Here is a 213,822-nt window from a genome sequence, read left to right on the forward strand (position 1 = left end):
GATTCAAGCTGCAGGGCTGGATTTCAATGTAGTGAAGAAAACGCTGAGAACGACAACCCCGGATTTACCGGTGGTGGGTCACTACGCCACTGTAAGGACGGACAATTTGCAGGTTTTGGGAGTCGTCGGTTCGCGCTACGAGCCGATCCAGAACAGGGATGCCTTCACGACATTTGATGCCTTGGTCGGTGAAGGCGAAGCGATCTACCACACCGCCGGCGTTCTCGGGAAAGGGGAGCGGATATGGATTCTCGCCAAACTGCCCGACTATATCCGGGTGAACGGTGATGATCTCGTCGAAAAATTCCTGCTTCTCACGAACTCTCACGACGGGAGCGGACCGGTTCGTGTGAAACTCACGCCCATCCGTGTTGTCTGCGAAAACACTCTCACTGTCGCACTCGACGGCAGGGAGCAGGAGGTGCGGATCCGCCACACCGCCCAGGCGGAGGCAAGGCTGAAGCAGGCCCATGAAATCCTCGGGCTGACGAACCAGCTCTATGCGGAGCTTGATCAGATCTTCAACGGAATGAGCAAAAAGTCGATGACACAGACGATGCTGAATGATTATCTGAAGAAGATATTTCCCGATCCGCCGGATAAAGAGCGCTCGACCCGGGCGACAACAGTGCGGGAAAAGGTAGTGGAACTGACCGAGAACGGAATCGGCGCGGAAATGGCCAAAGGATCCCTTTGGGGAGCCTACAACGCCGTCACGGAACTCGTCGATCACTACCGGAGAACAACCGCAGACGATATGGCTGGGCTCAAGTCGATGTGGTTTGGCTCGGGCGAGAGGTTAAAGAAGAAGGCGTTCGAGGTGGCGGCGGAAATGCTGAATTAAATAAGAAACGGGGAGCGAGAAACTCCCCGTTGTTCTCAATCGTATGCCTCCGGGGCGATCCAGAGTCGCGGCGAAATTCCTCTTTGATTCAGATTCTATTATTGCTTAATTTCGAATGAGGCATCTTCGGTTAGAGGCTTCGAGCCGGAGTGCGTCCCGTCATTCAGAACACTTTAAGAAAAATCTTCGCTCTTTGTTGGAATCACAGCGCAAAAAAATGAATCGAGGTGAACTGATCATGAATATCCAAAAATTATACGATGCACTCGACGCAGACGAAATGAACTCATCACTTGGCATTATCTGCGCCGAGTTGGAGAGCCAGGGCTACGCTGTCATGATAAATGACGGGGAGGTCAGGTCGGAGGAATTTTTCGACGGAGAACACAAAGATCTGGAACAAGAATTTATTCCAATCAAGATGTCCCTCTACCGTGCGGAGAATTTCGAACAACAATTTGTTATTGAGTTCACTGAATATCACGACTTTGTGATCAAGAAGTGCGACACCCAGTCCTCGGCTTAATGGGGTCAATCACGCGTAGGGATACCGATCGTTAATGGAGGGGAAAATGGGGAGTAAATTACTCCCCATTATTTTTTTGGTGAAATTCATCTCAACCATCATGAGGCTATGTTTGATTGCTGAATCAAAATTGGCTATTTTCATGCTGAGAAAAAGCTTTCCGCTAGGGAGCTCCATCCGGAATAGAATGTCAAAGTTGGCAGAAGTGGATTAGAGCATTATAATTAAGACTGAATACGGGATGCGAACGCTTTTGTTGGTGCATATTGACAATGCAAGCCTCGGATTCAATAAATATCGGAACGGCTATAGAACCCTTACCGCTATTCATTAGACTAAAAGGTTGAATTAATCTCAAGATTTGGAATCGAAACAAAAAAATATGAAAAAAGAATCCTCTATAAAGCCTCAGCCACTCATTTCTGAAATATTGCCAGGGTTTGCGACGATAATCGTTGTTGGAGCCGCCTATTGGGTGAGGCATCCGGAGGTTGTTTCTTCTCTCCTTCATTCGCAAAGCCTCCTTGCAATAGTTGCCGCTCTCGGAGCTGGTGGTTTTATCGCTTCGTGGATAGTGGGAACATTTTTGGATACATGTAGAGATCTAATCGAGTCTGTAATCGATAAATGGTATCCCATCAATTGGGGTTTTCTCCTCACGGCGGGGCCGGAAGATATTGAACGGTTAAACGACTGGTATTTGGCATACTACCTTCTCAATGGTAACTATGTTGTGGGCGGTCTTTTGATTTTAGGGTTCACCATAATCGGGTTTGTTACCATACCAGGATGGGCGATTTGGTTATTGGCGCTCGCCATCGTTATTCTTGTTTTTGACGCGGGGACATTGAGAATTGAAATGAAAAGTGTGATGGGAACAGGGTTGCCCCACGAGGGCGTCTACACAAGGTTAGGGCGATCAAAGGTGGATCCGGATGGTGTCGGTGTATTGGCAATCAGAGATATCAAAAAGGGGACATATCTCTTCGAACCCGACGACGAAGGGATGGTTCGGATTGATTCGGCTCGCGTAAGTGAACTCTCCAAAGAGATCCGAAAGTTATATTACGATTTCGGCCCCCTTAACGAAGGGAAATATGGTGTGCCGACGAGTTTTAACAAACTGACCGTGGCGTGGTATGTAAATGAATCTGAACATCCTAATGTCGGGTGCGATAAGGATTTCCGATTTTATGCGCTGACTGACATCAAAGTGGGAGATGAACTGACAACTGACTATGACGAGTATTGCGAGAGACCTCCCGAAGAATAGAGTATATTTGGACTTAGCTCAGACCCTTGCGTACAAAGGCAATTTCTCCCACTTTGCCGTGCATATTTTCACGCTCTATATTATGCTGCATGACACACAGTCTCATCATATAGGAAATAGTTGTAAATAGGGTTATATTTAAATGCAGGAAAGTACTCCAACCCATGGCTGATGTCCTCACCGCAAAACAACGATCATATAACATGTCTAGGATCAGGTCCACAGGTACTGGCCCGGAAATGATCTTCCAAGAACTGCTCCGCAAGAAAAACATCACGGATTTTGAGACTCATCCCAAGGATATGACTGGGCGTCCGGATTTCTATTTCCGTAACAAAAAAATGGCGGTGTTCATAGACGGGTGTTTCTGGCACGGGTGCAAAACCTGTTTCAAAATGCCAGCCACGAATACAGCGTTCTGGCGGGCGAAGATCAAGGCGAATATTCTACGGGATCGTAAGGTCAACAGGATGCTCGCAGGCAAGGGGGTCTCAGTTCTGCGGGTAAGAGAGCATGATCTCAAGAAAAATCCCGAAAAAATTCTCGCCACCGTCGAGAGAAAACTTAGCGAAAACTGTTCTCCCACAGTTCTTGATCTGTTTGCGGGCGCCGGAGGTTTTTCGGAGGGGTTTGTAAGAGCTGGATGCGAAATAGTCGGTCACATTGAAATGGACAGCAATGCATGCAGCACGATTGTGACACGAATGATTTATCATGCGCTTGTGAAAAAGGGCGGGTTCAAAGATTACAGAGACTATGTTCTGGGGAAAATAAGTCGTGACGCTCTTGTTGAGAAGTATGAACTTCAACGCGAGAGGGATTCCGTTATATGTTCAAGGATCGGAAAGGATAATTTCAGAGAACTTATACGGCAGATTAGAAAACGGCTTGAGGGGAGAGATCTCGATATAATCATAGGCGGGCCGCCCTGTCAGGCATATTCATACATAGGTCGGGCGCGCGACGAAAGGAACATGAAAAGAGACGACCGCAATTTTCTTTATAGATATTATGTCAAATTCCTGAAAGCTCTTAAGCCGAAAATATTTGTTTTTGAAAATGTTCCCGGCCTTGAGAGTGCCGGAGACGGGAGGCATCTGCGTGAGATGCGCCTATTAATGAAGCGAGCGGGATATGAAACAGCCTACAAGACGCTTGATGCCGTGGATTTTGGAGTACCTCAGACAAGGAAGCGAATCATTCTTGTCGGGTGGAGTAAAGAATCCAGACTCAGGAGCTATCCCGATTTTCCGAATACCAGCCGTGAGTACCGTGTAAAGTCTTTTCTTGCCGATCTCCCGAAGATCAGATCGGGACAGGGAAAACGAGTGGAATTATCTTCAAAAGTCGGAAAGCTATTGACGGAAATTGGAATAGCTGATCGAAAATTCGACGTCATTATGGAGCACGTCGCGCGTCCGAACAACAGACGGGATCTGCAAATATACCGCAGGGCAATTCTGGCAAAACGGCACGGGCGAAATATTAGATATAATGACCTGCCGGATAAGCTCAAGACTCACAAAAACAAGCATGGCTTTTTGGACAGGTTCAAGGTGGTAGACGCGAATGCCGACGGTGCCCAGACCGTTGTAGCTCATATCGCCAAAGATGGCCACCATTATATTCATCCGGACCTACAACAATTGCGCTCGCTGACCGTGAGGGAAGCGGCACGCTTGCAAACTTTTCCCGACGACTATAAATTTGAGGGTGAAAGAAGTTCTCAATTCAGGCAAATCGGCAACGCCGTTCCTCCTTTGCTTTCGACTATTTTGGCAAAGGAACTAAAGAAATATATATGAACAATCAAAAAACGATGGGCAATTTCAAGCCACGTGCAAGATTATTATTACAGCTGGGAGATCAATTAATCCGCAGCGAGAATATTGCTGTTGTTGAATTGGTGAAAAATGCATATGACGCAGATGCAAAAAAATGTGAAGTGATACTCAACGATGTAGACAACTTGGAAGCGGGTGAGATTATCTTACAGGACAACGGGATTGGCATGACCCCCGAAATTGTAAGGAACGTCTGGCTGGAGCCCGGGGCAGACGTAAAGGAATTAGTACTGCAGGGAAAGGATGTTCCTGAAGAATTTGGATATACTGCAAAGAGACTGCCCATCGGGGAAAAGGGCATTGGACGCTTCGGTGTTCATAAACTAGGGAATTACATCGAAATGATCACCAAAAATGCCAATTCCCAGAATGAAGTGATTGTAAAGATTGACTGGACAAAATTTCAAAACACAAAATACCTTGAGGATGCTGATTTTTCTGTTGAAGAAAGGAAACCGGAGATTTTCAGAAACGGGCGAACCGGTACACATATTATTATAAAGAAGATAAAGACTGTATGGACGGAAAGCCTTTATAAAGAATTGCACAGATCTCTTACATCACTAAGCTCTCCATTCAATAATCAGTCCGACTTCAAAGTGCTGCTCCGGCTCAATCTTAGGGAGAAGGACAAATATTTAATTTGGACAAAACATCTATTAACCGTCAAGGACATAAAGAAAAAAGCCTTGTGGACTCTGGATTGCACGATCTCCGGAAATGAAATCACAAGATTTTTGTATAAGTTCAAACCATGGAAAACCATGGATAAGCTGAATCCGAGAAAGATTGATACTGAAAGTGAAGAATACAAAAGAGCGATAAAAAAACTGAGAAATAATGCGGGTAACCTTGATCTCGGACTCTTCAAGATCGGGGAAATCAGAATAGAGGCTTATCTATTTGACCTTGCGCCGAAAATCCTTAAGCTCGGAGTTCAGGACAAGGAAACTCTTGTGGATTTTCTATCGATTAATGGAGGTGTGCGCGTTTATAGGGATGATATGCGGATTTACAACTATGGTGAGCCGGGAGACGACTGGTTGAATCTGGACAAAACGCGCATAAATCAACCGTCCCAGAGGATAGGGAATAAAAATATTCTTGCAGCCGTTCATATCAGCAGGGCGGACAGCAGGGATCTCCGGGAAAAGACAAACAGGGAAGGATTTATCGAGGATTCGGCCTATTTTGTTTTTCAGGAATCCGTGCAGAGGGCGATAGAAATATTTGGTCAACTCAGAAATATTGATAAAAGGAAGGTTCGGGAACTGTATGAAGGCTCATCAAAAACCGAGCCGGTTCTCTACGATATTGATGAACTCAAAGAGTCAGTACAAAACAAACTGGAGCAGCTGAAGGCCGGCGAGCAGAGCAAAAAGGATTTCCTGAAGTACAAGGAAGAGGTCAAAAAAGAAGTTTTCAGCGGTTTGGACAGAATTAAGCAGCAGTATATAAAGACCAACAGCATCCTCCTGAAGAGCGCCGGTGCGGGCCTTAGCCTAGGAGTGGTAATACATGAAGTAGAAAAACGCGTAAAGGAATTGTCTCAGGTACTGAACGCCGCAAATGAAGAATTCAATGTAAACAAAGTCAGGAGTCTGGTTAAATCGGTTGCAAAACTGATAGAAAATTACTCCGTGCTGATTGCCAATGAAAAAAAGACAAAACTGAACTTAAACCTGATAATTGAGGACGCAATATTCAATACCGAGTTCAGGCTGAAAGCCCATAAGATTGAACTGGTCAAGGCTTTTGAAAAAACGAAGCCGGTCAAGATCCGCTGCTCCCTGAACACGCTTGTTGGCGTCCTGCTGAACATCTTTGACAACTCCATTTACTGGCTGGATTATCACGGTGTCAGAAACAAAAAAATCTATATCAATGTGAAGAAGTACAGAAATAACGAAGTCGGGATAATCATTGCGGATAACGGCACGGGGTTTGCGCTCTCTCCCGAAGATGCCATCCAGCCGTTTGTCTCCATGAAACCTGGCGGGATGGGTCTTGGTCTCCATATTGTAAGCGAGATGGTCAAGGCATACGACGGCAAACTTCTCGTCCGTGATTACAAAGAGACAACAGGCATTCCGAACGAGTTTGAACACGGCGCCATCATAGAGTTAATTTTCAGACAGATCCATGAAGCTTAATAATTTTTCTGATTTTGCCAGAGTGGTAATTATTGACGACAGCCAGGAAGAGGGACTGGCCATTAAAGGAGCATTGGAATCCATCCAGATTCCTTCGCTCTTTTATCACGCTACTTCAAATAAAAGTCTACCCCAAAAGACGATCAAGAACATACGGCTGGTTTTTTTGGACTTGATTTTCAGTGATTCCGGTGGACGCACTGATCCTCAAAATGCCGGAAACGCAATAAGTAAATTGAGCACGGTTATCGGGAAAACAGGCTTTTACATACTCGTCATCTGGTCAAGTCATACCACGGAGGGTGTTGCAACGACTTTTCAAGCGCAGTTGGAGAGGCAGAGCGATTTTGCAAAACCGTATAAGTTGCTCACGCTGCAAAAAACAGATTTCAGAACGCCATCAGGGAAATTTAAGATCAAAGCAATCATCAGAGAAATAAATGAACAACTTGCTTCATCCCCCTCGCTTAGAGTTTTCGCTGACTGGGAGAGTCTAACAACAAATTCTATTTCCGATATTGCAGGCAACATAGTTGGCCAGAAGACCCATCAAGATCTATCCAGAACAATAAACTCCCTTTCAGAGGCGTATGCCGGGAAGGGTAAGCCGAAAGATATCCCCCAAAACGCCCTTTTGGCTTTCAACGAGGTTTTTAAAGGTGTCGTGTCAGAAGGAATTATTTCGAATGATTTTGGCAGTTTATACAGGAAAATTGAAACAGGGAAATTAAGCGATCCCGAGAAAGCAAAACTTAACACCTACTTAATATTTACACCGGATACAAATATAGGGCCGGGGAGCATTTTTAAGATTAAGCAGTCCCAAGCTGTCAAAAAGAAATTTATTGGAGCTATTCTTGATCAGGACCAGACAACCCTTGGTGCGGCCTACGCGAAAATAATTCCCATTGCGGTCGAAATCACGCCTTTGTGCAATGCTGCACAGAAAAACGCAAAGCATTCATATTTTTTAAATGGAATCATCCACCCTGAGTTCTATCCGCCAAACGGCAATGGAAACATGAAGAAGATTTCAGTTAACAGGGATAAGAAACCTCATTGCTATATGCTGGAAAAAAGCTTTTGGGATATTACGCAGGGAGAAACGTTCAGGCTCTCATTTAATTTGAAGCTGTTCCATTCATCGATATCTAAACAGTACACGTCAATGGGGAAAAAATTAAGGGATAATTTTGTCATAGATCTGCAGCATCAGGTTGCCGGCTATATATCCCGCCCTGGCCACGTTCTGCTATAAAAAATTTACAGTCTTTTAACAGCCGTAATCATAGTTAAAAAAATGCCCGACACGTTGTTGTGTTGGGCATTTTGTTTTTTGGAAAAGAACTGTCTGCATCAGCATACACGAGGAGGGGTAAGCTCCTGAACTCTTTCGTCGGCAAGGCGAATGATGTTCAAAATACGTTCGACGGCGTTATTCAGGGCTTCGTCATGTTCTCGGATGAAATCGACATCTTTCACCTCCTCGGCGTCTAGTCCGTTCTCTCGAGCTATCTTTCCCAGTTCGTATCTCAGCATATATCGCGCCTCGAAACAGACCTGCCCGATCAAAAACATTTCATGCTTCATCACCCCTATCAAAGCCATGAAATCATCGTCTCTTTCCGTTGCCATCGCTTTTACCCTTTCGTGTATGATTGATCTTAATTGTCAATTCTATACTCTGGGTATATTCTACCACAGCTTGTACGCCGATGTCAAGAGAAACTAGACCATTGATGTTTGAAATCAGTTTATCGTTTCAGGCAAGTTATGCAGCCAGCTGGCCTGTCTGATCTCTCTGCTCCCCTCGGTTATCGAGTATCAGTCATCCTGCTACATCCCGAATGTCCTCAACGCACCCCTTTAACTGTTCTCACTGCTTTGTCTACGAACACCTATCGATTCTTTGTTCTCGGGTTTATTGGCGGTCCTGCATCGAGAGTATGATAAGTTGACACTAATCAGGGGTACTTAATTATTGGGTAATATTTACGTACATTGAAAAGTGATTAATTGAGAGGGATACTTAATACAAAACCGAAGCAATCTGCCAAAAAGAACACAGAGATATCTTCACATGACACCCTTGGACAAGAACTATTTATCCCTTCAATTCTGGAATAAGATTTACCAATTAAATGGGATCGAGTTTCAGTCGTTCTCCGAAAAAATTATGGAGAAGGCTTTTAAGGGATTCCAAAAGATAAGGCCTTATGGCAAAGCAGGCGACAAGGGAAACGATGGCTATCGCCCCGCGGAAGGCATCTATTATCAAATGTATGCTCCTGCTGACCCGAGCGAGAAAGAAGCCGATGCAGCAGGGAAGTTCAAGGAAGATTTTTCGAAGTTGAAAAATGGTTGGGACACAATATCGAAAATAGAGGAGCTTAATTTTGTATATAACGATAAGGGTTCAGGCGTGACCGAAAAGCTCGAGGCGGCAAGAGCGGAACTCAAAGTCGCGAATCCAGAAATAGAGTTCAAGATATTCACTCCGAAAAATCTTGAGGACCTGTTTTTCACGCTGAGTAGCGATAAGATATTGTCCTTAGGATTCGATATTGATTCACGGAATGCCATCAAAAATGTAAGGGGTTATTTGGAGAAGCTCGATGCTGAGTTAGACAAAGAAAGCGGCGCGTTTGTATTGAGAGTACTCAGTAATATTAAAGACATTATCGCAGGACAAAATGATGAAGGCCTGCTTCTCGATTATGAAATACTTGAGGCGAGGGCATTGCAAAAGAATGAGGAAGTGATTGAATCTCGAAGTAAATACGAAAGCATTCGTAAAAGATATCCGGATGATCCGCGTGCATTTTTGTATCTAGCGGAAATCTATCTAAATAATGAAGATTTCGAGAAGAATAACGAACTCCTTACAAAGGCTGAGAAGATCAACCCTGATTATTGGTTACTGAAGCTGGAAAGGCTGGTTCGGGAAATAAGGCTAGGGACTAATATTGACCCCACGTCAATTGATGAAAGAAATTTTCCGGATGAACCGAAAGCAAGATCGAACTTTTACAGAATTTATGCAGTGATATTTGAGCGTTTGGGGGATATAGTGAAAGCGCAAAGCTTTGTTGAAAGGGCTATACAATTCAATCCTGTTAGATTCGCTAACTATGATGTCAAAATCTCACTATTGGCGGACAAAGTTATCGCTGAGGAAGACAGCGAGAAGCGCCAAAGCGTGGCTGATGCAGTATTAAGGGAAATCGAGAAGGTCGAAGAGAGATTCAATGAAGGCGGAGGGTTAAGCCCGAGGAGTCAGGTCTTGCTGAATATAAGGAAACTCCATATGTACCTCAGCAAGGAGGATTATTCAAGCATTGAGGTTGTTGCGAAAGAGACATTTGGACTTGTCCTCGACTGTCATCTCGACTACCTTACGGAAAAGTTAATTGCCGACTTGATCCATGTATGGGAATTGCCCCAAGCTGATTTTGAAAAACTTAAGAGCCACCTAAAGAAGGCAGAAAAACCCATTGCTGATGTTTTAGCCAAAGTTATGGTTCTGCAATTTCTCCAAAAGAACACGCACTTCACTGAGGGGAAAGAGTTTTTTAGTGAGATCAAAAAACAAAATATTGTTGATTTCATAAGCGCTGTCGAAAACAAGAATTACAAAGAAGTTGTCACTTTTTTAAAGGATGATATACGGTTCGCCGTAGACTTCGCCTTGGGGAATCATGAATCACCGGAGCTTAGAAGGAAGATTATCGAATCTCTTCCCGATGATGGAAGTGTTAAAAAAGAAAAACTGTTTCTTATTTTGTCTTACGAAGAAGGTGATCTTGATGGGGCATTTGCGATACTCCAGAAGATGGATCTTTCGAAATTGGGTTATATAGAGAGTTTGACCACGCTGAAAATCGCTCGAGAAAAGAAGGCTTGGGATTCGGTAATCTTTTTGATAGAAAGATTATTAAGCCATGAGAAAGACAAAAAGGCTGCGCTTAGGATGAGACTCCAGCTATTCACGGCAAATTTTAACCTCGAGAGATTCCCAGAAGTAGTCCGCATCGGGAACAGCGTCCTGGAGAACCCAGAGGAAATGAAACTAATGGATGATGGCAATACGGAAATCCTCGTTGCGCAAACAACGTATGCATTTTTGAAGAGGAATGATCCGAATGCAAGAGCCTTCATTGAAATTTACTCTCCATTCTTGAAATCGTTTGAGGGTAAGATCTCCGCCGAGACAGAGGTGTACTTAAGGGCCGGGGATGCCAAAAACGCTCTGAGGTCGGTGGTGGAAGGCATAAAGATGGTCAAACACCCTTCGCCGGAACAATACGGGATGCTTTTCTTTGTCTTCTCGCAGATCGGAAACATGATGTCAGATTTTAATTTAACATCGTCTGATGAGGTCATCCCGGATTCCTTCGTAAAATTAAAGGATCAAGAAAGATGGTTCTATATCGGGGAGGGAGAGGAGCTCGATGCCACGAAAGTTGACGGGCTAGATGAAAACCATGCGATGTTTATCGGAAAGAAGCTAGGGGAGGGAATCTCGTTTCCCAATAAGTATCGTTCAGAAAACCCAGAATTTGTTATAGAGACCATTTTGCCCATAGAGAAATATATACTCTGGCAATCGACGCACTGTGCCCAGAGACTATCTGTCGAGCATCGGTGGGATGCCATGGAAATGATTGAAATTCCGACGTCTGGTGGATCAATAGATACGAAATACCTGATTGCCAAGATGGAGGATGAAGCGAAAGAAAGAGGTGATTTCTTTAAGCTCTATTGTGAACAGGATGCTCCCCTAGCACTTCTTGCCCTTAATGAGGGCGGCCTGACCAATGCGATAGGTCGCATTGCGAGTGAGCAGAAGGGCTTCATTAAGATGAGCACAGGAAGTGTGGAGGAAATGAATCAACAAAGAGAAGTCGCAAAGAGAATGGTTGCCGGAGAGACTTTCTATCTTGACGGTACTTCGGCGCTTTTGCTCTCGGAGACCGGTCTTTTCACCAAGATAAATGGTTTCTTGTTGGGTCTCAAAGTTCCGCAGTCCGTAATTAGTTTGCTTCTAGAGGTGGAAGATAAGTTCAGATATATACCTGGGCAAGCCGGACGCATGGCGTACATCAATGGCAGAATAACGATTTCAGATCTCGATAAGGAGAAAATTAATGCCATCAAAGCAAATTTTGAAACCAGCATAAAGTTACTGGAGGGCAATCCGAAGAATATCAGCATAATCTCATCCGCTAACAAATCGAGTGCTTTTTCAGAGCAGAAAGTTGCTCCTAGTCTTGCCGACGCATGTATCCTTGCGCATAGAGAAAATGTCCCGATTCTTACAGAAGATTTTTTCTACTTGAAAATGAACGAGATAGAAACAAACAAGCCCGCTTCTGAATACTGCTCTTCCATAATCTTGCTCAGAGTTTTATATGAACAAGGAAAAGTTAGTTTCGAAGAATACCTAGGCTATTTTGCATACCTATCTTCATATCGAGCAAGGTTTTTGTCACTCACCACAGAAGATTTAGAGAAGGCGGTATTTGGCGATGGGCTTATTAGAGTTGTAAGACCAGAACAGTTGAGGAAATTCAATTTTCCACTTACTCTTTCCGAGGAATATGGAGTCACTCCGCGCGCAGCCTTTCAAGTAGTTGGAAGCTTTCTGATAAAGGTATTGCTCGACGACTCCGTTCTTCGGGACACAACACAACGTATATTCGCCGAGATTGTCACCGCGTTTCCCACGAAAGAAAATCGGAAATCCTTTGGCAGGATTCTTCTTGTTGTCGCTGTTCAGACAATAAATCAGGATCGCCAGAGGCTTATCGTTGGAACGCGGCTTCAAGAAAAAGTTGAGGCAATCAATGCTTTTCTGGCGGCTTACACTTCTTCTTCGGCAACTAGCCAATAAAACAGTCTATATTTTCCTTTCCGGCAATTTTACCCACCTTACCTTGCTTAACTCCACCATCTATGCTAAGCAGCATGACGGACCGGATAGGGAATTTCCAGATCCTTCTCCCAGAAAAAAGTTCTAACGTCATTCGCTAGGGTAGGGTCCACATTGGGTTCTATTTGATGGTCGGAGGGAAGGCTGTAAATTCGTAATTTTTATCCGAACCTCCCTCAATGGCAACTATGAGGAACTCGGATTGAACCTTTTTTAATAGGTTAACCTCCTCCTTTAGCCATTCTCTAAGGTCGTTTTTTGTAAACGAATTGCTCCACCATTTTTTCTTCCTACATCGCTCGAACGTCTCGTCGATGCTCGTGTCGATAAAAATAATCATATTGTCACATTGAGGTGTTCGATGTTTTACTTCCTCTAGTCTGTCGGCAGTAAGATCTACATCTTGGCCCTTAACGAGGATAACTGAATTGTGGCTAACTGCTAGCTGCTCGATTATTTTAGGGAGTTGTTTCCTCCGTTCACCATTGCCATCTTTTTCGTCTTGGATGACCCAGTCCATACTTTCAGGGCAGGGAATTATCTTTTTGCTGTTCCAGCCCAATCGTTTTACAAGGTCGGGAACCTTGCCCTCCGATATTTTTCTGATAAGGCATTCTTTTCCGGCTCCGCTACCGCCGCAAAACCAGACTATCTTTGTTTTTTTATCCATTGATGTTGAATTGATATCTTTTAAGGGTTGTCTTCTATTTTAGCAGTATAAAAAGTGATACGAGAAATATATTTACATTTAAATTAGTGTGTGTTATAATGTATACATCATGGGCGAGAGATCACGCGTGGAAAATACTAGTGATTTAATCCTTTCCGGTTGGGCAACAAGGGACTTTACCCTGGAAGAGTTCGATGCATACTTAGGGAAGTTTCGCCCAGCTATCGTTGAAATTAGTAAAGATTTTGTAGATAAGACAGTCTCATCCAAAGGGTTGTATGGCGTGATCGCAGAGTTTAAAAAAAGTAACCCCGGGACAATCATCGCTTTTGCCGGAACGACTGATTTCTGTTTATGTTCGAGCCTCGACTTTCCCCGGTACATTAAATACTTGAGCGTTCAATCCGCACAGGCGCATTTTTTTGATTCATCTATCTTCCGAATTATGATTGGTGGGAATACAGATTTCTTAAGGGAAACCGTCTTAGATAGATTAGATACATTTGAAAAACTGATAGCTCCGATCGGAGTCGGCGTTGAGATCCATAAGGGCTGGGAGTCTTCGTTAGAACATATCAAACTCATTGTGGATAAAACAAATTTCAATTTTATAATCGATTTCCAAAATTCGTTGGACTCGCATTTGGATTTCAATTCCCTCCACGAGGTAATACCGCAGGATCGTATTTCCTATTTCCACACCAGGAATCTGGGCGAGCAGTATGTGGAACATCAATCCTCACTCGAGGAGGAACGCATGTGGCTCGGGTGGTGCCGGAAACCGCTCCTCTGGGAACCAAAGAAAATCAACAAAAATGATATAGTGAAGTACTCCTATGGACATTAAAGTTCTCATCGAAAGCATAGGTCTTTCTCCCGCTGAACTAAAACCTTATCTCCTGGGTGAGATTGACGAATTTATTGACGCTACCGGCAGCGATGCGCAAGAAGAAGAACTGAACGATGTTGTCTTTGCCTTAAGATCGCTTTCCTATGCACGAATCGGGAAACATATCCCGATAGATGATTCGAGGTCTCAAGAGAAGCTCAAAAACAGATTGCGGGAATTCGGAACGATTTCAAAAAAAGATCCCGTCTTCTTAAATATAGCGATCAAGGAAATTCCTATCGGCGTTGTTCACTTTTCTTTTGGTAACTTCAAGCAACCGTGGACTAATTTTGATCCGGTTAAGAATGGCACGGAGGCTGAAATCGTTATGCTCACCGACGATGAGTATCTCGAGCATAATCATTGGGCAAATCATCTTATCGTAACTTTTGACGACGTCGATCAGTTAGAATATTCATTTCTTACCTCGGGATGGAGTCGGAACGAAAAAAACACTATTTTGTGTCGTGTGCCAGATTTTTTATTCAAACATGCCAAACAATCCGGACAACTATTGACCGCAGATGACGGAATCGCATCGCAAATCGAGGCGGCATTACAACACGTAACGATTAAGAAAGACACCATATTTCATTTTCATTCGTGGGAATCCGGCATTGCCTTATCGTCACCAAACATAAAAAAATTGATCGCGGGGAAACGGAAGATTTTTTCTCCCTATCTCACGGTGAGTCGTTTTAAAGAAATTGCAGCTCAGCATGCTGATAGTGAATCGACATTGAACGCATATGAGTTACGCACGGGGGTGGAATATGAATCTAGGTTGATTTCGTTCTGCGATCTTATCGTTGTCGAAAGCAAAAAGGATGAGGATTTCTATAAAAAATTACCAGGCGCGCAAAACAAGGTACGCGCATTTTCTTACTCACGCGAAAAGCAATATGATGTGAAGCCAGACTCGTTGAGCAAACAGAAATTATGTTTCGTAACTGGAGGAAGGCCGGTTTTTGAGAAAGGATTTATAGAACTTTGCAGGGAGATTCCCTCTATCATAGATTTCGCGAAAAATAATAACTTAGAGATCCACTTTAGGATTCTTTGCGGGGAGTATGATCGAGCAACGAAAGAACCGAAAAAAACCGCATATATCAAAGCGTTACATGATACGATATCAGAATTGAAGCTCGACGATTATGTTTCCGTCGAGGACAAGGTTTCTATTGATGAGCTCAGAAATATCCTTTCCCAGTCGTCCGCGCTTATTGTTCCATCCCTCTACGATCCTTATTGCCTCATGCCGCACTATGCTATCGATGAACATAAGGTGAGTTTCGTTTCTTGTTTTGCGGGCATATCTGAAAATATACTTTCCACCGATTATGTTTTCGATCCTACAAAACCAGGATCGTTATTGAAGAGCATTAAAAAATGGTACGAAGGCAATGTTCCATTCGTTTTGTCTAACGCAAATACATCGTATAAAACGTTATATCTTAACTAATCATGGTCCTCGGGAACGCATATATCGGCGATATCGAGACTCTCCTAGTGGATGAGGCTTTAAGATCGCAAAGCCTCTTTCGTTTCCCCGCGAAAAAGAGGGTGTCGTATGCATGGGTATTCGAAAACCAAATAAAGGAGATGATGGATGTCCGTGCTTGCGTGATGTCGCCATCCGCGACCATGTCGCTAGCTTCCTTTTTGAAGGCCCGGGCATACAAAGATGGCAGCGAGGTCATTATGTCGCCGTTATCATGGGTAGCCGATTATTCAGCTATTCTTTTTGAGCGCATGAAGATTCGTTTTTGTTCCTTTGATGAAAATCTACAGGTGAATGTTGGCTCGATCAAGGATCTCATGAATAAAAATACGGTACTGGTAATAACGCCGCATCTGATGGGACGGGGCCAGCAATCGGTTGGAGAAATTGCATCTTTGTGCAAGGAGAAAGGCATCGATTGTATCGAAGACATTGCTCAATCATTTGGCGTCAAAGTGGGCGGACGATACGCAGGATCTTATGGTATCTTTTCTTTCTGTTCACTCAACCACCATAAGATACTAAGCACTGGAGACGGTGGTTTTTCTGTTATCAACGACGCCGATCTATATAAGAAAGTTCTCCATATACATGACCAGGGATGCGAAATCGTGGACGGAAAGAGGAACGTAGACGAGGCGACATATGAAAAAGGATGGTCGTTGCGTGTCAATGATATGACCGGCGCGGTAGCGCTCGCACAACTAGCTCGTTTTCCTGTGACTAAATATGCCGTTCTTGAGCATTACGCTGCATTTATAAAAGTCGCTACCGAGAGTTTTCCGAAAATTAATATCCTATCCATGCACGCGGGGGATATTCCATATTCTGCCCTGATACGTTCATCTCGCAGGGGCATCGCATATCCGTCCCTTCTTGATTCGGGTTGGCATTACATAGAAAACATACCTTATTTTAAAAACCTGGTTATCGATGCGGCTAGTATGCGATCATTGGAACAGGCGAAAAAAATATTGAGCACCGTTTATTCTATTGGAGCAGGATTTGTCGATAAATATTATTCGACACCGGAAGGAACGTATATGCGTGATACAATTAATCCGGACAAGATCATTGGTACCATCAAAAACATCATATGAAAACAATAACTTTTTTTGGTTCTGGTCGTGAAAAAGAAAATATCACCATTCCTGCCCCGGAAATCAATTCCGTCGTCGCTCTTGTGAGCAGATATTATCGGAGAGTTTTGTTTGGTGGAACCAATATCGGCTTTATGGGAGAATTTGCGGAAAGTTGTGTAAGTCATAATATGGAAGTCGAGAGTGTCCTCCCGGGATGGTTTATCGAAAAGCACCCAGAACTCATCTTTAAAAAAGCGAAAGAGGTGATCGTTGATTCACTATCGGAACGAAAACGCTATCTTTCAAACACCGATGCCGTTCTGTGTTATCCAGGTGGAGTCGGCACCCTCGATGAATTATTCGACATTATCGCTCGTATCTCGCTTGGCGAGATAGCGGTGGTACCAATATTTTTGTATAACCACGAACGGTTTTATTCTCCACTATTACTCCAGATTGAGTATGGTGTTAAGACCGGAATCATAAAGGTGGAGACCCAGTCGTTTATCCATACTTTTGAGCACGTCGATCAACTCGAGGTCTTGTTGAAAAAAGAGAATCTATGAAGGTCAGCCTTGGCTCCTGGGATTTTATATTATCTTCGCTAAAAGACGAACATCAACGCGCCGTCGATACCTATTTTAAGGACCAGGTATCAGATACCAAATTGATTGTTGAGTTAAAAAATGAAGGCGGCAAAAGTTTGTTTTTAAAACTAAACTCATCTGTTGGCGAGCGTGGTTTAAGCTTATTGGGCTCCAATGAAAAAGATTACCACTTTTTCGGTGATTTTTTTGAGACCTTTGATGCACGAAACCTATCTTCGGTGGTAGAGGAAAAACGCATCGATAACATCAAAATATCATTACTATCACTAGAAGGAGCATCGCTGCTACAAGAAAAATTTCGAGTTGCCCTACCTAATTTTGATTTTCACATTAATTTGAATTCTATTTCTCCATTTATAAAAAAGGAAAATCTAGTAACCTTACGACGGTCTTACGCTAGACAATTGAACTTGATTGGAAATCGAGGATGGAAGATTGAGGTTGTTAACGAAGTTCCTCGAGAAGCCGTTCTTTTCCATCAGGAGAGATGGGGAGAAAACAGGGGACCAGATTTTTTCAACTATCTCAACTTTCTAAACAAAGGTGGCTATTCTAGATCGTACATACTTTCGGGCAATGGCAACGTCATCGCCTATATTCAGAATATTATAACGTCATCCGTGTCGCACTATTATTATTCAATATATGATCAAAAATTCCCTGGTTCTGGAACATCTGTCATTGCATCAATGCTGGATAACTTTACGAACGACGATGCCCTTGAATATTTTTCTTTCGGCCGAGGGGCGGAGCGATACAAATATGATTGGGCGAATGGGGTTGTAAAAAACTTCGAATTAAGAGGATTCCTAATATCCTAGTTCATCTATAGGATATCTAGTAAACTTCCCCTTTCCGGCATTTTCTCCCACCTTTCTTTCTGGTACCGGTACGTTAGGCTTATCCTATGAAGATAAGCGACGAAACGTTAGATGAGTTTATCAGGCTCTACAAAGAGGAGTTCAAAGAGAAGATAAGACGGGAAGAAGCATATGATCAGTTCTCACGGCTTATTTCGTTCCTTCGATTGCTCTATTTCCCGGAGGCGCCTTGTTCTTCAAACGAGGATCTTCAAACGCCTCATCCCAATGAAAAGTTCTAACGTCCTCTACCGGGGTAGGGTGGGGTTCTGACCTGCCTCTTCTTCACGACTTTGCTATCTTTATCATACGAAAACTGAAACTGGTTCTCCGGTGTCATAAAATAGGTTCTAATAGCGTTCATCCCCCGCCGCAGGGCAGGAATATTTTCTGAAAAAGGTATAATTGTCGTTGTTGTATCTGGCGTATTCGTAGGTTCGAACCGTTCAAAAATCTCTGGCGCAATTTCAATCATGTGTCGGATCTCCGTCAGCGGATAAACGAAGTCAATGCTGAGTTTTTTATCCTTCAAGGTTATGTTCGAACCTAATGCCTCAAATATTGATCTCTTCTGTTCAATCGTTCCCTCCTTGAACAAAAACCGAGCATGGCAAGTGTAATCGATAAATCGTGAGGATGAGTCGAAGCCGTTATTCAAGGCGGATTTCGTTCTTCCTTCCAAAGCATTCATTTCTGATTCCAACCGGTTTCGTTCTATTAGGGCATCTTCTTTTTTCATTAAAGTCCAGCCCTGGTTTTCCTGTTTGATGATAAATCGGTTCAGTTCCGAGATCTCTTCTTTAAGCTTCGCTTTTTCCTTTTCCTTATTGCCATTGATCAACACGTTTGTGGAAACGTCCTGTTTGAGGTCTTCCTGCAAAGTTTTGATCGCCCACTCCATGTACTTCTCTTTGATGGAAAATCGTTTGAGCGTTTGGTCAATTTGATTCTCGATCTCTTCAATCCGCACCCCGTTCTGCGTGCAATGGATATCCTTTTTTTTCGAGCAGTGGTAATAGACGTAGTGAAGCACCTTCTTGGAAGGCATCTTATTGATAGCGGTTTTGCAGAAGGGGCACTCCTCGCGATTCTGCGAGGCAAACTTCTTTTTGCATACCCCGCAGATGATCTGCCATTTTTCCTCGGCGGCGACGGAAGAACCACACGCTCCGCAACGGATGAGCTGGGTGAAAGCAAAGAGGTGTTTTTTGGGCTGAGGTTTCTCCCGATGTCCCAGGATAGCTTGCGCCAATCGATATTCTTCCTCGGTAATCATCGGCGTATGGATGCCTTTTCTCAGTTCATATCCTCCCGTATCACTTTTCCACCAGTAAGGACCGTAGTAAAAGGGATCGGTCAGTATTTTATAGATATGGGAAAGTGAAAGTGGTTTGCCTCCGAGTTTCTTTGTGGCCAGAGTCCTTAATCGTATCTCCTGCGCCGCAATATGTTGTACCTGTCGCACAGAGTATTTTCCGGTTAGGAATGTATCCCATAGTTTCCGGACCAAAGGAAAACGCTCTGCATCTATAATAATGTCCCGGTCGCCTTTTTCCTTTATCTTGCTGTTGAGATAACCGATAGGTGCTCTGCCCGGCCGCCATCCTTTCCTTATTTTTCCGGCAAGCCCTCGTTTGACGTTGACTCCTTTGTTGTCATTCTCAAGCTTTGCCTGACCGCATAGCAATGCCAGCATGAACTTGTCCATCGGAGTGTTCCAAAACATCTGCTGGTTGGTGATGACGGCATGAAGCTTGCCGGTGTCCATCAACTGCACGAGCGCGGCGGTGTCGATGGCATTTCTTGAAAGTCTGTCCGCATGCCAGCACATGATCGCGTTGGCTTTTCCTTCTTCAATGGGTTTCAGCACCTCGGCGTTGAATTGGTGCCTTCCGGGCGCTTTTGCGCTCTTGGATTCTTCCACGTCGGCATGAATCTGAGTATTCACGATATCCAGACGCGCGATGAGTTCGTCGAGGGCGTTGGCCTGATCCCCCAACGAAGCGATCTGCCGTTCGTCTCCTTCGGTGGACTTGCGGCGATAGCGGATTATTCTTAGTTGTTTGATGTCTCCCTGCATGTGTTTTTGGGATTATCCCGTACCGTTTCCTTTTTGTGAAGGCCCCTAAAAACCTCCATTTCTTCAACGATATTTTGGAAAATAGACTGCTTATCAGAAGGTATAAAGGCACAAGCGGTTTTTGCCCGTTCAAGAAGCCATTGCCCGGTTTGTACCAAGGCTTCATCTGAAGCGTCGATGCCGTCTTCCTGAAAGAGAATTTTCAACTGTTCCAATCGTTTGGAGGAAATCATACGACGTGTTTCTTTTAGTTTTGCAGAAAGAAAGCGTGTATGAAGAAGGGAGAATATGCTGTTTGAAGCATTATTACCAAATGTTTCCTGTTGAAAACTATGATTTCTGTTGAACCAGTTGATGATTTGTGCTTACGGTCTGTCAAGCTTTATGCTTGCTTTTTAAAAAGCAATCATTTATATTAAAACCATTATGCATGAGATACAGAAGAAACTTTTTAAGTTGGCACAGGAGAAAAACCTGGGCCAGTCTACCCTTCGCGAGATAGCCGAAATGGTGGGGGAGACTTCTCCCCAAAAGATCAAGCACCATATGCAACAACTCGAGAAGCGCGGGCTTATTCAAATAGATAAGATCAAAGGAATCGTCCAAAAGACCAAGACATCTTGGATCGGAAACTCTCACGCTAAAACCCGGCTCGTTGCGATTCCGATATTAGGGACGACGAACGCAGGACCGGCCGCGGCCATAGCCGAACAGAATATCGAAGGCTTCCTAAGAATATCGGATTCTTTGCTCAACCATCGGGGATCGCGACATCTTTTTGCATTGAAAGTGGATGGACCATCCATGAACCGGGTTAATATTGATGGAAAACGGATCGAGGATGGTGATTATGCCATTATAGACTACGAATACAAGACGCCGCGGAATGGTGACATAGTCCTCTCCATTATTGATGGTGCGTCAAACATTAAGAAGTTTTACCGTGACGAGGACGGAAATATTGTTCTAGCTTCCGATTCGACGCAGAATTTTCCGCCTATTTATATTCACAAAGACGATAATTATATGATAAACGGAAAGGTTGTGCAGATTATCAAAAGGCCAAAACTACAATCTGAATAGGAGGATAATAAAATGGCTGATGAACAAAAAAGGTCGAGTTCCGAACAAACCAATCAACCCGAGAACAATATGGAAGATCAAAAAAAACACAAGGAGTATGTCATCGTTGTAAACGGTGAACAGAAAACGGTATCGAAGCAGGAATTAACATTTGTTGAAGTACTGAACGAGGCGTTCCCGCCCCCGCGACAAATCCCAGATAAGGATTACAGTATCACTTTTAAGGATGCGGCGAGTGAACCACACCAGGGGCAACTTCATTTAGGCGGTAAGGTCGAGGTCAAAGACGGGACCAGGTTCGATGTCACTCCTACAAATAAATCTTAGTCCTGACCTGTTGAAGTTACGTGAATCAGGTCACAACATTTCCGTCAGCAATGGGGGCTATTTAGTCATACGAGATGTTCCGTATGTCAACGCTGCTAAAATGATCTGCCAAGGGATACTTGTATCTCCCCTAGATTTAGCAGGGGACCGAACTGCTTCCCCACAAGATCATAAGATGATGTTCTGTGGGGAGTTCCCTTGCCATGCCGACGGTACCGCAATGGAAGAATTGAGGTTGAATAGCACTGCCACAAAACTTGAAGAAGGACTCGAGATAAATCACACTTTTTCTCGAAAGCCAGTGGGTAGGCAATACGCGGACTATCATGAGAAAGTATTGACGTATGTTTCTTTGATTTCTCGTGAGGCAAATGCAATTGATCCGAATGCTACAGCATTGACTTTCCAGGTGGTCGAACCCGAGGACCCCGATTACCCATTCAATTATCTCGATACCGCATCTGCCCGCGCCGAGATAAATATCATCTCAAAAAAATTAGCCGCTGATAAAATAGCTATAATTGGCCTTGGTGGAACAGGATCGTACGTTCTTGATCTGATAGCTAAGACACCCGTAAGGGAAATTCATATGTTTGACGCAGATAAGTTTTCAACTCACAATGCCTTCAGGGCTCCAGGGGCACCCTCCGTTGAAGAGTTGCGAGAACAACCGCTGAAAGTAGATCATCATAGCAGTCGATATTCTAAGATGCATCGGCATATCACGATACATAATGCCGATATTAACTCATCCAATGTCGACTCCTTGCGCGACATGACCTTTGTATTTCTTTGCATCGATCGCGGGCAGGTTAAGAAATTGATCGTGGATAAGCTTGAGGAGTTTTTCATCCCGTTCATTGATGTGGGAATAGGTCTATACAAGCGCGGCGATGCCCTCGGAGGCAAGCTCCGGGTCACAACAAGTCTCCCTGGACGACGCGAGTCCGCGCGTGAGAACATACCCTTATCAGACGATGATGCTCTTAATGAATATGATAAGAATATACAAATTGCTGATTTGAATGCTCTCAACGCTTGTCTGGCTGTTATCAAATGGAAGAAGTTGCGCGGTTTTTACCTGGACGATGAACATGAACAACTTTCCACCTATACTATTGCATTTAATTTATTGGTAAGTGAGGATGTCCAATGAAGCGAAGAAATGACGTTCGTCATGAATTTGTTGAGCTCATCCCGAATAATCGAGAGGAGGGCGTGGTTTACGTTTCAATAAAGTATGCCACAGCAGTTCATAACTGTTGTTGTGGTTGCGGCAATAAAGTTGTTACTCCGCTCAGTCCGACAGACTGGAGACTGACATTCGATGGGGAAACTATTTCTTTACATCCATCCATAGGGAACTGGAGCTTCGAATGCCAATCTCATTATTGGATTATCAATGATAAAGTTAAATGGGCCCCGAAATGGACAAAAAAAGAGATTCAGTCCGGGAAGAAGAAAGAGGAATTCGATAAAAAGGAATATTACAAGGGCAAGAATCGGCAATCTTTCATAGACCTCTTTATGAGAAAATAGATGTTTTATTTCTGAAGAAGTTATCATAGATTTTATGGTCGATTCGAAATAATTCACGTTCAGCAAAACCATCCAACTATGTAGCTTGGACAATTTGACGTTACTATCAAAACACTCATTCTTGTGTGTCAAGGAAATACTTCTGTGATATAATTCAAAAAAGAGAATGCCAATCAACTCGGATAAACCACAAAATTGGAAGTCAGACATCACCTTGTCTGTTGATTTTTACAACCGATGGTTTATGCGCTTCGCTCCGGAGGCGTACCGGAAGACACGGGTCGAGACAACGAAGCAAGTAGAGTCAGCCCTGCAATCAACGGACAACCTTCTCGATATCAGGCCGGAGATTCTCAAAGACGATCCGTCCGTTCTTCCTATCTTGAGGATGGCGACGGCCCCACCAATTGCACGTGACCGGTTGATCGGTTTGGCCCAGGTGTCTCCGAACCTAGTCAAAAGCATGGAATCGGATAATAGGATTCCCCCTCAAATGAAAACGTCTGAAGTGGCTGCCGAGTTGCGGAAAATCGGTTCTGTAATCTCGGAATTGGCCGATGAGGATATTTTCACTTGGTTAAGATCTAAAAGTAAGCCTACCAAAGATGAAGTTTACCGCGCTTCTACGGTCGTGGCTGATAGGTTATGCGGCGCTGTTGCGGACCCAATAATCCGCAATGCTCAGGAGAAACGGCAGCTCGCCTCAGTGAAGAAATGGCTTGAGGATCGGGGCTATCGATATATTGACTTTCGTCATGGATTGAAGATGGAGAGTATGGAACCTGGGACATTCTCGTTCCGTTTTAACGTTCAGGTGAAGCAAACCGGTCGCAGTGAGCAAGTCAACATACCCATCGATATTATTATCAAGCCGCTCAAGGGCCCGAAAAGCCATTTACCCATTCTTGTTGAAGCAAAATCAGCGGGCGATTTCGCTAACACAAACAAAAGGCGAAAAGAAGAGGCGATGAAGGTGGCTCAGTTACGGGCAACATACGGCAAAGGAGTCCAATTTATTCTGTTCCTCTGCGGTTATTTTGACAGTGGTTACCTCGGTTACGAAGCCGCGGAAGGGATCGACTGGGTATGGGAACATCGGATGGAAGATCTCGCGAAGTTGGGACTTTAAATATGCAAAAAAATGATACCATAGAGGCATTGCGCATCCGCTCTCAGGTAACGCTTGACAGCGCCAAGACACAAACGGAGAGGAACAAGCTCGGCCAGTTTGCGACCCCACCGCACCTTGCGCTCGCTATCCTTGATGAGACACGGAAGTACTTTGGCTCGGATGAAAAAGTGCGTTTCCTTGATCCCGCTTTCGGGACCGGTGCTTTCTATTCCGCGTTGTTGCGGACGTTCCGGGCGGCGCGTATCGAATCAGCGTGTGGATTTGAAATAGATTCCCATTACGGGGGCGAGGCAGAAAGGCTTTGGACCGATTTGCCCCTGGATCTGGAGATAGGCGATTTCTTCCGTGTGAAAATTCCTGGGACAGACAGCGGAAAGGCCAATCTCATCGTATGCAACCCCCCTTATGTCCGGCATCATCATCTTTCCGCTGAGCAGAAGGAGGAGATGGGCAGGAGCATTGGCAAATCGATCGGTTTGAAAGTCAACGGTCTCTCCGGACTCTATTGTTATTTCCTCATCTACGCCCACAATTGGCTTGCGGACAACGGCACTGGATGTTGGCTTGTTCCCAGCGAGTTCATGGATGTGAACTATGGGGGCGTTGTGAAGGAGTATCTCCTGCGGAAGGTGACTCTTGCCCGTATCCATCGCTTCGATCCTAATGAATCACAGTTCGACGATGCGCTCGTCTCCTCGGCCGTGATCTGGTTCAGGAAAACGCCGCCTCCGAATAATCATACCGTCGAATTCACCTTCGGCGGAACGCTCGCATCGCCGCGCGTCTCACGGCAGGTGCCGGTCGCCGAAATTCTGCGAGTTCCAAAATGGACGAGATTCACGAACGGTCATTCGACGAGTGCTGATGCGAAGGTGAGACTGTCTGATCTCTTCGACGTGAAGCGGGGATTGGCGACGGGGGCGAATGAATTTTTCATCTTGACCCCGGAAGATGCAAAGAAATATGACCTTCCGTCGAAGTTCCTCATACCGATTTTGCCGAGTCCCCGTTACCTGAAGACAGATATCATCAAGGCGGACAAGAAAGGAAACCCGATCACGGAAAAGCCCCGCTTCTTACTCTCATGTAAACTTCCGCCAAGTCAGGTCAAACGAGAATTTTCTTCTCTCTGGAAATATCTGGAATCTGGAATCGGGCAGGGAATCCGCGACGGTTATCTTTGCCAGCACCGGACGCCTTGGTATGGGCAGGAGGATCGACCGGCTTCTCCCTTTCTCTGCACGTACATGGGGAGGCACGATTCGCCGAACGGGAGTCCCTTCAGATTCATCCTCAATACTTCAAAGGCGACAGCAGCAAACGTGTATCTGTTTCTCTATCCTAAACCCTGGCTGTCGAAATTGATTGATGAGCGTCCGGCCCTCGTGAAGGAAATCTGGAAGCGATTAAATAGCATTTCTTCGGAATCCTTGGTCGCTGAAGGCCGTGTCTATGGCGGAGGGCTGCATAAAATGGAACCGAAGGAACTCGGAAATGCGTCCGCAGACGGCATTCTTGAATCACTTCCCGAGCTTCGCTCGCGTTTCCGACACTCAAGTTCTGCGTATTTCTTATCTCAGCCATTTCTCTGAGGCTCATTAACCTTATCGTCTTTCCTGATTGACTCTCTATTTAACTGTCGCACGTTGCAAAACGAGCAATAATTTCCGGTTGCTTGAGCGACTGGTTAAGTGCCGCCTCGCAGTTCCCAAATCGGCGGATACTTCTTCCCGGTAATTAAATGATGAAGGCTTCTCAATGCAGAATTAATTTCTATCGGCACAATTTTCAACTCATCAAGTGTCACAACTTCTACAGACGTTTTCAATTTTCCTCTTGCAGTACCAACACCCATCTCAATTTTTCCAGTTTGTTCATTTATTGTCATTCCATTGTGCAAATAACGATTGCGCAATTTTTGAGCCTTCTTTAGTTCAACAATTGTCTCAGGGTACATTTTTAATCTTGGAAATTGTGGTATCAAGTATTCACAAAGCGATGATAACATGTCAAGTTTTTGTGGGAAATTTGCGTGTGTTATCAAAATAAAATTCCTCATATCAGTCAAAGATTCAGAGCCAGCGAGTTTGGAAATATTCATATCTAGGGAAGATTCAAGATATGCCCACATTGTAGCAATGCGTCCCAACTCCATAAGGAATTCATTGGGAAGCGGCCAGCCATTTCTGTCAAATTCTGGAATTTTAGATTTAGTCATTTTAGGCGCCTAACGGACCGGAGATAAGCTGCTGCGACGACCAGCCGCGACAAGGTAGCTCGTTGCGCGGACGTTCCAGTAGGGTGCTTCTAAGTCCGTCCCACAACGCCCGGCGAAATCGTCGACAGCTGGTTCGGTCAGTGAGCGCTTTTCGCCATCACGCTTTGCGTGACTTGAGCGACTGGTTAGGGCGCACACACGTCATGGTGGTTGGTGTAATAACAATTGAGCAAATTGAATTTCATTGCAAGCTTCTTGAAACCTGCCGGCAACTGCAAATTTTAATCTCGGATGGAAAGTCTTCGGACTAGTCCGAACAGGTAATTGCTTCAGGATATTTAATGTGAAGAAATGCGCACTTATATCATCTGCTTTTGTAAGAAGAACAATAATGCCAAAATGTGCATTTGGATAGTTTAATAGGTGTGGTTCGAACTTCTTCTGGAATTTATTCTTGATAATTGCGATTAAGCATTTAATAGCTTCTTCATGATCATCAGATAGATAAGCACCTTGGCTTGGCACTAACTTCAGGTTTTTGCACTCTTCTAATTCCAGAGTTGGTGTGGTACAATCAAGGAGCCAAATAGGTTGATCATTTGCATCAATAATGGCAACATCAGCGTTTGGAGGTGAGAGCCCTTTGCTTGGCTTCTGTAAGGGAAAATCAAATTTTATATTTAAGTTGGCCTTTTTTAATCGAGCCGCGAACCAGAGCTCTGATGCGGTGTCCCAGAATGAAGTGCTACCAATATTTGAAAGTTTATGACTTATTTCCTTTTTGTCATTCTCAGTCAGCATTGGCAAAATTCTAGTTAGGCTCGCTTCGATATTTCTTAGATTCGTTCGGGGATCGTAAGCCGAGGGCGGGAAATCGCTTGTGGCAACTAAGAGAGCTTCAAGCAAGTTGAATGGGCGATTTTTGTGACTTAGGGATAAGTCGATGATTCCATTGGATAACTGCGCTCGAATGCTTCCCCAATCTAAAATTTGATTAAGCTGGGGAAAACTCAGAGCGTTTCTTTGAGCGGTTTCTAGTTGTGAGTTAAATGCTGTCATTTGTGCGCCCTAACGTACCGCGGTTAAGCTGCGGCGGCGAGATTAACGCAAATACAGTTGATTTCTTGTCGTTAAATATTGGTAGACATAAGGTTTCTCCCTAAAGGCATCGACCTTAGATGTATCGACTTCATTCCCAAAATGGAGGAGAGTTGGTTTGATTCGAATTGAATCTATGCTCCATTTCATGTCCAGGGCATTCTTGTGTACTGCAGTGGGGAAGAAGGCATCGACGTCAAGTTCCTCAAAAGTGTTTGATGGTATTCGGAGAATTTGAGTTTGCTCACTCTCTTCGTTAGGGTCAAGATACCAATCCGTAAAGAGTCTGCCAGTAGACAAAAGAGTTCGATGTTTTCCAGTAAACCCTCTTTCCATAATTCCAAGGGGCTTGGCGAGAGCGGAATCGGCCATATAAATAAAAGATTTGTCGTCCCGATTCTGATCATATTCAACATCACGTCCGTAGGCCGCCCAGACACTTGGGAGGAGCTCTACTCGGCGCGAGCTGGGATTCTTAATTGAGGCTTTCATTTCTACGATAAGAACGGAGGTCGATTGACCGTTAGTTTTCAGTGGATAGGCTCCAATTTTTTTCAACTCGAGGTGCGCAGTGATATTCGCTGGCTCGTTATACTCTTTGTACAAAAATATCGATGCAGCCCATATGCCAGCGACAATAATTCCAAGTGTCTGAACCCAAGTATTAATCTGTTCGCTAATTGATCGATTCGACATAAAGACAGTCCTCCGAATTAATTGCATGAATCTCGCCGCCTAACGGACCGGAGCTAAGCTGCGGCGACGTGCAACGTCGCCGCGGTAGTCATTCCGTGCGTGGTATGTCATGTCCGATAGTAACTCCCATTTGCGCGCACAAGATCGCCGACGGCTGGTTCCGTCAGTGAGCTCCAAAAGCGCCATCCGCCTTTAGCGTGACTTGAGGGATTGGTTATTCCGCTAGCGCTTACTTTGTTATCATCTACGGTGTCGGTGTGTACCCGCCACCACGAAGCCAATGAACTTTCATATGATTCTTTACCAACTGGTCACCGATCTGAAAAGTGAGCTTTTCCATCCACTCTTCATCGAACACTTTGTCAAAGATCACCAAAAGTTGCTGAATCAGGTCATTGAGATTTTGAAAAACTAATTTCGCGTGTTTAGGACTCAGTTCAAACGGATTAAAAGGGATTTGTGTATGTGGCCAGTAATTTTTCCCATGTAACACTTTAAGGTCGGGAGCATAGTCATCTTCTGAAGAAATATAAAGTCCAAGGCGTTGCGCATCCAGATAAATTCCGGTTTTTGGATGTACCCATGAATTCCTAATTCTTACAAGTTCAACGAAAGTTTGAAATACATTTCCAGCTTTATCAAAACCTTTGGTCGAGACTTCCACCCCGCAGAATTTTGGAGCCAATAACCACTTTTCTGGAAGGCTTAGTTTATCAATGGCTTTGAAAGTGTCATCACCAACTTTGCCAATGTAGAATTCGGAATAAACCTTATTGATCAACGCCTCACTGGCAAAAACAGTAGAAAGAAGGCAATGCCGTGCAAAATAGGAAATTAGCTTCCCTTTTTGATCTTTTGTGAATTCTTCTTCAGCAAGTTCCAAGAATTTTTCCGCATCTCTGTAGTGCACGTAGAAGAAATTTAGCTCAATCTTAGCTTCTAGATTAGGAGGCATGGATTAATCGTCTGTAAGTATGGTTTCTTTACCGAGCCGCCTGCGGTTTTGTAGAAGCGCAAGCGGTATAACAGACCGGAGCAAAGCTGCGGCGGTGAACGGCTGCCACCAGTTAGTTCGTTGCGGAGACCTTCCAGCCAGAAGTGCTAAATCCGGCCAACAACGCGCGACGAAATTGTCTACGGCTGTTTCCGCCCGCTTGAATACCGGTTAGTGCGCAAAATATTGATCATGGTTGATTCATGCAATATTTATCCCACCATTTAGAGAGAATTCCGGGCGGAATCGATCCATTAAGGTCCCGTATTCTGCGAAGTTCTCGACAAATGCATTTCTTAACAGCTACAGTAGCGCTATCAACTTCATTAGGAAGATAGCCGTCTTCATCCACAAGCACATCATTATAGCTAGTCCAACAACGCTCAACACGCACCTGCATGTTATTAAGCACATCGACTGGCACTAAATTTTCAAGTTGCGTTGCCTCCAATTGTAACTGCCGGTCAGAGTTGATCTTTGGATATGTTTCTTTAAATGCATTGTTGGCTTTCTTTCTATCTCTTAGAGTAGCCCAAAGATCAACGGCTTGCATTGTAGCCGATATGCCTGCGATGATTATTTCAGCTGCCATCAGAACCTCCCGTAAAATGTTTTTTTGTTTTGCGCCTAACGAACCGGAGCTAAGCTGCGGCGCGGTGCAGCCAGTTCCATGTAAAATATACGCGCGGCAGACGTCGCCTTTTCCCTCAAAAACTATTTTCGCGCGCGGCGAAGAGCTGGCCGCTGGTTCCGTCAGCTTGAGCTGCTGGTTAGGCAGCGGCTCGAATTAAGTGTTGTGCACCGGCTAGTACATGTTCTTGTAGATGCTTGAAATGTCCTCCGTGATTTCGAGATAAGGCTTGGCCACCGCAAACAAGGCACCGACCGAAACCAACAAGAACGCCAGTACCATAAGGACGGCCGTGACCTGGTAATCGAACTGTGTCCATGCTTCAGCACCCGCCTTGAAGAGGATTGTCATGCTGACACCAATGGAGGCAGCCAGACCCAAGTAGGCTTGCACAGTTATTTTTAGATATTTGTCAACTTCTGATTTAAGATAAGAAATGTAGTCTCGCTTCTTTTGGAACTCTGATAGTCTCTGGCAAACAGCGACTTGATTTTTTATGTCGGCGAAGAAAAACTGTGCGAGAAGATAACCGCACAGTGTTCCGGTGAAAATGACAGACCACACTACATTGATTATGCCAAAGCCCATAAAGCGCATGACGCTGACACTTGATAGTAAATTGGCTAAAGACGTCAGGAGAGAATTGTAAAATAGGTGCGGAATCGTCGTGACGAGGAAGATTTCAATTGCGCTCGACAGAGCAATTATCAAAAATGCGATATTCCAATTTCGGGCAACGACAGGATCGATGGTAAGGTATACACTGCCATTCAATAATGGTTTGCTGAAGAAGTAGACAGCAAGGCAAAGATTAATGTAGAGAACAGCAAATGCCTTGTTCTGTGCGTATTGATTTGAAGCATAGCTCGGGTAAGAGATCACAATCGCAAGCAACGCTATATAAGAAATTGTCAATGGTACAATGCCGAAGAGGTTCATGGGTTCTCGAAATATTTGGGTTCTGCTGCCTAACGAACCGGAGTTAAGCTGCGGCGGCAAAAAGCCGCCGCAAGGTAGCTCGTTGCGCGGACGTATCCGTTGATCATATCTTTTCCAGCGTACTATCGCGCGGCGAAATCGTCGACGGCTGGTTCGGTCAGTGAGCGCTTTTCGCCATCACGCTTTGCGTGACTTGAGCGACTGGTTAGGCGGTTGCACCTAGATCCAAATAGCGTATGGCTTGATTTGAAACGATTCTATTTTGGGTATTGGAAAAAGTATTCCGAAAACGTTCAACGGAATATTTTCACCTGAATATCCGGAAAAAAAGAATGCTTCGTGACGCGAAAAAGAGTGAAGACTCCCTTCGCTACTAGGAAATTTAGAAATGCTTGCAGCCATAGCTAATGGGACCTTAATTTCTTTGAAATAATTGTCAGAATATTTGTAGTTGTCAAGTTTCTTGTCTTTTTCAAAGTAGACATAACCAACGGAATTGATATTTTCGATAGCTCGTCGTCGGTCGCCATAAAACTGGGGAGCGTCGAAAGTGGATTTAACAAGAATATATACGGGACCATCTGACAATTTAGTTGCTTTAGATGCCTCGCCGAGATTATCAAATAGACTAGGAGGAGAAATAGAAGAGAGTTTGTTTACGAGCCCACCCAAAAGATTTTCCGCTTTAATTTCAATCCGGACACTCTCATTTATAGATTTTGATTTTGTGAACTCCCCAGTGCCATCAAGTTCCAAAAGTCGGAAGAGCGTACCGAGTGCTTTTGCTAAACCTATTTTTGCACCCAGCTTGCCTGCACTTTGTTTGCCTTCTCCCTTTGTAATTTCTACTGGAACCCCTTGCTCAATTTGAGCGTAGAGGCTTCGGATTCCTTCTTCGTCAAGGTAAATGAATCGGCGTGGTATTTCAAGCATAGAGATCATGGTTCCGTCTATATGTTTTGAGTGCAACCGCCTAACGGACCGCAGCTAAGCTGCGGCAACGTGCAGCCAGTTCCATGTAGAATATACGCGCGGCAGACATCGCCATTTCCCTAAATAAATTTTTCAGGCGCGCGGCGAAATCGCCAACGGCTGGTTCCGTCAGTGAGCGCTTTTCGCCATCACGCTTTGCGTGACTTGAGCCGCTGGTTAGGCAGCCCATCGGTATGATACAAGCTATCTCTTATTCGGATTATGAAGAAGCATAGACACTTTTTCGACTACCCAAAAGAATAATGGAATCTCAGACATTAAAGCAAGCTGTCCAAAGATAGGGAAGTATGTCTTGAGATCCCCAGGACTTTCGTAGTGAAGATAAATTGTAATCCCTATCCAAGCGAAGACAGGTAGCAGGCCGACAAAAATATAGAATACGATTCCGATAATGATTGTTGCGAGACTTTGTTGCTCAAACGTACTCTTATCTTCCGGAAGACGGCGAGGCAGTAAGAGAATTACTCCGGCAACAAGCAAGGCAAAACCGGCTGATGTCGTCGAAAACTTCCCGCCAAAGAATTCAAAATTGAGTCCAATCTCCCCTGTACCAGAAATACCTTTCCATAGGAAAGCTATCGAAGAAAGACATAGAATGGCACCGACAATGGTTCGGACTATTGTTATTTGTTTATTGAAATTTGATTCATCCATATGGCACAATGTTTTTTGGGGCTGCCTAACGGACCGGAGCTATGCTGCGGCGGCGAAGCGCCGCAGCGACAGAATTCAGTCCGCGCGAGACGAGTCATGTCCAACAAGTAACAGGTTGTTTCGCGCGCATTGAATTATCGACGGCTGGTTCTGTCAGTGAGTGCTTGAAGCACCATGGCGTAGAGCGCCACTTGAGCGACGGGTTAGGGCGCACCATATGAGAAATTTAACTAGTGGAGAATTTCCATAAATGTCGGCGATTTTCTAAAAGCCTTAAATTGACTATCTTCTCGAATAATGGATTTAAAGTCGTCATCAATTTGAATAACTTTTGCCACCTCCGAGATCGCACTTTGCTGAAAACCAGAACTCCAATAGGCCAAAGCGAGATTATAGTGGGCCCATATATTGGTCGAATCTAGTTGGACAGAGCGCTGAAGGTCAGCCAAGGCTGATGGTAGATTCTTGTTCTTGTAGTACAAGTAGCCTCTCAAATTGTAGGCAGTTGAACTTGAGGAATCTAGTTGGATTGCCTTTGTGTAAGAGTCTATAGCTTGTTTCCGTTTTCCTGTTTCAGCATATGCGATTCCATTGTTCAGGAACTCTGTGGAGATCCGTTCCCTTTCATTTTCCTTAAGGAGCAATGATACGGAATCGCGAAGGATAGAAGCCACGGCGAAATGGTTCTTATCTTCATTGATCACTTTGTTGACCTCTACTTGCCTAGTGTGATTCCACCATATCAGAGAAATGAAAGAGATCAACATCGCTATTACGCCCAATGAAGTTACTAGAGCGCCTATTCTTGAGTTCTTTTTGAGTTTGAGCAATTCATCGTCCATGATTCGTATCCTTTCTGCCCACGGGGTTTAAGAGCTGGAGGGCGTCACTCCACATTTTGAGTAGCCTTCCGCTAGTAAAGGCAATTCCCCCAGATGAGCCGAACATTCCGATTATTGAAGGGATCTCCTCCTGGCCTTTTGAATAAATTAAATAGATCGCACATCCTAAGAGAGAACAAAAGGAAACGATAGTGACGATCAAATACACGATTCTTTCCATCTTAAACATCTTAAGCAGTTTACCGATGGCTTCTACTTTCTTATCAAGATCATCTTGTTCGGCCATTTTGCTCACTCTGATGAGAATATTTAATCATGGTGATCAATCTCTGTATTCAGCCTCCGTGTGCCCTAACTATGATTAGATTGCATATGCAGGTATGCGCTGGTTTTTAGTGTGATATATTGCTCCCTGTAGGATAGATAATAGAATAATTGAGGGATAGTCCGGTAGGTTTTTGAACGCCCCCTCGCGATTGTCTCTGCTGCAAAACTACGGCAATTCAAATACAGATGCAACTTTAGAAGGGAGCCGAATGATGGAAGTGTAATGATGGAAAAATGAAGAAAACAAAAAAGCCCGACGTGGGGGGACGCCGGGCTCTGACCCTTTCTAGGTGCGACGCTCAGGGGAGGAAGCGTCACACAGGTCATTTGAATGAAAATATGAAAACGTATTTTGTTTGTCAAGAAAAATAAGACGATGTTTCGTCCGCGCTCATCACTCCCGCATAGAAACTTACTTCAGGAGTTCCATCTTACGCGTCTGGACAAATTCTCCGGACTGCAACCGGTAGAATTAAGTGCCGCTTGGCAAAGAGCTGGCAGAGAAGGAAATTTCATGAATCCCAGTATTTTCTTCACCTTCGACAAGCTTCTGAACTTCTTGTCCGAGGACATTGTAGATCTTGAGCGTCATAAAACTCCGAGTTGGGAGCGAGTATTGGATTGTCGTCGTTGGATTGAACGGATTTGGATAGTTCTGGCTAAGCTCGAATTGATTCGGGATCTGGTTTGTGTGACCCTTGATTGAAGTTATCATATCCGATAACGGTCGCATCCAAACATTATTCACCGAGGTTTGAACGAAGAGGTTCGAGCCCATTACGGCCAATGATATAACACTGGTATCAGTCAATCCGGCATTAACCGTCATCCAATTCGCGCCGTTATTAGTGGAAAGGAAAACTCCGTGATCGGTTCCCGCAAAAAGATTACCGTCACTGGCGGCAAGCACATTGACCGACGATATATTCGTCAATTCGGACCAGCTTGCACCGTTGTTAGTGGAAAGAAAAAGATCACCGTTTACTCCGGCAAAAAGATTACTGCCACAGGCGACGAGTGCATAAACAGATATTTGCGGCACATAAGAGCCCGTTGGGTTTGGCAAACCGGAATCAACCTGGGCCCAACTGTTGCCATTGTTGGTTGATAAACAAACTCCTCCCTGCGTCGCGGCAAAAACGTTTGTTCCGATAAAAGCAAAGGATAAAATGGAATAATTCGTCAAACCATCATCGCTTTGCTGCAAGGATGAAAACATATCAGTCGATAACCAAATACCATATTCCAATGATCCCAAAAATATATTGGTGCCATTGGCTGCAATAGTATAGAGGTACTCATCCGGAAGTTCATTTTTATAATTCCAAGTTGTGCCATTATCAGTTGACAACCAAATTTGATTATAGCCATATACTGTGACAAGATCGGTATTTATACCGACAAGAGCGGTGACGTTATGATATCCGCTGTCCTGCAGGCTCCAGCTTAAGCCGTTGTTTGTAGAAAGATAAAAACCTTCTTTTGTCCCGACAAAAAGATTTTTGCCGCCCGCTCCATTTGAACATGTGGTAAAGTATCTCCCGCCGAAGATACTGCTGTCTATGTCGGTTTTTTGCCACTGCGCGAACAATGGATTCATACCTGCAACGAAAAATGTAAAAAATGCTAAGACGTAATTTTTAATCTTCATTTATTGATCTCCTTACCCGGTAAAATTATTTTAAATGGCCGCTGGGCCCGAACACGATCAAAAGTATCGAGAGCGGATTTCAAGTGTTGAATTCCAGCCCCTTTCTGATTTGAGGGGCCGAATGGAGTTTTATTGTTTAATGGGGCGTATTCGATGCCGCGCTTGAAAAGAGCAGAACCAAAAGAAGAACGGTGACCCCAACCGATCCGGCAACCCAAGCGATGGTAGTTTGGTTTTCGGCCTCTTTCGCTTTCAGGTTCCAGTCCTGTGCCGCGCGGTCATAAGCACTCTTGGCGACCGGGGGATACTCCATGGGCGGCGCGATCACCTTTCCGCGGTTCGCATCAAACTGGTCCTGCCAGTATTCGAACCAGATAGTTTCATTCGTCTCCGTGAGGGCTGGTCGATGTTTGTATGAAATGCCAGCATGCTCTGAAGCAGTGCACGACATGAGCAGGAGAGATGCAATAAGCATCGGTGCCAGGAAACGTGTTGTTTCAGGAATAACTTTGGACATCATATCGAACCTCCATAATTGTTTTGATAGATTGGTTGATTAGGTTTTTGTACAGCGATTTTCACTTTTAGAAAATAAAAAGGGCGTGAACTCTACACGCTCTCAACCCAAGCCCTGTCACAGGCCCATTCTGAAAGCGCTTCGAGCCACGCCCTTTTCTAGGGCGCAGTTCGAGCAACCGTTTCAGAATTGTGAATAGTGACAGTATTCGGGTTGAAACAGTAGCCGAAGCTACGCTATGTTTTTATTTCTTTATCTAGATATTTACGATCTCCTTTTGTTTTACGTCGGTAATTTATAGGAATTAGGAGCCAACCGCAACCCGAAGAAGAGGAATATTTTGCTGAATATTTTGCTGAATTCATCGTCAAGCAAAGTTGTCGGAAGCGGCAATTTCTCCCACCTTATTTTCTATATAGGTCGATTGGTATTCTTAAACGATGTCGATTCAAACATATAAAAAGATTCCGAATCTTCTCAGGAAGTATCGTAGGATCCGGGGTCTCAATCAAAAAGAGATCGCTGCCATTCTGGGCCTGAGGAGTGCCAGCCTTGTATCGAGGTGGGAGAAAGGTCGCTGCATTCCAAGTCTCATGAACGCGATCCGGCTAGCGATCCTCTGCCGGAGCATGGTCGATGCGCTCTTCTTCGATCACGTGAGAGCGCTGCGCGTGGAAATCCGTGATCGGGAGGAAAGGGTTCTCGGGACAAAGAATTCCAACCAATGAACGGAATAGCGCCACAAAATGATATCAGGAAAATGGAAGACGGGGGATGGTATTGGGTCTCAAAACCAGTGATCCAGGAATATGCCCCGAAAGTCGGGTTTCTTTCTGCGTGCGTTTACCACCTCTTGGCCAGCATGGCCGACGAGAACCAGAGTTGCTATCCGTCTCAGCGCTACATCGCGGAAAAACTCGGCTGCTGCCGGTCATCCGTGTCGAGAGCCGTGAGAAAGCTAAAGGATCAGGGCCTTATCAGATCCAACGGAAAGGGGAGGGATCACTCCGTTTATCAGCTTCTGAAAGTCAGAAGTTGCACCAGTGCAATTCAGGTGTCGCACCGGTGCAATTCAGATGATGCACCAGTTGACACTAACAATACTAGTTTAACAAGAAATAATAACAACAATGTTGTTAGTGTAAAAAAAATTAACCGACGAACGGATTCTAATGAAGAATTCAAACCGCAGACGAAAGAGGAACTCCTGGCGTTGGAAATCGCTCAGACACTCGGTGATCCAAGGAATCCCCGGAAATATCTGCAATATACCAAGCGTTATGCCGAATCACTGCTCAGGGAGGTGTTATCTCAGGTAAAACAAACCCCGGAAGAGAAAATCAAAAAGAGCCGCGTCGCGCTCTTCGTCTACCTCGTAAACCACTATGCAAAAAGATCAGCTTAATATTTTGGCGATCAACCCTGGCAGCCGGTATCTCGGCATCGCCATCTTCGTCGGAGACGAACTCCGCGATTGGGCGGTAAAGCTTGCCAGGCGGGAGAATATTCGGGAGATGATTTCGGAATATATAAATCAGTATGGTGTTCACGTTGTCGCGTTCAAGAAATTCCATCCTTCGAGAAGCTCCCGTGATCTTCGCATGATCATCTCTTTGATGCAGGAGGTCGCAAAAAAGGCCGGACTCGCGCTTCGTGAGTACTCCATCGGCGAAGTAGAAGAGGCATTGCTGCCGGAGAAGAGAAAGAACAAGCAGCTCCTGATGCAAGAAGTCGTCGCTCGATATCCCTTCCTATCGAACGAGCTTCAGCGGGAAGCGAAAAACAAAAACCCTTATCTGATTCGGATGTTTGAAACCGTCGGGATTGGGAAGGTTTGTATGAGTGAACTTGAGACTGGTGTCCGAAAGGTCGAAAAAAAACAATTATGAGCGAAAATGAAGAAAGCAAAAAAGATACTCGCAATTGATCCAGGGACAAAACATCTCGGTTTCGCCTTGCTAGAAGGATCTGCGCTGATTCACTACGGGGTGAAGACAATTTCGGATGGGAGAACAGGGCAATTCCGTTTGGTCCAAGGGAGAGCGATCGTTTCAAGATTGATTGAAGACTTCAATCCGGATATCCTGTTTGTCGAGAAAACATATTTTGGAAATAACAAGGACTCGAAGACCTTGAATCAGCTTACAGAGCAGATTCGAAGAATGGGATTGAAAAAGGGGGTTATAGTCCAAACCATCGCAACGAATTCGGTGAGAAAAATTGTGTGTGGTAACGGGGAGGCAGGTAAAGAGGATGTCGCGAAAGCGATGGTATCGAAATATCCGGAGCTTCGGCCATATCTCACTTCGGACAGGCGATGGAAGGAAGAATATCACCGGAATATGTTTGACGCGGTGGCACTTGGATTGGCCGGCTGCGGATTGGTCAAATAACAAGGCCGATTTGATTTTAGAAGTTATCGACATGCAAAAAATGGAAACCATGGTTAGATAAGTTATGCGCGGCCTGAATATCATCCATTTGAATCCTGCCTTGAATCCTGCCTTGGGACCCATGCCTTGATTATTTGAATGTGTTTGTTTAAGTTTCCGACTGGGGCGGGGGGCTGATCCCACCTCAAAACTCACTTTCACTTATCATGGAGATCGTATGCCATCGACGGGAGATACTTGCTCTGTTTCCGGGATATACGAGGTTGTTAACCACATAGCCCATCCTCATCAGATCACAATGGTCGCGGGGAAAGAGTTTCCGCCGTGCCGGGAATGCCACCAAAAAGTCGTGTACAGGCTAGTGCGAGCAACGCAACATTGATTTTAACGTTGCGGTCCGGCGTTACCATCGAACAAATAGCCGAATCCACCCAACGCCGTTGTTGATTTTTTGGAGCCAGATTTAACAATAATCTGCTCATTGGCTTGCGGGTGCCCCGCTTCTTCGCTTTCAAGATTTTCCTGAAATGTTTTGAACTATTTTTGGGGGCGAGGGAGGATGACCATTCTTTCCGGGTAAACATTGAAAGGGGTACTATGGTAGCTTCTCAAAATGTTGTAAATGTTGAAGACCAACTCGATGGGGTCACTCCGTTGTGCCTGAGTCATTTGTTGTTCAAAAAGTATTTCTTCCTACTTTGAATTTTTGACTCAAGAAAATTGGACTATTCATTTCTTGTGAACTGGATCAAACAATCAAGAAGTCATTCATTTTAACTGGGGACACTTATGATTGGACTCACGGTCTTTACATTATTTGTTTTTTTTGTTATCGCGTTGATACGCCCCAAAAAACCGGTGATCGTCTCGCACTGGCATAATCTGATCCAGGGGCTTCAATTCTCGGTCGAAGACTACTACAATGCGCTCGACGCGGTGATCGAGAAGCGAAAAGTTCCGGAAGTAAAGGTCGAGGTCACGCATTATCGTGAGGGTGGAATCGCGTCGGCGAAAAGGATGTACTTGAGGATTGGCCGGCGAGATCACATTTTCGATGTCTGTGCCGCTCCGTTTGGGACGGATTTCTTTGTTTCTTGGTGGCTGGGGCAAAACATGAAAACCATGGGCGCTATCATCAACGGGCTCCCGTTCATCGGCCCTCCGCTGATCAGATTGTTCAGTCCCGAAACGTTCTACCGCATAGACACGGCTCTCATGTTTCAGGATTCGGTGCATCAGGCCGTTCTTGAAGTTCTCGACGACAGGATCAAGGGGCAGGGACTCCGTTCGATGACGGAATCGGAACGGAAACCGATCATGCGCGAACTCTTCAAACAGAGGAGGTAGGCAGGTGGGAGACTTTTATGCGGAAGAATTAACAAAGCAATTCTACGACTGGGAAGTGAAGGGGAGGGGCTGGCTCTTGTGGGATTCGACGATTGAGCTCGAGCCTCCGTTCCAGCCGTTCCAATTCCATGCATCGCGCAGGGACGATCTCTTCATCGACGACGGCCGCAAATCGACCTTCCTCAGTAATCTGGCCGATGATCTTAAAAAGGCGTTCGGGAATGGGCCAAAGATGGAGCTGCCAGCGGAACCGGCGGCGGAGATCATGCCGACCGTCGATTCCGATGAGAGCGAATTGATAGAATTCGCCGTCACGCTCCCTTCCAACAGCGAATTGTCGCACGAATACGCCGAGCATTTTCTCCTTAGCCTAAGTTCCTGCTCTTCTCCCGTCAGCTTTGAGATTCTCGGAACGGAGGGTGCGATCATCGTCCAGTTCAGTTGCCGCGAGCGGGACGTTCGGTACGTGAAGCAGCAAATCAGGTCTTTCTTTCCCGATGCAACCGTCCAGGAGAAAAAATCATTTGCCGCAATCCTTGCCGAAGGTCACACCGTAATCGCCGATTGCGGGTTGAGCGATGAGTTCATGCGGCCGCTCCGCACGTATAAGAATTTCAGTCCCGACACGCTCACCACGATCTTCGGCGCTCTGGAGAATCTGGGACAGGGCGAGGTCGGCCTCGTGCAGGTTCTTTTCAAAGCGGCCGAGGCTCCCTGGGCATTGAGCATTCTGCGGGCGGTGCGGAACAACGACGGCAGTTCCTTTTTTATCGACGCGCCGGAAATGGTTGATCTTGCGGAACAAAAAATCGACCGGCCCCTCTTCTCGGTGATTCTCCGCCTTGTCGGACAAAGCCTTTCAAGCGAACGCGCCTGGGACATCGTGAGAGATCTTTACGCTGGGCTCCATCCGTTCACGGATCCTGCCTCCAATGAACTGATTCCCCTCACGAACGATGACTACGACGATGCGCTGCATTTCTATGACGTGAAAAATCGCACGTCCCACCGCAGCGGCATGCTTTTGAACAGCGACGAATTGCTCGGTCTCGTTCATCTTCCCTCGCCTTCGATCCATTCCTCAAAGCTCAAGCGGGATTCGGGGAAGACAAAAGCGGTTCCTTCCATTGCACGGGGGCACGCATTTGTTCTCGGTGAAAACCTCAACCGCGACTTAAAGACGAAAGCTTCTTTAAGCGTCGATCAAAGGCTCCGTCATGTTCATATCATTGGCAAAACGGGGACCGGAAAATCCACCCTCCTTCTCAATATGATCAAACAGGACATCGAAGGCGGAAGAGGAGTCGCCGTGCTCGACCCGCACGGGGACCTCGTGGAGAAGATCGAAGAAATTGTTCCCGAGAGAAGATTGGATGACGTGATTCTCTTTGATCCAAGCGATGCCGGATATCCTGTCGGCTTCAACATCCTTGAGGCCCGTTCCGACATAGAGCAGACCGTTCTCTCATCCGATCTTACGGAACTCTTCCGGCGCTTCTCGACGAGCTGGGGAGACCAGATGACAACCGTCTTATCGAACGCGATTGAAGCGGTGCTCGGCAGCATGGAAGGTGGGACGCTGCTAGAGCTGAAACGGTTCCTCTTGGAAAATGATTTTCGCCGCTCTATCCTCCGGGCCGGAGCCGATCCTGCCGTTATTTACTTTTGGGAGAAAGAGTATCCGCTTTTAAGAGGTGGCTCACAGATATCGATCATCACGCGGCTCGACGCGATTCTGCGTTCAAAGATCGTCCGCAATATCGTGGCGCAGAGGGAAGGGCTTGATTTCAGGAAGATCATCGAGACCGGAAAAATATTCCTGGCAAAGCTCCCGCAGGGAATCATAGGCGAAGAAAATTCTTACCTTCTCGGCTCGCTCATAGTTTCCAAGTTGCACCAGGCGGTCATGGGCAGGCAGGCAATGAGCGTAAGCGAACGCACGCCGTTCTTTCTGTATATCGATGAGTTCCAGAATTTTGCGACTCCTTCCATGATCTCGACGCTTTCAGGTTCACGAAAATACGGTTTTGGTTTGGTCTTGGCGCATCAGGACCTTCACCAGATCGCGGACGCAGCCTTGGAGAATTCGGTGATCACGAACCCTTCGACACGCATTTGTTTTGCGTTGGGGGACAACGATGCCCAAAAGCTGGCATCGGGTTTCACTCACTTCGACGCGACGGATTTGATGAATCTCGGCGTGGGGGAGGCAATCGTCCGGGTGGAGCGGAGCGACTATGATTTCAATCTCAAAACCTACGAAGTAACTCCGGTAGCGCCCGAGACGGCTTCAACGAGGCGTGAGAAAATAATCGCATTTACGAGAGAGCGGTACGGGCGCAAAGTGTCGCCTGTGGAGACCCAGAAGCCTCAAACCGAAACACCGCAACCGCAAAGTACCCCGGTCGAAATAAACCGAGCGCCGCAGCCGCGAGTCAAACCGAAAGAGGAGGACACTCCGAAACCGAGGCCAACTCCACCGCCTCAACGAGACTCGATTCCTTCCGGCGATCTTACGGCACGCAAGGACATTTCGCAGCACCGGTATTTCCAAACCTTGGTCAAAAAGATGGCCGAACAACGCGGCTATAAGGCCGTGATTGAAGAGCCGAGCGGTGACGGCGGGCGGGTGGATGTCGGTTTGGAACGGGATGGAAAACGTATTGCCGTTGAAATATCTGTCACGACAGGAGATGTACAAGAGCTTCATAATATAGAGAAGTGCCTCAAGGCGGGATATAATCCGGTCGTCGTTTGTTCAACGGACAAGAAGAACCTTGAGGCGATTAGGAAGCTGATGACAGAGAAGCTGCCACCTTCTGACCAGAGCAAAGTGCTTTTCTTCGAGCCTGAAGGGCTGTTCCTTTTTCTTGATAAACCGGGGGCTGTGGAGGTCACGAGCGAACAGAAGTTTAAGGGATACCGTGTCAAAGTGCACTATCAGGCCGTTTCCGAAAGTGAGAATAGGAGGAGGCGTGAAACGGTTGCCGAGGTCATCGGCCAAACATTAAAACGAATAAAGAAGGGTGCAAAGTGAGTATTTATCATTGCCATATTTTTTGAGGATTGAATTAAGACGGGTCGGTATCATGAGATTCTTGCGCCAGATTGAAATGTGCAGGGTGAGCGTGGTGAAAATGGCCACTTAGGAATTGTCTGGATATCAACACACCTAAGTGGCTACTATCCTCCTTGTTTATCGTGATCTTCTCGTGAATAGACCTTGACGCCCTCGGGGTGCGGAACATCATTGGAACTATCCCAGCTATCAAATTCTAAAATAGTGCCATCATCAAAAGTTATTTTGACAATGAATGCCCCCATGTGTTCAATTTCGAATCCTGAAACTTTCTTATTAATCAAACTCCTCAATCTTTTCTCCAGCAACTCTTGTTCTCTTAGAAGTTGTTCGTCTGGTGTTTCGCTTTTATTTCCAAATAATTCCATACACTGTCATTTAACACCTCTGTATCCTTGAAGTCAATCCAGTCCAATGATCTCTGCGGCCAACAAGATCAATGTAAATTGGACTTGAGAGTTCTTCTTTTACTACTAGCGCTTTGGGGCATGCACCATGAATGAAGACATTGATGCGCGGGCAATTCTAGAATTGCCATTTGTAAAACGGTTGATTTGGGTTTTGCAATTGTTCACACTAATGGTAGGCGGCCTCTTAATCTACGTATCATCAATTTTCGCCTCCACTCCTACCAAAGCCATACTTTTCTTTTTTGGGCTCTATATTTTCTTCCTTGGCCTACTCAGCATATTTAACAGATTTTCATATTTTTTTATCTCTGCAAAACACATAAAGGTTATAGCCGCTGCTCTTGCGGCATGGCCGACGATTGCATTCTTTCTCATACCACCCGGAACATTTCGTTGGCTGATAAGTGCAGGGATTGCATTTGCGTACGCAAGCCTCCTTCTTGTTTCTGGGATGATGTGGTTCTTTTTTGAACGCTTCTTCCCCGGCCAATACTATAAGAGCTATCAATCAGGAGAATACAGTGGCTGGAGTGCCGTTGGCGTGGTTGTCCTTGAGCACGGAGCTCCTGGATTCTACGGTCTCAAAATTCTTCGCAAACTCCGGACGGCAATCATGATGCAAGCGATGAATACTCCATTCTTTTTTGTAAATGTAGATTCATTCGGGAGGCGTTCAACAGATTTAACGCTTGAGGCCATAAATCGAACTCAGGCATTACTATTGATTGTTTCCGCCAAGGATCGGCCCTCAAACGAATTCAAATTGACGATACAGAATTATATGAGGATCTGCACCGGCCGAATTTTTGTCATTCAGGTGGAATCAACTCTTAAGATATCTACAAGCATTTTCGAAGGTCGGGGGATACAGACTTTCAATTTTCTTCCTTCATCAGAGGAAGCGGATCGACAGAGGATTTCAAGCATTATTTCAGAATTGACCAATGGACTGACCTCAACGGCAATCCCAATTGGCAAATCGGATGATGAACTTCCATCTGAACTTCTACTCCAAATTAGATTGCTTTCCACGGAAGGAATCCCATGCCTGGCTAACAACTACTTAAGATTCAGGCTTTCACAAAGCAATACAGAAAGGTTTCTGAATCTGCTAGATTGTATCGAGGTTATTCTTAAACTCTCGGTCATGTATCTTTCCGTAAGCCAATGGACAAGAGCTGCGGCCAATAATGCATATAGATACGACCTTGACCAGCCCGGGTTGGGACGTTGGATAGACTTGGTCAAAACGCTCGTTCCCGCAAGCACCAATGACGATATCATTCAGTGCATTAAAAATTTTCTGAGGCAGTCCCCGCACGAGGTTGCCAAAAAAGTGATAGAGGATATTTCGGTTGAAGGTTTGAAATGGACCGGTTCGCAGCCGACGACTTATCTGGAATGGCTGAAATGGTTCCGGTGGATTCGCAACATTACGCGCGGTCATGGCACGGTGGAAGAAGATCAAATTGCCGCCCACTGGCATGGATTTCACGCCATTTTTTTGGATATGGTTTTGAGACTTGACCCATTGCTCATCAAATGCTCATTCGTTCCATCAATGAAACCATTTGATGCGAATGTTATTAAGGGATGGCAACGTACGTCAGACGTCACAGGTACCGCACATGAAGAAGATCACTCGTGGGAGCCGCTATCTCTTATCGTAAAGAAGGAAGACACGAATGTCAGTTATTCGGTTTACCCCTTCGCGATATTGAAGGCTGGGGATGTCCTTTTCTGGAACGGAGCAAAAAAAGGAATTGTCGAATACATGAATTTTACCTCAGGCAAGCCTCACGCCTTTGATGATTTCCAGGGCACGAAACCTTACGATTTGTGGAAATCAAAAAATGCCCAGTACATCGAATTGAAATAAACACGCAATCGGCGAAGTGAAAGGAAAACGGGATAAATTGCCTGGATCATCGTTCAGTCCTACCGTCGCCTGAAAGAATCTCCGTAAAGAATAGCTCCAGCCTTGTTTTGAGTTTTCCTGTCGGAAAACTTTCATCTCTTTCCCACCGCCCCAGCGTTCCCGGATCGACGTTCAATTCAAGGGCCAACGCCCGCTGGCTCATTCCACGGACGTGCCTGTACGTGACGATCTTCTGCCCGGTCGTTTGTCCGTGGAAGAGCGGAGGGGTGTAGCCGAGGAATTGTGTTAGCCTAGGTATCAGGTGCACCATGGGATCTGTCCGGGCCCTCTCCCAATCATAAACCGAGGTTTCAGCGACTTTCCAGAATTTGAACTACTTCTCGTCGCAGAAGTCCCAGCTCAAGCTGCTGCTTATTGATATTATCTCCCCAGGTTTTAGAATTTGTCGAAATTCCCGAGGTTTTCGAGAAACGAGGATGATATAGCAAAAAAGGCCACCCAAATCTGAATGGTAAGTCCACTCATCCTGATGAACAATGCCTGCAATTTGCCCGACGGGATTACCAAGGGGTGGATTAATTCTGTTCTTGAGTGCACCATTTTTCACCTTCCAATAAGTTTGTTCGCATATTACCCTATCATCCTTGGTGAGCGCGATTGGAGGCGTTAACATAAACTGACTGAATTATGGTATCTCGGCTGCGTTCTCCCATGCGTACATCGTTGGTGCCCAGACTAAATGTCTTTCCAAGCGCTAATTTTTAGGAGGTGGACGCGAGCATGCGGGTTAAATTCTCAAAATCATACGGCCAGTTTGCTGTTGGACCAGGCTTCAGTTATCTCAATAATCCATCCATTTTAGTGGAGATTTCTCCATTTCCATCGGCGAAGGGGATATATAATGTAGAGGAGAATTTACCAGGATTCGAATATGGGTCGGTCCAAATCGACTATCATTTCACTATACAAGTCACGGAGGTGACGTATGGAAAGATTGGTATCGCCTCGAGTTAGTGTATTGATGCCGTTGTTGATCATTGCCTGCATGATTTCAGTTGTGCCGACAAATAGTAAAGATAAAGATTACGCTCATGGGGCAGACCACATCGTCACCGATTAGACTACTTTGGTAAACATAGTTGATATTAAGAAAAATGAGAAAACAAATTGGCAACCCGTACTGAATTGGTTCTATGGGCCGATTGAAGACGAGCACCTACCTGATCTCATCATTTTTATCAATAAGGTGGGTAATAAGGACACTGTTACGATGCAACTTCTCAAGGGGGAAAGGGCGTGGATCACCTTTGGGAGGAGCCATACATTTATGTTCTTGTCTTGGCTACTCATGATTTGAATATTCATGATTCCACAATGGTCTATAAATCCTATTCAACCTTCACTCTTAAAGATACTCGATCCCAGAAGGACTCACTTATGACTCGTCAGCGTACCTTCCCGGTAGACCCTACAGATTCATCCGTGGCTTTCATCATGACAAGAAACGTGCTTAACTATCAGACACCCCCAACGCGCTGGCCTTAAGCTCAATCCTGGGATTTGCCGCCTCACTAGTTGGTGGCACGCACCTTGGTAGTGAGGCAAATCAACCCAGCCCTGTATCGGATTCATCAATTAAGATCCGCTTGACTTATCTCGCATCGATTCCCCAAAAGGATTCGTTATTCTGTGCGACCGCAAAATTCAGCTTGGCTACAAATACAAAAGACCGGATCGAACTTGTGCCACCTTTTGGGAGGAAGCAGCCATTTGATTATATAAACTTCAATTTTGAGAATCCGGATAGGTCACGTTTAGGGGTAGGGTTTGCCGTGATGGATAATTTTTCCGATAATTCCAGTGCGAATATATTCTTGTTGGCACATTTGTATATTTTACGCCCCATGAAGCCTTACGACTCAAGGTGCCTTGGTTTAGTTGCAGGTACAAATCTCGGGAGCAAGATATTCGGCGACAACGCAGTGGTTGGGTTCAGGGCAAGCCTGGATTACCTCGATTGTTTAACTTCTTTGGTGGGATGGTCTTGGCAACCATTTTTCGATTATGCCGGGTTGGTAGTTGCAGTTTCAACACGCAATATAGATAAACAGGCGATTGGTACCTTCCCCATGCTGGGTATAGATTACAATTTCTAAGTGTGCCGCCGGCGCATATCTAATAATTAGATTGAACCCACATTGAGAAAAAGATAACGTCAATTTGATTACAGGACCTGGAACTATCACAAGATAAATAATCTGGAGCACACTCATTAAATAATAGTCGGCTTGTTTTTTCGTTGAAAAAATACAAAATGTGAATTGTTATCAGAAAGGAATACGGAAAATGTCCTCTGCAAAGAAGAAGGCGAGACTCGCCACGACAACATTATCGGCCAGAGTTACTCCTAAAATAATAAAAGGTCAAGCTAACTTTGGCTCAGATATTTTGCCTTTACATTTTCATGCGCCTTTGGATGAGAAGAAAATTCCTCCTCAACCATGGCAAAACCTCCCTCAGCCAACTGGCCAGTCACCTTTTCGCTTATCGCTGGAATCTGTTTTGTCGCCTGACGAGATTCAAAGAATCAATGCAACAGGGAAATTGGTGTTTCATACGGTTGGTGATACTGGGGGAGTCAATGAAACCACCGATATTGAGAATGTAGCTTCTTATATGGAAAAAGATTTTTCTCCTAACAAGGGAGAATCAAGCCCGGCCTTTTTTTACCATCTTGGCGATGTTGTGTATTATGAGGGGCAAGCGATGAATTACTTCGCTCAGTTCTATGAACCTTATATGCGCTACCCGGCTCCCATATTTGCAATTCCGGGGAACCATGACGGTGATGTGGATCCAACAACAGGAGAAAAATCATTGGATGCCTTTGTGAATAATTTCTGCGCGCGTGCCCCCATCCATACTCCTGAAGCAAAGGAGGCGCCGCGCGATGCGATGACTCAGCCTAATGTATATTGGACGCTCGAAACACCGTTAGCAACCATTATCGGTTTGTACAGCAATTGCCCTGAAGGTGGCGAGCTTAAGCCAGATCAAATTGCATGGTTTGAATCAGAGTTGATCGCCGCTCCGAAGGATAAAGCACTCATTGTGGCGGTTCACCATCCCATCTATTCCGCTTTCGGAGCCCATCCGGGAAGCCAGCATCTCAAGGATGTCTTTGAACAGGCTTGCGGGAAGGCAAATCGGATCCCGCATGCAGTGCTGTCCGGACACGTTCACAATTATCAACGTTTCAACGGTGAATTATGGGGGGAGGAAGTGCCTTTCTTTGTCATTGGCGCTGGAGGCTACAATCATCGGTTGCATGTACTATCAGAGAAAATTCATCGGACCAAGTTGCCAATTCAAATGCCAGGATCTGTTGGTACTTTAGAATGCTATTGCGACCAGAATCATGGTTACATGGTTGTTGAGATCACAAAAAAACAAATGGCCTTCAAATATTATGCCGTCCCCGAAACGGGCGCCTCTCCGACCAAGGCATTGAAGCCGTACGACACGATCACAATCGGCCTCAATTTGAAATAAATAAATAGGTTGGAGTCAGAAAAAAAGTTGAATGCAAAACGCAAAGAGCATCCAATCAAATACGGAGGAACAGAGTTCCCGATCCTGATCAGGTAGAAGGTTACACAGAACGCACTCGTTAATTCATTCCTAGAAAAATGGCAACGGGTGGATTTCTGACATATTTCGACCTGACGAATGATTAAAGATCGGAATCTAAGGCGTGAGTTTGAGCGCGATTAAGTTACTATTCAACTAAGAACATTTTATCTCCAATGCGTGACGAAACATCAATTTTCAGTTCTCGGAGAAATCCGAAAATTGACGGTTATCAACCCGACCCGAACATGTTTGGGGTCCATTTAGAGCTCTGCTCACCAATAATAAGAATGGCTGTATTAAGGCTTATGACGGATTTTAGAAATAACATTAGGATAGAGAATCTTGCAAAGGATCTGAATGTTCATCCAAGTCATCTTGAACGGCAGTTCAAAAACCAGAACGATACTATCACGCTGAAACAGCTGCTCATTGGATTTCGTCTACACTACGCAACTTTTCTTATATGTTTCGAAAATCTAAAATTAAACGAAATCGCGGAAAAAGCAGGATTTGCCAGTGCGAGAGACCTTTATCGGAGTTTTCGTCACCATCTTGGAATTACTGCAGCACATTACAAACAAAGTTGCAAATTCGAACACTTCAAGTCGATTTATGATAAAGGAACACGAATGCGAGCTGCAAGGCGAAATGTAGAGAAAAAATAAATGGCGCAAGAAATTGGCATTGACATGAGCCTTCTTTAATCGTAATTTCCTTTCAGTTGATATTGAGATGGAGGAATGGTGATATTTGTAAATGGTCTATGGAAAAAGCCATTTAGATCCTTCCGAAGCGGAAATCTAATCTACTTTCTTTTCAATAAACCGAAATTCCCCGCTTTTGTCCTTCTATTATTAAAGCCTCCATTGTTTGTTCTCTTTACTTCAGGACTGTTGCCTCTCGGGATATTCGGAACTTAGGGAGATCCGAAAAAGCAAAAAGTAATTTATTAAGTGATATTCTTTCCCGTTCCAGTGAGAAAGAGTTGATTTGCGAGATCGTTGTTGACTTATCAGTAGCTTGAGATTTGGCAACGACTGAAAAGAATCTTCAAAATGACCCATCTCTGGAATCTGGTTAAAGATGTAAACATTTTCCTAATTGCGTTCAGAAAAACGATATTAACCCTCAGCCGCGTAGACAAAACAACTGACAGAGGATATGAGATGAAAAAGTTTGGGGCAATATCATACACTTTATTAACAATCTTACTTTCTATTTCAGATGTTCAGGGCGAATGGAAGCAACTTCCAGTTGGTTCAACTCGTGGAGGCTTATGGACAGTTGCTATGGCTGGCTCAAACGTTTTCTCTGGAACCTCTGGAGGGATTTTTAGATCCACTAACAATGGTGTCACATGGACGAACGTAAGCAACATATACACTCTGTGCTTCACGCTGAAGGGGTCTGAATGTTTTGCGGGTACGGAGGACAAAGGTGTCATCGTTTCCACAGACAACGGCGAAACGTGGGTTCAACGAGATCTTGGATTCACGGCCTATATAGAGGCTTTGGCGACCATGGACTCGACTATCTTTGCCGGAGGAGAGGGGGGCATGTTCAGATCAACCGATGACGGCGCGAGCTGGACCGCTATTGAAAATGGCATGTCAGCTTATCAGGCAATGGTTACTGGTCTTGCTGTAGATGGCACAAGACTGCTAGCTACTACCCATGATGGTCTTATGATATCCACTGACGAGGGCGATAGTTGGGCCAATCTCGTCAGTAACGGCTTGCCGTCTGGATTGACAAACTGTATCCTCATACACAACTCCATCGCACTGGAGGGGACGCCAAGCGGCGTGGTAAGATCCACCGATGATGGAATATCCTGGAATTCTGATAATACTGGGTTGCCTAAAGTGTCAGGGTCCTACGTCCCAATTCTTTCGTTAGCAGCGAATCAAAATATGATATTTGCAGGAACAAGCTCTGGACTCTATATCTCTATGGACAGTGGCGCTACATGGAATTCTTCAAACGATGGCTTACCGGGAAATCAGATTTTCTCAATCGCAATAGAAGATACGACTCTTTTCGTAGCAACAATTAACAATGGAGTATTCCGTTCAATTGATAATGGTGCAAGCTGGACTTCCACGTCTTCAGGGATTGTTCTATCAGAAGTAAATTCGATTGCAGGCAATGGTTCTGACGTTTTCGCGGTGATGGATCACAATTCATTATACTCCTCTACCGATAATGGCGCAACGTGGGCTGCAGATACGGCCCTACACGGCGGGATTATTAGTTCGTTAACAGTGCTTGGTCAAGATGTTTACGCGATGACGAATAGTGGAATCTATGTATCATCGGACAAAGGCAAAACGTGGAATACGATTAATGGCGGAGTGATAGATACGACTCATCCATCGATGCTTGTCCAAAGCGCTTCAAATCTCGTGTCGGCAACTCAGGATAGCGGAGGAGTTTTTCTTTCATCAGACAATGGCACAACATGGAAAAATGTAGGCCAATACCTACCTGAGTTAGCCTCTTTGGCAACGTCAGGTTCAAATGTCGTCGCTGGGACACATGACGGCGTTTATCTTTCAACGGATAACGGCGAAACTTGGTCCAATGGGAACGACACCTTAATAAACATCAACACGCTGGCATCAGCTGGTTCAATTGTCTTTGGTGGACGGTATTTTTGGCCATTTCCAATTGGCTTCTCGCCTCCGAGCCCCCCTGGAGGAGTCTTTCTTTCTACGGATGGAGGCCTAACGTGGTCGCCCTTTAGTTCCGGCATTCCTTTTAATCCACAAGTTTATGCAATCGCCGTACATGGTAAGTATGTATTTGCTGGCGCCGAACCGGGACTTTATACCTCCACTATCAGCAATAACAATTGGGTCAACATGGGAGAGAATCTGCCAGACGGACCCGTCTTGTCATTATTCATCAATGACTCAAGCGTTTTTGTCGGAACAGAACTTAGCGGTATTTGGTGTGCCTCACTTTCTGCAGTAACAGGTGTCAATCAACCTATTGCCTCTGTTATACCGGGGTCGTTTCAACTGGAACAAAATTATCCAAATCCATTTAACCCATCCACAACGATCAGCTATCAAATCTCAGAGGTCGCCAACGTGAAGTTGAGAGTTTATGACATCCTTGGCAGACAAGTTGCAACCCTAGTCGATGCCAAACAATATCCAGGAAATTACAAAGCAGTGTTTAACGCGGGAAACATTGCGAGTGGCGTTTACTTCTACAGGCTTGAGGTTAAGAACTATATGGCTGCCCGAAAGATGGCAGTAATAAAATAATATGTTCCTTTAACCAACAATTGGAAGAAAAGGAGAGGAATAAATGTTAGCGTTCAAATAACTATGGGCGGCGTAGTGGCGCCGCCCATAGCCTAGTATCGGCAAATAACTCGGCTAAACCCTGCTATCCCCGTTTTTAAGGGATGCGTATGCCATTTTATTTGCTATCAGTAATAGTAACGAATTAAAACTCAAAATTCAAGACATAAGGAGAAAACTCAAATGAAACCGATCAAAATGCTTTTTGTTTTTGCCCTTTTTTTCGTCTTCAGCTCTTTGAGCTTAGCACAGCAGAACCATGCCATGCAAGTGGTACATAGCCGGACGCCAGGCATTGTCAAGCAACTTTCTTTGAAATCCATCAGCCGCATGGATCCAACGGTTCGCTTGAATCTTGTTTTTTGCCTTCCACTACGCAATCAACAGGCTCTCACGACTTTGCTCCATGACCTTTACGATCCAACGAGTCCGCGGTATCACCAATTCCTGTCTCACTCAGAATTCATTTCGGAATTCAGTCCAACTGAGACAGATTATCAATCAGTGATTTCATTTGCTAAGGCTAATGGACTCCTCGTTACGAATACTGTCCCGGACAGGATGCTCATAGATGTAAACGGTTCTGTTCCTGATATTCAAAAAGCTTTGAACGTCAACATGGTAATTTACAAACATCCAACGGAAAATCGAGAATTCTATTCATCGGATGTCGAACCGTCAGTAAACTTATCGGTACCAGTTCTTGCGATAAGGGGGTTAGATAATTATGAAATACCTCGCCCCGCAGATTTAAAAGTTAACCCTACTCAAACAGCTGTCCTTCCCGCGGTTGGAAGCGGGCCGAACGGAACGTACATCGGAAATGATTTCAGGACTGCATATGTTCCAAGCGTTTCGCTAAATGGTCACGGCCAGGCGGTTGGACTTCTCGAATTTAATTCGGGTTTTTATCAGAGCGATATAACTGCTTATGAACAACTCGCCGGTCTTCCAAATGTTCACATAAGTTCAGTTTTGTTGGATGGATGCAGTGGTACTCCTGACCAAAATGATATAGAGGTATCGATTGACATTGAGATGGCGATATCTATGGCTCCTAATTTGGATTCAGTGACAGTCTATGAAGGAGAATTCAGTACAGATATTCTGGAAGCTATGGCATCAAATACTTCCATCAAACAGTTTAGTGCATCGTGGGCCTTTTGGGAAGATTACTCGTCGGATCCTCAATGGTTCGCTACCCTTTCCGCACAAGGCCAATCTTTTTTTAATGCTTCAGGTGATTGGGGTGCATGGGGCTCTTACTATGGGTCTGCGATTGACGATCCCAACGTTACGATTGTAGGCGGAACAGTCCTATCCACGACGGCGCCTGGTGGTGCTTGGTCATCGGAAACAGCGTGGATTGCAAGCGGAGGCGGAATTTCCTCCAACGGAATTGGACTCCCAAGTTATCAGCAGGGCATTGCTAATTCCGCCAATGGCGCATCAAATACTTATCGAAACGGACCTGATGTTGCCATGAATGCCACCAATGTTTGGGATATTTATAACAATGGATCGGCGGAAGCCGTACAAGGTACTAGTGTATCATCCCCACTGTGGGCTGGTTTCATGGCCTTAGCCAATCAACAAGCTGTGTCACTTGGTGATGGTCCGCTCGGCTGCATAAATTACGCGATTTACCCGCTCGGTGAAGGAAACGCATACACCTCTGCTTTCCACGACATAACAACTGGAAATAATAATAAATATGGAAACTTCGGATATAATGCAGTATCCGGTTACGATCTCGTTACAGGTTGGGGCTCTCCAAAAGGTCAAACACTGATTAATTTTCTCTCTAACCCTGTTTGGGGAGGTACGAAACTTTTATCGTCAAGTTATACAGTCCCAAGCGGACAATCTTTGATAATTGAGCCGGGTGCAAACCTGAAATTTGCAAGTGGAGCTTCCCTTGTTGTAAACGGCATGCTGGAAGCCGTAGGTACCTCCTCCCAGCCGATCGCATTCACCTCAACAGGCTCAACATCTCCAGGTAGTTGGGGGTCGATTCAGTTAAACGGTTCCGCTGCAAACAGCTCAACTATCAGCTTTGCAAATATCCAGTATGGAACAGAGGTGGATGTAAACACTGCTAATAATGTTACCATACAAAATTGTAATATCACAAATAATTTGCTGAATGGCATAAATGTCACGTCGTCCTCTAATTTTACCGCACAATATAACACAATCAAGAATACAAACGCCTATCATGGAATTATTATCACGGGCGGTTCAAATAACAATTGTTATTATAATGTTATTTCCAAAACGAATCATGGGCACAACGGAGCCGGAATACTGTATTCTGGTTCGAGCGGAACAGTCGGAGAGAACGATATTGATTATTATAATTGGGGTATTGCTGGTATCTGGGGCGCATCACCTAGTGCGGACCTTGACCAAGCTGGAATTAAAAACAACCGCGTTACGAACTGCTTGATTGGGCTTTATATGTATCATCTGAGTTATGGTGAATTTGGAGTCAGCACTTCATATCCTTCATGGGGTTTAAATAGTATTTACAATAATAGTAGCTATAATGCCCTTGTTGGCGATGGGAGTACTGCGAGCGGACTTTATGCAGAGTGCGATTGGTGGGGGAGCTATCCTCCTAATTCATCGTTGTGGTACGTATACTCGGGGTGCTACGGTTACTTTACTTATCCGCTTACCGCTGACCCATGGGCTGGATATCCCACTCCGTCCATCAAACAGATTGAGAATAGTCTCGAAGTTACACCGCGCATAGCTCAAAACAATAGCCACAGCAGTCCCATGAACTCAATTCAAAATCCTGTTGCAGTTCAATCAAATCTTCCAGATTCTCTTTTAATTGGAGTAGCACTACGGGATCAGAATAACTTCACAGCAGCAAAAGATTTCTTCCTGTCATACCTGAATTCGCATCCGGATAACCAAGCGGCTTATGTGTATCTCTACAGCTGTGCGGATAGTGCAACGACACCGGCCATCATCCAGTATTTCACCAATCTGCCGAAGCAAGCCGCCCCCGACCACAAGCTCCTCTTGGCCAATCTGTATCTTATGCAGGGCAATGTTACTTCAGCTAAACAGGTTAACAATGCCATTATAGCTGCAAATCCAAATACGCCTCTTGCAGTAAGAGCAGAGCTCAACAACCTATCCATCGCGTTATATTCTGAGAACGACGTTAGCACTGCTTCAGCAATTCTGACTCAGGTAGAGAGTCAGGCCAGCTTAACAACCCCGATGGAATTATCGACTGCTGAAGCCGCATTCAAGTATTACGTTAATCCCCAGACAGGACAAATGTCCAATAGCAGCGCTGGACAAAGTGGTAGTTCAACCGATGTAGTTCAATCTAATGATACTGGGTCTCTTCAGAATTATCCCAATCCTTTCAACCCGACGACCACCATCAGTTACCAAATTCAGAATAGTGGTCATGTCACGATCAAGGTATTTGATGTTCTGGGGAGAGATGTAACGACATTGGTAGATGAATTCAAGCCAGCTGGCCGCTATACCGCGCAATTCGATGCCTCTCGTCTTGCAAGCGGCATTTACTTCTATTCGATCAAGTCGAGCAATTACAATGCTGTGAAAAAAATGTTATTGCTCAAGTAACTCAATTCTTTTTTTGTCGTGTAAACAATCCCCGAAACAGATGATGTTTCGGGGATTGTTTATCTATTAATATGTCCCTCCGTCCACTGAATGAATCTCCCTGAAGAACGGCTCAAGTCTTAATTTGAGTTTTCCTTTTGGAGAACTTTCATCTCTTTCCCACCTTCCCAATGTCCCCGGGTCGACTCTGAGAATGAGGGCCAATGCGTGTTGGCTCATTCCCCGGACTTGCCGGTACGAGACGATCTTCTGTCCGGTCGTTTGTCCGGTGAAGAATGGAGAGGTGTAGCCGAGGAACTGGGTTATCCGGGGTATCAGGTGCACCATGGGTTCTCTCCGGCTCTTTTCCCAGTTGTATACCGTATTCGTTGATACTTTCAGCAACTGGGCAACGTGCGTTGCCCCCCATCCGAGTTGAAGCCTTCTCTTTTTTATATGGTCTCCTACCGTCTTCGGCGGTTCGGTATATTGCATTTTTTGAGGTATTTTGGCCAAAAGACGGATATGGCAAAAGGCAACGCAGGGATGTCGGTGAGGAAATTGCAGCAAACCAAATCATAGATGCATTTGTACGCCAAATTTTAAGTGCAAAAGTACATGACAGGGACATCGAGACAAATACCTGATTCACGATATTGCGCTTGCCAATCTCATTCCTATTTTTTGGCGTCTATATGAACTGCCTTTTCAGAAAGACAATTCGGGGAATTAGATGCAACCATTCTTATAAATAATTCTCCATTTCATCAGAGAGTTCGGATATATATACACGAAGGAGCGTATATATGGATTTTTGGAGTTGAATATGCTCTAAGGTGAAGTTTGCTTTGATCTAATCCTACAGAGGATATTCATATCATCTAAGATTTTGGAAAAGTAATGGTAAAGTCCATATATAGTTCTTTTGATCCTAAAATGGTCCGAGCCGCTCTTTTGGCAAAACTGCATTAGGATTTTCACAATGGAGGGCAGTGTAAATACCAATATCAATTCATGGGGCATAGGGGTATAATTGCCTAAATCTGTAACTAAACCATAGTCATAATGTATTTCACGTTCAATAATTATTATTAACTAAACTGTATGAGGAGAAAAAATGGTTAACAAAATTGCAATTCAAGTGACCATTAACGGCGGGGCGGGCGGTCTTCACCTTAATTTCAATATTGGCCTAGCCGGTGTCATAAATACCGACCATTCTCAGATACTCAACATTAATCTGAACAGTGGTCATTACACGATAATCGTTTCTGGATCGGCACCTTCGGGAGGCTCTGTTCAGGCAGTTTTTTCCGTTGTTGGAGGAGGAGTTTTGACAACCTCTCCCTTATATTCGAGTTCCTCTTTTGTGGACATGCTTTCCTTTGATGTTCCTTAAGGAGGCTAGATCATGAATAGTTTATATCTGATTTGTGCTTGTTTATTCGTAGTTCCGGATCTGACGATGTCCCAAGTGGGGCAATTTCAGGACTCATCAGCTGCGGCCAAAAATCCGATAGACTCTCTGATTTCGGTTTCCATTCAAAGGGCGAAAAATAGCTACAAAGTGAGTGCCAACTCGCAGCCGCAAAGCAGAAATTCCGAGACTTCCAACAAAATAGTCCAATTCTATGAGAGTGCCGTTAAGGGGAATTTTTTTTCTGGGGGGAACGGAAAGTATGAATTTAAAGCGTCATTATACGGTCTCGAAGGTGTATTCCATGATTCTCTTTGGACAGTGGACACTGTCTACTTGCGTGGGGGGAACTATTGGACTAGAAATACCAACATTTCAGTAAATCTTTCCAGTGATCAAAATGGGGGAATTAATGGTCTCACTCCCACCATCAATTGCGCGATCATAAATAATAGAGATAGAACAACAAAGAATTTTTTTGACGCTTTGGAACCGTATTGGACCAAAATTGACGGAGTTTTGCTCCCGGCAAGTTCGGTCCTCAATACAATGTCGAATCATGCAATGCGAGATAGTCTTCAAATTAATCTGAGGAATTGTTTACAACACAAGGATTTTTCGGGTCTTGATCGGTTTTGGTTAAGTTATATTGATGTCGATTCGTTAAAGAAAATCTTGAGTTCAATTAATGATTATTATGAAGATGTGGCTAAGTCTGTGGATCAAAGCTCGCTTTGGACAATTGGTGTTGGAGGGGGATTCCCAAAGGGGGCAGGGGATTCATTATTCCTGAACACTGAATATCATCATGGCCTGTTTGAGGGAAAGGACTTAGTGTTGAGTGGTACATTGGCTGTCGAGGATACGGCAAATAACGGGTTATCGAAAATAAATAGAATCCAATGGCTCCTGTCAGCCGGAAGTGATTTTGTAATTTTGAGAGCGAATAAAGACTCCTCTTTGGTTGAAGGAAACTTTTCGCTTCAAGACGAGGGAATACCGATGGGATTGAAGAAAGGTGAGAACAATAATGAATTTGATCTGGCCCTGACCATTACTCCCTTAATATCGAAGAATCTTTACTTGCCTTTTACTATCAAATACGATCCGAGGATGCACAATTTTCTTGGATTTTTAGAATTGCAGTTTGATTTCAAACCCCCAAGTTCGAACGCTGTCGGTAGTGAGTAATGGAATAACAGTAATTACAAAAGGATCCAGGTGCGCAAAATGGAAAAGGTCAATATTTTTTTGGACAATGGATTTTTTCTGCCTAGTGACCGAGCAAATAAATATTCCTGTGCACATTTGGCAAAAAGGGGGCCTTCGAGTTTGTTTAATGCGACGAATTCAACTGGTCGGTCATAGTGGTTTATCCGGGAAAACATGCAACGATGTGAGGGCGTGAGAATGTTGAGATGCGGATTATGTCCTTTTCATAGGAATATTCAATACTAGTTGCCGATACCTTTTTTGGGTAATGCGACGAGATAAAATAGGAGAAGGAGTATGGAAAATGATGCTAAGTTATCGCCGCGCTGGTGGTTGGTGGGGTCAATTCTTTTTCTTTTGGTTGCGGTCGCAGGATATGTCTTATGGCACAATTACCATCAGGGGGCGAAAGACAATAGACTTAGCCGCTCTGAAATTGCTGAAGCGATAGCGATTTTGAAGAGCGATTCATCGAAATCGGACTTGGATCGGAAGAAAAATGCGATTGATTACGTAATGAAGAAAATGAAGCCCATATCTCATGCAGAGGAGGACAGCGTTCGAAGTGAGCTGATGAGTTATTCCGTAGACAAACTACAACTGAAGCTTGATGCTATTTATATTCGCACTCAGTCGTATTTCTGGCTGAGCGGAGATGAGAAGTACATCGAGGTGATCTTTTGGACGATTTTTGGCGTCCTGGCAAGTGTATTGTATTTTAGCTCAGAAGCCATGAGAGGTCTTGAATTCCGGAAGGAAGAATTCTATGTGTACGTGGCAAAAGTCTTTTATGCACCCCTGATCAGCCTTGTAATTGTGTTCAGCTACTCATTACTCACGGCGAGTAATGATGTAAAATATGATTCCACATCTGTTGAGCTGCTCGCTATTTCTTTTGTTTTGGGATTTTTTTCTGGCCGGGCGATCGAGCTTCTCAACCGGCTCAAGGAAGTAATACTGCCTGCTGGTAAGAGTCCATCCTCCGAAAAGCAAATTACACTGACCGGCAAGATTGTTATTCCTCCCGAAGCAACAGATATTGATCCATCGAAAATTGAGGTCACGCTTGCTTCGAGCGCTAATCCGACGCAGAAAAACCAGGTCGTAGCAGATGTAAATGGAAGATACACCTTCACAGGGATCAAGGAGGGAATCTATGATATATCTGCATTAGCGCAAGGCAAAAGCAAAGCATATACAGCATCTGTCCCGAAGCGAAAGCTATCAAATGACAAACCGGATGATGTCGAGAACTTGACGCTTTCCTAATTATTATTGTAATTCACGGTTCCCTACTTGATTTGTTCGAAATTTAGATTCAATTCTTTGGTGGATGTAATTACGAAATATTGAACATAGTGGAGGATACGACCATGAAGCCGAGATTTCTCATTCTGCTAATCCTACTGACCTCGTGCTCTTCCGGCTTTGCGCAAGATATTTATCATGACTGCGGAATGGAGGGTAATGCAAAGCAAAGTAATGCGAAAGTGCTCAACAAGAAGAAGAATCGCTATGACATTCCAAAAGATTCTGACTATGACACAAAAGTTACACTGAAGGCCATGCTTGAACCTGGTGATGATGAAACGAGGTGGAGTGATGCTAAAGCAGGGGAAATCACCGGTTATGTAATTAGTGTTTCAAAAGGAGGAATTGAAACGTGTAATTGCAAAGCTACAGATCCATTTTATATGGATACACATATTGAGCTTCTGCTCGATCCGAAGCATCAGGATAAGACGAGCCGAGTCATAGTAGAAGTTACTCCAAGGTTTAGGAAAATGATGCAAGACAAACAAATTGACTGGACTACTGAAGGCTTGAAGAAAACAATATTGAAAAAATGGATTAAGGTTCAGGGCTGGCTGTTGTTTGACGAAGAACACAAGGCTGAAGCTAAGAATACCAATCCAACAAATAAGAAAGATTGGCGAGCAACTGCGTGGGAAATTCACCCTTTGACTAACATTGAACTCCTTTCGAGTCCAAAATAATTCAATAATAAGGCTGGTGTATCCGATGCTTTACGCAATTCTTGGCTCACTTTGGTTCTGGATTCCTTTCGGATGGCTTTTTCTGATTGCGGTTTTGTCGTTACGAGAATTTAAAATTCACGGCACCCGCTCAGAGCCCTATTCATTAAAAATGATTCGAGAATCTATCTCGACCGGAATTACTGTCGTAGGCATATTTATACTAGGCCTGGCGACACTTGTGATTTGGTTACGCGAACATTACGGCCAAGGAGTATCCACCGAGATTGTACCTGTCTTCGTGGCGATTTTCTTTTTTTCCGGTGCCCTCATTGTTGCGCTGTATCTTCTCTATTACAGTGCCACCGAATTTGAAGATGAAAATAAAATGATTGCCAAGAATAAGAAGAACCATCTATTTATGATTTGGTACGGCCTTGCCGCACATTTAGTTCTTGTAGGTGTCTTTGTCCTTTTTTCCTATTTCGGTTTCATATTTAGAATTGATAAACTTCATTTCGTACAACTAGAACAGACTGGACCGAATTACAAACATGATCAAGTGAATATCGGTGCGGATTCATCCGCATCACGAAACAAAGATTCGCTCGTTCTTTTTCCACAAATCCGAAAGGGAAAATAGTCATGTTGTCATCACTGGACTTTATTTCTCCTCATGATAATCAACTTCTTTTTGAGGGTGAAAACAAAGATGACCTAGCTACTGGAGCTGATCTCATTTTGGAATTTCGTAACCCTCAGGGTTTTAAAGAAGCGCCTAAGAAGGAATTTGCTTTGGTGTTTGGCATGCTTTGTCTCATTTTGATCGGTAGCCCACGAAAACACCGGAACTATCGACTCAAGACATACGCTTTGCGAGAGCAATTCTTACCAGGCATTGCTGAAGACCTCAACAAGCGAGCGGTTTTTCAGTCTTCATTCCGACCAGCACTCAAGGAGCTTCGAAATGACAATCTACACACCCTGGACGACTTCGACCAATTTTTCGACAGCAGAATCCTTGGCCTGAAGGTAGAAGATCCTTTCGTAGAAGAACCTTTCATAGTGAAGATTCGAGTCCCGTTCTCCAAGAGAGAATTGACTCTATGATCCACACCGTGATCGTATTTTCTTACCGTTCTACTTCGCCCACGGATCATCCAGGCCCTCACAACATTTTTGGATTCGACAAAGTAAAAAGCGAGATCATAATTACAGAATAATATTTTCAAGATGTTGCACTATCTGAGGTGTGCCGAAAATGCCACGAAAGTTTTACCTACTCGGTCATAATCCGAATACGGTTCCAGATGCCGTTCAATGTTTGCAGGATGGCGCGAATGGTCTCGAACCTGATGTTTATTATGACTCTGAAAAGCCCGAAAAATTTTTCGTTCAAGAGTCACCGGCGATATGGGATGTATTTTCAAAAACACCTCCATCCCTGCAAGAGTATCTGAAAGACCTTAGTGCTCAGCTTTTACAAAACCGTGGATTCAATTTGGCGTTGATCGCTTTTGATCTGAAAAACGCAAATGATTTTGATATAAGAGCATTATACGATATGATCAGAATTCATTTTTCAAATACTCATCCCAAGGTTGCAATACTCACAACGGTCGGAGAATCGACATCGATGGGTAGTGTCACATGCATTCAAAATCAAGGATTGTATGAGAGCATTGGGGTCGATGGAGGAACGACGGCTGATCAGGCGGATGATTTCTTCAAAAACCGAAATCTCCACTACACCTATGGCAATGGGAACAGCGTGCTATCGTCAACACTGGATCAATATGTGAACGAGATTCGCCGGGCAACTGAACTTCGCGATGCAGGAAATGGAAATAGTTTTAAGATGGTTTACCCATGGACAGTAAATAATGAAAATAAAATGAAACTATACCTTGATATGCCAAGAGGAATTGATGGGATGATTACCGGAGAAGTAAAACAACTTTGGAATATCCTTCAAAAACCGGAATATCAGCAGAAATACTGTTTGGCGACGTCTGCAGACAAGCCGTTTTCTTAATTACCGATGTTCTCAGTCCGTCCGCCGTCTGAAAGACACTCCCTGAAGAAAGGCTCAACCCTTAATTTGAGTTTTCCCGTAATCCGGTTGCTGACTAGATATAGTCAGCATACTGTCGGTTTGCACAGTACTTAAAAATGACAAGATATTAGAACCGAGTTTGGACTATTAATTGTTCATAAAATTAAAACTGACAAAATTGAGACCTTATGATCATACAAAAAGTAATCAAAGGTATCGGGGGAATTACCAACGATGAAGCGTTGTCGTTTATGCGATCTGGGATTACTTGCCATTGGTGGCATCTTGTAAATCCCTTGCCCAATGAGGAGATACCGCAACGTCTCAATGAACGTAATTTAATTTGGCATCAAAATCATTACGATACTCCGGACCCGCAGGAAGGGGGGCGGCCATTTAACGAGCGGACTCCTTTTATATCGACAACTGCTGGGACAGTCGAACGAGATGCGTTGTTGAATAGAAACGTTTTGATACCTGCATGGTTTGAAGCATTATATTTTGCAACTGACGCTTGGAGGAGAGACGGTTACCTCTTTTTCTGTTATGTGTTTATTCTTGGTAAAAGAGCCATAGGCCATCAACAGTTTGCCGAAGAGCTCCGAGAGTTAAACGTCTACAATGATTACTCGCCCTTCCAACCCGAAGGAGAAATAACTGCCAAAATCATTATCCCCCCAACACAGATTGAACGGGTTGAGTTGTGGTCTATGCTAGATTTCAAAAGAGATATCAATGCGCATCAGATTCCCCAGCCGGCTGCAAATACTCCCAACCCGCTCTATTTGCCTCCGGAGAACTACAACAATGTAAGAGATATTCTCTCGTGAAAGGAAAGATAAGATGGACAAGGATTTTCTGGCGGAGTTTGACCTAGATATAGAAGTGATTCAAAGGGACCTGGATGTTTGTGAGAATCTGGGTTTTACCTACAGAGTTTACATGGAAGACAAAATGACCAAAGAAAGTTCCATGATGCGGGCGGGATTTGCGGCAACTAACTTAAGACGATCGGGGTCTCATGCACTCCTATTAGGTGATTTGAAGAGAGCGCAACAAAATTTTTCGGCTGCGGCGGACATCTATGCTAGGTTAAAGATGCCCTATGCCATAATCATGGCCGCATTTGTCGGAACGACCCCCAAAGAATGGAGTGATATTCGATTCTGGCAAGAAACAAAAGCAGACGATCAACTCATTGATAGCTTTAGGCATCAAATGGCATATGTTCTTTTGGCTTATTCTGCATCGGCTTTACCTAAAAGTAATTTAGCTTCTGAACAATGGATTATCATGCGAGACACATTGGAGGCATATCGAACTATTCCAATGGGCACACTTGGCTTGCCATTAGGAAACTACTTGGACTTGGCTTATTTCCTCGACGCTGAAATAACACGCAAAAGGGTTGATGCGGAGGAAGCCATTTTGCCATTTTTGATGAGCTACAATAGTGCTATCCGGCATGCGATGGAAAAGCATTATCATTGGCGCAGACTCGCCCTTCCTTTCCACCCCATCGAGCCAGATGTTTTCGGAGTGCTTCGCCTCTTCCAAAATGCCCTTATATTGAAATCAAGAAGAAAGACCACTTTGGTTGAAATAGTAGAGAGCATGCCCATCGGCCGACAAAGCAAGGTGCTGCTTCTTAATACTATGAGAGATTTGGATCAGGCTATTAACCTCAGTCAGGACTTTGATTTTGATGTGAAGGCCTAACAAGACATTGCGTAGCTGGACATTATTGAAAATATTTCTGCAATGAATAACAAGGGACATAATTTAAATGCAATCGCCGTGGAATAGCCTTGAATTAATTAAAATTCTCGTTGACGTACTTACACCGCTTCTTTTACTATTGCTCGGTATTTGGGTTAATCGCATAGCTAAGCGCATAGAAGCGACTCAGTGGACTAATCAAAAGGTTGTTGAAAAACGCATTATTGTCTATGACGAATTAGCGCCTCTGCTAAATGACATGTATTGCTATTATGAATTCGTTGGTAATTGGAAAGAACTGACGCCAGTACAAATCATTGAGACTAAGAGAAAGTTAGACGAAAAAGTCCACATCTATGCGCCTTTATTCTCGCCGTCATTCATATCTTCATTCAAGAAATTTGAAGATTTGTGTTTTCAAACGTTCGTTGGTGCCGGGCTCGACGCAAAACTGCGGACCCCCATTAAAAGCTCCGATGGAGACCGGAGACAATCGTCCAAGGTCCACTGGGAGTCAAAATGGCAAACATTGTTTTCCAGCCCTTCAAATTGTTCTGATCCCATAGATATTCACGATGCTTATCAATCGCTGATGGGCACTTTTTCAAAGGAGCTTGGGATTGGATTGAACACAAGTAAAAGCGCGATGACCAATAAGCAAGAATGAGTTTGTGTGCTTGAATTGATGCGCAATTGTATGACATCGAAAAAGCATATCAATCAATTTATTTATTGAATGAAGGGCGAGCGCGCGAGCCTTTTGTACAGAGCCGTGCCGGTCTTCTCAGAATAGTTAACGGTTTGATATTTCAGGGTAAGAAGGAATCTCCCTGAAGAAAGGCTCAAGCCGTGTTTTGAGTTGTCCTGTCGGAAAACTTTCATCTCTTTCCCACCGCCCCAGCGTTCCCGGATCGACGTTCAATTCAAGGGCCAACGCCCGCTGGCTCATTCCACGGACGTGCCTATACGCGACGATCTTCTGCCCGGTCGTTTGTCGGTGGAAGAGCGGAGGGGTGTAGCCGAGGAACTGCGTTATCCGGGGTATCAGGTGCACCATGGGATCCGTCCGGTGCTTCTCCCAATCGTAAACCGAGGATTCAGTGACCCCCAGTCGCTCCGCAACCTCCCTTTGGAGAAGCCCCAGCTCCAGCCGTTGCTTCTTGATGTGGTCTCCCCAGGTGGTAAGAGTTTTAGGGATCTTCGACGGTTTTTGGCCTTTAAGAACGATTTCGAGGCCATCCCGATTGGCAACGCATCTATGTCCCTGCGGAAATTACGGCAATCCTCATCACGAGTGTACTTGCACGCCGATGCAGATCCAGAAGTACATGGCGAAAATTTCAGGCCCGCTGCTCGACCGCATCGACATTCACATCGAGGTTCCAGCAGTGAAAGTCGCCGAGCTGGGCCAAAAGAAGCCGGGGGAGCCGTCTGACGCCGTCCGCGCCCGCGTCATCTGCGCCCGCGAGAGACAGGCAAAACGCTTTAAGAAAAGGCCCGGACTTTTTTCAAACGCAGACATGCAATCGAAGGAGATCCGGGAATTCTGTACCATAGATTCCGACGGGGAAGTGCTGTTGAAGATGGCAATGGCCAAACTAGGACTTTCAGCAAGGGCGTACGATCGAATACTTAAAGTAGCTCGAACGATTGCCGATTTAGGAGGTAGCGACGAGATCCGCCCCGAACACCTCGGCGAGGCGATTCAATACCGGAGCTTAGACAGAAATTTGTGGATGAATTGATGGGAAGTGTTCATCATCTCGATTTCAACGCCTCGTTGGGAGCGAGATGAAAAGGATTGTTCGGTTTCAATCGGGCGGCACATACAAATCCGTTCACCTCGTTCCCAACGTCTCGTTGGGAACGAGCTTCCTATGAAGATCTGCTTCTGACATTCATCTGGGGGGAATAATGTCACGCAGCCGCTACAAAATCTATAACGAAGACCAGCCACACTTCTTAACTGCCACCATAGTCGAGTGGATGCCTCTCTTCACAAATCCCGAGATTACAGCGCTTGTTTTGGACTCGTTACGCTTCCTTCAGAAGGATCGTCAGGTGGTATTGTATGCCTATGTGATTATGGAACATCACCTCCATCTGATTGCATCCAGCCCAGAGCTGAAGGCAAGGGTCAAGGAGTTCAAATCATTCACAGCGCGACAGATCATCGACTATGCGCAGGGTCGGGGATTTGTTGGTCTTCTTGAGAAGTTACAAGATGCAAAAGAAGCGCACAAGACAAAGAGCATGTATCAGGTTTGGCAGGAGGGAAGTCATCCGCAGGAGATCTATGGAGAGAAGATGTTGATCCAAAAAATCGATTATATCCACAACAATCCTGTGCGACGGGGATATGTGGATGAGGCGCGGGAGTGGCGATATTCGAGCGCAAGGAATTATGGAGGAATGGAAGGATTGCTTGAGGTTAAGACTGATTGGAGGAATGAGGAGTGATGAGGAAGCAGAGCTTCATAAGAGGTTCGTTCCCAACGGGACGTTGGGAACGAGATGACTGGACGTGACAACATACTTCGTTTGGGTCATTGCATATTCACTGACTCCAACTTGAGTTTAAAGTAATTACATTCTATTACTCCCACCGGGGGCTTGATTGAGATCAGAGGGATTGGGGAAATTGACGGTCCAGGAAGCAGAACTTCATAAAAGGCTCGTTCCCAACGAGGACGTTGGGAACGAGGTTATGACCAACTCCATGCAAATCACGGCATGTTAGTTTAATGCGTTGGAAGAGTTACCTCCATTTGAATGAACTCCCCTTATATTCGGGTTTATCGCTCATCGTGCACGACGCTGTGTCTCCCTTAACATCCAACACCATTAATTTCGGAATCTTCGCAGAGTAAGGAGTCCAGACACCGTTTCCCTCGCCGTTTGGGTTTCCATGCTTGGCAAAATTGGTGTAGTCTGCGACCATATTGTTGCTCAATGCTTGGTCGCCTGCAGTAAAAGGACGCCAACTGTGCCTAAAGGAGTGGAAGACATACCATAGATCGGAAGAGTGGAATGCACCGCTGCTGTCCCCCGGCAGCTGACGCGCGAATTGATAGGCATACGCCGGCTTGCTGCTTTGATCTGCACGGAGTGCGCAGAAGTCTTCCACTGCTTTCGTCATATCGAATAAATCATTCGCGGTATATCCGAACATATAAGGAATATCAGCAATCTTGCCGGCCTTTGCTTCATCACTGAAGGTGCCGTTCAAGAGGTAATGGTCGACAACCGGTCCCCAGAACATAGGTTTTTTAGTAGCAGCCCCATATCTTTTTGACATCTCTATTAATGAATCGAACGAGAGCGCACGCATTTCCTGTAATGTCGTCTTCTTGAAATAATCCATCATTCCCTTGTTTTCCGCCTCCGCAGTGTCGAGATCATTGTTTCCCAAACGGAAGCTGCCCAATCCGCCGCCGCTCATGCTGATCGCGTGGCTGACCAGATCTTTTGACAGCGGGGAAGCACATAACGATTGAACGCTGCCGGCGCCAGCGCTCTGTCCGAATATGGTGATGTTGTTGGGATCACCGCCGAATTGTGCGATATTAGCATGGATCCATTTTAGCGCTGCAACCTGATCTAATAAGCCATAGTTTCCTGATACGTGGTGCGGGCTTTCTGCCGATAACAAAGGATGAGAAAAGAAACCGATAACACCGAGGCGGTACGTTACCGATACAAGTATGACGCCCCGCGATGCCCATTCCTCACCGCCGTCCATTTCCGGTTCAAATGCAAATCCCTCGCGATATCCTCCGCCGTGTATCCACATGGCAACAGGAAGTTTCTTGTCCGGTTGACCCGCGGCAGATGTCCAGACATTTAAATAGAGACAATTTTCGCTGAATGGGACGGAACCGCTGGCCCGCCATTCCTTGCCGTAAAAACTGGTGGGATCCCACGTCACCTGTTCTGCGGCATCGCCGTATTTGTCTGCGACTTTTACGCCTTCCCATGGCAGAACCGGTTGCGGTTCCTTCCAACGTAAGTCGCCGACAGGAGGCGCTGCAAAAGGGATGCCCTTATAAGCAATAACGCCCTGGGTTGGCGTCTGCACACCTTGCACTTTTCCTCCTTCAATGGTCAAGACAGGATTTGCACATTCACCTTGGCTTGGGATCAACATTGCTGTCATGCATATCCCAAGTAAAAAAGACAAACTTTTCATATGACTCCCAATTTTCTGGTTAATAATAGACAACCGTTATGATCAATACGAGTTTTGATAAACCACAATACCATCCCCATATTCAAAGAGTTGTTCTTCAAAAGAACACCAATATTATACGAATAAAGATGAAAAAAACAACGTCATTCATTGAATTATTACATTCTCATTAAGGGAAATATGTATAATGACGTGCAGTAATCTCCGGATGATCTCCCATTTTTGAATCCTATCCCCATCGTCAGCTGTGCCACAGCAACGACTCTGTTTTCCCAACAATAAGATCGGATGGATCTCGGCAGACGGGAAACTGGTCGTCACTTTCGATTGTACGCGGCGCAGAAGGGAATTGGGGTATTGAAATATCGGGCGGCACAACACGAATAGTAACCCAGTTGAAACCGGCCCAGTTCGAAATCGAACGGGCGGGGAAGGAGATCAGGGACATTGCAGCCGGGTACACGACAGCTCATCACTCAATGTCCGGTTTCGAGGCAGGTGCCGACATTGCATGAACGAACAATGTCGTATTCCATGTGAGGGACCAATGGTTTTAATGGTTTTATCTCGCTTCCAACGGGACGTGCGGATACCGATTACGGGAACGGGAAGTTGGCAACGAGTTTACGCAATGATGAAACGCATATTCTTGGTTGCGTTTTCTGGACCGTCACATACCTCGTTTGAGCTGTTGCGTATTTGCACACTCCAACTTAATTTTAAAATAGTTACATTCCCCAATTCCCGGCGAGGACTTGATCGAGGTCGGACGGATGAGGGTGGTTTCCTCAGTGAGGGATTACCAATACGACTACCGCGAGAGAGAAATAGAGGATCCTTCTGGACACCACTGGCTTATTCAAAAAAGGTTGGCTACCGCTCTGGGTGAGATCATCCGATGAGTTGTCGATGTGCGATACACCTTGCGTTCGAGTGCACGACGCAGGTTCTCGTCTCATTCCCAACGGGACGCTGGGAACGAGAAGGAAGTTCTTTGCATTTCATTTTATCAAACTAACTCATCACCAAAAAGACTATGAGACGAAAATATTTCTTATCTTTCTTCATCGTTCAAGCTTTCATCTTATTAACGGCTTTTTCAGAACAACACAAATATGACATGAAATCAACGAACGAATATTGGCTTCGCGCGCTGGGGGACAAAATCGTCAATCAAAGGGGGGACACGGTGTGTTTACGCGGCTTTGGATTGGGCGGAATGCTCCACATGGAGAACTTCATTGACGGGTATCCGGCAAATGAAGAATCCATGCGCGCGGGATTGCTGAAGGTTCTCGGAGAAAAGAAATACGAACTCTACTTCGATGCGTTCCTCAAGAGTTATTTCACCGACTCCGACGCCGAATACATTCACAGCCTTGGACTGAACCTGGTCCGGATCCCCATTAACTATCGTCTCTTCGAGGACGATATGAATCCGGGAGTTATCAAGGAAAGTGCATTTTGGTACCTTGACAACGTTATCGAACTGTGCGCCAGGCATCAGATCTACACGATCATAGACCTGCACGCATTTCCGGGAAGTCAAAACCAGCACTGGCACAGCGACAATCCCACTCACGTAGCATCGTTCTGGATCTTCAAGGAATTCCAGGACCGAGGCGTACACTTATGGGAGGTCATTGCGCGACGCTACAAAAATCAACCATGGGTTGCCGGCTACGATCTGATGAACGAGCCGGCCGATCCTTCGGGCAAAAAGGTCTTCCCGTACTATAAGCGCCTTCGCGACGCGATCCGCAAGATAGACCCAAAACATATCCTCTTTCTTGAAGGAAATAACTACGCCACCGATTTCAGCATGTTCACAGAAGTCTGGGAAAATGTGGTCTATACCAATCACGATTATGCAGTTCCCGGATTCATTTTCGGAGGAGAGTATCCCGGACACACCAATGGCCATTTTTATGACAAGGATACGCTTGAGCAAGAATTCCTGAGGAAAAGCGAGTTCATGTTTTCCCGCCACGTGCCGCTCTGGGTTGGAGAATTCGGTCCGGTGTACACCGGCGATCCGCAAAAAGATGAAATGAGGTACCAGATACTGAAAGATCAACTGCAATACTTCAACAAGTATAACGTGAGCTGGTGCATCTGGCTTTACAAAGATTTAGGCCGGCAGGCCGTCATACACCAGAAGGACGGTACTCCCTACATGAAACTTGTAAAGAATTTTTTGGCGAAAAAGGATTCGCTGGGAGCCGACGCCTGGGGATCGACCGATAAGGATATCCGGCAGGTGATCGAGCCGTTGGAGCAACTGTTTCAAAAAGAATTTCCCGAGTACAATCCATATCCAAACGGGCAGAAAAGCGAGATCGCCCTGATGGTCAGACATATCCTGATCGCCGAGGCGTTAGTGCCGGAGTACTGCAATCTGTTCAAAGGTTTGTCCGAAGAACAACTGAAGGCGATTGCCGAATCATTCCGGTACGAAAATTACGCTAAACGAACGAGGCTGGAAGACATCCTGACTGGCCGGGAAAAATAACTGCACTTCACCTTCATTCTCCTGCTGACGAGGCAAAACGCTTGCGGTTGTTGAACGACATTATTGAATGCACCTGCATATTTCACTTTCTGAAGCTCCAATTTGACAGGTCGGTCATAGACGAATTCGGCCGCTTTTTTCATCTCGTTCCCAGCGAGGACGTTGGGAGCGAGAAGGAGACCGGACACTTTTCTCCCTCAGTCCATCAAGATTCTTCACATAGAACCATCCAAAAGTTTCGAGTGTTGGGTTCATTTTCAAACTGAGATGCTAACGTATGTTTAGATTACAGGAAAAAATAGTATTTTTTTATTATTATTAACAATAATTGTGCATGATATTCACTTACGAAGACCCATTTCAGAAAACGAGAGGAGCAATGAACTATGAGCAATGAGAATATGTGTCCCGTCCATCCTACGGGCGGCACGACAAACCGGGAATGGTGGCCGCACCAGTTGAATCTTGACATCCTGCACCAGCAATCCCCGAAGAGCAATCCGCTGGGCAGCGATTTCAACTACGCCAAGGAATTCAGGAGCCTCGACCTTAAGGCCGTGAAAAAAGATCTCCACAAGCTGATGACGACATCGCAGGACTGGTGGCCGGCAGATTTTGGCCACTACGGACCCTTATTTATCCGAATGGCGTGGCACAGTGCAGGCACCTACCGCACTGGAGACGGCCGCGGCGGAGCAGGCAACGGCAGCCAGCGTTTTGCGCCCCTCAACAGTTGGCCTGACAATGCAAATCTCGACAAGGCGCGCCGTCTTCTTTGGCCGATCAAGCAAAAATACGGCCGGAAGATTTCCTGGGCCGACTTGATGATCCTCGCGGGCAACGTCGCCCTGGAATCGATGGGGTTCAAGACCTTCGGTTTCGGCGGAGGGCGTGCGGATATCTGGGAACCGGAAAAGGACGTGTATTGGGGCTCCGAAGACAAGTGGCTGGGGGACAAGCGGTATACCGGAGATCGTGATCTTGAAAATCCGCTCGCCGCAGTGCAGATGGGGCTGATTTACGTGAACCCAGAAGGCCCTAACGGAAACCCGGACCCGATTGCCGCGGCGCGGGATATTCGCGAGACCTTCGCGCGCATGGCGATGAACGACGAGGAGACCGTGGCGCTCATTGCCGGCGGCCACACCTTTGGCAAGGCCCACGGGGCGGGCGATGCGAAACTGGTCGGACCCGAGCCCGAAGCGGCCGGCATCGAAGAACAGGGGTTGGGCTGGAAGTCCAGTTTTGGCGCGGGTAAAGCCGGCGACGCGATCACCAGCGGGCTGGAGGTCACTTGGACCACAACACCAACGAAGTGGAGCAACAACTTTTTCAAAAACTTGTTTGGCTTTGAATGGGAACTGACGAAGAGCCCAGCGGGTGCAAACCAGTGGAAACCAAAGGGGGGCGCAGGCGCTGACGCGGTGCCGGATGCGCATGACCAGTCAAAGCATCACGCACCGTCCATGCTGACGACAGACCTCTCCCTTCGGTTCGACCCCGCGTACGAAAAAATTTCACGGCGGTTCATGGAACATCCCGCCCAGTTTGCGGACGCATTCGCGCGGGCGTGGTTCAAGCTGACACATCGCGACATGGGTCCCCGAGCGCGCTATCTCGGGCCTGAGGTTCCGAAAGAGGAGCTCATCTGGCAGGATCCGATTCCCTCCGTCAATCACAAACTGATCGATGCTAAGGATATTGCCGCTCTTAAGAAGAAGATTCTGGCATCCGGCCTTTCGGTGTCGGAGCTGGTCTCAACTGCCTGGGCGTCGGCCTCCACGTTTCGCGGCTCGGATAAGCGCGGCGGCGCCAACGGCGCACGTATACGTCTGGCCCCGCAGAAGGATTGGGAAGTCAACCAGCCGGCTCAATTGGCAAAGGTGCTCAAGACCCTTGAGGCGATCCAGAGCGCATTCAATAAAGCGCAGTCTGGCAAAAAGAGGGTATCGCTGGCTGATCTGATCGTTCTGGCCGGTTGCGCCGCTATCGAGAAGGCTGCTAAAACGGCCGGACATAAATTGACTGTTCCCTTCACGCCGGGACGGATGGACGCCTCACAGGCCCAAACCGACGCTGCCTCTTTCGCCGTGCTAGAACCGATCGCAGACGGCTTCCGCAACTACAAGAAGGCTCACTTTACCTTTTCAGCTGAGGAGTTGCTTGTTGATAAGGCGCAATTGCTTACACTGACCGCTCCTGAAATGACTGTGCTCGTCGGCGGTATGAGGGTCCTGAATGTTAACGTCGGAAAATCTCGGCACGGCGTTTTCACCGAACACCCCGAGGCGCTCACCAATGACTTCTTTGTGAATTTGCTCGACATGGGGACGGAGTGGAAGGCGGTCACGAAAGATGCGGACATATTCGAAGGCCGCGATCGCAAGACTGGCGCATTCAAATGGACCGCCACGCGTGTCGACCTGATCTTCGGATCGAATTCCCAACTCAGAGCCCTGGCGGAGGTCTATGCATGCGGGGATTCGCAGGAGAAGTTCCTGCGCGACTTCGCAGCAGCCTGGAACAAGGTGATGAACCTTGACCGTTTCGACCTCTCCTGATCACATCATCTTTTAATTGAGGGGGGATTACACTTCGGTCAAGATAATACTTTTTATGAAACAGGCTTCGCATTGGTCCAGATGATGTAAAATCGAAAATAGAGAGCAGGGACGGTGAACGCGTCCGCCCATGCTTTTTTCGATGCAGGGACAAATATCCTATTAGGACCAATCGCGGGGGTGAAGCGGTTTCATGTAAAAACAGCAAAGCCCCATTACCCGGGGCTTTACTGTTTCGGCGACGATGAGTCTGAGAATGTTTGCATTATCAATTCGTCGATTGAACTGCCAGAAGCTTTTGCTCCAGCTGTTCTGCGATCTGCCTGAAGAGATATTCATGGTCGGTCGCGGGAGATACCGGTGTAATGATAATGTTGTTACTGTAATTCAAATAGGTGCTCGCTAAACGCGCTTTGTAGCCAATGGACACATCGTTGTTTGCGCGGGCGACCTGATCCAACTCCTCCTGCAGATGCGAGTAGTTCAGAGCTGGAAAAAGGTTTTTATACAGCACCACCGTGTAGATCGTGGACTCGACGATCCCCGGAATATCGCTCTGCAGCGAATACTCAAACTCTTTGAAATTTCTCTGATGATTGAAGGTTGTTCCTCTCACATCAGTTGTTTGAGATAATGCGGTGAAAGCGAAGATAAAAATGGCAGCTAGTGTCGCTGCTGTTCTCACTGTTTTTTTCATACCATCCTCCTTTGTTTGGTTGAAGAGAGTATAGCAACGAATGTGCCAAACAATAAGGCTGATTTTTCAGTGGAATTGGCAATTCCTATCTTTTAGGGGTTTTAAATGGGTGCCACAAAACTGCAGAGTTATTAGGGGAAAAGCAGGTAGTGATTTGATCTTGAACAGATTACAGCTTGGAGGGTGGTCAACGGTAAAGTGAAGAAATGTGGCACTAGTCCAAGGTATGGACAATATATCGCCTTCTATTTTTCATCGGTTCGACGAAGCCTGTTGTTGAGTGCGCGCCGTGAAATTCCCAGCAGCTCGGCGGCGATCGTCTGGTTCCCGTCAGCGCGTTTTAATGCCTCTTCAATAAGAGCATCGTCAGCTTCCTCGAGTGTCGGAAATCTCCCCGGGAAAAAAAGGAGATCGTTTTTCTGCTGATCCGCCGAGCCGCTTCCTTCCTTTGAATTTCTTTCCTGATGGTGCTCTGAAATATTTTTTCTGATCGATTCGAGCGAGAGGATCCCGGAAGTATGAAGGCTTATCGCTTCAACCATCATTCCTTCGAGCTCCCGCACATTGCCGGGGAACGAATAATTGTTGAGGAGGGTGTACAGTTCTTTCGGGACCGTCGGCCTTTTCTTGCCGAGCTCTGCGGCGGCTTTTGTGATAAAATGGTCGATCAAATACGGCACGTCAAGCTTCCTCTCGCGGAGCGGAGGAATCGTGATGTGGTGTGCCTTTAGCCGATAGTAGAGGTCTTGACGGAACGTGCCGTCCGATTGCATCGCCTTAATATCCCTGTGGGTTGCGACGATGATCCTTGCGTCAGAGAGTTTTGCGATATCCGACCCGAGCGGATAATAACTCCCGTCCTGCAGAAGACGGAGTAATTTCACCTGCGACGCCGTGCTCAGATCGCCGATTTCATCGAGAAATAACGTGCCGTCGTCCGCTTTTTCGATAAGCCCTTTCCGCTCCTGCTCCGCCCCGGTGAAGGCCCCTTTTTTATGGCCGAAGAGCGTGTCGGAAAAAAAATTATCGTCCACGCCGGCGACGTTGACAGAAACCAGTTCTCCTTTTCTCCCGCTTGCCTTGTGAACCGCCTGAGCAAAAAGTTCTTTTCCCGTTCCCGTCTCGCCGGTGATAAGCACGGGGAGGTTCGTCTTTGCGATCGCTTCGATGTACCGAAAGATCGAGCGGATCGGCGCGCTGTGTGTCATGATTTCTTTGAAGGCCTCAGGGTCTTCGACATTCTCCCGGAGGAGCGATTGCTTCAACATTTCGTTTTCGTTCCGGATCTCGGCCAGCTCCAGTCCCCGTTTGATCGTCGTGACCAGCTTCTGCTCGTTGATCGGCTTGACCACGTAATCGAACGCCCCTTCCTTGATGCATTGTACTGCGCTATCGACGCTGTTGACCGCGGTGATCATGATGACAGGGATTTCCGGATAGGCGGCGACAATCTGCCGGAGAAGCTCTATGCCGGAAATGTGCTGCATGTTGATGTCGAGCGCGACGAGAGCGTAATACTTCTTCGAGAGTCGTTGCATCACCTGACGGCTGTCCTTGCACGTTTCGATATTTGTGATGCCGTTCGACGAGAGGGTCAACTCGACGCTCAGCAGAAAATGCTCCTCATCATCGACAAAAAGAATAGGAGCGGCTGGAAAGATTTTGGAACTCATTGAGGTATTTCCTCGCTGCTTTCTGAGATTGGAGGAAACGATGCGCGCGCAACAGTCCCTTTATCCGGTTTGCTGTTCAGGATCAAAAGGCCTCCGTGACTTTTTACGATGTTATAGGACACCGAAAGTCCAAGCCCGGTTCCTCCCATCTCCCGCTTTGTTGTGAAAAATGGGTCCATGATGTATTTTAAGTCATCCGGCTTGATTCCTACCCCCTGGTCTTCAACTTTGATCCTGACCTTGTTTCTCGTTCTATTGAAATACGTCGATACGGTGATCCCCGCCGACGGATGTTTCAACGACTGGCAGGCATTATTAATGAGATTGATGACGACCTGTTCCAGTTGTTGAGCATTCCCCCGTATCAACGGAATGTCCTTGCCGTAGTCAACCGTAAAATTACTCGTCGATTTTTTGATCAGGTTGCCGGTGATCAGAATAGCCATCTCCACAACCTTATTGATATTGACGCGTTCGTTCAACGAGTCGCTGTCCGCTTTTGCGTACTCGGTAAGGCCGGCGGTGATGCTCTGAATTCTTTCGGACCCTTTGAAGATGCCTTCGAGGGACTGCGCGATCTTTTCTTTCGAGGAACTGTACGGCATTCCGGCGACGCTGAAGTCGCCGTTCTCCACATAATAAGCATCGAGAATCGGAGTGACATCCTTCCATATTTTTGCGTAGAGCTGCGCGTTGAGGAGGATGAAATTATTAGGATTGTTGATCTCGTGAGCAATGCCGGACACGAGGATGCCGAGCGACGCCATCTTATCGGCCTGCTTCAGCTGTTGATTGCGGATGGTCGCGGCGATCTCGGCGCGCTTCAGCTCCGTGATGTCGTTGATAAGTCCGTCATACGCCAGGAGTGAACCGCTGTCGTCCTTTGTCAAAACAATTTTATTTCGTATCCAGCGGATCGTACCATCCTTATGGATAATGCGATGTTCGACCGGGCTGACTTCCTTTCCGGCAAGAGCGAGCCGCGCTTGTTCCAGAACTTTTTCGCGATCCTTGTGATGGACCATCCTGTACCAGAGTTGCGGGTCTTTTTTATAATTCTCCGATGTGTATCCTGTCACCGACACGCATCCCGGCCCGTGGAACGTATCGACCACCACGCCGTTTTTAACGGTGACGGTGTAGATATAATCGGTGAGATAATTGATCAGTTTTTCGTATCGCTGCTCGATATCCATGCGTTTCTTTTGAAATTCCTGCCGTTAACGTTTCCTTAATATATGAATTTTAAGCCAATGTTGAAGGAAGGCGCATCACGCCGTGTTTAATCTTACAACTTTTTTTTGTATCTTAGGTTATTCTATGAACCATCATAGTCCGAATGCATAAGGCAGCAGTTCGACACCTCTTCGATTCAATAGCCTATCGTTATGATCTGCTGAATCATCTTTTGAGCGGTGGAATTGATCTCTATTGGCGCCGCACGGCCGTTCAAAGCATTGCATCTCAAAAACCCCGGCGTATCCTTGATGTTGCCACCGGTACCGGTGATTTTGCCATCGCCGCCATGCGCTTAAACCCGGCCGAAGTTGTCGGTGTCGATATATCCATGCCGATGCTGGAGTTAGGGAGGCGAAAACTTGCCGCAAAGAATTTGAACCATGCTGTTCGGCTCGAAGAGGGGGAAGCAGAACGGCTCGCATTTCCCGAGGGTTCCTTCGATGCGGCGATCGTCGCTTTCGGCGCGCGTAATTTTGAAAATCTTGAGGGGGGATTAAAAGAAATGCGCCGGGTCTTGAAAATCGGAGGCCAGATCCTCGTCCTCGAGTTTTCCAGACCGCGGGGATTTTTCTTCAAACAGATCTACTTCTTTTATTTCAAGCATATTCTTCCCCTTGTTGGAAGAGTGATCTCCAAAGACAAGGAAGCTTACCAATACCTCCCCGATACCGTAATGAAATTTCCCGATGGGGAAGATTTTCTCAATGTCCTCCGCGGCGTAGGATTTTTGTCCGTCGCTCAACGCCCTCTGACGTTCGGCATCGCGACGATCTACACCGGGGAAAAATAACCGAAAGAAGAATAAGGAATATTGATCATGGCTGATAGAGTAGTGAGAGTTGGGCACAGTCCGGACCCGGACGATGCCTTCATGTTCTATGGATTGTCAAGCGGCAAAGTGAAGCTCGAAGGAGTTACGATCGAACACTTGCTCGAAGATATTCAATCCTTGAATGTCCGTGCAATGAAGGCCGAGCTGGAGGTAACGGCAATTTCGGCGCATGCCTTTCCGTATGTCGCTGATAAATATTGGATTATGGCGACCGGCGCAAGCATGGGGGAAGGCTACGGTCCGGTCATCGTCTCAAAAAAATACAGAAACCTCGATGAGCTCAAGGGGAAAACAGTCGCGACTCCCGGCAAACTGACTACGGCCACACTCCTTTTCAAGACGTTCACCGAAGGAATCAAGAACGTCGATGTCCAATTTGACGCGATCATGGATAAGGTGGCCTCGGGTGAGTTCGACGCCGGACTGCTGATCCATGAGGGGCAGCTGACGTACGGAGCCGAGGGATTTCATAAAGTTCTCGATTTCGGTGAATTCTGGGAGAAGAGGTCGGGCGGTTTGCCGCTGCCGCTCGGGCTTGACGTTGTGAGAAAAGATCTGGGCGAAGATATGGCAAAACGTCTTTCATCCGGACTGAAGCAGAGCATTCATTTCGGCTATACGCATCAGCGCGAATCGATCCCGTACGCGCTTCAATGGGGGAGGGGAATCAACCAGCAGTTGGGAGAAAAATTCGTCAAGATGTACGTCAGTGAGCTGACAGTTGATATGGGAGAGAAGGGGAAAAAAGCGCTTGACCTTTTGTATAGATTCGGGGCGGAAAAAGGATTGATCCCGCCGGTTCCCTCGATCGAACTCTTTTAATGCTTCGCGATGAATCTGTTTGAGTTGTTTCGAAGATTTCGTACCGGCATCGTCGTCGCCACGCTTCTCGTCATTATTGAGAACGTGGCATGGATCGCCGAGCCCGCGCTCTTCGGCAACGTCATCGACGCTCTCATCGAGAAAGCGACGTCCGAAACTGCAGTCTCCTACCTTCTCCCGTTGCTCATTTGGATAGGTACGTTTCTTGTCAACTCCGGAGTCGGCGCCCTCCGCCGTTCTCTTGACCCGAAGATCTTTCTCCGGATGTTCATTGAAATCGCCACCGACGTTGCGCGCTCGGCCAAAGAAAAAGGGCACTCTGTCTCGAAGACTGCGGCGCGCGCCGAATTGTCGCGCGAGTTCATCACGTTTGCCGAATATCGGGTCCCTGATATCATTGAACAACTGATTTCGATCGGCGGCGCGGTTGTTGCACTTCTCTTTTTTGATTGGAGGATCGCCTGTTCGTGCCTCTTCATCGTCCTCCCGCTCCTTCTCATCTCGCGCATCTATAACAAACGCGTGTTGGCGCTCCAAAAAGACCTTCATGACAACCGCGAGGAGGCCTACGATGCATTTTCGACGAAGGATCCGGAAAAGGTTCGCGAGTATTATTCCGCCCAGTCCCGCGTCGAGCAGCGGATCGCCAACTGGGGAGCGTTCAATTTCGGAGCGATGAGGATCATCTTGCTCTTGATTTTTCTCGTCGTCCTTTATATCGCGATTGATCTTGACGATTTCAGTACTGGAAATATTTATTCGATCGTCGCATACTTATGGACATTCGTGACGTCGTCTGAGTACCTGCCGGAATTAATGGAGTCGTGGACTTCATTAAAAGACATTTCTGACCGGCTTGCGACCGAGAATGTTTAGGAATGTGGGCTGGACGAAACGAGGATTTGTCGGCAGGGTCGATGAAAGCTAGGCAGCTTTGTTCTTCGGGAAAACCTTCCTTAGATCATACAATGTTCCTCGCTGGGCCGCGTCAAATCCCGATTCGTGAATAAGCTGGATGCATTCTGCGGTATTGGTTTTGTTGACAAAATTGGCAGCCGCATGAACGTTCTCTTCAAGCAGCGTTCCGCCGAAATCGTCGGCGCCGAAGTGAAGCGCGATCTGACCGGTCTTTTTCCCTTCTGAAAACCATGACGCCTGAATGTGTGGGAAATTGTCCAAATATATTCTCGAGACTGCGATCATCTGCAGATAGCGTGTCGGCGTGGCATAGTGCGGAATAATTTTTTCAAGGGGAGTATTGCCCGGCTTGAAGCTCCAGGGGACGAACGCTGTGAACCCATGGAAATCGTCCTGGAGCTGGCGGATGCTCTCGAAGTGGGCAACGATGTCCTCGTCGGTCTCGAGATGTCCGTACATCATCGTGGCCGTCGATTTGTAGCCAATCCTGTGCGCCTCCCGCATTACGTTCAGCCAATCCTCCGAAGTTCCCTTTTTGTTGCTGATCTTCTTCTTCACACGGTCAGAAAGGATCTCAGCGCCGCCTCCCGGAATCGAACGCAAGCCTGCATCCCATAATTGTTTCAACACTTCCTGCAGCGAGAGTCCGGAAACCTGCTTCATCCCCAAAATTTCCGACGTAGAGTAAAAATGCGGATAGATCTCCGGCACTTCAGCGACCGTTCGTCTGACCATCTCGAGATAGTAGTCGAACGGAAGTGAGGGATTCACTCCTCCCTGTAGCAAGACGGTGGTCACTCCTTTTGCCGCAGCTCCCTTGAAATTCTCGATCATCTGGTCGACGGAGTAAGTGTATTCGCCTTTCTCGCCGGGATGTCGGTAAAACGCGCAGAAGATGCAGTCGATGTTGCAGATATTGGAATAGTTCGGATTTGTGTCGACGACAAATGTTACACGGGGGTCAGGATTCTTCTTGAACCGGATTTCGTTTGCCAGGTCCGCAAGGTCGAGCAATTCGGTGCTCCGAAGAAGGAACAGACCCTCTTCCGGAGTGATCCGTTTTCCGTTTCTTATCTTTGAATACAGGTCGGATTGCATAAGGCGCTTACCTAAATAGAAACTGAATATCCTGCCGCTTTCAGCTCTTTGACAAGGCTGAAGCTGATCTCTTCCAACTTCACGATGATCTCTTTCCGCTGAACGCCGGGGATATTTTTTGGAACTGCGGCGTCTTTCTGGAAAATGCAGCACACTTTGTTGGCGCCGATTTTTCCGACGAGGTACCCCATCTCGAACATTGCACTTGGAATGTCGTCGGACCCGATCAGGTAGAACGCATAATGCGTTGCCGGTTGCTTCTCGACATGCGAGAGAAGCGCGTCGCTTCCCCCCCCGGTACGTTGGTAAACCGACGCTTCGATGCCAAGCTCTTTCAGCAGGGAAGTCAACTGCCCTAACAATGGATTGTTGGCGGCGGATACGACAAGTACTCGGTTTGTCGTGCCCGTTCCGGTCTTCGGTGCTGGGGGTTTTGGAGGTTCCGGTGCTTTTGGTTGTTCCGGTTCAGCAGCTTGTTTTGGCTGAGAATGCGGTGTCGGAACGGGTGCTGCAATCTCCGCCGATCTCAAGGCTTCTTTTAAGGCCTCATGGACCTTTTGAGCGGACGTTTGATAAAAGTAAGCGCCGTTCTCGTCGTTGGCAAGCTGCGTACGAAGAGCCATCCCTTTTTCGCCGCACTTGCTCAAGACGTCCAGGCTGTTCTTTCGCCAGAGCAAATACTGGCTCTGCATTTTCGCATTGTATCCGGAGAACTCGAGTCCTCCTTCGGGAACAAGCTTGTCTCCCTGGTGAATTAGGTCTTGCAGCTTCGCGGCCGGCGACGTGTCCATGATGAGTTTTTAGAGAATGATCGAGATTAAATGGTGACTTCGATTTCCTGAAAATATTTCCTGAAAACTTGCATTGCCGTTCGCTCCCGATCGCCCAGCCGGTAGTTGAATCCTTCAAGATACTCCCGCACTTCGTTCGGCGTCAGGCCGATCTGTTTCCCATGAAGCCTTCCAACCAGTTCAAGCTTCGTTTCGTTCCGCTCGAGCGTTGCCTCCAGGAGCGATTTCAATTGCGCCTTTTCTTCCTGCGGCAGCGATTTCTTGATGGCCCAGACCGCAAAGACGAACGGGAGCTTTTGCCAATCATACCATTCCTTCGCGAGGTCAAAGACAAGTTCAAATCCGGGAAGCCCGAATTTGTTGCGCTTCAGCGCCTCGTCGCCGATAAGAAGGACGGCATCATATGCGCTGTGGTCATTGACGCCCGAATGCATTCTGACAAGCGAAGCGTGAACCCCATATTTCTTTTTCAGCAATACTTGAAGGAGGCGGATTGAGGTGGCAGTGTCATCCGTGATCCCGATGCGTTTTCCCTCAAGGTCGCGCCATCCCTCTTTTGAAAAGAGCATAACGCTTTTCACCTGATCGCGCGTTGCAATACCGTAGTTCAGGAGGTCAAGGTTTTGTTCCTGCGAGAAATAATTCATCAACGAGAAAATTCCCGCGTCGATCACGTTGGCGGTTGACAGCTCCCCCATGCGCCGTGGAACGACCGGGAAAATTTTGAACCCCCGCTTTTCGAAATCCGCATAGAACGGAACGGAATTGAGATACGGGATCTTTCCAATCACGTGGTCGGTGTGCAGTTTCAGAGGGTGATAGTAGACGTCCCGCTCAACCGGAATTTTTCCGGCATCCCTGATGATCTTGACAATGTGGTCTTTCGCAAGGCTCATCGGACTGACCGCGCCTGCGTCGTGCGCGATGTTTTCTCCTCCGACGGTCCCGTCCATATCGTCCGCGCCGAAATTCAGCGCCACGGACGCGACTTCCTCCGTCAGCATCACCCAGTACGCTTTGATGTGGGGGAAGTTGTCGAGCATCAGCCGGGCGACGGCGATCGTTTTTAGATCATCGATCGCGGAGGTGAATTCGTTTCTCGGTTTAATGCCCGTGACTCCCGGCTGGAACGCAAGGGGAATGAACGACAAAAATCCGCCGGTCTCATCCTGCGCTTCGCGGAGCTTCATCATGTGGACGACCCGCTCCTCGTATGTCTCGACGTGGCCGTAGAGCATCGTGGAGTTTGTCGGAATGCCGAGCTTGTGTGCGGTTTTGTGCACTTCAAACCATGTCTTTGCGCCGATCTTCTGATTGAAGAGCAGCTTTCGGACCCGTTCCGAAAATACCTCAGCCCCTCCGCCGGGCATTGTCCGCAAGCCGGCTTCCTTTAATTGCAGCAGGACCTCTTCGATCGTCATCTTAAATTTCTTGTGGAAGAAATCGATCTCGACCGCCGTAAACGCCTTAACATCGGCGGCGGGGAAATTCTTTTTGATCTGCCGAACCATGTCGAGATAATAATTCCATTCCCAATCCGGATGCAAACCGCCGGTAATGTGCACTTCCTGAATTTCCGGCGTCAATTTCTTGAGGATCTCTTCGACGGTCATCTCATACGCGTTCGGCCTCCCCGCTTTTGTCGCGAAATCGCAGAACTTGCAGGAAAGCACGCAGATGTTCGTCGGCTCGATCTTTTGATTGATGACAAAATAGACGGCGTCACCGCTTTTTTGCTGCTGGACAGCGTGAGCCATCTTCCCGATCGAAATGACGTCGTTCGATTCGAACATCGCAACGCCGTCTGCGAGGGAAAGCCGTTCGCCGGCCTCGATTTTTTTCCAAATTGGGGCAAGCGATTGATCTCTAAAATTTATGTTCAGCACGTCGTTTCTCTGCTTTTATTTCCAATAGTCATTCCAGCGGTCGTCGACAAGCTTAACGATCTTCTCATCCATCGCGAGCGGTTCCGGATAGCCGTCCTTCCACGTGGCATCGATTCCTAACGTTCCTTTATAGATGGGGGATATCCCGACAAGCTTCTGCTGGGCAAAAACAACGTCCCGCTCGCAGTCAAACCGAGTGAAGATACCCCAAATATAACTTTCTTCGGCATGAATATCCACATCGTCGCTGACTGCGGCGATAATTTTGATTCCTTCGAGCATCGCGGATTTCTGCAGTTTTTTTATAACAGAGGCGCCGTCGCCTTTAACCTTCACGAGCAAGAGCGTTTCCGCAATGACGTTGGTCTCGAGAATGCGCCGGTCGTGCGCCGGCAAGTGGTGGATGAACGCTTCGGTCTTCTTCGAGAGATGCCATTTTGGATTCGGCCTCTTCTTTCTGGTTGCATCCAGAATCATCTTGCTGCCGAGGTTCATTGTGTACGACGTGAAATCAAGCGTGTCGAGCGGAACCTTTGGCAAGAGAATGAAGTCGTAATGGGGGTCGAATTCATCGCGAATCGCGCGGAGCACTTCTTTGAAATTCTTCGGGTCGACATCTTCCGATACCGCGATCAGGCATTTGGTCAGCGAGAGCTGCTGTGTTCCCATTAACCCCAATGCGGTCTTCATAGCCTCTTTATGATAGCGCTCTTCGATAGAGACGACAAGAAGGTTGTGGAACCCTGCCTCATAGTACGCCCACATGCTGTTGACTTCGGAATGAAGGAGCTTTGCCAGCGGGCTGAGAATTTTTTGCGTAGCATCGCCAAGGAATTTGTCTTCCATCGGGGGAATGCCGACAACTGCTGCAGGATAGATCGGGTTCTTTCTGTGCGTGACCGCGGTGATATGAAAAACCGGAAATTCCGCCGCCGCGGAATAATGCCCGAAGTGGTCGCCGAACGGCCCTTCGCTTCTTCGCTCCTTCGGCGGAACGAAGCCTTCGAGGATGAACTCTGCATTCGCCGGGACGCTGATCGTCACCGACCGGCCGCCGACGAGCTGCGTACTTCGTTTCCGCAGAAATCCGGCGAACATCGCTTCATCGATGCCTTCCGGCAGCGGAGCGATCGTCGCCAGCAGCAATGCAGGGTCGGTACCGAGCGCGACAGCAAGCTCGAGCGGCTTATTGGATCTATCCGCGTGATAATAATGGAAGCCGCCTCCTTTCTGAATTTGCCAGTGCATTCCCGTCGTATGATGATCGAACACCTGCATTCGGTACATGCCGATGTTCCTTTTACCGCTCCGGGGATCGTACGAGACGACCTGGGGGAGAGTAATGAACCGTCCGCCGTCGTGCGGCCAGCATTGAATGATCGGGAGACCGGCGAGATCGGGTTTCTCGACTACTTCCTGCGATGGGGCGATCATGATATCGCTGGTTCGCGCCGACAAAAATCGGCGGGTGACTTTGTGATGTTTGATCAGCGATGATGGCGAAGGGGGGATGGCCTCTTCAAAAAATGAGATGAGCTGTCGGCCGAGAATCTCCGGCTCTTCGCCGAGAGCGAGCCTGATCCGCTGCTCGCTTGCCAACGTGTTGATGACGAGCGGATATTTTGCTCCCTTAACATTCTCGAACAAAAGCGCCGGTTTCTTTTCCCGCAAAGCGCGTGCGGCGATCTCGGAGATCTCGAGGACGGGATCGACTTCGACGGAGACACGGTGAAGTTCTCCGTTCCTCTCAAGATAGTTGACAAATTCGCGAAGGGCAGTAAAACGCATCTTCTTATTCCAGTTCTTCGTTTCGCCATCCCTTTGAGTTTCGTTCCCCCAGGACCCCCAGCAGCTTGTCGGTGAAGGCAGAAACGTATTCGTCGGCGGTTTTCGGAACGAAGTAAAGCGGAGATGAGATCGGCATGATCACGGCCCCGTACTGCGAAAGCCGCGCACATTGTTCCAGCGAAACGGTCGAAAGAGGCGTCTCCCGGATGCAGAGAATGAGCTTGAATCGTTCTTTCATCGCGACCTGCGCCGCGCGCGTGATCAAGGTGTCGCCGATCCCCGATGCAATTTTCCCGAGGGTTGATGTCGAACAGGGGAGAATGATGCAGGCATCGATATGGTTCGATCCCGAGGCGATCGGAGCGGTCAGGTCGTCGTTGGAGAACTGCCGTTTGATGTAGGGCTGGAGATCCTTCTCGGTCATATCGAGCTCGTCTTTCATCAGCGCCTTTCCCCATTTGCTGACGACAAGATATTTTTCCGCTCTGGATTGCTTGAGGAAATCCAGGGCATAGACGGCCCCGGAGGAGCCGGTGATTCCGAGGACGACTTTCATGGCAGGATGCTTGATAGGATGACCATCACGAAAACGTTGAACCCAAGGATGATGTTGATCTTGAAAAAAGCGAGTTCAACGTCATTGGCCTTCTTCTGTTCGAGGTAGAGCAGAAGTCCGCTGAGCAGCAGCGGCGGAATCGCAACGAATCCTTTGAGCGAGTGGAAGAACAAGACCACGAGAGCAATAAACGCGAGGACATGAAGTCCGGCGGAGATTTGAAGCGCACGTTCTTTTCCGAACCGGGAAGGGAACGAATAGAGATTTGCCCTCCGGTCGAACGATTCGTCGAGCGTCGAATAGATGATGTCAAAGCCGGTTCCCCAAAAGAGGACGAACACAGGGAGAATGAGCCCCGTTCCGATATTGTCGAGCGTTCCGCTTACGGCAAACCATCCGCCCAGCGGGGCCATCGACATTCCGAGGCCGACGCCGAAATGCGCCAGGGGGGTGAAACGCTTTAGGTACGGATAAATAATGAAGATCACGAGCGGGATCGGCGACAGGCGGAAACAAAAGTCCGAAATCAATTTGGCCGCGGTGAGATAGAGAATTAGCGCAACAGAGAGAACGATGAACACCTGCCAGAGCTTCAGTTTGCCGCTCGGCAATTCGCGGTTTGAAGTTCGGGGATTCTGCTTATCGATTTCCCGGTCGATCAGGCGGTTCAACGTCATTGCAACCGTCCGTGCAGAGACTGAAGCAAGCAGCACGAGAAGGAGCAGTTCGTTCGACGGTTTTTCTTTTGATGCCAGGAACACGCCGCTGTAGATCATCGGCAGCGTAAACAGCGTATGCTCTATTTTGATGAAATTGAGGAGTCTTTTCAAACCTGTGAGGGGAAGAAATTAGAGATTTCACCGGCCGTTTATGGAGACAACACCGGCAGGGCTCTTATAAGTTACCCAAAAAAAGGGAGCGAGTCAAGAATGGCATGTTTTCCACAGTTGTTTGGAAGTCCGACCCTCTTTTTGTATATTGACCGAGCAACTTGCCAACAATTTTTTTGAAGAATGCACACTGTTACCCTTATTCCCGGCGACGGGATCGGTCCGAGCATTGCTGAAGCAGCGCAGCGTGTGATCGAAGCTACCGGCGTCAAGATTGATTGGGAATTGGCACACGCCGGCATCGCTGCCATCGAGACATATAAAGATCCGATCCCCGAAGCTACCATCCAATCGATCCAAAAAAACAAAGTCGCGCTGAAAGGCCCGCTGACGACGCTGAGCGGCAAGGGGTTTCGCAGCGTGAACGTCGCATTGAGAAAAGAATTCGACCTATACGTGAACTTGCGTCCGGCGAAATCGTTCGAGGGCGTCGCCTCGCGGTACACCAACGTCGACCTGGTGATGTTCAGAGAGAACATCGAAGAGTTCTATTCCGGCATCGAACATTATGTCGATGCCCAAAAAAGCGCCGCGGAGACGATCGGCATTGTGACGCGCTTTGGCTCCGAGCGGATCGTCCGTGCAGCGTTCGACTATGCCCGGAAGTATGGAAGGAAAAAGGTGACGATCGTCCATAAGGCGAACATCATGAAGTTTTCCGGAGGATTGTTTCTTGAAGTTGCGCGGGAAGTTGCCCAGAAGTATCCAGACATCGCAACTGAAGACCGCATCGTTGACAACATGGCGATGCAGCTTGTGCTTAATCCGAATCAATTTGATGTGATCGTCACGACGAATTTATTCGGAGATATCTTGTCCGACCTCTGCTCGGGGTTGGTCGGTGGATTGGGCTTGGCGCCAGGGGCGAACATCGGGGCGAATGCGGCGATCTTTGAGGCGGTGCACGGCAGCGCCCCCGACATCGCCGGAAAAAATCTCGCCAATCCGTGCGCCATTATTCTTGCGGGCGCCATGATGCTCGATTACCTCGGTGAACACGATGGCGCCGACAGGATCCGCCGCGCCGTGGGAAAAGTGCTGAAGGAGGGGAAATACGTAACGAAAGATCTCGATCCGCATTCGACCACAGGGACCACGGGAATGACGGATGCCGTCATCAACTCGATCCGTTCAACCTCATAAGAGAATCCATATGAACCTCATGCATCGCCTTTTTGCCGTTTTCGTTGTCTCAACAATGTTCCTCATTTCCTTCGCGCCGGCGCAAGTGGGTAAAGTGGGAAAGGGAAACAGCGTGACGTGGTACGGCCATGCCGCTTTCAAGATCACGACGGTCAAAGGAAAGATCATTCTGATCGATCCTTGGCTTGACAATCCCAAAGCGCCGAGCAGCGCACGCAACATCGATAGAGTTGACCTGATCTTGGTCACGCATGGGCACTTCGACCATCTCGGCAACACTGTTGAACTTGCGAAAAAATTCGACGCCACGGTCGTGTGCAACGGAGCTATCGCTTCATACCTGACGACCAAGGGGGTGAAGAAGACTGCCATCCTGGATTATTCGGGGACGTACGAAGTCGATAACGTAAAGATCGTCATGGTGCACGCCGACCATTCCTCCAGCATCGATAACAACGGTCAGCAGATAGAAGGAGGGAACGCGGCAGGATTCGTCATTCAATGCGAAAATGGGGTCACCATGTACCATGCCGGCGACACCGGCGTGTTCGGCGACATGAAATTGATCGCAGACCTCTACAAGCCCGACATTGTCATGCTTCCGATCGGAGGAGTGTATACGATGGGACCGAAGGAAGCAGCAAAGGCATGTGAACTTCTTAATCCGAGGGTGATCATCCCAATGCACTACGGGACGTTTCCGGCGTTGACGGGTTCGCCGGTCGACCTCAAAACCTTTTTGCCGCCGCAGTTAAAAGGAAGAGTCGCCGACATTCTCCCCGGCGACACCGTGAATTGAATTCGGAAATGAAAATCGGATCGATCAATATAGCGCAACCGATTCTATTGGCGCCGATGGAGGACGTGACGGACATTCCGTTCCGTCTCATCTGCAAGCGCCTCGGGGCGGATATTGTCTACACAGAATTCGTCAACTCCGAAGGCCTTGTACGGAACTCCGAAAAAACGAAGAAGAAAATGCTTTTCTCAGAAGAAGAGCGTCCTTTTGGAATCCAGATTTATGGCGGGGAAGAGTCATCGATGGAAGGGGCGGCCAGGATTGCGGAGAGTATGAACCCGGACATTCTCGACATCAACTGCGGCTGCTGGGTAAAGGATGTCGCAATGCGCGGTGCTGGAGCCGGGCTTTTAAAGGACCTTCCGCGGATGGAACGGATCGTCTCGACGGTGGTGAAAGCCACTCGCATTCCGGTGACGGTCAAAACAAGGCTCGGGTGGGATGAAAACTCCATCCGCATCGTTGAAGTGGCGCAAATGCTGGAAGGCATCGGCGTCCAGGGGCTGACCGTCCATTGCCGGACGAGAGCCCAGGCGCACAAAGGAATTCCGGACTACACGTGGATCCCGAAAATCAAAAAGGCCGTCTCAATTCCTGTTGTCGTCAACGGCAATATTCTGGAAGCGGCCGATGTCCTAAGAGTGTTTAGCGAGACCGGCTGCGACGGCGTGATGGTGGCGCGAGGGGCGATCGACAACCCTTGGATCTTCCGTCAGGCAAAAAACCTGTTGGCAATGGGCGTGACGGAGAATTACGTCCCTCGGAACGAGCGGATTGCGCTGTGCATCGAGCATCTGAACCTGTCCGTTGAATACAAGGGGGAACGTACAGGCGTGCTCGAAATGCGCAAACATTATTCCGGTTATTTGCGCGGGCTGCCGAATGTCGCGAAACTTCGGGCGGAGTTGATGGCCTACACACTAATGGAACCGATCGTCGCACGGCTGCTGAAATTTTCGGAAGAAGCTGTCTCAATACCGGTGCCGGCCTCCGAGCAAGTAGTGGTATAAACCTTTTGCGATTCTTCTTCAATTCATTTATCTTCTAACGGCATCTTGAGCATAGGCGTACCATCCCCTCACGATGCCGGCTTATTAACGAGCGAAAATCCTCAAAGCTTCATTTTCGGTGTCGGACTCTTTCAGCCGAAGAGGAAGAAGAGGTTTTTGTTATTTTGATCGGCGTTCTTTTAATTGCCAACGCTCCCCAGACTTGAAAAACTAAGATGATTGCTTTTATTGCCGGAGTTGTTGTCGGTTTTTTCACAACAATTCCGATCGGTCCGATTAACATTGCAGTGATGACAAAAGGACTATCGGGAAAGACGGGACAAGGCCTGATGATCGGGGCCGGTTCTGGGTGGATGGACATCGTCTATTGCGCGGCGGCAATGTTCGGCATTTCTTCGTTGAATACGAACCCCAAAATTGAATTCGTTTTTCGCATCGCAACCTTTGCGGTGTTTTTGGTGATGGGCATCAAGACAACCTTCTTTACGATACGAGAAGCAAAGCTGACGAAAAGCGAAGAATCTCCCGGCTTCAAACGGTATTTTCTACTCGGCATTGTTCTTTATCTTTCCAACCCCTCCTTCATTGCCTATTGGATCACCGTCGCAGGCATCATTCACGGCTATCACATCCTCGAAGCGTCAGCCTATAATAATTTATTTTTTTCGCTCGGCACCGGGTTTGGGACGACAGGATGGTTCTTCATCCTTCTCGAACTCGTTGAAAAACAAAAAATGAAACTTGACAAAGCGTTGATAGAGAAAATTACCCGCGGTTTCGGCGTTATCTTGCTGGTGATCAGCCTGTTCATGGCATACAGGATAATTTCTTAACCGCCGTTGATGCCACGCGTTGTTGTTGTCAACTGTCTTTATATCATTTTTTGAAGGAGAAGTACTATGGCCACAGCGGGTCAGCAGAGTGTCTCTGCGAACATCACCTCCGTTCTGAAGGAAAATCGCATTTTCAAGCCGGCAGCAAAATTTTCAAAGTCGGCGGCGATCAAATCGTTCGCGCAATACAAGAAATTGTACAACCAATCGATTCATGACCCGGAGAAATTCTGGGGGACCATGGCGGATGAACTGACATGGTACAAAAAATGGTCGAAAGTTCTCCGGTGGAAACTGCCGTTCGCCGAGTGGTTTGTCGGCGGCAAGATCAACGTCTCCGTCAATTGTCTCGACCGTCATTTGACCACCTGGCGGAAGAACAAGGCGGCCATCATTTGGGAAGGGGAGCCGGGCGATACGCGGACCCTTACGTATGCGGATCTTCACCGCGAAGTCTGTCAATGCGCCAATGTTTTAAAGAAGCTTGGAGTGGTGAAGGGGGACCGTGTTATTATCTACATGCCGATGATCCCGGAACTGCCGGTTGCCATGCTTGCGTGCGCCCGCATCGGTGCTACGCACAGCGTCATCTTCGGCGGGTTCAGTTCCGAAGCGCTGAAAGACCGTATCAACGACGCGCAGGCGAAACTCGTCATCACCGCCGACGGCGGCTACCGGCGCGGGAACGTTATTCCGTTGAAAGCCAATATCGACGAAGCCCTGAAGGTCACGCCGTCGGTCGAAAGTGTCGTCGTGGTGAACCGGGTCGGATTGGACGTTCCGATGATACCCGGACGCGACCATTGGTGGGAGGGCCTAATGTCTACGACTTCTTCGGAGTGTGAACCTGAAAAATTGGAGTCGGAGCATCCCCTATATATTCTCTATACCAGCGGCACCACGGGCAAACCAAAAGGCGTCGTCCATTCGACCGCTGGTTACCTTCTCGGCTGCCATCTTACAACAAAGTATGTCTTCGACATCAAAGACACGGACACCTATTGGTGTACCGCTGACATCGGCTGGGTGACAGGACACAGCTACATTGTCTACGGCCCGTTCTCGAATGGCGCGACTGTTGTGATGTACGAGGGGGCCCCAAACCATCCCGAACCGGACCGTTTCTGGAGCATCGTGGAAAAGTATAAGGTCAATGTCTTCTATACTGCTCCCACCGCGATCAGGGCATTTATCAAGTGGGGAGAACAGTGGCCGTTGAAGCATGACTTGAGTTCAATTCGGCTGCTCGGCACGGTCGGCGAACCGATCAATCCTGAAGCATGGATGTGGTACAGCAAAATTATCGGCAAGGGGAAGTGCCCGATCGTGGACACATGGTGGCAAACGGAGACCGGTTCGATTATGATCACGCCCCTGCCGGGAGCCACGCCGACAAAGCCGGGGACAGCAACGTTGCCGTTTTTTGGAATCCAGCCCGATGTTGTCAATAAGGAAGGGAAATCAGTCGGGGCAAATCAGGGGGGATATCTCGTGATCAAAAAGCCGTGGCCGTCGATGATGCGCGGCGTCTATCGCGACCCCGAGCGATTTAAAAAGACATACTGGAGCGATATCAAAGGAATGTATTTCACCGGCGATGGCGCGCGCAAGGATAAGGATGGGTACTTTTGGATCATGGGACGGGTCGACGACGTCATCAACGTCTCTGGCCACAGGCTTGGAACAATGGAAGTGGAAAGCGCGCTGGTCAGCCATCCGTATGTGGCAGAGGCCGCGGTTGTCGGAAAACCGGATGAAATAAAGGGTTCAGCGATTTGCGCTTTTGTGACACTTGAAGGGAAACGGTCGCCGACCCCTGAATTAAAGGAAGAATTGCGCCAACATGTCGCGAAAGAGATTGGAGCAATGGCGAAACCCGATGATATCAGGTTCACTGACGCGCTTCCAAAAACCCGAAGCGGAAAAATTATGCGCCGATTATTGCGAGAGATCGCTGCAGGCGGAACGGCGACCGGCGATACGACGACGCTTGAGGATTTTTCCGTGCTGGAAAAATTGCGTCATCACGAAGACGAAGAATGATTGTCCCGGGCGTTTCTGCAATCGCACTGAATTCCGCCTTGTATCCTGCAGTTCGATGTCAGCGCCAATTTTTTCTTGTTAGATTTCGCGGATGAGGAAGAGCATTTCTTCCGCAGGCGGCAAATTTATCCGCAACGGGCAAAATTCCGCTTGCGCCAATATACCGACTTTGCTATATTCAAACGTCCCTCGGGAGAGCGGGAGAAATTTCCATCGTCATCTTCGTGCGTTATGCCTAAAGTCTACTGCACCTCATTCGATTCCAAGATCGGCCATATTTATATCGCCTCCACTGACAAAGGGGTGTGCAAGATCAGCATTCCGAAAGAATCAAAAAAAGATTTCTTCGATTGGCTCTCTCTCCATTTCGACGATGATGACGTTGTTGAGAACAAAAGCCGCAACAAAGAAGCGATGGATCAATTGAACCGCTACTTCAACGGCAAGCTCGCTCGGTTTTCGACGCCGGTGGACCAGATCGGCACAACCTTTCAATTGCGTGTGTGGCGGGAATTGCTTCGCATTCCGTACGGGACGACGATCACCTACAAGCAGCTCGCCCGGAGGGTCGGCGTTCCGCGCGGCTTCCGCGCCGTCGGTACGGCAAACGGAAGCAATCCCCTCCCCATCGTTGTACCATGTCATCGCGTTGTCGGTCATGACGGTTCGCTCGCCGGCTACTCCGCCGGCGTCAAGACGAAGGAATTCCTTCTTCGCTTGGAAGGCGCTATCATCTTGTAATAGAGTTCTTTCTTCGAACGGTTTCTCTCCCCCTCGCTTTGCTCCCCGCGTTTGCATCCATTCACTAATTTATGTATTATTTCAACCACACGAATTTTTTTCCGCGCATGAATCTTTTAGAGCAACTCAATCCGGTTCAACAGCAAGCCGTTTCCGCCATCGACGGCCCGGTGATGATCGTCGCAGGAGCAGGAAGCGGTAAGACTCGCGTGCTGACATATCGTGTTGCTCACTTGATTGAAAAGGGGATCAAGCCGTACCAAATTCTTGCGCTGACCTTTACGAATAAAGCCGCCAAGGAAATGAAACACCGCATCGAATATCTCGTCGGTGAACAGGCGGCGAATGTCTGGGCCGGCACATTCCATTCGATCTTTGCGCGCATTCTGAGACACGAGTGCGAGGCGATCGGGTTCCAGCGAAACTTCACTATCTACGACGCCGAAGATACTCTCGGACTGATCAAGAATATCATGTCGACTCAGAATATTTCTGCGCAGCAGTTCAATCCGCGGGGAGTCCAGTCGCGCATCAGCGGCGCAAAAAATCATCTTGTTTCGCCCGGGGAGTATGAAGAAATAGCTAAAGATCCGTTCGAGCAGCGGACGGCGCTTGTCTTTAAGGAATATCAGGAGAAGCTTGTCAAGAACAACGCGATGGATTTCGACGACCTCCTGTTGAGGCCGATCGAGCTCTTTCAGCGGAACGGAACGATCCTCGAAAAATACCAATTCCGGTTCCAGTATCTTCTCGTGGACGAGTATCAGGATACGAACCGGGCGCAATACGTCCTGATCAACCTCCTCGCTAAGCGCTTTAAAAATATATGTGTTGTAGGTGATGACGCACAGAGCATTTATGCATTCCGCGGTGCGGATATCAAGAACATTCTCGATTTTGAGCGGGATTATCCCGAAAGCAAGGTCTTCAGGCTGGAGCAGAACTATCGTTCCACCAAGACAATCCTTGCCGCCGCGGATTCCGTCATCAAAAACAATCGGAACCAGATCCACAAAACGCTGTGGACCTCGAACGCTCAGGGGGAATTGATCACGATGATCGAAGCGGAAGACGACAAGGACGAGGGGATGAAGATCGTCTCACATATTCAGGATGAGTGCGGCAGGCTGAAATTGGATTTGAAGGACTTTGCCGTTCTCTATCGGACGAATGCCCAGTCGCGGTCCCTTGAAGACGGGCTGAGGCGGAACGGGATTCCGTACGTGATCATCGGCGGAGTCGAATTCTACAAACGGAAAGAGATCAAAGACGTCCTGGCGTATCTGCGCGTTATTGCCAATCCAAAAGATGAGGAGAGTCTGCGGAGAATCATCAATGTTCCGGTTCGCGGCATCGGCGAGACGACGATTGAGAAAATTGCCGGCTACGCGGAGCATCATCCTTCCGGCTCGATGAGCTTGTTCGACGCGTTGAAGGGAGTCAGCGAAATCGACGGGATGAGCGAACGGTCGAAGAACGCTGTACTCCAATTCGTCCTTCTCATCAAGAAATACGTGGAACTCAAGGAGCAGATGTCGCCGAGTGAGATCGCGAGGGCGCTGGTCGACGAACTCGGGTTCCTGCGCAGCCTGAAGGAAGAAGCGACCCCCGAGTCACTGGGACGCTGGGAGAATATCCAGGAATTGCTCTCCGCGATTACGGAATTCACGGCTGAAACACCTGAGGCGACGCTCGAGAGCTTTCTCGAAGAGGTCTCGCTCGTGTCGCCGGTCGATACTGTGACGGACCAGCGTAACGCGATCACACTGATGACGCTCCACTCCGCAAAAGGATTGGAATTTCCTGTTGTCTTTATCGCCGGGCTGGAGGAAGGATTGTTTCCGTTGTATCAGGTCGCTCCCGAGCCGGAGGAGATGGAGGAGGAACGGCGTCTTTTTTATGTCGGCATTACCCGCGCGATGAAAAAGCTGTTCCTCACACATTCCCGCCTCCGCTACCGCTTCGGCGATGTAACATATCCGGTCCTCTCCCGCTTCGCCGAAGAGATCGAGCCGTCGCTCATTCAACGTGAGTCGTCGCGGCGCGTCCCTCTTTCAGTTCATCACCGGGCGGGGGTCGTCGAACAAGAGGGGAATCATTATTCGTTCGGCCGGGACCACACAAAACAGCAGCCGGGTTCGAGGCATGCCGGGCTTGACGGAGAACGCGAGCCCGATTATGAAAATGAATCGCAGGAAATTCTCACGCTGAAAGTGGGGGCGAAAGTCGAACACGAATCGTTCGGCGCGGGGAAAGTCCTTCAACTCGCCGGCTCGGGTGAATCGGCGAAAGCCGTGGTGCTTTTCGACAGGGTCGGTCCAAAGAATCTTATGCTGAAGTATGCAAAGCTGCGGTTATTGTGAGGGCAATTCAGGAAAGCCCGTCGAAGGTCTTTGAACGGACGATCATCATGTTGTTCCAATAGTCGTGATGGATGTAGTGAGTGATGATCCCGGTGAACTGCGCGATCGTTTCCGGCTGAAGGATAAAGCAGACCTGCGACGATTTTCCGTTGTGGGGATTCTTGTGATCGAAGAAGACGTCGTATTGTGTGAGCGAGTGCAGAGATTCGAGATCATCGTCGGAGGTTTTCACGACGCCAATGACGAAGCGTTTGTTGAGTTCATCGAAGGCAAAAACATCGGGGCGCTTGTTTTTCTGATCGCCGTATCCGTCGTTATGCAGTTCGTCGGGAGATCGGTATCCGGCGACTCCTTTAGCGCCGATGATCGTGTACTTCTCCGACGTAAAGTGATCCAGTAATTCCTCTATAAGCCGGGCAGAGATGTCCTTCATCGTTAGCAAAAGTAATTTTTTCGGGCACGAAATGCAAAAGCAGGTCCATGACTCCAGACCCTGACCAAACTCGTTCGGCGTTTATCCTTCCTAAATTAGCGTCGCTCGCCGCAGTTGTCGGCTCATTTGCCCTTATTGAATGGGCCTCTTCATTTCACTTCTTGAGTCATCTCCTTCCGCTTCCGACATCATTATCGGCCCCGCTGGCCTGGCTTTTTGAACACCAGGTCTGGCAGTTCGGCATCGGGATGCTGGCGATCACGATCCTATCTCGCGGCCACCTGTGGAGTTACGGAATCAACTCATCGGAGATACGGTTGTCGATGTCCATTCTCTTAAAATTTTATGCGGTTGCTTTGGTGGTCGTTTTCGGCTTGGTTGTCCTGCCGCTTATTTTATGGGGAACAATTCCGGACTATTATCTTCGACTGGGGAAGGCCGACATGATCGTCTGGATTCTTTTTCAATGGATGGCGACGGCAGTTGCCGATGAAATTCTGTTCCACGGCTTGTTTCAAACACTGCTGCTGAAATATTGGCGGGAAAAGATCGTGATCGGCTCGATGGAAATTCCCGTGGTGCTTTTCTTTACAACTGCTGTGTTCGCCGCCTGCCGGACCAACGTACCGGTGTATGGCGGGCATGTCATCGAATATCTTCTGGCATCGCTGATAGGGTTATACGGGGGAATTGTGTTCTACAGGACGAGGAGCCTGCTCACGCCAATGCTCTCACAGGCGTTCTTCTATGGTTTGCCGTTTGTGATCCGATTCTGTTATGTGATCTTCTTCAGGCGCTGAGAGCGCGGGGAGAGTTGACCGGCTTACACCGCGGAAGCCGGTTTTGCATCGAGGATCTTTTCATAATGGCGTTCGTAAATCCCCACAATTTGGTCGATGTCGAAATTTTCGACGGCGCGTTTTCTTCCGGCTTTTGCGAACATTTCCCACCGCGAGTTGTTCGTCAGCAGCTCTACAGCATACCGCGCCATCCGCTCGACATCGCCGATTTCAGCGATGTATCCGGTCTCGCCATGCACCACGAGTTCCGGCAGGCCCCCGACACTTGACGAGACCACAGGTACTTCGCATGCCATCGCTTCGAGTGCCGACAGGCCAAAGCTCTCTGACTGGCTCGGCATCAGAAAAAGATCGGCGGATGAAAGGAGCTGAACGAGTTCCGCCTGCTTGCCCATGAACTTCACGTGCTCCTCAAGCTGCAATTCGCGGCAGAGATTCTCGCAGTTCGACCTGTCCGGTCCGTCGCCGACGAGGACCAGCTTTGACGGGACTTTTTTTACGACGAGATTGAAGATCTTGATAACATCCGCGACACGTTTAACGACGCGGAAATTCGAGGTGTGGATGAGAATTTTCTCGCCGTTCGGCGCAATCGCCCCCCGAAGATTTGCATCGGGCTTTCTTGTAAAACTTTTGGTGTCGACAAAGTTCGGAATGACCTCGATCTCTTTGTTGATCCCATAATTTGTGATCGTCTTTTCTTTGAGGAAGCGGGAGACCGCGGTCACGCCGTCGCTTTTTTCGATGCTGAATTTCATCACCGAAAGGAAGCTCGGTTCAAGCCCGATCAGCGTGATGTCCGTTCCGTGCAGCGTCGTCACGATGCGAAAATGTTCGTCGTTGAGAATTTGCTTTGCGATGAACGCGCTGGTCGCATGCGGAATGGCATAATGCGCATGGATGAGATCGAGTTTCTCAAACTTTGCCACTTCCACCATTTTGCTGGCCAGCGCCGGAGTGTACAGGGGGAATTCGAACAGCGGGTACGTCGCCATCTCGACTTCGTGATAAAAGATGTTGTTCACGAATCCGTCGAGCCGCATCGGCATCGCGTAGCTGATAAAATGAATCTGATGCCCGCGTTTTGCAAGACCCTTGCCTAGTTCGGTTGCGACGACTCCGCTTCCCCCGTACGTAGGGTAACACGTGATTCCGATCTTCATGAGAGTGTCCTTTCAATACACAACCTACGGTTAATTCGTTTGAATTTCAAGAATAAGATGTAACGGAGACGTTACGTTTTTGCGAGGAAGAACGTACGACGACTGCGAGTGTCAATGTTCTGAAACTCTTGCGGAGCGATTTCGCTGATGTCATTCGCAATTCGGCACTCGCCGCCCCTCACCTGATTGTTTTGTCCTGCACCATTGCAAGGATGATACTATTTGATTACTTTGACCGTAGACCTGCCGACTTGAGGAGAAATAATGAAAACTCTGATACTCTCACTGATCCTTGTTGTCTTCGCATCCCTGACATTTTCACAGGCAAAGCGAGATGATAAGAAGGCGGCGCCTCAAAGCGCTCCATCGCAGAACTCGAATGAAGGCGTGATCTGGGGGCAGACATTTGCCGACTATGCCTATGCTGCGCAGTCAAACGACCCTGCCCAAAAGGGGGCAAACGCATTTGTATTCCGCCGGATCTATCTTGGATACGATCAGGATATTTCCGAGCACTTTTCAGCGCGCGTTCTGTTGTCGGCAGATAATGGCGACACGGCGAAATCGGGAGCGATGGATTTCACTGCACAAGAGATCTATTTGGAATGGAAAAACCTTCTCCCTCTTTCGAGCATGTACTTTGGACTTTCCGCGACCCCTTCGATCGGGCTTGCGGAGAAACTATGGGGATACCGATCCCTTGAAAAAGTCATCCTCGACCGGAATGGCCTGGTGGCGATTGACGACATGGGCATCGGTGTGAGGGGGAAGCTTGCACAAGACGGAACCTCGGGATATGCCGTCTTGATCGCCAACGGCCAGGGCGTCAAGCTCGAAAATGACAAGCTTAAAAAAATTTACGGGGAATGCTACGGTACGCCGATGAAGAACAGCATCGGCGAGTTGTACGCCGATTTCGAAAATGCCGCAAATGCCGAATCGAAGTTCACTGGAAAGGTTCTCCTTGGATACCAGGTGCCGTCTGTCTCCGCCGGTGTAGAGGGCTTTTATCGCACGGTGCACAACGGTGCTGTCAATATCGTTCCTGTGGCGGACTCGACGTTGGCGGGAGGGTCCGCTTACGCCTCTTTTCAAATTGTGGAAAATGTCAGAGGCGTTTTGCGCGGGGATTATTTCGACGCAAATGCTTCGCAGAAGACTATTGGAGTCCGCGAGTTCTTCTCGCTACTCGGGGTTGATTATTCTCCGCTCCAGGATGTTCACGTCATTCCCAACGCGCTTTACACTCATCGCATGTACAAGGTCAGCCCTGCGCCGGGACCGGCGCTGGTTGATGATGTGACCATTCGTTTGACATTTGCCTACTCATTTGCGGGACGCATATAATGGCGGATGAGTACAGATCCATCAAATCCGCCTCAACGGCGGTGATGAAGGTTGAAGGCTCAAAGTTCATCGCTGGCGCTTTCCCGGTCGAAGGTCAATCCCAGGCAGAGGCCTCTCTTGCAAAGGTCCGCAAGGAATACTTCGATGCGACCCATCATTGTTTTGCCTATGCTTTAGGGAGCGAAGGGAAAGAGTTTCGGTATTCCGACGATGGGGAGCCGTCGGGAACCGGAGGCGTCAAAATTCTCGCCGCAATTCAATCAAGAAACCTCTCGGACATCTTAGTGGTAGTTACTCGGTACTTCGGCGGGACAAAGTTGGGCACCGGCGGGCTCGGCCGGGCCTACTTCGAATCGGCCGGTCAGGCATTATCAGGGGCTGAGGTGATCCAAAAATTGGTCACGGAGGAGTTGGAAATGACTTTTCCCTATGATGAAACGAGCAAGGTCATGAACGCGCTCTCCCATCTGAAAGCAAAAATTATCGATACGATCTACGATGACGATGTGACGCTTCGTGTGTCGGTCAGGAAAAGCTCGGAGAAATCGCTCGGCGAGACTCTCGTCGATGCGACACGCGGAAATATTGCCCTCAAACATCCCCCGAAATAATGTCTTTTCTCCCTAGCGGCGTTGACCTTGCTTTACGAAGGCTTCAATTCCCCGCAAATCTTTGCAGTGTCGAGCGCGATCATCAGTTCCTCGTTTGTGGGAACGACGTACACCTTGACGCGCGAGGAGGCAGAGTGGATCGCTTTCTCTTTCTCTTTTGAACTGTTGCTTTCCTGATTCAACTCGATACCGAGAAATTTCAGATTATCGCAACACGCTTTTCGTACGTCAGGGCTGTTCTCGCCGATCCCTCCCGTGAAGACGACCGCATCGGCGCCTCCCATCGCCGCCATATATGCGCCGATATATTTTTTTATCCGGTACGTAAAGACGTCGAATGCATACTGCGCTTTTTTATTCCCCTCCCGCATCTCAGAAATAATTTCGCGCATGTCGCTGCTCACTCCCGATATCCCCATCAGTCCGCTGTGTTTGTTGAGAAGCGTGTTTGCCTCAGAATAATTGAGCCCTTCTTTGGACATGATGTGAAGAATAATGTACGGATCGATGTCTCCGCTGCGCGTTCCCATCAACAATCCTTCGAGCGGGGTCAACCCCATCGATGTGTCCACCGAAACACCCTTGTCAACGGCCGCCATGCTGCAGCCGTTTCCCAGGTGGCAGGTGATGAGCTTCAGCGATTTGTACTCCGCCCGCATCAGTTCCGCGGCGCGTTGAGAGACGAAGGAGTGGCTCGTGCCGTGAAATCCGTAACGTCGGATTTTGTGTTGAGTGTAGAGGGAATAGGGGATGCCGTAGAGATATGCATGCGGCGGCATTTTCTGATGGAATGCGGTGTCGAACACTGCTACCTGCGGCACGTTCGGCAGATGAACCTGGCATGCGTTGATGCCGCGGAGATTGTGCGGATTATGCAGCGGCGCAATGTCGATGTTATCGCGAATCCGCTTGATGACGTCCTCCGTGATCAGCACGGAAGCGCTGAACGCCTCCCCGCCGTGCACGACGCGGTGGCCGACGGCGTTGATCTGGCCTTTGTCGGTCAGGACGCCGTGATTTTTGCTGAGGAGCACGGCGAGAATGTACTCGATGGCTGCCGTGTGATCGAGAATTTCGCCGGTGATTTTTATTTCGTCGCCGTCGGAACGGAGGTTGGTCAGGACAGCGCCGTTCATGCCGATGCGGTCGACGATCCCTTTCGCCAGCGCCTGGCGGCTTTCAATTTCTATCAGTTGATACTTGACGGAGGAGCTTCCGCAGTTGATGATGAGAATGTTCATGATGTCAGATTCGTTTCGGGTGTAATGGAATATCAGGAAGTTCGTTTTGCCTGGTCGTTGTACTTAAAGAATCCTTCGCCGCTTTTTCTCCCCAGCTTTCCTTCACGCACCATCCGGCGGAGAAGCGGGCACGGGCGGTATTTTGCTTCGCCCAATTCGTGGAAGAGCGATTCCATCCACGCGAGGACCTCGTCCAATCCCATCATGTCGGCCAATTCGAGCGGTCCGTATTGAAAGTTGTAGCCAAGCTTCATTGCCGTGTCGATGCCGTCGGCGGTCGCGACGCCTTCCATCAGCGCGTGCATCGCTTCATTCAGCAGCGGAACGATAATGCGGGTCGTCACGAAGCCGGGGTATTCGAAAACTTCGACGACGGTCTTTCCGATGCGCTCGGCAAATGTCCTCATAATCTCGAATGTTTTGTCTGAGGTTTTGAGCCCCCGCACCAATTCCACGAGGGGCACTTTGGGAACCGGATTAAGAAAATGCATCCCGATCACTTTGTCAGGACGTTTTGTGACGGCCGCGAGTTTTGAAAGGGAGAGCGTCGAGGTGTTGGAAATAAAAATCGTTTCGGGGTCGCATAGAGTATCAAACTCGGAAAAGATTTTTTTCTTCAATTCAAAATTCTCGTCGACCGCCTCGATAATGATATTGCACTGAGTCGCAGTCTTGAAATCGACCGAACCGTGAATTCGGGAAAGGGTGGAATTCTTTTCGCTTTTGGTCATCGTCCAGCGCTGGATCTCCCGGTCCATGCTCTCTTTCAGGAGATTGGTCATTGTATCAAGCTGCTTCTGGTTCTTCTCGATCGCGACGACTTCGATTCCGTGCGATGCGATTGTTTGCGCGATGCCCTGTCCCATCACCCCGAAGCCGATAACGGCAACTGCGTTGATCCCATCTTGATCGTTCTTTTCAAGCTTAAGGTCGTTGAGAATGTCTTCTATCTTGATATTTGTTGCCATTGGAAGATCTTTCATTCAAAAAAATAATTGAATTTGCCCTTATTTAGTCAAAAGTAGTGCCAGTCAGTTAAGGGCGTAATTCTACTCGAATTCGACTTTTTGCCCCTTTCTGATTGGTGAAATTGCAAAAAATCACGTTTCAACTTACCCAAAAATGGAACTCAAGTCAATAAGTCTATTCATTAGCGATCCTCCGAAGAAAGCACGGCAGCAGTGGCTCAATTAGCGTACTCGATAATATTTTCTGGGTTTTGATTCAGTGAAGAATCGACTTCCGCCACGTTCATATTTGTCAATTCAAAGAGTGTGTTTGAAAAAAAAAGTATGAAGTCAAGGGGGGCGTTATTGACATTTTTCCGGCTTTTGTTTATTTTCATAATGTCATTGAGCGTTGGAAACCAAATCTCAAGGATAGTTGTTAGATATCTCAAGGCAGATCAGCGTTTTTTTTTGCACCGAAATAAGACATAATCAGTCGGGTATAGTTAGTGTTAAAGCTCTCAAAAAGGGTCGAATACGGGCTGATTGCCATCAGGCACATTGCAGCCGCAGAGTCGGGAAGAATTACGACCGCGAAGGAGATCGCCGACAAATACAAGATTCCGTACGAGTTGCTGGCAAAGGTGATGCAGCGGCTCGCAAAACGAGGGCTGATAATTTCGCACCAGGGAGTGTATGGCGGGTATACCTTAGCGAAAGGGGCGAACGAACTTTCGATCTCGTCCATCATTGGCGCGATCGAAGATCAATTGCCGGCAATCACCCAATGTATCGCAGAAAGTCCCGACAGCTGCTCCATCTATGATAATTGTACGATCAAAAATCCGCTCGGGAAAATTCAGTCAAACATCGACCAGGTTTTCAAGACGATGAAATTATCCGAGATCGTCTGACGATGAAGCTTCCGATTTACATGGACAATCACGCAACGACGCCGGTCGATCCCCGGGTCGTCGAAGCAATGCTTCCGTTCTTTACGGAACACTTCGGCAATGCTGCGAGCCGTCAGCATCGTTTCGGCTGGATCGCGGAGGAGGCGGTGGAAAATGCACGGAAGCTGATCGCCGGTCACATCAATGCGGATGCAAAAGAAATCGTCTTTACGAGCGGCGCGACTGAATCGAACAATCTTGCGTTGAAAGGCATCGCCGAGGCGTATTCAACGAAAGGAAGGCATCTCATCACGGCCAAGACCGAGCATCGATCAGTGCTCGATGTCTGCTCTGCACTGGAGCTGGTCGGATTTCGCGTTACGTACTTGGACGTCGATGAGTGTGGAACTGTTTCCCCTGAGGCGCTTCGTGATGCCCTGAGCGGCGAAACGATCCTCGTCTCGGTGATGATGGCCAACAACGAGATCGGCACCATCGCTCCGTTGATGGAGATCGGCAAGATCTGTCTCGAGCGCGGTGTTCTTCTCCACACTGACGCGACACAATGTTTTGGTAACATTCCGTTGGATGTCAAAGCGTTGAACGTGCACAGTATGTCCATCAGCGCCCATAAGATTTACGGTCCGAAAGGGATCGGAGCGCTGTACGTGCGAGGCAAAAATCCCCGAGTGAGACTTGTTCAGCAAATGGATGGCGGAGGACATGAACACGGTATGCGTTCGGGCACATTGAATGTTCCGTCGATTGTCGGCTTCGGAAAAGCCGCTCAGCTTGCCGGCCAGGGGCATGACGCCGATTCCGTGCGGATCGCTGGGCTTCGCGATCTGTTGGAAAAGCGATTACTTGCCGCCGGAGATTCGCATCGAAACGGTCATCCAACGGAACGGTTGCCGAATAATCTGAACATCACTTTTCCGTATGTGCATGCCGATGATTTGATCGTCGCGTTGAAAAATGATGTTGCCATTTCTTCCGGTTCAGCATGTTCATCCGCCGACCACGAGAAAGCAAGAGTCTCGCATGTCTTGTCTGCGATCGGGCTTACGGATGAAGCGGCCCAATGCACGGTTCGCATCGGCCTCGGAAGGTTCAATACCGAAGAAGAAGTCGACTATGCGGGAGGAAAAATCATTGAGGCTCTGCATCGATTGCGCGAAACGTCGCCGCAGTATCAAATGATCAAACATACGAAGGGGGCAGCAGTTTCAGCCTCCGTACATTAGCATCGAAGAGAACATCGACAATGAAAAAATCATCGACGATCATCAACAATCAGGTTGAATTCCTTCATTTTCTGAAGGCAAAATTCCCGTTGTATCATCTTTCGAACTTCTTTTTCCGGGACCTGCATTACGGCATCATCAGTTTTTTCGAGCAGAGACATCTGAAGATCGGTTACGGGGATGCGGAGCACGTTGCCCGGGAAGTTGCTCAACATTTTGAAAGACAAAATATCTTCAAGAAAGTCAACCAGCAGGGATGGGTGCTGTTGTACCCTGAGTTTACGGCTAAAAAAGCATCATAGCACCGGCGATCACACTTAAAATTTACCATCACAAGGAGAAGCAACAATGTCTGAAGTGCTCACAGCGCAGGGTCCTCAGCCGCAGACGATGATTCCGGATGAGATCCAGTTGACGGAAAAAGCGGCAGCAGAAGTGAAAAACATCAAGGCGTCGAACGGTATCCCCGAATCGCACGGCTTGCGCCTCGGCGTCAAAGGGGGCGGATGTTCCGGCCTCACGTACGTGCTCGCATTCGATGAAAAGGCGAACGAAAAGGACAACGTGCTCGAACTCCACGGCATCAAGGTATTCGTGGATCAAAAGAGCATGTTCTATCTTTCGGGAACGGTGCTGGATTTTACCGACGGACTGAACGGCCGCGGATTCGTGTTCAACAATCCTCAGGCGACCAAAACCTGCGGGTGCGGCAGTTCATTCGGAGTATAATTTGAAAGAGTGTAATTTTATCGTGGAGTTCTGATGCAAGAATCGATGGAGACCCTTGTCAACAAGGAATACAAGTACGGCTTCGTCACGGATGTCGAGACCGACGCTATTCCGAAGGGGCTGAATGAAGAAATCATCCGCTTGATCTCGCAGAAAAAGGATGAGCCCGAGTTCATGCTCGAATGGCGTTTGAAGGCGTTTCGTCATTGGCTGACGTTAAAGGAGGAGCCGCATTGGCAGAATTTTGAGTATCCGCCGATCGATTATCAGGGCATCATTTATTATGCCGCGCCGAAGAAGAAGGCGAAACTGAACAGCCTCGATGAAGTCGACAAGGAGATTTTGGCAACATACGAAAAACTAGGGATCTCGATCACCGAGCAGAAGCGGATGAGCGGCGTAGCGGTCGACGCGATCTTCGACAGTGTGTCCGTGGCAACCACCTTCAAAGAAAAATTAGGCGAGCTTGGAATTATTTTCTGTTCGTTTTCGGAAGCGCTGCGGGAGCATCCTGACCTGGTGAAAAAATACCTCGGCTCCGTCGTTCCGTATACCGACAATTTTTTTGCGACGCTGAATTCGGCGGTCTTTAGCGACGGTTCGTTCTGTTTCATCCCGAAAGGCGTCCGTTGTCCGATGGAGCTTTCGACGTATTTCAGGATCAACACGGCAGAAACGGGGCAGTTCGAACGGACGCTTATCGTTGCAGAAGAAGGGGCGAGCGTCAGCTATCTTGAAGGCTGCACCGCGCCGATCCGTGATACGAACCAGCTTCATGCCGCGGTCGTCGAGTTGGTCGCTCTGGACAACGCCGAGATCAAGTATTCGACTGTGCAGAATTGGTATGCCGGCGATAAAGAGGGAAAAGGGGGCATCTATAATTTTGTCACGAAGCGCGGGAAGTGCCTGGGAAAGAATTCGAAGATCTCCTGGACGCAGGTTGAAACCGGCTCCGCGATCACGTGGAAGTATCCAAGCGTCATCCTGCAGGGGGACAATTCAGTCGGAGAATTTTATTCGGTTGCCGTGGTCAACAATCGCCAGGTTGCGGATACCGGCACGAAGATGACCCATATCGGGAAAAATACGAAGAGCACGATCATCTCGAAGGGCATTTCTGCGGGATTTGGCGGAAACACCTACCGCGGCTCTGTCAAGGTTCTGCCGAACGCAACAAATGCCAGAAATTATACCCAGTGCGATTCGATGTTGATCGGAGACAGGTGCAGCGCGAACACGTTTCCATACATCGAAGTGCGCAACACGACGTCGAGCGTGGAACATGAAGCATCAACGTCGAAGATCGGCGAGGACCAGCTTTTCTACTGCAAACAGCGCGGCATCGATACTGAAAATGCGATCTCGATGATCGTCAACGGATTTGCGAAAGAGGTCTTCAAGAACCTTCCAATGGAATTCGCCGTCGAAGCGCAAAAACTGCTCGGCATAAGTTTGGAAGGAAGCGTTGGGTAACAATCGACAGTGAACAATCAACAGCTAACGATCAAGAACTAAAACCTTATCCATAGAGAACCAATGCTGGAAATAAGAGATCTTCGAGCGAATGTTGCAGGTAAAGAAATTTTAAAGGGGATCAATCTCACCGTGAATGCCGGGGAGGTGCACGCTGTGATGGGACCGAACGGTTCCGGCAAAAGCACGTTGGCGCAAGTACTCGCTGGACATCCGTCCTATGAGGTCACAGGGGGCTCGGTCATGTATGACGGCAAAGACCTTTTGGACATGGATCCTGAAATCCGCGCGCAGGAGGGAGTTTTTCTTGCGTTTCAGTACCCGGTGGAAATTCCCGGCGTCAGCAACAGCTATTTTTTGAAGGCAGGACTCAACGAGATCCGGAAGCACAAAGGGCTGGAAACCCTCGATGCGATACAATTTCTTAAGCTGCTGAAGGAGAAAATGAAATTCGTCGAGATGGATGCCAGTTTCATTAATCGGCCGGTGAACGAGGGGTTTTCCGGCGGCGAGAAGAAGAGAAACGAGATCTTGCAGATGGCAGTGCTCGAACCGAAGCTCGCGATTCTCGACGAGACCGATTCAGGACTGGACATCGATGCGCTGAAAATTGTCGCCGGCGGAGTGAACAAACTGAAACGGCCGGACAATGCAGTCATCGTCGTCACCCATTATCAGCGATTGCTGAACTATATCGTACCCGATTTTGTACATGTGCTGGTGAATGGACGGATCGTAAAATCGGGGGGTAAAGAACTCGCGCTGGAGCTGGAAGCGAACGGTTACGATACGGTGAAAGAAGAAGCAGAATCCGTTGCAGGCTGATTCAACAAAGAACAAGGAAGCAATGCAAACATCGCAAGAGATCCAACGGTATCTGTCAGACTTTCTGTCGTTTGACCACAACGGTGCCGGACATGATCCGGAATGGCTCAAGCCAATTCGCCATGCCGCGATCGGAAAATTTTCCGAGCTTGGTTTTCCGACAATCCATCAGGAAGACTGGCGCTTCACGAATATTCTTCCGCTGACCAAGACGCATTTCCGCCATGCATTGCGATCTTCATTGCCGAATGTGAGCCGCCGAAAGATCGACCGGCATATTTTGCCCGAGTGTTCAAAGTCAATCCTTGTTTTCATCAACGGCCATTTCAGCAAAGAGCTCTCGGACACGTCCGGCTTGCCGAAAGAAGTTATTGCCGGGGGATTGGCCGATTCTTTTTCGACACATGACGCCATCGTCCAGCGTTATCTTGGCAAGCATTTCCCGATCCAGGGTCATCCTTTTGCCGCTTTGAACACCGCATTCATCCATGATGGTGCGTTCGTTTACGTCCATGAAGGAGCCAATGCCGGGGCGCCGATTCAATTGCTCTTTATATCTGTTTCTCTCGATCCAGATCATTCCGTCGCTTATCCCCGGAATCTCATCATTGCCGGGCCTCGTTCGGCGGCGACCTTTGTTGAAAGCTATGTTTCGTTGTCCAGCGACGTCTATTTCACAAACAACGTCACTGAAGTTCTTATCGGAAATGGGGCGGCAGTAGATTTTGTAAAAATTCAAAACGAAAGCGACAAAGCATTCCATGTCGGGGCGATGCAGGCCCGACAGGAGAACCGGAGCAGATTCACGGTGTTCAGCCTCGCGCTTGGCGCAGCGATCGCACGCAATGATATCAACATCGCCATTGACGGCGAGGATTGCGAGACGATGCTGGACGGCCTTTATCTTCCCTCCGGCGACCAGCTCATCGACCATCACACCTTCATCGATCATACGAAGCCGAACTGCTCGAGCCGGGAGATCTTTAAGGGGATCATCACCGGCAACTCCCGTTCTGTCTTCAACGGAAAAATTTTGGTGCGGAAGGAAGCGCAGAAAACCGATTCCAAGCAGACGAACAAGAACCTGCTTCTTTCCGACACGGCGACCGTCGACACGAAACCTCAGCTCGAAATATTCGCCGATGATGTGAAATGCACCCATGGCGCAACGGTCGGGGGCCTGGATGCGCCTTCTCTCTTTTATGTGAAGAGCCGCGGCATCAGCGAAGAAGCGGGAAAAGCACTGCTCACGGTCGGTTTTGCCGGCGAAGCAACCAACTATATCAACAACGAAGCGCTGCGGAAACATGTGGATGCGCTCGTGATTGAACGACTGCAGGAAAAAGTAGTGAAGACATCTCTACCGGAGATTGTACATTCCGAAACGAAATCGTTATGAAGCCATCGACAGAAATTCTGACGAAAGAGAAGGGAACCGGCGCCGAAACGTCGTTTGACGTGGCCCGGGTGAGAGAAGACTTTCCTATTCTCGCTCAGAAAGTTCACGGCAAGCCCTTGGTCTATCTCGACAACGCTGCTACCAGCCAGAAGCCGCAGGTCGTTGTCGATGCCTTGACAAAATACTATGCGTCGCAGAATGCGAACATTCACCGCGGCGTTCACGCGCTGAGCGAGCTTGCAACGTACGAGTATGAAAAAGCCCGCGGAAAAGTGAAGCTTTTTTTGAACGCTTCAGATTCACGAGAGATCATTTTCGTCCGCGGGACGACCGAAGGAATTAACCTTGTCGCCCAAAGCTATGGACGGAAATTTATCAAGGCCGGCGATGAGATCATCGTCTCCGCGATGGAACATCATTCAAACATCGTTCCGTGGCAGCTGTTGTGCGAGCAGACAGGAGCTGTGCTTCGGGTGATCCCGATGAACGACAGCGGCGAGCTGCTGATGGATGAGTACAAAAGATTGTTGAACAAGAATACCAAATTTGTCTCAGTTGTCTATCTTTCGAATTCGCTCGGCACGATCAATCCCGTGAAAGAGATCATCAAATACGCGCACGAGGCCGGCGCTCCCGTGCTTATCGACGGAGCCCAGTCGACTCCGCATCTTGCCGTCGATGTTCAGGAACTCGATTGTGATTTCTACGCCTTCTCGGGACACAAAATTTGCGGACCCACCGGCATCGGCGTAGTATACGGGAAAGCGAATTTGCTGGAAGCGATGCCGCCGTATCAAGGGGGAGGGGACATGATCAGTTCGGTGACGTTTGAGAAAACGACCTATAATTCTCTCCCGTATAAATTTGAGGCGGGGACACCGAATATTGCCGACACCATTGCCATGGGCGCTGCCATCGATTATGTTCACGGCCTCGGATTAAAGAACATCGCCTCGTACGAACACGAGTTGCTGGCGTATGCGACGGAGAAAATTTCGGCCATAGAAGGCGTGCGGATCATCGGGACGGCGGAGAAGAAATCGAGTGTTGTCTCGTTTGTTGTCGGGAATATTCATGCGCACGATGTAGGAACGATCGTCGACCGCGAAGGGATCGCTATCCGCACCGGGCATCATTGTACGCAGCCGGTGATGCGACGGTTCGGAATTCCAGCGACAGCACGCGCATCGTTCGCATTCTACAACACAATGGAAGAAGTCGACAAACTCGCCGGAGCGCTTCTGCACGTTAAGGAGATTTTTGGGTCATGAGCAGCGAGCTGAACGAACTGTACCAGCAATTGATTCTCGACCATAACAAGAGCCCGAGAAATTTCGGAAAGCTGGAGCACGCGACGAATCACGCGGAAGGGTACAATCCTCTTTGCGGCGATCATTTTACCGTATTTGTGGAAATGGACGGAGACGTGATCAAAGATGTGAGTTTCCAGGGATCAGGGTGTGCAATCTCCAAGGCATCCGCGTCCATGATGACGACTGCGGTGAAGGGAACAAAAAAGGCGGAGGCAGAGAAGTTGTTCGAGAAATTCCACTCCGTCGTCACGCGCGACATCCACAAAGGGATCGACGATCTCGATGAGCTTGGATGTCTCGGAGCGCTTGCCGGCGTTGCGGAATTTCCCGCGCGAATCAAATGCGCAAGCCTTGCCTGGCACGCTCTCCATTCAGCATTGAGATCGGACGGCGCTGTCGTATCGACCGAAGATACCGGGGCCAATTGACCGGGAGCGAGAGAAAAAATGGAAAATTCAGATTTTAATACGTTCGAATTGTTGATCATGAAAGACCAGATCATTCAGGCGTTGAAAACGTGTTTCGACCCGGAGATCCCTGTCAATATCTACGAGTTGGGGTTGATCTACAATGTCGACGTCGATAAGACCGGCGGAGTGCAGGTCAAAATGACGCTGACTTCTCCGGCTTGTCCGGCAGCACAGAGTCTGCCGCCGGAGGTGAAGCAAAAAGTCGAAGCAGTGAAGGGAGTAACGTCGGCTCAGGTGGATGTGGTGTGGGAGCCGCGATGGGATCCGAGCATGATGTCCGAGGAGGCAAAGCTTGCCTTGAATATGTATTGAATCCGCTTTCCGCAAAGAATTTCGAAAAATTATTCTTTCATTTTAACCATTCTCATAAGGAGAAATAGCAATGGCCCACACGTTACCCGCACTTCCGTATGCTTTCGACGCTCTCGAACCGTACATCGATGCCAAGACGATGGAAATTCATCACGATAAACATCACGGTGCGTACGTCACCAATCTGAACAATGCACTGTCAAACAATCCCGAGCTTCAGAACAAATCGGCCGAAGAGCTGATCAAATCGCTGAACTCGCTTCCCGAAGCGGTCCGTACGGCGGTCCGCAACAACGGAGGCGGCCACGTCAACCATACGATGTTCTGGCAGCAGCTCAAAGCCGGCGTCAAGGAACCGACATCGGGAAAACTCATCACTGCGGTCAATGCAGCGTTTGGATCGACCGCAGCGTTCAAAGAACAATTCAACAAAGCGGGACTCGGCCGATTCGGATCCGGATGGGCATGGCTCGTCGTCGGCAAGGACAAGAAACTTGCGATCCTCTCGACTGCGAATCAGGACAATCCTTTGACCGACGGCATTACGCCGATCCTCGGCTGCGATGTCTGGGAACACGCGTATTACTTAAAATACCAGAATCGCCGCGCAGATTATCTTGCTGCATTCTGGAATGTTGTCAACTGGTCCGATGTCTCCGACCGATTCGATGCTGCATCCAAATAATGCATGAACAACGCCGGGGACGAATCAGGTCGTCCCCTTTTTCCATCTTCACATTATGAGCACTGGCCGGTCTCGGCATCTCCCGCTTTTTCCGCTCAAAGTGGTCCTCTTTCCCGGATCGCTCTTGCCTCTTCATATTTTTGAAGAGCGTTACAAAACATTGATCCGGGAGAGTATCGAGAATAATTCTGAATTCGGCATCAATCTTATCGAGAACGATAAGATCGAACCGGTCGGCTGCAGCGCGATTGTGAAGAATGTCCTCCGCGAGTATGACGACGGACGATTGGATGTTGCCGTGGAAGGGAGGAGGCGCTACACGCTCGGAGAGTTGATCGACGGTGGAACGCCGTACTTCCTCGCAGAGGCGACGTTCTTCGACGACAAAGCTGAGAAGATCAATTATTCAATGCGCCGCCGGGCGATAGAACTGTACAACAAATTCGTCGAGATCGCCTACAAAGGGACTGTCGTCGCGGCCAACGAAGCCTCTTCCGACATGAAGATCTCGTTCCTCCTGGTGCAGAAAGCGGGTTTGGAGCTCAGGGAGAGGCAGAAATTCCTTTCGCTTCGATCTGAGAATGAGAGACTCAGCGTTTTGAACCGGCACCTCGAATCGATGCTCCCGCTCCTGACATCGAACGAAAAATACGAGCGGATCGTGATGAACGATGGGTACCTCGCTCCATCGTAAATTGCTTCTTGATTTCCGGCCGACATTTTTTTATTTTGATCGAGAATGGAAAAGGGACAAAAAGTCACGGAGATCATCTCGATTCTCAAGTCCCCCGCAAAGCGGCCGGCGGCCGAGCCTCATTACTGGCAGTATTGCGTCAATTGCGGTACGCAATTGGACAGCCGGAAATGCAAGCTCTACTGCCCCAAGTGCGGATTCTATCACTCATGCAGCGAACCATAACACTCACACCAAGGAGATGTTCATCATATGAATAAAAAAGGCCTGCGGGTCAGCCAGAAGCACCGGAAGCGCCAGCGAAAGCTGAAGGCAAAAATGAAAGCCATGCTTTCCAACAAGAAAAAAGCATCAGCATAAACAGCAACCCTCTCAACCGAGAGGGTTGTTCGTTTATTGCTAATCGTTCACCATTTCGATATATTTTGACGAAATCCAATTCGAGAGCGATGCTCGCAGCAGGCCCTGATATTCTTCATTCACCGTTTATTCTCAGACGCGGAGAGAAGTCGATCGACCTTTCTTCTCGCACGCATATCATGGGTGTGTTGAATGTCACCCCCGATTCATTCTCCGACGGAGGAAAATTCTTCGACAAAGAGCAGGCCGTTGCGCACGCTTTGCAGATGGTCAGAGACGGCGCTGATATCATTGATGTAGGGGGCGAATCGACGCGTCCGAAAGGTCCGTACGGCGAAGGGGCAGAAGAAGTCACAGCCGATGAGGAGATCAGAAGAGTTGTGCCGGTGATCGAAGAGCTTTCTTCCCGGTCGGATGTTCTGATTTCCGTCGACACGTACAAATCTGCCGTGGCGGATGCTGCGCTGAGGGCAGGGGCCGCAATCGTGAACGACATTAGCGGTCTCAACTATGATGCCGCTATGGCTTCGGTTGCCGCTGCGCACGGCGCCGCGTTGATCGTGATGCACATCCAGGGGACGCCAAAGACGATGCAGCACGATCCGGTTTATAAAAATGTCGTTGAAGAAGTGAAAGAGAGCCTTTCACGGTCGGTCGAAAAGGCGCGCGATGCGGGCGTTGAAAATATTTTGGTCGACCCCGGAATCGGTTTTGGAAAAAGGCTCGAACATAATCTTTCTCTCATAAGAAATTTGCACCGGCTTGCCGAATTGCACTGCCCGATCGTCATCGGGCCGTCACGAAAGGGGTTTATCGGTACACTGCTGAATCTTCCTGTGGACCAACGCGTGGAGGGGACGGCCGCCGCGGTCGCTGCTTCGGTTATTTATGGGGCGAATATCGTGCGGGTGCACGACGTCAAAGAAATGAAGCGTATCGCCGTCGTTGTCGATGCGATCATGGAAGCTCGCTAGAAAGTCCAATCCATCTCTATGGAACTTTTTAAAATCGGATTTATCACGTTTTCCCTCATCGACCTGTTCGACATCGCCGTCGTCTCTTTCATCTTTTACCGGCTCTACATCGTGATGAGGGGGACGATCGCCGCCCAGATCTTCGTAGGAATGGTCGTGATCATCGGCTTTTCGTTTCTCGCACAGGCCATCAACCTGAAAGCGATGGGCTGGTTGTTCCGCGCATTGACGGACATTTGGGTGATCGCCTTTGTCATATTGTTCCAGCCGGAGATCCGCCGCCTTCTTTCCACGATCGCGCGCAACAGGATCGTCCGGATGTTTTTGCGCATCGACGTCGATGAATCGATCGAAGAAATTGCCAGCGCAGCTGTCGACCTTTCGAAGAAAAAACAGGGAGCACTGATCATCATCGCCCGCGGGACCGGCTTGAAATCTGTGAGCGAATCCGGTATCAGTCTGCAGGCGCGGGTCAGCAGATCATTGCTCCTGTCGATCTTCAATCCCAAATCCCCGCTCCACGACGGCGCAGTGATCGTGAGCGACAGGACCATCGAAGCCGCGCGGTGCACGCTGCCCTTGTCTGCAGTGACACGAGTGGGGGATATCGTGCTGGGGATGCGTCATCGAGCAGCTCTGGGCATTTCCGAGCAGGCGGACGTCATTTCTGTCGTCGTGTCGGAAGAGACGGGGACAATTTCTCTTGCGGAGGATGGCGTCCTGATGCGGGGTTTGAAGTCCCAGGAACTCCGGAAAGAACTGCGCGAGCGGCTTGTTCTTTCGATGGAACGATCGTGGAAGAACATCTGGCACGCCGTGCAGGACGAAGTGTAGCTTTGAACGATTGGAGTCAATGAAGAAAATCGGCGTTATCATTCCTGCGTTCAATGCGGAGCGGACCGTTGGCGCAGTGATCGACGGGGTTAAGAAACATGTCGCTGGCGAAAATATCGTCGTTGTCGACGATGGCTCACTGGACAAAACGGCTGAGGTCTCAGCCGCCGCTCACGTTCGGATACTGAGCCATTCATCAAACAGGGGAAAAGGGGCCGCTCTCCAGACCGGGTTTCTCTTTGTGCTCCAGAGTCCTTTCGATGCCGTTATTACACTGGATGCCGACCTTCAACATCCCCCTGAATTCATCGCGCAATTTATCGATTGCTATGCATCCGATACGTTTGACGTCATTATCGGAAGCCGGCTTCACGATAAAAAGAAGATGCCATTCCATCGGGTCCTTTCGAATACCATCACCACTTTTCTCGTGAGTGCGAGGACTGGGCGAGCGATCGCCGACAGCCAATCGGGCTATCGTCTCATTGACAAAAAGGTTCTTCAACGCGTTTGCTTGACTTGGGAGGGTTTTGAAGCGGAAACAGAGTTCATCATTAAAGCGGCCGCGGCCGGATTTCGCTTTGGTTTCGTTCCTATCGAGACGGTCTATGCCGGAGAGAAAAGCAACATGACGCATCTCGCAACGACACTGAATTTTGTGAAAGTGCTGTTTCAGGACTATTAGGCCGGCCGCAATTTTCTAAAAGTTAGATAAATATTTTGATGTCGCGTGGGACGATTTGAAATTGAGCGAAAAGAAATGATCTCGCTGTTGGAATCGAAGGGGATCACAGACCCCAGCGTTCTTTCGGCGATGGCAAAAGTCGAACGTCATCTTTTTGTCGAACAGCCGTTCGTCAATCGCGCTTATGAGGACAGCGCGTTGCCGATAGGCAATGAGCAGACGATCTCCCAGCCCTATACCGTTGCATTTATGACGCAGGCGCTCTTAGCGAGACCGGGGGACAGGGTGCTTGAAGTCGGCACCGGCTCGGGGTATCAAGCGGTCATTCTCGCAAAGATGGGATGCAGAGTCTTCACGATCGAGCGCCATCTCGGCTTGCTGGCAGAGGCCAGGAAGATGTTCGACAAACTGAATCTCCGTGTCGCATCGAAAGGAGGGGACGGCACGGTCGGCTGGAATGAGTTCGCTCCGTTCGACGGCATCATCGTCACCGCAGGCGCTCCTACCGTTCCCGATGCATTGAAGCAGCAGCTTGCCGATGGCGGCCGGCTCGTCATTCCGGTCGGCGACCGTGAGGTCCAAAAAGTCCTTGTGATCAAAAAAGAGGGGAGCGCATTTGTGACCGAGGAAACCTTCGGTTTCAAATTTGTCCCTCTCGTCGGAAAAAATGGATGGAGCTGAACAGCCCGCTTCCCACAATTCTCGTCATCGTAGGCCCCACAGGTTCGGGAAAAACCAGTCTCGCCTTAACGATAGCGAAGCGCACCCCGGCCGAGATCCTTTCCGCAGATTCCCGTCAAGTTTATCGATATCTCACCATCGGAACCGCAAAACCTTCTGCCGATGAGTTGAAGGAGGCAAAGCATTATTTTATCGACGAGATCCTTCCCGACCAGCATTTCAGCGCAGGAGAATTCGGCGTCGAAGGAAGAAAAATTATCGGCGATATCGTAAAGCGAAAAAAACTCCCGATCGTTGTCGGCGGCACAGGATTGTATGTTCGTTCGCTCGTCGATGGATTGTTCGCAGGTCCCGGACGGAAGGAAGACCTGCGTGATGATTTGGAAGCCAGACTGGAGTCTGAAGGAGCAGAGGTCCTACTTGAGGAATTGCGCCGCGTTGACCCCGAAGCAGCGGCGAGGATGCTTCCCTCGAATCAGCGCCGGATCATCCGGGCGCTCGAAGTTTACTACGCCACCGGCAAACCGATCTCTCAGCATCATGATGAGCACAAGAAGAAAAAAATCTTCAACCCGGTATTTGTCGGATTGCATTGGGAGAGGAAAAGATTGTACGAACGGATCGATTCGCGGGTCGAGAAAATGCTGGCGGCCGGTTTTGTGGATGAGGTGAAAAATCTGCTCTCCCGCGGCTATGACGACCGCCTCAAATCACTTCAGACGGTCGGCTATAAGGAGGCGTTTGCCTTCTTGCGAGAAGAGATCGCCATCGACCGCATGGCTGAACTGATGAAACAGAATACGCGGCGGTTTGCAAAACGCCAGTTAACGTGGTTCAGAAAGGATGAGCGGATTCGCTGGTTCGACATCGAAAAAGAGGATGAGATTCCTCAGATCGCCGAAGAGGTTTTGATTTTACTGAAATAATTTTGTATTATGATCCTATGGGCCGTTAGCTCAGCTGGGAGAGCGCGTGAATGGCATTCACGAGGTCAGCGGTTCGATCCCGCTACGGTCCACATACCTTTCAGATTTTTCCAACCGCCCAGAACGCAAAAAGGGAACAGCGATGTTCCCTTTTTTATTGTCGGGGCGGGGAGATTCGAACTCCCGACCTCTTGGTCCCGAACCAAGCGCTCTAGCCAGGCTGAGCCACGCCCCGTCTCTCTGCTCCTTCTAAGCTCTTCAAACATATCAATATACGAACGATTGCCCGCTTTGTCAACGAAGTTTACATAATATGATTCGCCGATCCGTCTTCTTAAAAAAGATAGAGGCGTGATTTTTTTCCATTTTGTACTTGACAAATGCCTTCCCATAGTATATATTCCACTATAGTAAATATATATATACTATGTAAAGGATTTCACTATGTCGTCTGTCGATCTCACTTCCCGCCAGCAAAAGGTCTATAACTTCGTGAAACAGTTCATCGAGGAGAACGGCTATCCGCCGACGCTGCAGGACATCTCTGATAAGTTGAAGATCCAGCCGAGCGCCGCGCGGATGCATCTTCTTCTGATGGAGAAGAAAAAGGCGCTGCGCTATGTTCCGAACACGTCGCGGGGGATCGAACTGCTGCATGAACGGCCGGCCGGCATCCCGATCTACGGAAGCGCGCCGGCGGGGCATCCGTTTGCCTCCCAGGAAAATATGGTCGATACGTTCGAGGTCCGGCGCTACATCACCGCCTCCGACGATCTCTTCGGCATTTACGTGCGCGGCGACAGCATGAAGGACGCGCAGCTTTCTACCGGCGACCTCCTGTTTGTCGACCCTAAAAAGGACCCCCGCAACGGCGAGATTGTCGTTGCTGCTGTAGAAGGGGAGCCGACCATCAAACGGTATTATAGAGAAGAGGCGGGCATTGTGCTCCGTCCGGAAAACAAAAAATACAAGCCGATTCACGTCAGCAGGAGCGACGAGAATTTCAAAGTGCTCGGCGTTGTGGTCGGCATGATCCGGGCGCTTGACAAAAAGAAGATCGATGCATTGACCGATGAATACAAGGCATATTCGAAAGCGTCATGAGAAGCGAGGCGGTTATGGCAACATCGACATATTCTGTAGAAGAAGAACGCCAGATCAATTTTTATCTTAAGCGGATCCTTGACCTGCTGAGCGTGCGCATTCCGGACGATCATTTTGGGACAGTGGAGATCGCTTTCCCGCGCCAGAACGGGAAGATCGCCGGGGAGGTGGAAATCAAATTGAGGTCAAAACACCGCCGGGGGAAAATAGACTAATGGGGTCGATGTTTGGTAATTCTCGTAGGAGCTCATGATGTCCCGTGCAACCGGAACTTTTGAAGTGAAACTCGACCCTCAGGCCTTGGCAGACAGATCCGCAAATGCTATGCTGGGAAGATTGTCGATCAATAAACAGTTTCATGGCGACCTCGAAGCGGTCAGCAAAGGAGAGATGCTGAGCGCGGGGACGGGCGTCAAAGGCTCGGCGGGGTATGTTGCGATCGAGCAGGTGGATGGAACCTTGCACGTTGCCGCAGCGGCAGTTTTGTGCTGCAGCATAGCGGTACGATGACGCGCGGCGCTGCCCAATTGAGCGTGACCGTGGTTCCCGATTCCGGTACCAATCAACTGGCCGGGCTTGCCGGCACGCTGGTCATCACGATTGTTGATGGAAAGCATTTTTACGATTTCGATTATACGCTCGGGGAAGTTCATTAAGGTAACTGTCTGCCAACACCGTACAATCGTAAGGAGAATATCATCATGGGCAAACAACTGATCTTGCGGAAGACGATGCGCATCGATGCTCCGGTGCCGAAGGTGTGGGAAGCATTGACTTCTCCGGCGTTGATAAAGCAATACTTCTTCGGAACCACGGTCATCTCCGATTGGAAAGTTGGTAGTCCCATCCGTTTTACCGGAACGTGGGAAGGGAAAGGATACGAGGACAAAGGGACGATCCTGAAATTTGAAAAACAGAAAGTCTTCCAATACAATTATTGGAGCTCTTTTTCGTCGCTCCCCGATGCTCCTGAAAATTATTCCGTTCTGACGTTTGAGCTCACGCCGCGCGGCAACAGCACCGAGCTTTTGCTGACGCAGGACAATATTCCCAGCGAGGCGGCGCTGGAGCACACGGGCAAGAATTGGGACGGTGTGCTGGGGACGATGAAGAAGCTGGTGGAGAAATAAAATATAGCCGCGAAATCATCCAGGGCAAAATAATCAAGGGAAGAAATAGTGAAAGGGCAGACTTCTGAACGGCAAAACGTACGATGAGATGCCTGAAATGCTAGAGCTAGAAAGAGTATAGTGCTATGAACTCATCCAGGATGTCGATGCTATTTGTTGTAGTTTTTCTTTTCATTTTTTTCAATTTGAGATTATATGCCCAGGATTCCTCGCATTCAACAACTAAGGAAACAGCCGTGACGTCTCAGAACAACAACCATCGTATCGACTATATCGAATTCTCCGCCACGGATATTCCGGCGATTAAGAGCTTTTACACGGCTGTTTTTGGCTGGAAATTCACCGATTACGGTCCGGATTATGTCAGTTTTGAGGATGGCCGGATCAGCGGAGGCTTTGCAAAGGCTGCGAAGATTTCCGGGAACGGGGCGCTCATCGTCATTTATGCTACTGAGCTGATGAAAACGGAGGAAGCCGTTGTCCGCAGCGGCGGGAACATAACGAAGCCGCCGTTCGATTTCCCCGGCGGACGCCGTTTTCATTTTACTGATCCGAGTGGAAATGAACTTGCCGTATGGAGCGAGAAGTAGCGGATGATATAATGTTCTGTTGTCACCCCCCTTGATTTCCCCTTGGGAGAGAGGGAAATCCTGTCCCTCCCCTTTCAGGGGAGGAGCAGAGCGGGGTTTGGATAAACTGATTTGACATAGCACCAGGGTTGTTGAGAAACTCAAGCCCGGTTTTACGGAGAACACAGAGGGCGTTCCCGTGAGCCGGGCTTCTTCATTTTACATATCGCAAGGAGGTTATGATGATCACGCTGGAGCAGCAAAAGATATTTGTGGGGATGGGGGGATGGGATTTGCCGCCGTTTCACCGGTACTTCTATCCGCCGAAACCGAAGAAGAATTTTCGGAAGCTGGAATTCTACAGCCAGTTCTTCGACAGCGTGGAGATCAATGTCACCTTCTATAATACGGCTCTTACCGCCGACCATGCCCGCCGCTGGCTGGACGATGTTGCAGGGAACGAGAACTTCATGTTCACGGTAAAGCTCTACCGCGGATTCACGCATACGCTTGATGCAACGAATGAGGATGTCCGTTCCGTCCGCCGTCTTCTCGAGCCTATCGCCGAAGCGGGAAAGCTTGGAGGGATATTAGTGCAGTTTCCTCATTCATTCGCCTATACACCCGAGCGCCAACAATACATCGGGCAATTCAGCAGGGTCTTTTATCCTCATCGGGTGTTTACCGAGGTGCGGCACGCTTCTTGGAATGATCCGTCCTTCTGCGATTTTTTACAGGAGAACAACCTGCACCCTGTGAACGTCGATCTACCGCCGCTGTGGAACTCGATGCCGCTGACATCGCAGGCATGGGGCGGCGTCGCATATTTTCGGATGATGGGAAGAAATACCGCAGCATGGAATCATCCCGAGCTGGGCGAACGGTACAACTATTATTACAACGAGAAGGAGCTTGACGATCTGCTGGAGCGGATGAAACGGTTGAGGGAGGAGTCGAATACTCTTTTTGTCGTTTTCCATAACGACCCGGAGGCAAACTCCCTTGTCAACGGCTTCCAGCTGCGGCATCGTGTGCGGAAACCTCCTGTGGCCGTGCCTCGGGGAATGATCCGGGCCTTTCCCGAACTGAAGGGGATCAGCTCGGCGGTCAACGTACTTCTCCCTCTTTTTGCAGAAGAGAAGGTCCCGGTGGCCGTATCACGGTGAAGCGGCGAATTTATTCTTTCAGAGGCTTTATGCACTCGGGCACGTCATTGCGGGAAGAACTGACGACGGTGGAAACGCGGTAGGCTTTCATCTTGGCTGCCGGGTAGGGGGAGAGAAATTTTTTGAATGCTGCGGTATCCTTCATGTCTCTGTCGAGCCACGCTTCAAAATTCTTTTCGTGAAGGATGACCGGCATCCGGTCGTGAATTTTTCCTACCAGTTCGTTGGGCTCGGTGGTGATGATCGTATAGGAAGGAAATTCCTTCCCTTCGGGATCTTTCCAGACGGAGAAGAGGCCGGCAAACATGAAAGGCGATTCGTCTTTCATGCGGATGCACATCGGCTGTTTTTCGATGACCTGCCGTTCCGCGCCGCGCACTTCTTTTGTTACCGCGGATTTTTTCCATTCATAGAAACCGTCGGCGGGAATGAGGCAGCGGCTTCCCTTAAAATAGGTGCTGTAGAGTTTGCTCTGGTCAAGAGTTTCGGCCTTCGCATTGAACGTTGAGAATGCGACCTTGCCGTCTTTCGACCAATGCGGGACGAGCCCCCAGCGCATCTGTTCAGCGGTCAGGGTTCCGTCTCTGACGGCAAAAACGGGCATTCGCTGCAGCGGAGAGGCGTTGTACCGCGGCAGTTCCTTGAATGCCCCGCTCTTCGGGTCCAGATCCTGCAATAGCGCAAATGTCGCTAAAACCTTTTTGCCGTCGATAAAAACGTAGCGTCCGCACATACTGGCTGCTGTTGAGTATTGAGAAAAGGTAGAGAAATGATGATCAAAAATCCACCAGTTCTTTCTCCGGTCACCTATCAGGCGATGCTTCAGCACTTCGCCGTCCCTCCCGGCAAGACGTATCTTCTTTACGGCGACAAACCGATCTTTTTGCTTTCGCTCAGGATGGCGGCACACGGCATGGTACACGGTTCGTCCGTTGCGGTGGTCGACGGGTGCAACAGGTTCGACGTCCACTTCCTTTCCCGTTTTGCACGGGAGCGAAAACTGGATGTCGACGATTTTCTCCATCGCATTTTCATCTCGCGCGGCTTCACCTGCTATCAGATGGAGCAGGCCATCGTGCACCGGCTTCCGGCATTCCTCGCAAAAATCGACTCCAGCACCGCGATGATCTTCGGTCTGCTCGATACGTTCTACGACCAACAGGCGCCGCTCCGTGAGGTCCGGCAGATCCTTCAACGGGTGGTCGGCGCGCTCCAGGAAATGAAGGCCAACGGTATTTCTATCCTTCTTGTGAGCAGGAAATTGAATGTGCTGCCGGAGGAACGCAACGAATTATTTTCAACATTACAGGCCGGCATGGATACGGTGTTCCGTCTCCAGATGAACGGCGATATCCCCGAACTATTTCTTGAGAAAGGAGCGCTTCACGATGGGACGAACGGTTCCAACCTTCACGAACATCATCGAGAACGAAATAGCGAGCTGGTCGAAATACCGCCACGGCCTTCGCAAGGACGACCGGGAGATTTTTGACGATATCTTCCGCTCGGCAAAGCTGCATCTGGCCGAGAACTTTTATGCAATGCGGACCATCCCGTTTGAGAGCATCGCCATTTCGATCGCCGTCGAGCAGCGAAAATTGATCAAGCGCCTGCACGAGCGGATCCTTCACCTGGAGGAGCAAGCCGCCGCTCTTCAAAGCCGGTAACGAGGGAACAATGCCCCGCACGGTCACCGGCTGGTTGCTCGACCTCTATCCTTCGCCCAAAGGCATGACCCTTTGGTTCATCGGACGGAACGGGGAAAGGTTTTCCTGTTTTCGCTCCTACCGGCCGTCGTTTTTTCTCCGCGTGAACGAACCGGACGCCAGGCGGCTCGCAGCGCTCAGCATGCGCTGCCCGGTGCAGGTCTCGTTGGGACGTGCAGTGCGGAGAGAGATCTACTCGGGGGATATGTGGGACGTGATCCAGGTGTTCGTTCACGATACGATGCGGTTCAAAGAGGCCGTCCGCTATTTCGAGCAGTTCCTTCCTCATTTCGCATTCTTCAATTCCGATGTTCTTGTTGCTCAATTATTTTTGTTCGAGACGAACCTTTTTCCGCTGGCCCTCGGCGAATATGAGATTGGCGAGGGGGGAGAATTGGCACAGTGGCATGTCAGCGGTTCGAGGGATGACTTTGAATATGAACTGCCCGAGTTCTCGATCATGTCCATTCGCAACGGGAACGATTTTGTTCCCCCGAAATATCAAAAAACTTTCCAGATCGAACTTGCCTATGACGGCACCACCTATGCCCTGGAGCAGGAAAACCCCGTCGACATGCTGGAGGCGTTGAACTGGCATCTCCATCGCTGCGACCCCGACATCCTCCTGACCGAATACGGCGACTCGTCTCTGATGCCGGCCCTTACGGTCCTTTCGCAGCGTCATAAGGTCCCCTTGCTGCTCAACCGCGATCAGACGATGGGATATATGACGACGAAAGAGTCGAGCTTCTTCCAATACGGAAAGATCGTCCATAAGGACGGCGCGTTCGAACTCGCCGGGCGGTGGCATATCGACGCGAGGAATTCTTTCACCGTGACCGAAGCCGAATTGGACGGGTTGTTCGAGATGGCGCGGCTGACGCAAATACCGGCGCAGCGGCAGGGGCGGGCGAGCATCGGCACGTCGATGTCGTCGCTCCAGCTTTCATGGGCATACCAGAACGGCATTCTTATCCCGTCGAAAAAACGGGAGCCGGAAGAGTTCAAGTCCGCCGCGACGCTGCTCCTCGCGGACCGGGGGGGGCTGATCTTCAACCCGCCGCTCGGCTATCACGAAGATGTCGCCGAGCTCGATTTCGTTTCGATGTACCCAACCATCATGGTGGAGAAGAATGTCTCGCCGGAAACGGTCAATTGCCGCTGCTGTCAAAATACGAAAGTGCCGGAACTCGACTACACGATCTGCGAGAAACGGGAAGGGATCATTCCGGCGACACTCCGCACCGTCGTCAAGAAACGGTCGTACTATAAAAAGATGAAGCGGCAATACAAAGGAAAGGACGAAGCCCTTTTTCGCCGGTACGACGGAAGGCAGAGCGCGCTCAAATGGATGCTCGTGAGCTGTTTCGGCTACCTCGGCTATAAGAACGCCCGCTTCGGAAGGATCGAGGCGCACGAATCGGTCAATGCATTTTCGCGCGATGCGATCCTTGCCGCAAAGGAGGTCGCTGAGTCCAACGGCTACGAGATGCTCCACGCGATCATCGACTGCATGTGGCTGAAGAAAAAAGGGGCGACGGAAGCGGATTACGAATCACTCTGCCGGAGCATTGCAGAACGCGTCGGCATCGATATCTCGCTCGAGGGGATCTACAACTGGATCCTCTTTCCCGCATCGAAGCAGGACCCGGAGATCACCACGGCCAACCGCTACGTGGGATACTACAGAACGAGCGAGATGAAAATGCGGGGCATTGAATCGCGCCGGCACGACACGCCGAAGTTCATCAAGGCGATGCAGACGGCGATGCTGAAGAAAATGGGGGAGGCAAAAAGAATAGAGGAACTGCGTGCGATGCTCCCGCAGCTGCTTGAGACCGTCGGCGAATATATTTCGATGCTGCGCAGCGGGAAAGCGAATCCGATGGAGCTTGTCCTTCGCCGGCATATCACCAAGGAGGCGGAGGAGTATACAAACAACAGCATCAGCGCCGTTGTCTCGAAGCTCGTGGAAAGCATGGGAGTCCATCTCTCCGCCGGCGAGTCGATCGAGTTCATCATTCTCGACCAATCGGGAAAACGGAAGCCGGAAAAAGCAAAGCCCATTGCGCTGTATGCGTTTGAAGACGGCTACGACATCGAGATGTATACCGAATTCACGCTGAAAGCCGCGGCGACACTATTGGAACCGTTCGGTTCTTCGTTTGAAGAGCTGGAAAAGCGCTTCAACATCAATCAAAAAAAATCCCGCCGTCCCACACCCACCGATGCAACATTGGAGCTGGAGTTTATGAAAGAATGATTTGAAGTATGCCGGGAAAATCCGTATTATCAACGTGTGCGAAGCAGCCTCAACGCGCAGCGTTGCAATCAACCGGCCAATATTCAGTACCGCTCCCATGAACGTAGTTCCAATTCTCATTCGATGCACCTCTTTTCCGCCTCTGTGCCGCGTTTCCCGAAGCAATAGTCCTCAGTGTGAATTCCATATCCTCGGGGATGTACGGGAAAAATACCAGTTTGATGAATCGCTCTTTTCGGTCAACGGCAACGTGATCTTTCCGAATTTTCACGCTGCAAGAGTGTTCGCAAAGAAGATGAACGATGCTCGAGACCTTGTCCGATTCCCAGAGCAAGGAGTGAAAGCGGGGCAGTTGAACGCCCTGGGGTTGATCGATGAGATCTTCCATTACATCCTCCGAGTCTATGAAGAAACCGTCAATCCCGGAGTATTCGGCCGCGCTCAAGACCATCTGGTCTCTCATCTCGGCAAAGATGAGGTTCAATCGACGATCGATTCCTTCGTTGGTTTATTCCCGCCACTCGATGTCTATAAAAAGAAATCCAGGGTCGCGGAATACGTAAATGGAACGACCGCTGGAAGAGCAAATAGACAGATCGCTCTTGAAGAATTGATCCTGCTCTATCTGACGAATTTCAACCCAGCGGCTGCAAAGTTCAATGAATTGTTTTCCGATAAAGCTCTTTGTGCGAAAACAAAATATCCTGCGCTGATCACTGCGCTGGAACAGTTCTTCAAAACGGAAAAAACGTTCGGTCCTGAACATCAGTTCATTTTCGACCTCCTCCGTGCGCCGATGCTCGCTCATCCCGACAGCCTCGAAGCTCAACTCGGGTACATCAAGACACAGTGGGGAATGCTTCTTTCTGCTAAATTTCTGGACAGAATCTTAGGCGGGCTTGACCTTCTTCAGGAGGAGAATAAAATAGTGTTCGGCGGCGGCGGAGTTGCGTTTGTACCTGCCTACGATGCCTCCGGTTCACCGGGGCATCATGCGTACGGTTCGCTCGAAGCCGAGCGGTTCACCGCTGACCTGGATTGGATGCCCAAAGTCGTTCTTCTTGCAAAAAATACTTACGTATGGCTGGACCAGCTTTCGAAAAAATATCGTCGCTCTATTTCACGGCTGAATGAGATTCCGGATGAAGAACTGGATCAGCTGGCGCGGTGGAATTTCACCGGGCTGTGGCTGATCGGGCTATGGGAGCGGAGCAACGCTTCCAGAAAGATCAAACAGTGGACGGGAAATCCTGAAGCCGTGCCGTCAGCGTATTCACTGTACGATTACGAGATTGCATGGGACCTTGGCGGCGAGGAAGCTTTCCAGAATTTAAGTCGCCGTGCATGGCAGCGGGGCATTCGTCTCGCCGGGGATATGGTGCCGAACCACATGGGCATTTATTCGAAGTGGGTGATCGAGCATCCTGAATATTTCATTCAATCCGACGTTTGTCCTTTTCCAAATTACCGGTTCACGGGGGGCGACCTTTCTGAAAACCCGGGTGTTCAGATCCGCGTCGAAGACGGATACTGGTCGAGGACAGATGCCGCCGTTGTCTTCCAACGGATCGACAACGGAACAGGCAAGATCACATATGTGTATCACGGTAATGACGGCACGAATATGCCGTGGAATGATACGGCTCAGTTGGATTTGCTCCGGTCCGACGTGAGGGAAGCGGTGATCCAGACGATCTTTCACGTCGCCCAAAAGTTTTCAATCATCCGGTTCGACGCCGCCATGACCCTGACGAAAAAACATTTTCAGCGTCTCTGGTATCCGCAGCCGGGCACAGGGGGCGACATCCCTTCACGCGCTGACCGCGCAATGAGCAAGGAAGAATTCGACAGGCTGTTCCCGAGCGAGTTCTGGAGGGACGTTGTCGACAGGATCAATGAGTACATGCCGAGCACACTGCTGCTCGCAGAGGCATTTTGGCTGATGGAGGGATATTTTGTACGGACGCTCGGAATGCATCGCGTCTACAACAGCGCATTTATGCACATGCTCATGAAGGAGGAAAATGAGAAGTACCATCAGCTCATAAAAAACACCCTGGCCTATAATCCGGAAATTCTCAAACGGTATGTCAATTTTATGAGCAATCCGGACGAGCAAACCGCCATTGCTCAATTCGGCAAGGATGATAAGTACTTTGGGGTGGCATTGATGATGGTGACGCTCCCGGGGCTTCCGATGTTCGGGCACGGCCAGATTGAGGGGTTCACCGAGAAGTACGGAATGGAGTATAAGCGAGCGTACTACGACGAAGTTCCCGATAACCGGCTGGTTCTACGGCATGAGCATGAACTCTTTCCGATCATGAAACGTAGACACTTATTCAGCGATGTAACCAATTTTGAACACTATGATTTTCACGATTCGCATGGACATGTCGATCCTAATGTTTTTGCTTATTCAAACATGTCCGGCGGCGAACGAGCGCTGATCTTCTATCATAATAAATACCGGGAGTGCAAAGGGTGGATCAAATTCGGATCGATGAAGTTGTCGTCCTCGGCGGGCGGAGAAAAAAGAAGCGAAATCCGGTCTCTCGGACAGGCGCTGGCATTGAACTCTGACGACAAACATTTCTATATTTTTAAGGATTACAAGTCCGGGCTCGAATATATCCGCTCGGGAAGAGAGCTTCATGAGAAGGGAATGTATGCAGAATTGAGGGCTTTTGAATACCATGCTTTCCTTGATTTCAGGGAGGTGTATGATGAAGCGGGCGAATACAGCGCGATAGCGCGCACGCTTCACGGCGCTGGTGTGGACAGCATTCACCAATCTCTCGTTGAAATGCGCCAGGCGCCGGTCCATGATGCGGTGAAAGCGCTCCTTTCCGAAGACAATGTCGCCTCATTGAGATCCTACTGCCTGCCAACGATCAAAGGGAAAATTAAACGCGGATCCGTTGATGAGATCTTCGGGTACTTTTCTGCTTTTGTCCGTGAAACGGAAAAATATACTGGTGCTCACTATGACGTGAAAAAAGGGAAGGAATATCTTCAGCGGAACATCGAGAATCTCTCCTCCCTTTGGCAGAACCTGCAACCGGCAGTAAAACCAAGAGCTCAAGGGCGCCTCGAAGGCTGGCAAAAGGAATTTAAAAATACTGAGGTTTACAAAACGCTGCGGCAGCCGGCTCGCTCCGGGCTGCTCCTTTCATGGCTTGTGGGAACCGCATTGACCCGGCCGGAAAGGAATGCTACGCCGACCGTTACCGCCGTCGACCTTTTCACGCAGATCAACCTTGAAAAGGTATTGCTAAAAACGTTTTCGAATCTCGGCAGAAATCACGAGCAGGCCAAGCGTGACGTGTGCCTCCTGGAGATCCTCGTAAGGCATCAACATCTGCTTACTGATGCCGATGAACACAATCGTTTTATGAGGATGGAAAAGCTTTTTGACGACTACGACGTTCGAGAGTACGTCAAAGTCAATCTCTATCATGATACATGGTTTTACAATAAGGAATGCTTCGAAGAAATGCTCGGTTGGTTGTTCGTGGTTTCTGTTGTCAACGATTGGCACGGAGAACAACACCTTCGGCACGTCAACGCGGAGATGTGTTCGCGGAAGATTACTTTTGTCAACGAGGTAAAACAGATCTCCGACCGATCTCAGTATGACATTGATCGGCTTAGGAAGAATTTGTCGCTGGAAGAATAGGAAACGTATCGAACAATATCGAACACAACTCTGCATGAAGGAAACCCGCTCTCATGAAAATTAGCGAGTACGCAAACGATATTTTTTTATTCCTTTTAGCATTGACTTTTCGAAATTTATCGTTATATTTGTATCAGACCTGTGTGACGCTTCCTCCCCTGAGCGTCGCACCTAGAAAGGGTCGAGCCTGGCGTTCCCCCCCAACGCCGGGCTTTTTTATTCATGAGATCTTATAAAAGAGGCTGCGACATGCCAAAAGCAATTAAGGAAAAAGAGAAACAGTCTAAGCGGAAGGCTAAAAAGATCGAGATACTTCCCCTTGATCCAATCAATTATAAAATCCTTGCTTTCGGGGTAGTGACTGTCATTCTCGGCTATGTAGCTCTTGGGATGGATCCATGGGACGGCGTTATGGCTTTGACCGTTGCGCCGATTCTTCTTGTTATTGGCTATTGCGTAATCATTCCAGTGGGCATTATCTACAGGAAGAAAAAGGGGGAGGTTCCGTCGCCGATGGCCTCAGAACAGCCGACGGAGACAGCGCCGCAAAGCTAACGAAGAGTTTAGTTTTTGAGTGTTGGCGGTTCTTCGGCAATGAACCTTACCGGAACAGGGGGGAAAGGACCCAGTAGGTAACGGCGGACACTGCAGCAGAAAGCGGTATTGTAAGGACCCACGCGATAACAATTCTCCCAGCAACCCCCCATCGTACAGCAGACAGTCTTTTCGTCGCTCCCACTCCCATGATAGCGCCCGTGATCGTGTGCGTAGTGCTGACGCTGATGCCGCCGAAAGCGGTCGCTAACAGAGTGATTCCCCCCGCCGTTTCGGCGCAAAAGCCGTCAGCCGGTTTCAGCTTGGTCACTTTTTGACCCATCGTCTTCACAATTCTCCATCCGCCAAATAGCGTTCCCGTGGCAATCGCGATGTGGGAACAGATAATCACCCAAAAGGGAACATGAAACGTCGCCAGATATCCTGCTGAAACGAGCAAACCGGTGATGATGCCCATGGTCTTTTGAGCATCATTAGTGCCATGGCCCAAACTATAGAGTGCCGCCGACAAGAGCTGAAGCCTTCGAAAGAGCTTATTGATTCGTGATGATGATTTTTTATTGAATACCCACATCAGAACGAACATAAGTATGAAAGCGATAAGCATTCCGATCAACGGAGCCAGAACAATAAAAACCAGCGTCATGGTCCAGCCGCTGTATAAAATTGAGCCGAATCCGGCTTTGGCGATGGCTGCGCCGGCGTACCCTCCCATAAGCGCATGAGAAGAGCTCGAGGGAAGGCCGGAATACCACGTAATGAGGTTCCAGACGATCGCCCCCAAGAGTCCGCAGAGGATGACATATTCGTTGACTGTTTCAAGCTTCACGAGGCCGGCGCCGATGGTTTTTGCGACGCGGACGTCAAAGAGGAAGGCGGCAACCAAGTTGAAAAAGGCTGCCCACACGACAGCTTTGCGCGGTGTCAGCACTCTGGTGGAGACAATAGTGGCGATCGAATTGGCGGAATCGTGGAAGCCGTTTAAAAAATCGAAGCCCAGGGCGACAAGGATGATGCAGATGATGAGGGGGAGCATGAGATCGAATTGAGTAGATAGTTAGGCGTGCTTGATCACGATGCCTTCGAGCACGTTCGCGACATCTTCGCATTTATCGGTGGCAGTTTCTAACCCGACGTAGATCTCTTTAAGCTTGATGATCTGGATGGGATTTTTTTCTTTTTCGAAGAGTTCTGCAACGGCAAGCTCGAAGACTGCATCCGCAGCGTTTTCGTACTCATTGACTTTCAGGAATACTTTCTGGAGTTCATCGAATTGTTGAATATTCCTAAGCAGTCGTACGCCGCGATGGATCTCGCCGATCGACAGCGTCAAGATGTCGGCCAGTTGAGACATTTTCGGCGGCCAGCTCTTTAATTTGTAGAGGAGAAACCGTCCCGTGCTTCCGTCCATATGGTCCAGAATGTCGTCGAGGGACGAAGCAAGGGTGTGAATATCCTCGCGGTCGAGCGGTGTAACGAAGGTTGAGTTCAGTTCCGAAAAAATTTTATGCGTAACAGTATCCCCATCATGCTCGTAGTCATGCATCTGGTTGATCAGCACCTCGACGTCGGATTTATTCCTGGTGTAAGCAAGCTTCTTCAAGACGTCAGCCGCCTTCACAAGATTCTGGGCGGATTCTTCCAGCAGTGTAAAAAATTTGTCGTCCTTGGGCAAGAGCTTCTGAATGAGTTGGTCGAATTTCATCGGAGGCGTTCCGGAGAATGATTGCAGAGAATGATTTTTTCGCGATAAAGGTACAAATTAAGTACTTAGAATACAATATGATATTCAATGGAAATAAATACCACGACAATGTTCTGCACGGAGGATTCGTTTGACGTCCTTTCGATTCAGTAGGACAGGATCGTCTCTTGCTTATCGATCGGGAAATCGATATATTTGTTCAGTTTAGCGATAAGAGACGAGGTCGAGCGTGTAGCTCAGGGGTAGAGCATCTGCCTTTTAAGCAGAGGGTCGGTGGTTCGAGCCCACCCACGCTCACGTATAGAGAAAAACGGATTTTAAGGAGAGAAAAAAATGCCCTTAAATCCGTTTTTTATTTTTGATGGGCTGATCGCGTTGGAAGGATAGGTCTTTGCCGCGGCTTGTCTAGACCTGGGTTGATACTCCTCTTACAATACACCTTCAACGCACGTTGTGTCGAATCCCCCTCGCGTATTGTAAATCGTCGTCACTTTAAGCTTGGCCGTGTCGAGCGCTTTTTTGAGGTCGATGTAAATTCTCTTTGTCGCCCCTTCCTGAAAAATGCCAACCATCCGGAATGAAACAAAATAGTACTTCAGCGAGCGCAGTTCAACACATTTTCCGCCCGTGGGATAATATTCCACGATGACTTTGGCAATGTCCGGAAGTCCGCTGAACGGGCATACAGCAGAGAACTCTTCTGTCTCGGTCTTGATGTATTGATCGGGTGAATCAAAAGGAAACGTTTCGATAAGCTCGGGACGAATGTGCGATTCGTCGAGAAATTCAAATGTTTTTCCGTCGGCCGTTAACAATGGTTTCTCCGAATACTCTGCCGTGAGCAATGTCAAACAATGCTGGTTTGAACTTTCTGTTTTTTTCAGTACACTCATTATATTGAAGTTATGGTAAAATCGCAAGCAATCCGCCGTAATGAGTGAGAAATCAAAAAAAGCTGTTGTTTTATTGAGCGGAGGCCTCGATTCAGCAACGACGCTGGCGATCGCAAAAAACGATGGGTTCGATCTCCTTGCACTCTCGTTCGATTACGGCCAACGGCATAAAGTGGAGCTCAGAGCGGCTCAAAAAATTGCTGCGGCGCAGAAGGTCCGAAAGCACGTCGTGACGAAGTTCGACCTGCGGGAATTCGGCGGTTCTGCATTGACGAGCACATTAACAGTGCCGAAGAACCGGAGCCTCGCAGAAATGTCTCATGAAATACCCGTTACCTACGTCCCGGCACGCAACACAATCTTTCTTTCATTCGCACTGGCATGGGCTGAGGTGGAAGGGGCCAACGATATTTTCATTGGTGTGAACGCTCTCGATTACAGCGGCTATCCGGACTGTCGCCCTGAATATATCGAAGCATATCAGGCAATGGCGAACCTCGCCACAAAAGCGGGGGTTGAGAACCGCCGGGAACTTGTCATCCACACTCCTCTTATTGCACTTTCGAAAGCGCAGATAATAAAGAAGGGGATCGAGCTGGGTGTTGACTACTCACTAACAAGCACATGCTATGACCCTTCGCCGGCCGGCGATGCGTGCGGAACATGCGATGCCTGCCTGCTTCGGCTCAAAGGGTTTTCTGCAAATGGTCTGGAAGACCCGATTTCATATATTGCCAGGATGTGAGCGGCAGCAATGGGATATGCGGTGAAGGAAATTTATTACACGTTGCAGGGGGAAGGGGCCAATACCGGCCGGGCAGCCGTCTTTTGCAGATTTTCAGGATGCAACCTGTGGAGCGGAAGAGAAGAGGATCGAGACGATGCCGTCTGCAAATTTTGCGACACAGAGTTTTTCGGAGTTGACGGACTCGGAGGCGGTCATTTTCCCAGCGCCGAAGAGCTAGCGCGGACTGCAAGATCAAATTGGCCGGCGAAAAAGACGGCCAAGTCCCGGCCGTTTCTTGTGTGCACGGGAGGCGAGCCCCTTCTCCAGCTTGATGATAAGCTTGTGGAAGAATTCCATCGATTCGGGTTCGAAGTTGCTATCGAAACGAACGGGACCAAAATGCCCCCGTTCGGCGTGGATTGGATCTGCGTCAGCCCAAAAGCCGATGCAGAACTGGTGCTGAGATCCGGAAATGAACTCAAACTCGTTTATCCGCAATCGGGAGCGGATCCCGAATTGTACGAGAAACTTCAATTCGATCATTTTTATCTCCAGCCGATGGACGGACCGCGGAGAGACGAGAATACCAAATTGGTCCAGAATTACTGTCTGGAGCATCCGCAGTGGAGAGTTAGCTTGCAGACCCATAAATTGCTGGGAATACCTTAGGATGGCATTCAATGACCATTTTCAAAGAAATTACGTTTGAAGCTGCTCATTTTCTTCCCCATGTTCCGGAAGGGCACAAGTGTCGGCGCATGCACGGGCACTCCTATATCGTCCAACTCTTTGTAGCGGGGAAAATAGATGAAAGAGTTGGATGGGTACTGGATTTCGGCGATCTAAAAGAAATCGCGGAACCGGTCATCAATCAACTCGACCATCATTGTCTCAACGACATCTCCGGTCTGGAGAATCCAACGTGTGAAATACTTGCCCGATGGATTTGGAGTCGCCTTCGTCCTTTACTTCCGCCCCTCTCCAAAATTGTCGTGAAAGAAACCCCTACCTCCGGATGCGTCTACCGTGGGGAGGATGAATAAAAAGTAAGGAACAAAAAGCTCTTGCTTCATTCCACACAACGAGGTTTCTCGTCCTCCGGTAACTGAATCGCGTTCCCGCAATTTCGCCCCCTAGAAAAATCCCTTTTCCATTGTCAGTTTTGGGACTCCGTTTTCCGGAATTCCCTAAATTGACAAAATTCCGAGGAATATCAGATATTTTTTGCTTATCCAATAGGCAAACTTTCGGCGCAATTCTTGTATGGATTTCAGCAGAGTTATTGGTGACCGGGTTTTCTTTTCGCCAAATTTTCTTACTGGCTTGTTCGAATTTTCCTATCACATAAAAAGCAAAGAGTCGATTCGGTTTTCCTATGCATAATTCGATCGTCCTCGTGAAACAAGTTCCGGATACTTCAAATATTTCCGGACAGGTGATGAAAGAGGATGGCACGGTCAACCGTGCAAAACTTCCGGCAATTTTCAATTTCGAGGATAAGGTCGCGCTCGAGTTTGCCCTTCAAATTAAGGATCAATGCGGCGGCAAAGTGACGGCCTTGACAATGGGGCCCCCACGCGCTTCCGACGTGCTGAGAGAATGTTTATATATGGGAGCGGACGAGGCATATCTCATCACTGACCGAAAATTCGCCGGCGCGGACACGCTCGCAACATCCTATGTGCTCAGTGAAGCGATCAAAAAAATCGGAACTTTCGATTTTGTCTTTGCCGGCCGTCAGGCGATTGACGGCGACACCGCGCAAGTCGGTCCACAGACAGCCGAGAAGCTCAACCTGCCGCAGGTGACCTACGCAGAGCGTATTCTCGAGATCAAAGACCATCGTGTTCGGGTCCGTAGAAAGATCGACGGAGGGTACGAAATTCTTGATTGCAAGCTTCCGGTGATGATGACCGTCCTGAAGGATGCGGGGGAACCGCGCCCTTACAGCGCAAAAAGGGTAATGGCGTTCAAAGGAGCAAAGTCGCTGCTGGAACTGGAAAAAATGGCGGAAGGAAATTCGCTTCTGTACATTGACAAGCTCGTGTTTGAGTACAAAAGCCGGTCGCTCTTTATTCCCACCCTGACCGCAGACGATCTGAACATCGATGCGTCCCGCTGCGGAGTTAAAGGATCGCCGACCAAAGTCTTTTCGGTGGAATCGGTTGTGCTAAGCGGCAATGATGCTGTACGAATTGAGAACTCAAAGGCTGGCATGAATATTTTAATAGATAAACTTCTCGAAGATCGTATTCTTGGATAACGGAATGGATCAGCTTGATAACAATGTGTGGGTGTTTGTAGAGCAGCACGGCGGAAAACCGTCCGATGTGAGCCTTGAACTATTGAGCAAAGGGCGGAAGCTGGCCGATGTTATGAAAGGCAGGCTGATTGCAATTGTCGTCGGGAGCGAAGTAAAACCGGTGGCAGTGGAAAGTTTCCGTTTCGGCGCTGACGAGGCGTACCTTGTCGATCATCCGGGCCTGAAGAACTATTCGACGTTGCCGTACAGTCGCGTGCTCAACCTGCTCGTCGATCAGCATAGGCCGAGGGTCGTTCTTTTCGGCGCGTCTGTTGTCGGCAGAGATATTGCACCGAGAGTTGCCTCCCACACGAAGAGCGGCCTGACGGCTGACTGCACCGACCTTCAGGTTTCCAACGTAAATTACTTGGGGAAAGAATTTAAGGATCTGCTTCTTCAGATCCGACCAGCCTTCGGCGGCAATATTATTGCCACGATCATTACTCCCGACACACGGACCCAAATGGCCACTGTCCGCGAGGGAGTGATGGAAATGCATCCGTTGTCTGTTCCCCATCCGACAAAGATCGTCGAGATACCGTTCGTTCCTGATGAAGTTGATGCTCTTGTGACATTGGTTGAACAGCATCGCGAGGATCGGAAGGTGAATCTCAAAAGTGCGGCCATTATCGTTGCCGGCGGTTACGGGATGGGGACAAAAGAAAGCTTTAAGCTTATTCACGAGCTTGCCCATACCATCGGAGGGGAAGTTGCAGGAAGCCGTGCCGCGGTCGACGCGGGATTCATTCCGCATGAGCGGCAGGTCGGGCAGACCGGAGTTACCGTCCGTCCGAAGCTTTATTTTGCCATCGGGATCTCCGGTGCGATCCAGCACCGTGCGGGAATGCAGGAAGCGAAAAAAATTATTGCCGTCAATACGGACCCGGACGCTCCCATTTTCGAGGTGGCTCATTATTCAATCGTTGGGGACGCGCGGGAAGTTATCCCCCGGTTCATTGACGCCTATAAAAGCAAACTGAAGTGAGCGATGCCAAATTTTTTTCTTGACAACCCGGATATCCAGTTCCATTTCAACAATCACGACCTGAGAGAAATCGTGAAGCTTGCTGAAGACGACTATGCCCAGTCGGGGAAGTTCAACTATGCGCCTGTCAACTACGACGACGCGATGGAGAACTACCGAAAGGTCCTGGAGGTGATTGGCGATCTCAGCGGAAATCACATCGCTCCGCGTGCGGCCGGAGTGGATCGGGATGGGGCCACGCTGGCGGATGGGCACGTGGCATACGCGGAGGGCACCAGGGAGAACATCGAAGAACTCTCGCAGGCGGACCTTATGGGAATGATCTTTCCCCGCGAATACGGGGGATTAAACTTCCCATTCACCATGTACATGATGTCAGTGGAGGTTCTGGCTCGCGCTGATGCGTCGCTCATGAACATTTTCGGTCTGCAGGATATAGGCGATACGATCCGAAAATTCGGCAGCGAAGACCAGAGGAGGGAATTTCTTCCGAGGATCAGCACCGGAGAATTTACCGGTGCGATGGCGTTGACGGAACCCGACGCCGGTTCCGATCTTCAAGCGGTCAAGCTGCATGCATACCAGAACGAGAAGGGGGAATGGTTCCTTCGCGGTGTAAAACGCTTTATCACGAACGGCAATGCCCAGGTTCTTCTTGTGTTGGCCCGATCGGAAGCAGGGACGAAAGACGGTCGCGGCCTCAGTCTGTTCGTTTGCTACGGCGGGCCGACCGTCGTCATCCGCCGGATCGAGAACAAGCTGGGCATTCACGGTTCGCCCACATGCGAGCTTCAATTCAATGATACGCCGGCACAGCTTGTCGGAAGCCGAAGGTTCGGTCTCATCAAGTACGTGCTGGATCTGATGTTCAGAGCGCGCATGGGAGTTTCGGCTCAGGCGCTTGGGATCTCGCAAGCGGCGTATGAGGAAGCGCTGAAATACGCCCGAGAACGCCGTCAATTTGGCAAACCTATCGCGGAAATTCCGGTCGTTTCCAACATGCTGATCGACATGAAAGTAATGCTGGAAAGCAACCGATCGTTATTTTATTCCACGGCTCTTTGCGTCGATGAAAAGGAAAAGCTCGAAGAGCTTGTGGAGAAAAAGAAAGCGGCAGGACAGCCGGTCAGGGAAGAGATGGAGCGGCTGAAGCAGGTCACAAAAGCCGCCAACTTGTTGACGCCGGTAACAAAATATACGCTCGCAGAAGGAGCAAACAAAATCACCTACGATGCTCTTCAGATTCACGGCGGCACAGGATATATGCGTGAATTCCACGTGGAGCAGCTTGCCCGCGACGCCCGCATCACAAACATCTATGAGGGAACGTCGCAGCTGCAAATTGTCGCCGCTTCGGGAGGGGTATTGAACGATATTTTTGGCGAGGTGTTTGAGAAATTTGAAAAGCAGGAGTTCGGAGGGGGGCTGGCAAAGCTTGCCGGCCACCTTAAAGAAATCCGGCAATTGTTCTTGTCCAGCTTACAATATGTGCTGGAGAAGAAGGACGTTATCTTCCAGGAAATTGCCGCCAAGGAGCTTGTGGAAATGTACGCATGTCTCTACGTCGGTTATATCGTTCTTCGTGAAGCCGAGTTAGAGCCAAGGAAAGTGTTCATCGCAAACAGGTATATCGTCACCTCGCTTGCCAACGCTCGGAAGAACGCGGAAGGAATCAAGGACGAACTCTTTGGCGATCTACTGCACGCAGGCAAAATTCTTTAATAAAAAATTACTCTCGTTCGGAGAATGCAATGACAAAGAAAAAACAATACTACTACTACAGAATCTACGACGACGAAGAGAAGTTCAATTACTTCAAGTCGATGTATCAAGAAGAGAAGATCCGGAAAATGCTGAAGAAGTATGAGACCGCCCATCAGGAGTATCACAATGGAGCGTTCGTCGACTTCCTTAAAAAATACGATCCCAAAGCAGAGCTCATTGAAGTCGCCCGGATTTCGTATTGATGTTCAGCATGGTGGTTCTTTAATCTTGTCATTTCCCCCCGCGATTTGTCATGTGTGAGCGGCAAAAATGAAGGATCTTTGACGGCCGGCATTTGTTTTGGAATATCAGTTCGGTCAATTACCTTACGGCCTCTTATTGCTTCCATCCCCTTAAACCTTTCCTTTTTCATTCCCTTCGGATCGTCCTAAACGCCATCATGTGATGCGTGCAAAAGGCATTGGCGATTGAGCAGGGAAATTCATTATTTTACCGAACCGCTTGGCGTAGTTATCAGCTTTCGGAGGAATTATGATGGGTAACTTTTCCGGAAAACGATTGATCAAAAGGTCGTTTTTATTCGCCCCTCTTTTGCCAGTTCTACTCTTTGCCCAAAAGGATGCTCCAACGCCTCCCTATCTGGATTACACTCAGCCGGTTGAAAAAAGGGTCGACGACCTTGTGTCGAGAATGACGCTGGAAGAGAAGCTCTCTCAGATGGTTAACGGCGCGGCAGCGCGTTGGCAGTCAATTGGGAAAATGAAAGCCTTTCCGCCATTGTGCATCTCTGGTATCCCGGTGAAGAAGGAGGGAATGCCCTGGCCGATGTTCTCTTCGGAGACTACAACCCAGCAGGGAGGATTCCCGTCACCTTTTACAAGTCTGTCGATCAATTGCCTCCGTTTAATGAATACAGTATGAAAGGAAGGACGTACCGGTACTTTCAAGGGGAGGCGCTGTTTCCATTTGGTTACGGATTGAGCTATACAAAATTCACTTACAGTCATTTGATTGTCCCGCCGCAGATTCAAACGCAGGATTCAGCCAGAATTTCCGTCGAAGTTCAAAACACTGGTTCACTTCCAGGAGAAGAAGTTGTGGAACTGTACATTAAAAATCTAACTTCCTCTGCGCGCGTTCCGATTCATTCGTTGCAAGGTTTCAAACGCGTCCATCTCAATGCGGGCGAAAGACGATCGGTTTCATTTACCATCTCTCCGCAGCAATTTGCAGTGATCAATTCGGGAGCTAAACGTGAAGTCGACCCTGGCGAATTTGAAATAGGCGTTGGAGGGATGCAGCCTGGAACAGCTTCTCTTTCAACCGATGGCCTTGGTCAAAAAATCAAAATTGTTGGGAAGCCGTTTGTGGTTGACTGATGTTCGCGCTGTTTCTGGATTACCGTTCAGCATTTTTCGGGATGCCCTTTCATGGTTACCTTTCCCAAGCGTGGAAATTTAGGCCCCCCTTTTTCCAAATCTAGGAACACCGTGAAACAATGGAGTCAATACAAAACCTGAAGGCATAATCAATTTTTCTGAATCGTTAGATATTCTTCGTGACAGCTTCTGGGAATCGTTTGGCATAGGAGTTGTAAGTTACCGCCGTAATTCTCATCTATAGCGGAGGATGCCATTTACGTCATAAAAAATATCCTGCTTCCCACCGATTTTTCGGAATGTTCGGCTTCGGCCTTCGAATATGCATCAACGTTCGCAGTCATGTACAATGCCAACCTCCACATCCTGCATGTCGCAAAGGAAGAACATCACAACGGTGCAGCACCGGAACTTGAGATTAGAGACTTTGTCAAAAAGATCCTGCCGTATCAAAAGAAGATTGTGGAAAGTGTACGGTATGGTCAACCATACAGAGAAATTGTCGATTACGCGCGAGCTGAAGATATCGATCTTATCGTCATCGCAACTCATGGCAGGACAGGGTTGACCCACATGGTGATGGGGAGCGTCGCCGAAAAAATAGTACGGTTTTCGCCGGTACCGGTTCTGACGATCAAGCCGGCAAAAGATGGAGCTGAGATTTTTTCAGATGATTCATCAAAGCGCCTTGCCCTGGAGAAAGACCTCAGCGAGCATACAGCTTGATGCTCGATTTTATCGGCATGTTTCCGTGACACCGGTCAAGGCCTAAAATCCCGCAATAATAATCTTGCCTTCGTTTCTTGAGTTTTGTATATTTACGATATCTGATTGTCACGATTGTTTTTAGCGGAAGTGGTGGAACTGGCAGACACACCATCTTGAGGGGGTGGCGCCCACAAGGCGTGCGGGTTCAAGTCCCGCCTTCCGCACAATTCCAGTTGACATTGAACAAAAGGCTCGCTACTTTTGGGCAATTGAAGGAAGTGAACTTTTGAACAACATCTATCGCGTTGGCCTTTTAATGTTTGTGGTTTCAAGCCTGGCTTTTGCAGGTGCCACAATTCGAGATGGATCTCTCGAAGCGCGAAGTGATGGAAATGACGTCACAATTCAATGGGCAACGACAGACGAATCCATGATGCAGCAGTTTGTTGTTGAGCGTCAAGCAAGCGGTCAAACGGACTGGGTCGATCTCGACCCCACGGTGGCGCCCAAAGGGAGCAACTCCAATTATTACTTTGTCGACCAGAGTGCTTTTAAGACCACCGCTTCGGTGTATCAGTATAGAATAAAAATGGTTGCTCAAGACGGCGTCACCTATTCGAAAGTCATGACTGTTGCGCACAACGTCTCGAGTGTGAAGAGGACGTGGGGGAGTTTGAAAGCGATGTTCCGTTAGATAAAATTCTCTTTGGCTGAAAGCGATACATCACATTTGTTATGTATCGCTTTTTTTTTTGAGTGCATGAACCAAACGCCTAAGCCCATTATTTTAGCGTCGCGTTCGCCGCGCCGAATTCATTTGCTGCGGCAAATAGGCTTTTCATTCACTGTTCAAGAAAGCGGCGTCGATGAGGATTTTTCCGCCGGTGCAGCGCCAGAAGAAGTAGTGAGGTCGCTTTCGTTGAAAAAGGCCGAGCATGTTGCAGGGGGACTCAGAGAAGGCATCGTGATCGGCGCGGATACGATCGTTGTCCTCGACGGAGCAATTCTCGGCAAACCGTCGTCGAAGGAGGATGCCATGGGTATGCTGTCGAAGCTGAGCGGAAGAACGCACACTGTTTTCACGGGATTTGCTTTACTGGATGTCGAATCGCGGATGTCGTTAGTCGATTTTGAAAGGACCGAGGTGACATTCCGTCCCCTGAATCGCGGCGAAATTGAAAATTATGTCGAATCAGGCTCTCCGATGGATAAAGCCGGCGCGTACGGGATCCAGGACGATTACGGCGCGGTGTTCGTCGAGCGGATCAACGGCTGCTTTTATACCGTCGTCGGTTTTCCTCTCTCGAAGTTTTATTCTTCGTGGAACCTTTTCCTTGAACGCTTACGGTAACCTTGCGAGGCAACTATGGGAAAGAAGATCCGTGTGTTGATCGCGAAAGCCGGCTTGGACGGCCATGACCGCGGTGCGAAGGTTATTGCGGCTGCGCTTCGCGATGCCGGCATGGAAGTGATTTATACCGGTGTACGCAAAACGCCTGAAGTGATCGTCGAAGCAGCGCTGCAGGAAGATGTGGACGCTATCGGCATCAGCTCCTTGAGCGGCGCCCACATGACAATATTTCCAAAGGTTCAAGGGCTGATGAAAGACAAGGGGATGGGGGACGTACTCCTCTTTGGAGGAGGGATCATCCCGCAGCACGATATTGAAAAACTGAAAAGTATGGGCGTTGGCGAGTTGTTTACTCCGGGGGCATCCATGGTCGAGATCGTGAAGTATTTAAGAAATTACTTCCATGGTGAGGGTGCCTAATTACGCATCAAGGCTGATGGATGGTTCGGGATTGATCCACTCGGTCTCGCGCTGTATTTCCGGGGATACTTTTTTAGTCACGATCGCGATTCGTTTTGGATCAAAGCCGAAAAGGTCCTCCGACGAAAAGATCGAATTGAAATCCCTCTCGGAGAAGAACTGCTCGAATTTTCTTGAAAACTCCTCCAACCGCTTGATATAGTATTCGACATTTTCATCCGGAAAATTTGCATCCCACTCGCTTGCTTCTTTTGCGTTCTCAAATCCCCTGATGTTCGCCGTCGACCCCGTAAAGTAAAATACGATCTTATCTCCCGTTCTGTATGACCGCGAAGAACCGGATGCAAGTTCGTAGCTCGCCGATTTATTCCTTTTGCCCGATTCGACGTCGCGTCGATATTCGTCCAGAGAGTCTTTCAGGGTTTCCGTCCGCGCAAATTCCTTGATGTCAAGCCGGTGTTCGCGAAGCGAGTGGGTCATCTCCAAGTACAATTCATGCAGTTCCTGAATACGATTGTCCAGGATGAATTCAATGCAGCGTTGAACGTAGACACGGCCGAAGCGTTCCATGCTTCGGGAAATGAGAGATGAGCCCTTGATCGAGATTCTGCCGTCGTAGTCGGAAAGGGCATAATTCTTCTTCTTGTAACTGAGCATTTTCCTGTACCGTCCGTCAAATCCGAGGTTGATCCCCTCGGGGAGGGATTGTGAAAGCCGCTCGACGAAGGATCTTTCGGCTTTTTCCCCTGCAACGTTGTCCGGAGGGATAAAATATAATCCGTCGGTGTCAACTTCGATCACTTTTCCGTTATGAAGATCGATCTCATGGATCATTGTTCTCAGCAGTTCCTGCCCCGTCGTCGTCACAACATCTGCCTGGGCATAATCGTTAAAGAGCGCACGGCCATAGCCAAGATATCCGTAAAAAGAATTCACGAGAATCTTGAAGGACGATTGCATAGCGTCCAGACGCGATCGATCTGTCGCATCTGCCGTGTCGCGCATTTTCTTCTTGGTTGCGAGGCGTAATGTGGTCAAATGTTCGAGGATGGAGTGGAACACGTTCAGTTCATCGGTGTGCGGCGCAATGTTCTTCGAAATCATGATCGAAGGGTACAGCGATTCGACGTCGGCGTGAATGACTGGACCAAGCACTCCGGAATAGAACACATCCGAATAACCGCCGGTTGTCTGCGTCCCTGTTTCTGGCTTTGGCAATGAGTGCCTGCGGCGTAAATATTCGCGTAAGAGCAGAGCTTCGATCTTCGATGCCGATCCGAGGCGGGCAACGGTCGTGTAATTGAACGGGAGCATCTGCGTGAGGTAAAATGTGCTCATGGAAAGGCGGTCGCTGAGTGCGCGAGTTTCCCGAACGTCGTCCAGCGCATATTGTTTCAACGGTTCGGGTTCGTTATCCCAATACCAGGATATTTTTTCTCCAGGAATATATGTTCTGTCAGAGGAAGCGATGCCGAAAAATTTTGCCGCGTACTTTAGGGAATAGCTCTCCATCGTTCGCTTGACCATGTCGTAGGATTGGACAAGAAGCCATGTATCGATCACATGCCTTCCGGGGATGTCATAGCTGATGTATTCGACCTCATTTTCTGCGAAGGCAGTGCGCGAGCGGACCCCCCGCGGGGAAGAACCATCCCTTCCAATGGAAAAATCCATCCGGTGCAATTCGCATCGTTTCAACAAATAGGGAATATCGAAATTAAAGATGTTGTGCCCTTCGATAACATCGGGGTCCTTTTTTTGGATGATGTCGATGCATTGTGCCAGGAGCTCTTTTTCTTCGATCTGTTTTCCGCCGAGGACCGTCTCCCACCCGCGATTGTCCGACAGAGAGATCAAAATGATCCTGTCCTCGGGGCGTTCGGCATTGCTGAATTTGTACGACTTTGAATATGTTTCGATATCCAGCTGCATCCGATAGAGGTCGGTGAATTCCATTCCTTTGAAAAGCGTTTTCCCCGACTGCATGAGGAACTGGGTATTCGTATCCGAACGGAGTAAGATGTGCTCGGTATCGGTGTAAGAATCAATTCTCTTTTCCTGTGATTGATTGATTTTTTCGAGGATATGCCTCACCCCGTCCCACATATCATGTACCCGCTCGAAAGCGCACACATATTGGTAGAAATTGTTCCCCTCGAGTTTTTTTAGCCAGATGGTTTTTCCGAAACCGGAAATAAATCGGCTTTCGGAGAGGTGAAAAAACGGGAAGAGCTCTTCGTCGTTGTACGTTACGGCGTTTCCGTCCCGTTTATAGACACGAACCGTTGAATCGTCGAGTGTCTGAACTGCGACGATATGCTGCTCATCATTGTGTCCGAAGAGGAGCGAATTCATACTGGAAAAGTAGAAAAGGGGGGAGAGAAAATCAATTTCGATGCAGCAGGAACGTCAAAAATCAGGTTCGGAGAGGTCCCTATCGATGGTGTTCATGCAATTGGGCCTGACGGCCGGGATCTATCTGCGGAGAGGGTGGGATTCGAACCCACGATACCGTTACCGGTATACCACCTTTCCAGGGTGGCCAATTCAACCACTCTTGCACCTCTCCTTGATGCACTTGCGGAATGTCTAGAAGACGCTAAAAATCTTCAAGCTTGAGAGTCTCTATTCTGCTGGTCATCTCGTCGAATATTGCGCGCGAGACGTACGTGATGTGAATGCTTAATTGTTTATCCCGGCCGACAAGCGCCAGCACGATATACGAACGATCGAAAACCCACAGAACATACTTTTTGGCGAACCCAAGCTGGATGCTCTCCACCGTGCTCAAATATGATTCGTCAACCTTGGAGAATCCGCTGCGGGCCGGCTTTCCATATTTGGTTTCCAAAATTGTTCTGTAGCTGTCAAATGAATCGAGGTAGTCGAATTTTGAGACCGCCTTTACTTTCGGAGTCAGACGAACGATAAAAAGACGGTTATCATCAAATTGGTAAGCAAACGAGGCATCTACTCCGGCGAGAGAGCCCCGGTATTCAAAACCGTTAGTGATATCCTGTAGATCATGTTCATCAACCCCTTCATGACTGAGAAGATACTTGCGCACATTTTCGAGAGATGTCCCCCAATGAGCTTCTTTGTATCCATTCGGGTCTGCAGATGTAGGAGCAGCAGAAAGGCCTGTCGGTTCAGGAGGCGTAACCTTTTTCGCTTGTGTTTCTTCTATAGCAGTGTCTTTCCGTGCAGCCGAGCTGTCGGCCGCAGTTGTTAAACGAACCGCCTCTGTGTCCTGTCGGGCAGTAAGTGTGTTGACCTCGATTTTTGAATTACTATCGACCGCTATTTTCGCGTGGGCCAATGTGTCGAAAGATACCGCTCCCACGACGATCGAATCTCTCGTAACGTTCCGTCCAAACAATGAGCACGAGAAAACGATCCCCATCGATACGGTGACGAGTATTCGACGCATTGGAGTGTACATCCGAATTTGAAAGTAAGAGGTGTACGTAATGTGCGGAGAGGGTGGGATTCGAACCCACGGTCCCACGTAAGCGGGACACCGGTTTTCGAGACCGGCTCTTTCAACCACTCAGACACCTCTCCGAAAAGTTGATACAAATATATTCAATTTTGCCTGAAAAGCAATCACGGGACTTACATACATGACAATACCAACCATGCGAATTCTTAGGAAACTCGCAAAACTATTTTTTGAGGGGCTTTACTTCTTAGGTAGGGCGATCACTCGCTTAACCGCGTCCGTGAAATCTTTCAGGCTGACGGGCAGGAGTTCTTCGTCCTTGGTGGGCTTTGGTTTTGGTTTGGGTTTTGTCATTATGGGACTCTTAACCATCGTAGATTATTTTTGATGTCTCGCTGAGCTTTGAATCGAAAAGATTTTTCAAAGGTGCCCGGAAAAATGCCTTGCTCATAAGCGACATTAATTACAATATCAGCAGAATCGATTTGATAAGCCGAAAACACTGAGTTCTTTTGCTCAAAGTTTAAGGTGCTTCCACTACGCAACTCTGGGATGGTTTTCAGGTTTACCATTCCGCAGTCATAGAAATTGACGGTACCGACTTTTACGTATGACAGTTGAGAGTATGATCGAACATTGTAAGCGGATGATAGTCCTGTGTTTGATACTTCAACGGATATTGAAAATGGACTCATTTTGTCAAGCTGTTCACCACCGATTCCGATAATTAGATTTGGTTTCCATGAAAGGTAGCCAAAATATGTTCCCAAGAGACCTAATGCCAATCCGAGTATCCAGGCATATTTTCTTACGAAAGATATTAGACTGGTTTGTTTTTCCTTTTCTCGCGGCTTTAATATCTGCGGGGATAATTTACTTGATTTTTTTCTTTTGGGCATTAGTTGTTCCCCATAAGGTCATATTTTCAGAAGATTTTTATAGGTTAATCTTACTGAACAGTTTTCCAGCATCAAGGCAAACCGTTTATTGTCGTCAATATCTTTAGAATTAAATCGGAATTCAAACTCGTCAACATATTTGTCAAGATGCTTTTTAGAAACCTGATGATAGATTCCAAAAATACCGCGTTTCAAGATAGCCCAAAAAGATTCGATACGGTTTGTATGGACGCGTCCGCGAACATATTCTTTCTTGCTATGGTTAACGCTATAATGATGCAGAAACTCAACATCAAGGTCTTTGTACCCCTTCCAGTCATCCGTCATAATTGTGGCATCGGGGTCAATCTGAGACTTCATAATAGCGTCAATCGTTTTCTTATTTACCCGGTCGATGGTTTGAGCGGCAACGATACCATTGCGTTGAGCGATACCAAAAACGGGAGTTTTATTCTTTCCGCCATAAGAATTTTTTGTTCTTTTGTCGAGATGCTTGTTCTTTTCTTCTCCGCCAACAAAAGTCTCATCCGCCTCTACCGTGCCCTTGAGCTTCTTTTCAAAAGACTTTGTTCTAACGGCGAACCTGATTCTATGGAGCATAAACCAAGCGGTTTTTTGGGTGACTCCAATATCCCTATGGAGTTGCATAGAGCTAATTCCTTTACGATGCGCCATCAAAAGATAGATTGCCATGAACCATTTGGTAAGAGGCAACGCGGAATCTTCAAAGATGGTACCGACGCGGACGGAAAACTGTTTCCGGCAATCGGCACATTTGAAGAGCTTCCCGCCAGCGACAACGTAAATCTTGCGGGACTTTCCACAGTGCGGGCAAACAGGTTTATCACCCCAGCGGACATTGGCGAGAAACTGAATGCACTCAGTTTCGGTAGCGAATTGTTTGGTAAGATCGGTAAGGTTTTTGAACTCTTTCATAGTGGAATATCCTTTCTTCATCCACTATCAATATACAACTTTTTCATGGTATTGTCAAGTATATAATGCCCGCAATCACAGGCTCATTGACTCTCGGCGGGTTTTTTGGTACTTTTAATTGTCCGAAGCCCGACAATGCCTTAAAAATCACTCCAACTGGAACTCTTCCTGAAAATTAGGGTTACATACCTACGAACAGAGTCATCATCATGGTAATAACAATACACCAAAAAAATCTGAAAGGATACTGCAATGTCGGTAACAGTCGGCGCTAAAGCTCCGCAATTCACTCTTGTCGATACGACGAAAACCCCCCGTTCTCCGCTTTCGGAATTTGCGGGAAAGAAAATCGTTCTCCTTTTTTATCCGGGAGCGTTCACGGGAGTGTGCGACAAAGAGATGTGCAATTTTCGCGATTCACTCTCCGCATACAATACGCTCAACGCACAGGTGATCGGGGTCAGCGTCGACAGCCCGTGGGCGAACAAGGCTTTTGCCGAACATTACAAACTGAATTTTCCGCTCCTGTCTGATTTTGACCGGGCGGTGATCAAACAATACGGCATTGTCTTCGAGGGGCTCGGCGGAGTTAAAGGCTACAATGTCGCAAAGCGCGCGGTCTATGTCCTCGACGAGAAGGGGACCGTCAAGTATGCCTGGGTATCGGATACGCCCGGCGTTGAACCGCCGTATGATGAAGTGAAAAAGGCGGTGGCATAAGGATACGCTATGGCTGAATTAAAGGTGGGATCGGCCGCTCCCGATTTCTCGCTCGAAGGGGATGACGGCAAAAAACACTCTCTAAAAGAGTTTCGCGGAAAAAAGGTCGTTCTCTATTTCTATCCGAAAGACGATACGTCGGGTTGTACAAAAGAATCGTGCTCGTTCCGGGATAACCTCTCCTCGATCAAACGCAAGGGGGCGGTGGTGATCGGTGTCAGCGCGGATGGAATCGACTCTCACAAAAAATTCATATCGAAATATGATCTGAATTTTCCGTTACTGAGCGACGAAAGCAAGTCTGTCCTCGAAGAATACGGCGTGTGGCAGATGAAGAGTTTCATGGGACGAAAGTATATGGGTATTGTCCGAACGACCTTCATCATCGATGAAAAAGGAAAGATCTCGCACATCTTTTCCAAGGTGAAGGTCGATGGACACACGGAAGAAGTCCTGAACGCACTTTCGTAGTCTCTTTTACTATCCCAACGGAGTTTGCGCGGGAAACTGTGCGCCCCCCGTTGAATTCACCGGGATCCGCGTTTTCCTTTTTTGGGCGCTGGAGCGATCGTCACAAAGCAGTATTCCGACGCGGGTCCTGATCGGCGTCGGGCTTCCAGGGTTCATTTATGAAAAGTCTGTGACGGAAAAGAAATGATCTATGTAACGCGACGGGCGCATTTCAGCGCTTCGCACCGGCTGTTCAACCCATCATTCACCGAAGAAAGAAATATTGCGGTATACGACAAGTGCGCCAATGCGAACGGCCATGGCCACAATTACGAACTTGAGATCACGGTAGCCGGCGAACCGGATCCTCAGACAGGATATGTCATCGATCTGAAGGAATTGAAGAAGATCATTGAGGTCCAATTTGTGAGTAAGGTAGACCACAAGCATCTCAACTTCGACGTCGATTTTCTCACAGGAATCGTCCCGACAGCCGAGAATATCGCTGCAGCATGCTGGAGTCAGATCGCCCCCCATATTAAGCATGGCCGGCTTTATTCCGTGAAGCTGTTCGAGACCCAGAATAATTTTGTGGAATACAAAGGAGAGAAGTAATGCCTGAATCTCAGGAGGAAAAGCTGCCATTGGAAGAAGTGGTCCGGCAAATGTTGATCGGCCTCGGCGAGGATCCGTCCCGCGAAGGTCTGCTGAAAACGCCTACGAGGGTGGCCGAATCGATGAGATTTTTGACCAAGGGATATTCGGAAGATGCCGAGAAAATTCTTAATGGCGCAGTCTTCAAAGAAAAATACAGCGAGATGGTGATCGTGAAGGACATCGATTTTTTCAGTCTCTGCGAGCATCATCTCCTTCCTTTTTACGGAAGGGTTCATGTGGCCTATATTCCAAAAGGCAAAATTGTCGGGTTGAGCAAAATTCCTCGCCTCGTCGAAATGTTCAGCCGCCGGCTTCAGGTGCAGGAACGAATGACACAAGAGATTGCGCAGACAATTTTTGATGCTCTGCGGCCTGAAGGGGTCGGCGTGGTATGCGAGGCCCGCCATCTTTGCATGATGATGCGCGGGATCGAAAAGCAAACATCCCGGGCGACCACGAGCGCAATGCTCGGAGAATTTCGCGATAACATCAAAACCCGGTCAGAATTCCTTACCTTAATCGGCAGCCAACCTGTTTAGTTAAAATTCCATGCCAGCAATGAGTAAGTCGATCGTTTGGATCACCGGCGCAAGCCGCGGTATCGGAGCTGCGATTGCTTCGGCTTTTGCTGCCGAGGGAGCGCATGTTATTTTGACGGGAAGGGATGTTCCTGCGTTACAAAAGAAATCGCGGGAGATTCAAGACCTCGGCGGAGAGGCCTCTTGGCTGCGATGCGATGTTCAGCTGGAAAGAAGCGTTAATATTACCAGAAAAACGATTTCGAAGAAATTTGGGAAGGTCGATGTGCTGATCAATAACGCCGGCGTCACGTATTTTAAGCCGTTCGAAAAAACGACCGTACGCGATTTCGATCACGTCCTGGCAACAAATCTCAGGGGGGTATTCCTGACCGAAAAATCGGTGCTTCGCGCGATGATGAAAAGGAAGAATGGCGTTATTGTCAACATCCTTTCGGTAAGCGCCATTACGACGTTTCGAAACTCGTCGGCCTATTCGGCTTCGAAGGCGGGAGCGCTGGCATTGTCGCGCGGCCTGCGGGCTGAGGTCCGTAGGAGCGGAGTTCGCGTTATCGACATTTTGCCGGGCGCGGTGGAAACAAACATGTGGGACCGCAAGGAGCGGAAGAAATATCATGCGAAGATGATGCAGCCGGAGGACGTCGCCGAAATTGTCGTAGCCGCAGTACGCAGCCCGAAAAGGCTTCTGACCGAAGAGATTGTTCTTCGTCCAATTGCCGGAGACCTATAATCGATGAGCGAATCATTAGCAGGCAAGACGGCGATTGTAACCGGTTCGAGCAAAGGCATCGGCAAGGCCATTGCTCTTTCATTGGCCAGGTCGGGTGTCAAAGTTACACTGGCGGCACGCCATCGTGAGGGTCTGGATCCGGCTGAAAAAGAAATTCGTGACAACGGGGGACAATGTATCGCCGTACGTGCTGACATCTCTGAGGAAGCTGATGTTGCTCGACTTATTGAGACATCAACAAAGGCGTTTGGTACAGTCGACATTCTTGTCAACAATGCGGGACACGGAATATTTTCCAAAGTTGCAGATAGTTCCGTTGAGGAATTCGATGGAATGATGAAGGTGAATTTGCGGGGGGTGTACTTGTGCTGCAAAGCGGTCATCCCCATAATGACACAGCAAAAGAGCGGTGCAATTATTAACATCGCATCACTCGCCGGAAAAAATTCGTTTGTGGGAGGGGCTATTTATTCCGCGACAAAATGGGGCTTGATCGGTTTTTCCCGCTCGTTGATGCTGGAAGTAAGGGATTCCAATATCCGCGTCGTTTCGATCTGCCCGGGATCGGTGAACACTTCTTTTTCCGATCATAGTAAAGATTCGGAAAAAATTATCCAGCCGCAAGATGTCGCTGACACGGTTCTTTTTGCTCTCTCAATGCCGGCGCGGAGCAACGTGAGTGAGATCGATATTCGTCCTACAATAAACCCAAGATCATAGCAGCATTAATAAGCATGGATCTGTTTGACATCACGATCATTGGCGGCGGTCCGGTAGGGCTCTTCGCTTCATTCTACGCCGGCCTTCGCCACATGAAGACGAAAATTATTGACGCGCTCCCCGAGCTAGGGGGGCAGCTCACGGCACTGTATCCCGAGAAGTACATCTATGATGTCGCTGGCTTTCCAAAGGTGGTCGCAAAGGACCTTGCGAAAAACCTCATCGAGCAGGGCCTCCATCATGGCCCGAGCGTTTGCTTGAGCGAAAAAGTTGAATCGCTCCGGCCGGATGAAGTCGATGGGCAGCAACTATTAAGATTGTTGACGCACAACGGGGGAGAACATGATACAAAGGCGCTTCTTCTGACCGTTGGCATAGGAGCTTTTGTTCCGCGAAGGCTTGACTTGGCCGGAATAGAAAAATTTGAGAACACCCATGTCCACTACTTTGTGAAGGACAAGTCGGTTTTCAAGGGAAAAAAACTATTGATTGTCGGAGGGGGCGACAGTGCGGTCGACTGGGCGCTCAATTTGCAGGACACCGCAAAACACATTACGCTCATTCACCGAAGGGATGAATTTCGGGCTCATGAAGACAGCGTTAAAAAATTGATGTCTTCTCAAGCGGACGTCAAGCTCTGGTTTGAGGTCGATTCGGTGAAGGGGGGCTCCTCAATCGAGGAAGTCGTCATAAGGAACAACCGGACGAGCGAATCGGAAACGTTGAAAGTCGACCATCTTCTTCTTAATTTAGGCTTTGTCGCCAGCCTTGGTCCCCTTCGCGATTGGGGATTGGAAATCGAAAAAGGAGATATTAAAGTGACGACCAAGATGGAGACCAATATTCCCGGCATTTACGCTGCCGGCGATATCGCGACCTTTCCTGGAAAGTTGAAGCTCATTGCGACCGGATTCGGAGAAGCGGCGATAGCCGTGAACAATATCAAGGCATTCATCGACCCGAAGGCAAGATTTTTCCCCGGCCACAGCAGCGATTTGAAATCGAAAAAGTAAACGATGCAAGCCCGTCACCAGCTTCTGATCACCTATTCGCTGACGCCCAATCAGCTGCAGAAGATTAATGATGTCTCTCCGCTTATCGAAGTTCACTACCATCCTCGTCTTGACGAAGCCGAGAAACAATTCCACTCCGCGGAAATCCTGTTCGGGGATATTCCGCGGGATCAATTTTTGTCGATGCCGCGCCTCCGGTGGGTGCAAATATCCACCGTTGGCGCTGACCGATTTTTGTATCCGGAACTCCTTCAAAGTGACGTTACGCTCTGTTGTTCCAGAGGGATGCACAAATATCAGATGACCGAGCTCCTCTTCGGCGTCATGATATCGATCGCCAGAAAGCTGTATTCGTACCACGACCTTCAGAAAGACCGCGAGTGGACGGGAACGCTGATCAGAGAATCGGACGTCATTATCGGCAAGACGCTCGGCATCGCCGGACTAGGCTCGATAGGAAGCACAATGGCGAGGGTGGGAAAGTCGTTCGGCATGAGGGTTATCGGTACAAAGCGGACTCCGGAACCGGTGGAATTCGTCGACAGGGTGATGGCCCCGTTCCAACTGCGTGAAATGCTGGCCGACGCGGATCATGTCGTCAACGTCACCCCGCTGACACCGCTGACTACAAAGATGTTCGGCGAAAAAGAATTCGCTGTGATGAAACCGAGTGCGGTGTTCTATAATTTTGGCAGAGGGGCGTCAGTGGACGGGGAGGCGCTTCTTAAGGCGCTGGAACAGGGGACGATTAAAGCTGCCGCACTCGACACGTTTGAAGAAGAACCCTTACCGAAAAATAACCAACTCTGGAGCGCCAAGAATATTTTCATCACTCCTCATATCGGCGGTCCGATTCCTCATTATTACCATCTCCTCACAGAAATATTTATCGAAAATTTGCGATTGTTTCTCGACGGCAAGCCGCTCTCGACCGTCGTCGACAAAGTAAAAGGATACTAGCGCGGTACCGCAGAAGACGCAGCCACTGCGCCGGCAGAAGGTCGTGTTTCCCGCAGGTGCGCTGAACTCTAAGACCGGTCGCGGGGGCTTGTGCCTTCCATGTGCGGGTGCCTGCCGGCAAAACGGCGCGTCCGCATGTGGGCCATCGCTTCTGTGCGAAGAACCTTGCGCCATTCTTTTTGCTGTTCGGGTGTCAAGATCTTATTCGCTTCGAACCAGCCGTTCAGTTTGTTGACGTGGAGCGCACTTTCGTTCGCTGAGACCTCGTTTATTTTTTTCTCGATCGCTTCTTGATCGGGCGAATCGGACGAGAGAAGACGGCTAAGCTCGAGCCTTGAGAGCGCCAGTTGTGAACGGAGTTCAATGGCCTTTTTGTCGGTGTGGTACCGGATATCCTTTAACTGGTTTTTCTGGTCGTCGGTTAGCTTCATCCGGGCCATGGGATTATCTCGTTCCATACGCATGTGCTCTCTCGGTTTATTCGCCGGGGGCTCGGACGATCGTTCTTGAGCGTTAGCGATGACCGTGATCGAGGCGATGAGCATCGCGGCTAAGATTTGTTTCATAAAGACTCCTTTCGCAATAACATGAATTGGATGATATCTCTATGACAACGCCTTCAGGATGGAAGTTTAACCGAACTGTTCTTGAAAAAGAATCATCTTTTGAGTATCTTACTGCCACCATGAGCACAATCATGCGCCGACCTTATCTTTTATTCCTTGCTGTTTTACTTTTCTCTCTTCAGGGGTGCGCAGTTTATAATAGCGGCGTCAGTTTTATCAATCAACGGTATATCAATACCGTAGCCTATTTCAATACATACTACAACGCCGAGACCGCATTCGCTGATGCTGAAAAAGATGTCCTCGCGGCACAGGCGCTGGAATTGGGAAGACCCGTTCCTCTCGTAACGGAAGCTCCACTCTCTCAGAACGCCAAGGATAAATTCAATCTCGCGATCGAAAAAGCATCCAAATTGCTGACGTTCTACCCGACAAGCAAGTGGGTGGAAAACGCGCTGCTGATGATCGGAAAATCATATTTCTATTTAGGGGATGACCTAAAATCGCAACGGAAATTTCTCGAGCTCTTCGCAAAATTTCCCGACAGCGATTTTCGCTTCGAGGCGGAATGGCTGTATGGGCGTTCTCTTCTCCGTCAAAAACGGTACAGTGAGGGGCTCCAGTCGCTCGAACGTCTTTACCAGGATGCTGTCGATAAGAAAGAAAAAAAGGTCGCCGGACTAGCTTCCCTCTCGATCGGCCGGTATTATCATCACAATCTGGATTACGACCAAGCCGTCACAAACTATCGGCGGTCGGTGGAAACCTCGAACGATGGAGCGGTGAATGCTGAGACTGAACTGCAAGCCGGGTATTGCTATGTCGCGCTCGGAGATACAGAGAAGGCTTCGCAGGCGTTTACCGCCGTCGACGATTTCGACCCTGAGTATGCAACGTCGTTCGCAGCGAAATTCGAGAACATCAAGATTCTGATCTCGGAGCGCCAATACGACGAGGCGTTGCGGCGGCTGGAGGCTTTACTGAGCAATGCTAAAAATCTCGAGAATTTTCCCAAAATTCAGCTTGAAATCGGGTTGCTCTATGTCGCTCAGGGGAAGATCCCGGATGCAGTTTCCAAGCTTTCATTTGTTGATACGACCTACGCTAAAACAGACGAATCGGCGAGGGCTTACCATACGCTCGGGAAGATCTATGAAACGATTCAGGTCGATTATGCAAAAGCCGCACTGAATTACAACAAAGCGAAACTTGAGTATCCTGCCTCTCTCATTACTGCCGATGCTTCGAAAAAATCGGATGCACTGACAAAATACTTTATCATCTATTCCGATCTTTCCCGATGCGACAGCCTTATTGCCCTGACGAAGAAAAACAGACTGAAACGGGATTCGTTGCTTCTCGCTGCGGACACCGTTCGCGCTGCTGATAGCGCATTGGCAATCCTTCAGAAAGGGAATGTTGTTCCCGATTCGAGCATCGATATTCAAAAAATGCAGGCTCGGCGGGATTCAATAGCAAGGGCTGACTCGCTTAAAAGGGACGCTTACGCGCGGTTGTTCGCGACAGAAACGCAAAGCATGGATTCTCTTCGCCAGATCATTGTGAAGGATCATTTCGAGCTGGCAGGAATATTCTTTTTGGAATTGGAACGACAGGACTCTGCTCTGTATTGGTATCAACAGGTGATTGACGAAGGTAAGAAAACCGACTTTGCTCCGCGAGCGTTGTTCACGCTGGCTGAGGTATTAAAAACAGGGGGCAAGAGCGGAAAAGAGGCGGCCGATTCAATTTACGCAGAGGTTATTTCACGGTACCCGGATTCGCAGTACGCACAGGAGTCGCGGAGGATGCTCGGCATTCCCTTGCTTGTCGTCAAAAAAGATTCTGCTGAGGCATTGTATCTCCATGCAGAGCCGTACTTCGAGACCTCTCACGCGGATAGCGCACTGCCGTTGTTGTATAAGATTGTTCAGGAGGACCAATCATCCCCGTATTGCCCCAAGGCGTTGTATACGATCGGCTGGATTTACGAAAATAAAATGAATAAAGTAGACAGTGCAAGCGCCGTGTACAGGCGGTTACTGGCTGTTTATCCCGCTTCTCAATTTGCACTTGCTGTCAAACCGAAAATTCAGGAAGAGGATAATCAACGTCGCGAAGTTGAGAAGAAGGCGGCCGCGGAAGCAGCACAGAAAAAGAAAAAAGAAGAAGCGGACAAAAAGAACGCCAGTGCACCGAAAGACGCTAAACCGGCTCCTAATCCAGCGAAGTTTCAACCGTAGGAACACACGAATGCAATACAGGAATTCATGATTCAAGAGCAGGCGCGGATCTCCTCTGTCAGGGAAATCGCCCCAAATATTTTCCAGCTTTCCTTTTTCTCACCGGTCATTTCTCTTGCCGCGCTTCCCGGGCAATTTGTCAACGTTAAACCGGAAGGCTCCGCAGCCCCTTTGCTGCGCCGTCCCTTCAGTATTTTTTCAATCGAAGAGGGGATGGTTTCTATAATCTTTAATGTGGTAGGAATCGGGACGCGGCTGCTGTCTGAAAAGAAGACCGGTGAAACACTCGACGTGCTTGGCCCATTGGGGAAGGGGACTTTTCCTTTTACGGACGACGACTACGAAACTGCCGTGCTGGTGGCCGGCGGACTTGGCGTAGCGGCATTGCCTTTCTTGACTTCCCGGTTGCGTGGATTTAAACAAATCATGACGTTTCTTGGCGCACGTTCCTCGCAATCTATCGTTCGGCTCGGCCTGGACAATATTCAAATCGCAACCGACGACGGCAGTGAGGGTTTCCACGGTACGGTGGTCGACGTGGTGAAGCAATGTGTGGATGCGCAGACGATCCGGCGCCCGCGGATTTTTGCCTGCGGTCCGACGCCGATGATGCGATCCCTGGCGGCGTATGCCAACGGAATCAACGTCCCGTGCTATCTCGCGTTGGAGTGTGAAATGGCATGCGGTATCGGCCTTTGCCAAGGGTGTCCAGTCGAAACAACGACAGAAGAGAAAAAATATCGACTCGTCTGCAAGGACGGACCCGTCTTCGATTCTAGGGAAATTGTTTTCTAGACTATGGAAGAATCTTTTTCGGTAAGAACCCTAAGATTCAAGAATCGGTTCTTTGTCGCCTCCGGTACATTTGGGTATGGCGATGAAGTGTCGGATATCGTAGCGTTGGAGAGGCTGGGAGGGATTATGACAAAATCCCTTTCACTCAAGCCGCGCGACGGTAATCCTCCGCCGCGCATCACAGAGACTGCGAGTGGGATGCTGAATTCGATTGGACTGGCAAATATTGGAGTCCGGAAATTCATCGAAGAAAAGGTTCCGCTCCTTCAAAAGCACACGTGCGCCGTAATCGCAAATATTGCTGCAAGCTCTGTTGAAGAATACTGTGCCGTGCTCGAACTGCTTGAACCGCAGCGACGCGTCGACGGGTTTGAAATAAATGTGTCCTGCCCGAATGTGAAAGAAGGAGGACTAAGTTTCGGGACTGACATTGGGAAAGTCGCCCTCATCACAAAAGAGCTCAGGAAGCGGACGCAGAAGCCGCTGATCATGAAGCTTACTCCGAATGTTACGCATATTTCGGATTTTGCGCGCGCCGCGGAAGCCGAAGGGGCCGACGCAGTATCAGTCATTAATACGCTTATCGGTATGGCGGTCAATATCAGGACCAGAAAGCCGAAGTTGTCGACGGTGACGGGGGGCTTATCCGGCCCGGCGATCAAACCGATTGCCCTGGCAAAAGTTTTTGAGGTCAGCAAAGCGGTGAAGATTCCGGTCTTCGGAATCGGCGGTATTGCCGGGTGGGAAGACGCAGTGGAGTTCTTCCTCGTTGGGGCAAGCGCCGTCCAAATAGGCACACAGAATTTTGTCAACCCGGCCACGGCGGTCGAAATATCGAAAGGTGTCGCCGAGTATTGCGCGGCGCATTCGATAAGGGATATTTCGCAACTGGTTGGCGGCCTGAACGCCGACTCGAGCGCTTCCGTCATTCAGAGCTGGCTTTGATTTCTACCATACTGCCGATCATCCCCCGTGCTTCAAACACGCTCAACACTCAATTATCTGTACGGACTCCAGACCTTCGGGATAAAGCTTGGACTGCGTAACATCCGCGCATTACTTCGTTTTTGCAACGATCCTCATCAACGCTTTCGCTCCGTTCATATTGCTGGAACGAACGGGAAGGGTTCGACGTCGGCAATGATCGCGGCAGTGCTTCAGGCTGCCGGCTACCGCACCGGGCTGTACACGTCTCCGCATCTTTTGCAATTCAACGAGCGGATCCGTATTAACGGCAGGATGATCTCCGATGCCGACCTTGTCCGATACACCGAATTTTTTCGTCCGAAAATCGACGCGACGCGGGCGACATTCTTTGAAGCAACCACCGCAATCGCTTTCAAATATTTTGCCGATAACAAGGTTGATGTCGCGGTTGTCGAGACGGGAATGGGGGGGAGGCTTGATGCGACGAATGTTCTTGTTCCTGAGGTGTCCGTGATCACCTCGATCTCCAAAGACCACACGCAGCATCTCGGAAATTCTCTGACCAGGATCGCTATTGAAAAAGGGGGGATCATTAAACGAGGCAGAGGATGTGTTGTCGGAGCTATGAGCCGGCGCCCTTTACAGGAATTGAAGAACATTGCGCGGCAGCGAGGTTCCGAATTGATCACAACGGAAAATCTCCATGCTGCTTGGAAGGATTCTGGGCACTCTGGTATTGGTTCGATTAGCATGAGTACTGCTGCATCGTCCTTCAGCGATCTTCGCACCCCACTCCTTGGAAGATACCAGTTGGAGAATATAAAAGTGGCGGTCACTGCCTTAGAATATTTGCGGTCAAGAGAGATAACAATCCCGAACGTTGCAGTTCGTCGCGGCATCGAAGAGGTGCACCGCTTAACAGGGATTCGGGGACGCTTCGAGATCCTTCGGGAACGCCCCTTGGTAATTCTCGACGTGGGCCACAACCCCAGCGCTGTTGCCGCAACGATTGGTTCGTTGGCAGCCTTCTCCTACCGGAAACTTGTGCTTGTTTTTGGCGTCATGAAGGATAAGGATTTTCGTTCGATGATCCGAAAGCTGGCTTCATTGAAACCGATTGTTTTTGCAGTCCAGCCCCAGATCGAGAGAGCGTTGTCTCCTGAAGTTATTGCCGAGGAATTCCGGAAGCTGAAATGCCGCGCCCGTTCATGCAACGATGTCGGCGAAGGAATTCGGCTGGCAATGCGAACTCAAACAAAAGATGATTTGTTGTTAGTGTGCGGTTCGCATTATGTCGCCGGGGAGGCGTTGGAGGCTCTTCTAAAGATCGTCCGGCGAAAAAGTCCTTGACAATAATGGCATTTACCTCTATATTTGAACCAATAAGGTAGGCTCTTGTTTTCGGTTAACACTTCTAGATTACCTCGTTTGTTGCCAATTATCAGACCTTAAGCATTCAAGCATCGGTACTATTTTGAGGCCCGTTTAGCCACTGTGACAGTTCGCTCTCCTCGAGTTCATTAATCAAATTTTTTTGAAGGGATATTTCCATCATGCCAATGGACATTTCAGAATTGAAGTCCAAGAAAATTGCTGACCTTAATCAGATCGCCAAGGATCTCAGCATTTCCGGCTACAGTGATTTGCGCAAGCAGGAATTAATTTTTAAGATTTTGGAAGCCCAGACTGAAAAGGACGGCCTCACCTTCAGCAAGGGGGTTCTTGAAGTCTTGCCCGACGGCTACGGTTTTCTGAGGTCCGTCGATTATAACTACCTCCCTTCCCCCGACGACATCTACGTCTCCCCATCACAAATCAAGAAATTCAGTCTGCGTACAGGAGACACGGTGAGCGGTCAGGTTCGTCCTCCGAAAGAAGGGGAGCGGTTTTTCGCCTTGCTGCGCGTTGAGGCAGTGAACGACGAGAATCCTGATACGATCCGCGACAGGGTGCTTTTTGACAACCTGACGCCGTTGTATCCCAACGAGCGGATCAAGCTCGAAACGGCCCCCGGCGAATACGCGATGAGGATCCTCGATCTGCTGTCGCCCATCGGAAAAGGGCAGCGCGGTATGATCGTATCCCCGCCCAAGGCCGGCAAAACGGTCCTTCTGCAAAAAATGGCGAACAGCATTACACGGAATCATCCCGACGTCAAGCTGATGATGCTCCTTATTGATGAGCGTCCGGAAGAAGTGACGGATATGGAACGCTCGGTGAGTGCGGAGGTGGTGGCATCGACGTTTGACGAGCCGCCGGAGCGCCACGTCCAGGTGTCGGATATGGTGCTTGAAAAAGCGAAGCGGTTGGTCGAAGCAAAACACGACGTTGTTATTCTTCTTGACAGTATCACACGCCTTGCCCGTGCTCATAATACCGTTGTTCCACACTCGGGTAAAATCCTCTCCGGCGGCGTCGACGCGAACGCATTGCACAGGCCCAAGAGGTTTTTCGGCGCGGCTAGAAATATTGAAGAAGGAGGCAGCCTGACGATCATCGCTACGGCTCTCGTGGAGACGGGGAGCAGGATGGATGAGGTCATTTTTGAAGAATTTAAGGGGACGGGCAACATGGAAATCGTGCTCGACCGCAAGCTGAGCGATAAACGGATCTTCCCGGCGGTCGACGTCAACAGGTCCGGAACCCGCAAGGAAGAAATTCTCATGGGCGAGGATGAACTGAACCGTGTGTGGATACTGAGAAAATTCCTGAGCGAGTTCACCCCCGTCGAAGCGATGGAATTCCTTCTCGAAAAGATGCGGGGAACAAAGGAAAATAAGGATTTCCTTAAATCGATGAATAGTTGATGTTGCAGCCGGCGGGCATAATTTAAAAACATCCCTGGATTCTTTCGGGATGTTTTTTTATTTCAACGGAGAGCATGGGAAAACACATACGGACGCGGAGCATACATTCGGGGGAAGACAGGGAGCGTTCGAATAGAGGCATTCCGCCGTCGATCGCATTGACATCGACGTATTTCTTTAAGAATGTCGAAGAATTGCAGCGCCACAAGGATCAAACCGATCCGCGTGAAGAATACGGCCGATACCACAATCCAACCCGCGCGGTCGCAGAACGGAAGCTCGCCGACCTCGAAGGGGCGGCCGATGCCCTCGTCTGCTCGTCCGGCATGTACGCGATTGCAATAACTCTGCTCAGGATCCTCAAACCGGGCGACCATCTTCTCGTTCTCGACGAATTGTATCACAGGACGCAGGATCTTTGTTCGTCGCTCCTGACAAAATTCGGCGTTGAAGTTTCTGTTGTCAAGAACTGCAGCATCGATTCGCTCCGATCGTCCATCAGGCCCAATACGCGTCTGTTTCTTTTCGAAACTCCCACGAACCCTCACCTTTACGTCCAGGACCTTGAAGCAATTGCCGCCGTCTGCAAAGAGCATAAGGTGAAGACAATGGTCGATGCGACATTTGCCTCGCCGATCAATGTGCGGCCGCTGAGCTTCGGCATCGACATTGTTATTCACAGCTGCACAAAATATCTTGCTGGGCATAACGACATTCTTGCGGGGGTGATCCTTTCGCGAAAGTCGATCATCGAATCCGTTCGCGAGCTTCATTTTACCATCGGCGGTACCTTGGATGCGCATTCCGCGTACCTGTTGACGCGAGGATTGAAGACGCTTCCATTGCGCGTTGGTCATCAGAATACATCTGCCGAAGCGATCGCTAATTTTCTTTCTTCCCGCTCCGAAATAAAAAAAGTATTCTACCCTTCACTTCCGTCACAGCCCAATCAGCAAGTGGCGCTAAAACAAATGAGCGGTTTTGGAGGCGTTGTCTCTTTCGACCTCGGTTCCGCAGTCCGCGCCAAAACATTTGTCGATGCGCTCTCCATTCCCTACATCGCTCCAAGCTTCGGAGGGACAGAAAGCCTTGTCATTCCGTATGCAGTTGTTGTTCCCCCCACACCGCAAGAATTAGCATCGGGAAATGTTCCAATCGAACCGGGTTTGGTTCGGCTTTCCGTCGGATTAGAAGAACGGGATGACCTGATCGAGGATCTCGCCATTGCGTTGAAATCGCTTTAGAAGTCCAGTTTTGCCTTTTCCATTGAAGAGTTGTATTTTACCGGAAAATGAGCCTTATGAACGATGTTGTTGTCGTCAGCGCATGCCGGACACCGATTGGGTCGTTCTGCGGAGCGTTAAGTTCGCTTACAGCGCCGAGACTCGGCGCCGTTGTGATCGAAGAATCACTGCGCCGTGGAGCGATCTCTAAAGACGCCGTCGATGAAGTCATCTTGGGAAATGTTCTGACGGCGGGGGAAGGGCAGGCTCCCGCGCGGCAGGCAGCGATCTATGCCGGACTTCCACCATCGGTTGAATGCTTGACCATCAACAAGGTGTGCGGTTCGGGAATGAAAGCCATTATGCTCGGCGCTCAGGCAATACAGCTTGAAGATGCCGATGTCGTCGTTGCGGGCGGGATGGAGAGCATGTCGAACACTCCGTACCTGCTGGAAAAAGTTCGTACGGGATATAAAATGGGGAACGCGGAGCTGGTCGATTCGATGATCAGGGATGGATTGTGGGATGCCTATAATAATTTCCATATGGGAAATGCGGCAGAGCTGTGCGCTAGAGAATGCGCCGTTCCGCGCGAAGCCCAGGATCAGTATGCTATTCTCAGCTACCGACGGGCGCAGGAATCCCAGCGGCAGGGGCGTTTTCTTGAAGAAATTATAAGGGTCGGTATTCCTCAAAAAAGCGGCGAAATGCTGTTCGTCGAAGAAGACGAAGATCCGAAAAAGACTAATTTCGATAGAATTCCTCAGCTGAAGCCGGCGTTTCAAAAAGACGGAACCGTGACAGCTGCGAATTCTTCAAAAATAAACGATGGAGCGGCTGCGGTTCTTCTCATGTCGGCGGAAAGAGCACGCGCCCTTGGGCTCAGGCCTCTTGCGAAGATCGTAGCGAGTTCATCTGCTGCGAAAAAGCCGGAATGGTTCACAACCGCTCCGGCCGATGTCATTCCCAAAGTGCTGAAAAAGGCCGGGCTGACCATGGACCAGGTCGATTTGTTTGAGATCAACGAAGCATTTGCGGTCGTACCGCTTGCTGTCAATAAACTTCTTGGAATTGATGTCGCGAAGGTCAATGTCAATGGAGGAGCGGTTGCCATGGGGCATCCGATCGGCGCGAGCGGTGCGCGCATCGTTGTTACGTTGATTCACGCTTTGAAGCAGAGAAATTTGAAGCGGGGATTGGCGGCAATTTGTATCGGCGGCGGGGAAGCGAGCGGGATTGTTCTGGAGCTTTCCTAATTTCATCAAAAGAAAAAAAATATATGAACATTAAATCTGTCGCGGTCATCGGCGCCGGGACGATGGGAAACGGCATCGCTCACGTGTTTGCTCAATACGGCTATAACGTCGTTTTCAATGATATCAGCAAGGAGCTGATCGAACGGGGATTGAAAACCATCGCGTTGAACCTGGACCGGCTCGTGAAAAAAGGAACGCTTACCGGCGATCAGAAAACAGCAGCCCTCGGCCGGATCGCAGTTTCGGAGTCGCTGCCGGAGGCGGTTCGCGCCTCCGATCTCGTCATTGAGGCTGCGACGGAAAACAAAAAGATCAAACTGGATATATTTAAGACGATAGCCGGAGCGGCACCGCAGACGGCCATCCTCGCTTCGAACACCTCGTCGATCTCGATCACGGAAATCGCCGCTGCAACAAACTGTCCCGACCGCGTCATCGGAATGCATTTTATGAACCCCGTACCTGTCATGAAGCTCGTCGAGATCATTCGAGGGCTCTCGACATCGGATCACACTTTCCAGGCGGCAAAAGATGCCGCCGTGTCGCTTGAAAAAACGCCGGTTGAGGTGAATGATTTCCCCGGCTTTATTTCAAACAGGGTTTTGCTGCCCATGCTGAACGAGGCCATGTATTGCGTGATGGAAGGAGTGGCGGCGCCCGAGGCCGTCGATACGGTCATGAAACTTGGAATGAATCATCCGATGGGGCCGCTCGCGCTGGCAGATTTTATCGGCCTTGATGTGTGTTTATCGATCATGAATGTACTTCATGAAGGGCTTGGCGATTCCAAGTATCGTCCCTGTCCGCTGCTAAAAAAAATGGTCGCGGCAGGGCACCTCGGGAGAAAAACTGGGAAAGGATTTTATGACTATTCTTCGAATACCTGACACCCGGTCTTAACAACGTATCCATTCCGATCACCTCAATCAAATCGAACCGATGGACTTCAACCTGACTGAAACACAAAAGATGATCCGCGATACGGCACGTCAATTCGCTCAGGATGAATTGGCGGCAAGCGCGGAATTACGCGACGAGAAGGAGGAGTTTCCATATGATGCCGTGAAGAAACTCGGTGAGTTGGGGTTTATGGGAATGATGGTCCCGGAACAATACGCCGGGGCAGGGCTCGACACGGTGAGTTACTCGCTTGCCGTCGAAGAAATTTCCCGGGTCGATGCTTCATGCGGCGTGATTATGTCGGTAAATAATTCCCTCGTGTGCTACGGTATCAACGAATTCGGGACTGAAGAACAAAAGCAGAACTATCTGAAACCGCTGGCTTCAGGGAAAAAGCTGGGTGCATTTGCCCTCTCGGAACCGGAAGCCGGCAGTGATGCGACAAATCAGCATACGCAGGCAGTGCGCGACGGCGATTATTATATCCTGAACGGAATCAAGAATTGGATCACAAACGGCTATAACGCCGACTTCGTTTTGGTCATGGCTGCAACCGATTCCGCAAAAGGGAGTAAGGGGATCAGCACGTTCATTGTCGAGAAAGGGATGCCCGGATTTTCCGTCGGCAAGAAAGAGCGAAAGCTGGGCATACGAAGCTCCGATACGGTGTCGATTGCTTTTCAAGATGTTCGCGTCCCCGCCGCCAACAGAATAGGCGATGAGGGATTCGGGTTCAAATTTGCGATGAAGACGTTGGACGGCGGACGCATCGGCATCGCTTCGCAAGCAGTGGGTATCGCACAGGCAAGCCTGGATGCCGCGGTAAAATATTCGAAAGAGCGTAAAGCGTTCGATCAGCCCCTCTCGAATTTACAGGCTATCCAGTTCAAGATTGCAGACATGGCGACTGAGGTCGATGCCGCTCGTTTGTTGACGCTGCGTGCAGCGGCCGTCAAAGATTCCGGAGAGAGGTTCACGCAGCCAGCGGCCATGGCGAAGCTTTTTGCCTCGAAAGTTGCTGTTCAATGCGCGCTCGAAGCAATTCAAATTCACGGCGGTTATGGTTACATCCGCGAATATCGCGTCGAGCGCTATTTGCGCGATGCGAAAATCACGGAAATTTATGAAGGGACCTCGGAAATCCAGCGCATTGTCATTGCCCGATCCCTGTTGCAGTAAAGACGTACGATAAAGCTGTTTCCGCACTTTCGGTTGTAGGGCTTGTCGCCATGCAGGCGGCGGGCTGATGCCAAAATTTCATCCAAGAATAATAAATCCGGAGGAGGATGCCATGCCATCCAGAGCGGATATCGTTGCTTCATCGCTGCAAGAGGCCTTTTTGTCAAAGACAAAAAGGTTGAACAATTACGTCGGCGGAGGCTGGGTTGAACCGAATGGCGCAGAATATCTTCCCGTGATGAATCCCTCCATCGGTGAGCAGATCGCCGAGGTGCCGATTTCCACGGCAAGGGATGTTGATGCCGCGGCGGCGGCTGCGAGTAATGCATTTCAAACATGGTCCTCAGTGCCGATCAAGGAGCGTGCGGAGGTATTCTATCGTTACAAAAATCTATTGGAGAAAAATGCAGGGGATCTAGCGGCGTTGGTGCACGAGGAAAACGGCAAGACGATGAGTGAGGCAAATGCGGAAATTGATAAGTCCATCGAAGTGACCGAATTTGCCTGTTCAATGCCGCAGCTTGTGCCGGGGGAGATATTGGAGGTAAGCAAAGGCGTAGAATGCCGGATCGACCGGTATCCGCTTGGTGTTGTCGCGAGTATTACGCCTTTTAACTTTCCATCCATGGTTCCGAACTGGACGATTCCTAACGTGTTGGTATTGGGAAATACCATGATCCTCAAGCCGTCAGAGCAAGTACCCTTGAGCGCATGTAAGATCGCCGAGATGCTGAAAGAGGCCGGGCTTCCGGATGGCGTGTTTAATATCGTTCACGGGACGCAGGGGGTCGTCGAGGCAATTTGCGACCATTCGGGCATTCAAGCGGTTTCGTTTGTCGGTTCAACCAGAGTTGCGAAGATCGTTTATACGCGAGCGACCTCTCATTTAAAACGGGCGCTCTGCTTGGGAGGGGCAAAGAATCATCTTGTCGTTCTCCCCGATGCGAACGAGGAGATGACCGCCTCGAATGTCGCGGCATCGATGAGCGGATGCGCCGGCCAGCGCTGCATGGCTGCATCGGCAATGATCGCCGTCGGCAATGTTGACAGGATCATCCAAGCATTATGCGCCGAAGCGCGAAAGATCGTTCCGGGGAAAAATCTCGGCGCCGTCATTTCCCAGAAGGCCAAAGTGAGGATCGAAGGCTACATCAGCGACGCTGAAAAACAAGGAGCCAGGATACTTGTGGACGGACGGAACGCCGTTGTGCCAGGAAAAGAAAAGGGCTTTTATGTCGGACCGACGATCATCGACTTTGTCCGGCCAGAGATGCGCATCGCACAGGAAGAAGTATTTGGTCCGGTCCTTGCCGTCATTCGGGCCAAAACAGTTGACGATGCAATTGCCATTGAGAATAATTCTCCGTATGGAAACGCCGCATCGGTGTTTACGCAAAGCGGCGGAACGGCGAAATATTTTGCCGAACGGGCAAGCGCCGGAATGGTCGGCGTCAATATCGGGGTGCCGGTTCCGAGAGAACCGTTTTCTTTCGGCGGATGGAACGAATCCAAATTCGGCTCGGGAGATATAACAGGAAAAAGCTCGATCGAATTCTTTTCAAAATTGAAAAAGACAACGGTAAAATGGAATCCAGAGTCGAAAGTCAACTGGATGAGTTGAAATGATGGTCAGTTCAAAAATTCTTCACGGAGCGGTAAATAGCCAATGACCGCTTGCTGTCATAATTCGGCCGCGTGCGTGGCGACAGATAAGTTCTTCTCAAAGTGGTCGAAGAAATATGCGAAACGTTTTCGCAAAACCGGCCTTGAGAGAACGCAGGAATATTTGTTGGAAGGCATCCGGAAGGAGCCGGTCGTTTCAAAAAGACTCCTCGATATCGGCTGCGGTGTCGGTTCACTTCATCTAACCCTGTTGCGTGAGGGGGCCGCCGCAGTTGTCGGCGTTGACATGTCTAACGGCATGCTGGAGCAGGCAAAAAAACTGGCAGGGGAAAATCATCTGGAAGGGAGGGCCGAATATATCCTCGGCGATTTTGTTGCCGAATCAAAAGCGATTCAGGAAGCTGATATAACCATGCTGGACAAGGTCGTTTGCTGCTACGAAGATTACCGAACGCTTATAAATGCGTCCACGAGCAAGACGAAAGCAATTTATGCCCTCAGCCATCCTAAGGACAGCCTCATCATGAGATGCATTTTTACGCTGCAGATCCTTGTCTTAAAATTGTTCCGGAGTTCTTTTCATCCCTTTTGGCACAACTGGAATGATGTGCAAAAGGCTATTATCGATCAAGGGTTTCATTTGCTGTATTCAAACTCAACGATCGCATGGCAAGTGCTCGTCTATAAAAGAACCGATTCTTCTCCTCTCATTGTTTCCAAGTTGTAGTCACTCCCCATCGAATTCCGCGATACTATTTCTTCCTGAGAACAAGCACTGCGTACACCGCGAATGCAACAATAAATCCAATGAACCATGCGTAACTGTACATATTCATCAGTAATGATCCGGCTGATGCCGGGTCGATGATCTTCACTGTGCCGAGAAAGCCAGGTACGCTTGGGGCTATACCTAGCACGAGTGCCGCAATTGCTGCACGGTTAAATCCATTTGAATAACTATATTCTCCCTCCGCCTTATAGAGATCGATAGGATGCAGAACGGTGTGCCGGATGACAAAGTAATCGCATATTAATATCCCCCCGATCGGTCCGAGAAGGGCAGAATATCCGACTAACCAGGTGAAAATATAGCCGTTCGGGTCTGCAACAAGTTTCCATGGTTGAATGATGATTCCTATGATCCCGGTGATCAACCCGCCGATTCGGAAGGTGATTTTTGAAGGCCAGAGGTTTGCAAAATCGTTCGCCGGGCTGACCACATTCGCCGCAAGATTTGTCGCCAAAGTCGCCAGACATAAAGCGAACAATGAAACGAGGAGCACGAGGGGATTCGTAAAACGAGAAATCAGGACAACCGGGTCCCAGATCGGAAACCCGCCATAGATCACGATCGTCGCCGATGTGACAGCGACGCCGATGAACGAGTACAATGCCATCGTTGCGGGCAGGCCGATCGCCTGTCCGAGCATCTGATCGCGCTGCGTCCGCGAATAACGTGTAAAATCCGGAATGTTCAACGACAGCGTTGCCCAGAAACCGATCATGCCGGTCAAAGAAGGGAAAAATACGGACCAGAATCGTCCTTCCTTCAATCCACCATGCACGAACTGCGATGGCTGCGAAAGCATCGGTCCGAAACCTCCTGCCTGATAGTACGCCCATGCGAGCAAAACCAGGCCTAAGATGATGAGCAGCGGAGCCTTGATGTTGAGAAGGAACCGAATCGAATCGATCCCTTTGTAGATCACGAGCATGTTGATTCCCCAGAAGAATAAAAAGCAGATCAGCTGGGGAGTGTTGATTCCGGCGAACCATGGGGGGAGCGCATCCCACGACGGAACATAGATCGTAACCATTTTATAGATCGCCCAGCCGCCGATCCAGCTTTGAATGCCGAACCATCCGCACGCGACAAATGCGCGGAGCAATGCCGGAATGTTGGCGCCGCGTGTGCCAAACGACGCGCGGCAATAGACGGGGAAGGGGATGCCGTACTTCGTGCCGGCATGGGCGTTGAGAATCATCGGGATCAACACGATCACGTTGCCGAGAAAAACCGTGAGGACCGCTTCGTACCAATTCATTCCCTCTGAAATGAGGGACGAGGCAAGCATGTAGGTCGGAATGCACGCCGACATAGAAATCCACAACGCCGCAATATCATAGGTCCCCCACTTGCGGTCTGAGATTTTTGTCGGCGCAATATCGTCGTTGATCAGCGAACTGTCCGCTGCGGGCGAGATGTCGACTTCGACAATTTGAGAATGTAATGGGTCGCGCATCGTGTTTTGTTCACCAAGGAGGCCGTATTACATTGCTTCTTCTTTTTCCCAGAGCCCTCTATGCCACACCGTTAACATGATTCCTCCGAGCACAAAATTGACAAGCTGATAACTGCTGTCGACCGCCCAGAGTGCCCACGGCTGCATTTGATAGCGATTGGTGATCCCCATGATCGTTGCGACGAATCCGAACCAATTCCAAAATCCAACCATTGCCCCCTCGACGACGGTCCTCGCTTTTGCATAAGCAAGGGCATGAATGAGCACCCAGCAGAGGACAAGATAAGCAAGAAAGGTCAGGCCGTACGATTTCCACGGGCTCATCTTCGCCGCCATCTCCATCGTAATGCCGGTCAGTTGCATCCACTTCGTTCCAAAAAGGATAGGCGAATACCAGACCGCCCCTAAGATAAACTGGATGAAGGCTACAACCAAAACTGCAACGAAGTTAATTTTAGGCCTTTCCATTCATGACCTCCGACATAGGTTTGTTGATCACTCTATGAGTAGGCGGAAACAACCGTCGCGATTATCTCCATGCCCCAGCGTAGGTATCCCGTTTGATGAATGTTCCGCGTCCAACGTTGCCGAGCCATTTTCCCTTATCGACGATTATTTCTCCCCGCGAGAGCACAGTCTCGGCATCCCCCTTGACCTTGAATCCTTCAAACATCGAATAGTCGACGCGCATATGATGAGACGCTGCTGAGATAGTGATTTCTTTGTTTGGATCCCAGATAACGATGTCGGCATCGCTCCCGACTGCGATCGTTCCCTTCCGCGGATAGAGGCCAAACATTTTTGCCGGCGTCGCCGCAACCAGCTCGACCCAGCGATTCAGAGAGATCCGTTTTTGATTGACGCCGTGATGATGAAGGAGCTGCAACCTGTTTTCCACGCCGGGGCCGCCGTTCGGAATCTTGGCAAAGCTGTCGCGCCCTAACTCCTTTTGCTCTTTGAAACAGAAGGGACAATGATCTGTAGAAACAACCTGAAGAGTATTTTTCTTCAATCCTTCCCACAGTTTGTCCTGATGCCATTTTTCTCGAAGCGGGGGAGTGAAAACGAATTTTGCTCCTTCAAAATTCGGACGGTCGAGGTCCTCTACGGAGAGGAGGAGATATTGCGGACAGGTTTCTGCGAACACAGGGACCCCTTTGTCGCGTGCTTCCGAGACTTTTTCCAGCGCATCGGCGGAAGAAAGATGAACAATGTAGACGGGAGATCCGGCCATCTGAGCAAGCGCGATCGCTCTGTTGACGGCCTCGCTTTCGGCCGTCGTCGGCCTGGTCAGGGCGTGATAGATGGGAGCAGTTTTGCCCTCGGCAAGGGCTTTTTGAATGAAGAGATCTATGACGCCTCCGTTCTCTGCGTGCATACAGACGAGTGCCCCGTTATTGCCGGTCTGCCGCATCGCTCGGAAAATTGTGGCATCGTCGACCATCAGAACGTTCGGATACGCCATAAAAAGCTTGAAGCTTGTGACTCCTTCGCGGACCATCTCGTTCATGTCCTCAAGGTGGGCCTCCGGCAGATCTGTAATGATCATGTGAAGGCTGAAGTCGATCGTGGCTTTTTCCCCCTTTTTCCACCAAACGTCGAGCGCGTCCCGCATCTTCGTCCCTTTGGATTGGATGGCAAAATCGATGATGCAGGTTGTTCCGCCGAATGCTGCGGCACGCGTGCCCGTTTCAAAATCATCGCTCGAGGTTGTTCCTCCAAACGGCATATCCATGTGCGTATGAACATCGACCCCTCCCGGAATTACATACCTGTCCTTTGCATCGATGACGGCATCGGCGCGCATCGGAAGATTTGTGCCGATCGCCGTGATCTTGTCCTTTTCGACGTAGACATCGGCTGTGTAATCCTGCTCGGCTGTAACGATGCGTCCGTTCTTGATTAATGTTGACATGAACGACTCCTGCTCTGTTTAGTGAAGTTCACGCTTGAGCTTCGTTAGGGCTTATCTGCTGCTTGAAGATCGATTCAATCGATTCCCTTTGATCCGGAGGGAGGGAGATCGTTGCTGTCCTTCGCCACGAGGTTTTAAAGTTGAGGATAAGATTATTTTCACGCTCGCCGGCCCATCGGTACGAAGAAATATCGTTCCATCGAAAGAGGGTATAGGTATCGAGGATCCCATGTTGCCGCAGTTCTACTTTGCCAAAGATCGGGGATGCAAAGTATAAAATGACGGCGACAAAGAATATAAGTTCAGCACATGCCTCACGTGTAAAATGCCTTTGGATGATGGTCAATGCTGCCAGGATCGCGAACATGCCTGCGGTCGTCATGCCGGAGATCCTCTTGCTTTGAGCGCGCGGAATACCGTCGTGCAGCAACGCCCCTGCTTTTTTCTTAACAAAGGGGTAACTTGCGATCAATCCGAACAGGACCGCCGCAAGGAGGGTTGAAGCAACAGTGAATAAAGTATCTGAATCCAGAGGGGAAGAACTGGGATGCATAAGAATCCCTCCGCCCGTTGCAAGTAAGGCGATGCCTGTTCCGATGAACATTCCGCGTTGCGAAGGATATTGCGTCATCGTCTTGCCGCGGAACGCGTAACCGAGCGACCAGATACCGGTAATCAACGAAAAATAAGTAAGCCAGGTCATAAGGATTTCTTTTTACCTCCGGGACGTTTCTGTGGGCTTGCATTCATAGATGCTTGCAATGATCGCTCCGGCAGCGAGGGTCCCGACAATTCCGTAGATCGTGAAAAACCAGGCATAGGCATAGGAAAATCCTCTTATGAAAAGATGCAGCATAATCCACGTCGGGAAATTAATGAGGATTCCGGCAGAGAGGCCGAACATTGCTCCTCCTTTCCGATGAGGCGTGATCATATTTGCCACCCGGCGGTACACTCATGCAAGGACGAATACCGTCATGAAATCGCCAAGGATAAACCGGAAGGGTCGATTGTTTGAATAATCACGCCCGTATGTTTGGCGTAAAACATCGGCGTCATGATGATTCCCTGAAATAGGTGATCGATAATGGTCATAACCACGCCGCAGACGCTTCCTGCTACCCAAAACTTGCTGCTGTTCATGACGATCCCTTACGATGAATTGACGGGATAAAGAATTTAACAGGACGAGTTTTGGTTACATCGGACAGTGAACGGAATGACGGGTTTCAGTGAATTTCGATTCCGTGCTTTTGCTGAAATTGCCTTAGCGCTTCCCAGGTCAGCGGCTGAGGCATCTGCTTCATCAGTTCATTCCAGGTAATTTCTTCAGAGCCGTCGTCGAGCCGCACCATCGAGATACATTTTTCGACCGGGCAGACGATGAAACAGAGCCGGCATCCAACGCAATCCGATTCACGTACTTTCGGCTGGGTTTTTCCGTTGTGCGGAAGAAGGTCGATACATTGATGCGCGGAATCGTTGCAGGCGATGTAACAGAGGTTGCATTGTATGCATTTTGATTCGTCGATGCGTGCCGCGGCTTTATAGAGAAGGTTGAGACTGCCGAAATCGGACATGCATCGTAACGACTTTCCGCGAACCTCCTCGAGGGTCCGAACGTTCTTTTCCTCCATCCAATTCGTCAATCCTTCGATCAAGTCGTCGATAACGCGGAACCCATAGTGCATTACCGCGGTGCAGACCTGTACCGAAGAAGCTCCAAGGAGGATGAATTCGAGCGCATCCCTCCAGGTCGAAATTCCTCCGATGGCGGAGATCGGGAGATTGATTTCCGGGTCAGAGGCGATTTGCGAAACCATGTTCAGGGCGATCGGTTTTACAGCAGGGCCGGCGTATCCGCCGTGCCCGCCTTTGCCGTCCACGGAAGGATTCAGCTCGAACGTATCAAGGTCAACTCCCATGATCGTGTTGATCGTGTTGATAAGGGAGATGCCGTCAGCGTTTCCTCTTTTCGCTGCGCGGCCGGGAAAGCGGATGTCGGAAACATTCGGCGTCAGCTTGACGAGAACGGGAATTGTCGAGACCTCGGTGACCCAATCGGTGATCATCGTACAATACTCCGGCACCTGCCCGACGGCGGAGCCCATGCCTCGTTCGCTCATGCCGTGAGGGCAGCCATAATTCAGTTCAATGCCGTCGCACCCGGTGTCGATCGCCCGCTTGACGATGTCATGCCAGGTTTCCCGTTTTGATTCAACCATCAACGAGGCAATGACGGCCCGGTCGGGCCACAACTTCTTCGTCTCGGCGATCTCGCGCAAATTGACCTCGACCGGCCGGTCGCTGATAAGTTCGATGTTGTTGAGTCCGAGAATCTTTTGGCCGTTGAAGTCGATCGCGCCGTAGCGATTGACGACGTTCATGACGGGCTCCCCGATCGTTTTCCACACCGCGCCTCCCCAGCCGGCTTCAAATGCTTTGCAAACCTGGTAGGCAGAATTGGTCGGCGGGGCCGATGCAAGCCAGAAAGGGTTCGGCGACTTGATTCCGCCGCAATCTATCGAAAGGTCGACCATTAATAAATCACTTTTTGACCGTTAAGAATTTATCGATGCCATGCGCCGCCCGTTTGCCGTCGGCAGCGGCGTTGACAACTTCCTTTCCCCCGTTGATGCAGTCCCCGCCCGCGAAAAATTTTGGATTGCCGGTCTGGAATGTTTCGGGATCGACCTGCACTTTTCCGCCTTCTATTTTCACCTGAGGAATGCTTGCGAGAAAATTTTCTTCGGTCGTTTGCCCCACTGCCTTGATGACCATGTCCACCGGAAGCCGGAATTCAGATCCGGGAATTTGCAACGGGAGGCGTTTTCCTTTATTGTCGGGTTCACCCAATTTCATTTTTACGCATTCAATGGCTTCAACGTGGGTCGACCCAATGATCTGTTTAGGCGCCGTGAGGAAATGGAAGGCGATGCCGTCGCTTTTTGCCAGCTCGAATTCGAAATCATATGCCGACATTTCTTCTCTGCTTCGGCGGTAGATGATCATCACCTGTTCGGCGCCGAGACGCTTTGCCTCGGTGGCTGCGTCAATTGCGGTATTTCCCGCCCCGATAACAGCCACGCGTTTTGCAATGTCGACGGAATTCCATTTTCGTGATGTGACCTTTTCTATGAAACGCAGCGCATCATGAACTCCCTGCAAATCTTCACCGGGGATCCGAAGACGAGCAGCAATTTTCAATCCGACGCCGAGGAAGACCGCATCGTGAATCTCTGTCAGCTGATCCACCGACAGGGCTTCGCCGATCGCCATCCCTGTTTTTATGCGCACGCCGAGATGTTCGACAATTTTTGTTTCATTCAAGCTGTCTTGCCTCGTCACCTTGTATGGAGCAATACCCCAAGTATCGAGCCCGCCCGGCTCGCTTCTAGCTTCATAAATCGTAACATCATATCCCATCAACGCCAGCTCTGCGGCACACGCTAACCCTGCAGGACCGGCGCCGACCACTCCCACCGACCTTCCGTTATTTGAGGCTGGCGTGAAGAGCGTTGGCATGCCCCGGTCCACGTACCAATCCATTGCATACCGCTGCAGCCGTCCGATTTGGATCGGTTGTTCGCCCCGCGCGTTATAGACGCACGCCCCCTCGCACAATTCTTCGACGGGGCAGGCTTTCGCACAGGTCAACGCCACCCAATTCGACGAGAGGATGGTCTTTGCCGAACCTTTGAGATTTCCCGTCGCGATTTTTTTTATGAACGTCGGAATGTCGATGTGCGTCGGGCAGGCTTTCATGCATGGAGAATCGAAACAGTAGAGGCAGCGGTCAGCCTCGGCAACGGCGGAATTCGGCGAAAGGGGGGGATGCAGCTCAGCGAAATTTTTTTCGTACTCTTCGGCGGAAAGTTTCAACGCAAGGTTGTTCATTGGACAATCCGTTCTTCTATGACATTCCTCATTCCGAGCATTGTTCGTCTGCCAACTTCAGCGCATCATCAAATGCGTCCATTGCCAGGTCTATTTCTTCCTTCGTGATGATAAGAGGAGGGGCGATCACAAAATGGCTCACCCACGCCTGGACGAACACGCCCTTTTTCATCATTTCCATGTTCACCTTCTCTACGAGCAAAGGGGCGCCGCTGATTTTGTCCTTATACGAATTGAACGGTTCCTTCGTTTTTTGGCTTTTCACGAGATCGATCGCCCAAAATAATCCGATCCCTCGCACCTCGCCGATCGAGCGATGGTGGGCCTTAAGGCCCTGAAGCCTTGAACCCAGGTATGCGCCCGTCTCATTCGCACGATGCACAAGGTCGAGCCGTTTCACCTCATTGATCGCGGCGATGGCCGGAGCAAGCGTCAAAGGATGAGCTTCGTACGTATGTCCGTGGGAAAAATAATGATCGTCGAAATAATCGGCAATTTTTTTTGTCGTTGCGCAAAGGCCTAAAGGAACGTAGGCCGTTGTTATTCCTTTTGCCGTTGTGAGAATATCCGGTTTGACATCCCAATGATCCATCGCGAACCACTTGCCCGTTCGTCCCCATCCGCTCATGACCTCATCTGCGATGAGCAGAACATTGTGCTTATCGCAGATTTGCCGGAGCCGGGGGATGTATTCGTTCGGTGGAATTAGTACGCCGTTGGTCCCGACGACCGGCTCAACGATGACTGCAGCCACGTCGCTCTCATTTTCGATCATATGGTCAACATATTCCACGCAGGCGACGCCACACTCCGGATAGGTGTGGTGAAGGGGGCAACGATAACAATTGACTTCGGGGGCGAAGATGACCCCCGGAATTTTTCCAGAGGGTTCCATTGCCCAGCGGCGCGGGTCGCCTGTCGCCGCGATCGAACCCATGGTCGAGCCGTGGTAGGAGTGATACCGCGCGATGATTTTTGTTTTCCCCGTGTACATCCGGGCTATCTTGAACGCCGCTTCGTTCGCTTCAGTGCCCGACGTCGTGAAGAAGAATTTTTCAAGCCCCTTTGGGAGAACTTCGAGGAGAAGCTTGCTCAATTCTGCGCGCACGTCTGTCGCAAACCCAGGGGCAATGTACGGAAGCCGCCGCGCCTGGTCCTCAATGGCCTTGATGACGGCTTTATTCTTGTGTCCCAGCGTTACGCACATCAGCTGTGAGGAAAAATCCAAATATTTTTTCCCGCTCGCATCGGTAAAGTAGCATCCTTCTGCATCCACGACATGCAGCGGCTTCCAACCTTTCTGGAACCTCCATGTTCCAAAAGTATTCCTTGCAGTGATGTCTGCTATTTCCTGAGAAGTCATTTTGAAATAATTCCTTCGTGCCTTGACCCAAAATCACAAATCGGAATTCTCAATTTCTAATTCGTGATCATTCATTGTCTTTCTATCTTTCTTCTGCGATCTCTTTATACGATTCGGGCCGCCGGTCTCTGAAAAACTGCCAGACTGAGCGGACTTCCTTGATCATGTCGAGGTCTAATTCGGCAACCACCAGTTCTGTTTTGTCTCTGCTGGCCTGCGCAATGATCTTTCCGCGAGGATTGCAAAAATAGCTCTTTCCATAAAACTCGCCGATATTCCACGGGGGTTCGGTCCCGACTCTATTGATCGCTCCGACAAAATAGCCGTTTGCTACTGCATGGGCGGGTTGCTCAAGTTCCCAGAGATATTCTGATAATCCAGCAACTGTCGCAGATGGATTGAATACTATTTCCGCCCCATTCAACCCCAGAATCCGCGCCCCTTCAGGAAAATGCCTGTCGTAGCATATATAAATGCCGATATCCGCATGTCTCGTTTTGAAAACAGGGTAGCCGAGGTTGCCCGGCTTAAAATAGAATTTTTCCCAAAATCCGGGGTCGACCTGCGGGATGTGATGCTTTCTGTATTTCCCAAGGTACTCCCCGCCTGCGTCGATCACCGCGGCGGTGTTATAGTAGATCCCGGTCATTTCTTCCTCATAAATGGGGACGACCATTACCATCGAATATTTCTTTGCGTACTGCTGCATCAGTTTGACCGTAGGCCCGTCCGGAATTTTCTCTACCATGGCATACCACTTTGTCTTTTGCTCGGCGCAGAAATACGGGCCGAAGAAAATCTCCTGAAGGCAGAGAATCTGCACCCCTTTTTTTCCCGCTTCTTCAATAAGGGCGACATGCTTGTCGATCATCGATTTTTTTATCGTCTCAATCGGCTTTTCGGTCGATTCGGAAATTGAGCACTGTATAAGTCCCCCTTTCACAATGCGAGGCATGCTGACTCCTTCCTTCGGCTGCAGATGTCAATCATCAAAACATTGGGATGGCTGGGGAAATAGTAATCACAATTTTGTTGATTGTCAAGGAGTTACGGGGTTTTTTGCCGGCTTGTTTTTGAGACGACTATTGTTTACCTTGTCTTGCAAGCAAGTAATCAACCGTGTGTTTAAGCAAGGAGAATATTTTCAATGAAATCAAAAGGTCTCGTCGTCGCGTTATCGATCATCGGGGGAATCCTTCTTGTTGGAATTTTGACGGTGATGTGGGGAGTTGGAGTCTACAATAAACTTGTCGCAATGAACGAAGGAGTGAATGGCGCATGGTCGCAGGTCCAAAATCAGTATCAGAGGCGGTTCGATCTGATACCGAACCTCGTTGAGACCGTTAAAGGGTATGCGACTCACGAAAAGGAGACGTTAGAGCAGGTTGTCGAAGCGCGCGCAAAAGTTGGTCAAATGACAATATCTCCGGAAGTCCTGAAAAACCCCCAGGCGTTTCAGATGTTCGAGAAAGCTCAAGGGGATCTGACAGCTGCGCTATCCCGCCTCATGGTCGTCACGGAGAATTATCCGAACCTCAAAGCGAACGAAAATTTTCTCCAACTGCAGGCTCAGTTAGAAGGAACTGAAAATCGCATAGCGGTCGAGCGGAAGCATTTCAACGAGGTGGTTCAGGGCTATAACACTGCGATCAAAACCATCCCGACCTCTTTGATCGCCGGATTCGGCGGATTCGGTCCCAAAGCCTATTTCCAGGCACAAACTGGCGCAGAAGAAGCGCCCAAAGTAAAATTCTAGGAACGGCGAGAGCTCTCACTCATCATTCAATGGCAAGACAGAACCTTTTTATCCTCTTTCTATTGTTTCTGATCGCAGTGCTCCCGCTGCGGGCGCAGGAATTATCGGTACCGCAGCTGCACGAACATGTCACCGATTTTACCAACACGCTGGAATATTCCGAATGGCGCGCCCTGGAAAATGAGTTAAAGCAGTTCGAAGACAGCACGTCTACGCAAATTGCCGTCGTCATCATCCCTTCGTTGCAAGGGAATGACATTACCGACTTCTCGCTGAAAATTGCAGAAGCGAACAAGATCGGTAGGAAAGGAAAGGACAACGGTCTTCTGATCCTGATCGCCAAGAATGATAAAGAGATCAGGTTCGAGGTCGGTTACGGTCTCGAGGGATCGTTGCCCGATGCGTTGTGCGATCAGATCATCCGGAATGTGATGCGTCCGCGGTTCCGCGAAGGGGATTTTTACGGCGGTATTGGCGCGGCGGTCGAAGATGTCATCAAGGCAACGAAGGGGGAATACAAAGCAGAGCCTCGTTCGAAATATAAGATCACAAATTTCGGCGGCGTACTGCTGGCGATTATCTTGTTCTTTGTCTTTGGCACATCCATGTTCGGCGGCAGACGCCGGTACGGTATTTCATCGCGCGGTTACTATCGCTCAGGATATTGGGGAGGAGGATTCGGGGGCGGGGGATTTTTCGGCGGGGGAGGCTTTGGCGGTGGCGGCGGGGGATGGTCCGGCGGCGGCGGTTCATTCGGCGGCGGCGGCGCAAGCGGAAGCTGGTAAGTGGTCTATCACCCCCACGCACAACGCGCAGGTTAGAATGTTAATCGTGATGAAGCTCGACGCGTCCCGGAAAGAAATCGGCGCGGTAAAAGAAAAAATATCCTCCCTCGGTTTTTCCCCTCATGAGATCCCCGGAGTCCAGCGCGTTGCCATCGGCATCACGGGGAATAAGGGAAAAGTAGACCCGGAAAATTTTCTGACGCTTTCCGGAGTGATCGATGTCATCTCAGTCTCTAAGCCGTTCAAACTTGTCAGCAGGGAATTCAAGCCAGAGTCCACGATTGTCGATGTAGGGGGTTCTGGTTTCGGCGGAGAAGAACTCAACGTTATTGCCGGCCCATGCTCGGTGGAGAGCAGGGGGCAGATTTTGGAAATTGCATCGCTGATCAAAGAATCGGGGGCTCGTTTTTTGCGGGGAGGGGCCTTCAAACCGAGAACTTCACCGTATGCTTTTCAAGGATTGAAGCTGGAGGGGCTGGAGTATCTCAAAGAAGCTGCGGAAACCACCGGCTTGAAGGTTGTGACGGAGGTGAAGGATACGGAGACCCTCGAAGTGGTTTCAGAACATTCCGACGTTTTGCAGATCGGCGCTCGAAACATGTATAATTTTTCCCTCCTCGAGCGGGTGGGCGAGTCGGGCAAGCCGGTGTTGTTGAAACGGGGCCTTTCCGCGACGATCGAAGAATTGCTCATGGCCGCCGAATACATCCTGTCCAAGGGAAACTACAACGTCATCCTTTGCGAGCGCGGGATCAGGACATTCGAAACGTACACGCGGAATACCCTCGATCTCAACGCCATTCCGGTCATAAAAAAATTATCTCATTTGCCGATGATCGTCGATCCGAGTCACGGAACAGGAGCTTGGGATTTAGTCTCGCCGATGGCGCTTGCCGCAATTGCGGCAGGTGCGGATGGACTGATGATGGAAGTTCATACACATCCCGACCAAGCGATGTCCGATGGATTTCAATCGTTGAAACCCGACACGTTTTTGAAGTTGATGAAAAAGGTTGGAGAAATTGCGCAGATTGTCGGACGAAGACTGTAACAATCTCCCTTATTTATGCCGTTAAAGCGACGCCCGAAACATCGTGCATCAAAGTATGGCACCAACCGGCCATTGGGCCAAAGGGATAGTATTGTTCGGACGAATAAACTCTTCGAACTTTTCGTCCATCTGGCGGAAAAAATATTTGACGGTCAGAAGGCTGGGAGGATCTCTGAGGGAGTTATTTCGTCTTTCTTAGCGCAGGTTTTGCATGGCGTTGACGGAGTTGCTGCGGCATTGTATAGCATCGATGGCGATGTGATCCGGCTGGCGGGAGAATATGCTTATCCAAAACGGTTTCGTCATTTGCTTGTACAATATCGACTCCGTGACTCTCATCTCAAAAAGGTTGTACGGAGAAAGAAAGCGGTCGTCACAACATTTGAGAATGAAAAAATATTTCCGCCTCAGTCCGGTCTTCCTGCCCGATTTCGCTCGCTTCCTGTCGTCGAGATCCCGGTCCTCGACGGCCGCCGTGTAGCTGGTGTTGTAGAACTCGTCGGCGTTTCCCTTGCCGGGCTCGTCGGGATGGAAGAACTTTTCTTCGAAAAACTGAGCCGGTTTTCCCTTCCGCTTCTTCACGCCTTCTCTGAGAAAAAATCGCGGCGGATAGAATCCCCCCAATATGAACCGATCATCGAAGGGATGGCAGACGGAGTCGTCATCGTCCGCGACTTGAGGATCCTTTACGTCAATGCCGCTCTAAGAAGTATGTTCGGGTACGACAGCGCTGCTCCTCTTCTCAATAAGAGCATAGAGACGATCATCGCTCCGGAGGATCGGGAGCGGGTCATCGAGAGAAGCAGGAGCAGGAGCGAAGGGAAAAATGTCCCCTCACGCTATGAATACAAGGCTATGAGAAAAAACGGGACATTGTTCGATGTTGAGGTGGTGGTCAGCGCTGTTCCGTATGAGGGGGGACAGGCTGTCGTGGCGCTGCACAGGGATATCACGCTGAAACGGGCCATTGAAAAAGAACTGCAGCAGTCCGAACAGATGTTCCGCAATGTGATCGACGGTGTGCTCACGGTCGGCGATGCGCTCGTTCTCACGAACCTCGAAGGAAAAGTTCTGCAGGTGAACAACGAGTTTGAACGGCTGACGGGCATCAAAAAATCCGATGCGATCGGAAAAGAATTTCCGTACGAATGGCTTCTCGACGAAGAGATGGCCCGTTACGTGCTGTGGATAAAAGAACTTCGGGAGAAGAAGAGCCTCCGGGACTTCGATATTCATTGGAAAGATACGGGCGGGAAAATGATCTCCGTCAGCATGAACACGACGCTGCTTTACAATGCGCTCAATCGCCCCGTCGCCATGATGAACATGGCACGCGACATCAGCGAGCGAAAGAACCTGGAAGAGATCAACCGCCTTCAGCTTGAACGGCTTCGCGTGCTGTATGAACTGAGCAGGACACTCACGTCGCTTCTCAAAATTAACGAAATTGCAGATGCCGTATACCGGCACCTCGTCGAGGTCCTTCCGTTCGACGCTTTTTTCATAGACCTCTTTGAGGAAACGACCGGAACGGTGCGGAACATTATATGCTACGACACCATCAACGAGAAAAAAGTAAAGGTCCAACCGGACAAAGGAGAAAGTGCGATTCGTCCGGGAACCGGGATCGCAAAAGTGATCGAGGCGAGACAATCACTTCTTGAAAACCGGGAAGCGGACTCTCCGGAGCCGGTGCGCCATCCGTTCGGCGACAAGGGCCGGCGCTCGCTCTCGCTCCTATACATTCCGATGTTCTCGAGGGAAAAAACGATAGGCGTTCTGTCGATACAAAGTTATACGCCGAATCTCTACAAGGAATCGCACATTCGTCTTCTTGAAAGTTTTGCGAACCTGGCCGCCATTGCATTCGAAAAGGCCAAGCTCTACGAAGAGACAATCTCAAAGTCGATCCAGCTCCAAAATCGGAATAAAGAGCTGGACGATTTCACCTACGTTGTCTCCCACGATTTGAAGGAGCCGTTGATCACCGTCGAGGGGTACAGCAGGATTCTCCTCAAAGATCATGTGCAAGACAAGAACAGCGCTGCCTCAGAATACATTCAATCGATCATTCAGTCGTGCTCCAGAATGAAAGGGTTGATCGATGACCTTCTGGTGCTCTCCCGCGTTTCGCGTTTTTCGGAACTCACGGAAACGGTCTCGCTGAATGATGTGATCAACGAAGTCCTTGATGATTTGAAATTTTCGATCCAGGAAAAGCGTGCAGAGATTGTGGCTCCCCGGGGCGAGTTTTCGTATCAATGCAATCCGACTCAAATCAAACTTGTGCTGCGGAATCTTATCTCGAATGGGATCAAGTTTAACAGCGATGAACGCCCCTTTGTCAAGATCACCATCGAGGAAAACGAAAAAAGGGTTCTTATTTCTGTCCAAGACAACGGCATCGGCATCGAAAAAAAGTTTTTTGACAAGATATTTGTTATCTTTCAACGATTGAACACCGATCACGAGGGCAGCGGAGCCGGCCTGGCGATCGTCAAAAAGATCGTTGAGCTCTACCAAGGGCAAATCTGGCTTGAATCGGAGATCGGGAAAGGGACGACGTTCTATGTTTCCTTGCCCAAATAATCGCCGCAGGCCCCTCGCTGGCAGCGATCACCATCAACCATAAGGAAACGGCAGTACGGTGGAATCCAGTGCAGTGAAAGAACGGATCAATATTTTAATGATCGAGGACAACGACGACTTCGGCAAACTCGTTGAACTTTATTTGTCCCATCATCCGGATTACATTTTTAATCTCGTATGGAAGAAGAGCGGCGAAGAGGGGCTCAGCGAATTCGACGCGAACTCAAACTACCACGTCATCTTGATGGATTACAACCTGCCGGGGATAAACGGCGTTGAGGTGACCAGTGCTTTGGTGCAGCGCGGCATCACCGTCCCGATCGTCTTTATTACCGTGAACCGCGATTTCAACCTTGCCGTCGAGACAATGAAGCTCGGCGTGGAAGATTTTCTTGTGAAGGAAGAGATCTCGACGCCGGTTCTGCCGAGAACGATCGTCAGCGTGCTGGAGCGTGTGCGATTGCGGCAGCAATTGTCCGCCCTTGAAATCAGCAGTCAAAGGATCGAAGCGATCCAGGAGTTGGTGCTGGGCATCAGCCAGGATCTCGTGACGCCCCTCGATGCGATGAAGAAGAATGTCGATGTCCTGATGCGCAGTCAGGTTGCGACGGACATGAAGATGTACCTCCGCATCATCAATGAGAATGTCGAGCGGATGCAGCTGAAGCTGAGCCGTTTGAAATCACTGAAAGAGGATAAGACGGTTCAGTATATCAAGAACATCAAAATGATCGATATCTCCGACTAACCGGAAACTCGTATGGCGTTATTTTCCAGTCATCCATTGTTGACCGAAGCTGAGCGTAAGAAGATCGCGGCGACCATCGCCGAGGTGGAACAAGGAACCGAAGGAGAGATCCGGGTCGGTATCCGAAAAAGGAGGGCGTGGGGCGAACGGAAATTGACGCTCCATCAATTCGCGCTCAAAAATTTCTATGAGCATGGAATGGACAAGACGAAGCACAAGAACGGAGTGCTCCTGTTTTTCTCGATGAGTGAACGTTCATTCCAAATCATCGCGGATGAGGGGATCCATAACAAAGTGACCGATCGGTACTGGGATGATCTGGCTGCTTCGATGACCGGCCACTTTAAGGAGAAGCGCTTCTGCGACGGCATTTGCGAAGCGGTGAAAGAGGTGGGGAAAAAGCTGCGTGAGGAATTTCCGCGCACCTCCAACGACACAGACGAATTGCCGAATGACGTGTCAATAACGTAATTGCGATTGAGAAATCGAATAGTATGAAGTTGAGAGTAGCCGTTGCCCAGGTTGATGCGGCCGTCGGCAACGTGGAAAAGAACATCGTGCGCCACGTCGCTTTCGTTAAAAAGGCGATTGCGAAAAAGGCCGACATCGTCGTTTTCCCGGAATTGAGTCTTACCGGCTATTCGGTGCGGGACCTCAATTGGGATCTGGCGATCAATGTCGCCAGGCCGGATATTCTCAATCCCCTTTTAAGGCTCAGCAAGTCGATCACGGTCATTGCAGGCGGAGTCGAGGAGCGGAAGAATTTTGGCCTCTACAATTCTGCTTTCGTGATGGAAGACGGAAAGATCTTTTCCGGCCATCAAAAAATTTATCCGCCGACCTACGGCATGTTCGAGGAAATGCGCTACTTCAGCCAGGGGACGAGCGCGCGCTGCTTCAACTCCAAACATGGCCGGCTCGGCATTTTGATCTGCGAAGATTTGTGGCACATTTCACTTCCGTATATTCTCGCGAGCGACGGGGCGGAGGTCCTCATTACGATTGCTGCAAGTCCGACGCGAATTTCCGGCGCTTCGGAAAAGCTTCCGTCGGCGACCATCAACAGTGAACATCACAAAGCGTACGCGCGGCTTCTCAGCTCATATCTCGTTTTTTGCAATCGAGTCGGGATCGAGGACGGCATCAATTTCTGGGGAGGGTCGGAAATCGTCGACCCGTCCGGCGAGATCATCGCATCCGCAAAATTATTTGATGAAGACTTGATCTTCGCCGATTTAGATGAAGATGCTGTCCGGCGGGCGCGCCGCCTATCACGGCACTTTGTCGATGAATCGATCGATTTTACCGTTGAGCAATTGCGGCGCGTGCGAGACAGCAGGAAAGAGCAGGAGTAGGTCGGTTGAAAGTGCCTCGAGGTTTCGCTACCTTTCAATGAAAATGATTTTGTGGAGCGGTGTGCTATGAATACGATGAAGACAGCGTTCTTAATGACGCTGATGATGGTGCTCTTGCTTCTGATCGGCGAAGCATTCGGCGGAGGACAGGGATTAGTTCTCGCGTTCATGTTCTCACTCCTCATGAATTTTGGCATGTATTGGTTCTCGGATAAAGTTGTGCTCATGATGTACCATGCAAAAGAAGTGACTGAAATGGAAGAGCCGCGACTGGTCCAGATGATAAGGAAATTGGCCGCGCAGGCACAGCTTCCGATGCTGAACGTATATATCATTCCCGATGAAACGCCGAATGCCTTTGCCACCGGCCGGAATCCGTCTCATGCTGCGATTGCCGTCACTTCGGGAATACTTAAACTGCTCAACGATGATGAGTTGGAAGGCGTGCTTTCGCACGAGCTAGCCCATGTCAAGCACAGGGATATGCTGACCGGAACCATCGTTGCAGCGATGGTCGGGACTATCACGTTCATTGCCAGGATGGCCGGCTGGGCTATGATGTTCTCAGGCGGACGGCGCGATGAGAGAAATTCCGGGAACGGACTATCTGAGCTCCTGCTCCTCATCCTCGCGCCGATCGCGGCGGTCCTCCTTCAGCTTGCGATCTCGCGTTCTCGCGAATTTGCCGCGGATGCCGGCGGTTCAACGATTAGCGGCAAGCCTCGGAGCCTGGCAAACGCATTAAAGAAACTTGAACAGGGATCGGAACGCACCGCTCTGGAAAATGCCGGACCGGCGACCGCACACATGTTTATTGTCAACCCTCTTCGAAGCGGGGGCATTATGAAATTATTTTCAACCCATCCGCCGATAGAAGAACGCATTGAGCGGCTGGAAGAGATCGCCGTCCACGGAATGTGAGTCTAGGAGCAAAGGAGAGCATATGGAGACCAACGAAAACCTTAATTACAAAGAACCTGCGCCGATCACGGATAAAGAGAATCCGTTCGAATCGATGATGGAACGGTTTGATGTCGCAGCAGAACTTCTCGGCTTGGAGAAGGGTGTTTACGAATATCTGAAGACCCCGGTGAAGCAGATCACCGTCTCCATCCCCATCCAAATGGACAACGGAGAGATCGAGGTATTTGAAGGCTACCGCGTCATTCACAATGATATTCTCGGTCCTTCAAAAGGAGGATTGCGGTTCGCCCCGGATGTCAACCTCGACGAGGTCAAAGCCCTTGCCGCCTGGATGACCTGGAAATGCTCCGTCGTTGATATCCCGTTCGGAGGCGCGAAAGGGGGCGTTCGTTGTGATCCGTCCAAGCTGACGCCGGTCGAACTCGAGAAGGTCACGCGGCGCTACACGGCGAACATGCTCGATATTTTTGGAGAGGATAAGGATATACCGGCGCCGGATATGGGAACGAACGAACAGATCATGGCGTGGATCATGGACACGTACAGCATGCACATGAAGCGGACGGCAACCGGCGTGGTGACAGGGAAACCGCTCATCATCGGCGGTTCGTTGGGCAGACGCGAGGCCACCGGCCGCGGCGTCATGATGGTCACCATTGGCGCGATGGAAAAAATAAAATTGAAACCCAAGGAGACGGCGGTCGTAGTCCAGGGTTTCGGCAACGTCGGTTCTGTTTCGGCCCAGCTTCTTCAGCAGCAGGGATGCAAAATTGTCGGCATCGGCGACGTGACCGGAGGGTACTACAACAAACGGGGGATCGATGTCGAAAAGGCGATCGAGTGGACGAAGGCGCATAAAGTACTGAACGGTTTTCCCAATGCGGAGAAGATCACGCAATCGGATCTGCTTGAGCTCGATTGCGACGTACTTGTTCCGGCGGCAAAGGAAGACCAGATCACGGCCCGGAATGCTCCAAAAATAAAGGCAAAGATCATCGCGGAAGGTGCGAACGGTCCGACGACTGCAAAAGCCGACCCCATCCTGAAGGATAAGGGCATCATCGTCATCCCGGACATTCTTGCAAACGCCGGAGGGGTCACCGTTTCGTATTTTGAATGGGTTCAGGATCGAGTCGGATATTTTTGGTCCATCGATCGCGTGAATCGAAGGCTGGAAAGAATGATGACGTCGGCATTCAATGCTGTCTACGAGACGGCGGAACACTACAAAGTCTCTCTCCGAATCGGCGCTTACATCTTGGCGATCGACAAGGTTGCGAAAACATTAAAAGTCCGCGGAATCTACGCTTGAGCATCCCGGTAAAGCTGATCCTTGCTGCCATTGTCTGCTTTATGCCATCGGCAATGCCCCAGACTGTTCGTGCGGAGGGCATCCCCCGGACGAATGAAGAAATTTTAACGATGCTGTCAAAGCAGGCAGCCGACGATTTTTGCGAGGCAGTGAACATTCCCGATACCACCGCTCTTGACGTGATCGAAGAGAGCGGAGAAGTGAATCGCTTCTTCTTTCCGCCCTTGCTTGAGGCGTTTCGCCGGCACTTTACTTTGCTCTATACCCGGAGCGGCGTTTCAAGCGTTGAGCTGCGGATTTCCGGCGCGCAGGCAGCCGTTCATTACGGCCAATCCTTCTCCGATGGTTTTTTTTCTGCACGAAAATGCTCGAGAGAGCTGAGTGTCTCATTCAGATTCTCCGCGATTCGAGCCGCCGACGGCAAGGTTCTGTTGTCGGCGACACACGCCCGGGCGTTTTCGGATACGGTGAATGTTGACGAGATTTCAAAATTACAGGAATCCAGCAAACAGGTCGCCAGTGCGTCGCTCCCCGAACGGTCGGCATTTGAGCGCTTCATTGCGCCCCTCATTATTGCCGGGGCAGCGGGAGTAGCGGTCTATCTGTTCTTTACCATAAGAAGCTAATTCGCGATGTACAGACGAAACCGTGCAGCCGTGTATTTGGTCCGGGCAGGATGGTCTGCGGTAGTGGTCTTTTCTATCGTTGTTGCACCGCGGTACCTCGGTATCCGCTCTGTGAGGAGGGCTGAAGTTCCATCGATCCGGACGGTGACGCTGCTGGCGTTCGGTGATGTCAACCTTGGGAGGATGGTCGGTCAGAGAATACTGAGTGGCGACCTTAATTACCCTTTCCGCAATATTTCGTTGCAGAGAGATTCTGCTGAGATCGTGTTTGCCAATCTCGAGAGCCAGCTGTCCGATCAAAAAGGGGAAACTCAGGATCCGGTCCATAATTTGATTTTTACGGGACCGCCGAACGGCGGCCGCACGCTCGCGAATTTCGGTTTGGCTTACGTTTCGACGGCAAATAATCACGCGTATGACTACGGGAAGCGGGCGTTGCTGGAAACGCTCGACCACCTGGATCAGGAGAACATAGGGCATTTCGGCACCGCGCGCTCGCCGCGCGCCCTTTATGAACCGCTAATGGTCGAAAAAAATGGAATTCGGTTTGCCTTCTTTGCCGTAACGGACCTGATGAATTTCAAACATGGGTGGCACGATTATGTCGCGGTCACGGACTCTAGTAAATTATTTCCGGCGATCCGAGAGGCGGCGGCGTCCGCGGATGTCGTGGTGTTGAGCGTGCACGGCGGAGATGAATACAGCGATATTCCGATGCGGCGATTGACGGCATTCGAGGAGGAGAGCATTGCTCAAGGGGTGACGATCGTACTCGGTCATCACCCGCACGTGCCGTACGGCATCCGTCATGTCGGCAAAGGATACATCATTCATTCGCTTGGTAATTTTGTCTTTTATCAGCCGCAATTATTTTGGACGCAGCTGAGCTTCGCGGTAACAATAGTAGTGGAAAAAAAAAGCGACACGACGGCTGTTTCATCCGTTGAATGTATTCCCCTGCAGGCGGGATATCAGCCGTCGGTCTTGACGGATTCGGGGAATGTGAACCGGCTGTTATCGCGAATGCAATCATTATCCAATATTCCAATTATCTTGTCACGAAGAGGCGTTCTCCATTGAAGAAATTATTTGTTGTTGCAGCGATAAGTTGTTTGTTGATGGTAGAGGTGAACGGATGCGGGTCGAGCAAAGAAGCCGAGTTTTATACGGCCGAGGAGCGGTTTGCCGAAGCCATGAAGAAATTCCACCGGGAAGATTATCTTGACGCCGTCGAAGACTTCAAGAATGTGACCGTTCAGTTCCCGGGGAGCGCGTATGCGGACAGCGCGCAGTTCTTTATGGGGGAATGCCGGTATCTCAGGGAAGAATATATACTCGCAGCAGCGGAATATGACCTTCTCATCCGGACGATGTCGTCCAGTCCGCTTGTTCTGCGCGCGCGATACATGAAAGCGATGTCGAACTATGAGCTCTCCCCGAAATCCGAGCTTGATCAAAAGTTCACAAAAGAAGCGATCGACGATTTTCAGTCGTTCATCGAATATTATCCGACGGACTCGCTCGCAAAAGTCTCTGCAGCAAAGATCGTTGAACTCAACAACAAGCTAGCAAAGAAGGAATACGATAACGGAAAGTTGTATCTCCGGCTTGAATACTTCAAGTCAGCGATCGCCTATTTCGATCTGGTGCTCGACCGGTATCATGACAGCGATTACGCCGACGACGCACTGCTCGGAAAAGCGACCGCGTTAAGGGAACGTCATGACTACGCGGCGGCTCTTGACGCCGTTAATTTATTCTTTCAAAAATATCCGGCAAGTCGATTGAAGAGCGACGCGGAAACGCTCAAGGCTGCGATCGAGGCCGACCTTGCCGCGCCAAAGCCGGCGCCGAAAAAATCAATGGGACTCTCGACGAATACGGGCCAATGAAGGAAGAATCGTTTTCAGTCAAGCATTCGCAGGTTGAGATGACGCAGCTCGTGCTGCCGAACGACACCAACCAGCTCGGCAATCTCCTCGGCGGTCAGCTGATGCACTGGATCGATCTGGCCGCGGCGATTGCGGCGGCAAGGCATTCCAAGCGTGTGTGTGTAACGGCGTCCGTTGACGAGCTCAACTTTATTCATCCGGTCAAAGAAGGAGAGGTCGTCATCCTTCGCGCGTCCGTCAACTGCGTATTTCACACCTCGATGGAAGTCGGCGTGAAAGTATTTTGCGAAAATTTACTTACCGGTGCTCTCGTCCATGCAAATTCTGCCTACCTGACGTTTGTTTCCATCGACGGCAGCGGCACACCGGTTCCGGTGCCCCGCCTGCGCCCAGAGAGCGATGATGAACGGAGGCGGTTTGCGGATGCAACACGGCGTCGTGAAGAGAGGCTTCGGCGTCGGTCGAAGAAGGGCAATGAATAAGGCTTCCGTCGAACGCCGCTTCAGCGCGGCGAATGTTTTGTCGTTCCCCCCCCGCTCTCCGAGAAGTGCCTTCAACCAAATCCTTGTGGCAGTGCTGACCTGCGGCGCAATTGCGATTGCCCAGCAGCGGACGACGGCGGCCTTGGGGACGGTAACTTCCACCTCGCTGCCGTTCGCTCCGTCGCTTGCTGTCTTGATGCATTTTAATGCCGACCCGCATCCGGACATTCTCTGTTTTGACCAGGCAAGCCAGCATCTTGTCGTTTTGGTCAATAAAGGCGATGGCATCTCGTTCGATTGTGTCTCTCTGGGCCCTTCGACGGACGTCACGTTCCTGGCCGCAAAGGATCTCAACAACGACGGCAAGGACGATATCGTCATAGTGCATCGACAAACCAGCCAGGTTGAAGTATGGCTGAGTACGCCGAACGACACCGTGTATCGTAGCACGAAGTACAACGTCAATTTCTATCCTGAAAAAGTACTTCTTGCGGATATTGACAATGACAGCACGACCGATATTCTCTGTTTCGGAAAATTATCGTCCGGCATCTCGGTCCTGTTGGGCAACAAGGACGGGACATTTAGAGAAAAAAATCTTATCCTTCCCGAGATCCCCGTTGTCGATGCATCTGTTGTGAAACTTAACGACGATGATTTCCCGGACATTGTCGTTCATAATTGGCTGACGAATGAAATGGTGTTCTATTACGGCATGGGGGATTTGCAATTCGCAGAACAAAATATTGTTTCCTTCGACAAGGACACGGTCGCCGTTGTGTTCGGGGATTTCAACAGAGATCACGTGCTCGATTATGCGGTGGCCTCGTCCATGACCCGATCGCTCCGTTTTTTTGCCGGCGACGGCATGGCTTCCTATTTTCAGTATCAGAGCCTTGATTTCAATCATGCAATCGGCGAACTCTTGGCGGCGCCGGTCTCCTCACGTCTCTCGCCCGATGTTGTAGCCGTCGATGATCTTGGCGGGACGTTCAGCGTCTTTTCCAACCAGGGAGATGGGACGTTTTACGACGACGTTGTGTTTGGCTGCACATCCGACAACCGGATCACTCTTGTCGGCGACATCGATGGCGACGGATGGAACGATGTGCTTGTGATTGACCCGTCGCGGCGAATGATGACGTGTTATTGGAACGCAAAGAAAAAACTTGCGGCACCGAGGGAGAACGCGGCTCTCTCGGGCGAGGTATCGTTTGCGGTAGGGAAGCATCCTCTTGGCCTTGTTGTCGGCGATTTCAACAACGACGGATATGATGACGTGGCAGTTGTTGACAGCGCGTCGTCATCTCTTTCGCTCTTGTATAGTTCGCCGCCCGGCCGGATGTCGGGCCAGATCGGCATTCCAACTGTTGAACGTCCGACTGCGGTCCGGCTGTATGCGAAGAACGATACTTCCGTGACGTTCCTCCTGACGCATGAATCGATCGCCAAAGTGTCGGTCCTCACGCTTTCTCAGGCACAACAGCCTGCCGTGCGCAAGGCCGCTGTTTCGTATACGTACGCGATTGCAACGGCGGAAAATCCAAGAGTGTTTCTGCCCGACGCGGCGTTGCAAAATAAGTCGATCGAATTCTACGTGTTTTCAAGCGCGAAACAGCGCTCGCTCTCATACTTCAGGCAAGTCTCGGGGACAAAATTTGTCGAACGGAACATCAAACCGATCATTCCGGAGAGGATCCTTGCAGGGTCCGTCAATGATTTTAACGGCGACGGCCTGCCGGACCTGGCATATATCTATTTTGACAGCCAGGCTCTTCATTATACTCTCGGCATCACGTTCAGCGATTCAGCAGGCCAGTACCGCGGCAAAACCCTGTCATATGTCTTCCCCGATTCTGCGATGAAGCGGTGTTCCATGGCGTTTGCCGACGTGAACGGTGACAACATTCCCGATTGCATCCTTTACACGGCGCCGATGAACAACATCCGAATTGCTCTCGGAAAAGGAGCCGGCCGGTTCGGTGAGTTCTTTTCGGTCGCTGATGGGATTGAGATTGTCAATCCCGAGCATCTCCAGATCATCGATTTCGACGGAGACGGGATCAACGACATCATGGTTTTGGACGATAAGACATCGGAGCTTTTTTTCCTCAAAGGAAAAGGAAACGGGAAATTTTTGCCGCGCACCTTTCTTATGGACATGCCGCAAGAGACGACGTTCAGATTCGGTGACTTCAACGGAGACGGCGTGCTGGACATTGTTTACAGCAATCCAGCAGAAAATCTTGTTACGTTCTATTTTGTCAATCGGCGGTAGGCCGGCCGTGAGGTCCATGGTGCGTCATTATTCATGTAAATTCGTCCGATGAAAAAAATCGTCCTCACTGCAGAGTCCGTTTCGAAAGTATTTAACCGGCGGGTGATTTTCGATGATGTTTCCTTTTCGGTGACACAGACTCAAGCTGTTGCGATTACCGGAAAAAATGGATCCGGCAAGTCGACGCTCGCGAAGATCGTCTGTGCGATCCTTACCCCGACCGCAGGGCAAATCGCCTGTTCAATCGATGATGCCCACATCGTTCCGGAAAAAATATATCGCCATATCGGATTAGTATCGCCGTATATCATGATGTATGAGGAGTTCTCGGGGATTGAAAACCTTTCCGTCTTCGGCCGGATCAGGAACCTGCCTGAACGGTCGTTTGAAGAGGCCGAATCGCTGCTGAAGAAATTCGGCATCTACGAGCGGCGTAATGACGAGGTTCGAACATACTCGTCCGGGATGAAACAACGGCTGAAGTATGCCGCGGCACTGCTTCATCATCCGGAGATCCTTGTCCTGGATGAACCGACCGCAAACCTCGACGAAGAAGGCGTTGAGGTCGTCCGCGATACGATGCGTATTCAAAAAGAGAACGGGATCCTCATTATTGCCACAAATGATAAGGAGGATCTGGAATATGCCGACTATCGCGTCGACCTTGCAATAAACGGGAAAAAGAGAGGACAGCCTTGAATGTCGCCCCGCAAAATCGTATGTTGAGAGTGCCGTGAAATCCCTGTTGATCCCGTCATACTACATTTTCATCAAAGATGTACATTCAGAGCTGCGCACGCGATACGCGTTAAATGCGCTCTTCATGTTCGTGGTTACGGCTCTGTCAATTATCCTTTTTTCGCTCGGAAGCGAATCGATCAGCCAGGACGTGCTCGCCGGGATTCTTTGGGTGATCATTTTCTTCTCCAGCATGTCGGGGCTATCGCGGACCTTTGTCAGCGAAGAGGAACGGGGGACAGTGCTGACCCTGCAGCTCATCGCGTCGCCGACCCCGATCTATCTCGGCAAGCTGCTGTTCAACGGAATCCTTACGCTGGCCCTTAATGCTGTTATCTCGATACTCTACATCCTCCTGATCAATAATTTTGTCATCGCGTCGGCGGACATCTTTTGGACCACAATTCTCCTCGGCAGTCTCGCGATCGCCAGTTCATCGACGATCATTGCAGCGATCATCGCAAAAGCGAACACAAAAGGGACGCTGTACCCTGTTCTTTCATTCCCCATTATGCTGCCGATGCTCATCACGGTGATCAAGGCAACGCAGCTTTCTGTTGAAGGCGCTTTTTTTACCGAGGCGCTCGGAGAGTTTCAGATCCTGATATCGTATACCGTCGTTATTATCGCCGTGTCCGTCGTTCTTTTTGAATTTGTCTGGAAGGATTAGCACATCATGACCAAGCTAGTGATCGCAAAGGCAGGGCTTGTTGTATGGCTGACCATCGTCATCATCGCGGGTTTTGCGATGCCGATGGTGGCGGCCCCTCAGCAATGGTACGAACTGCCGATCATTCCCGCGCTCGAAGAGAAGGCGAGGATAATATTCTTCCACGTTCCGATGTCGTGGACGACGCTGGTGGCATTCATTGCCTCGACGGTGTACGGCATCATGTATCTCAAAACAAAAAAACTCGATTACGACCTCCGGTCGGTGTCCGCCGCCGGGTTGGGGACAATGTTCTGCATCCTTGCGACCGTGACCGGTTCGATATGGGCGAAATTCAATTGGGGATCATTCTGGAATTGGGATCCGCGTGAAACTTCAATCTTCGTTTTATTGTTAATCTATGGAGCGTATTTTGCGCTGCGTTCGGCCGTTGACGTAGAGGAAAAAAGAGCCACGCTGGCAGCGGTGTACTCGATCATTGCAGGGGTCACCGCACCGTTCTTTATTTTCGTCATGCCCCGGATCATGACAGGGCTTCATCCGGGGGCCAAGGGGGATGAAGGGGGTTCGACGCCAGTCGCTCAGCTTCATATGCCGGCGAATATGCGGGTGGTATTTTTCGCTTCGATCATCGGATTCACCGTTTTGTATTTCTGGATGTTTAACCTCAGAGTTCGGTACGCCAGGCTTGAAGCGGCGTCACAACACTAATAAGGAGCATCGACCGTGGAGTTTCTCGCACAGAATCAATTGTATATCGTCATGAGCATCGTGCTCATCATTTGGTTCGGGTTTGTCTTTTACCTGTTCCGGCTCGACGGCAAAATCAGCAAGCTCGAAAAGAGCCTGCGAAAGTGAGGAGGATTTCGTGAAAGCAAAGATCATTGTCGCGGCAGTCGTTGTCGTCGCGTTTGTCATCTTCGGCGCGGTCTCTTTTTTGGACAGCAATGTCGAGTATACCGATTTTGCAAAGGCCGAAAAGACTGCGAAAAAAGTTCAGGTGAAGGGGGAGTGGGTGAAGGAAAAAGAGACTCAGTTCGACGCAAAAGCCGGGCAGTTCATTTTCTACATGCGCGACGACAGCCAGCGGGAAGCGAAAGTGATTCTCGACGGGGCGAAGCCGAACAACTTCGAGCTGGCGAAGAGCGTGGTCGCGAAGGGAAGGTACAAGGATGGTTGTTTCCATGCCACGGAACTTCTCACAAAGTGTCCGTCTAAATACGAAGGCGATGCGTCGGCTGTTCAAAAAACATTGTAATTCATTCAACGGAGCAGGGACAACGGAATGATCGGCAGTATCATCATCAAGGTCGCTTTCGGGGCATCGCTGAGCGCGGTGCTCTTTTATTATTTGGACCACCGGAAGCATTCGGAACGCTTTCTGCTGTTTGCGCGCTCTGCGTATCTGACAGCTGTCGCCGGGATGGTCGGCGCAGCGGGACTCTTGATCTATTTTATCATGACGCATCAGTTTAATTATGCGTATGTCTGGAATTACAGCTCCACCGACCTGCCGGGACCGCTCCTCTTCTCGACCTTTTATGCAGGGCAGGAAGGAAGTTTCTCCCTCTGGGCTTTTTACACCAGCATCGTCGGGCTTGCGTTGATGTGGTACTCATCGCGGAAAGGGTACGAACCGGAACTGATGGTGATTTATTCCGCCATCCTCTCGTTTCTCTTCTTGATGCTCATCCTCAAAAATCCGTTCATGTACATCTGGGACCTTTTCCCGAAAGACCTGATTCACACCGGCCCCGTCCCCTCGAACATCGCCAATTATGTCTGGATCGATCAAGCCAAAGGAATCTGGGCGCAGTATCCGAATGAAGGGAAAGGGCTGAATCCGCTTCTTCAGAATTATTGGATGGTGATTCATCCGCAGGTCCTGTTCATCGGGTTCACTTCAATGTCGGTTCCGTTCGCGTATGCCGTGGCAGGGATGCTGAAACGCGACTATGTGAGCTGGATACGAGTTTCAACTCCGTGGACGGTGTTCGGAGCAATGGTGCTGGGAACGGGAGTCATCATGGGCGGCTTCTGGGCTTATGAGACGCTTGGATGGGGAGGGTACTGGGGATGGGATCCCGTCGAGAATTCTTCGCTCGTGCCGTGGCTTGTGTGCGTTGCCTCGATCCACACTATGTTGTCACAGCGAAGAAGCGGAAGCTTCATCAAGACAAATTTCGTCCTGAGCATATTGTGCTTCATCATGGTGCTGTATTCTACCTTCTTGACCCGAAGCGGCGTACTCGGGGATACCTCCGTACATTCGTTTGTTGAACCGGGAATGATGGTTTATTGGATGCTTCTTGCCGGCCTATTTCTTTTTGCGGCGATCGGATTCGGCCTGTTCTTTGTCCGCATGAAAGAGATGCCGAAGGTCCCCGTTGAACACAGCATCTTGTCGCGCGAATTCGCGCTATTTCTTGGTGCATCGGCCATTGTTTTCGCGGCAATGTTCATTGTCATCGGGACATCGTCCCCTATCATTACCGGCCTTCTGAAGGGAAAAGTCTCGGCGGTCGATTCCTCCTACTATGTCACGACGACTCTTCCGCTGGGAATTTTTATCGCCCTCATGGCCGGCATCGGGCAGCTCCTCTGGTGGAAGAATTCGGACACGGAATCGCTTCTTAAGAGCCTTCGCATTCCAACGTTCCTCGCCCTCATCCTGACGGCGGTTTCCTATTTTATCGGTGCGCATCATGTTACAATGCTGATCTTCATTTTCGCCTCTTCGTTCGCTCTTTTCACGAACATCACTGTTGGATTAAGAATTTTCAAAGGGAACCCGAAAATGGCCGGGGGAGCCATTGCGCATATCGGCTTGGCGTTGATGTTTTTGGGGTTTGTCTCGTCGGCGAAATATGATGATAAAGAGACCATCTCTCTGGAACAGGGAAAGAAAGTCGAGGCGCTCGGTTATTCGATGCGTTATATCGGATACCATCCGATCGAGCGGGGACGGTTTGCGTTTGACGTCGAAGTAGAAAAAGGGGATCAGAAATTCATCGTTGCGCCGGTGATGTTCAACAGCAAGGAGAGCGAAGGATTGATGAGGAATCCGGATATCATCAACCTGATGACGAAAGATTTCTACGTCTCGCCCCTTTCGTTAGAAAGCCCGGATTCGAAGAATGAGCAGGAGTTGACCATCGGGAAAGATGAAGTCCAAAAATTCCAGGACATGTCGATCAGCTATCTCGGATACGCCTTCAACTCATCCCCAGAGAAGGGCAACGTCGTCTCGGTCTCTCTCGATGTTACCCGAAGCAATAAGACATACCACTTGACGCCGGAGATGCACAACGAGAGGGGAAAGGTGAGTTATGTCCCCGCATCGCTGCCGAATACAGATATTTCTTTTACGATCAAAGGGATGGGATTAGGGAACGGCGGAAGGGGAAAATCTTCGATTACCATCATTGTCAGCACGCCGCTGGCTGCGGGGCAGCCTCAGAAGAGCGAAACGTTGATTGTTGAAGCAAGCGTCAAACCGTTCATCAACCTCGTATGGATCGGAACGATAACGCTTGTCGCCGGATTTTTGATTACGATCGTTCGGAGAGCAAGCGAGGCGAGAAGGAATACAACGTGAGAGGTTTATTTGCAGCATTCTGCTAAATTTTCGTACGCTGTCGAATCCCGCTTGACCTTGTCTGCGTCATAACCGGCCCCGCTGATCGCCAGTTCAATCTTATTAACGTCGAGTTTTGCAGCGACAAATTTCACCGTTGCACTCTTTCTCTCAAGATCAATTTCGGAGTTCTCGATGCCGTCGACGGAAGCAAGAGCGGTTGTTATCGTCTTGACGCAGGTCTTGCATTTCAACGTCGGGAGCTGAATTGTTGCAACCGCAATGCTCCCTGTTGATCGTTTTTCCTCCGGCTGTTTTCCGCATCCGACCATCAACACCAACGTCAAACCGATTAAGCGTGTGCTCGTCCTCATATTCTCAATTTCCAATCTTCAACAAGCCTGGTGCTGATTTTAATTTCGCCGTTGACGATCTCGCTTGGGATCGGGTCTGGAGGATACTTCTGGCATGAGCCGCTGACTCCCTCAAGGTTTGAAAAATTCCATCGGGTGCCGCAATTGTCGCACACCAACTCCTTGGATTCAGTATGGAAGCTCTGGGAGTTGCATGGATCGCACATGGCTATCGACGTCACCAGCTTTCCCTGGGGGTTGACGTACGCCATCAATTCAACCTTTTTGGTCTTTCCCTCATACGTGAAACCGACCATTTTCTTCTCGAGTACGTCAGTCAGCGAAATAATGATGAATCCATTCTCAACCCGCGAACGTACCGGGATCATGGTCAGCTTGACGCCGTCGTAGGTTTGCGGACTTGAAACGGTCGGTTGGTTATGGATGACCGGGTGCTCGCCGCCAGGAAGGCTGTTGACAAAAGCGACCCCCATTCCCACGAGCAGCAGAAGGCCGATCGAGGAATAAGCTGCTTTTGCCTTGGAACTCATCCCTTTTCTCCCCTCGACAGTAGCCGTGGAAGGGAGGCCGGTTTTTACGGGTACAGCCGATGCCGACGGCACCGCAACTTTTTCCCCGCAATAAGGACAGAATGATACGCCCTCTTGTAAATCTCTGCCGCACGAAGCGCACTTCATTCAAAGGCTCTCGCTATGAACAGTCGGTTAGTTTGCATACAAAAGAATATTATTTTTGTTCAGATTCCTTTTTGGTATCTGTTTTGTTGCTGCTGTCCTTCTTATCGCTTTTATTGCACTTCATATCGCAGCAGCAGCTTTTCTCCTGATGTTTGTGCTTTGTGGATTTTTTGGCACTGGCATTGGCCGATGAGAATCCGGCGGTTAAGACAAACAGTACGGCAATAACAAGAGCGGAGTATTTTTTCATGGTATCTGCCCTAAAAGTTTAATAGGTGAATAATATCAAACAGAACGCCGTGAAGCAAGGTTAAGTTCCTTCAAAACCGTCCGATGATGCTAATGTTCGGCCATTGGAGCGTCGTGCATCAGGCCTTTCTCTATTTTATGAGATTTCCATAAAAAATAGATGACCGGATAGATCGCAAGCTCCATCAGAACGGATGTTACCACGCCGCCGACCATGGGAGCGGCGATTCTTTTCATAACGTCGGCGCCGGTGCCGTTGCTCCACATGATCGGCAAAAGGCCGGCGATGATGACGGACGCGGTCATGATCTTGGGCCTCACCCGTTTCACGGCTCCATGGTGAATCGCATCCTTGAGGTCCTGCAAGCCTCGCATCTTGCCTTTTTTTGTCCATTCATCGACCGCCTGATCGAGATACAACAGCATCACAACCCCGGTTTCAGCATCCAATCCCGCGAGCGCAATAATGCCGAGCCATACGGCGACGCTGAGATTATATCCGAGGACATAGATGAGCCAGAACGCGCCGACCAACGAGAAGGGGACTGCGAGAAAAACAATTGCGACCTTGACGAAAGAACGCGTATTCAGATATATGATGATGAAGATAATAAAGAGAGTCAGCGGTATAACCAACATGAGACGTTGCTGGGCGTGCTCCATGTATTCATATTCTCCGCTCCATACAATGTTGTATCCGGAAGGGAAGGAAACATTTTGGGAGACGATGCGTTTGGCAGTTTTCACGTACGAGCCGACGTCGACGCCTTTAACGTCGACGTAGACCCACGCATTCGGCCGGGTATTCTCGCTGCGTATAACCATTGGTCCCTTGCTGGTGGTGATCGTTGCAAGCTGAGCCATCGGAACTTGTTCGCCTGTCGGGGCGGCGACGAGGACGCGGTTCAATGCGTCAACGTTATCTCGCAGCTCGCGGCTGTACCGAAGGCTTACAGGGTATCGTTCGAGTCCTTCAACGGTGCTGGTAATGCTCATTCCTCCGATTGCAGTTTGTATGACGCTTTCAATATCTCCGACGGAAATTCCATAGCGAGCCGCTTCTTTGCGGTTGATCTCCACATCGAGATAATTTCCTCCGATGGATCGTTCCGCAAATGCGCTTGAGGTCCCGGGGACAGTGCGCATCACCGATTCGACCTCAATGCCGAGTTTTTGCAATATCGAAAGGTCAGGGCCGGATATTTTAATCCCAACCGGGGTCTTAATCCCGGTACTCAGCATGTCGGTGCGGGTTTTGATCGGCATTGTCCACGCATTAGTTACTCCGGGGAATTGGATGGCGCGGTCCATTTCGTCGATCAGTTTCTGCGTGGTCATTCCTGGAGGCCACGCGGATTCGGGTCTGAGCGTAATGATCGTCTCGATCATGTCGAGCCCTGCCGGGTCGGTCGCTGATTCGGCGCGGCCGATCTTTCCGAAAACATTTTGCACTTCCGGGAACTGCCGGAGGATTTTATCCGTCTGCTGAAGCAGATCGCGTGCTTTTGTGATTGAAATCCCCGGCATCGTCGTCGGCATGTACAGTATGTCCCCCTCGTTCAACGGCGGCATGAATTCCGAACCGATGTGCTCGAAGGGAAAAACCGTCACGCACACAAGAAGCAATGCCGCACCGATGATCCATTTGTTGAACCGGATGACGAACTCGACGACGGGCGTATAGAGTCTGATGAGAAACCGATTGATCGGATTTTGTTCTTCGGGCATGATCTTTCCCCTCACCCAATATCCCATCAGAATCGGAACGATGGTAATCGAGAGGATCGCGGCTGCAGCCATCGAATACGTCTTGGTGAACGCAAGCGGCCGGAATAGCCGGCCTTCCTGATCTTCCAGAGTAAAGACAGGGATGAAAGAAACGGTGATCACGAGAAGTGAATAGAAGAGGGCAGGACCGACTTCCTTTGAAGCATCGGCGATGACATCCCAATGATCGCGCCGTTGTTCCGGGGATTTCTCGTTTTCTCGCTCAAGATGCTTATGCGCATTTTCGATCATGATGATGGCTGCATCGACCATGGCGCCGACGGCAATTGCAATGCCGCCGAGGGACATGATGTTGGCGTTGATTCCCTGCCATTTCATAATGATAAATGAGATCATGATGGCCGTCGGCAGGGTGAAGACGGCTACAAACGCACTGCGCACATGAAGAAGAAAAATGATGCAGACGAGCGCAACGATCATGATCTCCTCAACCAGCTTTTCCTTCAACGTCTCGATCGCCCTCTCAATCAATCCAGAGCGGTCGTACACCGTCGTTATCGTTACGTCAGATGGAAGACCTTGCTTCAATTCATCGAGTTTCTTCTTTACGTTCTCTATTACCTTCAATGCATTCTGGCCGTACCGCATGACCACGATTCCGCCGACCACTTCTCCTTCGCCGTTGCTCTCGGCGAGCCCGCGTCTCATCAACGGACCGATTGCGACATCCGCCACATCCTGAAGATAGACCGGCGTGCCGCTTTTCTTGTCCACTATCAGAGGAATGGTTTTGATGTCCTCAATTGATTTTATGTATCCTAGCCCCCGCACCATGAATTCCGTCTCTCCCATCTCGACAACTTCGCCGCCGACGTCGTTGTTCGAATTCGAAATTGCCGTCTCGACCATTTTGAGCGGAATATTGTATGCAGCCAGCTTGACCGGATCGACGGTGACCTGATATTCCTTGACAAACCCTCCGACGCTCGCAACTTCCGCTACTCCTTCGAGGGAAGAGAGCTGATACTTCAAATACCAATCCTGGTATGAACGGAGCTCTTGCAGCGAGTGTTTATCCGAACAGAGCGTGTATTCGAAGACCCATCCAACACCGGTAGCGTCCGGTCCGAGGGTCGGAACGACATCTTTCGGCAGACGTTTCTGCGCATAGTTCAGGTATTCGAGGACCCGGCTTCGCGCCCAGTAGACATCCGTGCCGTCCTCGAAAATGACATAGACGAGGGAGTATCCAAAGAACGAATAGCCGCGTACAACTTTTGCGCCGGGGACGGAAACCAAAGCTGTGGTCAACGGGTAGGTCACCTGGTCTTCCACGATTCTCGGCGATTGGCCGGCGTAATCGCAGTAGACGATCACTTGGACATCGCTTAAATCAGGAATCGCGTCGATGGGTATGTGCAGCATCGAGTAACATCCAAGACCAATCAGAAAAACGACAGCGAGGATGACAAAGAACTTATTGCGTATCGAGGCGTCAATGATCTTTTGCAGCATATCAATATTCCTTCATGAATGAACTGCAGCCACAGAACTTATTTGGTACCAAACGAAATATACTGCTGCGGCGTGCATTTGAATGTTTCCATGTTGTCAACGCCGCAGAAATAATATTTTTACCCGTTACAGACGAACGAGAGTTCGTCGCTGCCGTCGGCTTGCAATCCACACACGGGATCGACAGCCGGTTGACCGGGCTTTATTATCGCCGTGGAGTTGTTCTTTGACCCATCCGTTGAACTACGCTTGTGATTGATTGCTGTCTCCCGTCTTCTTTGATCTGTATTCTTTCTTTCCCCATCATCCATTCGTGATCCAGACTTCGTCGTATCGCTTTCCTGATGTCCATTCATCGACCGCAGAGCCGCTTTAAGATTGCTCTCCGAGTCGATGAGGAATTGCGATGATGTAACGACACGCTCTCCTTCGTTTACTCCAGAAAGAATTTCTACATACCCCGCAGATTCGACGCCCGTTTTCACGTCCCGCGGAGCAAAATAGCCGCCCCCGAGCGCGACGACAACGACGCTCCGCTCGCCAGAGCGGATGACCGCCCGTTCTGGCACCGCCACGTTTTTGATTTCAACAGGAGACGTGAGATTGATCGACGCGTACATCCCCGGTTTGAGCTTAGTGCCGGCCGGGTTGTGAACTTTGACCCGCACTTTCGCCGTTTTTGTTTCCGTGCCCAGGTAAGGATAAATATAGTCGACGGCCCCGGTGAACGATTTGCCGGGGATATAAGAAAGTTGGATCTCGGCCTTTTGTCCGACTTGTACCCAGGGCAATTCATATTGATAAATATCTGCCAGCACCCAAACTGAGGAAAGGTCTGCAATTTTATAGAGAGTCATCCCTGCCATCACATTTTGTCCCTGAAGCACCATCTCGTCAGTGACCACGCCATCAACGGGGGAGACGATCGTCATTGTTTTCTTCGGCGTGCCTCGCTCTTCCAATGCTTTGATTTCGCTTTCGGGAATATCCCAATACAGAAGGCGTTGTCTGGAGCTTTGGACCAGTTCGTCGGCTTCCTTTCGCGCCTCGGGCACATTCGAGTTCTGCAACTCCTTTTGGTATTGGATGGCCTGAAGATACTCTTGCTGTGTGCCGACAAGCTCCGGGCTGTAAAGGTCCATCAGCGCTTCCCCCTTACGAACCTCCTGGCCGGAATAGTCAACATTCAGATGTTCGACATAGCCCATCACTTTCGTGGAGACCGAATAAACTTTTGTCTCGTCATAATCAATTTTACCTGTTGCGCGAATTGTCCTGGCAAGGCTTCTCGTTTTCACTACTTCTGTGGTCACGCCGATATTCTGCATTGTGACCGGATCGATATGAATCGCGCCCGAATCGGACTCCCCCTCATAGACGGGCACAAGATCCATTCCGCAATCGGGGGCCTTGCCCGGCTTGTCGGAGGTGTACCATGGATGCATCGGATCTTTGTAGTAGGCTATTTTCTTTGATCCGTCGCTTGTCGGAGATCCGGAATACACCGGCACAAAGTCCATTCCATCGGGACCTTTCTTCGGTGTTGGGGACGTATTCCGGGAATTCATCGGGTCTCGGTAGTAAAGAATTTTCCTCCCGTTGGCTGAATCAAATTTATCAGGGGAATGAAAAGCGAGCCAGCCGGCTCCGAGGCCGAGAAGAATGCAAACGCTTGCTGTTATTATGGTATTTCTCATGACGCCAATTTCCTTATTGATAAGTCACTGAATGTTTTCTGAAATGTGAGGAATGTCAAGACCGACCGCTTGTTCCAATTCCGCCTCGCTCGCCATGTAGTTCATCACCGCCATGTGGTAAGCCAATTTTGTCATCAGCTGCATCCGGTAAGCATCGATCACCATCAGGAATTCCGTCTTGCCGGTCTCATATTCGGATAAGGTCGCCTGAAGGGTCTGTTCTGCTTGTGGGATGCTTGTGCTTTTATAAAGGAGCACCAGGTCATAATTCGATTGGACCTTGACCAGTGCGTTCTGAACTTCAAACGAAACCATGTTTTGCATGCTGGCAAGGTCATTCTCGGCCTTGCGCACATGGAGTTCATTCTCCTGAACCTTTGCCGTGTATTTCCCGCTGGACCAAAATGCAAGCGGAATATTAACCCCGATCATCGCATCCCAGAAATCATTCTTCGTATTCGACAAATTTTTGTACGTCACACGCGCCATGATGTCCGGGTAGTACTCCCGCTGGGATTCTGTCAATTCCGCTTTGTTCATTCCGATGTTGAAGTTCATTCCTTTTAATTCAGGACGGTTTTCGAGAGCCAGAGGACGGAGCTGGTCAAATGTCCATCGGGGCTGTGTGATTTCTGCATCAGGGATCCGTCCAAGCGGGGCGTTTGCCTGTCTGCTGAGAATCGTATTGATCATCGATTCGTCGCTCTTTTTTTCTTTTTCGAGAGTAACAGCTTCATTAACGAGGGACGATAGTTCCGTTTGCCCCCGTAAAATGTCCGCCTGCTTTCCCAATCCGACTTCATATTGTTTGCGGGCGATCTCTGTAAATTTCTTCACTAATTCCTGATTCTCTGCATTTACCTGAATTTGACGCTGGACATGGAAGAGTTCGTAATACGCCGATTTCAAGTCGCGGATAATTCGTCTTTCCAATGCTTTGTATTCTTGGCCGGCCATTCCTGCGATGTTTTCAGCAGATTCGCCCATCGAAGAGAGTTTCCCCGGGAAGGGAATCATCTGCTGGATGAAGTAGTCTGTTTCCATCCCGTTTTTTATCGGATCGGGGAATGACTGGATCGGCGTTTGGAAAAACTCGATTCCAACCTGAGGAGCTTCCCACGACGTCGCTTGATCTCTTTTTGTTCCGGCCGCCGCCGTTTCGTTCCTGGCAGCGCGAAGCTGAGGGTTATTTTGCAGTGCTTCAACGACAAGATCGTCCAGATTGAGAAGTGTCAGATCTTGTGCTTGTACTATGCCCACGACCACGAGGCAAAGCGGGGCAATAGCTTTTCTGATGCATCGATGCATTCGGGAACTCCTTTTTTCCGTTATTGTAGTACAATCGCTTCTTCACCGACATCCCTGAAGAGCGAACTCAAGCGCGGAGAAAGATAAACAGTGCAGGGTTGTATCCGAGCCCGCGCTCCGAATAACCTTACACTAGACGGAAGTTCCGGTTAAATGAGAAATGTGGAATTGAGAATGCACTTCTCTCCGAAAAATGGAGAGAAATGAGAATGGATGGGAAGAGACTGGAGAGATGATCTTGAAGGAGCATCGGAAAAAATTGACCGCAAAAAAAGTGGAGCCGGAGAACTAGTGCCTGCAGAGTGTGTTCTGCTTTCTTTTTCAACAACAGCGGAGAGGTTGGCCAGTCCCCCCGCTAGTGATGAAAAATGACAGTCGGCCGGATTCCCAACTATTGCCACTTCTCCGCTGCGATTCTTTGAAGTCCCATGTCCGGCGTCTTTAGCGCAGCATTCCATCGCATGCGACGACTTCATGGTGCATTGGCGAACAACCGCGGTAAAACCTGAGTTGGCCAGAATGAACAGGGCGAGAAATATCCGGCAGATAAAAATATTATGTTTGGAAACAATAGCCATAGCTGCAATTGAATTCTTCAACAATCATGCCATTGGAGAGGTTCCTAATTCGGCAAAAACTGAGCTTTTGAGTCCGAAATTACGAACCTTTCCATTGGGTTTTGCAGGAATGCAAACCACTTTACGCTGTCTCAAACCTTAAGGCTAAAGAACGAATCGATCCCAACCGGCTCTACGGAAAAAAAGGGTTCGCCATACGCGGCATTAATAAGGCTTCCAAAGTGCATGTCCCGGGCTTTGATGGATTCGAGGAACAATTTGGACGATAACAGCGTCTCCCGTTCTTTGCTGTGAGGGTTGTAAAATTGTGATTCAAACGACGACAGCGCTTTTGTTTTTGTTTCATAGACATCTGAAACGTCGACGATGAACGACGGCGCAAACTCGTACTTCTGCATGTAGTGATAACATTTCTTGGGGCGGAATGGCTCCTGCTTTTTTCCGTTTGATCTTGTCGGGATTTTTTCGAGGCCGGCAAGAAACCATGCCTCACGGCAGAGTCTGTTGGCGTGTTCGTGGTCCGGGTGCCGTTCGAGCCAGTGGGGGAAGATGACGACTGTTGGCTGAACGGTGCGAAGGATCTCTATCACTTCAGTGATATTTTTCCGATTGACCTCGATGTTGCCATCCGGTATCCTGAGATTCTCCCTGAATTCAACGCCGAGAATTTCTGCCGACCTTGCGGCCTCCTGCTTTCGAAGTGATTTTGACCCACGCGTTCCGAGTTCGCCCTGGGTCAAATCCAGAATAGCGACCTTTTTGCCCGCTTTGACAAGCTTGGCAATCGTTGCAGCGCACGCCAGTTCAACATCATCGGGATGAGCGCCAATTGCTAAAACATCGAGTTTCATGTTCCCTCTGGTGCCTATCAATATACATAAAGATGCGGTCTGGCGCAAAAGAAGGGAGGGGTGTTCGGATGAGATATTCTCAGCGCATTTTTGAGCATGATAAAAGCGCTCACCGAGATCCGTTCGGCATTTTTGAAATTCCAACAATAAAAGCTATATTCTCAATATGCCTGCAGAAAAAAATATCGTGTCGGTTACCGAAATTACCCGCCGGATCAAAGGGGTTCTTGAAAAGGGTTTTAGTGAGATTTGGGTGCAGGGGGAAATCTCCAATTGCAAGCTTCATTCTTCCGGCCATATGTATTTTACGCTGAAGGATGAGGGAGCGCAGTTATCTGCCGTCATGTGGCGCAGCCGGGTCGCGCAAATGCTCTTTCGTCCGGCCGATGGAATGAAGGTCATCGTTCGCGGCAATATTACCGTGTACGAACCGAGGGGAAATTATCAGATCGATTGCCTCCAACTTCAGCCTCTCGGCACGGGGGAATTACAACTTGCCTTCGACCGCCTTAAACAGAAGCTCCAAGCGGAAGGACTGTTTGCTGAGGATCATAAGAAGCCCCTTCCTCCGTATCCGCAGAAGATTGGGATTATAACGTCGCCGACGGGGGCCGCCATTCAGGATATTTTGAATGTTTTATCGCGCAGGTTTCCGGCCCTAGAAGTTATTGTCGTGCCGGTGAAAGTGCAAGGCATCGGTGCCGCTGATGAAATTGCGCAGGCAGTTCGAGACCTCAATGCGTTGCCGGATATCGATGTCATGATTGTCGGACGGGGAGGCGGATCGCTTGAAGATCTATGGGCGTTCAACGAGGAGGTCGTCGCACGCGCCATCTACGCATCCCGTATTCCGGTCATCAGTGCGGTCGGGCATGAGGTGGACTTCAGCATGAGCGATTTCGTCGCCGACCTGCGCGCGCCCACTCCTTCAGCCGCCGCTGAAATGGTGGTGAAAGACCGGAATGAGATTATTGATATTCTACGTAATTTTTCCTATACTATTCAAAATCTGACGGCAAGCAGGATTCAATCAGCGAAAGAAAGAATCCAATCCCTTCTCGGAAGCTATTCTTTCAATAAACCGCTCGATATGTTCCGCCAGCGCGGACAGCTTGTCGATGATTTGGAACATCGGCTTCACCGGAGCGTTGAGCACCGATTGGGGATGGTGCGGCAGCAAGCGGAATCGTTTGCCAAGCGGATTCAATCGATGGACCCCCAATTGGCGCTCAAACGCGGATACACGATGGTGCTCCGCAACGGGAAGATCGTTCCAGCCGCGTCGCGGGTCTCGGAAAAAGACCGCATCACGGTTCGGTTTTTTGACGGTGACGCTGAATCGATAGTCGAATCAGTTCAGAAAAAGAAATGAAGAATGCGATGGCTTCTGCGAAGAAAGAGGGCGCGAAACGGACATTTGAGCAGTCTCTTGACCGGTTGGAGAAGATTGTCGATTCGTTAGAGCGGGGGGAAACACCGCTCGAAAACGCTATCGAGTTGTATGAAGAAGGAATCGCGTTGTCCAAAGAGTGCATGGAGACACTGTCAAAAGCGGAGCTGAAGATCAAGAAGCTCAGCAAAGACATGAACAATAAGATCGAGTTGATGGATTTTGAATAGACGAAACGCACATGGTAGAAACCGAAACAAAATTTTTTCATAAGATCGATACCCCGCACGATCTGCGGCAGCTTGAAGTGAAAGATCTCCGGACTCTTTCGAAAGAGATCAGAGATTTCCTGGTCGATTCGATCTCAAAAACCGGCGGACATCTCGGGGCAGGGCTGGGAGCGGTCGAGCTTGCCGTTGCCCTACATTATGTTTTTGATACGCCGAAGGACAAGCTGGTGTGGGATGTCGGCCATCAAGCGTACCCGCATAAGATCATCACCGGAAGAAAAAGCCGTTTTCATACGATCCGCCAGCTTCATGGCATCAGCGGATTTCTTAAACGAAGCGAGAGCGAGTACGACACGTTCGGCGCCGGTCACGCGAGCACGGCCATCTCTGCGGCTCTCGGCATAGCGACGGCGCGCGATTTCAAGCATGAACACTATAAAGTTGTTGCCATCGTCGGCGATGGATCGTTGACCGGCGGCATGGCGTATGAGGCGATGAACAACGCCGGCTTGCTCAAGAAGGACATGATCGTTGTTCTCAATGATAATCGGATGGTCTCACTCTCTTCGGTTGCGCCGAATCTCTGGTCGTTCCATAATTACTTTGCCGAAGTGTTGACTCATCCGAGCTATAACAAATTTAAGGCGAATGTCTGGGACTTGACCGGGAAACTGGACACCTTTGGCGACCGTCTTCGCTCGGTCGCTCAGAATGTTGAAAAAGGGTTGAAAGCGGTGATAACGCCGGGAATGTTGTTCGAGGCGCTTGGTTTTCGGTACTTCGGCCCCTTCAACGGGCATAATGTTGTCAAGCTGGTTGAAATTTTCCGGCATGTCAAGAACCTGAAGGGTCCGATCCTTATTCACACGATTACCGAAAAAGGAAAGGGATACGGACCTGCCGAGAAAGAGGCGACACGGCTCCATGGTGTAACGCCGTTCGATAAGGTCACGGGAATCTCTCCGAAAAACCCGAATGCTCCGCCGGCATTCACGTCAGTCTTCGGAGATGCGCTTGTCGAAGTGTGCCGGCAAAATGAAAAAGTCGTCGGCGTTACTGCTGCGATGCCCGATGGCACGGGTTTGACGGCACTGCAGAAGGCGATGCCCGAGCGGTTTTTTGACGTTGGGATCGCGGAGCAGCACGCGGTGACATTTGCGGCCGGACTTGCGACCGAGGGGTATATTCCTGTCACGGCAATTTATTCAACATTCCTGCAAAGAGCGTACGATCAGATCATTCATGACGTCGCGCTTCAGAATCTTCATGTGGTTTTTGTCCTCGATAGGGGGGGGTTGGTCGGAGCTGACGGTCCCACGCACCATGGCGCGTTTGATCTGTCGTACCTCCGGTGTATTCCTGGCATGGTAGTGATGGCTCCAAAGGACGAAAACGAGTTGAGGGATATGCTGTTCACCGCCGTCGAACATCGCGGCGGGCCGATCGCGTTGAGATATCCGCGCGGGAACGCGTTTGGATTTCCTTTGAAAAAGGAATTTGAAAGAATCGAAATCGGCAAGGGAGAAATATTGCGCACGGGCAACGATGTTGCGATATTGACTCTCGGAACCATGGTCTACAATTCTCTCTCGGCGGCCGACCTCCTGGCTAAAGAGGGTATCTTGGCAGAAGTCGTGAACATGCGTTTTGTAAAGCCGATAGACCGGAAGCTGCTTGAACGGTTGGTGGAGAAATTTGACCGAATTGTGACGGTCGAAGAGAACACGATGCAGGGGGGATTCGGCGCGGCGGTTCTCGAGACCCTTGCTTCCATGAATCACAGAAACGTCAGCGTGCACGTTCACGGCATCCCCGATGATTTTATCGAGCATGGAACGCCGAATGAACTCTACCAGATCGTAAAGCTTGATCCGCGCGGGATCGCAGGGGTCGTCAAAGAATTTTGCGAAGCTCATCCTTCGCACAACAGAACTACAGAACGCCGGGCGTTGTAGTTCATATTCGCTTATTGATATCGCCAACAATGGAAAAAGCTAAAATCGGTATTGTTGGATTGGGTTGGATCGCACAGGTTTTTCATCTTCCTATCCTTACCAAAATCTCCGACGCGACGGTCCCGTGTGTATGTGACAAAGACAGGTCGCGTGCCCGCGCTCTTGCCGAGAAATTCGGCATCAAACGCTATTATTCCGATGTGCAGGAAATGCTCCAGACGGAAGAACTCGATGCGGTCGATATTTGCACCACGACGAACGCCCACAAAGATATTGCGATCGCCTGTCTTGAAGCAAAGAAGGATATTTTCGTCGAAAAACCGATCGCCCGAAAATATCTGGAAGCGGTTGCGATCGCCGAGGCCGCCAAGAAGGCAAAAAAGAAGGTCATGGTCGGGATGAATAATCGCTTTCGGCCTGATACCATGATTTTGCGCAGTTTTATCGAGAATAATGATCTGGGAGAAGTGTTCTACGTAAAAGCCGGCTGGCTCAAGAAGCTTACCGATCAGAGCAGCTGGATGGGACATAAAGACAAATCAGGGGGCGGCGTTTTTCTCGACCTCGGGATCGTTATGCTCGACCTTGCGTTATGGATGACCGGATATCCGGAGGTCAAACGGGTAAATTCTTCGACATATTCTCACGCTACTCCCGGCGTCGAAGATTCTGCGTCTGTGTTTTTATTCATGAAGAACGGAGCAACGATCACCATCGAGGTAAGTTGGAGCTTTTATATCGAGAATGAGCTTTTTTATTGCAACATTTACGGCGATAAGGGGAGCGCAAAGCTCAATCCGTTGAAGATCCATCGCGAAATGCATGGAAGCATCGTCAACGTCACGCCGGGCAAGATCGACGACATCCAGAATCTTTTCCGGCGCTCGTACGAAAATGAGTTGAAGCACTTTATCGGCGCCGTGCGGGGCATCCACCAAATCATCTCGACCGCGGACGAAGCGGTCCTCCGGATGAGGATTGTCGACGCGATCTACAGCTCTGCGGCGAAAGGAAAAGAAATCTATTTTAAGTAAGCCGGTTCAAAAAATCATGAGGACATCATGGAGCGTCGCAAGCGAGTCTGTGATGTCTCTTTTATTTCATGGCGGGATGATGCATGAGCCGGAGTGACGATGAAAAATGGATGCGGCGGTGTTTTGCGCTCGCGGCGAAAGGGATAGGAAGGGTAAGTCCGAATCCCCTTGTCGGCGCTGTCATCGTTCGAAGCGGAAAACTGCTTGGGCAAGGTTATCATCAGAAAGTCGGCGGTGCGCACGCCGAAGTGAACGCACTTAACGATGCCCGAAGAAGACATTCCGACGTTCGAGGCGCGACGCTTTATGTGAATCTCGAACCGTGCGCACACTACGGAAAAACCCCGCCGTGTGCGGACGCGATCGTCCGGGCAGGCATTGGAAAAGTCGTTGCTGCGATGAAAGATCCAAACCCCCTTGTCGCGGGGAAAGGTTTTGTCATCCTTCGCATGGCTGGGATAAAACTGAGGATTGGTATTCTGAAGAATGATGCGCACATCCTCAACGAAAAATTTATGAAGTACATCACAACGGGTTCGCCCTTTGTGGCCTTGAAAGCCGCACAAACAAAGGACGGATTTATCGCCCGCGAGGATGGAAGTTCAAGATGGATATCGTCAAAAGCGTCACGCAGGTTTGTTCATCAACTTCGCGCCGAATATGATGCAGTTGTTGTCGGAGCGCGGACAGCGGCCGTTGATGATCCGAAACTGACCGTCCGCACCGTTAACGGAAGGAATCCATTGAGGGTGTTGATCGACGGAAATCTCAGTGCTCCGGTCGACGCAGCGATATTCAGCGACAAAGATAGACAACGGACGATCGTCTTCTTTGGAAGAGGGAAAAAAGAGAAGGTGAAAATTCTGAAGGCCAAGGGGGTTCAATTGGTTCCGATGAAAAGCAGGAATGGCAGGATTGAGGTTAGGGACGTCCTATCGAAGGCAGCGGAGAGAGGGATAGCATCGCTCCTTGTGGAGGGGGGGCAATCAATCTATCGGCAATTTTTGGCGGCGCGGAAGGCAGACAAAATATATCTCTTTACTTCCCCCCAAAAGTTTCATCAGGGGCTTTTAACCTTTGGCCGTACTGTACCCCGTTTCAAGATAAGGCGAAAGCAAATACGTACTATAGGAGGGGATGTCCTTACAGAAGGATACCTTTCCTATTAACATCAATGACCAATGAAGGTAATTTGAATAATCATGTTTACAGGAATTGTTGAAGAGATCGGCAAAGTTGTCTCGGTGAGGAACAGGCGTGATGGAATGCAGTTTGATATCGAGGCGAAGAAAGTGTCGTCCGGGCTGAAGGTCGACAACAGCATCGCTGTCAATGGGACATGTTTAACGATAGTGCGGCGGAAGAAAAAAGTCCTTACATTCGACGCAGTAAAGGAAACGTTAACGAAAACCAGCTTGGGATCGCTGCATGTAGGCAGCAGCGTCAATCTTGAGCGGGCCGTATCGCTGAACCAGCGGCTGGGAGGGCACCTTGTTCAGGGGCACGTGGACACCACAGGAATCGTCATGAAGCGGACTGTGTTGAAGGCAAGTTGGATGTTTGCTGTACGTTTTCCGAAGAAATTTCGGAGATACCTTATTCCGGTGGGGTCGATTTCCGTTGACGGGGTAAGTTTGACGGTCGCTCGTTTGCATGCGGACAACTTTGAAGTAGCCATCATACCGTACACTTATGAACACACCATTTTCCATGACTACCGGGAAGGGACAAAAGTCAACCTCGAATTCGATCTTGTAGGAAAGTACATCGACTCTTTGCTTTGCAGGAATTGATTCGGCTGGCACTTTTTGTCATACAGAGTATATTCCGATAAACGAACATGAAAGATATTTTTCGGTCGAAGGTAACAAGGATTGTTCTATGGATCGCAGGCGGACTTTTGTCCGTTGTGCTTGTACTGGATAACGTTATTCTCCCCTGGTATGTGAATCATGGCGGGACGCTGAGCGTTCCGGACGTCGTCGGTATGCCTGAAGCAGATGCCTTTCGCGTTATTGATTCATTGAACCTGGAAGCGAGGCAGGGCGATGTCCATCCGGACAAAGACTATCCGGAAGGCTATGTCGTCGGACAGAACCCTGCGCCGTCTCAGCTTGTGAAACCGCGCCGGCGTGTCTACCTCACGATCAGCGGGGGAGAGCAGCTTGCGGTCGTACCCGATCTGAAGGGGCGCTCGGTGCGCGATACGAAGTTTGCTCTGGACCGAGTCGGGCTGAAGCTCGGGGCGGTCGTCAGGCAAATTTCAAAAGAATTCCCCGAGGGAACAATCATATCACAGGATGTGGTCCCAGGAGCGAAAGTGAAACGAGGGTTGTATATCGGTGTGACCGAAAGTACCGGAGAATCAATGGACAGCCTTGTTGTCCCGACCGTCATCGGCAAAACTCTGGCTGACGCTCAGAAGATCTTGGCTCTGAAGGGGTTCAAAGCAGGGACGATTACTTATCAGCCGAACGCCGACCTCCTGCCGAATACGGTCATTGGCCAGCTGCCGCGCGCTGGCGATATTTCCGGGTTCGGAAAGCCGATCGATCTTTTTGTCGCACAGGCACCCGAGAAAAAAGGATATGTCCCGGAACACTAGGTCCATGGAATCAAAAAAGCATTCGGTACTGATCGCGCCTTCGATTCTTGCGGCGGACTTTGCAAACCTTGCCAAAGAGGTCGCGCTGGCGGAAAAAGGGGGAGCGGACCTTCTTCATCTCGACATCATGGACGGTCACTTCGTTCCCAACATCAGTTTCGGTCCTGGCGTCGTGAAAACCGTCCATGCCTTGACGCCCCTTCCCCTTGATACCCATCTTATGATCGCCAACCCCGATCCCTATCTGGAAGTATTTCAACAGGCGGGAACAACGCGCCTCACCGTCCATGTGGAAGTGTGCAAGGATTTGAAGCGAACGGTCTCGACGATCCGGCAGCTCGGAATGAAGCCGGGGGTTTGTTTAAATCCGGCAACGCCCCTTTCAGCGCTGGAGGAGATATTGCCTGAAGCCGATTTGGTCCTCATCATGTCTGTGAACCCCGGATTCGGCGGACAAAAATTTCTTCCGCAGACCTTTCAAAAGATCCGAGACCTGAAACATATTATCTCATCACAGGGATTGCATCCGCTTATTGAAGTCGATGGAGGAATTGATGTGGAGAACGCTCCGCTCCTTATTGATGCGGGGGCGGATGTCTTGGTATCCGGCACGGCCATATTCAAATCAAAAAATATAGGCCGGGCCATCAGGAACCTGAGAGGGATCCCTGAACGATGATGTAAAAAAACAGATCCACCCTGAAGCCTGGCTTCTCCCAACAAAAAGCCCCGTCATTCACTGACGGGGCTTTTTGTTCTATGGCAGGCGAAGATTTCTACCTTATTAAATAAAGATATTTGTCAAAAAACATTAAAAATGACTTGACAAATGAAAAATATGCATTATATTATAATGTCGCGATGCTTGAGCGGAATGCTGCCGTGAGGGGAGGGCGGCTTCCGCTGGTCCACCGGACGCGCACTGTAGGGCGCAGGCGGATATGGCGAGCATGCATTTATTGCCATCCCTTTAACGACACGGAGATGCCTATGAGTCAATATCGCTCGACCTAGTTTTGCAAAAAGAATACTTTTTTCACATCGTAAAAATAAATGAAAAAGATCGAGGCTATCATACGACCGCATAAGCTGGAGGAAGTTCGGGAAGCGCTGCATGACAACGGTATTCACGGGATGACAATAACCGAAGTTAAAGGGGTCGGCAGACAAAAAGGACATGCCGAAGTCTACCGTGGGTCCGAGTATAAAATTGATTTTTTGCCGAAAATCAAGCTTGAGATTGTCGTGCCTGATAAGAAACTCGATGAGGCGGTTTCGCTCATCGTTAAAGCTTCAAAGACGGGGAATGTGGGAGACGGGAAGGTCTTTGTTACTCCTGTCGATGAATCGATTCGCATCCGGACAGAAGAAGGAGGAGATGATGCGCTCTGATGCTGGCTTTCTTGCATTCGATATCACAGCAATGCACTTATTTTAATCACATCGAAAAGGACTAGCTCATGAAACAGATCTATTTTCTCTCTGCGGCTTTGACATTAATCGGAAGCATTTCATTCGCCGCCGACAGCACATCAGCAGCGCCGGCGCCGGCCCCGATCACCTGGAGCGGGTTCGTCGACGCGTATTACAGCAAGAATTTCAACAGTCCTGCAACAGAGACGAACCAGTTGCGCAACTTCGACATCCAGGAGAACCAGTTCACGCTCTCCCTGGCCGAACTCGTCATCCAGAAGGCGGCCTCGCCGGTCGGCTTCCGCTTCGACCTCGACTTCGGCCCCACGAACGACCTTGTCCAGGGGGGAAACGGCAGCACGCTCAACGTCCTTCAACAGGGCTACCTCACCGCCGTCCTTCCGATCGGCCAGGGGCTGACGGTCGATGTGGGGAAGTTCGTGACCCATATGGGGAATGAGGTGATCGAATCGAAGGATAACTGGAACTACAGCCGGTCGTTCCTCTTTGCTTATGCGATTCCGTATTACCATACGGGGATCCGCTTGACCTATCCGGTCTCGACAGCCTTAAGCGCGACCGTTCATGTGCTCAACGGCTGGAACTCGACCATCGACAACAACCATTCCCAGACGCTCGGATTGACGCTGAACTATACGGCTTCCTCGAGCACGAGCATCGTCTTTAACGGTATCAGCGGGTTTGAA

The 213,822-nt window shown here is 49.1% G+C and carries 207 protein-coding genes, 6 tRNA genes and 1 pseudogene; 149 read left to right on the top strand and 65 right to left on the bottom strand.

The annotated features are described in order from the left end of the window. The 6 genes from VMF88_10455 to VMF88_10480 form a co-directional block, all read left to right on the top strand. The coding region (locus tag VMF88_10455; GenBank protein HTY11481.1) for a DUF932 domain-containing protein at nucleotides 1–844 on the top strand (844 nt) is incomplete at its 5' end. Nucleotides 845–1,082: 238 nt separating this feature from the next. Then, nucleotides 1,083–1,370 (top strand): hypothetical protein, encoded by a 288-nt coding sequence (locus VMF88_10460; GenBank protein HTY11482.1) that lies wholly within the window; start codon nucleotides 1,083–1,085, stop codon nucleotides 1,368–1,370. A gap of 382 nt (nucleotides 1,371–1,752) precedes the next feature. After that, on the top strand, nucleotides 1,753–2,643 hold the full coding sequence (locus VMF88_10465; GenBank protein ID HTY11483.1) for an SET domain-containing protein: 891 nt from the start codon (nucleotides 1,753–1,755) through the stop codon (nucleotides 2,641–2,643). A gap of 164 nt (nucleotides 2,644–2,807) precedes the next feature. Next, a complete protein-coding gene (gene vsr, locus VMF88_10470; GenBank protein ID HTY11484.1) occupies nucleotides 2,808–4,448 on the top strand; it encodes a DNA mismatch endonuclease Vsr in 1,641 nt (546 codons plus the stop codon). Continuing rightward, a complete protein-coding gene (locus VMF88_10475) occupies nucleotides 4,445–6,640 on the top strand; it encodes an ATP-binding protein (GenBank protein HTY11485.1) in 2,196 nt (731 codons plus the stop codon). Before vsr ends, VMF88_10475 begins: the two co-directional genes overlap by 4 nt. Beyond that, entirely contained in the window at nucleotides 6,630–7,898 is a 1,269-nt protein-coding gene (locus tag VMF88_10480; protein HTY11486.1) for a hypothetical protein, read from the top strand. Before VMF88_10475 ends, VMF88_10480 begins: the two co-directional genes overlap by 11 nt. A 98-nt stretch (nucleotides 7,899–7,996) precedes the next feature. Here VMF88_10480 and VMF88_10485 read toward each other — a convergent pair whose 3' ends face one another. After that, nucleotides 7,997–8,275 carry a hypothetical protein gene (locus tag VMF88_10485; GenBank protein ID HTY11487.1) on the bottom strand — a complete coding sequence of 93 codons (279 nt, stop codon included), beginning with the start codon at nucleotides 8,273–8,275 and terminating at the stop codon, nucleotides 7,997–7,999. A gap of 454 nt (nucleotides 8,276–8,729) precedes the next feature. Here VMF88_10485 and VMF88_10490 point away from each other — a divergent pair, with 454 nt between their 5' ends. Continuing rightward, nucleotides 8,730–12,533 carry a hypothetical protein gene (locus VMF88_10490; protein ID HTY11488.1) on the top strand — a complete coding sequence of 1,268 codons (3,804 nt, stop codon included), beginning with the start codon at nucleotides 8,730–8,732 and terminating at the stop codon, nucleotides 12,531–12,533. Nucleotides 12,534–12,693: 160 nt separating this feature from the next. On the opposite strand, the gene VMF88_10495 is transcribed toward VMF88_10490, so the two are convergent. Then, nucleotides 12,694–13,242, bottom strand: a complete 549-nt coding sequence (locus tag VMF88_10495; GenBank protein ID HTY11489.1) for a hypothetical protein — start codon at nucleotides 13,240–13,242, stop codon at nucleotides 12,694–12,696. 109 nt (nucleotides 13,243–13,351) lie between these two features. On the opposite strand from VMF88_10495, the gene VMF88_10500 reads away from it, so the two are divergent. From VMF88_10500 to VMF88_10520, 5 genes are read left to right on the top strand one after another with little or no spacing between them, the layout of a single operon-like run. Next, nucleotides 13,352–14,089: a hypothetical protein gene (locus VMF88_10500; protein ID HTY11490.1), complete on the top strand. Its 738-nt coding sequence runs from the start codon at nucleotides 13,352–13,354 to the stop codon at nucleotides 14,087–14,089. Beyond that, nucleotides 14,079–15,593 (top strand): hypothetical protein, encoded by a 1,515-nt coding sequence (locus VMF88_10505; protein ID HTY11491.1) that lies wholly within the window; start codon nucleotides 14,079–14,081, stop codon nucleotides 15,591–15,593. The genes VMF88_10500 and VMF88_10505 overlap by 11 nt, the downstream gene beginning before the upstream one ends. Nucleotides 15,594–15,640: 47 nt before the next feature. Further along, entirely contained in the window at nucleotides 15,641–16,732 is a 1,092-nt protein-coding gene (locus VMF88_10510; protein ID HTY11492.1) for a DegT/DnrJ/EryC1/StrS family aminotransferase, read from the top strand. After that, the gene (locus VMF88_10515) at nucleotides 16,729–17,280 is read left to right on the top strand and encodes an LOG family protein (GenBank protein HTY11493.1); all 552 of its coding nucleotides are present in this window, start codon (nucleotides 16,729–16,731) and stop codon (nucleotides 17,278–17,280) included. Before VMF88_10510 ends, VMF88_10515 begins: the two co-directional genes overlap by 4 nt. Continuing rightward, nucleotides 17,277–18,143, top strand: coding sequence for a GNAT family N-acetyltransferase (locus VMF88_10520; protein HTY11494.1), 867 nt, complete (start codon nucleotides 17,277–17,279; stop codon nucleotides 18,141–18,143). The genes VMF88_10515 and VMF88_10520 overlap by 4 nt, the downstream gene beginning before the upstream one ends. Nucleotides 18,144–18,420: 277 nt before the next feature. Here the strand turns inward: VMF88_10520 and VMF88_10525 are convergent, their stop codons facing one another. Beyond that, nucleotides 18,421–20,262, bottom strand: coding sequence for a recombinase family protein (locus VMF88_10525; protein ID HTY11495.1), 1,842 nt, complete (start codon nucleotides 20,260–20,262; stop codon nucleotides 18,421–18,423). Beyond that, nucleotides 20,238–20,495: a hypothetical protein gene (locus tag VMF88_10530; GenBank protein HTY11496.1), complete on the bottom strand. Its 258-nt coding sequence runs from the start codon at nucleotides 20,493–20,495 to the stop codon at nucleotides 20,238–20,240. Before VMF88_10530 ends, VMF88_10525 begins: the two co-directional genes overlap by 25 nt. Nucleotides 20,496–20,688: 193 nt before the next feature. Here VMF88_10530 and VMF88_10535 point away from each other — a divergent pair, with 193 nt between their 5' ends. From VMF88_10535 to VMF88_10560, 6 genes are all read left to right on the top strand, one after another. Beyond that, nucleotides 20,689–21,345 carry a S24 family peptidase gene (locus tag VMF88_10535; GenBank protein ID HTY11497.1) on the top strand — a complete coding sequence of 219 codons (657 nt, stop codon included), beginning with the start codon at nucleotides 20,689–20,691 and terminating at the stop codon, nucleotides 21,343–21,345. 12 nt (nucleotides 21,346–21,357) lie between these two features. Beyond that, complete coding sequence (locus VMF88_10540; GenBank protein HTY11498.1) at nucleotides 21,358–21,672, top strand: multiubiquitin domain-containing protein; 315 nt, start codon at nucleotides 21,358–21,360, stop codon at nucleotides 21,670–21,672. Next, the gene (locus VMF88_10545) at nucleotides 21,647–22,828 is read left to right on the top strand and encodes a ThiF family adenylyltransferase (GenBank protein ID HTY11499.1); all 1,182 of its coding nucleotides are present in this window, start codon (nucleotides 21,647–21,649) and stop codon (nucleotides 22,826–22,828) included. Before VMF88_10540 ends, VMF88_10545 begins: the two co-directional genes overlap by 26 nt. After that, entirely contained in the window at nucleotides 22,825–23,211 is a 387-nt protein-coding gene (locus VMF88_10550; protein HTY11500.1) for a DUF6527 family protein, read from the top strand. The genes VMF88_10545 and VMF88_10550 overlap by 4 nt, the downstream gene beginning before the upstream one ends. Before the next feature lie 166 nt (nucleotides 23,212–23,377). Beyond that, nucleotides 23,378–24,340, top strand: a complete 963-nt coding sequence (locus tag VMF88_10555) for a XamI family restriction endonuclease (protein ID HTY11501.1) — start codon at nucleotides 23,378–23,380, stop codon at nucleotides 24,338–24,340. A gap of 2 nt (nucleotides 24,341–24,342) precedes the next feature. Continuing rightward, entirely contained in the window at nucleotides 24,343–25,935 is a 1,593-nt protein-coding gene (locus VMF88_10560) for an SAM-dependent DNA methyltransferase (GenBank protein ID HTY11502.1), read from the top strand. A gap of 95 nt (nucleotides 25,936–26,030) precedes the next feature. On the opposite strand, the gene VMF88_10565 is transcribed toward VMF88_10560, so the two are convergent. From VMF88_10565 to VMF88_10620, 12 genes are all read right to left on the bottom strand, one after another. Then, a complete protein-coding gene (locus VMF88_10565; GenBank protein HTY11503.1) occupies nucleotides 26,031–26,561 on the bottom strand; it encodes a hypothetical protein in 531 nt (176 codons plus the stop codon). Nucleotides 26,562–26,762: 201 nt separating this feature from the next. Beyond that, nucleotides 26,763–27,620: a hypothetical protein gene (locus VMF88_10570; protein HTY11504.1), complete on the bottom strand. Its 858-nt coding sequence runs from the start codon at nucleotides 27,618–27,620 to the stop codon at nucleotides 26,763–26,765. Between the two features lie 42 nt (nucleotides 27,621–27,662). After that, nucleotides 27,663–28,355 carry a hypothetical protein gene (locus VMF88_10575; protein ID HTY11505.1) on the bottom strand — a complete coding sequence of 231 codons (693 nt, stop codon included), beginning with the start codon at nucleotides 28,353–28,355 and terminating at the stop codon, nucleotides 27,663–27,665. Between the two features lie 244 nt (nucleotides 28,356–28,599). Further along, nucleotides 28,600–29,310: a hypothetical protein gene (locus VMF88_10580; GenBank protein ID HTY11506.1), complete on the bottom strand. Its 711-nt coding sequence runs from the start codon at nucleotides 29,308–29,310 to the stop codon at nucleotides 28,600–28,602. Between the two features lie 229 nt (nucleotides 29,311–29,539). Continuing rightward, nucleotides 29,540–29,941, bottom strand: coding sequence for a hypothetical protein (locus VMF88_10585; protein ID HTY11507.1), 402 nt, complete (start codon nucleotides 29,939–29,941; stop codon nucleotides 29,540–29,542). Nucleotides 29,942–30,154: 213 nt separating this feature from the next. After that, on the bottom strand, nucleotides 30,155–30,919 hold the full coding sequence (locus VMF88_10590; GenBank protein ID HTY11508.1) for a hypothetical protein: 765 nt from the start codon (nucleotides 30,917–30,919) through the stop codon (nucleotides 30,155–30,157). Between the two features lie 219 nt (nucleotides 30,920–31,138). Next, a complete protein-coding gene (locus VMF88_10595) occupies nucleotides 31,139–31,852 on the bottom strand; it encodes a hypothetical protein (GenBank protein ID HTY11509.1) in 714 nt (237 codons plus the stop codon). A 243-nt stretch (nucleotides 31,853–32,095) separates the two neighbouring features. Beyond that, nucleotides 32,096–32,566: a hypothetical protein gene (locus VMF88_10600; protein HTY11510.1), complete on the bottom strand. Its 471-nt coding sequence runs from the start codon at nucleotides 32,564–32,566 to the stop codon at nucleotides 32,096–32,098. A gap of 230 nt (nucleotides 32,567–32,796) precedes the next feature. Then, entirely contained in the window at nucleotides 32,797–33,408 is a 612-nt protein-coding gene (locus VMF88_10605; GenBank protein ID HTY11511.1) for a tetratricopeptide repeat protein, read from the bottom strand. Continuing rightward, the gene (locus VMF88_10610; GenBank protein ID HTY11512.1) at nucleotides 33,398–33,694 is read right to left on the bottom strand and encodes a hypothetical protein; all 297 of its coding nucleotides are present in this window, start codon (nucleotides 33,692–33,694) and stop codon (nucleotides 33,398–33,400) included. The genes VMF88_10605 and VMF88_10610 overlap by 11 nt, the downstream gene beginning before the upstream one ends. Before the next feature lie 513 nt (nucleotides 33,695–34,207). Further along, complete coding sequence (locus VMF88_10615) at nucleotides 34,208–35,386, bottom strand: T9SS type A sorting domain-containing protein (protein HTY11513.1); 1,179 nt, start codon at nucleotides 35,384–35,386, stop codon at nucleotides 34,208–34,210. A gap of 136 nt (nucleotides 35,387–35,522) precedes the next feature. Next, nucleotides 35,523–35,906: a hypothetical protein gene (locus tag VMF88_10620; protein HTY11514.1), complete on the bottom strand. Its 384-nt coding sequence runs from the start codon at nucleotides 35,904–35,906 to the stop codon at nucleotides 35,523–35,525. Between the two features lie 437 nt (nucleotides 35,907–36,343). Between VMF88_10620 and VMF88_10625 the strand changes: the two genes are divergently transcribed. Genes VMF88_10625 through VMF88_10640 form a run of 4 tightly spaced genes read left to right on the top strand, consistent with a single transcriptional unit; the run spans nucleotide 36,344 to nucleotide 38,296 of the window. Next, the gene (locus VMF88_10625; protein HTY11515.1) at nucleotides 36,344–36,631 is read left to right on the top strand and encodes a helix-turn-helix transcriptional regulator; all 288 of its coding nucleotides are present in this window, start codon (nucleotides 36,344–36,346) and stop codon (nucleotides 36,629–36,631) included. After that, nucleotides 36,628–37,308, top strand: a complete 681-nt coding sequence (locus VMF88_10630; protein HTY11516.1) for a helix-turn-helix domain-containing protein — start codon at nucleotides 36,628–36,630, stop codon at nucleotides 37,306–37,308. Before VMF88_10625 ends, VMF88_10630 begins: the two co-directional genes overlap by 4 nt. Further along, nucleotides 37,289–37,792, top strand: coding sequence for a hypothetical protein (locus VMF88_10635; GenBank protein HTY11517.1), 504 nt, complete (start codon nucleotides 37,289–37,291; stop codon nucleotides 37,790–37,792). Before VMF88_10630 ends, VMF88_10635 begins: the two co-directional genes overlap by 20 nt. Nucleotides 37,793–37,798: 6 nt before the next feature. Then, nucleotides 37,799–38,296, top strand: a complete 498-nt coding sequence (locus VMF88_10640; protein ID HTY11518.1) for a crossover junction endodeoxyribonuclease RuvC — start codon at nucleotides 37,799–37,801, stop codon at nucleotides 38,294–38,296. Between the two features lie 293 nt (nucleotides 38,297–38,589). Here VMF88_10640 and VMF88_10645 read toward each other — a convergent pair whose 3' ends face one another. Next, nucleotides 38,590–38,880, bottom strand: coding sequence for a hypothetical protein (locus tag VMF88_10645; protein HTY11519.1), 291 nt, complete (start codon nucleotides 38,878–38,880; stop codon nucleotides 38,590–38,592). A 205-nt stretch (nucleotides 38,881–39,085) separates the two neighbouring features. Here VMF88_10645 and VMF88_10650 point away from each other — a divergent pair, with 205 nt between their 5' ends. Continuing rightward, nucleotides 39,086–39,643 carry a hypothetical protein gene (locus VMF88_10650; protein ID HTY11520.1) on the top strand — a complete coding sequence of 186 codons (558 nt, stop codon included), beginning with the start codon at nucleotides 39,086–39,088 and terminating at the stop codon, nucleotides 39,641–39,643. Nucleotides 39,644–39,647: 4 nt separating this feature from the next. Beyond that, nucleotides 39,648–42,680 carry a type IV secretion system DNA-binding domain-containing protein gene (locus VMF88_10655; protein ID HTY11521.1) on the top strand — a complete coding sequence of 1,011 codons (3,033 nt, stop codon included), beginning with the start codon at nucleotides 39,648–39,650 and terminating at the stop codon, nucleotides 42,678–42,680. A gap of 146 nt (nucleotides 42,681–42,826) precedes the next feature. Here the strand turns inward: VMF88_10655 and VMF88_10660 are convergent, their stop codons facing one another. Then, on the bottom strand, nucleotides 42,827–43,090 hold the full coding sequence (locus tag VMF88_10660; protein HTY11522.1) for a hypothetical protein: 264 nt from the start codon (nucleotides 43,088–43,090) through the stop codon (nucleotides 42,827–42,829). Nucleotides 43,091–43,217: 127 nt separating this feature from the next. Between VMF88_10660 and VMF88_10665 the strand changes: the two genes are divergently transcribed. Then, nucleotides 43,218–45,011 carry a hypothetical protein gene (locus VMF88_10665; protein ID HTY11523.1) on the top strand — a complete coding sequence of 598 codons (1,794 nt, stop codon included), beginning with the start codon at nucleotides 43,218–43,220 and terminating at the stop codon, nucleotides 45,009–45,011. 46 nt (nucleotides 45,012–45,057) lie between these two features. Here VMF88_10665 and VMF88_10670 read toward each other — a convergent pair whose 3' ends face one another. Continuing rightward, a complete protein-coding gene (locus VMF88_10670) occupies nucleotides 45,058–45,321 on the bottom strand; it encodes a helix-turn-helix transcriptional regulator (GenBank protein ID HTY11524.1) in 264 nt (87 codons plus the stop codon). 1,399 nt (nucleotides 45,322–46,720) lie between these two features. On the opposite strand from VMF88_10670, the gene VMF88_10675 reads away from it, so the two are divergent. From VMF88_10675 to VMF88_10695, 5 genes are all read left to right on the top strand, one after another. After that, the gene (locus tag VMF88_10675; protein ID HTY11525.1) at nucleotides 46,721–47,167 is read left to right on the top strand and encodes a hypothetical protein; all 447 of its coding nucleotides are present in this window, start codon (nucleotides 46,721–46,723) and stop codon (nucleotides 47,165–47,167) included. Between the two features lie 190 nt (nucleotides 47,168–47,357). After that, the gene (locus VMF88_10680) at nucleotides 47,358–48,563 is read left to right on the top strand and encodes a metallophosphoesterase (protein ID HTY11526.1); all 1,206 of its coding nucleotides are present in this window, start codon (nucleotides 47,358–47,360) and stop codon (nucleotides 48,561–48,563) included. Nucleotides 48,564–48,817: 254 nt separating this feature from the next. Further along, on the top strand, nucleotides 48,818–49,309 hold the full coding sequence (locus VMF88_10685; GenBank protein HTY11527.1) for a helix-turn-helix transcriptional regulator: 492 nt from the start codon (nucleotides 48,818–48,820) through the stop codon (nucleotides 49,307–49,309). Between the two features lie 390 nt (nucleotides 49,310–49,699). Next, complete coding sequence (locus tag VMF88_10690) at nucleotides 49,700–51,919, top strand: T9SS type A sorting domain-containing protein (protein ID HTY11528.1); 2,220 nt, start codon at nucleotides 49,700–49,702, stop codon at nucleotides 51,917–51,919. A gap of 222 nt (nucleotides 51,920–52,141) precedes the next feature. Further along, nucleotides 52,142–55,576, top strand: coding sequence for a protease pro-enzyme activation domain-containing protein (locus VMF88_10695; GenBank protein HTY11529.1), 3,435 nt, complete (start codon nucleotides 52,142–52,144; stop codon nucleotides 55,574–55,576). A 66-nt stretch (nucleotides 55,577–55,642) separates the two neighbouring features. On the opposite strand, the gene VMF88_10700 is transcribed toward VMF88_10695, so the two are convergent. Beyond that, nucleotides 55,643–56,050: a helix-turn-helix transcriptional regulator gene (locus tag VMF88_10700; protein HTY11530.1), complete on the bottom strand. Its 408-nt coding sequence runs from the start codon at nucleotides 56,048–56,050 to the stop codon at nucleotides 55,643–55,645. 622 nt (nucleotides 56,051–56,672) lie between these two features. Between VMF88_10700 and VMF88_10705 the strand changes: the two genes are divergently transcribed. The 10 genes from VMF88_10705 to VMF88_10750 all read left to right on the top strand — a co-directional run bounded on the left by VMF88_10705 (nucleotide 56,673) and on the right by VMF88_10750 (nucleotide 64,602). Beyond that, nucleotides 56,673–56,954, top strand: coding sequence for a hypothetical protein (locus VMF88_10705; protein ID HTY11531.1), 282 nt, complete (start codon nucleotides 56,673–56,675; stop codon nucleotides 56,952–56,954). A 12-nt stretch (nucleotides 56,955–56,966) separates the two neighbouring features. Continuing rightward, nucleotides 56,967–58,163, top strand: a complete 1,197-nt coding sequence (locus VMF88_10710; protein ID HTY11532.1) for a hypothetical protein — start codon at nucleotides 56,967–56,969, stop codon at nucleotides 58,161–58,163. Nucleotides 58,164–58,481: 318 nt separating this feature from the next. Then, nucleotides 58,482–59,453 (top strand): carboxypeptidase-like regulatory domain-containing protein, encoded by a 972-nt coding sequence (locus tag VMF88_10715; protein HTY11533.1) that lies wholly within the window; start codon nucleotides 58,482–58,484, stop codon nucleotides 59,451–59,453. A gap of 104 nt (nucleotides 59,454–59,557) precedes the next feature. Then, a complete protein-coding gene (locus VMF88_10720) occupies nucleotides 59,558–60,181 on the top strand; it encodes a hypothetical protein (GenBank protein HTY11534.1) in 624 nt (207 codons plus the stop codon). Nucleotides 60,182–60,206: 25 nt separating this feature from the next. After that, nucleotides 60,207–60,803, top strand: a complete 597-nt coding sequence (locus VMF88_10725) for a hypothetical protein (protein HTY11535.1) — start codon at nucleotides 60,207–60,209, stop codon at nucleotides 60,801–60,803. Nucleotides 60,804–60,805: 2 nt separating this feature from the next. Further along, nucleotides 60,806–61,270, top strand: coding sequence for a hypothetical protein (locus VMF88_10730; protein ID HTY11536.1), 465 nt, complete (start codon nucleotides 60,806–60,808; stop codon nucleotides 61,268–61,270). Between the two features lie 151 nt (nucleotides 61,271–61,421). After that, the gene (locus tag VMF88_10735; GenBank protein HTY11537.1) at nucleotides 61,422–62,195 is read left to right on the top strand and encodes a hypothetical protein; all 774 of its coding nucleotides are present in this window, start codon (nucleotides 61,422–61,424) and stop codon (nucleotides 62,193–62,195) included. Nucleotides 62,196–62,404: 209 nt separating this feature from the next. Continuing rightward, nucleotides 62,405–63,046 (top strand): hypothetical protein, encoded by a 642-nt coding sequence (locus tag VMF88_10740; GenBank protein ID HTY11538.1) that lies wholly within the window; start codon nucleotides 62,405–62,407, stop codon nucleotides 63,044–63,046. Between the two features lie 13 nt (nucleotides 63,047–63,059). Further along, on the top strand, nucleotides 63,060–63,935 hold the full coding sequence (locus VMF88_10745) for a hypothetical protein (protein HTY11539.1): 876 nt from the start codon (nucleotides 63,060–63,062) through the stop codon (nucleotides 63,933–63,935). 67 nt (nucleotides 63,936–64,002) lie between these two features. After that, nucleotides 64,003–64,602, top strand: coding sequence for a hypothetical protein (locus VMF88_10750; protein ID HTY11540.1), 600 nt, complete (start codon nucleotides 64,003–64,005; stop codon nucleotides 64,600–64,602). A 126-nt stretch (nucleotides 64,603–64,728) separates the two neighbouring features. On the opposite strand, the gene VMF88_10755 is transcribed toward VMF88_10750, so the two are convergent. After that, nucleotides 64,729–65,163, bottom strand: a complete 435-nt coding sequence (locus tag VMF88_10755) for a helix-turn-helix transcriptional regulator (GenBank protein ID HTY11541.1) — start codon at nucleotides 65,161–65,163, stop codon at nucleotides 64,729–64,731. 16 nt (nucleotides 65,164–65,179) lie between these two features. On the opposite strand from VMF88_10755, the gene VMF88_10760 reads away from it, so the two are divergent. Together VMF88_10760 and VMF88_10765 are read left to right on the top strand one after the other, a co-directional pair. Continuing rightward, on the top strand, nucleotides 65,180–65,680 hold the full coding sequence (locus VMF88_10760; protein ID HTY11542.1) for an ATP-binding protein: 501 nt from the start codon (nucleotides 65,180–65,182) through the stop codon (nucleotides 65,678–65,680). A 169-nt stretch (nucleotides 65,681–65,849) separates the two neighbouring features. Next, a complete protein-coding gene (locus tag VMF88_10765) occupies nucleotides 65,850–66,395 on the top strand; it encodes a transposase (protein ID HTY11543.1) in 546 nt (181 codons plus the stop codon). A 298-nt stretch (nucleotides 66,396–66,693) separates the two neighbouring features. On the opposite strand, the gene VMF88_10770 is transcribed toward VMF88_10765, so the two are convergent. Next, nucleotides 66,694–68,124, bottom strand: a complete 1,431-nt coding sequence (locus VMF88_10770) for a carboxylesterase family protein (GenBank protein ID HTY11544.1) — start codon at nucleotides 68,122–68,124, stop codon at nucleotides 66,694–66,696. Nucleotides 68,125–69,244: 1,120 nt separating this feature from the next. Between VMF88_10770 and VMF88_10775 the strand changes: the two genes are divergently transcribed. Together VMF88_10775 and katG are read left to right on the top strand one after the other, a co-directional pair. Next, complete coding sequence (locus tag VMF88_10775) at nucleotides 69,245–70,636, top strand: glycoside hydrolase family 5 protein (protein HTY11545.1); 1,392 nt, start codon at nucleotides 69,245–69,247, stop codon at nucleotides 70,634–70,636. Nucleotides 70,637–71,022: 386 nt separating this feature from the next. Then, on the top strand, nucleotides 71,023–73,197 hold the full coding sequence (gene katG, locus VMF88_10780) for a catalase/peroxidase HPI (GenBank protein ID HTY11546.1): 2,175 nt from the start codon (nucleotides 71,023–71,025) through the stop codon (nucleotides 73,195–73,197). A gap of 268 nt (nucleotides 73,198–73,465) precedes the next feature. Here katG and VMF88_10785 read toward each other — a convergent pair whose 3' ends face one another. The 3 genes from VMF88_10785 to VMF88_10795 all read right to left on the bottom strand — a co-directional run bounded on the left by VMF88_10785 (nucleotide 73,466) and on the right by VMF88_10795 (nucleotide 76,763). Beyond that, nucleotides 73,466–73,894 (bottom strand): hypothetical protein, encoded by a 429-nt coding sequence (locus VMF88_10785; protein HTY11547.1) that lies wholly within the window; start codon nucleotides 73,892–73,894, stop codon nucleotides 73,466–73,468. 245 nt (nucleotides 73,895–74,139) lie between these two features. Beyond that, on the bottom strand, nucleotides 74,140–75,567 hold the full coding sequence (locus VMF88_10790; GenBank protein ID HTY11548.1) for a sigma-54 dependent transcriptional regulator: 1,428 nt from the start codon (nucleotides 75,565–75,567) through the stop codon (nucleotides 74,140–74,142). Beyond that, on the bottom strand, nucleotides 75,564–76,763 hold the full coding sequence (locus VMF88_10795; GenBank protein HTY11549.1) for an ATP-binding protein: 1,200 nt from the start codon (nucleotides 76,761–76,763) through the stop codon (nucleotides 75,564–75,566). The genes VMF88_10790 and VMF88_10795 overlap by 4 nt, the downstream gene beginning before the upstream one ends. Before the next feature lie 143 nt (nucleotides 76,764–76,906). On the opposite strand from VMF88_10795, the gene ubiE reads away from it, so the two are divergent. Genes ubiE through VMF88_10810 form a run of 3 tightly spaced genes read left to right on the top strand, consistent with a single transcriptional unit; the run spans nucleotide 76,907 to nucleotide 79,336 of the window. Further along, nucleotides 76,907–77,596, top strand: a complete 690-nt coding sequence (ubiE, locus tag VMF88_10800) for a bifunctional demethylmenaquinone methyltransferase/2-methoxy-6-polyprenyl-1,4-benzoquinol methylase UbiE (GenBank protein HTY11550.1) — start codon at nucleotides 76,907–76,909, stop codon at nucleotides 77,594–77,596. A 27-nt stretch (nucleotides 77,597–77,623) separates the two neighbouring features. Next, nucleotides 77,624–78,460 (top strand): MqnA/MqnD/SBP family protein, encoded by an 837-nt coding sequence (locus tag VMF88_10805; GenBank protein ID HTY11551.1) that lies wholly within the window; start codon nucleotides 77,624–77,626, stop codon nucleotides 78,458–78,460. Nucleotides 78,461–78,469: 9 nt separating this feature from the next. Next, the gene (locus tag VMF88_10810) at nucleotides 78,470–79,336 is read left to right on the top strand and encodes an ABC transporter six-transmembrane domain-containing protein (protein HTY11552.1); all 867 of its coding nucleotides are present in this window, start codon (nucleotides 78,470–78,472) and stop codon (nucleotides 79,334–79,336) included. Nucleotides 79,337–79,384: 48 nt separating this feature from the next. On the opposite strand, the gene mqnC is transcribed toward VMF88_10810, so the two are convergent. The 6 genes from mqnC to VMF88_10840 are packed head-to-tail and all read right to left on the bottom strand — an operon-like array spanning nucleotide 79,385 to nucleotide 86,327. After that, the gene (mqnC, locus tag VMF88_10815; GenBank protein HTY11553.1) at nucleotides 79,385–80,476 is read right to left on the bottom strand and encodes a cyclic dehypoxanthinyl futalosine synthase; all 1,092 of its coding nucleotides are present in this window, start codon (nucleotides 80,474–80,476) and stop codon (nucleotides 79,385–79,387) included. Nucleotides 80,477–80,487: 11 nt separating this feature from the next. Continuing rightward, the gene (locus VMF88_10820; protein ID HTY11554.1) at nucleotides 80,488–81,267 is read right to left on the bottom strand and encodes a TIR domain-containing protein; all 780 of its coding nucleotides are present in this window, start codon (nucleotides 81,265–81,267) and stop codon (nucleotides 80,488–80,490) included. 26 nt (nucleotides 81,268–81,293) lie between these two features. After that, nucleotides 81,294–83,153 carry an aminofutalosine synthase MqnE gene (gene mqnE / locus VMF88_10825; protein ID HTY11555.1) on the bottom strand — a complete coding sequence of 620 codons (1,860 nt, stop codon included), beginning with the start codon at nucleotides 83,151–83,153 and terminating at the stop codon, nucleotides 81,294–81,296. Nucleotides 83,154–83,168: 15 nt separating this feature from the next. Next, nucleotides 83,169–84,941 carry a menaquinone biosynthesis decarboxylase gene (locus tag VMF88_10830; protein HTY11556.1) on the bottom strand — a complete coding sequence of 591 codons (1,773 nt, stop codon included), beginning with the start codon at nucleotides 84,939–84,941 and terminating at the stop codon, nucleotides 83,169–83,171. A gap of 4 nt (nucleotides 84,942–84,945) precedes the next feature. Next, nucleotides 84,946–85,497 carry a UbiX family flavin prenyltransferase gene (locus VMF88_10835; protein HTY11557.1) on the bottom strand — a complete coding sequence of 184 codons (552 nt, stop codon included), beginning with the start codon at nucleotides 85,495–85,497 and terminating at the stop codon, nucleotides 84,946–84,948. Then, complete coding sequence (locus tag VMF88_10840) at nucleotides 85,494–86,327, bottom strand: UbiA-like polyprenyltransferase (GenBank protein HTY11558.1); 834 nt, start codon at nucleotides 86,325–86,327, stop codon at nucleotides 85,494–85,496. The genes VMF88_10835 and VMF88_10840 overlap by 4 nt, the downstream gene beginning before the upstream one ends. Nucleotides 86,328–86,510: 183 nt before the next feature. Between VMF88_10840 and VMF88_10845 the strand changes: the two genes are divergently transcribed. From VMF88_10845 to VMF88_10875, 7 genes are all read left to right on the top strand, one after another. Next, nucleotides 86,511–87,530, top strand: coding sequence for an isocitrate/isopropylmalate family dehydrogenase (locus tag VMF88_10845; protein HTY11559.1), 1,020 nt, complete (start codon nucleotides 86,511–86,513; stop codon nucleotides 87,528–87,530). Nucleotides 87,531–87,540: 10 nt separating this feature from the next. Then, nucleotides 87,541–88,329, top strand: coding sequence for a metal-dependent hydrolase (locus tag VMF88_10850; protein ID HTY11560.1), 789 nt, complete (start codon nucleotides 87,541–87,543; stop codon nucleotides 88,327–88,329). An 8-nt stretch (nucleotides 88,330–88,337) separates the two neighbouring features. Continuing rightward, nucleotides 88,338–89,339 carry a tRNA dihydrouridine synthase DusB gene (gene dusB, locus VMF88_10855; protein ID HTY11561.1) on the top strand — a complete coding sequence of 334 codons (1,002 nt, stop codon included), beginning with the start codon at nucleotides 88,338–88,340 and terminating at the stop codon, nucleotides 89,337–89,339. A 215-nt stretch (nucleotides 89,340–89,554) separates the two neighbouring features. Further along, nucleotides 89,555–90,172 (top strand): LysE family transporter, encoded by a 618-nt coding sequence (locus VMF88_10860; GenBank protein HTY11562.1) that lies wholly within the window; start codon nucleotides 89,555–89,557, stop codon nucleotides 90,170–90,172. 66 nt (nucleotides 90,173–90,238) lie between these two features. Further along, nucleotides 90,239–92,215: an acetate--CoA ligase gene (gene acs / locus VMF88_10865; GenBank protein HTY11563.1), complete on the top strand. Its 1,977-nt coding sequence runs from the start codon at nucleotides 90,239–90,241 to the stop codon at nucleotides 92,213–92,215. A 231-nt stretch (nucleotides 92,216–92,446) separates the two neighbouring features. After that, the gene (locus tag VMF88_10870; protein ID HTY11564.1) at nucleotides 92,447–92,956 is read left to right on the top strand and encodes a methylated-DNA--[protein]-cysteine S-methyltransferase; all 510 of its coding nucleotides are present in this window, start codon (nucleotides 92,447–92,449) and stop codon (nucleotides 92,954–92,956) included. A gap of 107 nt (nucleotides 92,957–93,063) precedes the next feature. After that, the gene (locus VMF88_10875; GenBank protein ID HTY11565.1) at nucleotides 93,064–95,319 is read left to right on the top strand and encodes a UvrD-helicase domain-containing protein; all 2,256 of its coding nucleotides are present in this window, start codon (nucleotides 93,064–93,066) and stop codon (nucleotides 95,317–95,319) included. A gap of 7 nt (nucleotides 95,320–95,326) precedes the next feature. Here the strand turns inward: VMF88_10875 and VMF88_10880 are convergent, their stop codons facing one another. Next, entirely contained in the window at nucleotides 95,327–95,752 is a 426-nt protein-coding gene (locus tag VMF88_10880; protein ID HTY11566.1) for a hypothetical protein, read from the bottom strand. A gap of 47 nt (nucleotides 95,753–95,799) precedes the next feature. On the opposite strand from VMF88_10880, the gene VMF88_10885 reads away from it, so the two are divergent. Further along, on the top strand, nucleotides 95,800–96,552 hold the full coding sequence (locus VMF88_10885) for a CPBP family glutamic-type intramembrane protease (protein HTY11567.1): 753 nt from the start codon (nucleotides 95,800–95,802) through the stop codon (nucleotides 96,550–96,552). Between the two features lie 23 nt (nucleotides 96,553–96,575). Here VMF88_10885 and bshA read toward each other — a convergent pair whose 3' ends face one another. After that, complete coding sequence (gene bshA, locus VMF88_10890) at nucleotides 96,576–97,715, bottom strand: N-acetyl-alpha-D-glucosaminyl L-malate synthase BshA (GenBank protein HTY11568.1); 1,140 nt, start codon at nucleotides 97,713–97,715, stop codon at nucleotides 96,576–96,578. Nucleotides 97,716–97,979: 264 nt separating this feature from the next. Here bshA and VMF88_10895 point away from each other — a divergent pair, with 264 nt between their 5' ends. Further along, nucleotides 97,980–99,062 (top strand): hypothetical protein, encoded by a 1,083-nt coding sequence (locus VMF88_10895; GenBank protein ID HTY11569.1) that lies wholly within the window; start codon nucleotides 97,980–97,982, stop codon nucleotides 99,060–99,062. Beyond that, the gene (locus tag VMF88_10900) at nucleotides 99,062–99,673 is read left to right on the top strand and encodes a YigZ family protein (GenBank protein ID HTY11570.1); all 612 of its coding nucleotides are present in this window, start codon (nucleotides 99,062–99,064) and stop codon (nucleotides 99,671–99,673) included. The genes VMF88_10895 and VMF88_10900 overlap by 1 nt, the downstream gene beginning before the upstream one ends. Nucleotides 99,674–99,705: 32 nt before the next feature. Here the strand turns inward: VMF88_10900 and VMF88_10905 are convergent, their stop codons facing one another. Further along, nucleotides 99,706–100,914, bottom strand: coding sequence for an acetate kinase (locus tag VMF88_10905; protein HTY11571.1), 1,209 nt, complete (start codon nucleotides 100,912–100,914; stop codon nucleotides 99,706–99,708). A gap of 32 nt (nucleotides 100,915–100,946) precedes the next feature. Next, nucleotides 100,947–101,882: a 3-hydroxyacyl-CoA dehydrogenase NAD-binding domain-containing protein gene (locus VMF88_10910; GenBank protein ID HTY11572.1), complete on the bottom strand. Its 936-nt coding sequence runs from the start codon at nucleotides 101,880–101,882 to the stop codon at nucleotides 100,947–100,949. Nucleotides 101,883–102,370: 488 nt separating this feature from the next. Between VMF88_10910 and VMF88_10915 the strand changes: the two genes are divergently transcribed. From VMF88_10915 to VMF88_11000, 18 genes are all read left to right on the top strand, one after another. Continuing rightward, complete coding sequence (locus tag VMF88_10915) at nucleotides 102,371–102,775, top strand: Rrf2 family transcriptional regulator (GenBank protein HTY11573.1); 405 nt, start codon at nucleotides 102,371–102,373, stop codon at nucleotides 102,773–102,775. Between the two features lie 2 nt (nucleotides 102,776–102,777). Next, on the top strand, nucleotides 102,778–103,998 hold the full coding sequence (locus VMF88_10920; GenBank protein HTY11574.1) for an aminotransferase class V-fold PLP-dependent enzyme: 1,221 nt from the start codon (nucleotides 102,778–102,780) through the stop codon (nucleotides 103,996–103,998). A gap of 20 nt (nucleotides 103,999–104,018) precedes the next feature. Beyond that, on the top strand, nucleotides 104,019–104,300 hold the full coding sequence (locus VMF88_10925; protein ID HTY11575.1) for a hypothetical protein: 282 nt from the start codon (nucleotides 104,019–104,021) through the stop codon (nucleotides 104,298–104,300). Nucleotides 104,301–104,346: 46 nt separating this feature from the next. Further along, nucleotides 104,347–104,727, top strand: coding sequence for an iron-sulfur cluster assembly accessory protein (locus VMF88_10930; GenBank protein HTY11576.1), 381 nt, complete (start codon nucleotides 104,347–104,349; stop codon nucleotides 104,725–104,727). A 33-nt stretch (nucleotides 104,728–104,760) separates the two neighbouring features. Continuing rightward, nucleotides 104,761–106,200, top strand: a complete 1,440-nt coding sequence (gene sufB, locus VMF88_10935; protein HTY11577.1) for a Fe-S cluster assembly protein SufB — start codon at nucleotides 104,761–104,763, stop codon at nucleotides 106,198–106,200. Nucleotides 106,201–106,263: 63 nt separating this feature from the next. After that, nucleotides 106,264–107,025: a Fe-S cluster assembly ATPase SufC gene (gene sufC, locus VMF88_10940; GenBank protein ID HTY11578.1), complete on the top strand. Its 762-nt coding sequence runs from the start codon at nucleotides 106,264–106,266 to the stop codon at nucleotides 107,023–107,025. A gap of 22 nt (nucleotides 107,026–107,047) precedes the next feature. Continuing rightward, nucleotides 107,048–108,424: a Fe-S cluster assembly protein SufD gene (gene sufD / locus VMF88_10945; protein HTY11579.1), complete on the top strand. Its 1,377-nt coding sequence runs from the start codon at nucleotides 107,048–107,050 to the stop codon at nucleotides 108,422–108,424. Beyond that, nucleotides 108,421–109,695, top strand: a complete 1,275-nt coding sequence (locus VMF88_10950) for a cysteine desulfurase (protein HTY11580.1) — start codon at nucleotides 108,421–108,423, stop codon at nucleotides 109,693–109,695. Before sufD ends, VMF88_10950 begins: the two co-directional genes overlap by 4 nt. Further along, nucleotides 109,692–110,165, top strand: a complete 474-nt coding sequence (locus tag VMF88_10955; GenBank protein HTY11581.1) for an SUF system NifU family Fe-S cluster assembly protein — start codon at nucleotides 109,692–109,694, stop codon at nucleotides 110,163–110,165. The genes VMF88_10950 and VMF88_10955 overlap by 4 nt, the downstream gene beginning before the upstream one ends. An 18-nt stretch (nucleotides 110,166–110,183) precedes the next feature. Then, nucleotides 110,184–110,519 (top strand): SUF system Fe-S cluster assembly protein, encoded by a 336-nt coding sequence (locus VMF88_10960; GenBank protein ID HTY11582.1) that lies wholly within the window; start codon nucleotides 110,184–110,186, stop codon nucleotides 110,517–110,519. Between the two features lie 70 nt (nucleotides 110,520–110,589). Further along, entirely contained in the window at nucleotides 110,590–111,204 is a 615-nt protein-coding gene (locus VMF88_10965; GenBank protein ID HTY11583.1) for a superoxide dismutase, read from the top strand. A 55-nt stretch (nucleotides 111,205–111,259) separates the two neighbouring features. Continuing rightward, the gene (locus VMF88_10970) at nucleotides 111,260–111,898 is read left to right on the top strand and encodes an LON peptidase substrate-binding domain-containing protein (GenBank protein ID HTY11584.1); all 639 of its coding nucleotides are present in this window, start codon (nucleotides 111,260–111,262) and stop codon (nucleotides 111,896–111,898) included. A gap of 449 nt (nucleotides 111,899–112,347) precedes the next feature. After that, a complete protein-coding gene (folP, locus tag VMF88_10975) occupies nucleotides 112,348–113,232 on the top strand; it encodes a dihydropteroate synthase (protein HTY11585.1) in 885 nt (294 codons plus the stop codon). An 18-nt stretch (nucleotides 113,233–113,250) separates the two neighbouring features. Then, nucleotides 113,251–114,066, top strand: coding sequence for a diadenylate cyclase CdaA (gene cdaA / locus VMF88_10980; GenBank protein HTY11586.1), 816 nt, complete (start codon nucleotides 113,251–113,253; stop codon nucleotides 114,064–114,066). A 19-nt stretch (nucleotides 114,067–114,085) separates the two neighbouring features. Then, a complete protein-coding gene (locus VMF88_10985; protein HTY11587.1) occupies nucleotides 114,086–114,751 on the top strand; it encodes a glycosyltransferase family 2 protein in 666 nt (221 codons plus the stop codon). Nucleotides 114,752–114,796: 45 nt separating this feature from the next. Continuing rightward, a complete protein-coding gene (locus VMF88_10990; protein HTY11588.1) occupies nucleotides 114,797–115,432 on the top strand; it encodes a protein-L-isoaspartate(D-aspartate) O-methyltransferase in 636 nt (211 codons plus the stop codon). Continuing rightward, nucleotides 115,423–116,358: a tRNA (adenosine(37)-N6)-dimethylallyltransferase MiaA gene (gene miaA, locus VMF88_10995; GenBank protein ID HTY11589.1), complete on the top strand. Its 936-nt coding sequence runs from the start codon at nucleotides 115,423–115,425 to the stop codon at nucleotides 116,356–116,358. The genes VMF88_10990 and miaA overlap by 10 nt, the downstream gene beginning before the upstream one ends. 19 nt (nucleotides 116,359–116,377) lie before the next feature. After that, nucleotides 116,378–116,450 (top strand) — tRNA-Ala (locus VMF88_11000). A gap of 68 nt (nucleotides 116,451–116,518) precedes the next feature. Here the strand turns inward: VMF88_11000 and VMF88_11005 are convergent. Further along, a tRNA-Pro gene (locus VMF88_11005) sits at nucleotides 116,519–116,593 on the bottom strand. A 209-nt stretch (nucleotides 116,594–116,802) separates the two neighbouring features. Here VMF88_11005 and lexA point away from each other — a divergent pair. The 6 genes and pseudogenes from lexA (at nucleotide 116,803) to VMF88_11035 (ending at nucleotide 120,327) form a co-directional block, all read left to right on the top strand. Beyond that, nucleotides 116,803–117,462, top strand: a complete 660-nt coding sequence (gene lexA, locus VMF88_11010) for a transcriptional repressor LexA (protein ID HTY11590.1) — start codon at nucleotides 116,803–116,805, stop codon at nucleotides 117,460–117,462. Nucleotides 117,463–117,476: 14 nt separating this feature from the next. Beyond that, entirely contained in the window at nucleotides 117,477–117,677 is a 201-nt protein-coding gene (locus tag VMF88_11015) for a hypothetical protein (protein HTY11591.1), read from the top strand. A 34-nt stretch (nucleotides 117,678–117,711) separates the two neighbouring features. Further along, nucleotides 117,712–118,118: pseudogene (locus VMF88_11020) on the top strand (DUF3224 domain-containing protein). Nucleotides 118,119–118,163: 45 nt separating this feature from the next. Then, nucleotides 118,164–118,592, top strand: coding sequence for an SRPBCC domain-containing protein (locus VMF88_11025; protein HTY11592.1), 429 nt, complete (start codon nucleotides 118,164–118,166; stop codon nucleotides 118,590–118,592). A 236-nt stretch (nucleotides 118,593–118,828) separates the two neighbouring features. Continuing rightward, nucleotides 118,829–119,182, top strand: a complete 354-nt coding sequence (locus VMF88_11030) for a VOC family protein (GenBank protein ID HTY11593.1) — start codon at nucleotides 118,829–118,831, stop codon at nucleotides 119,180–119,182. A 218-nt stretch (nucleotides 119,183–119,400) separates the two neighbouring features. After that, the gene (locus VMF88_11035) at nucleotides 119,401–120,327 is read left to right on the top strand and encodes a DUF72 domain-containing protein (protein ID HTY11594.1); all 927 of its coding nucleotides are present in this window, start codon (nucleotides 119,401–119,403) and stop codon (nucleotides 120,325–120,327) included. Nucleotides 120,328–120,337: 10 nt separating this feature from the next. Here VMF88_11035 and VMF88_11040 read toward each other — a convergent pair whose 3' ends face one another. After that, a complete protein-coding gene (locus tag VMF88_11040) occupies nucleotides 120,338–121,060 on the bottom strand; it encodes an SOS response-associated peptidase (GenBank protein HTY11595.1) in 723 nt (240 codons plus the stop codon). A gap of 36 nt (nucleotides 121,061–121,096) precedes the next feature. On the opposite strand from VMF88_11040, the gene VMF88_11045 reads away from it, so the two are divergent. The 5 genes from VMF88_11045 to VMF88_11065 all read left to right on the top strand — a co-directional run bounded on the left by VMF88_11045 (nucleotide 121,097) and on the right by VMF88_11065 (nucleotide 128,530). Continuing rightward, nucleotides 121,097–121,819 (top strand): hypothetical protein, encoded by a 723-nt coding sequence (locus VMF88_11045; GenBank protein HTY11596.1) that lies wholly within the window; start codon nucleotides 121,097–121,099, stop codon nucleotides 121,817–121,819. A 49-nt stretch (nucleotides 121,820–121,868) separates the two neighbouring features. Beyond that, a complete protein-coding gene (locus VMF88_11050; protein HTY11597.1) occupies nucleotides 121,869–121,994 on the top strand; it encodes a hypothetical protein in 126 nt (41 codons plus the stop codon). 10 nt (nucleotides 121,995–122,004) lie between these two features. Further along, a complete protein-coding gene (locus VMF88_11055; GenBank protein ID HTY11598.1) occupies nucleotides 122,005–124,296 on the top strand; it encodes a DNA polymerase domain-containing protein in 2,292 nt (763 codons plus the stop codon). A 97-nt stretch (nucleotides 124,297–124,393) separates the two neighbouring features. Further along, nucleotides 124,394–127,975, top strand: a complete 3,582-nt coding sequence (locus VMF88_11060) for an alpha-amylase family glycosyl hydrolase (protein HTY11599.1) — start codon at nucleotides 124,394–124,396, stop codon at nucleotides 127,973–127,975. A 249-nt stretch (nucleotides 127,976–128,224) separates the two neighbouring features. After that, nucleotides 128,225–128,530 carry a hypothetical protein gene (locus VMF88_11065; GenBank protein HTY11600.1) on the top strand — a complete coding sequence of 102 codons (306 nt, stop codon included), beginning with the start codon at nucleotides 128,225–128,227 and terminating at the stop codon, nucleotides 128,528–128,530. 46 nt (nucleotides 128,531–128,576) lie between these two features. Here the strand turns inward: VMF88_11065 and VMF88_11070 are convergent, their stop codons facing one another. Then, nucleotides 128,577–129,566: an inorganic phosphate transporter gene (locus VMF88_11070; GenBank protein ID HTY11601.1), complete on the bottom strand. Its 990-nt coding sequence runs from the start codon at nucleotides 129,564–129,566 to the stop codon at nucleotides 128,577–128,579. A 21-nt stretch (nucleotides 129,567–129,587) separates the two neighbouring features. Then, on the bottom strand, nucleotides 129,588–130,235 hold the full coding sequence (locus tag VMF88_11075; GenBank protein HTY11602.1) for a DUF47 family protein: 648 nt from the start codon (nucleotides 130,233–130,235) through the stop codon (nucleotides 129,588–129,590). Between the two features lie 225 nt (nucleotides 130,236–130,460). Here VMF88_11075 and VMF88_11080 point away from each other — a divergent pair. Then, a tRNA-Lys gene (locus tag VMF88_11080) sits at nucleotides 130,461–130,532 on the top strand. Nucleotides 130,533–130,663: 131 nt separating this feature from the next. Here VMF88_11080 and queF read toward each other — a convergent pair. Continuing rightward, nucleotides 130,664–131,050 carry a preQ(1) synthase gene (gene queF, locus VMF88_11085; GenBank protein ID HTY11603.1) on the bottom strand — a complete coding sequence of 129 codons (387 nt, stop codon included), beginning with the start codon at nucleotides 131,048–131,050 and terminating at the stop codon, nucleotides 130,664–130,666. A 118-nt stretch (nucleotides 131,051–131,168) separates the two neighbouring features. On the opposite strand from queF, the gene queC reads away from it, so the two are divergent. The 13 genes from queC to VMF88_11150 all read left to right on the top strand — a co-directional run bounded on the left by queC (nucleotide 131,169) and on the right by VMF88_11150 (nucleotide 140,725). Next, nucleotides 131,169–131,873, top strand: a complete 705-nt coding sequence (gene queC, locus VMF88_11090; GenBank protein HTY11604.1) for a 7-cyano-7-deazaguanine synthase QueC — start codon at nucleotides 131,169–131,171, stop codon at nucleotides 131,871–131,873. A gap of 9 nt (nucleotides 131,874–131,882) precedes the next feature. Then, on the top strand, nucleotides 131,883–132,524 hold the full coding sequence (gene queE / locus VMF88_11095) for a 7-carboxy-7-deazaguanine synthase (GenBank protein HTY11605.1): 642 nt from the start codon (nucleotides 131,883–131,885) through the stop codon (nucleotides 132,522–132,524). A gap of 11 nt (nucleotides 132,525–132,535) precedes the next feature. Continuing rightward, nucleotides 132,536–132,898, top strand: a complete 363-nt coding sequence (gene queD, locus VMF88_11100; protein ID HTY11606.1) for a 6-carboxytetrahydropterin synthase QueD — start codon at nucleotides 132,536–132,538, stop codon at nucleotides 132,896–132,898. Nucleotides 132,899–133,230: 332 nt separating this feature from the next. Continuing rightward, nucleotides 133,231–134,118: an electron transfer flavoprotein subunit beta/FixA family protein gene (locus tag VMF88_11105; GenBank protein ID HTY11607.1), complete on the top strand. Its 888-nt coding sequence runs from the start codon at nucleotides 133,231–133,233 to the stop codon at nucleotides 134,116–134,118. Nucleotides 134,119–134,122: 4 nt separating this feature from the next. Next, the gene (locus VMF88_11110; GenBank protein HTY11608.1) at nucleotides 134,123–135,142 is read left to right on the top strand and encodes an electron transfer flavoprotein subunit alpha/FixB family protein; all 1,020 of its coding nucleotides are present in this window, start codon (nucleotides 134,123–134,125) and stop codon (nucleotides 135,140–135,142) included. A 3-nt stretch (nucleotides 135,143–135,145) separates the two neighbouring features. Beyond that, nucleotides 135,146–136,864: an acyl-CoA dehydrogenase family protein gene (locus tag VMF88_11115; protein ID HTY11609.1), complete on the top strand. Its 1,719-nt coding sequence runs from the start codon at nucleotides 135,146–135,148 to the stop codon at nucleotides 136,862–136,864. A 29-nt stretch (nucleotides 136,865–136,893) separates the two neighbouring features. After that, complete coding sequence (locus VMF88_11120) at nucleotides 136,894–137,109, top strand: hypothetical protein (GenBank protein ID HTY11610.1); 216 nt, start codon at nucleotides 136,894–136,896, stop codon at nucleotides 137,107–137,109. 498 nt (nucleotides 137,110–137,607) lie between these two features. Continuing rightward, nucleotides 137,608–138,246, top strand: a complete 639-nt coding sequence (locus VMF88_11125; protein HTY11611.1) for a glycoside hydrolase family 3 C-terminal domain-containing protein — start codon at nucleotides 137,608–137,610, stop codon at nucleotides 138,244–138,246. A gap of 276 nt (nucleotides 138,247–138,522) precedes the next feature. After that, the gene (locus tag VMF88_11130; GenBank protein ID HTY11612.1) at nucleotides 138,523–138,972 is read left to right on the top strand and encodes a universal stress protein; all 450 of its coding nucleotides are present in this window, start codon (nucleotides 138,523–138,525) and stop codon (nucleotides 138,970–138,972) included. 123 nt (nucleotides 138,973–139,095) lie between these two features. After that, nucleotides 139,096–139,178 (top strand) — tRNA-Leu (locus VMF88_11135). A 206-nt stretch (nucleotides 139,179–139,384) separates the two neighbouring features. Beyond that, a complete protein-coding gene (locus VMF88_11140) occupies nucleotides 139,385–139,648 on the top strand; it encodes a hypothetical protein (GenBank protein HTY11613.1) in 264 nt (87 codons plus the stop codon). A gap of 66 nt (nucleotides 139,649–139,714) precedes the next feature. Further along, the gene (locus VMF88_11145) at nucleotides 139,715–140,305 is read left to right on the top strand and encodes a Maf family protein (protein ID HTY11614.1); all 591 of its coding nucleotides are present in this window, start codon (nucleotides 139,715–139,717) and stop codon (nucleotides 140,303–140,305) included. A gap of 15 nt (nucleotides 140,306–140,320) precedes the next feature. Next, nucleotides 140,321–140,725 carry a cobalamin B12-binding domain-containing protein gene (locus tag VMF88_11150; protein HTY11615.1) on the top strand — a complete coding sequence of 135 codons (405 nt, stop codon included), beginning with the start codon at nucleotides 140,321–140,323 and terminating at the stop codon, nucleotides 140,723–140,725. Here the strand turns inward: VMF88_11150 and VMF88_11155 are convergent, their stop codons facing one another. The 6 genes from VMF88_11155 to VMF88_11180 all read right to left on the bottom strand — a co-directional run bounded on the left by VMF88_11155 (nucleotide 140,726) and on the right by VMF88_11180 (nucleotide 146,002). Continuing rightward, nucleotides 140,726–143,080, bottom strand: a complete 2,355-nt coding sequence (locus VMF88_11155; GenBank protein HTY11616.1) for a DNA polymerase domain-containing protein — start codon at nucleotides 143,078–143,080, stop codon at nucleotides 140,726–140,728. A 127-nt stretch (nucleotides 143,081–143,207) separates the two neighbouring features. Then, nucleotides 143,208–143,294 (bottom strand) — tRNA-Ser (locus tag VMF88_11160). A 30-nt stretch (nucleotides 143,295–143,324) separates the two neighbouring features. After that, nucleotides 143,325–144,155: a hypothetical protein gene (locus VMF88_11165; GenBank protein HTY11617.1), complete on the bottom strand. Its 831-nt coding sequence runs from the start codon at nucleotides 144,153–144,155 to the stop codon at nucleotides 143,325–143,327. A gap of 45 nt (nucleotides 144,156–144,200) precedes the next feature. Then, nucleotides 144,201–144,289: transfer RNA gene (locus VMF88_11170), tRNA-Ser, on the bottom strand. A 231-nt stretch (nucleotides 144,290–144,520) separates the two neighbouring features. Beyond that, complete coding sequence (locus tag VMF88_11175) at nucleotides 144,521–145,066, bottom strand: hypothetical protein (GenBank protein ID HTY11618.1); 546 nt, start codon at nucleotides 145,064–145,066, stop codon at nucleotides 144,521–144,523. Between the two features lie 18 nt (nucleotides 145,067–145,084). Then, on the bottom strand, nucleotides 145,085–146,002 hold the full coding sequence (locus tag VMF88_11180) for an IS1595 family transposase (protein ID HTY11619.1): 918 nt from the start codon (nucleotides 146,000–146,002) through the stop codon (nucleotides 145,085–145,087). Between the two features lie 252 nt (nucleotides 146,003–146,254). Here VMF88_11180 and VMF88_11185 point away from each other — a divergent pair, with 252 nt between their 5' ends. The 8 genes from VMF88_11185 to VMF88_11220 all read left to right on the top strand — a co-directional run bounded on the left by VMF88_11185 (nucleotide 146,255) and on the right by VMF88_11220 (nucleotide 151,791). Then, nucleotides 146,255–146,722 (top strand): peroxiredoxin, encoded by a 468-nt coding sequence (locus VMF88_11185; protein HTY11620.1) that lies wholly within the window; start codon nucleotides 146,255–146,257, stop codon nucleotides 146,720–146,722. A 9-nt stretch (nucleotides 146,723–146,731) separates the two neighbouring features. Beyond that, a complete protein-coding gene (gene bcp / locus VMF88_11190; GenBank protein ID HTY11621.1) occupies nucleotides 146,732–147,193 on the top strand; it encodes a thioredoxin-dependent thiol peroxidase in 462 nt (153 codons plus the stop codon). A 183-nt stretch (nucleotides 147,194–147,376) separates the two neighbouring features. Next, nucleotides 147,377–147,787, top strand: coding sequence for a 6-carboxytetrahydropterin synthase (locus VMF88_11195; protein ID HTY11622.1), 411 nt, complete (start codon nucleotides 147,377–147,379; stop codon nucleotides 147,785–147,787). Continuing rightward, nucleotides 147,787–148,368 carry a GTP cyclohydrolase I FolE gene (folE, locus tag VMF88_11200; protein HTY11623.1) on the top strand — a complete coding sequence of 194 codons (582 nt, stop codon included), beginning with the start codon at nucleotides 147,787–147,789 and terminating at the stop codon, nucleotides 148,366–148,368. The genes VMF88_11195 and folE overlap by 1 nt, the downstream gene beginning before the upstream one ends. A gap of 19 nt (nucleotides 148,369–148,387) precedes the next feature. After that, complete coding sequence (locus VMF88_11205) at nucleotides 148,388–149,098, top strand: SDR family oxidoreductase (protein HTY11624.1); 711 nt, start codon at nucleotides 148,388–148,390, stop codon at nucleotides 149,096–149,098. 3 nt (nucleotides 149,099–149,101) lie between these two features. Next, nucleotides 149,102–149,818: an SDR family NAD(P)-dependent oxidoreductase gene (locus tag VMF88_11210; protein HTY11625.1), complete on the top strand. Its 717-nt coding sequence runs from the start codon at nucleotides 149,102–149,104 to the stop codon at nucleotides 149,816–149,818. A 14-nt stretch (nucleotides 149,819–149,832) separates the two neighbouring features. Beyond that, nucleotides 149,833–150,831, top strand: coding sequence for an NAD(P)/FAD-dependent oxidoreductase (locus tag VMF88_11215; protein HTY11626.1), 999 nt, complete (start codon nucleotides 149,833–149,835; stop codon nucleotides 150,829–150,831). A 3-nt stretch (nucleotides 150,832–150,834) separates the two neighbouring features. Continuing rightward, nucleotides 150,835–151,791, top strand: a complete 957-nt coding sequence (locus VMF88_11220) for a D-2-hydroxyacid dehydrogenase (GenBank protein HTY11627.1) — start codon at nucleotides 150,835–150,837, stop codon at nucleotides 151,789–151,791. 68 nt (nucleotides 151,792–151,859) lie between these two features. Here the strand turns inward: VMF88_11220 and VMF88_11225 are convergent, their stop codons facing one another. Next, nucleotides 151,860–152,357 (bottom strand): periplasmic heavy metal sensor, encoded by a 498-nt coding sequence (locus VMF88_11225; protein HTY11628.1) that lies wholly within the window; start codon nucleotides 152,355–152,357, stop codon nucleotides 151,860–151,862. Nucleotides 152,358–152,488: 131 nt separating this feature from the next. Between VMF88_11225 and VMF88_11230 the strand changes: the two genes are divergently transcribed. The 11 genes from VMF88_11230 (at nucleotide 152,489) to VMF88_11280 (ending at nucleotide 166,037) form a co-directional block, all read left to right on the top strand. After that, the gene (locus tag VMF88_11230; protein ID HTY11629.1) at nucleotides 152,489–154,600 is read left to right on the top strand and encodes a tetratricopeptide repeat protein; all 2,112 of its coding nucleotides are present in this window, start codon (nucleotides 152,489–152,491) and stop codon (nucleotides 154,598–154,600) included. Nucleotides 154,601–154,627: 27 nt separating this feature from the next. After that, on the top strand, nucleotides 154,628–155,395 hold the full coding sequence (locus VMF88_11235) for a dihydroorotate dehydrogenase electron transfer subunit (GenBank protein ID HTY11630.1): 768 nt from the start codon (nucleotides 154,628–154,630) through the stop codon (nucleotides 155,393–155,395). A gap of 3 nt (nucleotides 155,396–155,398) precedes the next feature. Beyond that, nucleotides 155,399–156,340: a dihydroorotate dehydrogenase gene (locus VMF88_11240; protein HTY11631.1), complete on the top strand. Its 942-nt coding sequence runs from the start codon at nucleotides 155,399–155,401 to the stop codon at nucleotides 156,338–156,340. A gap of 27 nt (nucleotides 156,341–156,367) precedes the next feature. Continuing rightward, the gene (locus VMF88_11245; protein ID HTY11632.1) at nucleotides 156,368–157,672 is read left to right on the top strand and encodes a folylpolyglutamate synthase/dihydrofolate synthase family protein; all 1,305 of its coding nucleotides are present in this window, start codon (nucleotides 156,368–156,370) and stop codon (nucleotides 157,670–157,672) included. 209 nt (nucleotides 157,673–157,881) lie between these two features. Continuing rightward, nucleotides 157,882–159,129 (top strand): transcription termination factor Rho, encoded by a 1,248-nt coding sequence (rho, locus tag VMF88_11250; GenBank protein HTY11633.1) that lies wholly within the window; start codon nucleotides 157,882–157,884, stop codon nucleotides 159,127–159,129. A 74-nt stretch (nucleotides 159,130–159,203) separates the two neighbouring features. Next, complete coding sequence (locus VMF88_11255) at nucleotides 159,204–160,373, top strand: PLP-dependent aspartate aminotransferase family protein (GenBank protein HTY11634.1); 1,170 nt, start codon at nucleotides 159,204–159,206, stop codon at nucleotides 160,371–160,373. A 56-nt stretch (nucleotides 160,374–160,429) separates the two neighbouring features. Continuing rightward, a complete protein-coding gene (locus tag VMF88_11260) occupies nucleotides 160,430–161,608 on the top strand; it encodes a thiolase family protein (protein ID HTY11635.1) in 1,179 nt (392 codons plus the stop codon). A gap of 23 nt (nucleotides 161,609–161,631) precedes the next feature. Further along, nucleotides 161,632–162,495, top strand: a complete 864-nt coding sequence (locus tag VMF88_11265) for a 3-hydroxybutyryl-CoA dehydrogenase (protein HTY11636.1) — start codon at nucleotides 161,632–161,634, stop codon at nucleotides 162,493–162,495. A 52-nt stretch (nucleotides 162,496–162,547) separates the two neighbouring features. Then, nucleotides 162,548–163,687 (top strand): acyl-CoA dehydrogenase, encoded by a 1,140-nt coding sequence (locus VMF88_11270; GenBank protein HTY11637.1) that lies wholly within the window; start codon nucleotides 162,548–162,550, stop codon nucleotides 163,685–163,687. 112 nt (nucleotides 163,688–163,799) lie between these two features. After that, complete coding sequence (locus VMF88_11275) at nucleotides 163,800–165,308, top strand: CoA-acylating methylmalonate-semialdehyde dehydrogenase (protein HTY11638.1); 1,509 nt, start codon at nucleotides 163,800–163,802, stop codon at nucleotides 165,306–165,308. 78 nt (nucleotides 165,309–165,386) lie between these two features. Beyond that, nucleotides 165,387–166,037, top strand: a complete 651-nt coding sequence (locus VMF88_11280; GenBank protein ID HTY11639.1) for a class I SAM-dependent methyltransferase — start codon at nucleotides 165,387–165,389, stop codon at nucleotides 166,035–166,037. 25 nt (nucleotides 166,038–166,062) lie between these two features. Here the strand turns inward: VMF88_11280 and VMF88_11285 are convergent, their stop codons facing one another. From VMF88_11285 to VMF88_11330, 10 genes are all read right to left on the bottom strand, one after another. Continuing rightward, nucleotides 166,063–167,553, bottom strand: a complete 1,491-nt coding sequence (locus VMF88_11285; GenBank protein ID HTY11640.1) for an NCS1 family nucleobase:cation symporter-1 — start codon at nucleotides 167,551–167,553, stop codon at nucleotides 166,063–166,065. Between the two features lie 27 nt (nucleotides 167,554–167,580). After that, entirely contained in the window at nucleotides 167,581–168,021 is a 441-nt protein-coding gene (locus tag VMF88_11290) for a DUF1761 domain-containing protein (protein HTY11641.1), read from the bottom strand. Nucleotides 168,022–168,082: 61 nt separating this feature from the next. Further along, nucleotides 168,083–169,468 (bottom strand): dihydropyrimidinase, encoded by a 1,386-nt coding sequence (gene hydA / locus VMF88_11295; GenBank protein HTY11642.1) that lies wholly within the window; start codon nucleotides 169,466–169,468, stop codon nucleotides 168,083–168,085. 28 nt (nucleotides 169,469–169,496) lie between these two features. Then, nucleotides 169,497–170,171, bottom strand: coding sequence for a DUF5673 domain-containing protein (locus VMF88_11300; protein HTY11643.1), 675 nt, complete (start codon nucleotides 170,169–170,171; stop codon nucleotides 169,497–169,499). Between the two features lie 12 nt (nucleotides 170,172–170,183). Beyond that, entirely contained in the window at nucleotides 170,184–170,372 is a 189-nt protein-coding gene (locus VMF88_11305; protein HTY11644.1) for a hypothetical protein, read from the bottom strand. Nucleotides 170,373–170,443: 71 nt separating this feature from the next. Beyond that, entirely contained in the window at nucleotides 170,444–170,611 is a 168-nt protein-coding gene (locus tag VMF88_11310; GenBank protein HTY11645.1) for a hypothetical protein, read from the bottom strand. Nucleotides 170,612–170,697: 86 nt separating this feature from the next. Next, complete coding sequence (gene preA, locus VMF88_11315) at nucleotides 170,698–172,008, bottom strand: NAD-dependent dihydropyrimidine dehydrogenase subunit PreA (protein ID HTY11646.1); 1,311 nt, start codon at nucleotides 172,006–172,008, stop codon at nucleotides 170,698–170,700. A 7-nt stretch (nucleotides 172,009–172,015) separates the two neighbouring features. Further along, nucleotides 172,016–173,365, bottom strand: coding sequence for an NAD(P)-dependent oxidoreductase (locus VMF88_11320; protein HTY11647.1), 1,350 nt, complete (start codon nucleotides 173,363–173,365; stop codon nucleotides 172,016–172,018). A 28-nt stretch (nucleotides 173,366–173,393) separates the two neighbouring features. Further along, the gene (locus tag VMF88_11325; protein ID HTY11648.1) at nucleotides 173,394–174,728 is read right to left on the bottom strand and encodes an aspartate aminotransferase family protein; all 1,335 of its coding nucleotides are present in this window, start codon (nucleotides 174,726–174,728) and stop codon (nucleotides 173,394–173,396) included. A gap of 82 nt (nucleotides 174,729–174,810) precedes the next feature. Next, nucleotides 174,811–175,683, bottom strand: a complete 873-nt coding sequence (locus tag VMF88_11330; protein ID HTY11649.1) for a nitrilase-related carbon-nitrogen hydrolase — start codon at nucleotides 175,681–175,683, stop codon at nucleotides 174,811–174,813. Between the two features lie 192 nt (nucleotides 175,684–175,875). Between VMF88_11330 and VMF88_11335 the strand changes: the two genes are divergently transcribed. From VMF88_11335 to VMF88_11430, 20 genes are all read left to right on the top strand, one after another. Next, nucleotides 175,876–176,484: a LemA family protein gene (locus VMF88_11335; protein ID HTY11650.1), complete on the top strand. Its 609-nt coding sequence runs from the start codon at nucleotides 175,876–175,878 to the stop codon at nucleotides 176,482–176,484. 29 nt (nucleotides 176,485–176,513) lie between these two features. Then, nucleotides 176,514–177,269 carry a TPM domain-containing protein gene (locus VMF88_11340; protein ID HTY11651.1) on the top strand — a complete coding sequence of 252 codons (756 nt, stop codon included), beginning with the start codon at nucleotides 176,514–176,516 and terminating at the stop codon, nucleotides 177,267–177,269. A 37-nt stretch (nucleotides 177,270–177,306) separates the two neighbouring features. Continuing rightward, nucleotides 177,307–178,320, top strand: coding sequence for a 3-deoxy-7-phosphoheptulonate synthase (aroF, locus tag VMF88_11345; GenBank protein ID HTY11652.1), 1,014 nt, complete (start codon nucleotides 177,307–177,309; stop codon nucleotides 178,318–178,320). Nucleotides 178,321–178,557: 237 nt separating this feature from the next. After that, nucleotides 178,558–180,909 (top strand): PAS domain S-box protein, encoded by a 2,352-nt coding sequence (locus VMF88_11350; protein ID HTY11653.1) that lies wholly within the window; start codon nucleotides 178,558–178,560, stop codon nucleotides 180,907–180,909. A 58-nt stretch (nucleotides 180,910–180,967) separates the two neighbouring features. Next, nucleotides 180,968–181,657 (top strand): response regulator, encoded by a 690-nt coding sequence (locus tag VMF88_11355; protein ID HTY11654.1) that lies wholly within the window; start codon nucleotides 180,968–180,970, stop codon nucleotides 181,655–181,657. A 12-nt stretch (nucleotides 181,658–181,669) separates the two neighbouring features. Then, nucleotides 181,670–182,128: a TPM domain-containing protein gene (locus VMF88_11360; GenBank protein ID HTY11655.1), complete on the top strand. Its 459-nt coding sequence runs from the start codon at nucleotides 181,670–181,672 to the stop codon at nucleotides 182,126–182,128. A 23-nt stretch (nucleotides 182,129–182,151) separates the two neighbouring features. Next, the gene (locus VMF88_11365; GenBank protein HTY11656.1) at nucleotides 182,152–183,012 is read left to right on the top strand and encodes a nitrilase-related carbon-nitrogen hydrolase; all 861 of its coding nucleotides are present in this window, start codon (nucleotides 182,152–182,154) and stop codon (nucleotides 183,010–183,012) included. Nucleotides 183,013–183,078: 66 nt separating this feature from the next. Further along, complete coding sequence (gene htpX, locus VMF88_11370) at nucleotides 183,079–183,933, top strand: zinc metalloprotease HtpX (GenBank protein HTY11657.1); 855 nt, start codon at nucleotides 183,079–183,081, stop codon at nucleotides 183,931–183,933. Nucleotides 183,934–183,955: 22 nt separating this feature from the next. Next, nucleotides 183,956–185,248 carry a Glu/Leu/Phe/Val dehydrogenase gene (locus VMF88_11375; GenBank protein HTY11658.1) on the top strand — a complete coding sequence of 431 codons (1,293 nt, stop codon included), beginning with the start codon at nucleotides 183,956–183,958 and terminating at the stop codon, nucleotides 185,246–185,248. After that, nucleotides 185,245–185,874 carry a hypothetical protein gene (locus VMF88_11380; GenBank protein HTY11659.1) on the top strand — a complete coding sequence of 210 codons (630 nt, stop codon included), beginning with the start codon at nucleotides 185,245–185,247 and terminating at the stop codon, nucleotides 185,872–185,874. The genes VMF88_11375 and VMF88_11380 overlap by 4 nt, the downstream gene beginning before the upstream one ends. 6 nt (nucleotides 185,875–185,880) lie before the next feature. Then, nucleotides 185,881–186,954, top strand: a complete 1,074-nt coding sequence (locus tag VMF88_11385) for a CapA family protein (protein ID HTY11660.1) — start codon at nucleotides 185,881–185,883, stop codon at nucleotides 186,952–186,954. Next, on the top strand, nucleotides 186,951–187,766 hold the full coding sequence (gene bamD / locus VMF88_11390) for an outer membrane protein assembly factor BamD (protein HTY11661.1): 816 nt from the start codon (nucleotides 186,951–186,953) through the stop codon (nucleotides 187,764–187,766). Before VMF88_11385 ends, bamD begins: the two co-directional genes overlap by 4 nt. Beyond that, nucleotides 187,763–188,248 (top strand): acyl-CoA thioesterase, encoded by a 486-nt coding sequence (locus tag VMF88_11395; protein HTY11662.1) that lies wholly within the window; start codon nucleotides 187,763–187,765, stop codon nucleotides 188,246–188,248. The genes bamD and VMF88_11395 overlap by 4 nt, the downstream gene beginning before the upstream one ends. After that, complete coding sequence (locus tag VMF88_11400) at nucleotides 188,241–190,526, top strand: VCBS repeat-containing protein (protein ID HTY11663.1); 2,286 nt, start codon at nucleotides 188,241–188,243, stop codon at nucleotides 190,524–190,526. The genes VMF88_11395 and VMF88_11400 overlap by 8 nt, the downstream gene beginning before the upstream one ends. A 48-nt stretch (nucleotides 190,527–190,574) precedes the next feature. Next, nucleotides 190,575–191,225, top strand: coding sequence for an ABC transporter ATP-binding protein (locus VMF88_11405; GenBank protein ID HTY11664.1), 651 nt, complete (start codon nucleotides 190,575–190,577; stop codon nucleotides 191,223–191,225). Between the two features lie 34 nt (nucleotides 191,226–191,259). Continuing rightward, a complete protein-coding gene (locus tag VMF88_11410) occupies nucleotides 191,260–191,934 on the top strand; it encodes a heme exporter protein CcmB (protein ID HTY11665.1) in 675 nt (224 codons plus the stop codon). A 6-nt stretch (nucleotides 191,935–191,940) separates the two neighbouring features. Next, nucleotides 191,941–192,645: a cytochrome c biogenesis protein CcsA gene (gene ccsA / locus VMF88_11415; protein HTY11666.1), complete on the top strand. Its 705-nt coding sequence runs from the start codon at nucleotides 191,941–191,943 to the stop codon at nucleotides 192,643–192,645. Nucleotides 192,646–192,660: 15 nt separating this feature from the next. Then, complete coding sequence (locus tag VMF88_11420) at nucleotides 192,661–192,792, top strand: CcmD family protein (protein ID HTY11667.1); 132 nt, start codon at nucleotides 192,661–192,663, stop codon at nucleotides 192,790–192,792. Nucleotides 192,793–192,802: 10 nt separating this feature from the next. Continuing rightward, on the top strand, nucleotides 192,803–193,192 hold the full coding sequence (locus VMF88_11425; protein HTY11668.1) for a cytochrome c maturation protein CcmE: 390 nt from the start codon (nucleotides 192,803–192,805) through the stop codon (nucleotides 193,190–193,192). 27 nt (nucleotides 193,193–193,219) lie between these two features. Beyond that, nucleotides 193,220–195,532: a cytochrome c-type biogenesis CcmF C-terminal domain-containing protein gene (locus VMF88_11430; protein ID HTY11669.1), complete on the top strand. Its 2,313-nt coding sequence runs from the start codon at nucleotides 193,220–193,222 to the stop codon at nucleotides 195,530–195,532. Between the two features lie 5 nt (nucleotides 195,533–195,537). Here the strand turns inward: VMF88_11430 and VMF88_11435 are convergent, their stop codons facing one another. From VMF88_11435 to bshB1, 8 genes are all read right to left on the bottom strand, one after another. Continuing rightward, nucleotides 195,538–195,885, bottom strand: coding sequence for a heavy-metal-associated domain-containing protein (locus tag VMF88_11435; GenBank protein HTY11670.1), 348 nt, complete (start codon nucleotides 195,883–195,885; stop codon nucleotides 195,538–195,540). After that, complete coding sequence (locus VMF88_11440; protein ID HTY11671.1) at nucleotides 195,882–196,415, bottom strand: Fe-S-containing protein; 534 nt, start codon at nucleotides 196,413–196,415, stop codon at nucleotides 195,882–195,884. The genes VMF88_11435 and VMF88_11440 overlap by 4 nt, the downstream gene beginning before the upstream one ends. A gap of 196 nt (nucleotides 196,416–196,611) precedes the next feature. Beyond that, nucleotides 196,612–196,812, bottom strand: a complete 201-nt coding sequence (locus VMF88_11445) for a hypothetical protein (protein ID HTY11672.1) — start codon at nucleotides 196,810–196,812, stop codon at nucleotides 196,612–196,614. A gap of 89 nt (nucleotides 196,813–196,901) precedes the next feature. After that, a complete protein-coding gene (locus VMF88_11450; GenBank protein ID HTY11673.1) occupies nucleotides 196,902–200,054 on the bottom strand; it encodes a CusA/CzcA family heavy metal efflux RND transporter in 3,153 nt (1,050 codons plus the stop codon). A 119-nt stretch (nucleotides 200,055–200,173) separates the two neighbouring features. Continuing rightward, entirely contained in the window at nucleotides 200,174–201,751 is a 1,578-nt protein-coding gene (locus VMF88_11455) for an efflux RND transporter periplasmic adaptor subunit (GenBank protein HTY11674.1), read from the bottom strand. Nucleotides 201,752–201,775: 24 nt separating this feature from the next. Continuing rightward, a complete protein-coding gene (locus tag VMF88_11460; GenBank protein HTY11675.1) occupies nucleotides 201,776–203,059 on the bottom strand; it encodes a TolC family protein in 1,284 nt (427 codons plus the stop codon). Between the two features lie 149 nt (nucleotides 203,060–203,208). Beyond that, nucleotides 203,209–203,658: a hypothetical protein gene (locus tag VMF88_11465; GenBank protein ID HTY11676.1), complete on the bottom strand. Its 450-nt coding sequence runs from the start codon at nucleotides 203,656–203,658 to the stop codon at nucleotides 203,209–203,211. A gap of 110 nt (nucleotides 203,659–203,768) precedes the next feature. After that, complete coding sequence (gene bshB1, locus VMF88_11470; protein ID HTY11677.1) at nucleotides 203,769–204,488, bottom strand: bacillithiol biosynthesis deacetylase BshB1; 720 nt, start codon at nucleotides 204,486–204,488, stop codon at nucleotides 203,769–203,771. Nucleotides 204,489–204,654: 166 nt separating this feature from the next. Here bshB1 and xseA point away from each other — a divergent pair, with 166 nt between their 5' ends. The 10 genes from xseA to VMF88_11520 all read left to right on the top strand — a co-directional run. Beyond that, nucleotides 204,655–205,860 (top strand): exodeoxyribonuclease VII large subunit, encoded by a 1,206-nt coding sequence (gene xseA / locus VMF88_11475; protein ID HTY11678.1) that lies wholly within the window; start codon nucleotides 204,655–204,657, stop codon nucleotides 205,858–205,860. Next, nucleotides 205,857–206,108, top strand: coding sequence for an exodeoxyribonuclease VII small subunit (locus VMF88_11480; protein HTY11679.1), 252 nt, complete (start codon nucleotides 205,857–205,859; stop codon nucleotides 206,106–206,108). The genes xseA and VMF88_11480 overlap by 4 nt, the downstream gene beginning before the upstream one ends. Nucleotides 206,109–206,119: 11 nt before the next feature. Beyond that, a complete protein-coding gene (dxs, locus tag VMF88_11485; protein ID HTY11680.1) occupies nucleotides 206,120–208,063 on the top strand; it encodes a 1-deoxy-D-xylulose-5-phosphate synthase in 1,944 nt (647 codons plus the stop codon). 29 nt (nucleotides 208,064–208,092) lie between these two features. Next, nucleotides 208,093–209,097 carry a Gfo/Idh/MocA family oxidoreductase gene (locus tag VMF88_11490; protein ID HTY11681.1) on the top strand — a complete coding sequence of 335 codons (1,005 nt, stop codon included), beginning with the start codon at nucleotides 208,093–208,095 and terminating at the stop codon, nucleotides 209,095–209,097. Between the two features lie 83 nt (nucleotides 209,098–209,180). Next, the gene (gene ribD / locus VMF88_11495; protein HTY11682.1) at nucleotides 209,181–210,266 is read left to right on the top strand and encodes a bifunctional diaminohydroxyphosphoribosylaminopyrimidine deaminase/5-amino-6-(5-phosphoribosylamino)uracil reductase RibD; all 1,086 of its coding nucleotides are present in this window, start codon (nucleotides 209,181–209,183) and stop codon (nucleotides 210,264–210,266) included. A 33-nt stretch (nucleotides 210,267–210,299) separates the two neighbouring features. Next, nucleotides 210,300–210,890: a riboflavin synthase gene (locus tag VMF88_11500; GenBank protein HTY11683.1), complete on the top strand. Its 591-nt coding sequence runs from the start codon at nucleotides 210,300–210,302 to the stop codon at nucleotides 210,888–210,890. Nucleotides 210,891–210,937: 47 nt separating this feature from the next. Continuing rightward, nucleotides 210,938–211,702, top strand: a complete 765-nt coding sequence (locus VMF88_11505) for a PASTA domain-containing protein (protein HTY11684.1) — start codon at nucleotides 210,938–210,940, stop codon at nucleotides 211,700–211,702. A gap of 4 nt (nucleotides 211,703–211,706) precedes the next feature. Then, nucleotides 211,707–212,381 carry a ribulose-phosphate 3-epimerase gene (rpe, locus tag VMF88_11510; protein ID HTY11685.1) on the top strand — a complete coding sequence of 225 codons (675 nt, stop codon included), beginning with the start codon at nucleotides 211,707–211,709 and terminating at the stop codon, nucleotides 212,379–212,381. A gap of 374 nt (nucleotides 212,382–212,755) precedes the next feature. Then, nucleotides 212,756–213,094 carry a P-II family nitrogen regulator gene (locus tag VMF88_11515; GenBank protein ID HTY11686.1) on the top strand — a complete coding sequence of 113 codons (339 nt, stop codon included), beginning with the start codon at nucleotides 212,756–212,758 and terminating at the stop codon, nucleotides 213,092–213,094. A gap of 68 nt (nucleotides 213,095–213,162) precedes the next feature. Continuing rightward, nucleotides 213,163–213,822, top strand: a 660-nt coding sequence (locus VMF88_11520; GenBank protein HTY11687.1) for an outer membrane beta-barrel protein, incomplete at its 3' end; no start/stop codon positions are given.

It is taken from the genome of Bacteroidota bacterium (assembly GCA_035506275.1).
Taxonomy (GTDB): domain Bacteria; phylum Bacteroidota; class Ignavibacteria; order UBA10030; family UBA8401; genus JAGVPT01.

What these genes read in the sequence shown, in the direction of transcription:
- VMF88_10460 (HTY11482.1), top strand. Translation starts at nt 1,083, where the DNA reads ATGAATATCCAAAAATTATACGATGCACTCGACGCAGACGAAATGAAC.
- VMF88_10465 (HTY11483.1), top strand. Translation starts at nt 1,753, where the DNA reads ATGAAAAAAGAATCCTCTATAAAGCCTCAGCCACTCATTTCTGAAATA.
- vsr (HTY11484.1), top strand. Translation starts at nt 2,808, where the DNA reads ATGGCTGATGTCCTCACCGCAAAACAACGATCATATAACATGTCTAGG.
- VMF88_10475 (HTY11485.1), top strand. Translation starts at nt 4,445, where the DNA reads ATGAACAATCAAAAAACGATGGGCAATTTCAAGCCACGTGCAAGATTA.
- VMF88_10480 (HTY11486.1), top strand. Translation starts at nt 6,630, where the DNA reads ATGAAGCTTAATAATTTTTCTGATTTTGCCAGAGTGGTAATTATTGAC.
- VMF88_10485 (HTY11487.1), bottom strand. Translation starts at nt 8,275, where the DNA reads ATGGCAACGGAAAGAGACGATGATTTCATGGCTTTGATAGGGGTGATG.
- VMF88_10495 (HTY11489.1), bottom strand. Translation starts at nt 13,242, where the DNA reads ATGGATAAAAAAACAAAGATAGTCTGGTTTTGCGGCGGTAGCGGAGCC.
- VMF88_10500 (HTY11490.1), top strand. Translation starts at nt 13,352, where the DNA reads ATGGGCGAGAGATCACGCGTGGAAAATACTAGTGATTTAATCCTTTCC.
- VMF88_10505 (HTY11491.1), top strand. Translation starts at nt 14,079, where the DNA reads ATGGACATTAAAGTTCTCATCGAAAGCATAGGTCTTTCTCCCGCTGAA.
- VMF88_10515 (HTY11493.1), top strand. Translation starts at nt 16,729, where the DNA reads ATGAAAACAATAACTTTTTTTGGTTCTGGTCGTGAAAAAGAAAATATC.
- VMF88_10520 (HTY11494.1), top strand. Translation starts at nt 17,277, where the DNA reads ATGAAGGTCAGCCTTGGCTCCTGGGATTTTATATTATCTTCGCTAAAA.
- VMF88_10525 (HTY11495.1), bottom strand. Translation starts at nt 20,262, where the DNA reads ATGCAGGGAGACATCAAACAACTAAGAATAATCCGCTATCGCCGCAAG.
- VMF88_10530 (HTY11496.1), bottom strand. Translation starts at nt 20,495, where the DNA reads ATGATTTCCTCCAAACGATTGGAACAGTTGAAAATTCTCTTTCAGGAA.
- VMF88_10535 (HTY11497.1), top strand. Translation starts at nt 20,689, where the DNA reads ATGCATGAGATACAGAAGAAACTTTTTAAGTTGGCACAGGAGAAAAAC.
- VMF88_10540 (HTY11498.1), top strand. Translation starts at nt 21,358, where the DNA reads ATGGCTGATGAACAAAAAAGGTCGAGTTCCGAACAAACCAATCAACCC.
- VMF88_10545 (HTY11499.1), top strand. Translation starts at nt 21,647, where the DNA reads ATGTCACTCCTACAAATAAATCTTAGTCCTGACCTGTTGAAGTTACGT.
- VMF88_10550 (HTY11500.1), top strand. Translation starts at nt 22,825, where the DNA reads ATGAAGCGAAGAAATGACGTTCGTCATGAATTTGTTGAGCTCATCCCG.
- VMF88_10555 (HTY11501.1), top strand. Translation starts at nt 23,378, where the DNA reads ATGCCAATCAACTCGGATAAACCACAAAATTGGAAGTCAGACATCACC.
- VMF88_10560 (HTY11502.1), top strand. Translation starts at nt 24,343, where the DNA reads ATGCAAAAAAATGATACCATAGAGGCATTGCGCATCCGCTCTCAGGTA.
- VMF88_10565 (HTY11503.1), bottom strand. Translation starts at nt 26,561, where the DNA reads ATGACTAAATCTAAAATTCCAGAATTTGACAGAAATGGCTGGCCGCTT.
- VMF88_10570 (HTY11504.1), bottom strand. Translation starts at nt 27,620, where the DNA reads ATGACAGCATTTAACTCACAACTAGAAACCGCTCAAAGAAACGCTCTG.
- VMF88_10575 (HTY11505.1), bottom strand. Translation starts at nt 28,355, where the DNA reads ATGTCGAATCGATCAATTAGCGAACAGATTAATACTTGGGTTCAGACA.
- VMF88_10580 (HTY11506.1), bottom strand. Translation starts at nt 29,310, where the DNA reads ATGCCTCCTAATCTAGAAGCTAAGATTGAGCTAAATTTCTTCTACGTG.
- VMF88_10585 (HTY11507.1), bottom strand. Translation starts at nt 29,941, where the DNA reads ATGGCAGCTGAAATAATCATCGCAGGCATATCGGCTACAATGCAAGCC.
- VMF88_10590 (HTY11508.1), bottom strand. Translation starts at nt 30,919, where the DNA reads ATGAACCTCTTCGGCATTGTACCATTGACAATTTCTTATATAGCGTTG.
- VMF88_10595 (HTY11509.1), bottom strand. Translation starts at nt 31,852, where the DNA reads ATGCTTGAAATACCACGCCGATTCATTTACCTTGACGAAGAAGGAATC.
- VMF88_10600 (HTY11510.1), bottom strand. Translation starts at nt 32,566, where the DNA reads ATGGATGAATCAAATTTCAATAAACAAATAACAATAGTCCGAACCATT.
- VMF88_10605 (HTY11511.1), bottom strand. Translation starts at nt 33,408, where the DNA reads ATGGACGATGAATTGCTCAAACTCAAAAAGAACTCAAGAATAGGCGCT.
- VMF88_10610 (HTY11512.1), bottom strand. Translation starts at nt 33,694, where the DNA reads ATGGCCGAACAAGATGATCTTGATAAGAAAGTAGAAGCCATCGGTAAA.
- VMF88_10615 (HTY11513.1), bottom strand. Translation starts at nt 35,386, where the DNA reads ATGAAGATTAAAAATTACGTCTTAGCATTTTTTACATTTTTCGTTGCA.
- VMF88_10620 (HTY11514.1), bottom strand. Translation starts at nt 35,906, where the DNA reads ATGATGTCCAAAGTTATTCCTGAAACAACACGTTTCCTGGCACCGATG.
- VMF88_10625 (HTY11515.1), top strand. Translation starts at nt 36,344, where the DNA reads ATGTCGATTCAAACATATAAAAAGATTCCGAATCTTCTCAGGAAGTAT.
- VMF88_10630 (HTY11516.1), top strand. Translation starts at nt 36,628, where the DNA reads ATGAACGGAATAGCGCCACAAAATGATATCAGGAAAATGGAAGACGGG.
- VMF88_10635 (HTY11517.1), top strand. Translation starts at nt 37,289, where the DNA reads ATGCAAAAAGATCAGCTTAATATTTTGGCGATCAACCCTGGCAGCCGG.
- VMF88_10640 (HTY11518.1), top strand. Translation starts at nt 37,799, where the DNA reads ATGAAGAAAGCAAAAAAGATACTCGCAATTGATCCAGGGACAAAACAT.
- VMF88_10645 (HTY11519.1), bottom strand. Translation starts at nt 38,880, where the DNA reads ATGTTTACCCGGAAAGAATGGTCATCCTCCCTCGCCCCCAAAAATAGT.
- VMF88_10650 (HTY11520.1), top strand. Translation starts at nt 39,086, where the DNA reads ATGATTGGACTCACGGTCTTTACATTATTTGTTTTTTTTGTTATCGCG.
- VMF88_10660 (HTY11522.1), bottom strand. Translation starts at nt 43,090, where the DNA reads ATGGAATTATTTGGAAATAAAAGCGAAACACCAGACGAACAACTTCTA.
- VMF88_10665 (HTY11523.1), top strand. Translation starts at nt 43,218, where the DNA reads ATGAATGAAGACATTGATGCGCGGGCAATTCTAGAATTGCCATTTGTA.
- VMF88_10670 (HTY11524.1), bottom strand. Translation starts at nt 45,321, where the DNA reads ATGGTGCACCTGATACCTAGGCTAACACAATTCCTCGGCTACACCCCT.
- VMF88_10680 (HTY11526.1), top strand. Translation starts at nt 47,358, where the DNA reads ATGTCCTCTGCAAAGAAGAAGGCGAGACTCGCCACGACAACATTATCG.
- VMF88_10685 (HTY11527.1), top strand. Translation starts at nt 48,818, where the DNA reads ATGCGTGACGAAACATCAATTTTCAGTTCTCGGAGAAATCCGAAAATT.
- VMF88_10690 (HTY11528.1), top strand. Translation starts at nt 49,700, where the DNA reads ATGACCCATCTCTGGAATCTGGTTAAAGATGTAAACATTTTCCTAATT.
- VMF88_10695 (HTY11529.1), top strand. Translation starts at nt 52,142, where the DNA reads ATGAAACCGATCAAAATGCTTTTTGTTTTTGCCCTTTTTTTCGTCTTC.
- VMF88_10700 (HTY11530.1), bottom strand. Translation starts at nt 56,050, where the DNA reads ATGCAATATACCGAACCGCCGAAGACGGTAGGAGACCATATAAAAAAG.
- VMF88_10705 (HTY11531.1), top strand. Translation starts at nt 56,673, where the DNA reads ATGGTTAACAAAATTGCAATTCAAGTGACCATTAACGGCGGGGCGGGC.
- VMF88_10710 (HTY11532.1), top strand. Translation starts at nt 56,967, where the DNA reads ATGAATAGTTTATATCTGATTTGTGCTTGTTTATTCGTAGTTCCGGAT.
- VMF88_10715 (HTY11533.1), top strand. Translation starts at nt 58,482, where the DNA reads ATGGAAAATGATGCTAAGTTATCGCCGCGCTGGTGGTTGGTGGGGTCA.
- VMF88_10720 (HTY11534.1), top strand. Translation starts at nt 59,558, where the DNA reads ATGAAGCCGAGATTTCTCATTCTGCTAATCCTACTGACCTCGTGCTCT.
- VMF88_10725 (HTY11535.1), top strand. Translation starts at nt 60,207, where the DNA reads ATGCTTTACGCAATTCTTGGCTCACTTTGGTTCTGGATTCCTTTCGGA.
- VMF88_10730 (HTY11536.1), top strand. Translation starts at nt 60,806, where the DNA reads ATGTTGTCATCACTGGACTTTATTTCTCCTCATGATAATCAACTTCTT.
- VMF88_10735 (HTY11537.1), top strand. Translation starts at nt 61,422, where the DNA reads ATGCCACGAAAGTTTTACCTACTCGGTCATAATCCGAATACGGTTCCA.
- VMF88_10740 (HTY11538.1), top strand. Translation starts at nt 62,405, where the DNA reads ATGATCATACAAAAAGTAATCAAAGGTATCGGGGGAATTACCAACGAT.
- VMF88_10745 (HTY11539.1), top strand. Translation starts at nt 63,060, where the DNA reads ATGGACAAGGATTTTCTGGCGGAGTTTGACCTAGATATAGAAGTGATT.
- VMF88_10750 (HTY11540.1), top strand. Translation starts at nt 64,003, where the DNA reads ATGCAATCGCCGTGGAATAGCCTTGAATTAATTAAAATTCTCGTTGAC.
- VMF88_10765 (HTY11543.1), top strand. Translation starts at nt 65,850, where the DNA reads ATGTCACGCAGCCGCTACAAAATCTATAACGAAGACCAGCCACACTTC.
- VMF88_10770 (HTY11544.1), bottom strand. Translation starts at nt 68,124, where the DNA reads ATGAAAAGTTTGTCTTTTTTACTTGGGATATGCATGACAGCAATGTTG.
- VMF88_10775 (HTY11545.1), top strand. Translation starts at nt 69,245, where the DNA reads ATGAAATCAACGAACGAATATTGGCTTCGCGCGCTGGGGGACAAAATC.
- katG (HTY11546.1), top strand. Translation starts at nt 71,023, where the DNA reads ATGAGCAATGAGAATATGTGTCCCGTCCATCCTACGGGCGGCACGACA.
- VMF88_10785 (HTY11547.1), bottom strand. Translation starts at nt 73,894, where the DNA reads ATGAAAAAAACAGTGAGAACAGCAGCGACACTAGCTGCCATTTTTATC.
- VMF88_10790 (HTY11548.1), bottom strand. Translation starts at nt 75,567, where the DNA reads ATGAGTTCCAAAATCTTTCCAGCCGCTCCTATTCTTTTTGTCGATGAT.
- VMF88_10795 (HTY11549.1), bottom strand. Translation starts at nt 76,763, where the DNA reads ATGGATATCGAGCAGCGATACGAAAAACTGATCAATTATCTCACCGAT.
- ubiE (HTY11550.1), top strand. Translation starts at nt 76,907, where the DNA reads ATGCATAAGGCAGCAGTTCGACACCTCTTCGATTCAATAGCCTATCGT.
- VMF88_10805 (HTY11551.1), top strand. Translation starts at nt 77,624, where the DNA reads ATGGCTGATAGAGTAGTGAGAGTTGGGCACAGTCCGGACCCGGACGAT.
- VMF88_10810 (HTY11552.1), top strand. Translation starts at nt 78,470, where the DNA reads ATGAATCTGTTTGAGTTGTTTCGAAGATTTCGTACCGGCATCGTCGTC.
- mqnC (HTY11553.1), bottom strand. Translation starts at nt 80,476, where the DNA reads ATGCAATCCGACCTGTATTCAAAGATAAGAAACGGAAAACGGATCACT.
- VMF88_10820 (HTY11554.1), bottom strand. Translation starts at nt 81,267, where the DNA reads ATGGACACGTCGCCGGCCGCGAAGCTGCAAGACCTAATTCACCAGGGA.
- VMF88_10830 (HTY11556.1), bottom strand. Translation starts at nt 84,941, where the DNA reads ATGCGTTTTACTGCCCTTCGCGAATTTGTCAACTATCTTGAGAGGAAC.
- VMF88_10835 (HTY11557.1), bottom strand. Translation starts at nt 85,497, where the DNA reads ATGAAAGTCGTCCTCGGAATCACCGGCTCCTCCGGGGCCGTCTATGCC.
- VMF88_10845 (HTY11559.1), top strand. Translation starts at nt 86,511, where the DNA reads ATGCACACTGTTACCCTTATTCCCGGCGACGGGATCGGTCCGAGCATT.
- VMF88_10850 (HTY11560.1), top strand. Translation starts at nt 87,541, where the DNA reads ATGAACCTCATGCATCGCCTTTTTGCCGTTTTCGTTGTCTCAACAATG.
- dusB (HTY11561.1), top strand. Translation starts at nt 88,338, where the DNA reads ATGAAAATCGGATCGATCAATATAGCGCAACCGATTCTATTGGCGCCG.
- VMF88_10860 (HTY11562.1), top strand. Translation starts at nt 89,555, where the DNA reads ATGATTGCTTTTATTGCCGGAGTTGTTGTCGGTTTTTTCACAACAATT.
- acs (HTY11563.1), top strand. Translation starts at nt 90,239, where the DNA reads ATGGCCACAGCGGGTCAGCAGAGTGTCTCTGCGAACATCACCTCCGTT.
- VMF88_10870 (HTY11564.1), top strand. Translation starts at nt 92,447, where the DNA reads ATGCCTAAAGTCTACTGCACCTCATTCGATTCCAAGATCGGCCATATT.
- VMF88_10875 (HTY11565.1), top strand. Translation starts at nt 93,064, where the DNA reads ATGAATCTTTTAGAGCAACTCAATCCGGTTCAACAGCAAGCCGTTTCC.
- VMF88_10880 (HTY11566.1), bottom strand. Translation starts at nt 95,752, where the DNA reads ATGAAGGACATCTCTGCCCGGCTTATAGAGGAATTACTGGATCACTTT.
- VMF88_10885 (HTY11567.1), top strand. Translation starts at nt 95,800, where the DNA reads ATGACTCCAGACCCTGACCAAACTCGTTCGGCGTTTATCCTTCCTAAA.
- bshA (HTY11568.1), bottom strand. Translation starts at nt 97,715, where the DNA reads ATGAAGATCGGAATCACGTGTTACCCTACGTACGGGGGAAGCGGAGTC.
- VMF88_10895 (HTY11569.1), top strand. Translation starts at nt 97,980, where the DNA reads ATGAAAACTCTGATACTCTCACTGATCCTTGTTGTCTTCGCATCCCTG.
- VMF88_10900 (HTY11570.1), top strand. Translation starts at nt 99,062, where the DNA reads ATGGCGGATGAGTACAGATCCATCAAATCCGCCTCAACGGCGGTGATG.
- VMF88_10905 (HTY11571.1), bottom strand. Translation starts at nt 100,914, where the DNA reads ATGAACATTCTCATCATCAACTGCGGAAGCTCCTCCGTCAAGTATCAA.
- VMF88_10910 (HTY11572.1), bottom strand. Translation starts at nt 101,882, where the DNA reads ATGGCAACAAATATCAAGATAGAAGACATTCTCAACGACCTTAAGCTT.
- VMF88_10920 (HTY11574.1), top strand. Translation starts at nt 102,778, where the DNA reads ATGAAGCTTCCGATTTACATGGACAATCACGCAACGACGCCGGTCGAT.
- VMF88_10925 (HTY11575.1), top strand. Translation starts at nt 104,019, where the DNA reads ATGAAAAAATCATCGACGATCATCAACAATCAGGTTGAATTCCTTCAT.
- VMF88_10930 (HTY11576.1), top strand. Translation starts at nt 104,347, where the DNA reads ATGTCTGAAGTGCTCACAGCGCAGGGTCCTCAGCCGCAGACGATGATT.
- sufB (HTY11577.1), top strand. Translation starts at nt 104,761, where the DNA reads ATGCAAGAATCGATGGAGACCCTTGTCAACAAGGAATACAAGTACGGC.
- sufC (HTY11578.1), top strand. Translation starts at nt 106,264, where the DNA reads ATGCTGGAAATAAGAGATCTTCGAGCGAATGTTGCAGGTAAAGAAATT.
- sufD (HTY11579.1), top strand. Translation starts at nt 107,048, where the DNA reads ATGCAAACATCGCAAGAGATCCAACGGTATCTGTCAGACTTTCTGTCG.
- VMF88_10950 (HTY11580.1), top strand. Translation starts at nt 108,421, where the DNA reads ATGAAGCCATCGACAGAAATTCTGACGAAAGAGAAGGGAACCGGCGCC.
- VMF88_10955 (HTY11581.1), top strand. Translation starts at nt 109,692, where the DNA reads ATGAGCAGCGAGCTGAACGAACTGTACCAGCAATTGATTCTCGACCAT.
- VMF88_10960 (HTY11582.1), top strand. Translation starts at nt 110,184, where the DNA reads ATGGAAAATTCAGATTTTAATACGTTCGAATTGTTGATCATGAAAGAC.
- VMF88_10965 (HTY11583.1), top strand. Translation starts at nt 110,590, where the DNA reads ATGGCCCACACGTTACCCGCACTTCCGTATGCTTTCGACGCTCTCGAA.
- VMF88_10970 (HTY11584.1), top strand. Translation starts at nt 111,260, where the DNA reads ATGAGCACTGGCCGGTCTCGGCATCTCCCGCTTTTTCCGCTCAAAGTG.
- folP (HTY11585.1), top strand. Translation starts at nt 112,348, where the DNA reads ATGCTCGCAGCAGGCCCTGATATTCTTCATTCACCGTTTATTCTCAGA.
- cdaA (HTY11586.1), top strand. Translation starts at nt 113,251, where the DNA reads ATGGAACTTTTTAAAATCGGATTTATCACGTTTTCCCTCATCGACCTG.
- VMF88_10985 (HTY11587.1), top strand. Translation starts at nt 114,086, where the DNA reads ATGAAGAAAATCGGCGTTATCATTCCTGCGTTCAATGCGGAGCGGACC.
- miaA (HTY11589.1), top strand. Translation starts at nt 115,423, where the DNA reads ATGGAGCTGAACAGCCCGCTTCCCACAATTCTCGTCATCGTAGGCCCC.
- lexA (HTY11590.1), top strand. Translation starts at nt 116,803, where the DNA reads ATGTCGTCTGTCGATCTCACTTCCCGCCAGCAAAAGGTCTATAACTTC.
- VMF88_11015 (HTY11591.1), top strand. Translation starts at nt 117,477, where the DNA reads ATGGCAACATCGACATATTCTGTAGAAGAAGAACGCCAGATCAATTTT.
- VMF88_11025 (HTY11592.1), top strand. Translation starts at nt 118,164, where the DNA reads ATGGGCAAACAACTGATCTTGCGGAAGACGATGCGCATCGATGCTCCG.
- VMF88_11035 (HTY11594.1), top strand. Translation starts at nt 119,401, where the DNA reads ATGATGATCACGCTGGAGCAGCAAAAGATATTTGTGGGGATGGGGGGA.
- VMF88_11040 (HTY11595.1), bottom strand. Translation starts at nt 121,060, where the DNA reads ATGTGCGGACGCTACGTTTTTATCGACGGCAAAAAGGTTTTAGCGACA.
- VMF88_11045 (HTY11596.1), top strand. Translation starts at nt 121,097, where the DNA reads ATGATGATCAAAAATCCACCAGTTCTTTCTCCGGTCACCTATCAGGCG.
- VMF88_11050 (HTY11597.1), top strand. Translation starts at nt 121,869, where the DNA reads ATGCGGACCATCCCGTTTGAGAGCATCGCCATTTCGATCGCCGTCGAG.
- VMF88_11055 (HTY11598.1), top strand. Translation starts at nt 122,005, where the DNA reads ATGCCCCGCACGGTCACCGGCTGGTTGCTCGACCTCTATCCTTCGCCC.
- VMF88_11060 (HTY11599.1), top strand. Translation starts at nt 124,394, where the DNA reads ATGAACGTAGTTCCAATTCTCATTCGATGCACCTCTTTTCCGCCTCTG.
- VMF88_11065 (HTY11600.1), top strand. Translation starts at nt 128,225, where the DNA reads ATGCCAAAAGCAATTAAGGAAAAAGAGAAACAGTCTAAGCGGAAGGCT.
- VMF88_11070 (HTY11601.1), bottom strand. Translation starts at nt 129,566, where the DNA reads ATGCTCCCCCTCATCATCTGCATCATCCTTGTCGCCCTGGGCTTCGAT.
- VMF88_11075 (HTY11602.1), bottom strand. Translation starts at nt 130,235, where the DNA reads ATGAAATTCGACCAACTCATTCAGAAGCTCTTGCCCAAGGACGACAAA.
- queC (HTY11604.1), top strand. Translation starts at nt 131,169, where the DNA reads ATGAGTGAGAAATCAAAAAAAGCTGTTGTTTTATTGAGCGGAGGCCTC.
- queE (HTY11605.1), top strand. Translation starts at nt 131,883, where the DNA reads ATGGGATATGCGGTGAAGGAAATTTATTACACGTTGCAGGGGGAAGGG.
- queD (HTY11606.1), top strand. Translation starts at nt 132,536, where the DNA reads ATGACCATTTTCAAAGAAATTACGTTTGAAGCTGCTCATTTTCTTCCC.
- VMF88_11105 (HTY11607.1), top strand. Translation starts at nt 133,231, where the DNA reads ATGCATAATTCGATCGTCCTCGTGAAACAAGTTCCGGATACTTCAAAT.
- VMF88_11110 (HTY11608.1), top strand. Translation starts at nt 134,123, where the DNA reads ATGGATCAGCTTGATAACAATGTGTGGGTGTTTGTAGAGCAGCACGGC.
- VMF88_11115 (HTY11609.1), top strand. Translation starts at nt 135,146, where the DNA reads ATGCCAAATTTTTTTCTTGACAACCCGGATATCCAGTTCCATTTCAAC.
- VMF88_11120 (HTY11610.1), top strand. Translation starts at nt 136,894, where the DNA reads ATGACAAAGAAAAAACAATACTACTACTACAGAATCTACGACGACGAA.
- VMF88_11140 (HTY11613.1), top strand. Translation starts at nt 139,385, where the DNA reads ATGATGCAGCAGTTTGTTGTTGAGCGTCAAGCAAGCGGTCAAACGGAC.
- VMF88_11145 (HTY11614.1), top strand. Translation starts at nt 139,715, where the DNA reads ATGAACCAAACGCCTAAGCCCATTATTTTAGCGTCGCGTTCGCCGCGC.
- VMF88_11150 (HTY11615.1), top strand. Translation starts at nt 140,321, where the DNA reads ATGGGAAAGAAGATCCGTGTGTTGATCGCGAAAGCCGGCTTGGACGGC.
- VMF88_11155 (HTY11616.1), bottom strand. Translation starts at nt 143,080, where the DNA reads ATGAATTCGCTCCTCTTCGGACACAATGATGAGCAGCATATCGTCGCA.
- VMF88_11165 (HTY11617.1), bottom strand. Translation starts at nt 144,155, where the DNA reads ATGCGTCGAATACTCGTCACCGTATCGATGGGGATCGTTTTCTCGTGC.
- VMF88_11175 (HTY11618.1), bottom strand. Translation starts at nt 145,066, where the DNA reads ATGCCCAAAAGAAAAAAATCAAGTAAATTATCCCCGCAGATATTAAAG.
- VMF88_11180 (HTY11619.1), bottom strand. Translation starts at nt 146,002, where the DNA reads ATGAAAGAGTTCAAAAACCTTACCGATCTTACCAAACAATTCGCTACC.
- VMF88_11185 (HTY11620.1), top strand. Translation starts at nt 146,255, where the DNA reads ATGTCGGTAACAGTCGGCGCTAAAGCTCCGCAATTCACTCTTGTCGAT.
- bcp (HTY11621.1), top strand. Translation starts at nt 146,732, where the DNA reads ATGGCTGAATTAAAGGTGGGATCGGCCGCTCCCGATTTCTCGCTCGAA.
- VMF88_11195 (HTY11622.1), top strand. Translation starts at nt 147,377, where the DNA reads ATGATCTATGTAACGCGACGGGCGCATTTCAGCGCTTCGCACCGGCTG.
- folE (HTY11623.1), top strand. Translation starts at nt 147,787, where the DNA reads ATGCCTGAATCTCAGGAGGAAAAGCTGCCATTGGAAGAAGTGGTCCGG.
- VMF88_11205 (HTY11624.1), top strand. Translation starts at nt 148,388, where the DNA reads ATGAGTAAGTCGATCGTTTGGATCACCGGCGCAAGCCGCGGTATCGGA.
- VMF88_11210 (HTY11625.1), top strand. Translation starts at nt 149,102, where the DNA reads ATGAGCGAATCATTAGCAGGCAAGACGGCGATTGTAACCGGTTCGAGC.
- VMF88_11215 (HTY11626.1), top strand. Translation starts at nt 149,833, where the DNA reads ATGGATCTGTTTGACATCACGATCATTGGCGGCGGTCCGGTAGGGCTC.
- VMF88_11220 (HTY11627.1), top strand. Translation starts at nt 150,835, where the DNA reads ATGCAAGCCCGTCACCAGCTTCTGATCACCTATTCGCTGACGCCCAAT.
- VMF88_11225 (HTY11628.1), bottom strand. Translation starts at nt 152,357, where the DNA reads ATGAAACAAATCTTAGCCGCGATGCTCATCGCCTCGATCACGGTCATC.
- VMF88_11230 (HTY11629.1), top strand. Translation starts at nt 152,489, where the DNA reads ATGCGCCGACCTTATCTTTTATTCCTTGCTGTTTTACTTTTCTCTCTT.
- VMF88_11235 (HTY11630.1), top strand. Translation starts at nt 154,628, where the DNA reads ATGATTCAAGAGCAGGCGCGGATCTCCTCTGTCAGGGAAATCGCCCCA.
- VMF88_11240 (HTY11631.1), top strand. Translation starts at nt 155,399, where the DNA reads ATGGAAGAATCTTTTTCGGTAAGAACCCTAAGATTCAAGAATCGGTTC.
- rho (HTY11633.1), top strand. Translation starts at nt 157,882, where the DNA reads ATGGACATTTCAGAATTGAAGTCCAAGAAAATTGCTGACCTTAATCAG.
- VMF88_11255 (HTY11634.1), top strand. Translation starts at nt 159,204, where the DNA reads ATGGGAAAACACATACGGACGCGGAGCATACATTCGGGGGAAGACAGG.
- VMF88_11260 (HTY11635.1), top strand. Translation starts at nt 160,430, where the DNA reads ATGAACGATGTTGTTGTCGTCAGCGCATGCCGGACACCGATTGGGTCG.
- VMF88_11265 (HTY11636.1), top strand. Translation starts at nt 161,632, where the DNA reads ATGAACATTAAATCTGTCGCGGTCATCGGCGCCGGGACGATGGGAAAC.
- VMF88_11270 (HTY11637.1), top strand. Translation starts at nt 162,548, where the DNA reads ATGGACTTCAACCTGACTGAAACACAAAAGATGATCCGCGATACGGCA.
- VMF88_11275 (HTY11638.1), top strand. Translation starts at nt 163,800, where the DNA reads ATGCCATCCAGAGCGGATATCGTTGCTTCATCGCTGCAAGAGGCCTTT.
- VMF88_11285 (HTY11640.1), bottom strand. Translation starts at nt 167,553, where the DNA reads ATGCGCGACCCATTACATTCTCAAATTGTCGAAGTCGACATCTCGCCC.
- VMF88_11290 (HTY11641.1), bottom strand. Translation starts at nt 168,021, where the DNA reads ATGGAAAGGCCTAAAATTAACTTCGTTGCAGTTTTGGTTGTAGCCTTC.
- hydA (HTY11642.1), bottom strand. Translation starts at nt 169,468, where the DNA reads ATGTCAACATTAATCAAGAACGGACGCATCGTTACAGCCGAGCAGGAT.
- VMF88_11300 (HTY11643.1), bottom strand. Translation starts at nt 170,171, where the DNA reads ATGACCTGGCTTACTTATTTTTCGTTGATTACCGGTATCTGGTCGCTC.
- VMF88_11305 (HTY11644.1), bottom strand. Translation starts at nt 170,372, where the DNA reads ATGTTCGGCCTCTCTGCCGGAATCCTCATTAATTTCCCGACGTGGATT.
- VMF88_11310 (HTY11645.1), bottom strand. Translation starts at nt 170,611, where the DNA reads ATGAACAGCAGCAAGTTTTGGGTAGCAGGAAGCGTCTGCGGCGTGGTT.
- preA (HTY11646.1), bottom strand. Translation starts at nt 172,008, where the DNA reads ATGGTCGACCTTTCGATAGATTGCGGCGGAATCAAGTCGCCGAACCCT.
- VMF88_11320 (HTY11647.1), bottom strand. Translation starts at nt 173,365, where the DNA reads ATGAACAACCTTGCGTTGAAACTTTCCGCCGAAGAGTACGAAAAAAAT.
- VMF88_11325 (HTY11648.1), bottom strand. Translation starts at nt 174,728, where the DNA reads ATGACTTCTCAGGAAATAGCAGACATCACTGCAAGGAATACTTTTGGA.
- VMF88_11330 (HTY11649.1), bottom strand. Translation starts at nt 175,683, where the DNA reads ATGCCTCGCATTGTGAAAGGGGGACTTATACAGTGCTCAATTTCCGAA.
- VMF88_11335 (HTY11650.1), top strand. Translation starts at nt 175,876, where the DNA reads ATGAAATCAAAAGGTCTCGTCGTCGCGTTATCGATCATCGGGGGAATC.
- VMF88_11340 (HTY11651.1), top strand. Translation starts at nt 176,514, where the DNA reads ATGGCAAGACAGAACCTTTTTATCCTCTTTCTATTGTTTCTGATCGCA.
- aroF (HTY11652.1), top strand. Translation starts at nt 177,307, where the DNA reads ATGTTAATCGTGATGAAGCTCGACGCGTCCCGGAAAGAAATCGGCGCG.
- VMF88_11360 (HTY11655.1), top strand. Translation starts at nt 181,670, where the DNA reads ATGGCGTTATTTTCCAGTCATCCATTGTTGACCGAAGCTGAGCGTAAG.
- VMF88_11365 (HTY11656.1), top strand. Translation starts at nt 182,152, where the DNA reads ATGAAGTTGAGAGTAGCCGTTGCCCAGGTTGATGCGGCCGTCGGCAAC.
- htpX (HTY11657.1), top strand. Translation starts at nt 183,079, where the DNA reads ATGAATACGATGAAGACAGCGTTCTTAATGACGCTGATGATGGTGCTC.
- VMF88_11375 (HTY11658.1), top strand. Translation starts at nt 183,956, where the DNA reads ATGGAGACCAACGAAAACCTTAATTACAAAGAACCTGCGCCGATCACG.
- VMF88_11385 (HTY11660.1), top strand. Translation starts at nt 185,881, where the DNA reads ATGTACAGACGAAACCGTGCAGCCGTGTATTTGGTCCGGGCAGGATGG.
- VMF88_11395 (HTY11662.1), top strand. Translation starts at nt 187,763, where the DNA reads ATGAAGGAAGAATCGTTTTCAGTCAAGCATTCGCAGGTTGAGATGACG.
- VMF88_11400 (HTY11663.1), top strand. Translation starts at nt 188,241, where the DNA reads ATGAATAAGGCTTCCGTCGAACGCCGCTTCAGCGCGGCGAATGTTTTG.
- VMF88_11405 (HTY11664.1), top strand. Translation starts at nt 190,575, where the DNA reads ATGAAAAAAATCGTCCTCACTGCAGAGTCCGTTTCGAAAGTATTTAAC.
- ccsA (HTY11666.1), top strand. Translation starts at nt 191,941, where the DNA reads ATGACCAAGCTAGTGATCGCAAAGGCAGGGCTTGTTGTATGGCTGACC.
- VMF88_11430 (HTY11669.1), top strand. Translation starts at nt 193,220, where the DNA reads ATGATCGGCAGTATCATCATCAAGGTCGCTTTCGGGGCATCGCTGAGC.
- VMF88_11435 (HTY11670.1), bottom strand. Translation starts at nt 195,885, where the DNA reads ATGAGGACGAGCACACGCTTAATCGGTTTGACGTTGGTGTTGATGGTC.
- VMF88_11440 (HTY11671.1), bottom strand. Translation starts at nt 196,415, where the DNA reads ATGAGTTCCAAGGCAAAAGCAGCTTATTCCTCGATCGGCCTTCTGCTG.
- VMF88_11445 (HTY11672.1), bottom strand. Translation starts at nt 196,812, where the DNA reads ATGAAAAAATACTCCGCTCTTGTTATTGCCGTACTGTTTGTCTTAACC.
- VMF88_11450 (HTY11673.1), bottom strand. Translation starts at nt 200,054, where the DNA reads ATGCTGCAAAAGATCATTGACGCCTCGATACGCAATAAGTTCTTTGTC.
- VMF88_11455 (HTY11674.1), bottom strand. Translation starts at nt 201,751, where the DNA reads ATGAGAAATACCATAATAACAGCAAGCGTTTGCATTCTTCTCGGCCTC.
- VMF88_11460 (HTY11675.1), bottom strand. Translation starts at nt 203,059, where the DNA reads ATGCATCGATGCATCAGAAAAGCTATTGCCCCGCTTTGCCTCGTGGTC.
- bshB1 (HTY11677.1), bottom strand. Translation starts at nt 204,488, where the DNA reads ATGAAACTCGATGTTTTAGCAATTGGCGCTCATCCCGATGATGTTGAA.
- xseA (HTY11678.1), top strand. Translation starts at nt 204,655, where the DNA reads ATGCCTGCAGAAAAAAATATCGTGTCGGTTACCGAAATTACCCGCCGG.
- VMF88_11480 (HTY11679.1), top strand. Translation starts at nt 205,857, where the DNA reads ATGAAGAATGCGATGGCTTCTGCGAAGAAAGAGGGCGCGAAACGGACA.
- dxs (HTY11680.1), top strand. Translation starts at nt 206,120, where the DNA reads ATGGTAGAAACCGAAACAAAATTTTTTCATAAGATCGATACCCCGCAC.
- VMF88_11490 (HTY11681.1), top strand. Translation starts at nt 208,093, where the DNA reads ATGGAAAAAGCTAAAATCGGTATTGTTGGATTGGGTTGGATCGCACAG.
- ribD (HTY11682.1), top strand. Translation starts at nt 209,181, where the DNA reads ATGAGCCGGAGTGACGATGAAAAATGGATGCGGCGGTGTTTTGCGCTC.
- VMF88_11500 (HTY11683.1), top strand. Translation starts at nt 210,300, where the DNA reads ATGTTTACAGGAATTGTTGAAGAGATCGGCAAAGTTGTCTCGGTGAGG.
- VMF88_11505 (HTY11684.1), top strand. Translation starts at nt 210,938, where the DNA reads ATGAAAGATATTTTTCGGTCGAAGGTAACAAGGATTGTTCTATGGATC.
- rpe (HTY11685.1), top strand. Translation starts at nt 211,707, where the DNA reads ATGGAATCAAAAAAGCATTCGGTACTGATCGCGCCTTCGATTCTTGCG.
- VMF88_11515 (HTY11686.1), top strand. Translation starts at nt 212,756, where the DNA reads ATGAAAAAGATCGAGGCTATCATACGACCGCATAAGCTGGAGGAAGTT.